Source organism: Ramlibacter sp. bp-362 (assembly GCF_054956735.1).
In genome coordinates, this window is record NZ_JBUDXE010000002.1 from 167,986 (window position 1) to 389,203 (window position 221,218).

At 69.7% G+C, this 221,218-nt stretch carries 213 protein-coding genes, 2 pseudogenes and 1 riboswitch (2 of these 216 running past the window's edge); of the genes and pseudogenes, 92 read left to right on the top strand and 123 right to left on the bottom strand.

Annotated elements, in window-relative coordinates; all coding sequences use genetic code 11:
- Positions 1-46, top strand: the final stretch of a protein-coding gene (locus ACY0MJ_RS03275; RefSeq protein WP_462636846.1) for an acyltransferase family protein. It extends 2,051 nt beyond the left edge of the window; only the last 46 of its 2,097 coding nucleotides appear in the window; its start codon lies off the left edge, out of view; the stop codon is at positions 44-46.
- Between the two features lie 21 nt (positions 47-67).
- Here ACY0MJ_RS03275 and ACY0MJ_RS03280 read toward each other — a convergent pair whose 3' ends face one another.
- The 18 genes from ACY0MJ_RS03280 to sucC form a co-directional block, all read right to left on the bottom strand.
- Positions 68-1,066, bottom strand: coding sequence for a glycosyltransferase family 2 protein (locus ACY0MJ_RS03280; RefSeq protein WP_462636847.1), 999 nt, complete (start codon positions 1,064-1,066; stop codon positions 68-70).
- 2 nt (positions 1,067-1,068) lie between these two features.
- A complete protein-coding gene (locus ACY0MJ_RS03285; protein ID WP_462636848.1) occupies positions 1,069-2,826 on the bottom strand; it encodes an ATP-binding cassette domain-containing protein in 1,758 nt (585 codons plus the stop codon).
- A gap of 48 nt (positions 2,827-2,874) precedes the next feature.
- The gene (locus ACY0MJ_RS03290) at positions 2,875-3,963 is read right to left on the bottom strand and encodes a hypothetical protein (protein WP_462636849.1); all 1,089 of its coding nucleotides are present in this window, start codon (positions 3,961-3,963) and stop codon (positions 2,875-2,877) included.
- A complete protein-coding gene (locus tag ACY0MJ_RS03295) occupies positions 3,960-5,276 on the bottom strand; it encodes a glycosyltransferase (RefSeq protein WP_462636850.1) in 1,317 nt (438 codons plus the stop codon). Before ACY0MJ_RS03295 ends, ACY0MJ_RS03290 begins: the two co-directional genes overlap by 4 nt.
- Positions 5,273-6,472: a glycosyltransferase gene (locus ACY0MJ_RS03300; protein WP_462636851.1), complete on the bottom strand. Its 1,200-nt coding sequence runs from the start codon at positions 6,470-6,472 to the stop codon at positions 5,273-5,275. The genes ACY0MJ_RS03295 and ACY0MJ_RS03300 overlap by 4 nt, the downstream gene beginning before the upstream one ends.
- Before the next feature lie 49 nt (positions 6,473-6,521).
- Positions 6,522-8,753: a glycosyltransferase gene (locus ACY0MJ_RS03305; protein WP_462636852.1), complete on the bottom strand. Its 2,232-nt coding sequence runs from the start codon at positions 8,751-8,753 to the stop codon at positions 6,522-6,524.
- Between the two features lie 13 nt (positions 8,754-8,766).
- Positions 8,767-9,957, bottom strand: a complete 1,191-nt coding sequence (locus ACY0MJ_RS03310) for a hypothetical protein (protein ID WP_462636853.1) — start codon at positions 9,955-9,957, stop codon at positions 8,767-8,769.
- Positions 9,958-9,963: 6 nt separating this feature from the next.
- Positions 9,964-10,797, bottom strand: coding sequence for a hypothetical protein (locus ACY0MJ_RS03315; protein WP_462636854.1), 834 nt, complete (start codon positions 10,795-10,797; stop codon positions 9,964-9,966).
- A complete protein-coding gene (locus tag ACY0MJ_RS03320) occupies positions 10,794-12,014 on the bottom strand; it encodes a glycosyltransferase family 2 protein (RefSeq protein WP_462636855.1) in 1,221 nt (406 codons plus the stop codon). Before ACY0MJ_RS03320 ends, ACY0MJ_RS03315 begins: the two co-directional genes overlap by 4 nt.
- A gap of 111 nt (positions 12,015-12,125) precedes the next feature.
- Entirely contained in the window at positions 12,126-12,647 is a 522-nt protein-coding gene (locus tag ACY0MJ_RS03325) for a pilin (RefSeq protein ID WP_462636856.1), read from the bottom strand.
- A 144-nt stretch (positions 12,648-12,791) separates the two neighbouring features.
- Entirely contained in the window at positions 12,792-15,200 is a 2,409-nt protein-coding gene (locus tag ACY0MJ_RS03330; RefSeq protein WP_462636857.1) for a GspE/PulE family protein, read from the bottom strand.
- A complete protein-coding gene (locus ACY0MJ_RS03335; RefSeq protein WP_462636858.1) occupies positions 15,197-15,988 on the bottom strand; it encodes a 3',5'-cyclic-nucleotide phosphodiesterase in 792 nt (263 codons plus the stop codon). The genes ACY0MJ_RS03330 and ACY0MJ_RS03335 overlap by 4 nt, the downstream gene beginning before the upstream one ends.
- Before the next feature lie 14 nt (positions 15,989-16,002).
- Positions 16,003-18,252: a CHASE2 domain-containing protein gene (locus tag ACY0MJ_RS03340; RefSeq protein WP_462636859.1), complete on the bottom strand. Its 2,250-nt coding sequence runs from the start codon at positions 18,250-18,252 to the stop codon at positions 16,003-16,005.
- A gap of 28 nt (positions 18,253-18,280) precedes the next feature.
- Positions 18,281-18,961 carry an FHA domain-containing protein gene (locus ACY0MJ_RS03345; protein WP_462636860.1) on the bottom strand — a complete coding sequence of 227 codons (681 nt, stop codon included), beginning with the start codon at positions 18,959-18,961 and terminating at the stop codon, positions 18,281-18,283.
- A 47-nt stretch (positions 18,962-19,008) separates the two neighbouring features.
- Positions 19,009-19,794, bottom strand: coding sequence for a Stp1/IreP family PP2C-type Ser/Thr phosphatase (locus ACY0MJ_RS03350; protein WP_462636861.1), 786 nt, complete (start codon positions 19,792-19,794; stop codon positions 19,009-19,011).
- 9 nt (positions 19,795-19,803) lie between these two features.
- Positions 19,804-22,566 carry a CHASE2 domain-containing serine/threonine-protein kinase gene (locus tag ACY0MJ_RS03355; RefSeq protein WP_462636862.1) on the bottom strand — a complete coding sequence of 921 codons (2,763 nt, stop codon included), beginning with the start codon at positions 22,564-22,566 and terminating at the stop codon, positions 19,804-19,806.
- Positions 22,567-22,731: 165 nt separating this feature from the next.
- Complete coding sequence (sucD, locus tag ACY0MJ_RS03360; RefSeq protein WP_462636863.1) at positions 22,732-23,625, bottom strand: succinate--CoA ligase subunit alpha; 894 nt, start codon at positions 23,623-23,625, stop codon at positions 22,732-22,734.
- A 55-nt stretch (positions 23,626-23,680) separates the two neighbouring features.
- Complete coding sequence (gene sucC / locus ACY0MJ_RS03365; protein ID WP_462636864.1) at positions 23,681-24,844, bottom strand: ADP-forming succinate--CoA ligase subunit beta; 1,164 nt, start codon at positions 24,842-24,844, stop codon at positions 23,681-23,683.
- Between the two features lie 159 nt (positions 24,845-25,003).
- Between sucC and argC the strand changes: the two genes are divergently transcribed.
- Complete coding sequence (gene argC / locus ACY0MJ_RS03370; protein ID WP_462636865.1) at positions 25,004-25,924, top strand: N-acetyl-gamma-glutamyl-phosphate reductase; 921 nt, start codon at positions 25,004-25,006, stop codon at positions 25,922-25,924.
- Positions 25,925-25,948: 24 nt separating this feature from the next.
- On the opposite strand, the gene recX is transcribed toward argC, so the two are convergent.
- Both recX and recA read right to left on the bottom strand, forming a co-directional pair.
- On the bottom strand, positions 25,949-26,395 hold the full coding sequence (gene recX / locus ACY0MJ_RS03375; RefSeq protein ID WP_462636866.1) for a recombination regulator RecX: 447 nt from the start codon (positions 26,393-26,395) through the stop codon (positions 25,949-25,951).
- Between the two features lie 7 nt (positions 26,396-26,402).
- The gene (recA, locus tag ACY0MJ_RS03380) at positions 26,403-27,473 is read right to left on the bottom strand and encodes a recombinase RecA (RefSeq protein WP_462636867.1); all 1,071 of its coding nucleotides are present in this window, start codon (positions 27,471-27,473) and stop codon (positions 26,403-26,405) included.
- 146 nt (positions 27,474-27,619) lie between these two features.
- Between recA and ACY0MJ_RS03385 the strand changes: the two genes are divergently transcribed.
- The 3 genes from ACY0MJ_RS03385 to ACY0MJ_RS03395 are packed head-to-tail and all read left to right on the top strand — an operon-like array spanning position 27,620 to position 30,274.
- Positions 27,620-28,099 carry a MarR family winged helix-turn-helix transcriptional regulator gene (locus tag ACY0MJ_RS03385; protein WP_462636868.1) on the top strand — a complete coding sequence of 160 codons (480 nt, stop codon included), beginning with the start codon at positions 27,620-27,622 and terminating at the stop codon, positions 28,097-28,099.
- A gap of 23 nt (positions 28,100-28,122) precedes the next feature.
- Entirely contained in the window at positions 28,123-28,794 is a 672-nt protein-coding gene (locus ACY0MJ_RS03390) for a response regulator (protein WP_462636869.1), read from the top strand.
- A 10-nt stretch (positions 28,795-28,804) separates the two neighbouring features.
- On the top strand, positions 28,805-30,274 hold the full coding sequence (locus ACY0MJ_RS03395) for a sensor histidine kinase (protein ID WP_462636870.1): 1,470 nt from the start codon (positions 28,805-28,807) through the stop codon (positions 30,272-30,274).
- Positions 30,275-30,351: 77 nt separating this feature from the next.
- Here the strand turns inward: ACY0MJ_RS03395 and ACY0MJ_RS03400 are convergent, their stop codons facing one another.
- From ACY0MJ_RS03400 to ACY0MJ_RS03415, 4 genes are read right to left on the bottom strand one after another with little or no spacing between them, the layout of a single operon-like run.
- Positions 30,352-31,011: a glutathione S-transferase family protein gene (locus ACY0MJ_RS03400; protein WP_462636871.1), complete on the bottom strand. Its 660-nt coding sequence runs from the start codon at positions 31,009-31,011 to the stop codon at positions 30,352-30,354.
- Between the two features lie 17 nt (positions 31,012-31,028).
- Positions 31,029-31,685: an SPOR domain-containing protein gene (locus ACY0MJ_RS03405; protein WP_462636872.1), complete on the bottom strand. Its 657-nt coding sequence runs from the start codon at positions 31,683-31,685 to the stop codon at positions 31,029-31,031.
- Between the two features lie 12 nt (positions 31,686-31,697).
- Positions 31,698-32,492: a biotin--[acetyl-CoA-carboxylase] ligase gene (locus ACY0MJ_RS03410; protein WP_462636873.1), complete on the bottom strand. Its 795-nt coding sequence runs from the start codon at positions 32,490-32,492 to the stop codon at positions 31,698-31,700.
- Positions 32,489-32,980, bottom strand: coding sequence for an SET domain-containing protein (locus tag ACY0MJ_RS03415; RefSeq protein ID WP_462636874.1), 492 nt, complete (start codon positions 32,978-32,980; stop codon positions 32,489-32,491). The genes ACY0MJ_RS03410 and ACY0MJ_RS03415 overlap by 4 nt, the downstream gene beginning before the upstream one ends.
- Before the next feature lie 127 nt (positions 32,981-33,107).
- Here ACY0MJ_RS03415 and ACY0MJ_RS03420 point away from each other — a divergent pair, with 127 nt between their 5' ends.
- The 3 genes from ACY0MJ_RS03420 (at position 33,108) to ACY0MJ_RS03430 (ending at position 37,756) form a co-directional block, all read left to right on the top strand.
- Complete coding sequence (locus ACY0MJ_RS03420) at positions 33,108-36,068, top strand: DNA topoisomerase III (RefSeq protein ID WP_462636875.1); 2,961 nt, start codon at positions 33,108-33,110, stop codon at positions 36,066-36,068.
- Positions 36,069-36,135: 67 nt separating this feature from the next.
- Entirely contained in the window at positions 36,136-36,699 is a 564-nt protein-coding gene (locus ACY0MJ_RS03425; RefSeq protein WP_462636876.1) for a YbhB/YbcL family Raf kinase inhibitor-like protein, read from the top strand.
- 19 nt (positions 36,700-36,718) lie between these two features.
- The gene (locus ACY0MJ_RS03430) at positions 36,719-37,756 is read left to right on the top strand and encodes an AI-2E family transporter (RefSeq protein ID WP_462636877.1); all 1,038 of its coding nucleotides are present in this window, start codon (positions 36,719-36,721) and stop codon (positions 37,754-37,756) included.
- An 89-nt stretch (positions 37,757-37,845) separates the two neighbouring features.
- On the opposite strand, the gene ACY0MJ_RS03435 is transcribed toward ACY0MJ_RS03430, so the two are convergent.
- The 4 genes from ACY0MJ_RS03435 to ACY0MJ_RS03450 are packed head-to-tail and all read right to left on the bottom strand — an operon-like array spanning position 37,846 to position 42,485.
- The gene (locus ACY0MJ_RS03435) at positions 37,846-39,219 is read right to left on the bottom strand and encodes an aldehyde dehydrogenase family protein (protein WP_462636878.1); all 1,374 of its coding nucleotides are present in this window, start codon (positions 39,217-39,219) and stop codon (positions 37,846-37,848) included.
- A complete protein-coding gene (locus tag ACY0MJ_RS03440; RefSeq protein WP_462636879.1) occupies positions 39,216-39,986 on the bottom strand; it encodes a gamma-glutamyl-gamma-aminobutyrate hydrolase family protein in 771 nt (256 codons plus the stop codon). The genes ACY0MJ_RS03435 and ACY0MJ_RS03440 overlap by 4 nt, the downstream gene beginning before the upstream one ends.
- A gap of 2 nt (positions 39,987-39,988) precedes the next feature.
- Positions 39,989-41,122, bottom strand: coding sequence for an iron-containing alcohol dehydrogenase (locus ACY0MJ_RS03445; protein WP_462636880.1), 1,134 nt, complete (start codon positions 41,120-41,122; stop codon positions 39,989-39,991).
- 7 nt (positions 41,123-41,129) lie between these two features.
- Positions 41,130-42,485, bottom strand: coding sequence for a glutamine synthetase family protein (locus tag ACY0MJ_RS03450; RefSeq protein WP_462636881.1), 1,356 nt, complete (start codon positions 42,483-42,485; stop codon positions 41,130-41,132).
- Between the two features lie 89 nt (positions 42,486-42,574).
- On the opposite strand from ACY0MJ_RS03450, the gene ACY0MJ_RS03455 reads away from it, so the two are divergent.
- On the top strand, positions 42,575-43,420 hold the full coding sequence (locus tag ACY0MJ_RS03455) for an EamA family transporter (protein ID WP_462636882.1): 846 nt from the start codon (positions 42,575-42,577) through the stop codon (positions 43,418-43,420).
- A 22-nt stretch (positions 43,421-43,442) separates the two neighbouring features.
- Here the strand turns inward: ACY0MJ_RS03455 and ACY0MJ_RS03460 are convergent, their stop codons facing one another.
- Complete coding sequence (locus tag ACY0MJ_RS03460; protein WP_462636883.1) at positions 43,443-43,652, bottom strand: hypothetical protein; 210 nt, start codon at positions 43,650-43,652, stop codon at positions 43,443-43,445.
- A gap of 174 nt (positions 43,653-43,826) precedes the next feature.
- Between ACY0MJ_RS03460 and fusA the strand changes: the two genes are divergently transcribed.
- Positions 43,827-45,881 carry an elongation factor G gene (gene fusA / locus ACY0MJ_RS03465; protein WP_462636884.1) on the top strand — a complete coding sequence of 685 codons (2,055 nt, stop codon included), beginning with the start codon at positions 43,827-43,829 and terminating at the stop codon, positions 45,879-45,881.
- 5 nt (positions 45,882-45,886) lie between these two features.
- Here fusA and ACY0MJ_RS03470 read toward each other — a convergent pair whose 3' ends face one another.
- The 3 genes from ACY0MJ_RS03470 to ACY0MJ_RS03480 form a co-directional block, all read right to left on the bottom strand.
- Complete coding sequence (locus ACY0MJ_RS03470; RefSeq protein WP_462636885.1) at positions 45,887-47,785, bottom strand: DUF6600 domain-containing protein; 1,899 nt, start codon at positions 47,783-47,785, stop codon at positions 45,887-45,889.
- 112 nt (positions 47,786-47,897) lie between these two features.
- Positions 47,898-48,542, bottom strand: a complete 645-nt coding sequence (locus ACY0MJ_RS03475) for a GntR family transcriptional regulator (RefSeq protein WP_462637093.1) — start codon at positions 48,540-48,542, stop codon at positions 47,898-47,900.
- A gap of 134 nt (positions 48,543-48,676) precedes the next feature.
- Positions 48,677-49,402, bottom strand: coding sequence for a maleate cis-trans isomerase family protein (locus ACY0MJ_RS03480; RefSeq protein WP_462636886.1), 726 nt, complete (start codon positions 49,400-49,402; stop codon positions 48,677-48,679).
- Between the two features lie 207 nt (positions 49,403-49,609).
- On the opposite strand from ACY0MJ_RS03480, the gene hydA reads away from it, so the two are divergent.
- The 14 genes from hydA (at position 49,610) to ACY0MJ_RS03550 (ending at position 63,915) form a co-directional block, all read left to right on the top strand.
- Entirely contained in the window at positions 49,610-51,082 is a 1,473-nt protein-coding gene (gene hydA / locus ACY0MJ_RS03485) for a dihydropyrimidinase (RefSeq protein ID WP_462636887.1), read from the top strand.
- Between the two features lie 7 nt (positions 51,083-51,089).
- Positions 51,090-51,839, top strand: a complete 750-nt coding sequence (locus tag ACY0MJ_RS03490) for an aspartate/glutamate racemase family protein (RefSeq protein ID WP_462636889.1) — start codon at positions 51,090-51,092, stop codon at positions 51,837-51,839.
- 13 nt (positions 51,840-51,852) lie between these two features.
- Positions 51,853-52,848, top strand: a complete 996-nt coding sequence (locus tag ACY0MJ_RS03495) for a TRAP transporter substrate-binding protein (protein ID WP_462636890.1) — start codon at positions 51,853-51,855, stop codon at positions 52,846-52,848.
- A gap of 21 nt (positions 52,849-52,869) precedes the next feature.
- Positions 52,870-53,403 (top strand): TRAP transporter small permease, encoded by a 534-nt coding sequence (locus tag ACY0MJ_RS03500; RefSeq protein ID WP_462636891.1) that lies wholly within the window; start codon positions 52,870-52,872, stop codon positions 53,401-53,403.
- A complete protein-coding gene (locus ACY0MJ_RS03505) occupies positions 53,400-54,680 on the top strand; it encodes a TRAP transporter large permease (RefSeq protein WP_462636892.1) in 1,281 nt (426 codons plus the stop codon). Before ACY0MJ_RS03500 ends, ACY0MJ_RS03505 begins: the two co-directional genes overlap by 4 nt.
- A gap of 39 nt (positions 54,681-54,719) precedes the next feature.
- Positions 54,720-55,766 (top strand): TRAP transporter substrate-binding protein, encoded by a 1,047-nt coding sequence (locus tag ACY0MJ_RS03510; RefSeq protein WP_462636893.1) that lies wholly within the window; start codon positions 54,720-54,722, stop codon positions 55,764-55,766.
- Between the two features lie 2 nt (positions 55,767-55,768).
- Positions 55,769-56,425 (top strand): TRAP transporter small permease subunit, encoded by a 657-nt coding sequence (locus ACY0MJ_RS03515; RefSeq protein ID WP_462636894.1) that lies wholly within the window; start codon positions 55,769-55,771, stop codon positions 56,423-56,425.
- A complete protein-coding gene (locus ACY0MJ_RS03520; RefSeq protein WP_462636895.1) occupies positions 56,422-57,714 on the top strand; it encodes a TRAP transporter large permease in 1,293 nt (430 codons plus the stop codon). The genes ACY0MJ_RS03515 and ACY0MJ_RS03520 overlap by 4 nt, the downstream gene beginning before the upstream one ends.
- A gap of 4 nt (positions 57,715-57,718) precedes the next feature.
- Positions 57,719-59,125: an amidase gene (locus ACY0MJ_RS03525; RefSeq protein ID WP_462636896.1), complete on the top strand. Its 1,407-nt coding sequence runs from the start codon at positions 57,719-57,721 to the stop codon at positions 59,123-59,125.
- 30 nt (positions 59,126-59,155) lie between these two features.
- On the top strand, positions 59,156-60,232 hold the full coding sequence (locus ACY0MJ_RS03530) for a Rossmann-fold NAD(P)-binding domain-containing protein (protein ID WP_462636897.1): 1,077 nt from the start codon (positions 59,156-59,158) through the stop codon (positions 60,230-60,232).
- Positions 60,232-61,002: a fumarylacetoacetate hydrolase family protein gene (locus ACY0MJ_RS03535; protein WP_462636898.1), complete on the top strand. Its 771-nt coding sequence runs from the start codon at positions 60,232-60,234 to the stop codon at positions 61,000-61,002. The genes ACY0MJ_RS03530 and ACY0MJ_RS03535 overlap by 1 nt, the downstream gene beginning before the upstream one ends.
- A gap of 77 nt (positions 61,003-61,079) precedes the next feature.
- The gene (locus ACY0MJ_RS03540) at positions 61,080-62,294 is read left to right on the top strand and encodes an MFS transporter (RefSeq protein ID WP_462637094.1); all 1,215 of its coding nucleotides are present in this window, start codon (positions 61,080-61,082) and stop codon (positions 62,292-62,294) included.
- On the top strand, positions 62,291-62,767 hold the full coding sequence (locus tag ACY0MJ_RS03545) for an FKBP-type peptidyl-prolyl cis-trans isomerase (RefSeq protein ID WP_462636899.1): 477 nt from the start codon (positions 62,291-62,293) through the stop codon (positions 62,765-62,767). Before ACY0MJ_RS03540 ends, ACY0MJ_RS03545 begins: the two co-directional genes overlap by 4 nt.
- 131 nt (positions 62,768-62,898) lie before the next feature.
- Positions 62,899-63,915, top strand: coding sequence for a pirin family protein (locus ACY0MJ_RS03550; RefSeq protein ID WP_462636900.1), 1,017 nt, complete (start codon positions 62,899-62,901; stop codon positions 63,913-63,915).
- Positions 63,916-63,984: 69 nt separating this feature from the next.
- Here ACY0MJ_RS03550 and gap read toward each other — a convergent pair whose 3' ends face one another.
- Both gap and tkt read right to left on the bottom strand, forming a co-directional pair.
- Entirely contained in the window at positions 63,985-64,986 is a 1,002-nt protein-coding gene (gap, locus tag ACY0MJ_RS03555; protein ID WP_462636901.1) for a type I glyceraldehyde-3-phosphate dehydrogenase, read from the bottom strand.
- 27 nt (positions 64,987-65,013) lie between these two features.
- A complete protein-coding gene (gene tkt, locus ACY0MJ_RS03560) occupies positions 65,014-67,026 on the bottom strand; it encodes a transketolase (RefSeq protein ID WP_462636902.1) in 2,013 nt (670 codons plus the stop codon).
- Positions 67,027-67,109: 83 nt separating this feature from the next.
- Between tkt and ACY0MJ_RS03565 the strand changes: the two genes are divergently transcribed.
- From ACY0MJ_RS03565 to ACY0MJ_RS03580, 4 genes are all read left to right on the top strand, one after another.
- Positions 67,110-67,475, top strand: coding sequence for an S-adenosylmethionine decarboxylase family protein (locus ACY0MJ_RS03565; protein ID WP_462636903.1), 366 nt, complete (start codon positions 67,110-67,112; stop codon positions 67,473-67,475).
- Positions 67,472-68,203: an N-acetylmuramate alpha-1-phosphate uridylyltransferase MurU gene (gene murU / locus ACY0MJ_RS03570; protein WP_462636904.1), complete on the top strand. Its 732-nt coding sequence runs from the start codon at positions 67,472-67,474 to the stop codon at positions 68,201-68,203. The genes ACY0MJ_RS03565 and murU overlap by 4 nt, the downstream gene beginning before the upstream one ends.
- On the top strand, positions 68,200-69,597 hold the full coding sequence (locus tag ACY0MJ_RS03575; protein ID WP_462636905.1) for an aminopeptidase P N-terminal domain-containing protein: 1,398 nt from the start codon (positions 68,200-68,202) through the stop codon (positions 69,595-69,597). Before murU ends, ACY0MJ_RS03575 begins: the two co-directional genes overlap by 4 nt.
- 139 nt (positions 69,598-69,736) lie before the next feature.
- Positions 69,737-70,237, top strand: coding sequence for a pilin (locus ACY0MJ_RS03580; RefSeq protein ID WP_462636906.1), 501 nt, complete (start codon positions 69,737-69,739; stop codon positions 70,235-70,237).
- A gap of 9 nt (positions 70,238-70,246) precedes the next feature.
- On the opposite strand, the gene ACY0MJ_RS03585 is transcribed toward ACY0MJ_RS03580, so the two are convergent.
- A complete protein-coding gene (locus tag ACY0MJ_RS03585) occupies positions 70,247-75,055 on the bottom strand; it encodes an NAD-glutamate dehydrogenase (protein WP_462636907.1) in 4,809 nt (1,602 codons plus the stop codon).
- A 179-nt stretch (positions 75,056-75,234) separates the two neighbouring features.
- Between ACY0MJ_RS03585 and ACY0MJ_RS03590 the strand changes: the two genes are divergently transcribed.
- The 3 genes from ACY0MJ_RS03590 (at position 75,235) to ACY0MJ_RS03600 (ending at position 78,693) form a co-directional block, all read left to right on the top strand.
- On the top strand, positions 75,235-77,565 hold the full coding sequence (locus ACY0MJ_RS03590; protein WP_462636908.1) for an NADP-dependent malic enzyme: 2,331 nt from the start codon (positions 75,235-75,237) through the stop codon (positions 77,563-77,565).
- 243 nt (positions 77,566-77,808) lie between these two features.
- Positions 77,809-78,213, top strand: a complete 405-nt coding sequence (locus ACY0MJ_RS03595; protein WP_462636909.1) for a guanyl-specific ribonuclease — start codon at positions 77,809-77,811, stop codon at positions 78,211-78,213.
- A 51-nt stretch (positions 78,214-78,264) separates the two neighbouring features.
- On the top strand, positions 78,265-78,693 hold the full coding sequence (locus ACY0MJ_RS03600; protein ID WP_462636910.1) for a barstar family protein: 429 nt from the start codon (positions 78,265-78,267) through the stop codon (positions 78,691-78,693).
- Positions 78,694-79,016: 323 nt separating this feature from the next.
- Here ACY0MJ_RS03600 and rsmA read toward each other — a convergent pair whose 3' ends face one another.
- The 3 genes from rsmA to ACY0MJ_RS03615 form a co-directional block, all read right to left on the bottom strand.
- A complete protein-coding gene (gene rsmA, locus ACY0MJ_RS03605; RefSeq protein ID WP_462636911.1) occupies positions 79,017-79,817 on the bottom strand; it encodes a 16S rRNA (adenine(1518)-N(6)/adenine(1519)-N(6))-dimethyltransferase RsmA in 801 nt (266 codons plus the stop codon).
- A 97-nt stretch (positions 79,818-79,914) separates the two neighbouring features.
- Entirely contained in the window at positions 79,915-81,285 is a 1,371-nt protein-coding gene (locus ACY0MJ_RS03610; RefSeq protein WP_462636912.1) for a peptidylprolyl isomerase, read from the bottom strand.
- Positions 81,286-81,297: 12 nt separating this feature from the next.
- Positions 81,298-83,700 carry an LPS-assembly protein LptD gene (locus ACY0MJ_RS03615; protein ID WP_462636913.1) on the bottom strand — a complete coding sequence of 801 codons (2,403 nt, stop codon included), beginning with the start codon at positions 83,698-83,700 and terminating at the stop codon, positions 81,298-81,300.
- 63 nt (positions 83,701-83,763) lie between these two features.
- On the opposite strand from ACY0MJ_RS03615, the gene ACY0MJ_RS03620 reads away from it, so the two are divergent.
- From ACY0MJ_RS03620 to ACY0MJ_RS03630, 3 genes are read left to right on the top strand one after another with little or no spacing between them, the layout of a single operon-like run.
- A complete protein-coding gene (locus tag ACY0MJ_RS03620) occupies positions 83,764-84,861 on the top strand; it encodes an aminoglycoside phosphotransferase family protein (RefSeq protein ID WP_462636914.1) in 1,098 nt (365 codons plus the stop codon).
- Between the two features lie 4 nt (positions 84,862-84,865).
- Positions 84,866-85,579: a 16S rRNA (uracil(1498)-N(3))-methyltransferase gene (locus tag ACY0MJ_RS03625; RefSeq protein ID WP_462636915.1), complete on the top strand. Its 714-nt coding sequence runs from the start codon at positions 84,866-84,868 to the stop codon at positions 85,577-85,579.
- Positions 85,576-86,745, top strand: a complete 1,170-nt coding sequence (locus ACY0MJ_RS03630; protein ID WP_462636916.1) for an MFS transporter — start codon at positions 85,576-85,578, stop codon at positions 86,743-86,745. The genes ACY0MJ_RS03625 and ACY0MJ_RS03630 overlap by 4 nt, the downstream gene beginning before the upstream one ends.
- A 358-nt stretch (positions 86,746-87,103) precedes the next feature.
- On the opposite strand, the gene ACY0MJ_RS03635 is transcribed toward ACY0MJ_RS03630, so the two are convergent.
- The gene (locus ACY0MJ_RS03635) at positions 87,104-87,952 is read right to left on the bottom strand and encodes an alpha/beta hydrolase (RefSeq protein WP_462636917.1); all 849 of its coding nucleotides are present in this window, start codon (positions 87,950-87,952) and stop codon (positions 87,104-87,106) included.
- A 92-nt stretch (positions 87,953-88,044) separates the two neighbouring features.
- Positions 88,045-89,511, bottom strand: a complete 1,467-nt coding sequence (locus ACY0MJ_RS03640) for a M20 family metallopeptidase (RefSeq protein ID WP_462636918.1) — start codon at positions 89,509-89,511, stop codon at positions 88,045-88,047.
- A 68-nt stretch (positions 89,512-89,579) separates the two neighbouring features.
- Here ACY0MJ_RS03640 and ACY0MJ_RS03645 point away from each other — a divergent pair, with 68 nt between their 5' ends.
- A complete protein-coding gene (locus ACY0MJ_RS03645) occupies positions 89,580-90,332 on the top strand; it encodes a DUF72 domain-containing protein (protein ID WP_462636919.1) in 753 nt (250 codons plus the stop codon).
- A 75-nt stretch (positions 90,333-90,407) separates the two neighbouring features.
- Here ACY0MJ_RS03645 and ACY0MJ_RS03650 read toward each other — a convergent pair whose 3' ends face one another.
- The 6 genes from ACY0MJ_RS03650 to ACY0MJ_RS03675 all read right to left on the bottom strand — a co-directional run bounded on the left by ACY0MJ_RS03650 (position 90,408) and on the right by ACY0MJ_RS03675 (position 95,306).
- Entirely contained in the window at positions 90,408-90,995 is a 588-nt protein-coding gene (locus tag ACY0MJ_RS03650; RefSeq protein ID WP_462636920.1) for an IMPACT family protein, read from the bottom strand.
- 22 nt (positions 90,996-91,017) lie between these two features.
- Positions 91,018-91,830: a 2-oxo-tetronate isomerase gene (gene otnI, locus ACY0MJ_RS03655; RefSeq protein ID WP_462636921.1), complete on the bottom strand. Its 813-nt coding sequence runs from the start codon at positions 91,828-91,830 to the stop codon at positions 91,018-91,020.
- Between the two features lie 10 nt (positions 91,831-91,840).
- Complete coding sequence (gene denD / locus ACY0MJ_RS03660; protein ID WP_462636922.1) at positions 91,841-92,851, bottom strand: D-erythronate dehydrogenase; 1,011 nt, start codon at positions 92,849-92,851, stop codon at positions 91,841-91,843.
- 119 nt (positions 92,852-92,970) lie between these two features.
- A complete protein-coding gene (gene metW / locus ACY0MJ_RS03665; protein ID WP_462636923.1) occupies positions 92,971-93,555 on the bottom strand; it encodes a methionine biosynthesis protein MetW in 585 nt (194 codons plus the stop codon).
- Positions 93,552-94,727: a homoserine O-succinyltransferase MetX gene (gene metX / locus ACY0MJ_RS03670; protein WP_462636924.1), complete on the bottom strand. Its 1,176-nt coding sequence runs from the start codon at positions 94,725-94,727 to the stop codon at positions 93,552-93,554. Before metX ends, metW begins: the two co-directional genes overlap by 4 nt.
- An 18-nt stretch (positions 94,728-94,745) precedes the next feature.
- Positions 94,746-95,306, bottom strand: coding sequence for a TMEM165/GDT1 family protein (locus ACY0MJ_RS03675; protein ID WP_462636925.1), 561 nt, complete (start codon positions 95,304-95,306; stop codon positions 94,746-94,748).
- A 130-nt stretch (positions 95,307-95,436) separates the two neighbouring features.
- Between ACY0MJ_RS03675 and ACY0MJ_RS03680 the strand changes: the two genes are divergently transcribed.
- From ACY0MJ_RS03680 to ACY0MJ_RS03690, 3 genes are all read left to right on the top strand, one after another.
- Positions 95,437-96,639 (top strand): ammonium transporter, encoded by a 1,203-nt coding sequence (locus ACY0MJ_RS03680; protein ID WP_462636926.1) that lies wholly within the window; start codon positions 95,437-95,439, stop codon positions 96,637-96,639.
- 214 nt (positions 96,640-96,853) lie between these two features.
- Positions 96,854-97,237: an RNA recognition motif domain-containing protein gene (locus tag ACY0MJ_RS03685; protein ID WP_462636927.1), complete on the top strand. Its 384-nt coding sequence runs from the start codon at positions 96,854-96,856 to the stop codon at positions 97,235-97,237.
- A 264-nt stretch (positions 97,238-97,501) separates the two neighbouring features.
- On the top strand, positions 97,502-97,981 hold the full coding sequence (locus ACY0MJ_RS03690) for an RNA recognition motif domain-containing protein (RefSeq protein WP_462636928.1): 480 nt from the start codon (positions 97,502-97,504) through the stop codon (positions 97,979-97,981).
- A gap of 200 nt (positions 97,982-98,181) precedes the next feature.
- Here the strand turns inward: ACY0MJ_RS03690 and ACY0MJ_RS03695 are convergent, their stop codons facing one another.
- From ACY0MJ_RS03695 to ACY0MJ_RS03710, 4 genes are read right to left on the bottom strand one after another with little or no spacing between them, the layout of a single operon-like run.
- Positions 98,182-98,958, bottom strand: a complete 777-nt coding sequence (locus ACY0MJ_RS03695) for an SDR family oxidoreductase (RefSeq protein ID WP_462636929.1) — start codon at positions 98,956-98,958, stop codon at positions 98,182-98,184.
- Complete coding sequence (gene lptC, locus ACY0MJ_RS03700; RefSeq protein WP_462636930.1) at positions 98,955-99,584, bottom strand: LPS export ABC transporter periplasmic protein LptC; 630 nt, start codon at positions 99,582-99,584, stop codon at positions 98,955-98,957. The genes ACY0MJ_RS03695 and lptC overlap by 4 nt, the downstream gene beginning before the upstream one ends.
- On the bottom strand, positions 99,581-100,126 hold the full coding sequence (locus ACY0MJ_RS03705) for a KdsC family phosphatase (protein WP_462636931.1): 546 nt from the start codon (positions 100,124-100,126) through the stop codon (positions 99,581-99,583). The genes lptC and ACY0MJ_RS03705 overlap by 4 nt, the downstream gene beginning before the upstream one ends.
- Positions 100,126-101,145: a KpsF/GutQ family sugar-phosphate isomerase gene (locus ACY0MJ_RS03710; protein WP_462636932.1), complete on the bottom strand. Its 1,020-nt coding sequence runs from the start codon at positions 101,143-101,145 to the stop codon at positions 100,126-100,128. The genes ACY0MJ_RS03705 and ACY0MJ_RS03710 overlap by 1 nt, the downstream gene beginning before the upstream one ends.
- Positions 101,146-101,189: 44 nt before the next feature.
- Here ACY0MJ_RS03710 and ACY0MJ_RS03715 point away from each other — a divergent pair, with 44 nt between their 5' ends.
- Both ACY0MJ_RS03715 and ACY0MJ_RS03720 read left to right on the top strand, forming a co-directional pair.
- A complete protein-coding gene (locus ACY0MJ_RS03715) occupies positions 101,190-103,175 on the top strand; it encodes a monovalent cation:proton antiporter-2 (CPA2) family protein (RefSeq protein ID WP_462636933.1) in 1,986 nt (661 codons plus the stop codon).
- A gap of 5 nt (positions 103,176-103,180) precedes the next feature.
- Positions 103,181-103,735 (top strand): adenine phosphoribosyltransferase, encoded by a 555-nt coding sequence (locus tag ACY0MJ_RS03720; protein ID WP_462636934.1) that lies wholly within the window; start codon positions 103,181-103,183, stop codon positions 103,733-103,735.
- 131 nt (positions 103,736-103,866) lie between these two features.
- Here the strand turns inward: ACY0MJ_RS03720 and ACY0MJ_RS03725 are convergent, their stop codons facing one another.
- The 7 genes from ACY0MJ_RS03725 to rpmH all read right to left on the bottom strand — a co-directional run bounded on the left by ACY0MJ_RS03725 (position 103,867) and on the right by rpmH (position 109,438).
- The gene (locus ACY0MJ_RS03725; protein ID WP_462636935.1) at positions 103,867-104,616 is read right to left on the bottom strand and encodes a hypothetical protein; all 750 of its coding nucleotides are present in this window, start codon (positions 104,614-104,616) and stop codon (positions 103,867-103,869) included.
- Positions 104,617-104,740: 124 nt separating this feature from the next.
- On the bottom strand, positions 104,741-105,232 hold the full coding sequence (locus ACY0MJ_RS03730) for a Crp/Fnr family transcriptional regulator (RefSeq protein ID WP_462636936.1): 492 nt from the start codon (positions 105,230-105,232) through the stop codon (positions 104,741-104,743).
- 173 nt (positions 105,233-105,405) lie between these two features.
- Positions 105,406-106,770: a tRNA uridine-5-carboxymethylaminomethyl(34) synthesis GTPase MnmE gene (gene mnmE, locus ACY0MJ_RS03735; RefSeq protein ID WP_462636937.1), complete on the bottom strand. Its 1,365-nt coding sequence runs from the start codon at positions 106,768-106,770 to the stop codon at positions 105,406-105,408.
- Positions 106,771-106,905: 135 nt separating this feature from the next.
- Positions 106,906-108,600 (bottom strand): membrane protein insertase YidC, encoded by a 1,695-nt coding sequence (gene yidC / locus ACY0MJ_RS03740; RefSeq protein WP_462636938.1) that lies wholly within the window; start codon positions 108,598-108,600, stop codon positions 106,906-106,908.
- Positions 108,601-108,615: 15 nt separating this feature from the next.
- Positions 108,616-108,861 (bottom strand): membrane protein insertion efficiency factor YidD, encoded by a 246-nt coding sequence (gene yidD, locus ACY0MJ_RS03745; protein ID WP_462636939.1) that lies wholly within the window; start codon positions 108,859-108,861, stop codon positions 108,616-108,618.
- The gene (locus tag ACY0MJ_RS03750) at positions 108,858-109,262 is read right to left on the bottom strand and encodes a ribonuclease P protein component (protein WP_462636940.1); all 405 of its coding nucleotides are present in this window, start codon (positions 109,260-109,262) and stop codon (positions 108,858-108,860) included. Before ACY0MJ_RS03750 ends, yidD begins: the two co-directional genes overlap by 4 nt.
- A 41-nt stretch (positions 109,263-109,303) precedes the next feature.
- Positions 109,304-109,438, bottom strand: coding sequence for a 50S ribosomal protein L34 (gene rpmH, locus ACY0MJ_RS03755; protein WP_145893359.1), 135 nt, complete (start codon positions 109,436-109,438; stop codon positions 109,304-109,306).
- A 182-nt stretch (positions 109,439-109,620) separates the two neighbouring features.
- Between rpmH and dnaA the strand changes: the two genes are divergently transcribed.
- The 4 genes from dnaA to ACY0MJ_RS03775 all read left to right on the top strand — a co-directional run bounded on the left by dnaA (position 109,621) and on the right by ACY0MJ_RS03775 (position 115,257).
- A complete protein-coding gene (gene dnaA / locus ACY0MJ_RS03760) occupies positions 109,621-111,033 on the top strand; it encodes a chromosomal replication initiator protein DnaA (protein ID WP_462636941.1) in 1,413 nt (470 codons plus the stop codon).
- Between the two features lie 101 nt (positions 111,034-111,134).
- The gene (gene dnaN, locus ACY0MJ_RS03765; RefSeq protein WP_462636942.1) at positions 111,135-112,241 is read left to right on the top strand and encodes a DNA polymerase III subunit beta; all 1,107 of its coding nucleotides are present in this window, start codon (positions 111,135-111,137) and stop codon (positions 112,239-112,241) included.
- Between the two features lie 159 nt (positions 112,242-112,400).
- Entirely contained in the window at positions 112,401-115,028 is a 2,628-nt protein-coding gene (gyrB, locus tag ACY0MJ_RS03770) for a DNA topoisomerase (ATP-hydrolyzing) subunit B (RefSeq protein WP_462636943.1), read from the top strand.
- 46 nt (positions 115,029-115,074) lie between these two features.
- A complete protein-coding gene (locus ACY0MJ_RS03775; protein WP_462636944.1) occupies positions 115,075-115,257 on the top strand; it encodes a hypothetical protein in 183 nt (60 codons plus the stop codon).
- A 19-nt stretch (positions 115,258-115,276) separates the two neighbouring features.
- Here ACY0MJ_RS03775 and ACY0MJ_RS03780 read toward each other — a convergent pair whose 3' ends face one another.
- Positions 115,277-115,678, bottom strand: a complete 402-nt coding sequence (locus ACY0MJ_RS03780) for a hypothetical protein (protein WP_462636945.1) — start codon at positions 115,676-115,678, stop codon at positions 115,277-115,279.
- Between the two features lie 469 nt (positions 115,679-116,147).
- On the opposite strand from ACY0MJ_RS03780, the gene ACY0MJ_RS03785 reads away from it, so the two are divergent.
- On the top strand, positions 116,148-116,543 hold the full coding sequence (locus tag ACY0MJ_RS03785) for a type II restriction endonuclease (RefSeq protein ID WP_462636946.1): 396 nt from the start codon (positions 116,148-116,150) through the stop codon (positions 116,541-116,543).
- Between the two features lie 182 nt (positions 116,544-116,725).
- On the opposite strand, the gene ACY0MJ_RS03790 is transcribed toward ACY0MJ_RS03785, so the two are convergent.
- From ACY0MJ_RS03790 to ACY0MJ_RS03820, 7 genes are all read right to left on the bottom strand, one after another.
- Positions 116,726-117,574 carry an HNH endonuclease gene (locus ACY0MJ_RS03790; protein ID WP_462636947.1) on the bottom strand — a complete coding sequence of 283 codons (849 nt, stop codon included), beginning with the start codon at positions 117,572-117,574 and terminating at the stop codon, positions 116,726-116,728.
- 11 nt (positions 117,575-117,585) lie between these two features.
- Positions 117,586-119,208 carry an ATP-binding protein gene (locus ACY0MJ_RS03795; protein WP_462636948.1) on the bottom strand — a complete coding sequence of 541 codons (1,623 nt, stop codon included), beginning with the start codon at positions 119,206-119,208 and terminating at the stop codon, positions 117,586-117,588.
- 17 nt (positions 119,209-119,225) lie between these two features.
- A complete protein-coding gene (locus ACY0MJ_RS03800) occupies positions 119,226-119,642 on the bottom strand; it encodes an EcoRII N-terminal effector-binding domain-containing protein (RefSeq protein WP_462636949.1) in 417 nt (138 codons plus the stop codon).
- 14 nt (positions 119,643-119,656) lie between these two features.
- Positions 119,657-121,312 (bottom strand): DEAD/DEAH box helicase, encoded by a 1,656-nt coding sequence (locus ACY0MJ_RS03805; protein WP_462636950.1) that lies wholly within the window; start codon positions 121,310-121,312, stop codon positions 119,657-119,659.
- 259 nt (positions 121,313-121,571) lie between these two features.
- Positions 121,572-122,012 carry a very short patch repair endonuclease gene (locus tag ACY0MJ_RS03810; protein ID WP_462636951.1) on the bottom strand — a complete coding sequence of 147 codons (441 nt, stop codon included), beginning with the start codon at positions 122,010-122,012 and terminating at the stop codon, positions 121,572-121,574.
- Between the two features lie 6 nt (positions 122,013-122,018).
- Entirely contained in the window at positions 122,019-123,287 is a 1,269-nt protein-coding gene (gene dcm / locus ACY0MJ_RS03815) for a DNA (cytosine-5-)-methyltransferase (protein WP_462636952.1), read from the bottom strand.
- A gap of 455 nt (positions 123,288-123,742) precedes the next feature.
- On the bottom strand, positions 123,743-124,096 hold the full coding sequence (locus ACY0MJ_RS03820; protein WP_462636953.1) for a DUF1428 domain-containing protein: 354 nt from the start codon (positions 124,094-124,096) through the stop codon (positions 123,743-123,745).
- 210 nt (positions 124,097-124,306) lie between these two features.
- Between ACY0MJ_RS03820 and ACY0MJ_RS03825 the strand changes: the two genes are divergently transcribed.
- The 8 genes from ACY0MJ_RS03825 to ACY0MJ_RS03860 all read left to right on the top strand — a co-directional run bounded on the left by ACY0MJ_RS03825 (position 124,307) and on the right by ACY0MJ_RS03860 (position 129,541).
- Entirely contained in the window at positions 124,307-124,642 is a 336-nt protein-coding gene (locus ACY0MJ_RS03825; protein WP_462636954.1) for a hypothetical protein, read from the top strand.
- A gap of 129 nt (positions 124,643-124,771) precedes the next feature.
- Positions 124,772-126,004 (top strand): MFS transporter, encoded by a 1,233-nt coding sequence (locus tag ACY0MJ_RS03830; RefSeq protein ID WP_462636955.1) that lies wholly within the window; start codon positions 124,772-124,774, stop codon positions 126,002-126,004.
- A gap of 67 nt (positions 126,005-126,071) precedes the next feature.
- Positions 126,072-126,380, top strand: coding sequence for a nucleotidyltransferase family protein (locus tag ACY0MJ_RS03835; protein WP_462636956.1), 309 nt, complete (start codon positions 126,072-126,074; stop codon positions 126,378-126,380).
- 526 nt (positions 126,381-126,906) lie between these two features.
- Positions 126,907-127,503 (top strand): NnrU family protein, encoded by a 597-nt coding sequence (locus ACY0MJ_RS03840; protein WP_462637095.1) that lies wholly within the window; start codon positions 126,907-126,909, stop codon positions 127,501-127,503.
- Positions 127,504-127,521: 18 nt separating this feature from the next.
- On the top strand, positions 127,522-127,821 hold the full coding sequence (locus tag ACY0MJ_RS03845; RefSeq protein ID WP_462636957.1) for a nucleotidyltransferase family protein: 300 nt from the start codon (positions 127,522-127,524) through the stop codon (positions 127,819-127,821).
- Positions 127,822-127,969: 148 nt separating this feature from the next.
- Positions 127,970-128,365: a VOC family protein gene (locus tag ACY0MJ_RS03850; RefSeq protein ID WP_462636958.1), complete on the top strand. Its 396-nt coding sequence runs from the start codon at positions 127,970-127,972 to the stop codon at positions 128,363-128,365.
- A gap of 124 nt (positions 128,366-128,489) precedes the next feature.
- The gene (locus tag ACY0MJ_RS03855) at positions 128,490-129,287 is read left to right on the top strand and encodes an SDR family NAD(P)-dependent oxidoreductase (RefSeq protein ID WP_462636960.1); all 798 of its coding nucleotides are present in this window, start codon (positions 128,490-128,492) and stop codon (positions 129,285-129,287) included.
- A complete protein-coding gene (locus ACY0MJ_RS03860; protein ID WP_462636961.1) occupies positions 129,284-129,541 on the top strand; it encodes a hypothetical protein in 258 nt (85 codons plus the stop codon). Before ACY0MJ_RS03855 ends, ACY0MJ_RS03860 begins: the two co-directional genes overlap by 4 nt.
- Positions 129,542-129,551: 10 nt before the next feature.
- Here ACY0MJ_RS03860 and ACY0MJ_RS03865 read toward each other — a convergent pair whose 3' ends face one another.
- The 5 genes from ACY0MJ_RS03865 to minC all read right to left on the bottom strand — a co-directional run bounded on the left by ACY0MJ_RS03865 (position 129,552) and on the right by minC (position 132,322).
- Positions 129,552-129,767: a hypothetical protein gene (locus ACY0MJ_RS03865; RefSeq protein ID WP_462636962.1), complete on the bottom strand. Its 216-nt coding sequence runs from the start codon at positions 129,765-129,767 to the stop codon at positions 129,552-129,554.
- A 186-nt stretch (positions 129,768-129,953) separates the two neighbouring features.
- Positions 129,954-130,442, bottom strand: a complete 489-nt coding sequence (locus ACY0MJ_RS03870) for an SRPBCC family protein (protein WP_462636963.1) — start codon at positions 130,440-130,442, stop codon at positions 129,954-129,956.
- A 58-nt stretch (positions 130,443-130,500) separates the two neighbouring features.
- Positions 130,501-130,767 (bottom strand): cell division topological specificity factor MinE, encoded by a 267-nt coding sequence (minE, locus tag ACY0MJ_RS03875; protein WP_462636964.1) that lies wholly within the window; start codon positions 130,765-130,767, stop codon positions 130,501-130,503.
- 1 nt (position 130,768) lies between these two features.
- Positions 130,769-131,584, bottom strand: coding sequence for a septum site-determining protein MinD (gene minD, locus ACY0MJ_RS03880; protein WP_462636965.1), 816 nt, complete (start codon positions 131,582-131,584; stop codon positions 130,769-130,771).
- A 9-nt stretch (positions 131,585-131,593) separates the two neighbouring features.
- Positions 131,594-132,322 (bottom strand): septum site-determining protein MinC, encoded by a 729-nt coding sequence (gene minC, locus ACY0MJ_RS03885; RefSeq protein ID WP_462636966.1) that lies wholly within the window; start codon positions 132,320-132,322, stop codon positions 131,594-131,596.
- A 174-nt stretch (positions 132,323-132,496) separates the two neighbouring features.
- On the opposite strand from minC, the gene ACY0MJ_RS03890 reads away from it, so the two are divergent.
- Entirely contained in the window at positions 132,497-132,922 is a 426-nt protein-coding gene (locus ACY0MJ_RS03890) for a hypothetical protein (protein ID WP_462636967.1), read from the top strand.
- Here the strand turns inward: ACY0MJ_RS03890 and ACY0MJ_RS03895 are convergent.
- From ACY0MJ_RS03895 to ACY0MJ_RS03915, 5 genes are all read right to left on the bottom strand, one after another.
- Positions 132,818-133,429 carry a UdgX family uracil-DNA binding protein gene (locus ACY0MJ_RS03895; RefSeq protein ID WP_462636968.1) on the bottom strand — a complete coding sequence of 204 codons (612 nt, stop codon included), beginning with the start codon at positions 133,427-133,429 and terminating at the stop codon, positions 132,818-132,820. The two genes, ACY0MJ_RS03890 and ACY0MJ_RS03895, sit on opposite strands and share 105 nt — an antisense overlap.
- Positions 133,422-134,102, bottom strand: coding sequence for a TIGR03915 family putative DNA repair protein (locus tag ACY0MJ_RS03900; protein WP_462636969.1), 681 nt, complete (start codon positions 134,100-134,102; stop codon positions 133,422-133,424). The genes ACY0MJ_RS03895 and ACY0MJ_RS03900 overlap by 8 nt, the downstream gene beginning before the upstream one ends.
- A gap of 89 nt (positions 134,103-134,191) precedes the next feature.
- The gene (locus ACY0MJ_RS03905) at positions 134,192-135,130 is read right to left on the bottom strand and encodes a lysylphosphatidylglycerol synthase domain-containing protein (RefSeq protein ID WP_462636970.1); all 939 of its coding nucleotides are present in this window, start codon (positions 135,128-135,130) and stop codon (positions 134,192-134,194) included.
- A complete protein-coding gene (clsB, locus tag ACY0MJ_RS03910) occupies positions 135,130-136,374 on the bottom strand; it encodes a cardiolipin synthase ClsB (RefSeq protein WP_462636971.1) in 1,245 nt (414 codons plus the stop codon). The genes ACY0MJ_RS03905 and clsB overlap by 1 nt, the downstream gene beginning before the upstream one ends.
- A 7-nt stretch (positions 136,375-136,381) precedes the next feature.
- A complete protein-coding gene (locus tag ACY0MJ_RS03915) occupies positions 136,382-137,161 on the bottom strand; it encodes an endonuclease/exonuclease/phosphatase family protein (RefSeq protein ID WP_462636972.1) in 780 nt (259 codons plus the stop codon).
- Between the two features lie 150 nt (positions 137,162-137,311).
- Between ACY0MJ_RS03915 and ACY0MJ_RS03920 the strand changes: the two genes are divergently transcribed.
- Both ACY0MJ_RS03920 and ACY0MJ_RS03925 read left to right on the top strand, forming a co-directional pair.
- Entirely contained in the window at positions 137,312-137,872 is a 561-nt protein-coding gene (locus ACY0MJ_RS03920; protein ID WP_462636973.1) for an acyloxyacyl hydrolase, read from the top strand.
- Positions 137,873-137,997: 125 nt separating this feature from the next.
- Positions 137,998-138,501, top strand: a complete 504-nt coding sequence (locus ACY0MJ_RS03925; protein WP_462636974.1) for a hypothetical protein — start codon at positions 137,998-138,000, stop codon at positions 138,499-138,501.
- Between the two features lie 65 nt (positions 138,502-138,566).
- Here the strand turns inward: ACY0MJ_RS03925 and ACY0MJ_RS03930 are convergent, their stop codons facing one another.
- A complete protein-coding gene (locus ACY0MJ_RS03930) occupies positions 138,567-139,091 on the bottom strand; it encodes a Spy/CpxP family protein refolding chaperone (RefSeq protein ID WP_462636975.1) in 525 nt (174 codons plus the stop codon).
- Positions 139,092-139,332: 241 nt separating this feature from the next.
- Between ACY0MJ_RS03930 and ACY0MJ_RS03935 the strand changes: the two genes are divergently transcribed.
- Entirely contained in the window at positions 139,333-139,683 is a 351-nt protein-coding gene (locus ACY0MJ_RS03935; RefSeq protein ID WP_462636976.1) for a hypothetical protein, read from the top strand.
- A 94-nt stretch (positions 139,684-139,777) separates the two neighbouring features.
- Here ACY0MJ_RS03935 and cueR read toward each other — a convergent pair whose 3' ends face one another.
- Complete coding sequence (gene cueR, locus ACY0MJ_RS03940) at positions 139,778-140,194, bottom strand: Cu(I)-responsive transcriptional regulator (protein ID WP_462636977.1); 417 nt, start codon at positions 140,192-140,194, stop codon at positions 139,778-139,780.
- Entirely contained in the window at positions 140,194-140,391 is a 198-nt protein-coding gene (locus tag ACY0MJ_RS03945) for a heavy-metal-associated domain-containing protein (RefSeq protein ID WP_462636978.1), read from the bottom strand. The genes cueR and ACY0MJ_RS03945 overlap by 1 nt, the downstream gene beginning before the upstream one ends.
- Before the next feature lie 149 nt (positions 140,392-140,540).
- On the opposite strand from ACY0MJ_RS03945, the gene ACY0MJ_RS03950 reads away from it, so the two are divergent.
- Entirely contained in the window at positions 140,541-142,739 is a 2,199-nt protein-coding gene (locus tag ACY0MJ_RS03950) for a heavy metal translocating P-type ATPase (protein ID WP_462636979.1), read from the top strand.
- Positions 142,740-142,796: 57 nt separating this feature from the next.
- A complete protein-coding gene (locus ACY0MJ_RS03955) occupies positions 142,797-143,378 on the top strand; it encodes a hemerythrin domain-containing protein (RefSeq protein ID WP_462636980.1) in 582 nt (193 codons plus the stop codon).
- 12 nt (positions 143,379-143,390) lie between these two features.
- On the opposite strand, the gene ACY0MJ_RS03960 is transcribed toward ACY0MJ_RS03955, so the two are convergent.
- Both ACY0MJ_RS03960 and gstA read right to left on the bottom strand, forming a co-directional pair.
- The gene (locus tag ACY0MJ_RS03960; RefSeq protein ID WP_462636981.1) at positions 143,391-144,488 is read right to left on the bottom strand and encodes an alkene reductase; all 1,098 of its coding nucleotides are present in this window, start codon (positions 144,486-144,488) and stop codon (positions 143,391-143,393) included.
- Positions 144,485-145,090, bottom strand: a complete 606-nt coding sequence (gene gstA, locus ACY0MJ_RS03965; RefSeq protein ID WP_462636982.1) for a glutathione transferase GstA — start codon at positions 145,088-145,090, stop codon at positions 144,485-144,487. Before gstA ends, ACY0MJ_RS03960 begins: the two co-directional genes overlap by 4 nt.
- A 108-nt stretch (positions 145,091-145,198) precedes the next feature.
- Here gstA and ACY0MJ_RS03970 point away from each other — a divergent pair, with 108 nt between their 5' ends.
- Both ACY0MJ_RS03970 and ACY0MJ_RS03975 read left to right on the top strand, forming a co-directional pair.
- Complete coding sequence (locus ACY0MJ_RS03970; RefSeq protein ID WP_462636983.1) at positions 145,199-146,494, top strand: AsmA family protein; 1,296 nt, start codon at positions 145,199-145,201, stop codon at positions 146,492-146,494.
- Positions 146,495-146,602: 108 nt separating this feature from the next.
- Positions 146,603-147,559 (top strand): transglutaminase-like domain-containing protein, encoded by a 957-nt coding sequence (locus ACY0MJ_RS03975; RefSeq protein WP_462636984.1) that lies wholly within the window; start codon positions 146,603-146,605, stop codon positions 147,557-147,559.
- On the opposite strand, the gene ACY0MJ_RS03980 is transcribed toward ACY0MJ_RS03975, so the two are convergent.
- Together ACY0MJ_RS03980 and ACY0MJ_RS03985 are read right to left on the bottom strand one after the other, a co-directional pair.
- Positions 147,444-148,199: a class II aldolase/adducin family protein gene (locus tag ACY0MJ_RS03980; RefSeq protein ID WP_462636985.1), complete on the bottom strand. Its 756-nt coding sequence runs from the start codon at positions 148,197-148,199 to the stop codon at positions 147,444-147,446. The two genes, ACY0MJ_RS03975 and ACY0MJ_RS03980, sit on opposite strands and share 116 nt — an antisense overlap.
- Before the next feature lie 39 nt (positions 148,200-148,238).
- Positions 148,239-148,820: an NADPH-dependent FMN reductase gene (locus tag ACY0MJ_RS03985; protein WP_462636986.1), complete on the bottom strand. Its 582-nt coding sequence runs from the start codon at positions 148,818-148,820 to the stop codon at positions 148,239-148,241.
- Positions 148,821-148,924: 104 nt separating this feature from the next.
- Between ACY0MJ_RS03985 and mnmG the strand changes: the two genes are divergently transcribed.
- From mnmG to ACY0MJ_RS04015, 6 genes are all read left to right on the top strand, one after another.
- Positions 148,925-150,859 (top strand): tRNA uridine-5-carboxymethylaminomethyl(34) synthesis enzyme MnmG, encoded by a 1,935-nt coding sequence (mnmG, locus tag ACY0MJ_RS03990; protein WP_462636987.1) that lies wholly within the window; start codon positions 148,925-148,927, stop codon positions 150,857-150,859.
- A gap of 133 nt (positions 150,860-150,992) precedes the next feature.
- Positions 150,993-151,673 (top strand): 16S rRNA (guanine(527)-N(7))-methyltransferase RsmG, encoded by a 681-nt coding sequence (gene rsmG, locus ACY0MJ_RS03995; protein ID WP_462636988.1) that lies wholly within the window; start codon positions 150,993-150,995, stop codon positions 151,671-151,673.
- A gap of 25 nt (positions 151,674-151,698) precedes the next feature.
- Positions 151,699-152,313 (top strand): LysE family transporter, encoded by a 615-nt coding sequence (locus ACY0MJ_RS04000; RefSeq protein WP_462636989.1) that lies wholly within the window; start codon positions 151,699-151,701, stop codon positions 152,311-152,313.
- A complete protein-coding gene (locus ACY0MJ_RS04005) occupies positions 152,314-153,126 on the top strand; it encodes a ParA family protein (protein ID WP_462636990.1) in 813 nt (270 codons plus the stop codon). It begins immediately after the preceding gene.
- Positions 153,127-153,151: 25 nt separating this feature from the next.
- Positions 153,152-153,691, top strand: a complete 540-nt coding sequence (locus tag ACY0MJ_RS04010) for an RBBP9/YdeN family alpha/beta hydrolase (protein ID WP_462636991.1) — start codon at positions 153,152-153,154, stop codon at positions 153,689-153,691.
- 4 nt (positions 153,692-153,695) lie between these two features.
- The gene (locus tag ACY0MJ_RS04015) at positions 153,696-154,631 is read left to right on the top strand and encodes a ParB/RepB/Spo0J family partition protein (RefSeq protein ID WP_462636992.1); all 936 of its coding nucleotides are present in this window, start codon (positions 153,696-153,698) and stop codon (positions 154,629-154,631) included.
- A 4-nt stretch (positions 154,632-154,635) separates the two neighbouring features.
- Here the strand turns inward: ACY0MJ_RS04015 and ACY0MJ_RS04020 are convergent, their stop codons facing one another.
- Positions 154,636-156,006: an MmgE/PrpD family protein gene (locus tag ACY0MJ_RS04020; RefSeq protein ID WP_462636993.1), complete on the bottom strand. Its 1,371-nt coding sequence runs from the start codon at positions 156,004-156,006 to the stop codon at positions 154,636-154,638.
- A 175-nt stretch (positions 156,007-156,181) separates the two neighbouring features.
- Between ACY0MJ_RS04020 and ACY0MJ_RS04025 the strand changes: the two genes are divergently transcribed.
- Positions 156,182-157,090 carry a hypothetical protein gene (locus tag ACY0MJ_RS04025; RefSeq protein ID WP_462636994.1) on the top strand — a complete coding sequence of 303 codons (909 nt, stop codon included), beginning with the start codon at positions 156,182-156,184 and terminating at the stop codon, positions 157,088-157,090.
- On the opposite strand, the gene ACY0MJ_RS04030 is transcribed toward ACY0MJ_RS04025, so the two are convergent.
- Positions 157,091-158,515: an FAD-binding oxidoreductase gene (locus ACY0MJ_RS04030; protein ID WP_462636995.1), complete on the bottom strand. Its 1,425-nt coding sequence runs from the start codon at positions 158,513-158,515 to the stop codon at positions 157,091-157,093. It abuts the gene before it with no gap.
- Positions 158,516-158,558: 43 nt separating this feature from the next.
- A complete protein-coding gene (locus ACY0MJ_RS04035; RefSeq protein WP_462636996.1) occupies positions 158,559-159,140 on the bottom strand; it encodes a hypothetical protein in 582 nt (193 codons plus the stop codon).
- Between the two features lie 151 nt (positions 159,141-159,291).
- On the opposite strand from ACY0MJ_RS04035, the gene ACY0MJ_RS04040 reads away from it, so the two are divergent.
- The gene (locus ACY0MJ_RS04040) at positions 159,292-159,858 is read left to right on the top strand and encodes a cob(I)yrinic acid a,c-diamide adenosyltransferase (RefSeq protein WP_462636997.1); all 567 of its coding nucleotides are present in this window, start codon (positions 159,292-159,294) and stop codon (positions 159,856-159,858) included.
- Between the two features lie 98 nt (positions 159,859-159,956).
- On the opposite strand, the gene ACY0MJ_RS04045 is transcribed toward ACY0MJ_RS04040, so the two are convergent.
- The 5 genes and pseudogenes from ACY0MJ_RS04045 to ACY0MJ_RS04065 all read right to left on the bottom strand — a co-directional run.
- On the bottom strand, positions 159,957-160,379 hold the full coding sequence (locus tag ACY0MJ_RS04045) for a hotdog fold thioesterase (RefSeq protein ID WP_462636998.1): 423 nt from the start codon (positions 160,377-160,379) through the stop codon (positions 159,957-159,959).
- A 7-nt stretch (positions 160,380-160,386) separates the two neighbouring features.
- Entirely contained in the window at positions 160,387-161,724 is a 1,338-nt protein-coding gene (locus ACY0MJ_RS04050; RefSeq protein WP_462636999.1) for a solute carrier family 23 protein, read from the bottom strand.
- A gap of 70 nt (positions 161,725-161,794) precedes the next feature.
- Positions 161,795-162,682 carry an alpha/beta hydrolase gene (locus ACY0MJ_RS04055; RefSeq protein WP_462637000.1) on the bottom strand — a complete coding sequence of 296 codons (888 nt, stop codon included), beginning with the start codon at positions 162,680-162,682 and terminating at the stop codon, positions 161,795-161,797.
- Between the two features lie 193 nt (positions 162,683-162,875).
- Positions 162,876-163,478, bottom strand: a complete 603-nt coding sequence (locus tag ACY0MJ_RS04060) for a TetR/AcrR family transcriptional regulator (protein ID WP_462637001.1) — start codon at positions 163,476-163,478, stop codon at positions 162,876-162,878.
- Between the two features lie 164 nt (positions 163,479-163,642).
- Positions 163,643-163,729 (bottom strand): annotated as a pseudogene (locus ACY0MJ_RS04065) (cyclase family protein); the annotation flags it as partial.
- Between the two features lie 51 nt (positions 163,730-163,780).
- Between ACY0MJ_RS04065 and ACY0MJ_RS04070 the strand changes: the two are divergent.
- On the top strand, positions 163,781-165,793 hold the full coding sequence (locus tag ACY0MJ_RS04070; RefSeq protein WP_462637002.1) for an acetoacetate--CoA ligase: 2,013 nt from the start codon (positions 163,781-163,783) through the stop codon (positions 165,791-165,793).
- Here the strand turns inward: ACY0MJ_RS04070 and ACY0MJ_RS04075 are convergent.
- Together ACY0MJ_RS04075 and ACY0MJ_RS04080 are read right to left on the bottom strand one after the other, a co-directional pair.
- Positions 165,790-166,443, bottom strand: a complete 654-nt coding sequence (locus ACY0MJ_RS04075) for a substrate binding domain-containing protein (RefSeq protein ID WP_462637096.1) — start codon at positions 166,441-166,443, stop codon at positions 165,790-165,792. The genes ACY0MJ_RS04070 and ACY0MJ_RS04075 overlap by 4 nt on opposite strands.
- A 63-nt stretch (positions 166,444-166,506) precedes the next feature.
- Positions 166,507-166,680: pseudogene (locus tag ACY0MJ_RS04080) on the bottom strand (LysR family transcriptional regulator); the annotation flags it as partial.
- A gap of 138 nt (positions 166,681-166,818) precedes the next feature.
- Here ACY0MJ_RS04080 and ACY0MJ_RS04085 point away from each other — a divergent pair.
- Positions 166,819-167,601 (top strand): class II aldolase/adducin family protein, encoded by a 783-nt coding sequence (locus ACY0MJ_RS04085; RefSeq protein ID WP_462637003.1) that lies wholly within the window; start codon positions 166,819-166,821, stop codon positions 167,599-167,601.
- Between the two features lie 95 nt (positions 167,602-167,696).
- On the opposite strand, the gene ACY0MJ_RS04090 is transcribed toward ACY0MJ_RS04085, so the two are convergent.
- From ACY0MJ_RS04090 to ACY0MJ_RS04100, 3 genes are all read right to left on the bottom strand, one after another.
- On the bottom strand, positions 167,697-168,602 hold the full coding sequence (locus ACY0MJ_RS04090; protein WP_462637004.1) for a DMT family transporter: 906 nt from the start codon (positions 168,600-168,602) through the stop codon (positions 167,697-167,699).
- Between the two features lie 76 nt (positions 168,603-168,678).
- Positions 168,679-169,098: a MarR family winged helix-turn-helix transcriptional regulator gene (locus ACY0MJ_RS04095; protein ID WP_462637005.1), complete on the bottom strand. Its 420-nt coding sequence runs from the start codon at positions 169,096-169,098 to the stop codon at positions 168,679-168,681.
- Positions 169,095-169,604, bottom strand: coding sequence for a flavin reductase family protein (locus ACY0MJ_RS04100; RefSeq protein WP_462637006.1), 510 nt, complete (start codon positions 169,602-169,604; stop codon positions 169,095-169,097). The genes ACY0MJ_RS04095 and ACY0MJ_RS04100 overlap by 4 nt, the downstream gene beginning before the upstream one ends.
- Positions 169,605-169,644: 40 nt before the next feature.
- On the opposite strand from ACY0MJ_RS04100, the gene ACY0MJ_RS04105 reads away from it, so the two are divergent.
- Genes ACY0MJ_RS04105 through ACY0MJ_RS04115 form a run of 3 tightly spaced genes read left to right on the top strand, consistent with a single transcriptional unit; the run spans position 169,645 to position 173,655 of the window.
- Entirely contained in the window at positions 169,645-170,418 is a 774-nt protein-coding gene (locus ACY0MJ_RS04105; protein ID WP_462637007.1) for an alpha/beta fold hydrolase, read from the top strand.
- An 11-nt stretch (positions 170,419-170,429) separates the two neighbouring features.
- Positions 170,430-171,263, top strand: coding sequence for a M14 family zinc carboxypeptidase (locus ACY0MJ_RS04110; RefSeq protein WP_462637008.1), 834 nt, complete (start codon positions 170,430-170,432; stop codon positions 171,261-171,263).
- Between the two features lie 46 nt (positions 171,264-171,309).
- Positions 171,310-173,655, top strand: coding sequence for a xanthine dehydrogenase family protein molybdopterin-binding subunit (locus tag ACY0MJ_RS04115; protein ID WP_462637009.1), 2,346 nt, complete (start codon positions 171,310-171,312; stop codon positions 173,653-173,655).
- Positions 173,656-173,729: 74 nt separating this feature from the next.
- On the opposite strand, the gene ACY0MJ_RS04120 is transcribed toward ACY0MJ_RS04115, so the two are convergent.
- On the bottom strand, positions 173,730-175,070 hold the full coding sequence (locus tag ACY0MJ_RS04120) for a D-amino acid dehydrogenase (RefSeq protein ID WP_462637010.1): 1,341 nt from the start codon (positions 175,068-175,070) through the stop codon (positions 173,730-173,732).
- A 74-nt stretch (positions 175,071-175,144) separates the two neighbouring features.
- On the opposite strand from ACY0MJ_RS04120, the gene ACY0MJ_RS04125 reads away from it, so the two are divergent.
- Positions 175,145-176,059 carry a LysR family transcriptional regulator ArgP gene (locus ACY0MJ_RS04125; RefSeq protein ID WP_462637011.1) on the top strand — a complete coding sequence of 305 codons (915 nt, stop codon included), beginning with the start codon at positions 175,145-175,147 and terminating at the stop codon, positions 176,057-176,059.
- Positions 176,060-176,062: 3 nt separating this feature from the next.
- On the opposite strand, the gene ACY0MJ_RS04130 is transcribed toward ACY0MJ_RS04125, so the two are convergent.
- The 3 genes from ACY0MJ_RS04130 to ACY0MJ_RS04140 form a co-directional block, all read right to left on the bottom strand.
- Entirely contained in the window at positions 176,063-176,203 is a 141-nt protein-coding gene (locus ACY0MJ_RS04130) for a hypothetical protein (RefSeq protein WP_462637012.1), read from the bottom strand.
- A 138-nt stretch (positions 176,204-176,341) separates the two neighbouring features.
- Complete coding sequence (locus tag ACY0MJ_RS04135) at positions 176,342-177,175, bottom strand: metallophosphoesterase (protein ID WP_462637013.1); 834 nt, start codon at positions 177,173-177,175, stop codon at positions 176,342-176,344.
- Positions 177,176-177,188: 13 nt separating this feature from the next.
- Entirely contained in the window at positions 177,189-178,154 is a 966-nt protein-coding gene (locus ACY0MJ_RS04140) for a LysR family transcriptional regulator (RefSeq protein ID WP_462637014.1), read from the bottom strand.
- A gap of 123 nt (positions 178,155-178,277) precedes the next feature.
- On the opposite strand from ACY0MJ_RS04140, the gene ACY0MJ_RS04145 reads away from it, so the two are divergent.
- Both ACY0MJ_RS04145 and ACY0MJ_RS04150 read left to right on the top strand, forming a co-directional pair.
- Complete coding sequence (locus ACY0MJ_RS04145; protein WP_462637015.1) at positions 178,278-178,595, top strand: hypothetical protein; 318 nt, start codon at positions 178,278-178,280, stop codon at positions 178,593-178,595.
- A 12-nt stretch (positions 178,596-178,607) separates the two neighbouring features.
- Entirely contained in the window at positions 178,608-178,817 is a 210-nt protein-coding gene (locus tag ACY0MJ_RS04150) for a hypothetical protein (protein WP_462637016.1), read from the top strand.
- A gap of 83 nt (positions 178,818-178,900) precedes the next feature.
- On the opposite strand, the gene ACY0MJ_RS04155 is transcribed toward ACY0MJ_RS04150, so the two are convergent.
- The 4 genes from ACY0MJ_RS04155 to ACY0MJ_RS04170 all read right to left on the bottom strand — a co-directional run bounded on the left by ACY0MJ_RS04155 (position 178,901) and on the right by ACY0MJ_RS04170 (position 182,853).
- A complete protein-coding gene (locus ACY0MJ_RS04155; protein WP_462637017.1) occupies positions 178,901-180,751 on the bottom strand; it encodes a phosphoenolpyruvate carboxykinase (GTP) in 1,851 nt (616 codons plus the stop codon).
- A 287-nt stretch (positions 180,752-181,038) separates the two neighbouring features.
- Positions 181,039-181,194 carry a hypothetical protein gene (locus ACY0MJ_RS04160; protein ID WP_462637018.1) on the bottom strand — a complete coding sequence of 52 codons (156 nt, stop codon included), beginning with the start codon at positions 181,192-181,194 and terminating at the stop codon, positions 181,039-181,041.
- Between the two features lie 55 nt (positions 181,195-181,249).
- Positions 181,250-181,654, bottom strand: coding sequence for a PaaI family thioesterase (locus ACY0MJ_RS04165; protein ID WP_462637019.1), 405 nt, complete (start codon positions 181,652-181,654; stop codon positions 181,250-181,252).
- Positions 181,654-182,853 carry a threonine ammonia-lyase gene (locus ACY0MJ_RS04170; protein ID WP_462637020.1) on the bottom strand — a complete coding sequence of 400 codons (1,200 nt, stop codon included), beginning with the start codon at positions 182,851-182,853 and terminating at the stop codon, positions 181,654-181,656. The genes ACY0MJ_RS04165 and ACY0MJ_RS04170 overlap by 1 nt, the downstream gene beginning before the upstream one ends.
- Before the next feature lie 112 nt (positions 182,854-182,965).
- On the opposite strand from ACY0MJ_RS04170, the gene ACY0MJ_RS04175 reads away from it, so the two are divergent.
- A complete protein-coding gene (locus ACY0MJ_RS04175; protein WP_462637021.1) occupies positions 182,966-185,263 on the top strand; it encodes an ATP-binding protein in 2,298 nt (765 codons plus the stop codon).
- A 51-nt stretch (positions 185,264-185,314) separates the two neighbouring features.
- Here the strand turns inward: ACY0MJ_RS04175 and recQ are convergent, their stop codons facing one another.
- Positions 185,315-187,168 carry a DNA helicase RecQ gene (gene recQ / locus ACY0MJ_RS04180; RefSeq protein ID WP_462637022.1) on the bottom strand — a complete coding sequence of 618 codons (1,854 nt, stop codon included), beginning with the start codon at positions 187,166-187,168 and terminating at the stop codon, positions 185,315-185,317.
- Positions 187,169-187,226: 58 nt separating this feature from the next.
- Here recQ and ACY0MJ_RS04185 point away from each other — a divergent pair, with 58 nt between their 5' ends.
- The 4 genes from ACY0MJ_RS04185 to ACY0MJ_RS04200 all read left to right on the top strand — a co-directional run bounded on the left by ACY0MJ_RS04185 (position 187,227) and on the right by ACY0MJ_RS04200 (position 192,653).
- A complete protein-coding gene (locus tag ACY0MJ_RS04185) occupies positions 187,227-188,273 on the top strand; it encodes a homocysteine S-methyltransferase family protein (RefSeq protein ID WP_462637023.1) in 1,047 nt (348 codons plus the stop codon).
- Between the two features lie 186 nt (positions 188,274-188,459).
- On the top strand, positions 188,460-188,909 hold the full coding sequence (locus ACY0MJ_RS04190) for an Lrp/AsnC family transcriptional regulator (protein WP_462637024.1): 450 nt from the start codon (positions 188,460-188,462) through the stop codon (positions 188,907-188,909).
- A gap of 35 nt (positions 188,910-188,944) precedes the next feature.
- Positions 188,945-189,017: riboswitch (S-adenosyl-L-homocysteine riboswitch) on the top strand.
- A gap of 19 nt (positions 189,018-189,036) precedes the next feature.
- Positions 189,037-191,760 carry a methionine synthase gene (gene metH / locus ACY0MJ_RS04195; protein ID WP_462637025.1) on the top strand — a complete coding sequence of 908 codons (2,724 nt, stop codon included), beginning with the start codon at positions 189,037-189,039 and terminating at the stop codon, positions 191,758-191,760.
- Positions 191,761-191,762: 2 nt separating this feature from the next.
- Positions 191,763-192,653, top strand: coding sequence for a YihY/virulence factor BrkB family protein (locus ACY0MJ_RS04200; RefSeq protein ID WP_462637026.1), 891 nt, complete (start codon positions 191,763-191,765; stop codon positions 192,651-192,653).
- Here ACY0MJ_RS04200 and ACY0MJ_RS04205 read toward each other — a convergent pair whose 3' ends face one another.
- Positions 192,654-193,844: an MFS transporter gene (locus ACY0MJ_RS04205; RefSeq protein ID WP_462637028.1), complete on the bottom strand. Its 1,191-nt coding sequence runs from the start codon at positions 193,842-193,844 to the stop codon at positions 192,654-192,656.
- A 77-nt stretch (positions 193,845-193,921) separates the two neighbouring features.
- Positions 193,922-195,448 (bottom strand): YifB family Mg chelatase-like AAA ATPase, encoded by a 1,527-nt coding sequence (locus tag ACY0MJ_RS04210; RefSeq protein ID WP_462637029.1) that lies wholly within the window; start codon positions 195,446-195,448, stop codon positions 193,922-193,924.
- A gap of 166 nt (positions 195,449-195,614) precedes the next feature.
- Between ACY0MJ_RS04210 and ACY0MJ_RS04215 the strand changes: the two genes are divergently transcribed.
- The 9 genes from ACY0MJ_RS04215 (at position 195,615) to ACY0MJ_RS04255 (ending at position 207,072) form a co-directional block, all read left to right on the top strand.
- Positions 195,615-196,082 (top strand): c-type cytochrome, encoded by a 468-nt coding sequence (locus ACY0MJ_RS04215; protein WP_462637030.1) that lies wholly within the window; start codon positions 195,615-195,617, stop codon positions 196,080-196,082.
- 144 nt (positions 196,083-196,226) lie between these two features.
- On the top strand, positions 196,227-196,952 hold the full coding sequence (locus tag ACY0MJ_RS04220) for a TorF family putative porin (protein ID WP_462637031.1): 726 nt from the start codon (positions 196,227-196,229) through the stop codon (positions 196,950-196,952).
- Between the two features lie 23 nt (positions 196,953-196,975).
- Positions 196,976-197,314, top strand: coding sequence for a P-II family nitrogen regulator (gene glnK, locus ACY0MJ_RS04225; RefSeq protein ID WP_462637033.1), 339 nt, complete (start codon positions 196,976-196,978; stop codon positions 197,312-197,314).
- A 28-nt stretch (positions 197,315-197,342) separates the two neighbouring features.
- Positions 197,343-198,722: an ammonium transporter gene (locus tag ACY0MJ_RS04230; RefSeq protein WP_462637034.1), complete on the top strand. Its 1,380-nt coding sequence runs from the start codon at positions 197,343-197,345 to the stop codon at positions 198,720-198,722.
- Positions 198,723-198,763: 41 nt separating this feature from the next.
- Entirely contained in the window at positions 198,764-199,453 is a 690-nt protein-coding gene (locus ACY0MJ_RS04235; protein WP_462637035.1) for an aldose epimerase family protein, read from the top strand.
- Entirely contained in the window at positions 199,450-200,373 is a 924-nt protein-coding gene (locus tag ACY0MJ_RS04240) for an SMP-30/gluconolactonase/LRE family protein (protein WP_462637036.1), read from the top strand. The genes ACY0MJ_RS04235 and ACY0MJ_RS04240 overlap by 4 nt, the downstream gene beginning before the upstream one ends.
- 42 nt (positions 200,374-200,415) lie before the next feature.
- On the top strand, positions 200,416-201,504 hold the full coding sequence (glcE, locus tag ACY0MJ_RS04245) for a glycolate oxidase subunit GlcE (protein ID WP_462637037.1): 1,089 nt from the start codon (positions 200,416-200,418) through the stop codon (positions 201,502-201,504).
- On the top strand, positions 201,504-202,736 hold the full coding sequence (gene glcF / locus ACY0MJ_RS04250) for a glycolate oxidase subunit GlcF (RefSeq protein WP_462637038.1): 1,233 nt from the start codon (positions 201,504-201,506) through the stop codon (positions 202,734-202,736). The genes glcE and glcF overlap by 1 nt, the downstream gene beginning before the upstream one ends.
- 91 nt (positions 202,737-202,827) lie before the next feature.
- Positions 202,828-207,072: an ATP-binding protein gene (locus tag ACY0MJ_RS04255; RefSeq protein ID WP_462637039.1), complete on the top strand. Its 4,245-nt coding sequence runs from the start codon at positions 202,828-202,830 to the stop codon at positions 207,070-207,072.
- A gap of 4 nt (positions 207,073-207,076) precedes the next feature.
- Here the strand turns inward: ACY0MJ_RS04255 and ACY0MJ_RS04260 are convergent, their stop codons facing one another.
- The 3 genes from ACY0MJ_RS04260 to lplT are packed head-to-tail and all read right to left on the bottom strand — an operon-like array spanning position 207,077 to position 209,733.
- Positions 207,077-207,562, bottom strand: coding sequence for a glutathione peroxidase (locus ACY0MJ_RS04260; protein ID WP_462637041.1), 486 nt, complete (start codon positions 207,560-207,562; stop codon positions 207,077-207,079).
- A 4-nt stretch (positions 207,563-207,566) separates the two neighbouring features.
- Positions 207,567-208,457 carry a DMT family transporter gene (locus ACY0MJ_RS04265; protein WP_462637042.1) on the bottom strand — a complete coding sequence of 297 codons (891 nt, stop codon included), beginning with the start codon at positions 208,455-208,457 and terminating at the stop codon, positions 207,567-207,569.
- Complete coding sequence (lplT, locus tag ACY0MJ_RS04270) at positions 208,450-209,733, bottom strand: lysophospholipid transporter LplT (protein WP_462637043.1); 1,284 nt, start codon at positions 209,731-209,733, stop codon at positions 208,450-208,452. Before lplT ends, ACY0MJ_RS04265 begins: the two co-directional genes overlap by 8 nt.
- Positions 209,734-209,846: 113 nt before the next feature.
- Here lplT and alr point away from each other — a divergent pair, with 113 nt between their 5' ends.
- A complete protein-coding gene (gene alr / locus ACY0MJ_RS04275) occupies positions 209,847-210,941 on the top strand; it encodes an alanine racemase (RefSeq protein ID WP_462637044.1) in 1,095 nt (364 codons plus the stop codon).
- A 131-nt stretch (positions 210,942-211,072) separates the two neighbouring features.
- Here alr and ACY0MJ_RS04280 read toward each other — a convergent pair whose 3' ends face one another.
- From ACY0MJ_RS04280 to ACY0MJ_RS04345, 14 genes are all read right to left on the bottom strand, one after another.
- Positions 211,073-211,978, bottom strand: a complete 906-nt coding sequence (locus ACY0MJ_RS04280) for an EamA family transporter (RefSeq protein WP_462637045.1) — start codon at positions 211,976-211,978, stop codon at positions 211,073-211,075.
- Positions 211,979-211,981: 3 nt separating this feature from the next.
- Complete coding sequence (locus ACY0MJ_RS04285; protein ID WP_462637046.1) at positions 211,982-212,419, bottom strand: type II toxin-antitoxin system VapC family toxin; 438 nt, start codon at positions 212,417-212,419, stop codon at positions 211,982-211,984.
- The gene (locus ACY0MJ_RS04290; protein WP_462637047.1) at positions 212,416-212,736 is read right to left on the bottom strand and encodes a FitA-like ribbon-helix-helix domain-containing protein; all 321 of its coding nucleotides are present in this window, start codon (positions 212,734-212,736) and stop codon (positions 212,416-212,418) included. The genes ACY0MJ_RS04285 and ACY0MJ_RS04290 overlap by 4 nt, the downstream gene beginning before the upstream one ends.
- 53 nt (positions 212,737-212,789) lie before the next feature.
- Positions 212,790-213,764 carry a 2-dehydropantoate 2-reductase gene (locus ACY0MJ_RS04295; protein WP_462637048.1) on the bottom strand — a complete coding sequence of 325 codons (975 nt, stop codon included), beginning with the start codon at positions 213,762-213,764 and terminating at the stop codon, positions 212,790-212,792.
- Positions 213,761-214,543, bottom strand: a complete 783-nt coding sequence (locus ACY0MJ_RS04300) for a class II aldolase/adducin family protein (protein WP_462637049.1) — start codon at positions 214,541-214,543, stop codon at positions 213,761-213,763. The genes ACY0MJ_RS04295 and ACY0MJ_RS04300 overlap by 4 nt, the downstream gene beginning before the upstream one ends.
- A 10-nt stretch (positions 214,544-214,553) precedes the next feature.
- Positions 214,554-215,360: an HpcH/HpaI aldolase family protein gene (locus ACY0MJ_RS04305; RefSeq protein WP_462637050.1), complete on the bottom strand. Its 807-nt coding sequence runs from the start codon at positions 215,358-215,360 to the stop codon at positions 214,554-214,556.
- Positions 215,361-215,369: 9 nt separating this feature from the next.
- The gene (gene hpaH / locus ACY0MJ_RS04310) at positions 215,370-216,170 is read right to left on the bottom strand and encodes a 2-oxo-hept-4-ene-1,7-dioate hydratase (RefSeq protein ID WP_462637051.1); all 801 of its coding nucleotides are present in this window, start codon (positions 216,168-216,170) and stop codon (positions 215,370-215,372) included.
- On the bottom strand, positions 216,163-216,576 hold the full coding sequence (locus ACY0MJ_RS04315; protein WP_462637052.1) for a 5-carboxymethyl-2-hydroxymuconate isomerase: 414 nt from the start codon (positions 216,574-216,576) through the stop codon (positions 216,163-216,165). The genes hpaH and ACY0MJ_RS04315 overlap by 8 nt, the downstream gene beginning before the upstream one ends.
- A 30-nt stretch (positions 216,577-216,606) precedes the next feature.
- Positions 216,607-217,533, bottom strand: coding sequence for a 3,4-dihydroxyphenylacetate 2,3-dioxygenase (hpaD, locus tag ACY0MJ_RS04320; protein WP_462637053.1), 927 nt, complete (start codon positions 217,531-217,533; stop codon positions 216,607-216,609).
- Positions 217,534-217,535: 2 nt separating this feature from the next.
- Complete coding sequence (gene hpaE, locus ACY0MJ_RS04325; RefSeq protein WP_462637054.1) at positions 217,536-218,996, bottom strand: 5-carboxymethyl-2-hydroxymuconate semialdehyde dehydrogenase; 1,461 nt, start codon at positions 218,994-218,996, stop codon at positions 217,536-217,538.
- A gap of 2 nt (positions 218,997-218,998) precedes the next feature.
- Complete coding sequence (locus ACY0MJ_RS04330) at positions 218,999-219,751, bottom strand: fumarylacetoacetate hydrolase family protein (protein ID WP_462637055.1); 753 nt, start codon at positions 219,749-219,751, stop codon at positions 218,999-219,001.
- Positions 219,748-220,371, bottom strand: coding sequence for a fumarylacetoacetate hydrolase family protein (locus tag ACY0MJ_RS04335; protein ID WP_462637056.1), 624 nt, complete (start codon positions 220,369-220,371; stop codon positions 219,748-219,750). Before ACY0MJ_RS04335 ends, ACY0MJ_RS04330 begins: the two co-directional genes overlap by 4 nt.
- Entirely contained in the window at positions 220,368-220,802 is a 435-nt protein-coding gene (gene hpaR, locus ACY0MJ_RS04340) for a homoprotocatechuate degradation operon regulator HpaR (RefSeq protein ID WP_462637057.1), read from the bottom strand. Before hpaR ends, ACY0MJ_RS04335 begins: the two co-directional genes overlap by 4 nt.
- A gap of 65 nt (positions 220,803-220,867) precedes the next feature.
- Positions 220,868-221,218, bottom strand: the end of a protein-coding gene (locus ACY0MJ_RS04345; protein WP_462637058.1) for an FAD-dependent oxidoreductase. The gene runs 1,341 nt beyond the window's last position; only the last 351 of its 1,692 coding nucleotides appear in the window; its start codon lies off the right edge, out of view; the stop codon is at positions 220,868-220,870.

The window sequence follows — 221,218 nt, forward strand, 5'->3', positions numbered from 1 at the left end:
GTCCCTGCCAGTGCTGCAGGCACCGGGTCGCGATACGGCGAACTGATGAGGGATCGCCGATCTCCCATCATCGTCCTTCGTCCCGGCGCAGCCACTGCCCGGGCGCGAACATCAGCTTCAGCACCAGCGCCGCGCGCGCCGACTCTCCGTGCAGCAACCGGTCCAGCACCACCAGCGCCAGGCTGGACCAGACCACCGGCAGGCAGTGCGGCCAGAACTTGCCGGTGATCCGCAGCCGGTTCACGACGCCGTAGTGCTCCGACAGCAGGGACTTGTTCCGCACGCCGCCGCGCGACCCGGTGCTCGCGCCTTCCTTGTGCCGCAAGCGGCTCCTGAGCGCCACGAGAGGCCGGTAGCCCTGGCGGCGCCCGCGCTCGGCCCAGTCCATTTCCTCGCAGTAGAGGAAGTAGCCGGCATCGAGCAGGCCGACCTGGTCCAGGTATGCGGTGCTGACGTACATGGACGCACCGACGGGATAGTCCAGGGCCCGGGACACCTCGCTCCCATCGCTGGGCAGGCCCTTGTCGTGCCAGCCCACCCCCAGCCAGCGTCGGTAGATGCCGGCCACCGCCTGGATGCGGTCCGGCTCGTCCCATTCGAGCAGCACCGACCCGCAGATGCCGGCGTCCGGCACGCTGGCGTGCGCCGCCACCAGCGCGTCGAGCGCGCCGGGCTGCGCCTGCACGTCGTTGTTCAGGAGCCAGAAGCCGCGCGGACTCCATCGCTCCCGCGCCCACCGGATCCCCGCATTGAGGGCGCCGGCGTAGCCCAGGTTGCGCGGCAGGGGCAGCAGGTGCGCCGACCGCACACCTTCGCCCGGCTCGGGATTCGCGAAGCCCGGCGCCCCGGCTGCGGCCGGCCACCCTGGCAGCCGCTCGCGCAGGTAGCGTTCGAGCTCGGGCACGGATCCGTCGTCCGAGGCGTTGTCGCAAACGATGACGCGCATCGGCGTGCCGCCGAGTGCGAGCAGGCTCTCCAGGCAGACGAGGGTGTCGCGCCAGCCGTTCCAGTTGACGACGACGGTGCAGATGGCGTGCGGATCGGAGACGCCGTCGGCGGGCCGCATGATCAGGCTTCTGCCATGTCCGGTTCCGGACCGCCGAGCGCGGAGAGCGACAGCTCCCGGGCTGCGAGCGGGACGAGGCGGCCTTCGGCCAGCTCCCAGACCGCGTCGGCCGCCAGGAGGGGCGCCGACCGGTGCGACACCACCACGATGCCGGTGGTCGACGCGAGCTCCTTGAAGGTGGAGAGCAACTGCTGTTCGGTCTCGGCGTCCAGCGCCGCCGTCGGCTCGTCGAGCAGCAGGTAGTCGCAATCCATGTAGAGCGCCCGTGCCAGGGCGAGCCGCTGGATCTGCCCGCCCGACAGCCCCTGGTGCGAGCCGAGCGGGAAGTCGAGCTGGCCCGGCAGCGCGCGCACCACGTCGTCCAGGTGCGCGCGCGCGAGGGCGTGCCACACGGCCCCGTCATCGATCGCCTCGGGTGCCAGGCCGAAGGCCACGTTGGCGCGGATGGTGTCGGGGAAGACGGCAGGCTGCTGCCCCGCATAGGCCACGCGGCCGACGAGCGCCTGCTTGTGCGCGATGCGCTCGCCGTCCAGTTCCACCTCGCCCGACGTCGGCGTGCGCAGTCCCGCCATGATCTCCAGCAGCGTGCTCTTGCCCGCGCCCGACCGGCCCTTCACGGCGATCAGCGCACGGCGCGGCAACTCGAAGTCCACCCCCTGCAGCACCGGCTTGCCCGGGGTGTAGGCGTATGTCACGCCGGTCAGGCGCAGGGCGCCCTCGGCCACGCCGCTGCGGCCGCGCCCCCCGGGAGGCGGCGCAGCCGGGCTCGCCAGCACATTCGCGACACGGTCGACGATGGCGCTGGCGAAGCGCATCGCCTGCACGCTGCCGACCACGCGGTTGATTCCCAGCAGCAGGCGGAAGCCCGCCACGCCGAACACCCCGATGCTCACGACCAGCGTCGGCTCCAGTCCGGACTGGACGCGCAGGTACACCACCACCAGCAGGGCCCCTACCAGCGTGACTTCCAGCGCGAAGCGCGGCGCGGCGGAGAGCAGCTGGAACCCGCGATAGGTCGTCCCGAGCCGCGCCAGCTGGCGTTCCATGTGGGCCACCGCGCGGGGCCCGGCCGCATAGATGTACATCTCGCGCAGGTGCCCGAAGATCCCGGAGAGCAGGCGCAGGCGCTCGTCCTCCAGCTGGTGCCGGTCCCGCCCCAGCCGCAACACGAGCCGCCGGCTCACCAGCACGAGCGCGCCGGCGACAATGCAGAGCGTCGCCAGCATCCCGGCGGAGAACAGCGGCTGCGTCAGCAGCAGGAACAGCACCAGGGCCGTCATCAGCGTCCCTTCGGCCAGCAGCGTGAGTCCCGGCAGCAGCACGTTCTGCGACAGCGCACCCATGCCGCCCATCACCAGATTGGTGTTGGCGCTGCCGTCCGCCCGGCTGGTCAGCTCGTAGTCCTGCTTCAGGATCGCCGCCAGCGCCTTCGCGCTGAAATGGGACTGCACACCGAACGCCAGCCGCGCCTCCAGCCACGCCAGTCCCGCCATCAGCACGTTCTTGCCCACGTACACCGCGCCGCAGGCGACCGTGACCGCGCGCAGGTCCGCGCCGCCCGCCGTCCCCGCCATCTCGGTGAGCCAGAAGCCGGCGGGCATGGCGCCTCCCTGCGTGATGCGCAGCAGCACGATGCCGAACAGCGCCAGGCCCAGGACCTCCAGCACGGCGGCAGCCAGGTTGCCGAGGATCAGGGCGACGGCACCGAGACGATGGAGCGGAGCCAGGTGGCGCCAGAGCAGCAGGTACTGTCGATTCATGCCTTGGGTGGGGTTCGATGCGGCAAGGGGCAGGGCACGGGCATGTCTTCAGGAACGGCCCATGAAGATGTCTGCGCCCCAGGCGTTCCCGAGGCTCTTGCGCATGCGGTTCGGTGAAAGAGCGGCGCCGACGGAGGGCGGCGTCCGGCACGCGACGCCGACGGCGGACAGCACCGGAGCCCAGAACTGCGGCAGGTGGACGGCCGGCCGGATCTGGAGGTATTCGGTCCCGGTGAAACCGTCTTCCGAAAACACATACGGGTACGGAGCGAAATGCTCGCCCACCTTGCCGAAATAGCGCGCCTCGATGGAGGTGCTGGAAGTGATGCTGTAGACGTGCGAAATGCCATTCTGCGACACCAGATGGTAGAAGTTCGCATCCGTCTCCACCATGTTCGGAAACAGGCGCTTCAGCAACCTGGTCGGATTGCTGCGGGCCGAGGGATGCGGCTTCACCAGGATGCGCTCGTGCCGCGCGGCCATGGCCGCGAAGGACTCGAGGAAATTCGTCGGCTGCATCAGCGTGCCGTCGCGGATCAGCACCTTGTCGTCACCCGTCTGGCAGGCGAACAGGGCCCAGTCGTCGGCCTCGGCGCAGGCAGGCGGGGGCGACAGGCGAGCCAAGGTGGCGAGGGCCAGGCCCGCGCCGATCCGGATCTCGTCCTCCTTCAGGACCCATGCGCGCAGGGCGGTTGCGAGCTCCGCGACGTTGCTGCGGATGCCGAAGGCGATGTCGTCCAGGAAACGCACCGGATGGATCGTCACGTCGACATACGGGATGCCGAGCGAAGCCAGCCCGCTCCGGATGATCTCCGGGAGCTCAAACGACAGCACCAGTGCGTCCTCGAATGCGCTGCCGATGCAGGCCAGGTCGCCCTCCGAGGGCGTGCGCCCGTAGAGCTCCACCCAGTTGCGCAGGCACGGGTCGCATCCGTTCGCGCGATAGAACTCGAACGCCGGATTGCCCGGGACGCGCTCGTGCAGCAGCGCCTCCAGCGGCAGATCGGTCAGCATGCCGAGCGCCGGCTGCACGAGCCGGTGCAGCCACCGGATGTTGACGTTCTGCGACTCGGTGCCGCTCGCGCTCACGCGCAGGATGTCTCCCGTCACGACGATCCGCTGGATGGAAGTGTTCATCTGCGAGAAGGGCTTGCGTGACCGGACCTGCGCAGGATCCTGCCCAGTTCCGTCACCTGTTCGGCATTCCAGCACCTGGCGTCCTCGAACGCGAGACGCCCCGCCTGCCGGCGCCGGCCGGCGTCCTGCAGAAGCCGGACGATCGCCGAAGCGAATCCTGCATGGTCGGCATCCGGAATGGCAAGGATGCCACGGCGGTACGCCTCCGGCAGCCCGCGGACGCCGGTCGCGGTCGACACGGTGGGCACGCCGGCAGCCATGGCCTCCAGCAGCTTGATGTTGATCCCCGTGCCGACGAGGACGGGGTTGACCGCGAGCGGCGCGCTGGCGAATGCGGCCCTGGCATCCTCGACCCACCCCAGCCTGGTCACGTTCGGCCGGTCCGGGACATGGGCGCAGATCGCACCCGCGAGCCGCAGGTCGAAATCGGGAAGTTCGCGCACGACGCGCGGCAGCACGTTCTGGAGGAAGCTGTTCACGGCGTGCCGGTTCGCCGAATTGTCGGAAGCGATGAAAACCGCGGCGTTGCCGGTGCCGCACGCCACCGGCGCGTCGCCCGGGTCCACGATGTGGCTGATCACGGCGATCTCGGGAGCGGGTTGTCCCGGCTCGGACGCAAGCTGCCTGGCAAAGCTGCGAGCCTCTTCCGGCTGGATGGCCAGCACGACGTCGGCGCGGCGGAAACCGGCGTTCTCGTCGCCAGGCCTCAGGGAGACCCAGTAGTCGGCGACGCCCCGGGCGAGGTAGGAGCGATGCCTGTCGGCGAAGGCGTCATGCGTGTCGAGCAGCCGCAGCGAAGACGGTGGGAAGCAATCGAACACCCATGAATTGAACACGTATTCGACGATGACGACGTCCACGTCCCTTCCGATCGCGGCGAGCTGCGCGGCACATTCCGGGGTGCGGGAGCGATCCAGCGGCGCATAGTAGGCCCCCTCGAGCCCAGCCAGCCGCCTGGACGCATAGCCAGCCCTGACGAACTGCCGCAAGGTCCAGCCGCCCCACCGATGCTGGTGCATGCGGCGCGCGGTCCGCTGCAGCCCGGTGCGGATCTGCCGAAGCGTCCACTTGCCCGGCCAGTTGCGGCTTTCCGATCCGTCATCCTGCGTGCCAGGGGCGAGCCTGACGTAGCCCTCCTTGCCGAAGGCCGCCAGGTGCGCCGCATCGTCGACGAACTCGTCTCCCGCGGGCAGCAGCACGAAGGTCAGCTCGTGCCCCAGCTGCTGCACCGCGCGCGCGAGCTGCCGGATGCGGCTGCGGTTGCCCGCGCTGGCCGGGAATGCCGGGAAACTGGTGACCAGCGCGACCTTCACCGTTCCACGGTGCCGAGGCACCGGCCCAGTTCGGCCAGCTGCTCGCGATGCCAGCGATGGGCATCCTCGAGCGCGGCGCGGCCCAAGTCTTGGCGCAGGCCCGCATCCCGCGCGAGCCGGACGATGGCGTCCGCAAAGCCTGGCGCATCGTCGTCGGCCACGGCGACGATGCCCCTGCGATAGGACGGCGGCAGGCCGCGCAGGCCGGTGGTCGTGGAGACCGTCGCCACCCCCGACGCCATGGCGTCGAGCAGCTTGATGTTGATGCCGGTCCCCAGCACGACCGGGTTGACGGACAGCGGCGAGCGCGCGAACACCTCGTGCACGTCGCCGACCCATCCGAGCCGGGTGACGTTCGGCATGTCCGGCACGGCCTTGCAGATGGATCCTGCGAGTCTCAGGTCGAAGGCCGGGATCTCGCGCACCACCCGCGGGAGGACGTGCCCGAGGAATGCGCCGATCGCATGGCGGTTGGCGGAATTGTCCGAGGCCAGGAAAGTCGCCGACGCGTCGACTCCGTAGTCCACCCGGCCCGCGCGGAGCTCGAGCAGGTGGCTGACGACGGCCACTTCGGGGTCGCCGCCCTTCGGGTCGCCGGCCAGCTGGCGCCGGAACCGCTCCGCCTCGTCCTGCTGGATGGCCAGGAGCACGTGCGCGCGGCGGAAGCCTTCGTTCTCGCTTTGCGGGCGCAGGGAGATCCAGTAGTCCGTCACGCCCCGCGCGATGTAGTCCTTGTGCCGGTTGCCGAAGGCATCGTGGGTGTCGAGCACGCGCCGCGCCACACCGGGGAAGGCCTGGAAGGCCCAGGAGTCGAGCACGTACTCCACGACCACCGCATCGGCGCGGAGATCCAGTCGCGACAGCTCGGCGAGGGCACGCCGGTCGCAGAGGCGATCGAGCGGCGAGTAATAGGCCGCCTCGACGCCGGCCGCCCTCAGGATCCGCTTGACGCCGCCCTTGGCCACGTCCCGCATCCAGCGGGCGAGCCAGCTGCCCTGCCCGACGCGGATGAAGTTCCCCTTGCCGAAAGCAGCCTCGTGCGCGGCGTCGTCCGAGGCTTCCCATTTCGACGCGAGCAGCACGAAGCGCAGCTCGTGCCCCAGCCCCTGGATCGCCTGCGCGAGCTGCCGGATGCGGCTGCGATTCCCGGCCGTGGACGGGAACGCCGGGAACCTGGAGACGAGGACGACCTTCATGGCTGGCCGCCCCGTACAGGAATCCGCCGGACGCCCCTTTCCCGGAAGCTCATGGCGTGCTGGCGGCCGTCACGTGCAGGTCGGGCATGCCGAGCCGCAAGGCCTGCTGCATCGCTTCCATGGAAAACCGGCCCTCCATGTAGCGCTGCTGCCCCCCGGAGAGCTCGCGCCAGCGCGCGTCGTCGTGCAGCAAGGCGCCGATCTGCTGTGCCAGGAAGTCCGCGTCCTCCGACACCGGCACGACGGACTCCAATCCTTCCAGCCCCTGCGCTCCGACCGGCGTCGTCACGAGCGGCAGGCCGTGATGCAGCGCCTCGATGACCTTGCCCTTCATGCCCGCGCCCATGCGCAAGGGCACCACGGCCACGCGGGCCGACCGGTAGAACGCGAGCAGTTGTTCGTCCGTCACGTAGCCTGTCACCGTGACATCCGCGCCGCCGAGCCCCCTGATTTCGTCGGTGGGGTTGGAGCCCACCAGCCAGAGATGGACGCGATCCGGTGAGGCGGCCTGGACCTTCGGCAGGATCTCGCGCACGAGCCATCGGGCGGCGTCGATGTTGGGGGGATGGGCGAAGCCGCCGACGAACAGGATGCCGCTGCGGCCCTCGGGCACGGGCAGGGGTGGTGCATCGTCGAAGAAGTACAGGGGCATGGTGAAGGCCTGCACCCCCGGGACTTCGGCACGAACCACTTCGGTCTCGGTGGCCGACGGGTAATAGACCACGTCGACCTCGCGCCAGAGCGATTGCTCCAGCTTCCGGAATGACTCGGCCTCGTGACGTGCCGTGACGGAGCCCGTCAACGCGTACTCCTGCAGGAGCCGCGCATGGTGCAGGTCGTGGCCGTAGTACAGGATCCTCGCGCGGGTGCGCCGGCGCAGTTGCGGCAGGAAGTCCGGGGCCACGGTGGGGCGGCTCAGCAGAACGTAGTCCAGGCGCGGACCGTTCGTCTCCAGCCAGTCCGCGAAGTTGTCCCTGAGCTCGTCGCCCACCAGCACCTCGATGCCGGCCTGCTGCAGCCAGTCGGTGTATTCCGGATCGAAGGACTGGTCGTGCGGCCAGAACTTCACGACGAGCCCCAGCTTCACGAGCGCGCGAAGGATGCACCACATGGAGCGGGAACCGGCGTCGCGGTCCGGCTGCGGGACGAAGTGGTCCACCACCAGGATCATCTTCCGGCCGACGGGACGGTCGTGGGAACGCAGCGGCTCCCAGAACTGGTCTCCATGCTCGGCGCGCAGCACCTCCTGCCAGCGCTCCCGGAACTTCTTCTGGTTGACCACGTGGTAGGCCTTGACGCCGCTCGTGACATCCTTTCCGTGCGAGATGCCTTCGTGGTGCACCACCAGCGACTGCGGCTGGTACATCACGCGCTTGCCCGCGGCGCGGATGCGGAACGCAAGGTCGGTGTCCTCCCAGTAGGCGGGCACGTAGGCCTCGTCGAACCCGCCCAGCGAACGGAACAGCGCGGCGGGGACCAGCAGCGACGCGCCCGAGCAGTAATCGGCTTCCCGGACGTAGTTGAACATGCTGCGCTCGGGCGAGGCCAGCCTTCCGAAGTTGTCCGCCGCGCCGTTGCGCCAGACCACGCCGCCAGCCTCCTGCAGTCGGCCGTTCGGAAACACCAGCATGGAGCCCACCAGGCCGCAATCCGGGCGGGCGTCGAACAGGGCCAGCATGCTGTCCAGCCAGCCCGGCATCACTTCCGTGTCGTTGTTCAGGAAGTGGAGGTACTGCCCGCGCGCCGCCCGCGCGGCGGCGTTGCAGGAGCGGATGAATCCGAGGTTCGAGGGATGCACCATGAAGCGCAATCCCTCGATCTCCCGCAAGCGCAGGATCTCGGGGTCGCCGGAGGCATCTTCCGCGACGATCACCTCGATCGACGCCTTGGGCATGTTCTCGTGGATGGAGCGCAGGCAGGCCAGCGTGTGCCTGATGTTCCCGTAGGCCGGGATGATGATCGACACCAGCGGGGACGGCGGCTGCGGAAAGCGGATCGCGGCCAGCACTTCGGGAATCCGCGCTTCCACGATGGGCGCCACCCGGATGTCGATCCGGCGCCCGCGGTTCTCGCGCTTCCAGAGCTCGTAGTTCCGGTCGCCCTTGAAGATCCACCCCGTCATGCGATAGACGACATATGCGATGCGGTTCTTCCACTTGACCGGGAGGGGCACGAAGACGTAGCCGACATGCGCCGCCTTGCGCAGCCAGGTGCGCAAGACGCTGGCCATCGGCTGCGCGGGAACCGCCGGCGTGGAGGGTGTAGCGTCCTTGTGCATCATGGCAGGCCCAAGCCTAGATCTCCCGCTCCCAGGGCATTCCCGATCGCCCGCGGATGTTGCCACAGTCGATCCGCGACTTTCCCGCGAGCACGTCGTCCTTCTTTCCGACCAGCACGGGATTCAGCGCGCGAAAGTACTTGTAGTACACATCGCCGTCGTCGTACACGTAGACCTTCATCTCCGCCTGCATGTAGCTGCGCACCTCGCCGGCGGGCAGCGCGAGGCTGGGGCCGTCGCCATTCGCGGGCAGGAAGCGCGGGCACTGCTTTTCCAGCGCGGCGAACACCGCGTCGTAGCGGTGCCCGTACGCCGCCGGTTGCGAGCCTGGTGCGACGCGGCGCAGGTCGCACAGCCAGAAGCCGGCTTGCGCACGCTGCTTCTCCGTCTTTTCTTCCAGTCCCATGCTCGCCAGGCTGCGCGAGTGCAGGAAGCGGCAGGCCTGGGGCTGCGCGAAGCCCAGGCCGTAAGGAGCCAGTTGGCTGGCTATGACTTCGGAGACCTTGGCATCGGGCAGCAGCGCCTCGGTCAAGAAGCCGGGAATCGCCGGCACGAGCAGGCGCAGCTTGCCTCGTGCCTGCGCCAGGAAGGCTGCCGTGCGTTCGCTGTTGAATTGCCCCGTGCCGGGCGCGGGTGCGCTGGCCAGGTTCATCCAGCGCGACTGAGGGTGGAACTGCGGGATCAGCAGCGAATAGCTGATGACCGACATGGTCACGTAGGTGGCTGGTTCCGCCTTCACCTCCGGTGGCAGGTCCACCTGGAAATACGGCGGCTCCTTCCACTCGGCCAGCCCCCAGGCCTGCCATGGCGCGCTCTGCTGCAGGGCGAACGCCTGCAGGGCCACCATGCCCGCCGCCAGCGTGAGCCGCAGGGAGCGGGTCACCGGCAAGCGCCAGGCCAGCCCGACGCACACGGGCCCCACCAGGAGCAAGCCCGGAAGGAAATACCGGCCGTTCCCCGAAGTCCCCAGCCAGGGAACGAAGGCCACGGCCAGGGCCGCCGCCAGGACGAAGACCGTGGCAGGCGCGCCGGCATTCCCGCCGCGCGCACGCAGGCGCATGCAGAGCAGCAGGACCAACAGGAGCAGCGCGAACACCCAACGGAAATCCGGCGCCATCATTTCCACGTACACGTGGCTGTCCGGCGAAGCCATCGCGACAGGCCTCAGCAGCGCCGCCAGCCAGGTGTCGGGCTCGAATCGGTTCATCGCGCGTCAGCCCATTCCCGCCCAGCGGCGCAGGGGCTCGAACCAATGGTGGTAGAACGGAAAGATCGGGTTGCCGAAGGAGCGCCACAACAGCCAGCCCCACCAGCCATAGAGCGCCGCAAAACCCAGCAAGGTCGCCGCGCCGCCCAGGGCGATCGCCATCACCCGCTGCCTCCATCCGTGGCCGCACAGCCACCACAGCCCCGGCATCAGGATGGCGAGCGGCCCGTTGCTCAATTTGGCCGCCACCGCGGCGCCCGCGCACAGGCCCGAGAACAGCACCAGCCGGCGCACCGTCGCTGCATCGCGGCCCTCGGCCGGCATCGCCTCCACGGCCAGCGCCACCGCCCACACCAGCGGCGCGGCGGCCAGCAGGTCGTTCATCGTGGCGTCCAGCACCGACAGGGCCACGCCCGTCAGGAAAGCCAGGGCCACGCCGAGCACGCGCATCGCCGCGTCGAACCAGGTCGCGCCGGGCATGCAGGCGCGCGCCAGCAGCCACACGGGCGGCGCGAGCAGCAGGCCTTGCAGCGCCGCCAGCGCCACGCCCACGGCCACGCCGGACCAGCCCGCGGCCGCCATCCGGTACAGCGGCCAATAGAGGTAGGGGAAGGTGTAGGACTGGTAGCCCGCCGCGACGAAATCGAGGTCGAAGCGAGGCTGCTGCGCGGTCCAGCCCAGGTAGATGTGGTGGTTCAGCGCGTCCGAGCCCAGGCCCAGCTCGCCCTGCGACAGCGGAACCGCCACGAAGCAGGCCACGGTCAGCAGGCAGACCAGCAGCCCCTCCCAGCGCAGCAGGCCTGCGAGCGCCGATGGGCGTGCGGCTGCCGCCTGGTTCACGGCTGGCCCGTCCTGCCCTGGCGCTCCGCCGAAGTCCAGTTGAAGTTCAGCGCGCCGGCGAACAGCGAGCCGGCCGCGACTTGCGCGCCCAGGATCATGAGCGTCACGGCGGGAATGGCGACCCGCATGGTCTGCTCGGGATCCAGGGCCCCGAAGCCGGCCGCGCCCCAGTCGAGGGTCAGACCCACGGACACGGCCAGTCCCAGCAGGATGAAAAGCAGTCCTGCCAGCAAGCCGGTCTCGATCTTCAGGAAGGGCGACAGGCGGGCCAGCCAGCGCTGGGAAGGCACCACGCCCGAGACGATGCCGATCCATTTCGTCAGCAACGCCAGCTGGATCAGTTGCCCGCCCAGCACGGTGGCGGCGGCCATGTAGAGGAGGGAGTGCACCCCGAGCACCCGGGCCGCCGCCCCGAAGGCGAAACCCGCCAGCCCCAGCAGCATGAGCAGCATGCCGGGGTACAGGAACAACCAGCGGGGGCAGAACAGCAGCAGGAAGCGCAGGTGCCGCCAGCCGTCGCGCCAGGTGCGCAAGTGCGGCGGGCGGTCGCGTCCGTCGGGGCGCAGGGTGGTCGGCACTTCCTCGATCGCCAGGCCGGCCAAGGCCGCCTTGGCCACCATTTCGCTGGCGAACTCCATCCCCGGCGAGACCAGCCCCAGGCCCAGCATGGCCTCGCGGGAAAAGCCGCGCAGCCCGCAATGGAAGTCGCCGATCGGCACGCGGAAGAAGAGGCGCCCGATGAAACTCAGCACCGGGTTGCCCAGGTAGCGATGCAGCCACGGCATCGCGCCGGGCGCGATGCCGCCCTGGAACCGGTTGCCCATCACCAGCTGGGCGCCGCCGCGCAGCCGCTCGACGAACGCCCGCAGGTTGGAGAAATCGTAGCTGTCGTCGGCATCGCCCATCACGACGAAGCGCCCGCGCGCTGCCGCGATGCCCGCGCCCAGCGCCGCGCCATAGCCGCGCCGGGGCACGTCGATCACCCGCGCGCCGGCCTGCCGTGCCAGTGCCTGCGAGCCATCGGTGGAGCCGTTGTCCGCCACCAGCACCTCGCCCGCCACCCCCGCGGCCTGCAGGAACCCGAGGGCAGCACCCACGCAACGCCCGACGGTGCGCGCCTCGTTCAGGCAGGGCACGAGCACCGTCAGTTCGAGCGCGGAGGCACCCGGCTCCGCATGCAGGGGCAGGACGGCCGGCTCGGCGACAGGGGCGATCATGGGTGCCATTTGCTCTTGAAATCAGCGCCGCGAAAAAGGGGCGAGCGGCCCGAAGGCCGCTCGCTTGCAGTCAGATGGCCTCACCCCCTCAGAGGATGAGGCCGGCGTTCATCAGCCCTGGCCGCGGCAGGAACCGGGCAGGTACTTCGAAGCCACGGTGGTTTCCTTGATCTGGGTGGCGGGAGCCGGGCCAGGCGTGCCGGTCGCCGTGCCGCCGCAGATCCACTTGCCGATCAGCTTGCCGGCCGCGATGGCGTCGCCGTTCTGCTGTTGCGGGACCATGACGACCACGCCACCGGCGGTGCCGTCGACCTTGTTGTTCACGGCCTGGCTTTCGACCAGGATTTCGCCCAGGTCGGTCGTGTTGACCGACTTGACGTACTTCGTCTGGGCGGCGGTGGAGGTCACTTCGCAGCCCCACTTGCCGCCCTCGGGCAGCGTGTCGGACGAGGACTGGACCACTTCCGTGATCGACGTGCGGCAGGCCGAGCCCGCCAGGATCACTTCGGACATCTTGGCGCGGATGGTGTAGTCCTGGTAAGCCGGCAGGGCGACGGCGGCCAGAATACCGATGATCGCGACCACGATCATCAGTTCGATCAGGGTGAAACCCTTCTGGATAGCACGCTTCATTGGGACCTCCATGTTGAAGAAGCGAGGAGGTAGTGCAAGGGGCGTGCCAACCGGTTTTCGTGAACTAGTTGGCAGGTTCTAGGCCCTGTGGCGCCACTCGACCGACATTCCGCGTCCATCCGCCTGACAAATTTCGTCAGTCCACTAGCGGATGCAGACAGAACGGACCTGCTTCAAGTCGGTCAGGCCGATCATGATCTTCTCCATCCCGTCCATCTTGAGCGTGCGCATCCCGCCGGCGACGGCCGCCACGAAGATGTCGGCGACCCGGGCGCGTTCCTGGATCAGGCGCTTGATCTCGTCGTCGGCCACGAGCAGCTCGTGCAGCCCGACGCGCCCCTTGTAGCCGCTCTTGTTGCACTTCTCGCAGCCGACGGCGCGGTGGAACTTCAGCTGGCCGTCCTGGCCGTAGGTTTCCACCCACTGCTCGTACAGCTTCTGGGCCTCGCCGCCGGGGTCGTCCTTCCAGGCCTGCGTGTTCTTCAGGTCCAGCGCGTATTCGTTGATGAAGCCGCGCAGTTCCTCGTGCGAGGGCACGTACGCTTCCTTGCAGTCGCACAGGCGCTTGGCCAGGCGCTGCGCCAGGATGCCCAGCAGCGCGTCGGCGAAGTTGAACGGGTCCATGCCCATGTCCAGCAGGCGGGTCACCGATTCGGGCGCGGAGTTGGTGTGCAGCGTGGAGAACACCAGGTGGCCGGTGAGCGAGGCCTCGATGCCCATGCCCACCGTTTCCTTGTCGCGCGACTCGCCCACCATGATGATGTCCGGATCCGCCCGCAGGAAGGCGCGCATCACCAGGGCGAAGTCGATGCCGGCCTTCTTGTTCACCTGCACCTGGCGCAAACCCTTCTGCGTGATTTCCACCGGGTCCTCGGCTGTCCAGATCTTGGTATCCGGCGTGTTGAGGAACTTCAGGATGGAGTGCAGCGTGGTCGTCTTGCCGGAACCGGTCGGGCCGCAGACGTAGAACAGGCCGTAGGGCTTGCTCACCGTGCGCACCAGGTTGTCCTTGTTGTGCTCCGTGAGCCCCAGCTTCTCCAGCGGGATCGGTTCGCCGGCGGCCAGGATACGCATCACGACGTCCTCGACGCCGCCGGCCGAGGGAATCGTCGCCACGCGCAGCTCGATGTCCAGCGGGCCGAACTTCTTGAACTTGATCTTGCCGTCCTGCGGCTTGCGCTTCTCGGAGATGTCGAGGTCGCACATGATCTTCAGCCGCGTGACCATGGCCTGGCGGAAGTGCGCCGGCACCTCGACGTAGGGCACCAGCGTGCCGTCGATGCGGAAGCGGATGCCGGTCTTGAGCTTGCCCGGCAGCGGCTCGATGTGGATGTCGGAGGCGCGCTGGTTGTACGCGTCGATGATGACCTTGTTGACGAACTTGACCAGCTCGTTGTCGGCGGCGGCGGATTCGAGCGAGCTGTCCTCGCCGCCCTCGTCGTCGACCGGCGAGGACAGGTCGGCCAGCAGCTCCTCCACCGACTGGCCGCTGTCCTGCGAACCCCACAGCTGGTTGAGCGTCTGGTTGAAGTCGGTCTGCGTCGTGACGCGCCAGGCGATGCGGCCATGGCGCGGGAACACCTGCGGCACGACCCGCGAGCCGCGCACCGCCTCCGGGTCCAGGCACATGACGACCAGTCCGTCGGGGCCTTCCTCCAGCGGGATCCAGCCCTGCTCCATCACGAACTCGGGCTTGAGGGCGCCCTGCAGCGCGTCCACGCGCAGCCGCCCCGGATTGGAGGGCTCGTAGGGCACGCCGAAGAACTTGGCGAGCGAGGGCCCGATCTGCGCCGGCTTGATCGAGAACTGCTCGATCAGCACCTGCTCCACCGGCACGGCGTCCTCGCGGGCCTGCAGCACCGCGCGCTGCAGCTCCTCCTGCGTCAGCACGCCATCGGCGATCAGGCCGTCGTACTTGGTCGCCTTGCGGCGGGTGCCTTCCAGCTCGCGCTGCACGCGCTGGTGGATCGCGGTCGCCAGCGTCTTGCAAAGCTGCGTCGCGCCTTCGACCTCCAGATCGCCGAACGGCTGGTCGCTCTTGTTGTTGATCACCTGCAGCACGCCGTGCAGCACCTCGCCGTCGAGGATGGGCACGACCAGCATCTGCTTGGTGCGGTAGCCGGAGCGCTTGTCCACCTCCTTCAGGAAGGACAGGCTCGGGTGGATGCGCTTGAGGGCCGCGTCGTCGTAGACGTCGGAGATGTTCACCAGCTCCTTCGACAGCGCCACGTAGCCGGCGATCGACTGCGCGGTGATCGGCAGCTTGAGGTCGCGGCTGGTGTTCAGCCCGGTCTTGACCTTGGAGACGATGGCCGTGCGGTCCTCGTTGACGGCGTACAGGGTCAGCCGGTCGGCGTTGAACAGGCGGCAGATGTCCTGGCTCGCCTCCAGCATGATCTCGTCGATGTGCTCGGTGGCGTGGATGCGCGTGGTGACCGCCTGCAGCTGGCGGAAGAACAGCGCCTCGAAGGAGATGCCCCGCTTGTCGGGCGGCAGCTGCTGCGAGTTCAGGAACTCCTGCTCGCTGTCCCGCCCCTTCAGGACGGCGCTCACAGCTCGAACTCCTGGCCCGCGCGCAGCCAGCGGATGTCGTGGCTCACGTCGGGGCCGAAGGGTTGCGTCTGGTCGAAGCGTTGCACCTCGCTCATGATCAGCTCGGTCTCCGCCGGTTTGGTGTGGGTGATGAAGATCGGGAAGCGCTTGTCCCGGGAGATGCAGTCCAGTTCCGCGGCGAGCGCCAGCGGCGACAGGTGGAGGCTGCGCCGCGCGAGGTCCTGCTCGCGGTTGCTGAAGGCGGTCTCGATCACCAGGGCGGCGACGTCCAGCTGGTTGATGCGGTTCCAGAACGCCGGGTTGCGCTCGGTGTCGCCGGTGAACACCCAGCAGCCCTGGCCCGCCGTGACCGCGTAGCCGCAGGCGGGCACCGTGTGCACCGCCGGCAGCACCTCCACCGTCTTGTCCCCGAATTCCAGCACCTGGCCGACCTGCACCTCGCGGAAGGCGACGAAGGGCGCCTGGGGCGAGGGGATGCGGCTGAAGTCGGGCCAGATCACGTTGTTGAAGATGTGCGCCTTCAGCGCCGCGATGGTGCCCGGCAGCGCATGCACCTGGATCGGCTCGGACAGCTGGGAAGCCACCGCGTCGATCATCAGCGGCAGCGCCGCGACGTGGTCCAGGTGGGAGTGGGTCAGCAGCACGTGGCGGATGCCGCGCATTTCCTCCAGGGCGAGGTCGCCGACGCCCGTGCCGGCGTCCACCAGCACGTCCCCGTCGATCAGGAACGACGTGGTACGGCAGTCCTTCGCGATCGCGCCGGAACACCCCAGCACCCGCACCCGCATTGGCAGCGCCCCTTTTATTTCGTCTCGAAATTGGTCGCGCCGTCCCAGGCCGGGTCGAATGGCAGCAACCGCATCGAGGCTACACGTTCGTGGTACAGCTCGTAAAGGTATTTTTTGGCGCCGAGCCGCTGGAGGTTCAGCAGCTGCAGCTCGCACTGGTCCCAGTCCTGGGCCCGGTAGGCCTTCAGGAACGCGGCCCACGTGCGCAGTTCTTCGGCGGTGTCGCGGTCCACCGCGTCAGCCGGGGCGACGGGGTAGAAGATGCCCACGGCCTGCTCCTTGCCCTTCACCCGCACCCGGTCCAGCTCCTGCCAGGCGAAGCCCGGCGCCTGCTTGCGGGTGGTCTCGCTCACCACGATGTCCACCCCGTACACCTTGGACAGGCCTTCCAGCCGCGAGCCCAGGTTCACGGCGTCGCCGATCACCGTGTAGCTGCGCCGGATGTCGGAGCCCATGTCGCCCACGCACATGGTCCCGGTGTTCAGCCCAACGCCGACGCCGATCTCGGGGATGCCCCTGGCGCGGTGCTCCTCGTTGATCTGCCGCACGGCGCGCGACATCGCCATGGCGGACTGCACGGCCAGTTCCGCGTGGTTGGGCGTGTCCACGGGCGCGCCCCAGAAGGCCATCACGCAGTCGCCCATGTACTTGTCGATGGTGCCGCGCTGGCCGCGGATGATGTCCGTGAGGCGGCTGAAGACCGCGTTCAGCAGCTCCTGCAGCTGCGTCGGCTCCATCTTCTCCGACATCTTGGTGAAGCCCCGCATGTCGCAGAACATCACGGTCAGCTCCTTGCTGGCCGCCTTCATGCTGTAGCTGTCCGGGTCCTTCACCATCTCGTCGACCAGCTCCGGCGGCACGTAGGTGCCGAACAGGTTGGCGAGCTCGCGCTTGTGCCGGCTCTCGACGAAGTAGCCGTAGCTCATGTTCAGCGCGAAGGCGGTGCCCGCCATCACCAGCGCGGAGGCGAGCGGCATCACCAGGCCGTGGGCGATGAACAGCCAGTAGTTCAGGGCGACCAGCAGCGCCACCACGCCCACGCTCACCAGCACGGCGACCGTGGCGGAGATCAGCGGCAGCAGGAAGGCCAGGGCGAGGCCGGACACCAGCAGCATCACTACCTCGTAGCCCACCGCGTAGTCCGGCTTCACGAACAGCCGCCCTTCCAGCAAGCCGGAGATCACGTTGGCGTGCGTTTCCACGCCGGGGTAGGTCTCGCCCACGGGCGTCACCCGCAGGTCCAGCAGGCCGGGCGCGGTGGTGCCCACCAGCACGATCTTGTCGCGCAGGTCGGCCTCCGGCAGGCGCTTCATCAGCAGGTCGGATGCCGAGACGTAGCGGAAGGAGCCGCCCGCCGCGCCGCCCGGCCCGCGGAAGGGCACCAGCGTCGCGACGCGGTCGTCCACCGGGATCGCCAGCTGCCGCGAGCCCTGCTTCAGGAGGATGCTCTCCAGCCCGCCGTAGCCGCGCCCCACGAAGCGGTCGCGCGGGAAGCCCGGCTCCACCGCGGGCTCGCCGGCCAGCAGCCGGAACACCGCCAGCGCCAGCGACTCGTAGTAGGCGCCGCCATGCTCCGCCACGAGCGGGATCGAGCGGACCACGCCGTCGCTGTCGGTGATGGAGTTGAAGTAGCCGGCCACCGGCGCCGCCTGCGCCAGCTGCGGGATGTTGGCGCCGTAGCCGTCCCAGCTGGTGAACGCGATCGGGCGGCCCTGCAGGCTCTCGCGCGTCATCACCGGCTTCGGCAGCACGCCGCTCTTGCGGCCGTCGCGGTCGCTCGTGAGGTAGTAGCCCAGGACGACCGGCCGCTTGTCCAGCGCGCGGGCGAAGGCGGCGTCGTAGTCGAGGCTCGCCTGCAGCTGCCCCAGGCGCTGCTGGAAGCCGGCGGCTTCCTTCAGTTCGCCGCTGGCCAGCTCGCGCAGCTGCTTCAGGCCCGAGCTCTCGTCCGGCTCGGCGAAGACGACGTCGAAGGCGACGACGGCGACCTTCTGGCGGTCGAACAGTTCGTCGACCATCGCGGCCAGCTTGTTGCGGCCCCACGGCCAGCGGCCGGCTTCGGCCAGGCTCTTCTCGTCGATGTCGACGATCACGACCCGCGGGTCGAGCGTGCGCGGCATGGTCGCGCGCAGGCGCGCGTCGTAGAGGATGGCGTCGAGCCGCTGCAGGAAGCCGATGGGGAGCGCGCCGGTGGCGTGCAGCAGCGCGAACAGCAGCGGGACCAGCGTGATCGCGATGCGCGGCCAGTGCCTGGCGAGCAGCCCCATGCCGTCGTCGAGCCGCCGGGGCGGGCGCTCAGCCCGCCTGGAGGAACTGCATCTGCGTGCCGGCCAGCTCCAGCATGTCGCCGTTCTTCAGCGTCACCGGCTCGGGGCCGATCGCCTCGCCGTTGAGGGTCGGCTTGTTGGAGCCTTCCACGTGGGCCACGACGAAGCCGTGGGACCGCTTGGTGATCGCCGCGACGGCCACGCCGGGCTTGCCGATGGTGGTGACCACCTTGACCAGGGGCACCTCGCGGCCGGCCGCCGCGCCCGACAGGACCTTGATGCTGGCGGTGGCGGCCGCGTCAGGCGCGGCACCCGCGGGCTTGGCCGCGCCCGGGGCCGCGGCACCCGCGCCGGCCGGCTTGGGCATGGGCGGCACCATGCCCGGCTTGATGATCATGGTCTTCTCGAAGGTCGCGCCCGGCGCCTCGTTGATGAACTTGATCTTGTACTTGCCGATCTCCACCGTGTCGTTGTTCTGCAACAACTGCTTCTTCACGGCCTTGCCGTTCACGTAGGTGCCGTTGGTGCTGTTCAGGTCTTCCAGGTAGACGTCGTTGCCCGTGAGCTGGAGGACGGCGTGCTCGCCCGACACGGCGAGGTTGTCGATGACGATGTCGTTGTACGGCCGCCGCCCCAGGGTGGTCCGGTCCTTCGTCAGCTGCACTTCCTTGATGACGACACCGTCGATCGAAACGATCATCTTCGGCATGCCCCACTCCTCAATCTAGATCCCTACTGCCCGTTGTCCGTCCCGGTTCACTGTCCCAGCCAGCGCGAGATCAGTCCCCGCTTCCTGGAGCCGCTGCTGGCCTGCGCCAGCAGCACCGAAATGTTGTCGCGACCGCCATTGGCGTTCGCCCCGTCGATCAGCTGCACCGTCTTCTGCTCCAGCGAGCCCTCGCCCGAGAGCACCTGCGCGATGGCGTCGTCGTCCAGCATATCCGAGAGCCCGTCCGAGCACATCAGATAGATGTCGCCAGGCTCGACCTTGTGCTCGTTGACCTCCAGCAGCACGGCGTCCTCGACGCCCAGCGCGCGGGTCACCAGGTTCTTGTTGGTGGAGGTCGCCGCCTGCTCCGGCGTGATCAGGCCGGCGTCCATCTGCTCCTGCAGCAGCGAATGGTCCTTGGTGATCTGCTCGAACTGGCCGCCCCGCAGGCGGTAGCAGCGCGAGTCGCCGATGTGCCCCAGCATCAGGCGGCCGTCCTGGAACACGCCCACCACGAGGGTCGTGCCCATCCCGCTGTACTGGGGGTTGGAGTTGGCGGCGTTGAAGATCGAGCGGTTGGCGTTGTCGACGCAGATCTCCATGGCCCGGCGCACCTCGCGCGCGTTGGCGTGGCGGCCGGCCTGGGCCAGCCAGCGCCCGAGTTCCGACTTGATGAAGGTCGTGGCCATGCCGCTGGCGACTTCGCCGGCGTTGTAGCCTCCCATGCCGTCCGCGAGGATGCCGAGGCGGGTCGGCTCGTCGACGGCGACGGAGTCCTCGTTGTTTTCGCGCGCAAGACCGGGGTCCGTGCGCATGCAAAACTCGTAGTTCATAGTTGCGGGTCAAGGCTCCTGGCCGGTGTTCCCGCCGCCGGCCTGGGGCCTCTCCGGAGCCCCCGACTTGTTCATCACACTGGGTTCCACGGGCGATGCGCCGTGCAATCGCCCGTGTTCCTGGCCCGCATCATAGCCGGGCAGAGGCGCGGCCGGCGGGAAAGCGTTGCCTGCCGCCATCACTACGGTGTGTTCGGCCGGGCCGTCGCCGGGCGTCCGGGTGGCCACCGGCTGGGGCCCGTCGGCGGCGGGCGGGGCGCTCTCCGCGCCGGCCAGGGCCGCGCGCAGTTCGCGGGCGAACGCGTCGCCATCCTGGAAGCGCTCCTCGGGTTTCTTGGCCAGGGCGCGCGCCACCACCTGCGCCAGCCGGGGCGGCAGGTCCTTGCGGATCTCGCGCAGGTCGGGCGCCTCCTGGTTGGCGATCTTGTACATCAGCTCCGCCATCGAGTCGCCCCGGAAGGGCAGCACGCCCGTGAGCAGCTGGTACAGCGTGACGCCCAGGGAGTAGAGGTCGGAGCGGCCATCGACCTTCTTGCCGGCGATCTGCTCGGGCGACATGAAGCTGGGCGTGCCGAGCACCAGGCCGGTCCGGGTCTTGCTGGCATCGGTGATGCGGGCGATGCCGAAGTCGGTCACCTTCACGGTGTCGCTCTCCGGCTCGTACATGATGTTGGCCGGCTTGATGTCCCGGTGCACCACGTTCTGGCGGTGCGCGTAGGCGAGCGCCTCGGCGACGCGCGCCACGATGGACAGCACCCGCGGCACCGGCAGCAGGCTGCCGTCGCGGCAGGCGTCCACCAGGTCGCGGCCCTTGAGGAACTCCATCGCGATGTAGGCGAGGTCGTGCTCCTCGCCCGCGTCGAAGATGGTCACGATGTTCTGGTGCTGCAGGCGGCCCGCCGTCTCGGCCTCGCGGAAGAAGCGCTCGCGCGCATCGGCCAGCTCGTCGCCCTCGAACTCCTGCGCCAGCGCCATCGTCTTGATCGCGACCACGCGGCCGATCTTGGGATCGCGTCCCTGGTAGACGACGCCCATCGCGCCCTTGCCCAGCTCCTTCTCGACCTGGTAGCGCCCCAGCATCGGCTTTTCCACCGCGCCGCCATCGAGCAGCAGCGTGCCGCCGGGATGGGTGCCGCCGCCGCCCAGGATGACCGTTTCGGACAGGTTCTTCGCGCGATGGAGCTTGGCCTCGAGGTCCTTGTACTTGCGGTCGTGGCGGGCCATGTGCTCGTACACCGCCTGCGCCTTGTTGAACTGGCGCTTGCGCTCGAAGTCCAGCGCCAGGTTGTACAGGTTGGCCATCACCTCGTCGCCCATGGGCACGCGCTGGAAGCGATCGAAGGCCATGTCCAGCTGGCCCTGGCCCTGAAGCGCCAGGCCCATCATCCGGTTGGTCTCCGCCGACTCCTCGTCCGACTTCAGCTTGCCCGCCTCGGTGACCAGGAAGCGCTTGGTGGTCAGCGCGATGTGCCCGATCAGCAGCAGCGTCGCCGGGTAGACCAGCTGCACCCAGGTGGATGCGCCGGAGAGCAGGCCGAACTCCGCGCCGAGCAGGCCCACGAAGATCAGCGCCGTGACCGCGCCGCCCAGGCCGGCCGAGAGCCGCGGCAGGACGGCGATGAGGTAGCCGGCCACCAGCAGGAACACGCCCAGCGAGGCGAGCAGGCTCCAGGCGGGCTGCACGATGAAGTGCTCGCTGAGGATGCTGGAGGTGATGTGCGCGATCAGCTCCACCGGCGCCAGGTTCTGGCCGCCGGGCGCGGGAAAGGGCGTGCCGACGCCGGCGGCCGTCGCGCCGATCAGGACGATCTTGCCGGCGTACTTGGACGGCGGGATCTTGCCGGAGAGCACGTCGTAGAAGGAATCGACGGCGAAGGCCGGCTTGCCGTCGCGGGGCGGATAGAACTGCGGCAGCATGCGCGCGGCGCCGTCGGTGCGCACCTTCAGCTTGCCCACCTGCACCGACTCGCCCACGTTCAGCTTGATGTCGCCGGCGTCGAGGTTCAGGCTCTTGGCCGCCGCCAGCAGCGCCAGCGAGGGCAGCGCCTTGCCGTAGTAGTTGACCAGCATGGGCTCGTAGCGCACGGCGCCGTCCACGTCCACCCACTGGTTCAGGTGGCCGATGCCGGCGGCGGCATTGCCGATCGCGTCGATCGGCTGCTGCGCGCTGACGCTGGAAAGCGAGAAGGCGTCGTGCTCCTCCACCGCGCTCCTGAGCGTGGCGGCGGACAGCGGCCGGTCCGGCTTGCCGAGCGGCTCGCCGAGGCCGAACACGGTGGGCGTGAGCACGTTGCCGGCCCGGGCCATGCTGGCGGCCAGCTTGGCGTCGGTGTCCAGCGCCTGTTCGGCGTCCGCGATCACCTTCTCGGCGCCCTCGATCGCGGCGTTGCCGCCCGGGTCGCCCAGCGCCTCCTTGATCCTGCGGATCCAGGCGAGCCCGCGGTCGGTCTGCGGCTCGAAGAAGAAGGCGGTGTGGACGATGGTCTTGGCGTGCGCCGACGCCAGCTTGTCGATCAGCTCCGCGTGCACGTCGCGCGGCCAGGGCCACCGGCCGATGTTGGCGATGCTCTGGTCGTCGATCGCGATGATCGCGATGCGGTCCGAGGGCTTGCGCGACGTGCTGGTGCTGGCGAAGTCGTAGTAGCGGCGCTCCAGCGTCCCGATGAAGTCGGTGGCCTGGTACAGGACCACGACGGCGACGACCACGAGCACGCCCACGAACCAGTCGCTGCGCCAGAACTGCCGTCGCTTGGTGGATGAGGATGTGCTCACTTCTGCCCCTTGTGCCGCGGCGCCGCGCGGCGGTCACCCCCGCCGCCGCCATCCGGAGCCGGGGGGAGTACATTCTGTTGCAAAAGGCCGGGGGGCGGTCAAGGGGATTGCCCGCACAAAAAAAAGCCGGCCCCTGGGGGCCGGCCGGCAGCGGGAAGCGCGCGCTTACAGCAGCGACTTCAGCAGCTTGCCCATCTCGGAGGGGTTGCGGGTCACCTTGAAGCCGCACTCCTCCATGATCGCCAGCTTGGCGTCGGCCGTGTCGGCGCCGCCGGAGATCAGCGCGCCGGCGTGGCCCATGCGCTTGCCGGGAGGCGCGGTGACGCCGGCGATGAAGCCGACGATCGGCTTCTTCATGTGGTCCTTGCACCAGCGGGCGGCTTCCGCCTCGTCGGGGCCGCCGATCTCGCCGATCATGATCACGGCGTCGGTGTCCGGGTCGTCGTTGAAGGCCTTCATCACGTCGATGTGCTTCAGGCCGTTGATCGGGTCGCCGCCGATGCCCACCGCGGTGGACTGGCCCAGGCCGATCTCGGTCAGCTGCGCCACGGCTTCATAGGTCAGCGTGCCGGAGCGCGAGACCACGCCGATGCGGCCCTTGCGGTGGATGTGGCCGGGCATGATGCCGATCTTGATCTCGTCGGGCGTGATCAGGCCGGGGCAGTTGGGGCCCAGCAGCAGCGTCTTCTTGCCGCCCTGGGCTTCCTTCTGCTTCATCCTGTTGCGCACTTCCAGCATGTCGCGCACCGGGATGCCCTCGGTGATGCAGATCGCCAGGTCGAGGTCCGCCTCCACCGCTTCCCAGATCGCCGCGGCGGCGCCCGCCGGGGGCACGTAGATCACGGAGACGGTCGCGCCGGTCTGCTGCTTCGCTTCCTTCACCGAGGCGTAGATCGGGATGTCGAAGATCTTCTCGCCCGCCTTCTTGGGGTTCACGCCGGCGACGAAGCAGTTCTTGCCGTTGGCGTATTCCTGGCACTTCTCGGTGTGGAACTGGCCGGTCTTGCCCGTGATGCCCTGGGTGATGACCTTGGTGTCCTTGTTGATGTAAATAGACATGAGTCAGTCCTATTCAGTTGGGGACAGAGCTAAAGGTCTGTCCCCAAAAACATTGTTAAGCCTTCACCGCGGCCACGACTTTTTGCGCGGCTTCGGCCATCGTGTCCGCGCTGATGATCGGCAGGCCGCTCTCGGCCAGCATCTTCTTGCCCAGTTCCTCGTTGGTGCCCTTCATGCGCACCACCAGCGGCACCTGCAGGTTCACGGCCTTGCAGGCGGTGATGACGCCGGTGGCGATGGTGTCGCAGCGCATGATGCCGCCGAAGATGTTCACCAGGATCGCCTTGACCTTGGGGTTCTTCAGCATGATCTTGAAGGCCTCGGTCACCTTCTCGGGGGTGGCGCCGCCGCCCACGTCGAGGAAGTTGGCCGGCTCGGCGCCGAACAGCTTGATGGTGTCCATGGTCGCCATGGCCAGGCCGGCGCCGTTGACCAGGCAGCCGATGTTGCCGTCGAGGCTGATGTACGCGAGGTCGTACTTGGACGCCTCGATCTCCGCCGGGTCCTCTTCGTCGAGGTCACGCAGCGCCACGATCTCCGGGTGGCGGAACAGCGCGTTGCTGTCGAAGTTGAACTTGGCGTCCAGGGCGATGATGTTGCCCTTGCTGTCGCGGTTCAGCGGGTTGATCTCGACCAGCGACGCGTCGGTCTCCATGTAGCACTTGTAGAGCTTCTGGCAGACGTCGATGAACTGCGCCTTGGAGTCGGCCGGCATGCCGATGCCCCTGGCGATCTCCTCGCCCTGCGCCTGCGTGAAGCCGACCAGCGGGTCGACGAACACCTTGGCGATCTTCTCGGGCGTGGCGTGCGCCACTTCCTCGATGTCCATGCCGCCTTCGCTGGAGGCGATGAAGGCGACCTTCTGCGTCGCGCGGTCGGTCACGACGGAGAGGTAGTACTCCTTCTGGATGTCCGCGCCGTCCTCGATGTAGAGGCGCCGCACCTTCTGGCCCTCGGGGCCGGTCTGGTGGGTCTTCAGCTGCATGCCCAGGATCTCGCCTGCGAGCCGCTTCACGTCGTCGACCGACTTGGCCACCTTCACGCCGCCGCCCTTGCCGCGGCCGCCCGCGTGGATCTGGGCCTTCACCACCCAGACCGGGCCGCCCAGCTTCTGCGCCGCTTCCACGGCTTCCTGCACCGTGAACGCCGGGATGCCGCGCGGGACGGGCACGCCGAAATTGCGCAAGATCTCCTTGCCTTGATACTCGTGGATCTTCATGAGGTGTCTCTCGGGGATTGGGATGCGGGTTCGGCACGGCCGGGCGACGCTGAGGACGGGGCGGTCGGCGGGAATCGAACGGCGACTGTATCATGGTGCAATGCACCAAAACGCCAGTGGGGCTTACAGTCACCATAAGCGTTCGCTATAGGAAAAGAGATGCCCAAGGTCTTCATCGACGGCGAGGCCGGCACCACCGGCCTGCAGATCCGGGAGCGGCTCGCGACGATGCCGCAGGTCGAGCTCGTGAGCATCGCGCCGGAGAAGCGCAAGGACCCGGCGGCCAAGCGCGATCTGATGGCCGGCGTGGACCTCGTGATCCTGTGCCTGCACGACGACGCCGCGCGCGAGTCGGCCGCCATGGTCGACGAGATCGGCCGGGCGGGCGGGCGCAAGCCGCGCATCATCGACGCCTCGACGGCCCACCGCACGGCCGAGGGCTGGGTGTTCGGCTTTCCCGAGCTGGCCGCCGGCCAGCGCGAGGCGATCGCGCAGGCCGAGCGCGTGAGCAACCCGGGCTGCTACGCCACCGGCGCGATCGCGCTGGTGCGCCCGCTGGTGGACGCGGGCGTGCTGCCCGTGGACTATCCCGTGGTGCTGCCTTCGGTGAGCGGCTATTCCGGCGGCGGCCGCACGATGATCGAGGCCTACGAGGCCGGCACCGCGCCCGCCTACGAGCTGTACGCGCTCGGACTCAAGCACAAGCACCTGCCGGAGATCATGAAGTACACCGGCCTGGTGCGCCGGCCGATCTTCGTGCCGTCGGTGGGCAACTTCCGCCAGGGCATGCTGGTGCAGCTGCCGCTGCACCTGAACACGCTGCCCGGCAAGCCGACGCCGGCGGACCTGGAGACCGTGCTCAAGCGCCACTACCAGGGCAGCGAATGGGTCAGCGTCGAGTCGCCCACGGCCGACGGCAAGCTGGAGCCGACGGCGCTGAACGACACCAACAAGATGGAGCTGCGCGTCTACAGCAACATGGACTACGCCCACGCCGTGCTGGTGGCCCGCCTCGACAACTTGGGCAAGGGCGCCAGCGGCGCGGCGGTGCAGAACCTGAAGCTGATGCTGGGCCTCTAGGCCGGCGGGCGCCGGCCAGCCCTTTCAGTCGTCCTCGCCGCCCAGCACGCGGCGGATCACCGCGCCCTCGAAGCCCCGCGCTGCCAGGAAGCGCGCCTGCTTCGCCCGCTGCGCCGCGTCGGCCGGCGGCGTGCCGAACTTCTTGCGCCAGACCTCGCGGGCCCGTTCGACCTCGGAGGCCTGCAGGCTGGCCACGGCCAGCGCCACGCGCTCGGCGTCGAGGCCCTTGGCCTGCAGTTCCTGCCGGATGCGGGCGGCGCCCAGGCGCGGGGCGCGGCGGTACACCAGGGAATCGAGCACGCGCTGCTCGTCGATGAAGCCGCGGGCCTGCAGTTCGTCGAGCGTCGCCTTCAGCTGGCCCGGCTCGGCCTCGTGGGCCGCGAGCTTGCGTTCGAGCTCGCGGCGCGAGTGCTCGCGGCCGGCCAGCAGGCGCAGCGCGCGGCCCTTCAGCGACAGCTGGCCGAAGGCCATGCAGGCCTTACTTCGCGGGCGCCGCTTCTTCGACCGCGGCGACCGGCAGCAGCGGGATGTCGAGGTGCTCGCGCACCTTGTTCTCGATCTCGCGGGCGAGGTCGGGGTTCTCGCGCAGGAACTCGCGGGCGTTGTCGCGGCCCTGGCCGATCTTCTCGCCGTTGTAGGCGTACCAGGCGCCGGACTTCTCCAGCACCTGGGCGGCCACGCCCATGTCGATGATCTCGCCCTCGCGGCTGATGCCCTCGCCGAAGAGGATGTCGAATTCCGCGGTCTTGAAGGGCGGCGAGACCTTGTTCTTCACCACCTTCACCTTGGTCTCGTTGCCGATGGCCTCCTCGCCCTTCTTGATGGTGCCGGTGCGGCGGATGTCCAGGCGCACCGAGGCGTAGAACTTCAGCGCGTTGCCGCCGGTGGTGGTCTCGGGGCTGCCGAACATCACGCCGATCTTCATGCGGATCTGGTTGATGAAGATGACCATGCAGTTGGTCTTCTTGATCGTGGCGGTCAGCTTGCGCAGCGCCTGCGACATCAGGCGGGCCTGCAGGCCGGGCAGGGAGTCGCCCATCTCGCCCTCGATCTCGGCCTTGGGCGTGAGCGCCGCGACCGAGTCGACGATGATCAGGTCGACCGCGCCGGAGCGCACCAGGCTGTCGACGATCTCCAGGGCCTGCTCGCCCGTGTCGGGCTGGGAGATCAGCAGGTCGGACACGTTCACGCCGAGCTTCTGCGCGTACTGGATGTCCAGCGCGTGCTCCGCGTCCACGAAGGCGCACTGGCCGCCCTGCTTCTGCATCTCGGCCACGACCTGCAGCGTCAGCGTGGTCTTGCCCGACGACTCCGGGCCGTAGATCTCGATCACCCGGCCGCGCGGCAGGCCGCCGACGCCCAGGGCGATGTCCAGGCCCAGCGAGCCGGTCGAGACGACCTGGATGTCCTCGATCTTCTCGCCTTCGCCGAGGCGCATGATCGTGCCCTTGCCGAACTGCTTCTCGATCTGGGCCAGCGCCGCCTGCAGGGCCTTCGCCTTCTCGTTGTCGGCCGGGGCGATCCTGCTTCCTTTGACTTGGGCGTCCATGGGTTTCTCCTTGCGCATCAGTGGTTCGATCTCTTGGGCCGCACCCACTGGTTCGACGAACAGGCTGGATGCATGGCCAGTAATGTAACGAGCGAAGTACCCGGCGGACAACCGCTTTTTTGGTCAGTTTGCCTTACGATCTCGGGATGAGCTCCACCGACGACGGCTGGCGCCTCACCCACCTCGGGCGGCTGCTCGGCCACGCCATGCGCCGCTTCGACGAGCGCGTGCTGCGCCTCATGGCGACCAACATCGACGTGCCGCTGGCCCTGTCCAACCTGGCGGCGCGCGCGCAGATCAGCGCCGCGCACATCCACATCACCCGCCACCTGGAGCTGCAGGGCACCCGCCTGACCGACCTGGCGCAGAAGGCCGGCATGAGCAAGCAGGCCATGGGCGACCTCGTGACCCAGTGCGAGGCCTGGGGGCTCGTCACCCGCGAGCCGGACCCGCGCGACGCCCGGGCGCGCCTGGTGCAGTTCACGCCCACGGGGCTGCTGTGGCTGCAGGCCTTCAAGGAAGCCGTGGCCCAGGCGGAACGCGAATTCCGCCAGGAGGTCGGCGCCGACGTGGCGACCGTCGTCGCGATCGGGCTGGAAGCGTACGCGGGCGGCAGCGCGGCCTAGAATCGCGCAGCCCGGGAGATCCCATGCGCATCCTCATCGCCGAAGACGACCAGGTCCTGGCCGACGGGCTGCTGCGCAGCCTGCGCGCGTCGGGCGCCGCGGTGGACCACGTGGCGAGCGGCACGGAGGCCGAGACCGCGCTCCTGACCCACGACGAGTTCGACCTGCTGATCCTCGACCTGGGCCTGCCGAAGCTCCATGGCCTGGAGGTGTTGCGCAAGCTGCGCGCCCGCGGCTCCAGCCTGCCGGTGCTGATCCTGACCGCGGCCGACGCGATCGAGGAGCGCGTGAAGGGCCTCGACCTGGGCGCGGACGACTACATGGCCAAGCCCTTCGCGCTCTCGGAGCTGGAGGCGCGGGTGCGGGCGCTCCTGCGGCGCGGCATGGGCGGCGCCACCAGCACGATCCGCCACGGACCGCTGGTGTACGACCAGGCCGGCCGCGTCGCCAGCATCGACGGCCGCATGGTGGAACTGTCGGCGCGCGAGCTGGGCCTGCTGGAGGTGCTGCTGCAGCGCGCCGGCCGCCTGGTCAGCAAGGACCAGCTGGTGGACCGGCTGTGCGAGTGGGGCGAGGAAGTCAGCACCAACGCGATCGAGGTCTACATCCACCGCCTGCGCAAGAAGATCGAGCGCGGCCCGATCCGCATCGCCACGGTGCGCGGGCTGGGCTACTGCCTCGAGAAGATCCCCTGACCGCGGCCGGATGAACATCTTCCAGCGTGAGCAGCGCTCGCTGTTCGGCGAGATCCTCGACTGGATGCTCACGCCGCTGCTGCTGCTGTGGCCGGTGAGCCTGGCGCTCACCTGGCTGGTGGCGCAGAGCATCGCCGGCAAGCCCTTCGACCGGGCGCTCGAATACAACGTGCAGGCGCTGGCGCAGCTGGTCACGGTGCAGGGCGGGCGCGCGGCGTTCAACCTGCCGCAGCCCGCGCGCGAGATCCTGCGCGCCGACGATTCCGACCAGGTCTGGTACCAGGTGCTGGGCTCGCAGGGCGAGCTGCTGGCCGGCGAGCGCGACTTCCCGGCGCCGGCCGGGAGGGACGGCGCCGCGTCGGGCGAGACGCGCCTGCGCGACGCGGAGATGCGCGGGCTGGACGTGCGCATCGCGACCACCTGGGTGCCGGTGCCGGGCGCGCCGCCGGCGCTGGTGCAGGTGGCGGAGACGCGCGAGAAGCGCTCGGTGCTGGCCACCGAGATCATCAAGGGCGTGATGCTGCCGCAGCTGGTGATCCTGCCGCTGGCGGTGCTGCTGGTGTGGCTGGCGCTGGTGCGCGGCATCAAGCCGCTGTCGGAGCTGGAGGAGCGCATCCGCCGCCGCCGGCCCGACGACCTGAGCCCGCTGGACGAGAAGGTGGTGCCGCTGGAGGTGGCGCCGCTGGTGTCCTCGGTGAACGACCTGCTCACGCGGCTGAAGGGGTCGATCGCCACGCAGAAGCGCTTCCTGGCCGACGCGGCGCACCAGCTGAAGACGCCGCTGGCGGGCCTGCGCATGCAGGCCGACCTCGCGCAGCGCGAGCAGTTCAACGCCGAGGAGCTGAAGCAGTCGCTCAAGCAGATCGGCCGCTCCAGCATGCGCGCGACGCACACGGTCAACCAGCTGCTGGCCCTCGCACGCGCGGAAAGCAGCGGCAGCACGCTCGTGCGCCAGCCCTGCGACCTGGCGGCGCTGGCCATCGAGGCGGTGCGCGACACGGTGCCGCGCGCGATGGAGCGGCGCATCGACCTGGGGTACGACGGCGCGCAGCCCGGCACGCCCGGCGTCACGGTGCAGGGCAACCCGACGCTCCTGAAGGAACTGGTGCGCAACCTCCTGGACAACGCGGTGAGCTACACCCCTTCCAGCGCCGGCCAGCCCGGCGTGGTGACGGCGCGGGTGCTCGCCGACCCCTTCGGCGGCGTGCAGGTGCTGCAGGTGGAGGACACCGGCCCGGGCATCCCGGAGTCGGAACGCGAGCTGGTGTTCCAGCCCTTCTACCGCGCGCTCGGGACCAACGTCGACGGCTCGGGCCTGGGCCTGCCGATCGTGCTGGAGATCGCGCAGCAGCACCGCGCGCGCATCACGGTGGAGGACGCCCACCCCGGGCAGCACCCGCCGGGGACGCGGGTGACGGTGCGGTTCGAGGCGGGGGAAGACGCCACCCGCCCACCCGAGGAAATGTCATTGCGGGCTTGACCCGCAATCCACTGGCGGCGCAGTGCAACGCATCCGTGGATCCCGGGTCGAGCCCGGGATGACATGGACTGCGACCGTCAGGCCGGCTTGTACAAGTTCAACTGCAGCCGCTCGCGCTCGATCGCCCGCGCCACGCCGGGCAGGCCCGCGACCTTCTGCACGTGCGCCCACAGCGCCGGGAAGCCGGCCGGGTCGATCTGCGCGAAGCCGCCCCAGCGCAGCAGCGTGAGGGCGTAGGCGTCCAGCGGGCCGAAGCGCTCGCCGCCCAGGAAAGGCCGGCCGGCCGCGGCGGCCGCCTGCGCCATCTTCTCGATCTCGCCCAGCAGGCCGGCGTACACCTTCGCGTTGAAGGTCTTCAGCTCCGCCTGCGTCTCCGGCGTGCCGGCGAACTTGTGGGGCATGAACACGTGCGTGAAGGTCGGGTGCACGGTGTTGTTCATCCAGGCCAGCGTCTCCAGCAGCTTCGCGCGCGCGAAGGCGTCGCGCGGCAGGAACTGCTGCTCGGGGAACTTCGCGTCCAGCCAGGTGACGATGGCGACGATCTGCGTGATGGTCGTGTCGCCGTCCACCAGCACCGGCACCTGGCCGCGCGGGTTCACCGCGCGGAAGGCCGCCTCGTTCTGCTCGCCCTTGTGCAGCTTCACCATGACCGGCTCGAAGTCGGCGCCGGCGGTCTCCAGCAGCGTGTGCGGCACGAAGGAACAGGCGCCGGGCGCGAAATACAGCTTGAGGGACATCTCGGGTTCTCCTTGGGTCAGCGGCAGGGCCGCAGGGGTTTGCCGGCCAGCGCCGTCTTCAGTTCGTCCAGGTGCGGGCGCAGGTTGTCGTCCACCGCCGGCAGCACCAGCCGCTGGCCGCGCTGCTCGGGCCGCTCCTGCACCACGCGCGCAGTACGCACACCGCGCTGTGCCAGCGCCTCCAGGTGCGCTTCGGCCGCGGCTTGCGTGGGGAAGCCGCCGAGCGACAGGCCGGGCTCCAGTTCCGGATTGGCCAGGGCCTCGAAGCTCACGCCGATCTGCCGCAGCTCGGCGCGCTTGCGCGCGACCTGCTCGACGCCGGCGTACTTGCCCATGTAGACGATCCAGCGCGCGGGCTCGGCGACGGACTGCAGGCTCCAGGAGCCGGCCGGCCAGGACGCGAGCGCGCCGCGCAGGGGCGCGGCCTGCGCCTCCTCCAGCACGGCGCTCTGCAGGCACTCGGGCGCGCGCGGCCCCTGCGCCGCCTGCGCCTCGACGCGCCGCAGCTCGCCCGCCGGCAGCACCCGCACCGCCTGCGGCCGCACCTGCTGGCGCAGGCGCTGCGGCTCCGACTGCTGCGTGGGGCCGACGCCCCAGGGCAGGAGGTAGCCCTGCGACCAGGCGTAGTAGCCGCCGTTGGCCAGCAGCAGGAGCAGGACGAGCAGGCGCAGCATGGGAAGGATGGATCAGGGGCCTGCGGGACGCACGCTCACTTCGGAGCTGCTGACGGTCCGCAGGCCGGCCGCAGTATGCACCAGCAGGGCGCCCGTGCCGTCCACGCCCTGCGCCGTCCCTTCCGTGCCGTCGCTGAGCGTCACCGGCCGGCCGCGCAGGACGTCGCGGGCCGCGAAGCGGGCCTGGAAAGGCGCGAAGCCGGCGGCGGCGAAGGCGAGCACGTCCCGCACCAGCGGCCCGGCCAGCCGCTGCAGCACGGCACCCGCTTCGGCCTCGGGCCACCGTTCGCGCAGCGCCGCCGCCGGCGTGGACAGCCCGGTATCGGGACGCGGCGCGATGTTGATCCCGACCCCGATCACCGCATACCGCCCTTGCTCCCTCTCCCGCTCGCGGGAGAGGGCCGGGGTGAGGGCGCCGCCGGCGCTCGCCGTCTCGATCAGGATCCCGCCGAGTTTCCGATCCCCCAGCCAGAGATCGTTCGGCCACTTCAGCCGCAGTTCCGGATGCAGGCTCTCCGCCACGCTCACCCCCACCGCCAGCGACAGCCCCGACCAGTCCGCCGGCGCCAGTTCCAGCCCCAGCGAGAAGGTCAGCGAATCCCCCGCGCCGCTGAGCCAGTTGCGGCCCAGCCGCCCCCGGCCCGACGTCTGCCGCTCGGCCACCAGCAGCACCGGCTCCGCCCGCCCGGCCCGCGCCCGGCGCATCAGCTCGCTGTTGCTGGAATCGACCTCGGGCAGGATCTCGACCGTGAAGCCGGGCAGCAGCGGCGCGACCGCCTGCCAGACGGCTTCGGCCGATCCGTTCATTTGCGGCGCTTGGGCGCGAGCAGCGTGCCCCGGCAGTTCTTGCTGCCGCACCAGCACGGATACTCCGCCTTCAGCTTCTTCGTGTACGGTTCGTCGATGATCAGGCCGTAGTCGTAGTTCAGCTCCTCGCCGGCCTTGATGTTGCGGATGCTCTTGATGAACACCCGGCCGTCCTGCTCGTCGGCCTCGCAGTTCGGGTCGCACGAATGGTTGATCCAGCGGGAGGCGTTGCCGCCCACCGCCGCGTCGATCACGCGCCCGTCGTCCACGTGGAAGTAGAAAGTATGGTTCGGGTCTTCCGGATTCCACGGGTGGCGCCGCTGCGCCTCCTTCCACGTGATGATCTCGCCCACATATTCGATGAGGGTCTCGCCCTCGGGGATGTCCTGGAGCGCGAAGACGCCCTTTCCGTGCACCCCCGAGCGGCGGACCTGGATCCTGCGGTTGGTCTTGGGGGCCTGGGGCTTCGCGGCGGGCGTGGGGGGCATGGAAGGATTTCGTGTTAATTTGGATTCGTACACGTGCGCGCATGCGCGTGTGCGCACGCGCGCGAGGAAAAGCGCGATTGTAAGAACAGCCAAGGAGGCGGCGCCGCAAGGGGCCGCGTGAGCGTCCGTGAAAACATTGGTCATTGCCGAAAAGCCGTCCGTGGCCCAGGACATCGTCCGGGCCCTGACCCCCGTGGCCGGCAAGTTCGACAAGCACGACGAGTACTTCGAGAACGAGAAGTACGTCGTGACGAGCGCCGTGGGCCACCTGGTGGAGATCCACGCGCCCGAGCAGTTCGACGTCAAGCGCGGCAAGTGGAGCTTCGCCCACCTGCCGGTCATCCCCCCTTACTTCGACCTGAAGCCGGTCGACAAGACCAGGTCGCGCCTGAACGCGGTGGTGAAGCTGGCCAGGCGCAAGGACGTGACCGAGCTGGTCAACGCCTGCGACGCGGGCCGCGAGGGCGAGCTCATCTTCCGCCTGATCGAGCAGTACGCCGGCGGCGCCAAGCCGCTGGGCAAGCCGGTGCGGCGCCTGTGGCTGCAGTCGATGACGCCGCAGGCGATCCGCGAGGGCTTCGAGAAGCTGCGCAGCGAAAGGCAGATGGAAGGCCTGGCGCACGCGGCGCGCTCGCGCTCCGAGGCCGACTGGCTGGTGGGCATCAACGGCACGCGGGCCATGACGGCCTTCAACTCGCGCGACGGCGGCTTCTTCCTGACCACCGTCGGCCGCGTGCAGACGCCCACGCTGGCGATCGTGGTCGAGCGCGAGGAGCAGATCCGCAAGTTCGTCAGCCGCGACTACTGGGAAGTGCACGGCAGCTTCCTGGCCGATGCCGGCGAGTATCCCGGCAAGTGGTTCGACCCGAAGTTCCGCAAGGACCCCGAGGACCCGGAGAAGAAGGCCGACCGCGTCTGGAGCCTGCAGGAGGCACAGGCGATCGCCGACGCGGTGCGCGGCAAGGCCGCGACCGTCACCGAGGAGTCGAAGCCGACCACGCAGGCCGCGCCGGGCCTGTTCGACCTGACCTCGCTGCAGCGCGAGGCCAACGGCCGCTTCGGCTATTCCGCCAAGACGACGCTGGCGCTCGCGCAGTCGCTGTACGAGCGGCACAAGGCCCTGACCTACCCGCGGACGGACTCGCGCCACCTGCCGCAGGACTACGTGAAGGTGGTGCACGACACCATGGGCATGCTCGCCGACAGCGGCATGCGCCACCTCGCGCCCTTCGCGCAGCAGGCGGTGAAGGAAGGCTACGTCAAGCCGATCAAGCGGGTCTTCGACGACAGCAAGGTCTCGGACCACTTCGCCATCATCCCCACGCTGCAGGCGCCCAGCGGCCTGTCGGACGCCGAGCAGCGGCTGTACGACCTGGTGGTGCGCCGCTTTCTCGCGGTGTTCTTCCCCAGCGCCGAATACCTGGTCACCACCCGCATCAGCCAGGCCGTCGGCCACCACTTCAAGACCGAGGGCAAGGTGCTGGTGAAGCCGGGCTGGCTCGCGATCTACGGCAAGGAAGCGGCCGACCAGGTGGAGGACGCGAAGGAAGGCGACAAGGGCCAGAACCTCGTTCCGGTGCAGCCCGGCGAGATGGTGCGCGCCGAGTCGGTCGAGGCGAAGGGCCTGAAGACCCGCCCGCCGGCGCGCTACAGCGAAGCGACGCTGCTGGGCGCCATGGAAGGCGCAGGCAAGTTCGTGGAAGACGACGAGCTGCGCGAGGCCATGCAGGAGAAGGGCCTGGGCACGCCGGCCACGCGCGCGGCCATCATCGAAGGCCTGATCAACGAGAAGTACATGCTGCGCGAGGGCCGCGAGCTGATCCCCACGGCCAAGGCCTTCCAGCTGATGACGCTGCTGCGCGGCCTGGGCGTGGAGGAGCTGAGCAAGCCGGAGCTGACCGGCGAATGGGAATACAAGCTGGCGCAGATGGAGCACGGCAAGCTCTCGCGCGAGCAGTTCATGCGCGAGATCGCCGACATGACGAAGCGCATCGTCATGAAGGCCAAGGAGTACGACCGCGACACGGTGCCGGGCGACTACGCGACGCTCAAGACGCCCTGCCCGAACTGCGGCGGCGTGGTGCAGGAGACCTACCGCCGCTACAACTGCATCGGCAAGGCGGGCCAGCCGCCCTGCGGCTTCTCCTTCACCAAGATCCCGGCCGGCCGCGCCTTCGAGCTCGACGAGGTCGAGCAGTTCCTGCGCGACAAGCGCATCGGCCCGCTGCAGGGCTTCCGCTCCAAGGCGGGCTGGCCCTTCACGGCGGAACTGGCCCTGGTCTACGACGAGGAAGAGAAGAACTGGAAGCTGGAGTTCGACTTCGGCAATGAGGCCGACCCCGCCGAGACCGGCGAGGTGGTGGACCTGTCGGCGCAGGAGCCGCTGGGCCCCTGCCCCAAGTGCGGCCACCGCGTGTTCGAATGGGGCAGCAACTACGTCTGCGAGCGCGCCGTGCCGACGCAGGAGCACCCCACGCCCAGCTGCGACTTCCGCAGCGGCAAGATCATCCTGCAGCAGCCGGTGGAGCGCGAGCAGATGGCCAAGCTGCTGGCCACCGGCAAGACCGACCTGCTGGACAAGTTCGTCTCCATGCGCACGCGCCGGCCCTTCAAGGCCTACCTGGCCTGGGACGCGGAGGCGGGCAAGGTGAACTTCGAGTTCGAGCCCCGCGCCTCCAAGTTCCCGCCGCGCAAGACGGCCGGCGCGGCGACGAAGACGACGGCGGCGCAGCGCGCCAAGGCGAAGGAGCCGGCGTCCGACTACAAGGTGACCGCGAAGGCGGCCAAGGCAGCGGCGAAGAAGACCGCGGCCAGGAAGGCACCGGCGAAGAAGGCCGCCGCCAAGGCCCCGCGCAAGCCGGCGGCCGGCCTCAAGCCGAGCCCCGAGCTGGCCGCCGTGGTGGGCGAGGAGCCGATCGCGCGCACCGAGGTGATCAAGCGGATCTGGGACTACATCAAGGCCAAGGGCCTGCAGGACGCGAAGGACAAGCGCGCCATCAACGCCGACGAGAAGCTGCGCCCGGTGTTCGGCAAGCCGCAGGTGACGATGTTCGAACTGGCGGGCATCGTCGGCAAGCACCTGTCCTGATCGCCGGGCTCGCGCGGCGCGGGCGCTTCTGTCAAACTGCCTCCCCCTGCATTCCAGGAGGATGCCCATGATCCGAAGCCTCAGCGCCGCGGCCATCCTGGCGACCGCCTTCGCCGGCAGCGCGCACGCCGCCTTCAAGCTGGAAAGCCCCGACATCAAGCCGAACGCCACGATGGCGAAGAAGTTCGAGGCCAACGTGTTCGGCTGCAACGGCGAGAACAAGTCGCCGGCGCTGAAGTGGAGCGGCGCCCCCAAGGGAACGAAGAGCTACGCCGTCACGGTCTACGACCCCGACGCGCCCACCGGCTCGGGCTGGTGGCACTGGTCCGTCGTCAACATCCCGGCGGAGGTCACCGAGCTGAAGCCCGATGCCGGCAACGCGAGCAACGCCAACCTGCCGCCGGGGGCGCACCAGGTGCGCATCGACTACGGCGTGGCGGCCTGGGGCGGCGCCTGCCCGCCGCCGGGCGACAAGCCGCACCGCTACGTCTTCACCGTCTACGCGCTGAAGGTCGACAAGCTCGAGCTGCCGGCCGACGCGACGGCGGCGCTGGCCGGCTTCATGATCAACGCCAACAAGCTCGCCAAGGCCAGCTTCACCGCGAAGTACGGCCGCCCCAAGGCGAAGTAGCGGCGGGCACAATGGCCGGGTGAAACGGCCGCAGCCGCCACTGGAGATCGCGCCCGATCCGGGGACCGAGCGGCTGCGCCTGCGCAGCGTGCTCATCGCTGCCGCCGCCCTGGTCGGCCTGCTCTGGCTGGACCTGCTCTCCGCGCTCTTCGCCGGGCTCGCCGGCTTCGTGCTCTACCGCCGCGTGCGCAGCTTCACCGGCCCGGCCCACGGGTCCTGGTCCCGGCGGGCGGTGCGCTGGCTGATCGTCTCGGCGGCCGTGTTCGCGCTGGCGCTCGCGCTGCTGGCGGCCTTCGAGCTGCTGTTCAAGTCGGGCGGACTGGGCCGGCTGATGCAGCTCGTGGCCGATACGCTGGACCAGATCCGCGCGACGGCGCCGGGCTGGGTGGTGGAACGCCTGCCCGAGTCGGCCGATGCCGTGCAGCATGCCGTCAGCCAGTGGCTGCGCGCGCACGCGGGCGACGTGCAGCGCTGGGGCGGCGAGGCGCTCAAGATCCTGGTGCACATCATCATCGGCGTGGCGATCGGCCTCATGGCGGCGGCCGCGCGCCACGACGACCGCGGCCCGCCGCAACGGCCGCTGATCGTGCTGGCGCAGCAGCGCATGCTCCAGCTCGCCAATGCCTTCGGCGACGTGTTCTCGGCGCAGCTGCGCATCTCCCTGATCAACGCGCTGCTCACGGGCGTGTACCTGCTGGTCGTGCTGCCGGCGCTGGGGTATCGCGTGCCGCTGGCGCCCACGCTGGTGGGCTTCACCTTCTTCGCGAGCCTGGTGCCCATCATCGGCAACCTGCTGTCGAACGCGGCGATCACGGTGGCGGCGCTGACGGTGTCGGTGTGGGTCGGCGTCGCCTCGCTGGGCTTCCTGGTCGTCATCCACAAGCTCGAATACTTCCTCAACGCCCGCATCGTCGGCGGCCGCACGCGCGTGCCGACCTACGCGATGCTCGCGGCGATGCTGGTGCTGGAATCCGCCTTCGGGCTCGCCGGGCTGGTGGCGGCGCCGATCTATGCGGCGTGGCTGACGCGGGAGTTGCGGGAGGGGGAGTGGGTTTAGCTGGGGTTCGCTGCGCTCACCGCCAGCCTACGAACAGCCGCCGGACGGGTCCCGTAGGCTGGTGGTGAGCGCAGCGAACCCCAGCAACTTCACGCACTTCTCAGGTGCCACGCCTTCGTCCGCGTGAACGCCTGGATTCCGTAGCGCGAGAGCGTCAGCCCCACGCCCGAATCGCCGACGCCGCTCCAGGGCAGGCGCGGGCTCACGCGGTCGCAGCAGTTCCAGTACACGCTGCCGGCGTGCACCTGCGCCAGGATGCGGCGCGCCCGCGCCTCGTCGCGCGTGTAGACACCGGCCGTGAGGCCGTAGCGCGTGTCGTTCATCAGGCGCACGGCCTCCTCGTCGTTCGCCACCTTCTGGATGCCGATGACGGGCCCGAAGCTCTCCTCGCGCATGACCTCCATGCCGTGGTCCACGTCGACCAGCACCGTGGGCTCGTACCAGTTGCCGGGGCCGGCGCCGATGCGGCCGCCCAGCAGCAGCGTGGCCCCCTTGCGCTGCGCGTCGGCGACCTGGTGGTCCAGCACCTTCAGCTGCGGCGCGCGCGTGATCGCGCCGATGTAGGTGTCCTCGCCCAGCGGATCGCCCATGCGGAAGCCGCGCACGGTGCGCACGAAGTGCTCGACGAAGGCATCGTGGATGCGCTCGTGCACGTAGATGCGCTCCACCGAGCAGCAGCTCTGGCCGGTGTTGTACATCGCGCCGTCGGCCAGCGACTCGGCCGCGGCCTTCGGGTCCGCGTCCTCGCAGACGTAGGTGGGATCCTTGCCGCCCAGCTCCAGCTGCAGCTTGAGGAAGCGCCCCGCCACGGCCTGCGCGATGCGCTGGCCAGTCGCGTGCGAGCCGGTGAAGAACACGCCGTCCAGCGGCTGCGCGAGCAGCGCCGCGCCGACTTCGCCGGCGCCGACCACGCACGCCATCACGTCGGGCGGCACGCCGGCCTCGTGCAGCAGCCGCGTGAGCGCCAGGCCCGTGAGCGGCGCGTACTCGGAGGGCTTGTACAGCACGGCGTTGCCGGTCAGCAGCGCCGGCAGGATCACGTTGCAGCCGACGAACCAGGGGTAGTTCCAGGCCGAGATGTTGGCCACCACGCCGAGAGGCTCGTGCTGGATCTGCTCGCGCATGCCGCCTTCGTCGTGCACCGTCTCGCTGGCCGTCGCGCCTTCCGTTTCCGCGAGGAAGAAGTCGATCCGCGGCAGCAGGCCGTTCAGCTCGTTGCGCGACATGCGGATCGGCTTGCCGGTCTCGCGCGTCATCACCTGCGCCAGGTCCTCCAGCTCGCGCACGACGCCGGCGCGGAAGCCCTCGATGCAGCGCCTGCGCTCGGCGAGCGGCCGGGCGGCCCATGCGGGCTGGGCGGCGCGCGCGGCGCCCGCCTTCGCCGCGACCGAGTCGGCATCGTCGGCCGGCAGGCTGGCCAGCAGCGCGCCGGTGGCGGGGTTGTAGACGGCCAGGAGGTTCATCGGGCGCGCGCCGCGCGGGCGGCTTCCAGGAAATCGCGCAGCAGCGGCGTGTCGTCCACCACGCCCAGCTCGGGCCGGTGGAACTCGGGATGCCATTGCACCGCCGCGACCCAGGCGTCGCCGCCGTGGCGGATCGCCTCGACCACGCCGTCCACGGGCGACACCGCCTCGACGTGGAAGCCCGGCGCGACGTCCTTGATGCCCTGGTGGTGCACGCTGTTGATCTTGTGGCGCCCGGGCGGCAGCAGCTGCGCCAAGCGCGTCTGCGGCAGGATCTCCACCTCGTGGAAATTGAGGTCGTAGGCCGCGGCGTCGCGGTGCACCAGCGCGCCGGGCTTCTGCGTGCGGATGTCCTGGTACAGCGTTCCGCCGTGCGCCACGTTGATCAGCTGCAGGCCGCGGCAGATGCCGAACACCGGCTTGCCGGCGGCCGAGAAGGCCTTCACCAGCGCGATCTCGTATTCGTCGCGCACGCGGTCGCCGTGCCACTCGGGGCGCAGGGGCTGCTCGCCGTAGCTGCCCGGCCAGACGTCGGCGCCGCCGTGCATCACGAGGCCGTCGAGCCACTGCGCGTAGTCCGCCACGCGCACATCGCCGCGGAAGGTCGCGCCGTCCAGCGAGGGGATCATGACCGGCAGGGCGCCTTGCGACATCACCCAGTGCGCCGTGGACTGCTCGATCCACAGCAGGGTCTTGGAGGGCGCCGCCTTGCGCTCCCCGTCGGGGTGGAAGAAGCAGGCGCTGATGCCGATCTTCAGCCGGTCCATGCTCACAGCGCCGCCGCGAACAGCCGCTCGAAATCCTGTGCCGTCACCGGGCGCGGGTTGGTCTGGTGGCAGATGTCGGCCACGGCGATCTCCACCAGGCGCGGCACCTGCTCGCGCGTCACGCCGTGGCTGGCCAGCGTGCCCGTGATGCCGATGCGCTCCTTCAGCTGGCGCAGCCAGGGTACGAAGGCGCGGCCCCCGCCGGCGACGCCGCAGGCGTGCGCCAGCTCGTCGAACTTCCGCGGCGCGCTTTCGAAGTTCCAGGCCAGCACGGTGTCGATCATCAGCGCGTTGGCCAGCCCGTGGTGCAGGTCGCAGACGGCGCCCAGCGCATGCGCGCAGGAATGCACGGCGCCCAGGTCCTTCTGGAAGGCGATGGCCCCCATCATGGAGCTCATCATCATGTCGCCGCGCGCCGCGAGGTCGGAGGGCACCCGCACCGCCTGCTCCAGCGAGCGCGCGGCGATGCGAGCGCCTTCCAGCGCGATGCCGTCGCACAGCGGGTGGTACGCGGGCGAGAGGTAGCTCTCGATGTTGTGCGTGAGCGCGTCCATGCCGGTCGCCGCGGTCACGTGCGGGGGCAGCGCCAGCGTCAGCTCCGGGTCGGCGAACACCTGCCGCGCCAGGATCTTCGGGCTGAAGACCACGCGCTTGAGGTGGGTGCCGTCCTCGCTGATCACGGCGGAGCGGCCGACTTCGGAGCCGGTGCCGGCGGTGGTGGGCAAGGCGACGAAGTACGGCAGTTCCCGCGTGATCGCGCGCACCTGCGGGTGGTCCCACGCGTATTCGATGATGTCGCCCTCGTGCGTGGCCGCGAGGCCCACCACCTTGGCGACGTCCAGCGCGGCGCCGCCGCCGAAGCCGATCACGCAGTCGGCGCCGTGCGCGCGGTAGGCCGCCGCGCCCGCCATCACCTGGCTCGCCGTCGGATTGCCCGCAACGCCGGAGAAGACGATCGCGTCCAGCTCGCGCAGGTGCCACTGGAACTCGGAGAGCACCGGCAGCGCCGCGAGCGCCCGGTCGGTCACGATCAGCGGCCGCTGCAAGCCCTGCTCCTGCAGGTGCCGCTGCACTTCCTTGCGGGCGCCGGGGCCGAAGCGGATCGCCGTCGGGAAGGAGAAATTCGCCAGGCTCATGCTGCGTTCAGATGATCTCGAAGTAGCGCTTCAATTCCCAGTCGGTCACCGCATCCTGCCACTGCCGCCATTCCCATTCGCGCGTCGCGGCGAAGTGTTCGACGAAGGTGTCGCCCAGCCAGTCGCGCGCGATGCGCGATTCGCGGAACACGCGGGTGGTCTCGATCAGCGTGCGCGGCGCGCGCGGCACGTCCTCGCCGCCCTGGTTGGTGCCGGTGATCGGCGGCGTGGTGAGCTTCAGGCCCTGCTCCACGCCGTGCAGGCCCGCGGCGATCACCGCCGCCATGGCCAGGTAGGGGTTCACGTCCGAGCCGGGACAGCGCGTCTCCAGCCGCGTCGCCTTGGGCGAGCCGGCCAGCACGCGGAAGCTCGCCGTGCGGTTGTCCATGCCCCAGGTCGGCTTGACGGGCGCCCAGAAGCCGTCGACCAGGCGCTTGTAGCTGTTGATGGTGGGCCACAGCAGCGGGCCGAACTCCATCAGGCAGGCCACCTGCCCGGCCAGGTAGCTCTCGAACAGCGGGCTCATGCGCCGCTGCGCCTTTTCGTCGTGGAAGAGGTTGGCCTTGCCGTCCGAGAGGCTCTGGTGGATGTGGCCGCTGCAGCCCGGGTATTTCTGGCTCCACTTGGCCATGAAGCTGGGCATGATGCCGAAGCGCTTGCCGATCTCGCGCGCGCCGGTCTTGAAGAGGATCGCGCGGTCGGCCTGCTCCAGCGCCGGCGAGAAGCCGATGGCGGCTTCGTAGACGCCCGGGCCGGTCTCCGTGTGCAAACCCTCGATGGGCACGCCGAAGGCGAGCATCTCGTCCATCAGCGCGTTGAAGAAGCCGGGGTTGTCGGCCATGCGCAGCAGCGAGTAGCCGAACATGCCCGGCGTGATCGGCTCCGGCGGCGCGCCGTTCTTGTCCGCCCAGGTGTGCGGCGTCTCGCGGAAGTTGAACCACTCGAACTCCATGCCGGTCATGACCTGGTAGCCGAGCTTTTCCGCGCGCGCCAGCACCCGCTTGAGCACCTGCCGCGGGCAGACCGGGAAGGGCGAGCCGTCCGCGTTGACGAACTCGCCGAGGAAGAACGGCACGTTCCCGTCCCACGGCACGCGGCGCGCCGTGTCCAGGTCCACCCGCGCCAGCGCGTCGGGGTAGCCGTGCTGCCAGCCCGTGACCGAGGTGTTGTCGTAGGTCACGTCCAGCATGTCCCAGCCGAACACCACGTCGCAGAAGCCGAAGCCGCCGGCGGCCGCGCCCTCGAACTTGTCGATGTGGAGGTACTTGCCGCGCAGCACCCCGTCGATGTCGCTCACGGCCACCTTCACCTTGGTGGCGCCGTCCTTGCGCAGCTGTTCGAGGGCCGGATGCGTGCTGGCCAAGTTGCCGATCTCCCCGCGCGCCGTCATGATGCGCGCGTGCCCGCTATCTTGACAGTCTTCGCGCTCGCGTGGGGCCGCTGCCCCCGCCCATGACCCTCACCTGGCCCGTCGCCGCGGCCGTCCTGTTCGGCGCCCTGCTGCACGCCGGCTGGAACGCCATGGTCAAGTCCAGCAGCGACAAGGCGCTGGACACCGCCGTCATCCACCTGCTCGGCTCGCTGGTGGGCCTGCCGCTGGTGCTGCTCGTGGGCCTGCCGCCGGCGGCGTCCTGGCCCTTCATCGCGGCGTCGGTGACCATCCACATCGGCTACTACTTCGCGCTGGCCGGCGCCTACCGGCATGGCGATCTCGGGCTCACCTACCCGCTGATGCGCGGCACCGCGCCCCTGCTCGTGGCGCTGTCGTCCACGCTGGTGCTGGGCGAGGCGCTCTCGCCGCTCGCCTGGGCGGGCGTGCTGGGGGTGAGCTGCGGCGTGCTGGCGCTGGGGCTGTCGCGCCACGCCATGGACTCGCCGCGGGCGGTGGCCTTCGCCCTGACCAACGCCGTCGTGATCGCGGTGTACACGGTCGTCGACGCGCTCGGCGCCCGCAGTTCGGGCAACGCGCTGCAGTACGTGGCCGCCCTGTTCATGCTGGACGGCTGGCCTTTCGCGCTGCTCGTGCTGCACCGTCGCGGCTGGCGCGTGGCCTGGCCCTATGCGCGGCGGCGCGCGCCGCTCGCGCTGGTGGGCGCGCTCGCCTCGCTCGGCTCCTACGGCATCGCGCTGTGGGCCATGACGCGGGCGCCGGTCGCCACCGTCGCGGCGCTGCGCGAAACCTCGGTGCTGTTCGCGGCGCTGCTGGGCAGCTGGTTGCTGAAGGAGGGCTTCACGCCGCGCCGCGCGCTCGGCACGGCCGCCATCGTGGCGGGCGTGATGGCGCTGCGGCTGGGATGACAACGGCGCCCGCGACCCGCCGCTAGCCGGCGCGGTCTTCCTGCGGTGGCGGGCCTTCGTGCTCGGGGGCCAGGTCCTCGCCGTGCCCGGCGGCGCGGATCGAGGTCTCGCTCAGCAGGGCGAGCTGCTTCTGCAGCATCTGGCGCTGCAGGGGCTTGCCCAGTTCCTTCGTGTAGTAGGCGAGTTCGAACTCGGGCGTGCCCCCAACTCGGTTTCGATTCCTGTCGGGCATGGGGAGGCAGCTTAGCAAGCACGCGCTCACATTCTGTAGGAGCGCTCCGCGATCCTTGTGGGACAAGGCCGACTCTGCATTGACGCGTGCCGCGCAGGCCGAGCTGAGAGCGTTGCGGGGACCCCGCGAGCTGCGTAGGATGGTCCTCCCTTTGTTCGCTGGAGGGCTCGTTCAGTGGCAACCCATCGCGACATCGCCGCACGGCGCACGCTGGCCCTGGTGGGCCCGAGCGCCGGCGGCAAGACCAGCCTGGCCGAAGCCTTGCTGTGGAAGGCCGGGGCGGTGGGCGCACCCGGCAGCGTAGAGAAGGGCAGCACCGTGTCGGACCACGACCCGCTGGAGAAGCGGGCGCTGCGTTCGCTCAACACGGCGCTGCTGCACTTCGAACACCGCGGCATCACCACCCACCTCGTCGACACGCCCGGCGCGCCCGACTTCCTCGGCCAGTCGCTGCCGGCCCTGGAAGCGGTCGAGACCGCCGTCGTCGTGGTCAACGCGGCCGCGGGCGTGGAGCCCATGGCCGTGCGGATGATGGAGTGGGCGCGGCAGCGCGAACGCGACCGCATCATCGTCGTCAACAAGATCGACGCGCAGGGCGTCAACCTGCAGGCGCTCGTGGGCGAGCTGCAGGCCGCCTTCGGCAAGGAGTGCCTGCCGCTGAACCTGCCCTCGCAGAAGGGCGAGCGCGTCGTCGACTGCTTCTGGAAGCTGCAGGACGACGGCCCGCCGCCCGACTTCTCCTCCGTGGAGCAGGCGCACCGCGCGCTGGTGGAGCAGGTCGTGGAGGTCGACGCCGCCTTCGTCGAGCGCTACCTGAACGACGGCGACGTCGCGCCGGAGGAACTGCACGCGCCGCTGGAGCAGGCGCTGCGCGAAGGCCACCTCGTGCCCATCTGCTTCGTCTCCGCGCGCACGGGTGCCGGCGTGCCGGAGCTGCTGGACGTGATCGAGCGCCTGCTGCCCGACCCGAGCGAAAGCAACCCGCCGGCCTTCCTGGAAGGCGAGGGCGAGGATGCGCAGCCGATCCGGGCCGAGGCCGACCCCGACAAGCACGTGCTGGGCCACGTGTTCAAGATCACGCAGGACCCCTACGTGGGCAAGATGGGCGTGATCCGCGTGCACCAGGGGACGATCACGCGCGACAGCCAGTTGTACGTCGGGGACGGGCGCCGCCCTTTCAAGGTGGGCCACCTCTTCATGCTGCAGGGCAAGGAGCTGAAGGAGGTGGCGAAGGCGGTGCCGGGCGACCTCTGCGCCATCGCGAAGGTGGAGGATCTGCACTTCGACGCGGTCCTGCACGACGCGGCGGAAGACGCGCACATCCACCTCAAGCCGCTGCAGTTCCCGGTGCCGGTGCACGGCCTGGCGATCACGCCCAAGCGGCGCGGTGACGAGCAGCGCCTGCACGACATCCTGCAGAAGCTGGTGAGCGAGGATCCCTGCCTGCGCGTGGAGCACGTCGCGACCACCAACGAGACGGTGGTGTACGGCCTGGGCGAGCTGCACCTGCGCACGCTGCTGGACCGCCTGACCGAGATCCACAACTGCCAGGTCGAGACGCGGCCGCCGCGCATCGCCTACCGCGAGACGATCACCGCGCCGGCCGAAGGGCACCACCGCCACAAGAAGCAGACCGGCGGCGCCGGCCAGTTCGGCGAGGTGTTCCTGCGCATCGAGCCGCTGCCGCGCGGCAGCGGTTTCCAGTTCGTCGACGAGGTGAAGGGCGGGGCGATCCCGAACAACTTCATGCCGGCGGTGGAAAAGGGCGTGCGCCAGGCGATGGAGGCCGGCGTGATCGCGGGCTATCCCGTCGTCGACCTCAAGGTGGTCGTGTACGACGGCAAGCACCACACGGTGGACAGCAAGGAGATCGCCTTCATCCAGGCCGGCAAGAAGGCGCTGATCGCCGCGGTGCAGGCGGCGCGGCCCTGCGTGCTGGAGCCGATCGTCGACGTGGAGATCGCCGCGCCGGAGCAGAACATGGGCGACATCACCGGCGACCTCGCCTCCCGGCGCGGCCAGGTGAGCGGCACGCAGTCGGCCACCGCGGGGGCGCTGACGGTGCTGGCCCAGGCGCCGCTGTCGGAGCTCGCGAGCTACCAGTCACGCCTGAACTCGCTCACCGGCGGCCAGGGCCGCTACACGATCTCCTTCAGCCACTACGAACCGGTGCCCCCGAACGTGCAGGCGCAGCTGGCGTCGCAGTACAAGCTGAAGGACGAGGGCTAGGCTCCTCAGGGCACCAGCCGGAAGCCCTGCGGCCGGCCTTCGCCGCCGCCGCGATGGCCGCGGGCTTCACCGCGGCCGCCGCCGCGCACCGCGCGTTCCTGCTCCACTACCGGCACGGACGCGCGGCGCGGCACCTGCACCGGCTGCTGCTGGCGGATCATCCGCGGCTGCTCGGAGCGTCCGCGCTCGGCTTCGCGCTGGCGCTGCCAGCCGCCGCGGTCGCGGTCCTGCCCGCGTTCGCGCTGCCACGCTTCACGCTGCTCGCGCTGCGCTTCCCGCTGCCGCTGCCACGCTTCGCGCTGCGCGCGCTCCTGCTGGTCGCGGCCGGCCTGTTCGCGCTGGCGCTGCCATTGTTCGCGCTGCACGCGCGGGTCCTGCAGCTGGCGGTTGCGTTCGGCTTCGCGGATCTGGCTGCGCGCGTTGCGCTCGGCGTCGCGCTGCAGGCGGTCCTGCTCGCGCTGGGCGCGGGCCTGGTCGCGCACGGCGGGCGGCACGTCGCGGTGGCCCCAGAAACGCTGCGGCTGCACGTTCGCCGGCGGCGTGCTGCGCAGGCGCCGCACGGAATCGAATTCGCGCCCGCCGTGGCGCTCCGGGCGCCCCGGCACCGCGCCGATGCGGGCGTGGCGGATCGCGTCGGCCGGCAGCGCGCGCCAGTGGCGATACACCGGGCGGCCGTGGCGGAAGTCGTCCTCGCGCACCGCCGTGACGGCGAAGGGGCGCTGGCGCCAGTAGTGGTTGCCGTAGTTGCGCGGGTACCGGTGCAGGTCGATGTTGTAGTTGACGAAGCCGACATAGCGCGGGCTGGTGCGGTAAGTGGGCCACCAGGCCTCGCCGGGCGCGAGCGGGTACCAGCCGACCGCGGGGCCGGAGCCGATGCTCAGGCTGAACTGCGCGCCGTCGCCGCCCAGGAAGGCGACCATGGCCGGCGAATAGTAGGGACGCGCGGCCAGGCGGCCGGGCACCCAGGCCCAGCGCTCGTGGATGCGCGTCCAGCGGCCGTAGTGGAAGGGCGCGAAGCCCCAGGACGCATCGTCGATCCAGGTCCAGCCCCAGGGCGCGATCCAGGACCAGTGGCCGTAGCGGTAGGGGGCCCAGTCCGCCACCGTCACCTGCGGGTACCACACCGTGCCGTAGGTCGCGTCCTGGCTCCAGGTGCCGTGCTGGTCCAGCTCGGCGTAGCCGACCACGCCGCGCGGCACGTGGCGCGCGGCGATGGACTGGTCCTCCTGCCGGTTGCGCTCGGCGGCCCACAGGCCGAAGCTGTCCTGCTGGTAGGCGGGGCCCTGCACCTGCGCCAGCGTGCGGCCGGCGAAGCTCAGTTGCTGCCCGGCCCCGAGCTGGATGGACTGGCCGTCCTCGCCGTACACCGCCGCCAGGCCGCTCTGCACGCTCACGCGCGTCTGCTGCGTGGCGGGATCGACGTCGACGCGGTAGTCGCCGGGCTGCAGCGCACGCACCGCCACGTTGGGCGTGTCGATCTCGAAGTTCTCGCCATCCAGCAGCTCGCGCACGCGGGCGTTCACGGCACCCTGCTGCACGATGAACTGCGCCGCGCGATCGTCGAGCGCGCTCACGCCGATGTGGCTTTCGCCGTCGACGTGCAGCGTGGCCGAGCCGAGCTGCAGTTCGGCGCGCGCGCCGCGGTCGCTCCAGAGCCGGTCGCCGACGGTGAGCGGCCGGTTCTGCGGCAGGTCGATCCACTCCTCCTCGCCCTGCGGGGCGAACACGACCCCGCCTTCGCGGAAGCTGAGGTGGGCGACCCGGCCGGGCGGGTCCACGGCGTCCTGCGCGAAGGCCGCGGTGGCCAGCCAGAACACGAGCAGCGCACCGAGCCAGGGCAGGGCGCGACGGAAGCGGCGGTAGGTGACGGAGTGCATGGCGATGGACATGTGGCGGGACCTCATGGACCCTCAACGCGCGAGCGTGAACCGTCGCGGTAAAGCCCCCGTAAATTCCGCAACGCCGCCCGTCCGCCGAGGCGCCGGGCGTGATTTGTTCACGCCCGCACGGCCGGGCTCAGGCCCGGAAGATCTCTTCCAGGTCCGCCTCGCCGTTGGTGTGGTCCAGCTGCAGGCTGCCTTCGATGTGGTCCAGGTGGTCCAGCATGATCTTTTCGGCGCGCGCTCGGTCGCGCTTCGCGACGGCATCGATGATCAGCTGGTGTTCGTCGTCGCGGCAGCTCTGCGCGGTCGGCGCGTCGTACAGGAAGATGGTCAGGCAGGTCAGCATGCACAGCTCGCGCATGCTGCGCGCCAGCGCCGAATTGCCGGCCTGGTCGGCCAGCAAGGTGTGGAACTCGCCCGAGAGCCGGATCACGGCGCGCTTGTCGCCGCGGCGGCGCGCATCAGTCTCCAGTTCCAGGTGCTGGCGCAGGCGCTGGGTCTTCTCCGGCGTGAGCGTGTCGACCAGCCGGCGCAGCACCGCCGGCTCGATCAGCCGGCGCGCCTCGAACACGTCGCGGGCCTGCTCGATCGTGGGCTTGGCGACGTAGGCGCCGCGCTGCGGGAACAGCTCCACGATCTGTTCGTGCGCGAGCCGCGCCAGCACCTCGCGCACCCGCGCGCGGCTGACGCCGAAGATGTCCGCCAGCCGCTCCTCGCCCAGCTTGGTGCCGGGGTGCAGGCGGTGCTCCAGGATGGCCGTGTAGATGCGCTCGTAGATCTCGTCGACCGACTTCTCGCGCTCGGCGCGCGCCGCGGGCGCCTTGCGTGCCGCCCCCTTGGCGGCGGCGCGGGAGCGCTCGGGCGCGTGGCCGTTGTCGGCGACGCGTTCAGCGGCCTTGCCGCGTCCGGGGCTCAGCTCCATTGGAACAGCTCCCCCCAGCCGGTGATGCGTTCCGGCGCGCCTCCGGCGGCGCGCACCATGCCCCACACGGTGGTGCTCACGGTATCGAGCAGCGGGATGCGGTGCTGCGCCTCGAAGTCGGGCGCGAGCTGCGCCGCCCGCAGGTTGGTGCAGAACGTGGCGATGGCCTGCGGCCGGGCGCGGGCCACGTCGTCCATCAGCTCGCGCAGCTGGCGCGGCGTGACGCCGGCGAAATCGTGGTTGACGCGGATGCCCAGGTGGCGCTCGGCGACCACCTCGATGTCCAGGTCGCGGTAGTTGGCGACGATGCGCTGCTGCACGTCGGGCGTGTAGGGGCTCACCAGGGCCAGCTTGCGGATGCGCTTGAGCGCCATGAGCTCGTTCAAGGCCAGCACCGCGGTGGTGGCCGGGATGCCGGTGCGCTCGCGGATGCGCTCGCACAGCTGGCGGTCGCGGTCGAAGCCCAGCCAGCCGGAGGAGGTGCCGCTCCAGCCGATCGCGTCGACCTTGGCGTCGGCCAGCAGCTCGGCGGCCGCCAGGATCTTGCTGTCGTCGAACTGTCCGAGGGCGGCCGCGTCGAGCGCGATCTCGGTGACGCGGAAGCGCGAGAAATGGGCGCTGGCGCCGGGCAGGGCGGCGACCAGCGCACTGGTGAGCGGTTCCAGCGCGGTATTGGAAGAGGGGGTCAGCACCCCCAGGCGCAAGGCTTGGGTCACGAAATCTCCTGGACGGGACGGGCAACGCACGCCCCGCCCCGGAGTATGGCGAAGGCGGGCCGGCGATTCCACATATTTTGATCCAAATTGTCGACATTGGTGTAAACACCAACCGCGCACCCCGGGCCCGTCGTCCATAGTTGCCTCCCACCGGCCGGCCGGCCCTTTCCCGGGACCCGCGGACGCGCCGCCACCTTGACGAAAGCCATGACCAACCCGCGCTCCGCCAACGAATTGTCGACAACCCTGTCTGCATCCAGCGCCGCCACCGGCCTGGACCTGGTCGTCCGCAACGCCCGCGTGGCGACGGCCAGCGACACCTTCTCCTGCGACATCGGCATCCGCGGCGGGCGCATCGCCCTGCTCGGCGAGGGCCTGCCGGCAGGCCGGAAGGAAATCGACGCGGCCGGCCGCACCGTCACGCCCGGCGGGGTCGACGCCCACTGCCACCTCGACCAGCCGATGGAAGGCCCGGCGAAGATGGCCGACGACTTCCTGAGCGGCACGCGCTCGGCCGCCTGCGGCGGCACCACCACCGTGATCCCCTTCGCGGCGCAGATGAAGGGCCAGTCGCTGGAGGCGGCGGTAGTCGACTACCACGGCCGCGCCGAAGGCAAGGCCTGCATCGACTACGCCTTCCACCTGATCGTGAGCGACCCGACGCCGCAGGTGCTGCAGAAGGAACTGCCGGCGCTGATCGCGCAGGGCTACACCTCGTTCAAGGTCTACATGACCTACGACGACCTGAAGCTGGACGACGCGCAGATCCTCGACGTGCTGGACGTGGCCCGCACCCACGGGGCGCTGGCCATGGTGCATGCCGAGAACGCCGACTGCATCGAGTGGCTGACGAAGCGGCTGGAAGCCGCCGGCCGCACGGCCCCCCGCTGGCACGCGCACGCGCGCCCCATGCTGGTGGAGCGCGAGGCGACGCATCGCGCGATCGCGCTGTCGGAACTGGTCGACGTGCCGATCCTGATCGTGCACGTGTCGGGCCGCGAGGCGATCGAGCAGATCCGCTGGGCGCGCAGCCACGGCCTGTCCATCTTCGCCGAGACCTGCCCGCAGTACCTGTTCCTCACCGCGGAGGACCTCGGCATCGACGACAGCTACCTGGGCGCGCGCTGCATCTGCAGCCCGCCGCCGCGCGACAAGGCCAACCAGCAGAAGATCTGGGAAGGCCTCACCGACGGCCTGTTCACCGTCTTCTCGTCCGACCACGCGCCCTTCCGCTACGAGGACCCGCAGGGCAAGAAGATCGGCGGCGAGGAAGTCGCCTTCCGCCACATCCCCAACGGCATCCCCGGCGTGGAGACGCGCCTGCCGCTGCTCTATTCCGAGGGCGTGCTGGGCGGCCGCATCACGCTGCAGAAGTTCGTGGAGCTCACCGCCACCAACCCGGCCAAGGCCTACGGCCTGCACCCGCGCAAGGGCACGATCGCCGTCGGCAGCGACGCCGACCTGGTGCTGTGGGACGAGCGCGAAGTCACCATCCGCAACGACAGGCTGCACCACGCCGTGGACTACACGCCCTACGAAGGCATGCAGCTGAAGGCCTGGCCGGCGCTGACGCTTTCGCGCGGCGAGGTCGTGTGGGACGGCCAGTCCTTCACCGGCCACGCCGGCCGCGGCAAGTTCCTGCCCTGCGGCACGCCCTCCCTGCTGCCCAAGCGCGCCTGAGGCCGCCATGCGCATCCTGCTGGTCAACCCCAACATCTCGGACAGCGTGTCGGACCTGATCCGCGCCGAGGCGCAGCGCAGCGCCTCGCCCGGCACGGAGATCGAGGTGCGCACGGCGCCCTTCGGCGTCGCCTACATCGAGACGCGCTTCGAATCGCTGGTGGGCGCCTATGCGACGGCGCAGGTGGCCGCCGAACACTGCGGGACCTGCGATGCCGTGGTGGTCGCCGCCTTCGGCGACCCCGGGCTCACGGGCCTGCGCGAACTGCTGCCGGTGCCGGTCACCGGCATGACGGAAGCGGCGCTCGCCACGGCGCACCTGCTGGGCCACCGCATTTCCATCATCGCGATCTCGCAGCGCATCCAGGCCTGGTACCGCGAGGTGGTGGAGAGCTACGGCTTCGGCGACCGGCTGGCCAGCATCCGCGCCCTCGACCGGCCGCTTTCCAGCATCGGCGGCGTGCAGGAAGAACACGCGCAGGCGCTGAAGGCGCTGGCCGAACGCGCCGTGGACGAGGACGGCGCCGAGGTGATCATCCTCGCCGGCGCGCCGCTCGCGGGCCTCGCGCGCTCCTTGCAGGGGCAGTTGCCCGTGCCCGTGGTGGACGGCGTCTCCAGCGCCGTGCGCCACGCCGAAACCCTGGTGGCCCTGAAGCCCGGCCGCGCGCGGCGCGGCAGCTTCGCGCCGCCGCCCCAGAAGCCGCACCGCGGGCTGCCCGAGGGCATCGCGCGGCTGCTCGACGCCACCCGACCCTGAACAGAGGACCCGCATGCTGAAGACCTCCATCGCCCGCGCCGCCCTGGCCGCCGTCCTGGCGCTCGGCGCCGCGCTGCCCACCGCCGCCCAGCAGAAGCTGCAGATCGCCGGCAACTTCGCGACCGAGCATCCGTCCAGCGTCGCCGTGGAACAGGTGTTCCGCAAGGAAGTCGCGCGCCTGACCAACAACCAGCTGCAGGTGGACGTGTTCCCCGCGATGCAGCTCGGGGGCGCCAAGGAGAACGTCGACGCCGTGCGTTCCGGTACGCTGGCGCTGACCTGGGTGGGCGCGGCCTTCCTCTCGCGCATCGCCCCGGAGCTGGAGGCGGTGAGCCTGCCCTTCGTGTTCGCCAACCGCGAGTCGGCCTTCCGCGTGATCGACGGCCCGGTGGGCCAGGCGATCGACAGGAAACTGCAGGACAAGGGCTTCATCTCGCTGGGCTGGATGGAGCTGGGCATGCGCCACGTCACCAACAGCAAGGGCCCGATCCGCACCAAGGCGGACCTCGACGGCCTGAAGGTCCGCCTGCAGCCCAACGACACGCACCTGGCCACCTTCCGCGCGCTCGGCGCCAACCCGGTCGCCATGGACGTGAAGGAACTCTATTCCGCGCTCGAGCAGCGCGTGGTCGACGGCCAGGAGAACCCGTACAGCGTGATCTCCGCCAGCCGCTTCAGCGAGGTGCAGAAGTACCTCTCGAACACCGGCCACTTCTTCGACTTCATCGCGGTCGTCGCCAGCAAGCGCGCCTTCGAGCAGTTGAAGCCCGAATACCAGAAGGCCGTGCGCGAGGCCATGACCGCCACCATCGCCTACCAGCGCAAGCTGGCCGCCGAGGAGGAGGCCAAGCAGCTGGCGCAGCTGAAGGCCAAGATGACCTACACCGAGATCACGCCGGCCGCCCGCGAGGAGATGCGCAAGGCCACGCTGCCCGTGATCGAGCACGTGAAGAAGCGCGCCGGCGCCGACCTGGTGAACCAGGTCCTCGCCGAGGCCGCGAAGCACTGATCCCTCATGAAGGAGCACGGCATGGAACACGCCCTGCCCCTGCCGGCCGCGGACGCCGTGCCCGCCGCCTGGCCCCTGCGCCTGCTGCGCGCCGCCGACCGCGCGCTCACGGCCGTCCTGCTCGCCTCGGTGGCCGTGATGGTCGGCGTCGTCTCGGCGCAGGTCGCCCTGCGCTACGGCTTCAACGAATCGATCGACTGGGCCGACGAGATCGGGCGGCTCGCCTTCGTGTGGGCCATCTTCCTCGCGATCCCGCTGGGCGTGCGCGACGGCGCGCACATCGGCATCGACCTGCTGGTGGACAAGCTGCCGGCCGCCGGCCAGTCCGTGCTGCGCCGCGCCGGCGCGGCCCTGGCCGCCGCGATGATGCTGGCGATCGCCTGGGCGGCCGTGCGCACCTGCCGCGAGCAGTGGGACGAGCTGATGGCCACCGTGGACATCAGCGTCGGCTGGTTCATCGTGCCCGTCGCCATCGGCGCGCTGTTCAGCGCGCTGCACCTGCTGCGCATCGTGATCGCCGGCCCGCCGGCCAGGAAGGCGGGAGGCGCGGAATGAGCGCCGCCGTCATCGCCGGCTTCATGGGCCTGTCGCTGCTGGGGCTGCCCATCGCCTTCGCCATGGGCGTGGCGGCGCTGGTGGCGCTGCTCGCGAGCGGCGTGGACCTGACGATGGTGCCGCAACGCATGATGCACGCCATCAACTCCTTCCCGCTGATGGCGATCCCCTTCTTCATGCTGGCGGGCGAGCTGATGATCAAGGCGGGCATCGTCGAGCGGCTGATCGCGCTGGCCAACACCATCGTCGGCCGCGTGCGCGGCGGCCTGGCGCACGTGACCATGCTCTCGGGCGCGGGCCTGGCGACGGTCTCCGGCGCCGCCGTCTCGGACGCGAGCGCGCTGTCCTCCATCCTGGTGCCCTCGCTGTCCAAGGTGTACGACAAGGGCTTCGCCACCGCCATCGTCGCGGCGGCGGCCAACCTCGGGCCGATCATCCCGCCCAGCGGCGCCATGATCGTCTACGCCTTCATGGCCGGCTCCTCGGTGTCGGTGGGCGGCATGTTCATGGCGGGCGTCCTGCCCGGCCTGATCATCACCATCGGTTTCATCGCCCTGTGCTCCTGGATCGCGACGCGCCGCGGCTGGGCCGTCACGGGCGAACCCTTCCGCCTGCGCACCGTGCTGGCGGAACTGCGCCGCTCGCTCGTCGTGCTGGCCATGCCGGTGCTGGTGATCGGCGGCATCGTCGGCGGCGCCTTCACCGCCACCGAGGGATCGGCGATCGCCGTCGTCTACTCCGCGCTGCTCGGCTTCTTCGTGACGCGCACGCTGACGATGAAGGACCTGCCGGGCATCGTCGTGCGGGCGGCCATCACCTCCGCCATGGTCGGCGCGCTGATCGCCTTCGCCTCGGTCATCACCTACCTGATGACGGTGGACCTGCTGCCGCAGAAGCTGACGGTGCTGCTCAAGGCGATCACCGACAGCCCGCTCGTGTACCTGGCGCTGGTCTCGCTGCTGCTGTTCGTGGTCGGCATGTTCCTGGAGTCGAACGCCGCCTACATCATGCTGGTGCCGCTGCTGCACCCGATCGCCATCCAGTACGGCATCGACCCGCTGCACTTCGGCTTCCTGTTCGTGCTGAACCTGGTGATCGGCATGCTGACGCCGCCCGTGGGCGTCGTGCTGTTCGTCGTCTGCGGCATCACCGGCGTGCGCATGCGCGAGCTGGTCGCCAACGTCTGGCCCTTCATCGCCCTGATGTACGGCGTGCTGGTCGCCTGCATGCTGTTCCCGCCCCTGGTGACCGCGCTGCCGCGCGCGCTGGGTTACTGATCCCCCCTGCCCACTCCACCCACCCTGAGGAGCTCCACCATGTCCCTGCGACCCCTGAAGTCCCTGGCGGCCGTCGCGCTCGCCGCCACGCTGGCGCTGCCCGCAGCCGCGCAGCACATCCAGTTCAAGATGATCGGCCAGCCGCTCGCGACCGGCCTGATCCAGAAGAACAAGGAACAGGCCTTCTTCGAGCACTTCGCCGAGAAGACGGGCCTGCCGATCGACGTGGACTACAAGCCGATCGACACCCTGGGCCTGAAGGACACCGAGCAGCTGCGCGTGATGAAGGCCGGCCTGTTCGACATCGTGTCGCTGCGCGTGTCGCAGAACTCGCGCGACGAGCCCACGCTGCTGGGCCTGGACCTGGTGGGCGCCTCGCCCGACTACGCGACCGGCCGCAAGGTGGCCGACGCCTACTTCAAGACCATCGACGAGCGCCTGCAGAAGCAGTTCAACGTGAAGCTGCTGGGCGTCTGGCCCTTCGGCCCGCAGGTGCTGTTCTGCAAGAAGCCGATCGCCAAGCTGGCCGACATCAAGGGCATGAAGGTCCGCGTGTACGACCAGAACCTGGCCAAGTTCATCGAGCTGGTCGGCGGCACGCCGGTGCCGGTGTCCTTCGCCGACACGCACCAGTCGCTGTCGCTGGGCGTCGTGGACTGCGCCATCACCGGGCCCAGCTCCGCCAACTCCGCCGGCTGGCCGGAAGTGACGACGCACCAGATGCCCCTGGGCTTCCAGATGGCGCTGAACGGCTACGCGATGACCCTCAAGGCCTGGAACCGGCTCAAGCCCGACCACCAGGCCAAGCTGACGGCCGCCTTCCAGGGCCTCACCAACGACATCTGGTCCTACTCCGAAGAGCTGTTCCAGGACGCGCTGAACTGCAACACCGGCAAGGAGCCCTGCAAGACGGGCAAGAAGTTCAACCTGGTGAACGTGCCGGTCTCGCCGGCCGACCTGGAGCTGGTGCGCGGCGCCGTGAGCAAGGTGTCGCTGCCGGTCTGGGCCGAGGTCTGCGACAAGTCCAACCCGGACTGCTCGAAGAAGTGGAAGGCGACCGTGGCGCCGGTGCTGGGGCTGAAGTGACCGTGGCCACGCAGACCAGCGACCTGCTGGCCCCGCCCGTCGCGGGCGGGGCGGCCAAGCCGGCGTCGGCGGCCTCGATGAAGGACCGCGTCGAGACGGTGCTGGCCACCGTCTTCGGCGCGCTCTTCCTCGGGCTGTCCGCCGTGGTGACGGTCGAGACGCTGTCGCGCAAGCTGTTCAACGTGTCGCTGCAAGGCGCCGACGAACTGGGCGGCTACGCGCTGGCGGTGGGCTCCACGATCGCCTTCAGCCTCGCCCTGATGGGCCGGGCGCACATCCGGGTGGACGTGTTCCACGAGCTGCTGCCCCGCAGGCTGCAGTCCGTGCTGAACTGGTTCGCCGTCGTCTCCCTGGCGGCGCTGGGCGTGTTCATCGCCTGGATCGCCTTCAAGGTGCTGGCCGACACGCTGCAGTACGGCAGCACGGCGCAGACGCCCTGGGCCACGCCCCTGATCTATCCGCAGACCGTCTGGTACATCGGCCTGGTGGTCTTCGCGCTGGTGGCGTGCGGCTACGCGCTGCGGGCCTCGCTGCTGCTGTTCGGCGGGCGCATGGACCGGCTGAACCACGAGTTCCAGCCCAAGAGCGCCAAGGAAGAACTGAAGGAAGAACTCGAGGACCTGGCGCAGCGCCAGGCGGCCGAAGGAGAGCAGAAATGAACGTCATGGTCATCTCGCTGGCCTTCTTCGCCATGCTGGGGATGATGCTCGTGGGCCTGCCCATCGCCGTCTCGATGGCGGTGGTGGGCATCGTGGGCGGCATCGCCGCCTACGGGCACCCGTTCATGGACTCCATCGCGCCGGTGGTCTGGGGCGTGCAGAACGACAACCTGCTCACCTGCATCCCGCTGTTCGTGCTGCTCGGCGAACTGCTGCTGCGCTCGGGCATCGCCGACCGCATGTACATCGCGCTGTCGGCCTGGCTGGGCCGGTTGCCTGGCGGCCTGCTGCACACCAACATCGGCAGCTGCGCGCTGTTCGCGGCGACTTCGGGGTCCTCCGTCGCGACCGCGGCGACGGTCGGCACCGTGGCGCTGCCCTCGCTGCAGAAGCGCGGCTACTCCATGCGCGCCTCGCTCGGCTCGCTGGCGGCCGGCGGCACGCTGGGCATCCTGATCCCGCCCTCGGTCAACATGATCGTGTACGGCTCGCTCACCAACAACTCGATCGGCAAGCTGTTCATCGCCGGCATCATCCCCGGCCTGCTGCTCACGGGCTGCTTCATGCTCTGGATCTGGATCTCCAGCGTGATGAGCGGCGAGGTGAAGCGCGAGGCCAAGGTGCCGCTGGACGAGCGCATGCGCGTCCTGGTCCACCTGGTCCCGCCGGCCGTGGTGTTCGGGATCGTCATGGGCAGCCTGTACTTCGGCATCGCCACCGCCACCGAGAGCGCGGCCCTCGGCGTCGTCGCGGCCCTGGTCTTCGTCTGGCGCTCCGGCAAGCTGAACTGGGAGGTGATGCGCACCTGCTTCATCTCCACGGCGCGGATCAGCGGGATGATCCTGCTGATCATCATGGCGGCCTTCATCCTGAACCTGACCATCAGCCTCACGGGCGTCGCCGAGGCGATGACCAAGTGGGTGGCGGGCCTGGGCCTGTCGGCCACCGGGCTGATCCTGGCGCTGATCGTGTTCTACCTGATCCTGGGCATGTTCATGGACGTGCTCTCGATGCAGGTGGCGACGATCCCGATCACCTACCCGATCGCGACGGCGCTGGGCGTGGACCCGATCTGGTTCGGCATCTTCATCGTGCTGATGTGCGAGCTGGGCCTGATCACGCCGCCGGTGGGCATGAACCTGTTCGTGGTGCACGGCATCCGGCCGGACAAGGGCGGCATCCAGGACGCCATCTGGGGCGCGCTGCCCTACGCGCTGATCATGATCCTGTTCACCATGCTGCTGCTGGCCGTGCCGCAGCTCGTGACCTGGCTGCCCCGGAACATGTGAGGCCATGACCAGCGAACCCCTCTGGCGGCTGTCGGCCGCCGACATGCGACGGGGCTACCGCGACGGCAGCCTGACGCCCTTGAAGGTGGCGCAGGCCTGCCTGGCGCGGCTGGAGGCGGTCAACCCGAAGATCAACGCGGTGGTCGCGCGGCGCGACGCGGCGTTCATGGCGGAGGCCGATGCCTCCACCGAACGCCACGCGCGCGGCGCGCCGCTGTCGCCCATCGACGGGATCCCGCTGTCGGTGAAGGACAGCCTGTACACGGCGGACCAGCCGACGACCTGGGGCTGCCCGGCGCTGCGCGCGCACGCCACCGGCCAGGACGAATTCGCCGTGGGCCGCGCCCGCGCGGCCGGCGCGCTGATCATCGGCAAGACCAACGTGCCGGAGTTCGCGCTGGAGGGCTACACGGCCAACCCGATCTTCGGCGTCACGCGCAATCCCTGGAACACGGAGCTCACGCCGGGCGGCTCCAGCGGCGGAGCCGTCGCGGCGGTCGCGGCCGGCATCACGCCGCTGGCGATCGGACAGGACGGCGGCGGCTCGATCCGCCGGCCGGCCTCGCACACGGGGCTGGTGGGGCTGAAGCCGTCCCTCTCCGCCGTGCCCCGCGAGCACGTGCTGCCCAGCCTGCTGCTGGACTTCGAGGTGATCGGGCCGCTGGCGCGCACCGTGGAAGACGCGCGCATGCTGTTCGAGGTGATGCGCGGGCCGGCGGCGGTGGACCGCTCGTCGCTCGCCGCGGCGCACGCCGCCTCCGAGGTGCGGCCCGCCCGCGCCCTGCACATCCTGTACGTCGAGCGCTTCGGCACCGCCCCCCTGGACCCGCAGATCGCCCGCAGCGTCGGCCGCGCGGTGGAGCGCCTGGCGTCCCTGGGCCACGAGGTCCGCACCGGGCCGCTGCCCCTGGACCTGGATTTCTACGCCGAAGCCTGGCCGCAGATCGGCCAGGCCGGACTCGCGCAGCTGTTCGAGCGCCACCCGGACTGGGCCGCCCAGGCCTCGCCGAAGTACGTGGAGATGGCGGAAAAGGGCCGCGCCCTGCCGGCCGCCCGCCTCTGGCAGATCCTGGAACAGGTGAAAAAATTGCGCCGCGACAGCGTCGCCCTGTTCGCGGAGACCGACGTGATCGTGCTGCCATCAGCGGCGGCCCTGCCCTGGAAAGCCGAAATGGCCTACCCTGCGCGGATAGCCGGCCAGGAAGTCGGCCCCCGGGGCCACGCCGTCTACACGGGCTGGGTCAACGCCGCCGGCCTGCCGGGGCTGGCGCTTCCCTGCGAGCCCTCGGCGGAGGGCCTGCCGATCGGCATGCAGCTGGTCGGATCCTATGGTTCCGACGCACAACTGTTTCACCTTGGCGCCGCCTACGAGCAGGCGTACCCTTGGGCCGGGCTGTGGCCCAGCATTTGAACAACACCCGGTAGTCAGAGGAGTGATGACATGTCCACCCACCGCAAGATCCTGATCCTCGGAGCCTCGTACGGCTCCCTGCTCGCCTCCAAGCTCCTGTTCGCCGGTCACGAGGTGAAGCTCGTCTGCCTGCCCGCCGAAGCCGACCTGATCAACAGCGAGGGCTTCCGCGTGCGCATGCCGGTGCGCGGCCGCGCCGAGCAGGTGGTGATCGACTCGCGCCAGCTTCCCGGCAAGGTGTCCGCCGCCGGCACCGACGACGTCAACCCCGCCGACTACGACCTGATCGGCCTGGCCATGCAGGAGCCGCAGTACCGCTCGCCCGGCGTGCGCGAGCTGCTGGACAAGGTGGCGAAGTCGCGCGTGCCCTGCATGTCCATCATGAACATGCCGCCGCTGCCCTACCTGCGCCGCATCCCCGGCCTGGACGCCGACCAGCTCAAGCCCGCGTTCACCGACGCCAGCGTGTGGGATTCCTTCGAGCCCGGCCTGCTGACGCTGTGCAGCCCCGACCCGCAGGCCGTGCGCCCGCCGGAAGAAAAGGTCAACGTGCTGCAGGTCACGCTGCCGACCAACTTCAAGGTCGCCCGCTTCGATGACGAGAAGCACACGCAGATGCTGCGCGAGCTGGAGCAGGATGTCGACGCCGTGCGCTACCAGGCGCCGGAAGGCCCGATCGAGCTGCCGGTGAAGCTGCGCGTGTCCGACTCCATCTTCGTGCCGCTCGCCAAGTGGTCCATGCTGCTGGCGGGCAACTACCGCTGCATCACGCCCGACGGCATGCGCACCGCGCAGGAGGCCGTGCACTCCAACATCGCCGAGTCCAAGTCCGTCTACGACTTCGTGTTCGACCTGTGCGTGCAGCTGGGCGCCAAGCCCTCCGACCTGGTGCCCTTCGAGAAGTACGCCGCCGCGGCCTCCAGCCTGACGCGCCCGGCCTCCGCCGCCCGCGCGCTGCAGAACGGCGTGCCCTACATCGAGCGCGCCGACAAGCTGGTGCAGCTGGTCGCGCGCCAGAAGGGCCTGCGCCACCCGGTGATCGACCGCATCGTCGATCTGGTGGACACGCGCCTGCACGCCAACCGCGAGAAGGCCGCCGGCCGCTGATGGCCGACACCGCGCTGAAGGCCGTCGCCGACGCGCTGCTGCAAGCCCGCCGCGCCCAGCGCCGGGCGGACGCCGCGCCGCTCGAAGGCCTGCTCTCGAACGCCGAGGAGGCCTATGCCGTGCAGGAGCGCGTCGGCCGCGAGGCCGGCTGGTTCGACGCCGGCGTGCCGCGCCACTGGAAATCCGGCGGCCCCTCTCGCAGCGCGGTGCTCACGCACGCGCCGCTGCCGCCGCAGAACGTCTGGCCCAGCCCGGCCGACGGGCGCGCCACGCACTTCAACCTGCGCCTGATCGAGGCCGAGGTCGCGCTGCGGCTGGGCCGCGACGTCACGCCGGCGGAAGCCGCGGCGCTGGCGGACGACGCGGCTGCCTCGCTGGTGGACGCGATGACCGTGTCCATCGAGATCGTCGACACGCGCTGGCAGCAGTTCCCCGAGGTGAGCGCGCTGCTCAAGCTCGCGGACTTCCAGGTGCACGGCGCGCTGGTGCTGGGCGAATGGAAGCCTTACGCGCCGCGCGACTGGGCGCAGCAGGCCTGCACGGTGCAGGTCGGCGCCGCGGCGCCGCAGTCCTTCCGCGGCACGCATTCGCTGGGCGAACCCGCCTGGCTGCTGCCCACCTGGCTGCGCCACGTGAGCCGCCATGGCGCCACGGTGCCGCGCGGCACCATCGTCACCACCGGCACGTGGTGCGGCATGCTCACGGCGCAGCAGGGCGACAAGGTGAAGGCGGTGTTCGAGGGCATCGGCGAGGCGGAAGTGCAGCTCTGACCCGTCACCGCGAAGGCGGGGATGACGAAAATCCCCCCGTGTCCTCCCCATCGCCTTCCCCCCGCGGCGCCTGGCTGATGCTGCTGGTGCTGATCTCCGGCTTCGCCCTCAGCCAGGCCTTCCGTACCGCGGCCAGCATCATGGCGCCGCCGCTGCAGCAGGCCTTCGCGCTCACGCCGCAGCAGCTGGGCCTGTTCGCCGCCGCCTTTCATTTCTCCTTCGCCTCCCTGCAGCTGTTCATGGGCATGGGCATCGATGTCTACGGCCCGCGCCGCACCGTCCTCGCCGTGTTCCCGCTGGCGATCGCCGGCGCGCTGGTCACGGCCGGCGCGCAGGGCTACGGCATGCTGATCTTCGGCCAGGTGCTCACCGGCATCGGCTGCGCGCCCGCCTTCCTGGTCTGCACCGTCTTCATCTCGCGACGCTTCCCGATCGAGCGCTACGCCGCCGTCAACGGCGCCGCCCTGGGGATCGGCTCCATCGGCCTGCTGCTCACCGGCACGCCGCTCGCCTGGGTGATCGAGCAGTTCTCGTGGCGGGCCGGGTTCGTGGTGCTGGCCGCCTGCGCCGCGCTCGCCTGGCTGGCGATCCTGCTGCTGGTGCGCGACGGCCACGACAGCGACCGGGGCCGCCAGCCGGTCGACGTGATCGGCGCGCTGCGCGGCTACGGGGAGCTGTTCCGGCTGCCGCACACGCTGGGCATCATCGGGCTGGCGCTCTTCAGCTATGCGGCCTTCATGGCCTTGCGCGGCCTCTGGCTGGTGCCGCTGCTGATCGAGCGCTACGACTTCACGCTGGTGCAGACCGGCAACGTGGCGATCGCGATTTCCGTGCTCGGCATGGTCGGTGCGCCGCTGTTCGGCAGGCTGGATCCCGGCGACCGGCGGCGACGGTCCTGGATCGTCGGCTGCGCCCTGCTCACGGCCGCGCTGTTCTTCGTGATCGCGCTCGGCCCCGGTGCCTGGCTCGACGTGACGCTGGCGCTCGCCATCAGCCTGCTGTCCGGCTTCTGCACGCTGCAGTACGCCGACGTGCGCGCGGCCTACCCGGCCCGCATGACGGGGCGCGCGATGGCCGTGTTCACCATGGCCATGTTCCTCGGCGTGGCGGTCATGCAGTGGCTGACCGGCGGCGTCGCCTCGGCCGCCGCCGCGCTGGACATCGAGCGGTACGCGGCGGTGATGGGCGCCATCGGCGTGATGCTGGTCGGCGGTGCGCTCGCGTTCCGGTTCCTGCCGGCGCCGCGGCAGGCGAGCGCGGCCGCGGGCGAGCCGTCACAATCGAGTCCATGAAGATCGCGAAAGACACCGTCGTCACCCTGCAGTACAAGGTGGCCGACACCGCCGGGCGGCTGATCGAGCAGAGCAAGGAGCCCATGGTCTACCTGCACGGCGGCTACGACAACACGCTGCCCAAGATCGAGGAAGCGCTGGAAGGCCAGGAGCCCGGCTACCAGGTGACACTGGAGCTGCAGCCGCAGGACGCCTTCGGCCTGCGCGACGAGGCGCTGGTGCGCGTGATCCCCAAGGCCGAGTTCCCGCCGGGCGTGAAGGTGGGCGGCCAGCTGGAGGGCCACACCGACGACGGCACGCCGCACGTCTTCCACGTCATGAAGATCAAGGGCCAGGAGGTCCACCTCGACGGCAACCATCCTCTCGCCGGCAAGGCGCTGAAGTTCACGCTGAAGGTCACCGGCGTGCGCCTGGCCAGCGGCGAGGAAATCGCCCACCGCCACGTGCACGGCGCGGGCGGGCACCACCACTGAACACGGGGACCGGACGCAAAAGTCGCAAAGGTTGCGCCAAAGAAAGCCAAAAAAGTCCTTTTGAATCTTTTGCGACTTTTGCGCGACCTTTGCGACCTCTGCCTCCGGCTGTCCGCATTGAAAGGCTTCGCATGACCTCTCCCGTCCTCGACGTCAAGCCGCTCGGCTTTCCCTGGGAAACCGAGGATCCCTTCCTGTTCTGCGCGCACCACGACGACGCCTATCCGCGGGGCAACGGCCGGCTCGGGCCGGACGCGTCGCTGGCGGGGCGCGACATCGGGCAGGACTTCAGCCGCAAGGACGGCTGGAGCATGTACCACGGCGACAGCGTGCCGGGCTTTCCCGCGCACCCGCACCGCGGCTTCGAGACGGTGACCATCGTGCGCAAGGGCCTCATCGACCACAGCGACTCGCTGGGCGCGGTCGCGCGCTTCGGCGCCGGCGACGTGCAGTGGGTGACCGCCGGCCGCGGGATCGTGCACTCCGAGATGTTCCCGCTGCTGGAGACCGCGCAGGACAACCCCACGGAGCTGTTCCAGGTCTGGCTGAACCTGCCGAAGCGCAGCAAGATGGCCGACCCGCACTTCACGATGCTGTGGAGCGAGCAGGTGCCGCGCCGCGTGCTCGAAGACGCGGCCGGCCGCAAGAGCGAAGTGGCCGTGATCGCCGGCCGCTTCGGCGACCTGCAGGCCCCGCCGCCGCCGCCCGACTCCTGGGCGGCGCAGGAGGAAGCCGAGGTCGCGATCTGGACGCTGCGCATGGAGCCGGGCGCGACGCTGCAGCTCCCGCCGGCGCTGCGGGTGGGCACGCGGCGCACGCTCTACTTCTTCGCGGGCAGCGCGGCGATGGTGGGCGGGCAGGCGATCGAGGGCCCGGCCGCGGTGACGCTGGACACGGGCGTGGAAGTGGCGCTCGCCGCGGGCGATGACGTCTGCGAGTTCCTGGTGCTGCAGGGCCGGCCCATCGGCGAGCCGGTGGCGCAGTACGGGCCCTTCGTGATGAACACGCAGCAGGAAATCATGCAGGCGATGCAGGACTACCGGCGCACGCAGTTCGGTGGGTGGAGTTTCCCGGACGCGGGGCCGGTGCACGGGAGCGAGCCGCTGCGCTTCGCGCGCTATCCGGACGGCACCGAGGAACGCCCTTAGGAATACGGACAGCCGGACGCATTGAAAAACGCGCCGAAGGCGCGTTTTCTGCTTGTGTGAAGAAGCGGCTTACTTTCCGGCCACCACCCGCACCATCTCCAGGCACTTGTTCGAGTAGCCCCACTCGTTGTCGTACCAGCTCACCAGCTTGACGAAGTTGTTGTCCAGCGCGATGCCGGCGTCGGCGTCGAAGATCGAGGTGCGGGCGTCGCCGACGAAGTCGGTGGCCACCACCTTGTCCTCGGTGTAGCCCAGCACGCCCTTCAGCGGGCCCTGGCTCTGGGCCTTCATCTCGGCGCAGATCTCGGCGTACGTCGCCGGCTTCTCCAGCTCCACCGTCAGGTCCACCACCGACACGTCGGAGGTGGGCACGCGGAAGGACATGCCCGTGAGCTTCTTGTTCAGCTCGGGGATCACCACGCCCACCGCCTTGGCCGCGCCGGTGGAGGAGGGGATGATGTTCTCCAGGATGCCGCGGCCGCCGCGCCAGTCCTTGTTGGACGGGCCGTCCACCGTCTTCTGCGTGGCCGTGGCGGCGTGCACCGTGGTCATCAGGCCGCGCTTGATGCCCCACTTGTCGTTCATCACCTTGGCGATGGGCGCCAGGCAGTTGGTCGTGCACGAGGCGTTGGAGATGATGTCCTCGCCCTTGTACTTCCTGTCGTTCACGCCGTAGACGAACATGGGCGTGTCGTCCTTGGACGGCGCCGACATGATCACCTTCTTCGCGCCGGCCTGCAGGTGCTTCTGCGCCCCGTCCTTGTTGAGGAAGATGCCGGTGGACTCGATCACCACCTCGGCGCCCACCTCGTTCCACTTCAGCGCGGACGGGTCCTTTTCCTGCGTGAGGCGGATCTTCTTGCCGTTGACGACCAGCGTGTTGCCCTCGACCGAGACCTCGCCCTTGAAGCGGCCGTGCACCGAGTCGTACTGCAGCATGTAGGCCAGGTAGTCCGGCTCCAGCAGGTCGTTGATGCCGACGATCTCGATGTCGGGGAAGTTCTGCACGGCCGCGCGCAGCACGTTGCGCCCGATGCGCCCGAACCCGTTGATGCCTACCTTGATTGCCATTGTTGACTCCTGGAAGAAAGAAACCGATCAGCCGCGGCGCAGGACTGCGCGCACGGTATCCGCCACATTTTGCGCCGTGAAGCCGAAGTGCTTGAACAGCACGCCCGCCGGAGCCGACTCGCCGAAGGTGTCGATGCCCACCACGGCCGCGCAGCCGTACTTCCACCAGAAGTCGGTCACGCCCGCCTCGACGGCGACGCGCGGCAGGTCCTCCGGCAACACGCTTTCCTTGTAGGCGCGGTCCTGGCGGTCGAAGGTCGTCGTGCTGGGCATGGACACCACGCGCACGGCCACGCCTTCCTGGGCCAGCGCGTCGCGCGCCTGCAGGGCCAGCTGCACTTCCGAGCCGGTGGCGATGAGCACCGCCTCGGCCTCCTCGTCGTCGGCCAGCACGTAGGCGCCGCGGGCGATGTCCTCCAGCCCCTGCTTGGGCGCATAGGCCAGGTTCTGGCGCGACAGCAGCAGGGCCGTCGGCCGGTTCGTGTTCTGCAGGGCCACCGTCCAGGCGACGGCGGTCTCGGCCGTGTCGCCGGGGCGCCAGACGTCGAGGTTGGGGATCAGGCGCAGGCTGGCGGCGTGCTCGATCGACTGGTGCGTCGGGCCGTCCTCGCCCAGGCCGATGGAGTCGTGCGTGAACACGTGCACCACGCGCCGCTTCATCAGCGCCGCCATGCGGATCGCGTTGCGGCTGTAGTCGCTGAAGGTCAGGAAGGTGCCGCCGTAGGGAATGAAGCCGCCGTGCAGGGCGATGCCGTTCATGATCGCGGCCATGCCGAACTCGCGCACGCCGTAGTTGATGTGCCGGCCGACCTTGCCGTCGGTGCGCACGACTTCGCCCGACTGGTCGAAGCGCAGCGGCGGCGTGCTCTTCGTGTTCGTGAGGTTGGAGCCGGTGAGGTCGGCCGAGCCGCCCAGCATCTCGGGCAGCGCGGCGGTGAAGGCTTCCAGCGCGATCTGCGAGGCCTTGCGCGAGGCGACGGACTCCGCCTTGGCGTGGGCGGAGGCGACGGCGTCGGCGGCCACGCGCAGGAAGTCCTGGGGCAGCTCGCCTTTCATGCGGCGCACGAATTCGGCGGCCAGTTCCGGATGCTCGGCGCGGTAGGCCGCGAAGCGGCGCTCCCAGTCGGATTCCAGCTCGTCCCCCTTGGCCGTCGCGTCCCACTCGTCGTACACGGCGCGCGGCAGCTCGAAAGGTTCGTGCTGCCAGCCCAAGGCCGTGCGCGTGAGCGCGATCTCGTCGGCGCCCAGCGGCTCGCCGTGCGCCTTGGCGGTGTTGGCGCGGTTGGGCGAGCCCTTGCCGATGTGCGTCTTGGCGACGACGAGCGTGGGCTTCTCGCTGCTGCGGCGCGCGTCGGCGATGGCGCGGTCCACCGCCTCGATGTCGTGGCCGTCCACCGGGCCGATCACGTTCCAGCCGTAGGCGCGGAAGCGGCCGGGCACGTCGTCGATGTACCAGGGCGTGACCTGGCCGTCGATGGAGATGCCGTTGTCGTCGTAGATGCAGACCAGCTTGTTCAGCTTCCAGGCGCCGGCCAGCGCGCAGGCCTCGTGGCTGATGCCCTCCATCAGGCAGCCGTCGCCCATGAAGACGTAGGTGTGGTGGTCGACGATCGCGTGGCCGGGCCGGTTGAACTCCGCGGCCAGCAGCTTCTCGGCCAGTGCCATGCCCACGGCGTTGGTGAGGCCCTGGCCCAGCGGGCCGGTGGTGGTCTCGACGCCGGGCGTGACGTCCACCTCGGGGTGGCCGGGCGTCTTGCTGTGGAGTTGCCGGAAGCCCTTGAGCTCGCCGATCGGCAGCTCGTAGCCGGTCAGGTGCAGCAGGGCATAGATCAGCATGGACCCGTGGCCGTTGGACAGCACGAAGCGGTCGCGGTCCATCCAGTGCGGGTTCTTCGGGTTGTGGCGCAGGTGGCGGTGCCAGAGGGCGACGGCGATGTCGGCCATGCCCATGGGCGCGCCCGGATGGCCCGAGTTCGCTTGTTGCACGGCGTCCATGGCGAGCGCGCGGATCGCGTTCGCCATCAGGGAATCGTTGGCCATCGGTGGCAGCTCCGGGAAGATCAGGGGAAACCCGGGATTTTAGATGACGGCCCCAGCCGGGGCCGCGCGGGTACATTGATGCCATGAAAGGCCTGCACCTCACCGCCGACCTGTACCGCTGCCGCTGCGAGCCGGCGTGGCTCGCGGACGCGCAGCAGCTCCAGGCCTGGTGCGAGGCGGCCGTGCAGGCCGTGGGGCTGCAGCCGCTGGAGCAGGTGTTCCATGCGGGCGGCGATGCGGCGGGACTGGGCGCCGCGATCCTCATGCCCGGCGCCCACCTGTGCCTGCACACCTGGCCGCAGTCCCGCAGCGTGACGGCGGACGTGTACGTGAGCAACGCGGACGGCGACCAGTCCGCCAAGGCCCGCGGCCTGATGTTCGCCCTGGTCAACCGCTTCCAGCCCGAGTGGACCGAGCAGCGCTCGCTGGACCGCGGGGAAGAAGAATGACGACCGACAAGGCCGAAGCGATGATCCTCGCGGCGGGGCGCGGCGAGCGCATGCGGCCGCTCACCGACAGCTGCCCCAAGCCCCTGCTGAAGGTGCACGGCAAGGCGCTGATCGCCTGGCACCTCGAGGCGCTGTGGCGCGGCGACTTCCGCGACGTCGTCGTCAACACGGCCTGGCTGGGCGAGCAGATCGAGGACGCCTTCGGCCACGAGACCGAGGACGGCATGCGCATCCGCTACTCGCACGAGGGCCGCGACTTCGGCGGCGCGCTGGAAACCGCCGGCGGCATCGCCCGGGCGCTGCCGCTGCTGGCCGACGTCTTCTGGATCGTCGCCGGCGACGTGTACATGCCGCGCTTCCTGTTCACCCGCGCCGCCTACGAAGACTTCGCGGCGAGCGGCAAGCAGGCCCACCTGTTCCTGGTGCCCAACCCGCCGCACAACGCGAAGGGCGACTTCGGCCTTTCGCCCGACGGCCTGGCCTTGAACCAGGCGGAGGTGCGCTACACCTATTCCACGACGGGCCTGTTCCGCCAGTCCTTCTTCGCCGGCCTGCCGCACGGCAACCCGCAAGGCGAGAAATTGGCGCTGGCGCCGCTGCTGCGCGCCGCGATGGACCGCGGCGAAGTGAGCGCCGAGCTGTACCACGGCCCCTGGACCGACGTCGGCACGCCCGAGCGCCTGGCCGCCCTGAACGCGGATCCGCAAACGCGGACAATGCCACCATGAACACCACCGTGCCCACTTCCGTCTATGCCCAGCGCCGCGCCCGCATGGCGGCGCAGCTGGGCCGCAACGGCATCGCCCTGATCCCGACGGCGCCGGAGCGCCAGCGCAACCGCGACTCCGACTTCCTGTTCCGCCACGACAGCTACTTCTACTACCTGACCGGGTTCACCGAACCCAACGCCTGGCTGGTGGTCACCGGCGACGGCCGCAGCACGCTGTTCTGCCAGCCCAAGGACCTGGAGCGCGAGATCTGGGACGGCTACCGGCTGGGCCCCGAAGCGGCGGTGGGGGCGCTGGCCGTGGACGCCGCCTTCCCCATCGGCGACATGGACGCGCAGATGCCCCGGCTGCTGGAGAACCGCGACGCCGTCTGGTACCCGTTCGCGATCCACGAAGGGCTGGAGCAGCGCGTCGCCGGCTGGCTCAACCGGGTGCGCGCCCGCGTGCGCTACGGCGCGCTGTGCCCCGAGCAGCAGCGCGACCTGTGCGCCGTGCTCGACGAGATGCGCCTCGTGAAGGATGCGCACGAGCAGGACATCATGCGGCGCGCCGCCGCCATCAGCGCCCGGGCGCACGTGCGCACCATGCAGGCCTGCGCGCGCATGCTGCGCGAAGGCAAGGACGTGCGCGAGTTCCACCTCGACGCCGAGCTGATGCACGAGTTCCGCATGGGCGGCTCGCAGTACCCGGCCTACAGCTCCATCGTGGCCGCCGGCGCGAACGCCTGCGTGCTGCACTACCGCGCCGACGTGGCGCCGGTGCGCGCGGGCGAACTGGTGCTGATCGACGCCGGCTGCGAGCTCGACGGCTACGCGAGCGACATCACCCGCACCTTCCCGGCCGACGGCAAGTTCACCGGCCCGCAGCGCACGCTCTACGACATCGTGCTGGCTTCGCAGCAGGCCGCGGTCGATGCGACGAAACCGGGCGCCCGCTTCACCGACCCGCACGACGCGGCCGTGAAGGTGCTGGCGCAGGGCATGCTCGACGTGGGCCTGCTCGACGCCGACAAGGTCGGCTCGCTCGAGGACGTGATCGAGAAGCGCGCCTACTTCCCCTTCTACATGCACCGCACGGGCCACTGGCTGGGCATGGACGTGCACGACTGCGGCAGCTACGTGGAGCCCGGCGAGCTGGGCCAGGTGAGCGAACGCAAGGACCCGCTGTCCGGCGAGACGATCCAGAACCGCCCGAGCCGCATCCTGCAGCCCGGCATGGTGCTCACCATCGAGCCGGGCATCTACGTGCGCCCGGGCGAAGGGGTGCCGGAGCAGTTCCACAACATCGGCATCCGCATCGAGGACGACGCGATCGTCGACGCGCAGGGCTGCGAACTGATCACGCGCGGCGTCCCGGTGGACGGCGACGAGATCGAAGCGCTGATGCGCGCCTGAGCCAGCCGCCGCGCGTCCCGGTGTGGGCGCGCGCCGAGCTTGCAATCGGAAACGTCCGACACATCGCCGCGGCAGGTTTCGGGAAACTTTGCCGCGGCGCCTGCATTCATGGGCGCCTCGCTGGGAGGCGATCATGGCAATGGCGCGTTTTCGGCCGCAGGCCGGCTTCACCCTGATCGAACTGATGATCGCCGTCGCGATCATCGGCATCCTGGCCGCGATCGCGCTGGGGCAGTACCGCGACTACACGCGGCGCGCCCGCATGTCGGAGGTCATCCTCGCCACGGCCCACTGCAAGACCCGCATCGCCGAGTCCTACCTGTCGCTGCCGTCGCCGCCCGCTTCCGCCGCGGCCTGGGGCTGCGAGGCGCCGGGGACGACGCGCTACGTGAGCGCGATCCAGACGTCGGTGGACGGCGCGATCCGCGTCACCATCGACCACCTCGACCCGGTGGTCAACGGCCAGCACCTGTTCCTCGTGCCGGCCCGCAGCGACGGCAGCCCGCTCAGCGTGGCCACGGACCTGGGCAACGCGGTGCCGCGCTGGCTGTGCGGCTCCGACTCGTCCTTCGTGCGCAAGGCGCTGCCCTCCACCTGCCGCGACGACGCGACGCCCTACGCCTCGGGCGACTACGAGTAGGCGCCGCGCTCAGACCAGGTTGCGCAGTTCGCGCAGCGCCACCGACAGCATCGCGAGGTCGCTGCCCGGCGTCTCCTGCAATTCCACCAGCAGCCGCTGCGCGCGCTCCAGCGCCTGCCGGTTGCCCTGTTCCCAGCGGTCCAGCACGACGCCCGCCTCGCCCTCCTGGTGGGCCACGGCCTGCAGCGCGATCGAGCGCTGCAGGTCGGTCAGGTCGTCGGCCAGCGCGAGCCGCGCCAGACCCTGCCAGTAGCTCTCGGCGGGCAGCAGCTCGATCTGCTGGCGCATGCGCTCCAGGCCCAGCCGCTCCCCGACGCCGGCATGCACCTGCGCCGTGAGCGCCAGAGGCCGCTTGCTCGCCTCGGCGATCTCGGCGATGTCGAGCGCGAAGAAGAGGCGCCCGGCGCCGTCCACCTGCGCCGCCAGTTCCGCCGGGACGCCGTCGGCGCTCCAGCGCTCGGCGCGCGGTGAAGCCGGCGTCGCGGACTCCAGGTGCGAGGCCAGGGCCTGCACCGCCGGGGCGAAGCGGCTCACCTGCTGCTCGGTGGGCTCGAACAGGCGCCGCGAACGCAGGAACCAGGTGGTCGCGCGGGTCACCAGCCCGCGCAGCGCGAGAACCATCTCTGCCTGCACCTCGTCCGGCACTCGGCTGTCCAGCGCCTCGATCTGCTGCCACAGCGCGACCAGCCCGAACACTTCGCGGCTCGCCAGGTAGGCGCGCACCACCTGCGGCGGCGTCGCGCCCGTGATCTCGCCCAGCCGGTGCACGAAAGTGGGGCCGACGCGGTTCACCATGCTGTTCAGCACGTGCGTGGCGATGATCTCGCGCTTGAGGGGATGGCGCGGGATCACCGCGGCGAACCTCTCCTTCAGCTGCGTGGGGAAGTAGCGCTCCAGCGCGGTGGCGATCCAGGGATCCTCCGGCAGGTCGGAGGCGATCAGCTCGTCGTTCAGCCACATCTTCCCGTAGGCGAGCAGCACCGCCCGCTCGGGATTCGTGAGCCCCAGCCCCTTGGCCTTGCGCTCGGCGATGGCTTCCTCCGACGGCAGGAACTCGATGGCGCGATCGAGTTCGCCCTTCTTCTCCAGGAAGCGGATGAAGCGCGCCTGCTCCTCCAGCTGGCGCGGCGCGATGCGCCCGCCGATGGAGAGCTCCTGCGTCTGGAAGTAGTTGTCGCGCAGCACCAGCGCCGCCACCTGCTCGGTCATCTGCGGCAGCAGCGTGTCGCGCTGGCGCCCGGTCAGCTCGCCGTCGGCCTGCGCGATGCCCAGCAGGATCTTGATGTTCACCTCGTGGTCGGAGGTGTCGACGCCCGCGGAGTTGTCGATCGCGTCGGTGTTCAGCTTCACGCCGTGCAGCGCCGCCTCGATGCGGCCGCGCTGCGTGAAGCCCAGGTTGCCGCCTTCGGCCACCACCTTGCAGCGCAGCTGCGCGCCATCGATGCGCACCGCGTCGTTCGCGCGGTCGCCCACCTCGGCATGCGACTCGCTCGAGGCCTTCACGTAGGTGCCGATGCCGCCGTTGTACAGCAGGTCCACCGGCGCCTTCAGGATCGCGCTCACCACCTCGGCGGGCGTCAGGTGCTCGGCCTCCACGCCCAGCACCGCGCGCGCCTGCGGTGACAGGGGAACGGATTTCTCCGAGCGCGCCCAGACGCCGCCGCCGGCGGAGATCAGCTTGCTGTCGTAGTCGGCCCAGGACGAGCGCGGCAGGTGGAACAGGCGTTCGCGTTCGGCGAAGGAGGCTTCGGCCTGCGGGTCCGGGTCGATGAAGACGTGGCGGTGGTCGAACGCGGCGACGAGCCGGATGTGCCGCGAGCGCAGCATGCCGTTGCCGAACACGTCGCCCGACATGTCGCCGATGCCGGCCACGGTGAAGTCGGTCGCCTGCGTGTCCACGCCCAGCTCGCGGAAGTGGCGCTTGACGCTTTCCCAGGCGCCGCGGGCGGTGATGCCCATCTCCTTGTGGTCGTAGCCCTTGCTGCCGCCGGAGGCGAAGGCGTCGCCCAGCCAGAAGCCGTACTCCGCGCTGATCGCGTTGGCGATGTCCGAGAAGCTGGCCGTCCCCTTGTCGGCGGCGACCACGAGATAAGGATCGTCGCCGTCGATGCGCAGCACCTGCGGCGGCGGCACGGACTGGCCGGCGACCAGGTTGTCGGTCAGGTCCAGCAGCCCGCGCAGGAAGTCCTGGTAGCAGGCCACGCCCTCCTTCAGGAAGGCCTCGCGGTCGCTGGCGGGCGGCGCCTTCTTCAGCACGAAGCCGCCCTTGGAACCCACCGGCACGATCACGGTGTTCTTGACCATCTGCGCCTTCACCAGGCCCAGCACCTCGGTACGGAAGTCGTCCGGCCGGTCCGACCAGCGCAGCCCGCCGCGCGCGACCTTGCCGCCGCGCAGGTGGATGCCCTCGAAGCGCGGCGAGTAGACCCAGATCTCGTAGAGCGGCTTCGGCTCGGGCAGGCCGGGTACCTTGCGCGAATCGAGCTTGAAGCTGAGGAAGGGCCGGCGCGGCCCGGGCGCGCCGCTGGCGCCCGGGCCGGTGCGCCAGTGGTTGGTGCGCAGCGTGGCCTGCGCGAGCGCCAGCAGCTGGCGCAGCACCCGGTCCTCCGAGAGCTTGCTGACCTTGTCGAGCGCCTGCTCCAGCGCGTTCACCTGCGCCGCCGCGCCGGCCGCGTCGTGCGCCTGGGGATCGAAGCGCAGCCGGAACAGCGCCACCAGCATGCGGGCGATGCGCGGATGCGCCGCCAGCGTCGCGGCGATGGTCGCCTGCGACTGGGCGAAGCCGATCTGCTGCAGGTAGCGCGCATAGGCGCGCAGCACCACGACGTCCTCGGCGGCGAGCGCGGCCAGCAGCACCAGCCGGTTGAAGTCGTCGTTCTCCACCTCGCCGCGGAACACGCGGGCGAAGGCGTCCTCGAACAGGCGGGCCAGCGCCTGCGGCTCGATCTCCGCGTTGACCTGCGCCTCGAGCGCGAAGTCGTGCAGGAACACGGGCCCGCCTTCGCCGGCGCGCTCCAGCCGGTGGTTGTCCTCCGCGAGCACGCGCACGCCCATGTGCTCCAGCATGGGCAGGCTGTCGGACAGCACCACGGGCGCGCCGAGCCGGTACACCTTCAGCCCGAGCCGCCCCTCGGGCGCGCCCAGGGGCCAGTACAGGGAGAGGGCGAGCGGCGCCTGCGGCGTGAGCGCCTCCAGCTTGCGGATGTCGTGCACGGCCGCCTGCACCGGCACGCGCTCGCGGTAGGCGACCGGGAAGGCGGCGGTCCAGCGCCGGTCCAGCGCGAGGCCGGCCGCCTCGCCCTCGCTCTCCACCAGCGCATCGCGCAGCGCGTCTTCCCAGCGGCGCGCCACGGCGGCCAGCCGCCGCTCGAGATCCTTGCGGTCGACGGCCGGCAGCGGGTTGGGCGCGACGCGCACGTTGAAGTGGATGCGCGCCAGCTGCGTGCCGGACAGCAGCACGTCGAAGTCGATGTGGCTGCCGCCGAAGGCCTGCAGCAGGATGCGCTGGAACTTCAGCCGCAGCTGCGTGGAGAAGGCCTCGCGCGGCACGAACACCAGGCAGGACACGAAGCGCTCGAAGGGGTCGGGCCACAGGAACAGGCGCAGGCGGTGGCGCTCGCCGAGCGCGAGGATGCCCAGCGCGATCTCGTACAGCTGGTCCTCGCCCAGCTGGAACAGGTCGTCGCGCGGGAAGGTCTCCAGGGTGTGCAGCAAGGCCTTGGCCAGGTGGCCGCCGGGCGAGAAGCCGGCCCGCTGCTCGATGCGCTGCACCTTGCGGCGCAGCAGCGGCGTCTCGGTCACGCGCTCGGAGTAGGCGCTGGAAGTGAACAGGCCGATGAAGCGGTGTTCGCCCACCACGGCGCCCGAAGCATCGAAGCGCTTGATGCCGATGTAGTCGGTGTAGCCGTCGCGGTGCACCGTCGATCGGGTGTTCGCCTTGGTGACGATCAGCAGCGGCTCCTTCGCGCGGGCGAGCGCGCGCGCGGCCGGGGGCAGGGCGGCGAAGCTCGCCGAGGCCTCGCCGGGCCCCGCGCGCAGCACGCCCAGGCCGCTGCCTTCCACCGGCTTCAGCGCGAGGCCGTCGCCCTGTTCCACCAGGTCGTGCTCGCGGTAGCCGAGCAGGGTGAAGTGGTCGTCGGCCAGCCACTGCAGGAAGGCGCGGATCTCGGCGACCGTCTCGGGCGCCACGCCGGGCGGCGGGTTGGCAAGCGTTTCACGCACCGCGTCCAGGCGCGCGAGCATCGCCTTCCAGTCCGTGACGGCGGCGCGCACGTCGGCCAGCACGCGCTCGATGCCGCGCGTGAGCGCGGCGCGCTGCTCGCCGTCGACGATGCGGTCCACCTCGATCGTCATCCACGACTCGCGCGGCCACCCGGGCTGCGCATGCCGTGGCGCGACCGACTGCAGGACGCCGCGCGCGTCGCGCTGCACGGCGAAGATCGGGTGCACCGTGAGGTGCAGCGCCAGCCCCTGGCGCGCGATCTCGAGCGAGACCGAGTCGACGAGGAAGGGCATGTCGTCGTTGACGACCTGCACGATGCTGTGGCGCGAGCCCCAGCCGTCGGCGCCGTGCGAAGGGCTCAGCACGCGCACCTTCGCCACGCCCGCGGGGCGCTGCGCCGCGAACTGCCAGTGCGACAGCAGCGCGCCCGCCAGGTCCTCGGGGCTGCGCTCGTCGAGGTCGTCGAGGTCCACCTGGCCGAAGTACTCGCGGGCGAAGTCGGGCGGCCATCCCGCCGCGTCCGACTGCGGCGCGCCGGCCCGCGCGGTGACTGCGGCGATGCGCTCCTCGCGCAGGGACTCGGTGACGGCTGCCATGGGTGTCCTCCTCGGCCTGACTGTAGGCAGGCTGGCTCCCCGCGGGCACCGTGTGCACATGCGGGATACGCATATTTCCATACTAGGGTTTTCCCGGCGGCTCGGGACTACAATCCCAGGCTCTTTTTTCCCCCAGAACAAGCGCCGCCCGCGGTTGCCGGCGCAGGAGACCGGATTCCATGCCTACCCCTTCCCCGGCCGACACCAACGGCAAGAGCGAGCCCGTCGACAAGCGCGCGGAACTGCGCCAGGCGGCCCTCGAGTACCACGAGCACCCGGTCCCGGGGAAGGTGGCGATCGCCGCCACCAAGCAGCTGATCAACCAGCACGACCTGTCGCTCGCCTATTCGCCCGGCGTCGCGGCGCCCTGCGAGGAAATCGTCAAGGACCCGACGGCCGCCTTCCGCTACACCGCGCGCGGCAACCTCGTGGGCGTGGTCACCAACGGCACCGCGGTGCTGGGCCTGGGCGACATCGGCCCCATGGCCGCCAAGCCGGTGATGGAGGGCAAGGGCGTCCTGTTCAAGAAGTTCGCCGGCATCGACGTGTTCGACATCGAGATCGCCGAGAAGGAGGACCTGGACAAGCTGGTCGACGTGATCGCGGCGCTGGAGCCCACCTTCGGCGGCATCAACCTCGAGGACATCAAGGCGCCGGACTGCTTCTACGTGGAGCGCAAGCTGCGCGAGCGCATGAAGATCCCGGTCTTCCACGACGACCAGCACGGCACGGCCATCACCGTGGCCGCCGCGATCCTCAACGGCCTGAAGGTCGTGGGCAAGGAGCTGAAGGACGTCAAGCTGGTGACCTCGGGCGCCGGCGCCGCCGCGCTCGCCTGCCTGGGCCTGCTGGTGAAGCTGGGCGTGCCGCGCAAGAACATCTTCGTCACCGACATCAAGGGCGTGGTCTACAGCGGCCGCACGGAACTGATGGACGAGGACAAGGCGCAGTTCGCGCAGGAGACGAAGGCGCGCACGCTCGCCGAGGTGATCGTCGATGCGGACGTTTTCCTGGGCCTGTCGGCCGGCGGCGTGCTCAAGCCGGAGATGGTCAAGACGATGGCGGCGCGGCCGCTGATCCTGGCCCTGGCCAACCCGAATCCCGAGATCAACCCGGAAGACGCCAAGGCGGCGCGCGCCGACTGCATCATGGCGACGGGGCGCACCGACTACCCGAACCAGGTGAACAACGTCCTGGTCTTCCCCTACATCTTCCGCGGGGCGCTGGATTCGGGCGCGACCACCATCACCGTGGAGATGGAGATCGCCGCGGTGCACGCCCTGGCCGAGCTGGCGCAGGCGGAGCAGAGCGAGGTGGTCGCGGCCGCCTACGCCGGCCAGCAGCTGAGCTTCGGCCCCGAGTACCTGATCCCCAAGCCCTTCGACCCGCGGCTGATGATCAAGATCGCGCCGGCGGTGGCCAAGGCGGCGGCGGAGAGCGGCGTGGCGCTGCGGCCGATCGCCGACATGGACGCGTACCGCGAGAAGCTGCAGAGCTTCGTCTACGCCTCGGGCACGACCATGAAGCCGATCTTCGCGCTGGCCAAGACGGCGCAGAAGAAGAAGGTCGCGTTCTGCGAGGGCGAGGAGGAGCGCGTGCTGCGCGCCGCGCAGATCGTCTCCGACGAGAACGTCGCGCGGCCGACGCTGATCGGCCGCCCGAAGATCATCGCCCAGCGCATCGAGAAGTTCGGCCTGCGCCTGCAGGAAGGGCGCGACTACGACGTCGTCAACACCGACTACGACGAGCGCTACCGCGACTTCTGGCAGACCTACTACCGCATGACCGACCGCAAGGGCGTCACGGTGCAGATGGCCAAGATCGAGATGCGCCGGCGCCTGACGCTGATCGGCGCGATGCTGCTGCAGAAGGACCAGGTCGACGGCATGATCTGCGGCACCTGGGGCACCACCGACATCCACCTGCGCTACATCGACCAGGTGATCGGGCGCCGCGCCGGCTGCAAGACCTACGCCGCCATGAACGGCCTGATGCTGCCCAACCGGCAGGTCTTCCTGGTCGACACCCACGTCAACTACGACCCCGACGCGGCCCAGCTGGCCGAGATCACCGTGATGGCCGCCGAGGAGATGCTGCGCTTCGGCATCAAGCCCAAGGTCGCCCTGCTGAGCCACTCCAACTTCGGCAGCAGCAACTACCCCAGCGCGCTGAAGATGCGCGAGACCCTGGACCTGCTGCACGAACAGGCGCCCTGGCTCGAGGTGGACGGCGAGATGCACGGCGACATCGCCCTGGACGGCCAGGCCCGGTCGCACCTGATGCCGCACAGCACCCTGGCCGGCGACGCCAACCTGCTGGTGCTGCCCAACATCGATGCAGCCAATATTTCCTACAACCTGCTGAAGACGGCGGCCGGCGGCAACATCGCCATCGGCCCGGTGCTGCTCGGGGCGGCCAAGCCGGTGCACATCCTGACGGCCAGCACCACCGTACGGCGCATCGTCAACATGGCGGCCCTGACGGTGGCGGACGCGAACGCGGCCCGCTGAGGCCGAGCCGGAAAGCAGGCGCTGACTTAGAAAAGGGGTGCCGGGGGCGGAAAGGCCACTCCGCCTGCCCAAAAATTGGGCGGCGTCTTGCCTTTGAACCACACATGGGTCACACTACCGGCCTTGAGTTTTCCGGGTTTACCCGGGTAGAAGATAGGTCGGCCAGAAGGCCGGAAGTTTGGAAGTGATCCGGCCCAGGCCGGGTGTGGCGTCCCCTTGAAGATCTCCCCAGAAGGTCCGTTCATGGCCCGGTTCGCGGCAGTCAAGTTAGTGCTCACCAGCACCTTGACGGCCGTCGCGATCGCCGGCGCTCCCCTGGTGCAAGCCCGGGGTCCCGTGGACGGATGGGCCACCGACCAGGCGGCCACGGTGCACGTCACCGCGCTGCCGCCGCAAGGCCGGGAGACCTACGAACTGATCCGCCGGGGCGGACCGTTCCCGCATGACAAGGACGGCACGGTGTTCGGCAACCGGGAGCGGCTGCTCCCGCTGCAGAAGCGCGGCTACTGGCGCGAATACACCGTGCGGACGCCTGGATCCCGCGACCGGGGCGCCCGGCGCATCGTGTGCGGAGGCCCGCCCCGGACGCCGGACGCCTGCTACTACACCGCCGACCACTACGCCAGTTTTCGCATGATTGTGGAGTGACCCCCCGAAATGAAGCGGGACCTGTTTCTGACCAACGAGAAAGCCACGGAGATGGAAAAACCACTTCGTCCTGATGTTTCCGAGACGCCGATCAAGGGCGTGCGCAGCAACATCGTGCAGTCGATCCGCGCCTTCCGGGTGCAGGACCTGCAGGAGACCGCCACCGCCCTCGGCCACCACTTCCTGTACGCCAACCTGGCCACCGCCCAGAGCAAGCAGGACGTGCTGGACATGATCGCGCAGCAGTTCACCTTCCCCCAGCACTTCGGCAAGAACTTCGACGCGCTGTACGACTGCATGACCGACCCGCTCCACAAGTCCGGCCCGCAGCCGGGCTTCATCGTGGTGCTGGAGCACATCCCCGCCAACGGCAAGTTCGACAAGGAAGCGCGCGAGCAGCTGCTGGACATCTTCCGCGACACGGCCGACTACTGGGCCGACCGGAAGGTGCCGTTCCGATGTTTCTATTCTTTTCGGTAGCCCGTTCCGCACAAGCTGGCCAAGCGGAACGGGCGACCGAGGCCCAGGGCGAACCGGTGCAGCAGCCGGTCGCGAACGACGGAGAGAAGATGCCCACGGACAAGATCCTGGACGTCTCGCCTCTCGCACTGCGCATGAGCAGCCCCTTCAACGCGAGCTACTGGCTCGCGGCGGCGTAGGCGCCGCGCAGGCAAGGAAATCCCCGCTGTCGCGGGGATTTTTTTTGGAAGCCCTGGATCCCCGCCTCCGCGGGGATGACGAGGGAGGCGCGGGGATGACGAAGGGGCGCGGGGATGACGAAGGGGGCGCGGGAATGACGGGGCTTACTCCCTCTCCCGCTCGCGGGAGAGGGCCGGGGTGAGGGCCTGCGCCAGCGCCACGAATTCAGCCACCGGCACCTCCTCCGCCCGCCGCTGCACGTCGAACTCCCCGCCGAACCCCTTCGCCTCCAGCCACTTCCCCAGCGTGTTGCGCAGGATCTTGCGCCGCTGCGAGAACGCCACCTGCACCAGATCCGACAGCAGGCCCTCATCGACCGCCGCCGGCTGCGCCCACGGCACCATCCGCACCACCGCGCTGTCCACCCTGGGCGGCGGATCGAAGGACGCGGGGGGCACGAACAGCACGTCCTCCATCGCGTATCGCCACTGCAGCATCACCGACAGCCGCCCGTAGTCCGAGGTCGCCGGCGCGGCGACCATCCGGTCCACCACTTCCTTCTGCAGCATGAAGTGCTGGTCCTCGACGCGGTCCACGTGCCGCAGCAGGTGGAACAGGATGGGGCTGGAGATGTTGTACGGCAGGTTGCCGACGACGCGCAGCTTCGCGGCGCCCAGTTCGTCGGCCAGCGCGCCGAAGTCCACCTTCAGGACGTCGGCCTCGACGACCTTCAGCTGGCCGTGCTGGCGCAGGCGGGCGGCCAGGTCGCGATCGAGCTCGATGACCGCCAGCGCGCCGAGGCGCTCCACCAGCGGCTGGGTGAGCGCCGCGAGGCCGGGGCCGATCTCCACCATGGATTGCCCGGGCTTCGGGGCGATCTCGCGCACGATCGCGTCGATGATCGCGTCGTCGGCGAGGAAGTGCTGGCCGAAGCGCTTGCGCGCGACGTGCTGGCCCTTTGTCATTGCGGCCTCGAGCCGCAATCCAGGACCGGGGCGCGCCGCGGTGGATCCCGGGTCAAGCCCGGGATGACATCCTCCGCGCCCGGGATGACAAGCTCCATCATTGCGGCGGCTCGCGCAGCTCCACGTAGGCGCGGCCGCGGACGTCCTGGGCCCAGCGGACGTAGGCTTCGTCCAGTTTCTTCTCGCGCAGGAGGTTGCGCACGACCTCGCGCTGTTCGCGCTCGCTCAGCTTGGACTGGCGGCGGTCGAGCAGCTGGATCAGGTGCACGCCGAAGCGGCTGACGATCGGGTCGGCGATCTGCCCCGGGGCGAGGCTGTTGAGCACTTCCTCGAATTCCGGCACGAACATGCCGGGGCTGGACCAGCCCAGGTCGCCACCGTTGCGGGCGCTGGCGTCCTGCGAGTTCTCGCGCGCCAGCTGGGCGAAGTCCGCCTGGCCGGCCTCGATGCGGCGCTTGAAGTCCAGCAGCTTCTGCCGGGCCTGCGCCTCGCTCATCTGCGCATTGGGCCGCAGCAGGATGTGGCGCGCGTGCGTCTGCGTCACGGTCATGCCGGCCGCGCCCAGCTGCTGCTTGTCCAGCACCTTGACGATGTGGAAGCCGGCGCTGGAACGCAGCACGTCGGTGATGCCGCCTTCGGGCAGGCCGCGGGTCGCGTCCACGAACAGCGGCGGCAGGCGGTCGGCGCTGCGCAGGCCGATCACGCCGGCGTTCTGCGCCGCGCCGGCGGCGTCGGAGTTCTCGCGCGCGAGCTTGGCGAAGTCCTCGCCGGCGCGGGCGCGGGCCAGCAGCTGCTGCGCCTTGGCCTGCGCCTGCGCCACCTGCTCGCGCGTGGCGTTCTCGGGCACGGCCACGAGGATGTGCGCCAGGTTCAGCTCGGTGAGGGCCGGGTCGCCGCCGCCGAGCTGCTGCTCGCGCAGGTACTGGTCGATGTCCAGCTCGGTGACCTTCACCTTGGATTCCAGCTCGCGGTCGCGCAGGCGCTGCAGCAGCACCTGGTTGCGCAGGTCCTCGCGGAACTGCGACAGGGTCATGCCCTGCGCCTCCACGCGGCGGCGCAGTTCCGGCACGTCGATGCCGTTCTGGCGCGCCACGGCCTGCTCCGCCTGGTCCACCACCGCGTCGTCCACGCGGATGCCCGTTTCCCGGGCGACTTGCAGCTGCGCCTTCTCGGTGATCAGCCGGTCCAGCACCTCGCGCGCCAGCTGCGAGCGCGGGGGCAGGGGCGAGCCCTGCTGCGCGAGCTGCTGCTCGAAGCGCAGCATGCGCCGGCGCACCTCGTTGTTGGTGATCGGCTCGGAGTTGACCACCGCCACGATGAAATCGGCCGGCTGCGGGCCGGGGGCGCGCGCCGAGGGCCGCAGGCTGATCTGCGGCGCGGGACGCAGCAGCTGCGCCGCCGCCGGCGGCGCCAGGCTCGCCAGCAGCGCGGCGCCGGCGAGTGCCATGGCCAGGAAACGGTGGTTCATTGGATGGGGACCCTAGTCGTAATTGCTGAACCGGCTGGGCGTGCTCACGTGCTCGCGCAGGTACTGGTAGCGGGGGATATTTTGCTTGAGCGACTCCAGCGCGTTGGAACCCAGCCGGCTGAGCCCGACGAATTCCAGCTGGAACAGGATGCGCTTGTTCGAATTGTCCGTGCCGGCCTGCAGGCGCTCCACGACGATGCGGCCGAGCCAGCAGCCGGCGTCGTATTCGAAGCCGATCACGCCGTCGACGAGGCGGCGGTCGCGCAGGCTGTAGTTCAGGCGGCCGACGCTGTACCAGCGGCCTTCGCCCTCGCCCTGCCCGGGCGCGAGCTTCTGCCCCTTGTCGCCCCACAGGTCGTTGAGCGGCCACTGCCAGCCGATGTCGATCTGCTCGCTGAAGCCCTGCTGGCGCCGGTAGGCGGCGCTCACCACGCGGAAGGAGCCGGGGCTGTACGAGGCGCCGATCGTGGAGCGGATCGACTGGTTGGTCTTGGGGTTGTACTGGACCGTGGTGTCGGCGCTCCACTGCGGCACGAGGCTCAGCGACGCGCCGAACAGGATGTCCGACAGGCGCTCGCTCACCTGCGGCTGCCCGGGCAGCGTGACGCGCTGGTCCTGGAAGCGCACGCGCTGCGCCAGGCCGAACTTCGCCGCCTCGCCGCCGGTGTCCGGGTCGAGCAGGCGGGTGGTCGCGCCCAGCGTGAGCAGGTTGTTGTCGGCGATGCGGTCGTGGCCGCCGAAGGCGTTCTCGGTGTAGATGCTGGCGAAGTTGAAGTCGATCAGCGCCGAGTCGTAGTTGGGCAGCCGGCTCTGGTCGCGGTAGGGCGTGTAGACGTAGAACGCGCGCGGCTCCAGCGTCTGGACGAAGGAGCGGCCGAACAGCGTCGTGTTGCGCTCCATCACGAGGCCGCTGTCCAGGCTGAAGGTCGGCACCACGACGTTGGCGCTGTCCTCGCCGGTGGCCAGCGGCGCGTCGAAGGCGTAGTGCCGCGAGTGGATCTGCGCCTTGGGCGTGACGAACCAGCCCGGCGCGCGCCAGGGGCGGCTCACCTGCGTCACGACGTAGCTTCGGTGGCCGTCGGGCTGCGTCACTTCGGCCGTGGTCGGGAAGCGCGCGCGCAGGTCGCTCGTGACGTCGTGCGTGAAGTGCGTGTAGTCGGCCTCGACGTAGGTGTCGAAGCCGGCCCACAGGTCGGTCCGCGCGTGCCGCGCCGTCAGTTCGGGCGAGCGGTTGTACGGCGGGATGATGGGGCTGTCCGGGTCCTGCAGTGTCTGCCAGCGCTGCACGCGGCCGCTGAAGCTGATGCCCGCCCAGTCCCAGCCGAGCGTGCCTTCGTTGGCCAGCAGGCGCTGCGTGAGGGAACCGGAGCTGCGCGAGAAGTCGCGCCAGTAGTTGTCGTCGCTGACGCGATTGAGGTTCACCGACAGGCTGGACGGGCCGAGCCCCGGCAGCTGCAGCGTCGGCTGCGTGTGCTGCGCGTGGAAGCCCCAGCGGTCCTCGCCGCGCAGCCGGTCGTTGGGCATGTAGTCGGCGCGCACCTCGCCGCGGTACGTGGGCTCGAGGTAGCGGAACTCGCCGCCCAGGTCGACGCCGCGGCGCGTCATCACCGTCGGGTACAGCGTCGCGTCGCGGTTCGGAGCGATGTTCCAGTAGTAGGGCAGGGTCAGTTCCAGCCCGTTCTTGCTGTCCAGGCCGATGGTGGGCGGCAGCACGCCCGACTTGCGCTGGTCGCCCGTGGGAAAGCTGATCGAGGGCACCGGCAGGATGGGGACGCCCTTGAAGTCCAGCACGGCCCCTTCGGCGCGGCCCACTTCCTCTTCCTGGTCCAGCGAGATGGAGGCGGCGCGCAGGATCCAGTCCGGCATCCAGCTGGGGCCCGGGCGCCGCTGGCAGGTCGTGTAGGTGGCGTTGCGGATGATCGCGCGCTTCTCGTCGAGGAAGTCCACGCGCTCGGCCTCGCCGTACGCGTCGTTGCGCAGGAAGCGGTAGCGCGGCTGGTTGAAGAAGCCGGTGAAGGCGTCGACCTCCAGCTCCATGTACGGGCCTTCGAAGATGTTGCCGGCCTTGTTGATGCGCACGTTGCCGACGGCGCGGGCGAGGTCGCGGGGCTGGTCGTACTCGAGGCGGTTGGCGCGGATCACCGTGTCGCCGCGCCGCAGCTCCGCGTTGCCTTCGACCGTCGTCTCCAGGTCGGTGCGGCCCTGGATGCGGTCGCCTTCGATGAAGGTGGGCAGCTGCGCGCGCGCGCCGGCCGGGATGTTCTCGCGCAGCTGCGGCGCCGGCTTGAGCTGCGGCGCGGGCGCGCTTCCCGCCTGCGCCTGCGCGGCCACGGGCTGCAGCAGGGACGCCGCGACCACCGCCACCGGGCTCAGGGCAAAGCGGGCGACGGACGCCTTGTTTCTTGGGTGATACATCGGGGTGAGGAACCCGGGCGGCCGGGCCGGCGCGCCACGTTGGATTTGTAGAATCGATTATCCATGAGCGATTCCGCGCCCACCCCCTCCCAGCCCGCCCCCGTGCAAGCAGCGGTCCCCTGGAGCGACCCCCGGCGCGAAGCCGCCTTCCACGCCTGGCTGGCCGAAGTCGCGCCCGCGCATGAGCTGCAGCCGGCGACGCTGCAGCCCGCCTCCGCCGACGCCAGCTTCCGCCGCTACTTGCGCATCGCGGGCGCCGGCAGGACCTTCATCATCATGGACGCCCCGCCCGAGCGCGAGGACTGCGCGGCCTTCGTGAAGGTCGCCGGCCTGATGGCCGAGGCCGGCCTGCTGGTGCCGCGCGTGCTGGCCTGGGACGCGCCGCGCGGCTTCATGCTGCTGGACGACCTGGGCACGCAGACCATGATCGAGGTGGTGGACCGCGAGGACGCGGGCGCCAACCGGGCGCTTTACATGCGCGCCGTCGACGCGCTCGTCGCCTGGCAGCGCGCGTCCCGCCCCGGCGTGCTGCCGCCCTACGACCAGGCGCTGCTGGCGCGCGAGCTGGCGCTGTTCCCCGACTGGTACCTGCAGCAGCACCGGCACGTGGAGATCACACCCAGGATGCGCGCCACGCTGGATGCGCAGTTCGCGTTGATCGTCGAGCGCAACCTCGCCGCGCCCGGCGTCTACGTGCACCGCGACTTCATGCCGCGCAACCTGATGCTGCCGCGCGACCCGGCCGAGCCGCGCCTGGGCGTGCTGGACTTCCAGGACGCGGTGCACGGGCCCGTCACCTACGACATCGCCTGCCTGATGCGCGACGCCTTCCTCAGCTGGGACGAGGAGTTCGTGCTGGACATCACGGTGCGCTACTGGCAGCAGGCGCAGAAGGCCGGCATTCCGGTGGACGCCGACTTCGGCGAGTTCTACCGCGCCGTCGAGTGGATGGGGCTGCAGCGCCACCTGAAGGTCGCCGGCATCTTCGCCCGCCTGACGCTGCGCGACGGCAAGCCCCGCTACCTGGCGGATGCGCCGCGCTTCATCGGCTACATCCGCGCCACCGCGGGCCGCTACCGCGAGCTGGCGCCGCTCGCCCGCCTGATCGACCAGGTGGAAGGCAGCGACGCCGTCACCGGCTACGCCTTCGGGCGGATCTGAACCCGTGCCGCGCCTGTACTGCGGCGAAGCCCTCGCGACCGGCCTCGAGCTGGCGCTGCCGCCCGGCGCGGCCCGCCACGTGCAGGTGCTGCGGCTGCAGCCCGGTGACACGCTGACGCTGTTCGACGGCCGCGGCGGCGAATACGAGGCCGAGGTGCGGCTGATGGGTCGCAGCGAAGTGCAGGTGGCCGTCGGCGCGCACCACGCCGTCGAATGCGAGGCGCCGGTCGCGGTGCACCTGGCGCTGGCCATGCCCGCCAACGAACGCATGGACTGGCTGGTGGAGAAGGCCACCGAACTGGGCGTGGCCTCGATCCAGCCGCTGGTGGCCGAGCGCAGCGTGCTGCGCCTGTCCGGCGAGCGCGCGCAGAAGAAGCAGGCGCACTGGCAGGCGATCGCCGTGGCGGCCTGCGAGCAGTGCGGGCGCAACCGCGTCCCGCCCGTGCATGCGGTGCAGCCGCTGGCCGCCTGGCTGGCCGCGCAATCCGCGCCGGGCCTGGTGCTCTCGCTCGCGCCGGGCACGCGTCCGCTCGCCGCGGTCGCGCCCGCGGCCGAACGCACGCTGCTGAGCGGCCCGGAAGGCGGGCTGGCGCCGGCGGAAGAAGAGGCTGCCGCCGCGCGCGGCTGGCAGGCCGTGCACCTGGGCCCGCGCGTGCTGCGCGCGGAGACCGCTCCCCTGGCGGCGCTCGCCGTCCTCACCCTGACAGGAGTTCCATGAACCGCAACCTGTGGCTGCTGGCCGTCCTGCAGGGCCTGTTCCTCACCAACAACGTCACCTTCATCGCGATCAACGGGCTGGTGGGCCTGGCGCTCGCGCCGTATGCGTGGATGGCGACCCTGCCCGTCATGGGCTACGTGGTGGGCAGCGCGCTGTCCACCGGCGTGGTGGCGCGCACGCAGGCGCGGTTCGGGCGGCGCCGCAGCTTCCAGCTGGGGCTGGCGGTCGCGATGGGATCGGCGCTGCTGTGCGCGCTCGCCGCGAGCACGCGCCAGTTCTGGCTGCTGTGCGGCAGCACGCTGCTGGCCGGCTTCTACGCCGCCAATGCCTCGCTGTACCGCTTCGCCTCCGCCGAACTCGCCGCGCCCGCCATGCGGGAGAAGGCGGTGTCGCTGGTCATGGCGGGCGGCCTGATCGGCGCGGTGATCGGCCCGAACCTCGCGGCGATCACGCGCACCTGGTCGGACGCGCCCTTCGCCGGCGCCTACATCGCGCTCGCGGGCGTCGCGGTGCTGGCCTTGCTGCTGCTCGCCTTCATCGAGTTCCCTCCGGTGGCGTCCGGCGGCTCGCGCGGTGGCGGCCGCTCGGTGGCGCAGCTGCTGCGCCAGCCGCCGTTTCTCGTGGCGGTGCTGGCCGGATCGCTCGGCTACGGCGTGATGAACCTGTTGATGGCGGCCACGCCGCTCGCGATGCAGCAATGCGGCCTGCCCTTCGGCGATGCGGCCTTCGTGCTGGAGTGGCACGTGATCGGCATGTTCGCGCCCGGCTTCTTCACCGGCCACCTGATCAAGCGCTTCGGCACGCTGCCGATCCTGGCCGCGGGACTCGCGCTGATGCTGGGGTGCATCGCCGTGGCGCTCTCGGGCGTGGAGCTGCGGCACTTCGGCGTCGCGCTGTTCCTGCTGGGGGTGGGGTGGAACTTCCTCTTCACCGGCAGCACCACGCTGTCGCTCACGGCCTATGCGCCGGAGGAGCGGGACCGGGCGCAGGGCGCGCTGAACTTCTTCATCTTCGCGACGCTGGCCGTCAGCTCCTTCGCCTCGGGCGTGCTGGTGACCACGCGCGGCTGGACCTGGCTGAACCTCGGTTCGCTGGTGCCGGTGGCGATCGTGGCGGCGGGCCTGGCCTGGCTGGCACTCAAACCTGCCCGGCCAGCCACTGCCTGAATCTGTCTCCCTCTCCCGCTTGCGGGAGACGGAGGAAGACCGCTGGGGTTCGCTGCGCTCACCGCCAGCCTACGTCGATGGGCCGGATGCTGCTTGCTCCCTCTCCCGCCTGCGGGAGAGGGCTGGGGTGAGGGTGGTGGAGGTTTGAACGCGGGTGAAAACCGCCGGCAGCAGAGGAACGCGTGAGCGCTGGCCTGCCGAGGCCGCTTGCCCTCATCCCTCCCCTCTCCCGCAAGCGGGAGAGGGAGGAAGAACGCTGGGGTTCGCTGCGCTCACCGCCAGCCTACGTCGATGGGCCGGATGCTGCTTGCTCCCTCTCCCGCTTGCGGGAGAGGGCTGGGGTGAGGGCGATCGCGCGTCAAACCCGCGCGGCCAGCCACTGCCTGAGGGCGTCGTAGACCGGCTGCGCCTCGGCCTCGTTGAAGATCTCGTGGTACAGGCCGTCGAAGCGGCGGGACGTCACCACGCTGGAGGGCGCCGCGGCGGCGAAGGCTTCGCTGCCGGCCGGGTCCACCATGCGGTCGTCGCCGGCGTACATCAGCAGCGTGGGCACCTTCCAGCTGGCGGCGCGCGAGCGCACCAGCGCGCCTTCCTCGGCGATGAAGCGCGCCAGCCGGCCGGAGATGCGGTCGTGCACGCGCGGGTCGTTCATGTAGCCCTGCACCACGCGCTTGTCGTGCGAGAGGTATTGCGGATCGAGCCCGTTGCCCACGGTCAGGTTGGGCGCGACGCGGGGCACCACCGCCATCAGCAGTTTCTGCACCGGCGTGAGCCGCGTGGCGAGCGCCGGCGAGGACAGCACCAGCAGGTCCACCGCCTGCAGCGTGCGGGCGACGAAGCTCGCGGCCACCAGGCCCCCCATGCTGTGACCCAGGAGCACCAGGGGCAGGCCGGGATTGCGCACGCGGGCGCTTTCGACGAGGTCCGCCAGGTCGTCGAGCAGGCGGCCGGGATGCGGCAGCGCGCCGCGGGCGCCGTCGGATTCGCCGTGGCCGTACTGGTCGTAGCTGCGCACCGTGAAGCCCCAGCCATTGAGGATGCGGGCCAGGGTGTCGTAGCGGCCGGCGTGCTCGCCCAGACCATGCACCACCAGCACGGTCCCGCGCTGTCGCACGCCCTCGGGCAGGTACCAGTCCTGCACCGCGAGGTTGTCGCCGTCGCTTGCGGTGAAGGTGGAGAGCGTGGACTCGGCGCCGGCGTGACTCATGGGGCGGCAATCATCGCGCACACGGCCGCGCTGTCAATGCCCCGTTCGACGTACGCGGCCGTGGCACGCCGAAGCGCGTGCCGATGCGCCTTTCAAGGCATGCGTGCCATCACTTCGGCGACAGCGGCCGTCAGCCGCTTGGCGTAGGGCACGTGCAGGAACTCGTTCGGGCCGTGGGCGTTGCTGCGCGGGCCCAGCACGCCGCAGACCATCATCTGCGCGCTCGGGAAGCCCTGGCTCAGCAGGTTCATCAGGGGGATCGTCCCGCCCTGGCCGATGTAGCCGACCGGCGCGCCGAAGTGCGCCAGCGAGGCGGCGTCCAGCGCCTGCTCGAACCAGGGCGAGGTGGCCGGCGCGTTCCAGCCGGAGGCGGCGCCGCCCGGCTCGAAGGTGACCTTCGCCTGGTAGGGCGCGTTGTCCTCCAGCAGGGTCTTGAGCTCCTGCACCGCGGCCGCGGCGTCCACCAGCGGCGGCAGGCGCAGCGAGAGCTTGAAGGCGGTGTAGGGACGCAGCACGTTGCCCGCGTCCTGCAGCGCCGGGAAGCCCTCGGCGCCGGTGACCGACAGCGTCGGCGTCCAGGTGCGGTTGATCAGGGCCTGGACCGGGTCGGTGGTCGTGGGCAGCGCGAACACCGTGGAGCCGCCGCAGTCGGCGTGCGCCCAGGGGAAGCGCTTGTAGACCTCCTCGCCCAGGATGGCGGCGGTCGCCTTGGCCTGCGCCAGCCGCTCGGGCGGCACCTCGCAATGGAAGCTGGCGGGCAGCAGGCGGCCGGTCTTGCTGTCTTCCAGGCGATCGAGCACCTGCCGCATGATGCGGAAGCTGGAAGGCACCAGGCCCGAGGCGTCGCCCGAGTGCACGCCCTCGGTGAGGATCTGCACCTTGAGCGTGCCGGCGGCCAGGCCGCGCAGCGAGCTCGTGAGCCACAGCTGGTCGTAGTTGCCGGCGCCCGAGTCCAGGCAGATCACCAGGGCGACGTCGCCCAGGCGCGGGCGCAGCGCGTCCACGTAGGGGAGCAGGTCGTAGGAGCCCGATTCCTCGCAGGTCTCGACGAGGCCCACGATGCGCGCATGCGGCTTGCCCTGCGCCTTGAGCGCCTGGATCGCGGCGATGCTCGCGTACACCGCATAGCCGTCGTCGGCGCCGCCGCGGCCATAGAGCTTGCCGTCCTCGTACTTGGGCGTCCAGGGGCCCAGGTCGCTGCGCCAGCCGGTGAACTCGGGCTGCTTGTCGAGGTGGCCGTACATCAGGATGGTCTGCGGGCTGGCGGCCTTCGTGGCCTCCACCTCGAAGAAAAGCACCGGCGTGCGGCCCGGCAGGCGGACGATCTCGAGCTTGAGGCCCGGCACCTTCTGCGCCTCCACCCAGCCGGCCGCGTTGCGCAGCACGGTCTCGATGTAGCCGTGCTGCTGCCAGTCGGGATCGAAGCCGGGCGACTTGGCCGGGATCGCGATGTAGTCGGTGAGCTGGCGGACGATGTCGCCGTCCCACTGGCGGGTGACCTGGTCCAGCGCCCGGGCGCTGTCGAGGACGGTGGCGGGGAGGTCGCGGGGAGCGTTCATGGCTGCAGGCGTGAAGGGGTTTCCCGCACTTTACGCGCAGCGGCCCCGCCGGGCTAGGATGTCCGGCCATGACCCCGCGCATCCATGTGGGCGTCGGCGGCTGGACCTTCGAGCCCTGGCGCGACAATTTCTATCCGGCCGGCCTGCCGCACAGCCGCGAGCTGCACTACGCGAGCCGCCAGCTCACCGCCATCGAGGTCAACGGCACCTTCTACAGCACCTTCAAGCCGCCGACCTTCGCGAAGTGGCGCGACGAGACGCCCGAGGGCTTCGTGTTCTCGCTCAAGGCGCACCGCTTCACGACGCACCGGCGGCAGCTCGCCAGCGCGGCCGAAGGCATCGCACGCTTCACCGGCAGCGGCATCGCCGAACTGGGCGACAAGCTGGGGCCCATCGTGTGGCAGCTGATGCCCACGACGGCTTTCCAGCCCGAGGACCTCGAGGCCTTCCTGCGCCTGCTGCCGCGCGAGGTACAGGGGCGGCCGTTGCGGCACGTGCTGGACGTGCGGCACGCGAGCTTCGCGTGCGAGGAGTACCTGGACCTGCTGGCGCGGCACGATGTGACGACCGTCTACTCGGACTCGGAGAAATTCCCGTGCATTCCCCACGCGCGCAGCCCGCTCGCGTACCTGCGGCTGATGCGCAGCGCGGGGGATTGCGAGACGGGGTATCCGCCGGCGGAGGTGGGGCGGTGGGCCAGGGCGGCACAGGAGTGGACGCGCATGGGCGAGGCGAACGAGGCCTTCGTGTTCTTCATCAACGGCGCGAAGGAGAGGGCACCGGCGGCGGCGATGGAGATGCTCAGGCAGTTGCGTTCGTAGGGGTGGCTGTGAGCGAAAGCGAACCCCACCGACCACCGCGCGAGCGGTGGGGTTCGCCTGCGGCTCACCACCACCCTACGGAGACAGCCACGCGAGCTGCCCCTGCGCCAGCTCGTTCAAGCGCGCCTGCAGTTCGGGGGCGACGTCCTCGGTCACCGTGAACTCCACCTCCACCGCCTCCCCGTGCCGGACCTCGCCCAGCACGCCGCCGGCGGACTGCAGTTCCCGCCGCACGGTGCCTTCCAGCGCGTAGGGCACGCGGCAGGCGAAGTGCAAGGTCTTGCGCAGGGGAAGCTTCTCCGCGGCCAGCAGTGCCTGCGCCACGGCATCGGTGTAGGCGCGCACCAGCCCGCCCGCGCCCAGCTTGATCCCGCCGAAGTAGCGCACCACGGTCGCCAGCACGCCTTCGAGCTGCTGGTGGCGCAGCACTTCCAGCATGGGACGGCCGGCCGTGCCGCCCGGTTCGCCATCGTCGTTGGCGGCGGACTGGCCGCCGGCGAGCAGCGCCCAGCACACGTGTGCCGCACCCGGATGCTCCGCGCGCAGCCGCTCCACGACCTCCAGCGCCTCGGCGCGGCCGGCCACCGGCTGCACGCAGCCGAGGAAGCGGCTCTTCTTCACCAGCAGCTCGCTGTGGACGGGACGCGCCAGCGTCAGCGCCATGCCGCCGCCCGCCCGCGCGCGCTCAGCCGCGCAGGGCGCGCAGCCAGCCCAGGCCTTCGCTCGTGCCGCCGGGCCGGGCGCCGCGCGCCGGCCGGTATTCGCAGCCGACCCAGCCCTGCCAGCCGCAGGACTGCGCCACCTCGTCGATCACCGCGAACAGGTAGGGGTGGTACAGCTCGCCGAGGTCCGGCTCGTGCCGCTGCGGCACGCCCGCGATCTGGAAGTGGCCGACGCGCCCGGTCGGCAGGTACTTGCGGATCTTCATGGCGACGTCGCCCTCGACGATCTGGCAGTGGTACAGGTCCATCTGCACCTGCACGTTGGGCTCGCCGATCTCCTCCACCAGCTCGTGCGCGTGGTCCTGGCGATTGAGGAAGAAGCCGGGGATGTCGCGCGTGTTGATCGGCTCCAGCAGCAGCTTCGTTCCCTGCTTCGCGGCCTCGCGCGCGGCCCAGCGCAGGTTGGCGACGTAGGTCGGCCGCAGCGCGACGCGATCCTGCCCCTCCGGCACCAGCCCCGCCATCACGTGCACGCGCGGACACTCCAGCGCCTGCGCGTAGCGCAGGGCGGTAGCAATGCCCTCGCGGAACTCCGCCTCGCGCCCGGGCAGGCAGGCCAGGCCGCGCTCGCCCTGGTCCCACTTGCCGGGCGGCGCGTTGAACAGCACCTGCTGCAGGCCGTGGGCGCGCAGGCGTGCGGCGAGCTCGCGCGGCTCGTGCTCGTAGGGGAAGAGGTACTCCACGCCGCGGAAGCCGTCGCGGGCGGCGGCCTCGAAGCGGTCCAGGAAGCCGTGCTCCGGATAGAGCATCGACAGGTTGGCGGCGAACTGCGGCATGGCGTCTTCCTCAGCGCAGCTTCAGGCGCACGGCCTGGGGGTTCTCGGCGATGTAGTCGCGCACGATCGCGTCGAAGCTTTCGTCGTTGCGCAGGCCCAGGCCGCGGGCGCGGTCCCAAGCGACGTCGCCGGGCCAGCTGTGCACCAGCTTCTCGATCGCGGGGTCGCGCTGCCAGTCCAGCAGCGCCGTCGCTTCCTTGCCCGCCACGCGCTCCAGCGCCGCGGCCATCTCGCCCACCGTGGTCTTGAGCGAGGGCAGGTTGATGCCCGTGCGCTGGCCCCAGTCGGCGTCGCTCGCCTCCGCCGCGCGCACGAAGCCTTCGATGGTGCGGGCCGGCGAGGCCAGCGCCACCGGCGTCTCCGGCGCGACCGGGATGCGGGCGCGCTCGCCGGCCAGCGGCTCGCGGATCATGCCGCTGAAGAAGCCGGAGGCGGCGCCGTTCGGGCGGCCCGGGCGCACGGCGACGGTCATCGGGCGGACGCTGCGCCCGGCGATGAAGCCCTTGCGCGTGAAGTCGGCCACCAGCTGCTCGCCGATGTATTTCTGGATGCCGTAGCTGCCCTGCGGCGTGGGCAGCGTGTCGTCGCGCATGGTGCCCAGCGGCGGCTGGCCGGGCTGCTGGCCGAACACGGCGAGCGAGCTGGCGAACACGAAGACGGGGCAGGTGCCGAGCGCGCGGCAGGCGTCGAGCAGGGCCCGCGTGGTGTCGAGGTTGCTGCGCATGCCGAGGTCGAAGTCGGCCTCGCACTCGCCGCTGACGGCCGCGGCCAGGTGGAACACGAGGTCGGTGCCGGCGGCGGGGAGTTCGCGCTCCTGCACCTGCTCCAGCAGGTCGCCCTGGACCGAGCGCACGCGCGGGTCGGCCAGCAGGTCGGCGGGCGCGGGTCCGCGGTCGGCCAGCACCACCTGCTCGATGGCGCGGGCCGGCGCGCCGCGCAGGGAAAGCTGGCCGGCCGCCAGCAGCGTGCGGGCGAGGCGGGCGCCGAGGAAGCCGGCGCCGCCGGTGATGAGGATGTTCATGGCGCGAAGCATAGCGCGCGGCGGGTGGGGGGCAAGCTGGGGTTCGCTGCGCTCACCGCCAGCCTACGAAGACCAGCGGCGTTCGCGTAGGCTGGCGGTGAGCGCAGCGAACCCCAGCACTACCCGCGTTCGAACTTGAACACCGCCGTGCTGGCAGTGAGGTTCGGCAGCACCCTCCGGACCTCCCCGTCCTGCAGCCCGAAGGCATCCAGGATCACCAGCCGGTTCTTCGTCGCCAGCACCTCGAAGTCCTTGAAGGTGCCCACGCGGATGTTGGGCGTGTCGTACCACTGGTAGGGCAGGCGCTTGGTGACCGGCATGCGGCCGCGGATCACCGAGAGGCGGTTCGGCCAGTGGGCGAAGTTGGGGAAGGCGACGATGCCGACCTTGCCCACGCGCGCCGTCTCGCGCAGCATGACCTCCGCATTGCGCAGGTGCTGCAGCGTGTCGATCTGCAGCACGACGTCGAAGCTGTCGTCGTCGAAGATCGCCAGGCCCTGGTCCAGGTTGGCCTGGATCACGTTGACGCCGCGCTTGACGCAGGCCAGCACGTTCTCGTCGGCGATCTCGATGCCGTAGCCGCTGCAGCCGCGCTCGCGCTGCAGCAGGTCCAGCAGGGCGCCGTCGCCGCAGCCGAGGTCCAGCACGCGGGCGCCTTCGGGCACGAGCTGCGCGATGGTGTGGAGGGTCGCGCGGTCGGTCACAGCACGGCTCCCGCGGGCAGCTCGCGCACCGGGGCGGCGGCTTCCACCGGCTCGGCGGCGATGCGGTCGAAGTAGGAGCGCACGACGGCCAGGTAGCGCGGGTCCTCCAGCAGGAAGGCGTCGTGGCCGTGCGGCGCGTCGATCTCGGCGTAGCTCACGTCGCGCCGGTTGTCCAGCAGCGCCTTCACCATCTCGCGGCTGCGCGCGGGCGAGAAGCGCCAGTCGGTGGTGAAGCTGACCAGCAGGAACTTCGCCGTCGCCACGGCCAGCGCCTTGGCGAGGTTGCCGTTGGTGCGCCGCGCCGGGTCGAAGTAGTCCAGCGCCCGCGTGATCAGCAGGTAGGTGTTGGCGTCGAAGTACTCGCTGAACTTGTCGCCCTGGTAGCGGAGATAGCTCTCGATCTGGAACTCGATGTCCTGCGTCGTGTAGCGCAGGTCCATGCCGTTGCGCAGCTGCCGGCCGAACTTCTCGTTCATCACGTCGTCCGAGAGGTACGTGATGTGGCCGATCATGCGGGCGATGCGCAGCCCCCGGCGCGGGATCACGCCGTGCTGGTAGAAGTGGCCGCCGTGGAAGTCGGGATCCGTGACGATCGCGCGGCGCGCCACCTCGTTGAAGGCGATGTTCTCCGCCGTCAGGTTGGGCGCGCTCGCCACCACCACGGCGTGGCGCACGCGCTGCGGGTACTGCAGCGTCCACGACAGCGCCTGCATGCCGCCCAGGCTGCCGCCCATGACGGCGGCCAGCCGCTCGATGCCCAGCGCGTCCAGCAGCCGCGCCTGCGCGTTCACCCAGTCCTCCACCGTGACCACTGGGAAGTCGGCGCCGTAGATCTTGCCGGTGTCAGGGTTCACGTGCATCGGCCCGGTGGAGCCGAAGCAGGAGCCCAGGTTGTTCACGCCGATGACGAAGAAGCGGTCGGTGTCCACCGGCTTGCCGGGGCCGATCATGGTGTCCCACCAGCCCTCGGACTTCTCCTGGCCCGCGTACACGCCGGCCACGTGGTGCGAGGCGTTGAGCGCGTGGCAGATCAGGACGGCATTGCTGCGCTCGGCGTCGAGCGTGCCGTAGGTCTCGTAGGCGAGGACGTAGTCGCGGATCGCCGCGCCGCTCTGCAGGGCGAGCGGCGCGTCGAACTGCATGGAGCGTGGCGTGGCGATGAAGGAGCTCATGAAGCCGAAAACTATACGTCACCACCCCAGCAGGGCCACGACGCCCAGCACGAGGAAGATCACGGCGCCGATGGTGTGCACCAGCTTGATGGGCACCTTGCGCGTGATGCGCTCGCCGAACCACACGACCGGCACGTTGGCGAGCATCATGCCCAGCGTCGTGCCCGCCACGACGGAGGCCCAGGCCTGGAACTGCGCGGCCAGCATCACGGTGGCCACCTGCGTCTTGTCGCCCATCTCCGCCAGGAAGAAGGCCAGCACCGTGGTGGCGAAGATGCCCAGCCTCGGTCCGCGCGGCGCCTCGTCCTCGTCCAGCTTGTCGGGGACCAGCATCCAGATCGCCATGGCGATGAAGGAGCCGCCCAGGACCCAGCGCAGCACGTCCGGGCCCAGCACGTGCGTCACCCAGCTGCCCACCGCGCCGGCGAGGGCGTGGTTGGCCAGGGTGGCGACCAGGATGCCGAGGGCGATCGGCCAGGGCTTGCGGAAGCGGGCGGCGAGGACCAGCGACAGCAGTTGCGTCTTGTCGCCCATTTCGGCGAGGGCGACGATGCCCGTAGAGACAAGAAAGGCTTCCAAGGGACCGGCATTCTAGAGGCAGCCCCCGGCACGCACCCCGATGGCGCAGATTTTGCTTTGAGGTGGTGCGGGCTTCACCAACACGGCCCGCACGCACCAACAACAAGCATCCGACACCAAAGGGGCCACCATGGAAGCACTGAAAGAGGGCGCGGACGTCCTGTTCATCCTGCTGGGAGCCATCCTGGTCCTGGCCATGCACGCGGGCTTCGCCTTCCTGGAGCTGGGGACCGTGCGCAAGAAGAGCCAGGTGAACGCGCTCGTGAAGATCCTGGCCGACTTCTCAGTCTCCTCGGTCGCCTACTTCCTGGTGGGCTACGCCGTCGCCTACGGCACCGGCTTCCTGGTCGGGGCGCAGCAGCTGGTCGCGCACCAGGGCTACGCGCTGGTGAAGTTCTTCTTCCTGCTGACCTTCGCCGCGGCCGTGCCGGCGATCATCTCCGGCGGCATCGCCGAACGCGCCCGCTTCGGCCCGCAGCTACTGGCCACGGCGGTGATCGTGGGCGTGGTCTATCCGCTGTTCGAGGGCGTGGCCTGGAACCAGCGCTTCGGCATCCAGGGCTGGATCCGGTCGCTCACGGGCGCGGAGTTCCACGACTTCGCCGGCTCGATCGTGGTGCACGCGGTCGGCGGCTGGCTGGCCCTGGCGGCCGTGCTGCTGCTGGGCGCGCGCCACAACCGCTACCGCAAGGACGGCGCGATCTCGGCGCACCCGCCGTCCAACATCCCCTTCCTGGCGCTGGGGGCCTGGATCCTCACGGTGGGCTGGTTCGGCTTCAACGTGATGAGCGCGCAGACCCTGGACAAGGTCTCCGGCCTGGTGGCCGTCAACTCGCTGATGGCCATGGTGGGCGGCACGCTGGCGGCGCTGCTGCTCGGGCGCAACGACCCGGGCTTCGTGCACAACGGGCCGCTCGCCGGGCTGGTGGCGGTGTGCGCGGGCAGCGACGTGATGCATCCGCTGGGCGCGCTCCCCGTGGGCGCCGCCGCCGGCGCGATCTTCGTGCTGATGTTCACCTTCACCCAGAACCGCTGGAAGATCGACGACGTGCTGGGCGTCTGGCCCCTGCACGGCCTGTGCGGGCTGTGGGGCGGCGTCGCGGCCGGCATCTTCGGCAGCGCGGCGCTCGGCGGCCTGGGCGGCGTGAACCTGGGGGCGCAGGTGATCGGCAGCCTGCTGGGCGTGGCGTGGGCGCTGGCCGCCGGCTTCGCCACCTACGGCGCCCTCAAGGCGGCGATGGGGCTGCGCCTGTCGGCCGAACAGGAGTTCGCGGGCGCCGACCTGTCGATCCACCGCATCGGTTCGACGCCGGAACGCGAAGCCAGCTGGTAGGAAAAACCCGGATTTCTTGCCGCAATGTGACCCGATCCTGCATTTATTTCGCCGGAATAGGCACTGTCGCGCTTGCGGCGGGGGGACTCCAGCGCATAATGCCGCCGTGGACCCACGAGGGTCTGCAGGTTTGCGGTGTTTGTCGGTCTCGCGTGGTTGTTGATTGCGTTTGCGGACTCCATCGCGTTTTGCGTTTTTTTCCAGGAGTCCCGTAATGGGCAACAAGCTTTACGTGGGGAACCTTCCCTACTCTTTCCGCGACAGCGACATGGAACAGGCGTTCAGCCAGTTCGGCACCGTGACCAGCGCCAAGGTCATGATGGAACGTGACACCGGCCGCTCCAAGGGCTTCGGTTTCGTCGAGATGAGCAGCCCCGCCGAAGCGCAGGCCGCCATCCAGGGCATGAACGGCCAGCAGCACGGCGGCCGCGCCCTCGTGGTGAACGAGGCCCGTCCGATGGAGCCGCGCAGCGGCGGCTTCGGTGGCGGCGGCGGCGGTGGCCGCGGCTTCGGCGGCGGTGGTGGTGGCGGCTTCGGCGGCGGCCGTCGCGAAGGCGGCGGTGGCGGCTACGGCGGCGGTGGCCGCGACCGCTACTGAGCACGGCGGATACGTATCCAGCGAAAAGGGCCCTCCGGGCCCTTTTTTCATGCCCGCCGCGGGCGCTCGCGGGCGTTCAATTTTTCACCGTCCTCCGGGTCCGCACCCCTTGCCACGGGCCCGAGGGTGTGCTCCATAATGGAAAAGCGTGGTCTGGCGGTCACGCGGTGCGGTGAACAGGTGCCTTTCGCTTCCATTGCTTGAATGCGTTTTCGGGACTCCATCGCTCTCTCGTTTCACTCGTTTATTCAGGAGTCCCTGTAGATGGGCAACAAACTGTACGTAGGCAACCTGCCCTACCAGATGCGCGACAGCGACCTCGAACAGGCGTTCAGCCAGTTCGGCCAGGTCACCAGCGCGAAGGTCATGATGGAACGGGAAACCGGCCGCTCCAAGGGCTTCGGTTTCGTCGAGATGGGCAGCGACGCCGAGGCGCAGGCCGCCATCAACGGAATGAACGGCCAGCCCATGGGCGGCCGCAGCATCGTCGTGAACGAGGCGCGCCCGATGGAAAACCGCCCGCGCGGCTTCGGCGGCGGTGGCGGAGGTGGTGGCGGCTACGGCGGCGGGGGCGGCGGCGGCCGCTCCGGCGGTGGCGGCTATGGCGGCGGCGGTGGCCGCTCGGGTGGCGGTGGCGGCGGCCAGGACGGCGGCTTCCGCAGCCCCTACGGCGCCGGCCCGCGCGGCGGTGGGCGCTCCGGTGGCGGCGGGGGTGGTGGATACGGTGGGGGCGGCAGCTACTGAGCTGCGATCGCACCGTGAAGAAAGGGCTCCTGCGGGAGCCTTTTTCGTGGGCGGTGGGCGGTGGGGTTCGCTTTCGCTCACCGTCCGCGGCTGCGCCGCGCCACCCTACGGTCCCGACACTCCCGTCACCGACCCCGTAGGGTGGCGGCGGCCAGCGGCCGCCGGGCGGTGAGCGAACGCGAACCCCACCGATCGCGCGCTCACCCCCCACCCTGCCGGTGCTTGCGCGGCCGGCCGGCGAGCAGGCGATCGAACACCGGGTCGGGCAGCACCCGCAGCAGCTTCGCCACCACACCCATCTGCCACGGGATCACCCGATAGCTCCTGCCCGCCTCGATCACCCGGAACGCATCGTCGGCGAAATCCTCCGCCCGCATCAGGAAGGGCATGCCGTAGCGGTTCTGCCGCGTGAGCGGCGTGTCGACGTAGCCCGGCGCGATCGTCACCACCTTCACGCCGCTGCCGCGCAGCTCGCCGCGCAGGCTCTCGCAGTAGCTGATCACCGCGGCCTTGCTGGCGCAATAGGCGCCGTGGCCGGGCAGGCCGCGGATGCCGGCGACGCTCGCCACGCCCACCAGCCGGCCCCTGCCGCGCGCGCGCATGCCTTCGATGAAGGGATGGAAGGTCGCGGCGACGCCCACCGTGTTGGTCGCGAAGGTGCGCGCGATCACCTCCAGGTCCTCGCGGATCGCCGTGTCCACGCCGACGCTGATGCCGGCATTGGCGATCACCACGTCCGGCAGCCCCTGCCGCGCGATGCAGGCTTCGCCCGCCGCGACGATGCTGTCGCGATCGGCCACGTCGGCGCCGTAGACCTGCCAGCGCTCCGGCGCGAGCCCCTGCGTCCGCGCCCACCGCGCCATCTCATCGCTGCGCCGCGCCACCAGCGCCAGGTTCCAGCCGGCCTGGGCATAGCGCCAGGCGAGCGCCTGGCCGATGCCGCTGGACGCGCCGGTGATGAAGGCCAGCGGCGTCATGGCTGGCGCTGGCCGTGCTCGGGCCGCAGGGTGCCGCGCACGCGGCCGCGCAGCTCCAGCACCCGGTCGAGGTGGTCGTAGTCGAGGTTGTCGCCCTGGAAGACGTCGTCGCCGCGGGCGATGGTCACCGGCTGGTCGGACTTCACCCGCTCCTCGTCCATGAAGGCGTGCAGGAACTCGCCGCGGATCTCCAGCCGCGGCTGCGCGGCGCGCTGGCCCTCGGGCGCCTCCCGCGTGACCACCGCGTGGCCGATCAGCTGCACCTGCGAGCCGTCGCTGTTGCTGATCGCCTTGTCGGCGGTGGCGACGGTCAGCGCGCCCTTCTCGCTGTACGAGCGGATGCGCGGCTGGTCGATCTCCAGTGTGTCGGTGTCGGGGAAGTGGCGCGCCTCGCTGCCGCGGATCTCGTTCTTTAGCCGGCCGTTGCGGTCGAAGGACTTCACGGAGAAGCCCCGCAGGAAATAGTCGGGATCGTGCGTGGGCGCGTGCTCGCCGACGATGGGCGCGGCGCCCGGCGTGTTGCGCGCCAGCCAGTAGGTGCCCAGGGCCAGCAGGCCCATCAGGATGATGGGCAGGTAGATCGAGATCCGGTCCCAGGCGCGACCGAAGCCGCGCAAGGGGCTCACCCGTAGGCCTCCAGCAACTGCGCGTAGCGGCCGCTGGCCACCAGCAGCAGGTCGCAGAATTCGCGCGCCGCCCCCTGGCCGGCGGCGGCCCGGGTGACGTAGCGCGCGCAGTGGCGCACTTCCACGTGCGCATGGGGCGGCGCCACCGCGAAGGCGCAGCGGCGCAGCACCGGCAGGTCGGGCCAGTCGTCGCCCATGGCGGCGGCCTGCGACCAGTCCAGGCCCAGCGCCGCGAGCGTCTTCTCGGCGGCCGGGCGCTTGTCCTCGGTGCCGTAGTGCACGTTCGCGACGCCCAGCGCCTCCAGCCGCTGGCGCAGCGGCTTCGAGTCGCGCCCGGTGATCACCACCGGCGTGATGCCGGCGCGCTGCAGCAGCTTGAGTCCCAGGCCGTCCAGGATGTGGAAGCGCTTGATCGTCTCGCCCTCGTCCGACAGCAGGATGCCGCCGTCGGTCATGACGCCGTCGACGTCGAAGAAGGCGACGCGGATGCCCTGCGCGGCGAGCAGCAGTTCCGGCGGGAAGGTGAGCGCCGGCGCGGCCATCAGATCACCTTGGCGCGCATCAGGTCGTTGCTGTTCACGGCGCCGACCAGCTTGTCCTGCGCGTCGACGACCAGCACGCTGGTGATGCGGTACTGCTCCATCAGCTGCGCCGCCTCGGCCGCCAGCGCGTCGTTGCGGATGGTCTTGGGCCCGGGGTGCATCACGTCGCGCGCGCGCATGGGACGCAGGTCCACGCCGCGCTCGATCAGGCGGCGCAGGTCGCCGTCGGTGAAGATGCCCAGCACGTGGTCGGCCTCGTCCACCACGGCGGACGCGCCCAGGCCCTTGCTGCTCATCTCGCGCATCAGCGTGGTGAAGGCTGCGTCCGCGGTGACCTTGGGTACGGAGTCGCCGCTGCGCATCACGTCGCTCAGGTGCGTGAGCAGCTTGCGGCCGAGCGCGCCGCCCGGGTGCGAGCGGGCGAAGTCCTCGGCCTTGAAGCCGCGCGCGTCCAGCAGCGCCACCGCCAGCGCATCGCCCAGCGCCAGTTGCGCCGTGGTGCTGGCCGTGGGCGCCAGGTTCAGCGGACAGGCTTCCTTCGCGACGCCGCTGTCCAGCACGATGTCCGCGTGGCGCGCCAGCGTGGACTTGGCGTTGCCCGTCAGGGCCACCAGCGGCACGCCCTGGCGCTTGAGCACCGGCAGCAGGGCGGTGATCTCGTCGCTTTCGCCGCCGTTGGAGATGGCCAGCACGAGGTCGATCGCCTTGATCATGCCCAGGTCGCCGTGGCTCGCCTCGGCCGGGTGCACGAACATCGCCGGCGTGCCGGTGGAGGCGAGCGTGGCGGCGATCTTGCGGCCGACGTGGCCGCTCTTGCCCATGCCCATCACCACCACCCGACCGCGCACGCGCAGCATGACCTCGACGGCCTGGACGAACTTGTCGCCCGTGCGCGCCTTGAGCCCCTGCAAGGCGGCGGCCTCGATATCGAAGGTTTCATGCGCCAGCTTCAGCGCCCGGGCGCCATCGAAAGGCAGGGAAGCGGCCGGGCCTTCGGCCGGCGGGGGAAGAGGCGTCATCCGCCGATTTTAAGGGCGAGCCCCCGTGACGATAGGATACGAGGATGAGTTCGCTGGCCCTCACCCTCTTGTACCTGCTGGCCGCGGTACTGGGGGTCGTGGCCTGCCGTTCCCTCAAGCTGCCCCCCATGCTCGGCTACCTCGCCGTGGGCGTGGTGATCGGCCCCAACGTGCTGGCGCTGGCCGAGGACTCCGACAGCGTGCGCCACCTGGGCGAATTCGGGGTCGTGTTCCTGATGTTCGTGATCGGCCTGGAGTTCAGCCTCTCCAAGCTGCGCGCGATGCGCAGCTTCGTGTTCGGGCTCGGACTGGCGCAGGTGGCGCTGACCATCGTGCCGGCCGCCCTGGGCGCGCTGCTGCTGGCGGCCGTGCTGCCCCGCTTCTTCACCATGAGCTGGCAGACGGCGCTGGCCCTCTCCGGAGCGCTGGCCATGAGCTCCACCGCGATCGTGGTGAAGCTGATGTCCGAACGGCTGGAGCTCGACTCCGAGCACGGCAAGCGCGTGATGGGCGTGCTGCTGTTCCAGGACCTGGCCGTGGTGCCGCTGCTGGTGCTGATCCCCGCCTTGGGCAGCCCGCCCGAGGTGCTGCTGCGCGACCTGGCGCTCGCGGGCGTGAAGGCCGCCGCGCTGATCGTACTGCTGCTGGCCGGCGGCCAGCGCTTCATGCGCTGGTGGCTCACGCTGGTGGCGCGGCGCAAGAGCGACGAACTGTTCGTGCTGAACCTGCTGCTGGTCACGCTGGGCCTGGCCTGGCTGACCGAGCTGGCGGGGCTGTCGCTGGCGCTGGGCGCCTTCATCGCCGGCATCCTCATTTCCGAGACCGAGTACAAGCATCAGGTGGAGGCCGACATCCGGCCCTTCCACGACGTGCTGCTGGGCCTGTTCTTCATCACCGTGGGCATGCTGCTGGACTGGCACCCGGTGGCGGAGCGCTGGGGCCTGGTGCTGCTGCTGGTGGTCGTGCCGGTGGCGTTCAAGCTGCTGCTCGTGACGGGGCTCGCGCGCGTCTTCGGCGCGTCCATGGGCGTGTCGCTGCGCACGGGCCTGTACCTGGCGCAGGCGGGCGAATTCGGCTTCGTGCTGCTGTCGCTGGCGCGCGAGCATGCGCTGGTGCCGCCGGAGCTGCTCAACCCCATCCTCGCGAGCATGGTGATCTCCATGCTGGCCACGCCCTTCATCATCCAGTGGAGCAACCGCATCGTGATGAAGCTGGTGTCCAGCGAATGGCTGCTGCAGTCGCTGGAGACGACCAACATCGCGCGCAAGGCGATCAACACGAACAAGCACGTGATCATCTGCGGCTACGGCCGCTGCGGCCAGAACCTCGCGCGCATGCTGGAGCGCGAGGGCATCCCCTACATGGCGCTGGACCTGGACCCGGACCGCGTGCGCCAAGCCGCGGCCGCGGGCGATTCGGTGGTGTTCGGCGACGCGGCCAAGCTGCAGGCGCTGGTGGCCGCCGGCCTGTCGCGCGCCAGCGCCGTCGTGATCACGTACCTCGACGTGCCGGGCGCGCTGAAGGTGCTGGCCAACGCCCGCGCCCATGCGCCCAACGTGCCGGTGATCGTGCGCACGCAGGACGACTTCGAGCTCGACAAGCTCCAGAAGGCCGGCGCCACCGAGGTGGTGCCCGAGACGCTCGAGAGCTCGCTGATGCTGGCCAGCCACGCGCTGGCGCTGGTGGGCGTGCCCATGCGCCGCGTGATCCGCATCGTGCAGGAGCAGCGCGACGCCCGCTACAACCTGCTGCGCGGCTACTTCCACGGCGCCGACGACACGAGCTCGCTGGAAGTGGAGCAGGAGCGCCTGGCCACGGTGACGCTGCCGCTGGGCGCGAGCGTGCTCGGCCGCGCGCTCAGCCAGCTGCGGCTGGCCGGGCAGGGCGTGCGCGTGGTGAGCCTGCGCCGCAGCAACGGCCGCAACGTCGACCCGGCGACCGATCCGCCGCTGCAGGATGGCGATACGCTCGTGCTCTCCGGCCGGCCCGAGCCGCTGGCGATGGCGGAAGAGCTGCTGCTCAAGGGATGAAGGACATGGACAAGGACACACTGGACGTCAGCGACTACCTGCGCCGCCACATCCGCACCGTGCCGGACTGGCCGGCGCCGGGCGTGCAGTTCCGCGACATCACGCCGCTGCTGCAGGACCCGAAGGTGTTCCGCGTGCTGATCGACGCCTTCGTGCAGCGCTACATGGACCGCCGGCCCGACGTCGTGGCGGGGCTCGACGCGCGCGGCTTCATCCTCGGCTCGGTGGTCGCGTACCAGCTGGGGCTGGGGTTCGTTCCGATCCGCAAGAAGGGCAAGCTGCCGTTCACCACGGTGGCCGAGACCTACGAGCTGGAATACGGCAGTGCGACGGTGGAACTGCACACCGACGCCGTGAAGCCGGGGCAGAGCGTCGTGCTGATCGACGACCTGATCGCCACGGGCGGGACCATGATGGCCGGCAAGAAGCTGCTGGAGAAGCTCGGGGCGAAGGTGATGGAGGGGTGCGCGATCGTGGATTTACCGGAGCTGGGCGGGTCGCAGAAGCTGCGCGACGGAGGCCTCGAGGTGTTCACGTTCGTGGACTTCGCGGGGCATTGAGGCTCCGCGTCATGCCGCGGCCGTCCTCCCGCCTGACCCCCACCTTGTCATTGCGGCCTTGAGCCGCAATCCAGAGGCCGTGGCGCGCCACGGTGGATCCCGGGTCAAGCCCGGGATGACAACCCTGAACTTCACAGCGAGCCGAACTGCGTCTTGCTCAGGTTTCCTTCCGTGCCCGCGTTGTCCGCCATCTCGGTGTCCTCGAAGCCCGTGAGCAGCGTGTAGCTCTGCTTCGTCTTGCCGTCGTTGACCGCGGCGAGCGCCTGCTCGCCGCGCACGCCGGCGTCCAGGGCCTTGCGGAAGGCGGTGACCTCGTCCGCCTGCAGCGGCTCGTAGCGGCGTGAGGCCGCTGCCGGCGGCGCCGCGCGAAGTTCCGCCGGCCGCGACACCACCGCGGGCTCCAGGGGCGCGGGCTGCGAGATCAGCGGCTTCTGCGCCGTGAAGTGCGCGGGGTCGCCGATCGCCACGTGCTCGTTGGCGCGCCAGTACACGGCCGACACCAGGATGTCGTAGCGCGCCTTGGCCGATTGCGCCACCATCGCCTCGATCTCGGCGAGGCGCGAGGTATCGCTCGCCGCGCCCTGCGCCAGGTCCACCATCACCAGGAACTGGCGGCCGCGCGGGTCGAGCGAGAGCACCTTGAACTTGTAGCTGGAAGACAGCACGCCCGCGCGCACCATCGCCTCGCGCACCACGCCGTAGAGGAGCTCGCGCCGCTCCAGCCGCTCCTGCTTGCGGTTGGCGGGCTGCGCGGCGCCGCCGCTGCCCTGGCGCACGTGGTTGTACGGCTTGGTGGAGTCGAGGCGCGAGAGCCCGGAGCTCGGCATCACGCTCACATGTTCGTGGGCCTTCTTGGCGGAGAACCAGTTCAGGAGGGACATGGGGGACTTCCGGTGCGCTTGTTGCTTTGGCCCCAGTGTGGTCCGCCTTTGTTACGCCCATGTAAGGCGGCGGCGAAGGCGGACAGGCGTGCGGGGCGGCGGGACGAGCGGCGGCGTCCCGTCGTCAGGTGACCGCGACGCGCTTGGGTCGGTTGGCCAGCCGCCGCGACACGAGCGAGCCCAGCGCGAGCGCCACTTCCACGGCCAGCGCGGGCTGGCGATTGGTGAGCTCGGTGAAGCGGATGGGGCTGAGCGACCACAGCTTGCAGGGGCTCGCGGCCTGCACGGTGGCCGTGCGCGGCAGGCGCGTGAAGAACGCGCCTTCGCCGACGGCGGACCCCGCTTCGACGGTGGCCAGGCGCAGCCGCCCCTTGTCGTCCTCGTAGTGCACGGTGACCGTGCCCGACTCCACCAGGTACACGGTGCGGTCGCTCGCGTTCTGCTCGATCACCACCTGCCCCTGCCGCACGGCGAAGGGCTGCAGGTAGGTGCCGAACAGCTCCCACTGCTTGGACGTGAGGTTCGGGTGGAACGCGTCCAGCGACTGGTTGTGCGCGACGGCGTGGATCAGGCCATGCACGTCGAAGTGGAGGGGGTGGGGCAGGGGCGCATTCATGGCCGCGAAGGTAAGCGCTGCCCCGCGCGAAGCACAAGCCTTGTTAGCGATCCATTACACGAGATACGGCAGGCACCAAGGCTGTAACGCGCGAAGCTTCCCCGCGGCGGATCAACGGTGCGGATCGGCGGATGGCCGGCGCGCGTGCCCCTGAATAGTGCACACGGAGAGTCTCACTTGCCGATGCAGAAGCGGCTGAAGATCACGCCCAGCAGATCGTCGGCGCTGAACTCGCCCGTGATTTCCGACAGCGCGTTCTGCGCGAGCCGCAGTTCCTCGGCGAGCAGGTCCAGCGCCTGCGCCTGGCGCGCGAGCAGCGCCGCGGCTTCCATCAGGTGCGCATCGACGCGGCGCAGTGCATGCAGGTGCCGCTCGCGCGCGATGAACACGCCTTCGGGCGCGGCTTGCCAGCCGGCGATTTCGAGCAGTTTCCGGCGCAGCGGTTCGAGTCCTTCGCCCGTCCGCGCAGACAGAAGAAGGGCGTCCGCGAGGTTCGTTTCGCCCACCGCGTCCTTCTTGTTCCACACATCCACGACCGGCACATCCTTCGGCAACTTTGCCGCGATGGCCGCATCGGCCTGCTGGTACTCGGGCGATTCCGCGCGCGTGAGGTCGTGCAGGAACAGCACCGCGTCGGCCTTCTCGATCTGCCCCCACGCGCGTTCGATGCCGATCTGCTCCACCTGGTCCGCGCCCTCGCGCAGGCCCGCCGTGTCCACCACGTGCAGCGGCACGCCCTCGATCTGGATGGTCTGGCGCACGATGTCGCGCGTGGTGCCGGGAATGGCCGTGACGATCGCCAGCTCCGCGCCCGCCAGCGCGTTGAGCAGCGAGCTCTTGCCCGCGTTCGGCTGGCCCGCGATCACCACGTGCAGGCCTTCGCGCAGCAGCGCGCCCTGGTGCGCGCGCTGCATCACGCGCGCGAGGTTCGCCTGCAGCCGCTCCAGCTGGCCCTGCGCGTCGGCCTTCTGCAGGAAGTCGATCTCCTCTTCCGGGAAGTCCAAGGTCGCCTCCACCAGCATGCGCAGGTTCACCAGCGCGTCGCGCAGCGCGTGCACCTCGCGCGAGAACTCGCCGGCGAGCGAGCGCGTGGCGCTGCGTGCGGCCGCTTCGGTGCTGGCGTCGATCAGGTCGGCGATGGCTTCGGCCTGCGCGAGGTCCAGCTTGCCGTTCAAGAAGGCGCGCTGGGTGAACTCGCCGGGCTCGGCGACGCGCAGCTGCATGGACGCGCCGGCTTCGAGGCAGCGCGCGAGCAGCAGCTGCAGCACCACCGGGCCGCCGTGCGCCTGCAGTTCCAGCACGTCCTCGCCGGTGTAGGAGTGCGGGGCCGGGAAGTGGAGGGCCAGGCCCTGGTCGATCGCGCTGCCGTCGGCGGCGAGGAAGGGCAGGTAGGTCGCCTCGCGCGGGCGCAGCGGCCGGCCGCAGATCGCGGCGACGAGGGACTGGACCGATTTCGCCGAGACCCGGACGATGCCCACGGCGCCGCGGCCGGGGGCCGTGGCGATGGCGGCGATGGGCTGGTCGAGGCGGGCGAGCATGGGCGCCCATTATTGGCGGAGAGACGGCGGGAGACTTGTCATTGCGGCCTTGGGCCGCAATCCAGGACCGGGGTGCGTAACGGTGGATCCCGGGTCAAGCCCGGGATGACATGTCTTCTCGCAATGTCCGCGGCGCTACTTGAACTTCGGCAGGTTGAACTGCGGCGGCACGCCCATGCGGGTGTTGATCAGCCATTGCTGGGCGATCGACAGCAGGTTGTTCGTGATCCAGTACAGCACCAGGCCGGCCGGGAAGAAGAAGAACATCACCGAGAAGATCAGCGGCATGAACCACATCATCTTGGCCTGCATCGGGTCCGGCGGCACCGGGTTCAGCGCCGTCTGGAACAGCGAGGTGAGCGTCATCACCGCCGGCAGGATGAAGTACGGGTCGGGCGAGGACAGGTCGCGGATCCAGCCGATCCAGGGCGCGTTGCGCATCTCCACCGAGGACAGCAGCACCCAGTACAGCGCGATGAACACCGGGATCTGCACCACGATCGGCAGGCAGCCGCCCAGCGGGTTGACCTTCTCCTCGCGGTAGATGCGCATCATCTCCTGCTGCATCTGCTGCGGGTTGTCCTTGAAGCGCTCCCGCATGGCCATGACCTTCGGGTTGATCGCCTTCATCTTGGCCATGCTCTCGTAGCCCTTGGCCTGCAGCCAGTAGAAGGCCACCTTGATCAGCAGCACCAGCGCCACGATGGACCAGCCCCAGTTGCCGATGAAGGAGTGCAGCTTGGACAGCAGCCAGTACAGCGGCTTGGCGAGGATGGTCAGCCACCCGTAGTCCTTCACCAGGTCCAGGCCGGTGGCGACCTGCTCCAGGCGCTTCTCTTCCTCGGGGCCCGAGTAGAACTTGCCCTGCACCACCTGGGTGGCGCCCGGCGCCACGCTCACCGGCGTGATCATGCCGATCGCGTACAGGTTGTTGTCGACCTTGCGCACGAAGTTCTCGCGCTTGATGCCGTCCGGCAGGATCCAGGCGCTGGCGAAGTAGTGCTGCACCATGGCCACGTAGCCGCCGTCGGATTCCTTGTCGATCTCGGCCTTGCCCTTTTCGATGTCCTCGAAATTCACCTTGTGGAACTTCTCGTCCGGCGTGTAGATCGCCGGACCGGTGAAGGTGGAATAGAAGGACGACTCGCCCGGCAGCTTGTTGCCGTCGCGCACGAGCTGCACGTACAGCTGCGGCGCCACCGGCGCGCCAGCGGTGTTGATCACCTGGTGCTGCACGGCCATGGCGTAGTCGCCGCGCTTGAGCGTGTAGGTCTTCACCAGCTTCACGCCGCCCTGCACCGGCGACTCGAACTTCACCACCAGCTCGTTGGCGCCGTCGGCGAGCGTCTTGTCGCCGCTGAAGGTCATCACCGTCTTGTGGTTCGGGAAGTCGCCGCCGATCAGCCCGCTCTGCGCGACGTACTGCCGCTCGGCGTTGTGGTTCATCAGCACGAAGGGGTCGCCCGTCTTGTCGCCCTGGTACTTCAGGAGCTCGGTGCGGACGATGGAGCCGCCTTCGGTGTCGAAGGTCACGCGCATCACGTCGTTGCTGACGGTGATCTGCTCGTGCTGCACGGCCTGCGCGCCGGCCGCGGGTGCGGGCGGGATGACGCCGGGCGCGGCCGCGACCGTGCCCTGCGGCACGGTGATGGCGCTGGCCGGGGGCACGGCGCCGCTGGCGGTGCCCGCCGGCGCCGGGGCCGTGGCCGCGGGTTTTCCGGAGGGGAAGAAGGTGGCCGGCTTGCCGTTGTAGACCTGCCATTGGTCCCACAGCATGACGAGGGAGAAGCCGAAGATCACCCAGAGGATGGTGCGGCGGATGTCGGTCATGGTTTTCTTCTGTTGTTAGGCGCCCCGGCGGGTGAAGAGCCTGGGCTTGGCCGCGGGGACCGGGTCGTGCCCGCCGGCGCACCAGGGGTGGCAGCGGGCGATGCGGGCGGCGGCGAGATAGGCGCCGGCGGCGGCGCCGTGCTCCTGCAGCGCCTGCAGCGCGTAGGCGGAGCAGGTGGGCGTGAAGCGGCAGGCCGACCCGAGCGAGGGGGACAGGAAGAGGCGGTAGCCCTTCACCAGGGCGATGAGGACGCGCTTCATGGCTTGGCCCGCTCGAACAGCTGCAGCAGCTCGCCGCGCACGCTTTCCTTCAGCGCCTCGGACCAGGCGCTCGTGAATTGCGCGCGCGCGAAGTCCATCCGCAGCCGCACCACGTGGGCGGCCGCGGGCAGGCGCGGGGCGAAGGCTGCGCTCACGGCGTAGATCTGGCGCTTGATCCCGTTGCGGGTGACCGCCCGCCTGGCCCAGCGCTTGGGCACCACGGCACCGATCCACGGCTCGTCCTGCACAGCAAACAGGCCCTGGGGTCTTGCGGACCCAGGGCCTGCGGTGTCGGACGGCGCGGCGAGCGGTGCGCGATGCAGCACGAAGTGCGGCGTCCGGGAGACGGTGCCGCCTGCCATCGCTGCCTCGAACTGTGCCCGGGTCTTGAGCCGCTGCACGATCGGCAGGCGCAGGCGCGCGCTGGCGAACGGACGCGGCCTCAGGCGGCCAGGCGCTTGCGGCCCTTGGCGCGGCGGGCGTTGATCACGGCGCGGCCGCCACGGGTCTTCATGCGGACCAGGAAGCCGTGGGTACGCGCGCGGCGCACTTTGGAGGGTTGGTAGGTGCGTTTCATGTTGGTTCTCGGGGAAACCCGGCATTATCGTCAAAACGGGTAGGCCGGGCAACCAAGGGGCTTGTCAAGTGGCTGTGGAGTACCCGCGTCGGCTGCCTCGTCGGCTTGTGTGGATAAGGTGTTCAGCAACTAGAATGCGCCGTTTCGCGCGACAAAACTAATCCACAGGAGCGACGGGGCACATGAGCGAGGGGCAACACAACAGGCTGGCGGCCGCACCCAGCCTGGAAGCGGGCGACAGCCTCTGGCAGGCTTGCGTCGACCAGCTGGCGCAGGACCTCCCCGAACAGCAGTTCAACACCTGGATCAAACCGCTCTCGGCGCAGGTTTCCGAGGATTTTTCCCGGGTCACCCTGTTCGTCGCGAACCGCTTCAAGCTCGACTGGGTGCGGGCCCAGTACGCCGGCCGCATCGCCGGGGTCCTGGAGAAGCTGACGGGCCATCCGGTGCAGCTGGAGTTGGCCATCACTCCGCGGGAAACCGGCATCCGCACTTACTCTGCGCCCGCCATGGCGGCCAACGCCCCGGTGGCCGAACCGGCCGAGATCGAGGAAGACAACGCTCCCGCCGCCTTCAAGACGCGGCTGAACACGGCCCTGACCTTCGACACCCTGGTGGAGGGCACGGCCAACCGCATGGCCCGGGCCGCGGCGATGCACGTGGCCGGCACGCCGGGGCAGCTGTACAACCCGCTGTTCATCTACGGCGGGGTCGGGCTGGGCAAGACCCACCTGGTCCATGCCGTGGGCAACAAGCTGCTGGCCGACCGGCCCCAGGCCAAGGTTCTCTACATCCACGCCGAGCAGTTCGTCTCGGATGTGGTCAAGGCCTACCAGCGCAAGACTTTCGACGAGTTCAAGGACAAGTACCACTCGCTCGACCTCCTGCTGATCGACGACGTCCAGTTCTTCGCCAACAAGGACCGCACGCAGGAGGAATTCTTCAACGCCTTCGAGGCCCTGCTGGCCAAGAAGAGCCACATCGTGATGACCTCGGACACCTATCCCAAGGGCCTGACGGACATCCACGAGCGGCTGGTCTCCCGCTTCGACTCGGGCCTGACGGTCGCCATCGAGCCGCCCGAGCTGGAAATGCGGGTGGCCATCCTGATCAACAAGGCGCGGGCCGAGGGCACCGAGATGCCCGAGGAAGTGGCCTTCTTCGTGGCCAAGAACGTCCGCTCCAACGTCCGCGAGCTGGAGGGGGCCTTGCGCAAGATCCTGGCCTATTCGCGCTTCAACCAGAAGGAAATCTCCATCCAGCTGGCCCGCGAGGCCCTGCGCGACCTGCTGTCGATCCAGAACCGGCAGATCAGCGTGGAGAACATCCAGAAGACGGTGGCCGACTACTACAAGATCAAGGTCGCCGACATGTACAGCAAGAAGCGCCCGGCCTCGATCGCCCGCCCGCGCCAGATTGCCATGTACCTGGCCAAGGAACTGACCCAGAAAAGCCTGCCCGAGATCGGCGAGCTGTTCGGCGGCCGCGACCACACGACCGTGCTGCACGCCGTGCGCAAGATCGGGGCGGAGCGCCAGCAGCTGACGGAGTTGAACCAGCAGCTGCACGTGCTGGAGCAGACGCTCAAGGGGTGAGGGCCCGGCCCGCGCGGAGGCGGGTAAGTGCCTGTGAAATCAGCGAAAATGGCGGCTGAGCCGCCCGGCGCAGAACGAACTGAATTAGGAAGAGGAAGACAATGATTGTCCTGAAGGCAACGCAAGAAAAACTGCTCTCGGTCCTCCAGGCGGTAGCGGGCATCGTCGAGAAGCGGCATACGTTGCCCATCCTCGCCAACGTGCTGGTGCGCAAGACCGGCAACAACGTGCAGTTCACCACCAGCGACCTGGAAATCCAGATCCGCACCAGCGCCGAGATCGACGGCGACCCGGGCAACTTCACCACCACCGTCGGCGCCCGCAAGCTGATCGACATCCTGCGCACCATGCCGTCCGACCAGACGGTCAGCCTCGAATCCAGCCAGAACAAGCTGCTGCTCAAGGGCGGCAAGTCGCGCTTCACGCTCCAGACCCTGCCCGCCGAGGACTTCCCGCTGGTGCAGGAAGCCCCGAGCTTCGGGCCGAAGTTCTCCGTGCCGCAGAAGACGCTGAAGGACCTGCTGAACCAGGTGTCCTTCGCCATGGCGGTGCACGACATCCGCTACTACCTCAATGGCATCCTGTTCGTCGCAGAGGGCAAGCAGCTGTCGCTCGTGGCCACCGACGGCCACCGCCTGGCCTTCGCCAGCGCCATGCTGGATGTGGAAGTGCCCCGCCAGGAGGTGATCCTGCCGCGCAAGACGGTGCTGGAGCTGCAGCGCCTGCTGTCCGACGCCGAGGGCACGATCGAGATGCAGTTCGCCAACAACCAGGCGAAGTTCGCGTTCGAAGGCATGGAATTCGTCACCAAATTGGTGGAAGGCAAGTTCCCCGACTACAACCGCGTCATCCCGCGCAACCACAAGAACGCCGTCACGCTCGGCCGCGCGCCGCTGCTGGCCAGCCTGCAGCGCACCGCGATCCTCACCAGCGAGAAGTTCAAGGGCGTGCGCCTGAACCTGGAGCCGGGCACGCTGCGCGTGGCGAGCAACAACGCCGAACAGGAAGAGGCGACCGACGAACTCGACATCGACTACAGCGGCGACGCGATCGAGATCGGCTTCAACGTGAGCTACCTGATCGACGCCCTGGCCAACATGGGCCAGGACATGGTGAAGATCGAACTGGCCGACGCCAACAGCTCCGCGCTGGTCACGATTCCCGAGAACGCGAGCTTCAAGTACGTGGTGATGCCGATGCGCATTTGAGCGCGGCACCACGCATGTCATTGCGGGCTTGACCCGCAATCCATCGATGCGTGGCACCACGCAGGCATGGATCCCGGGTCAGGCCCGGGATGACATCGGAACCAGGGACGCCCTGGGTCCCCGCCCCCGCGGGGATGACGAAGGACACAAAAGCAGGTTATGGCCCAAGATCACAGCAACCCCCTCCCGCCCGAAGACTCCAATGGCCAGCCTGCCGTGCCACCGCCGGCGCTCGCCGGGGCGGCCGCGGGGTCGGGCGATTACGGCGCCAGCTCCATCCAGATCCTGGAAGGCCTGGAGGCGGTGCGCAAGCGCCCGGGCATGTACATCGGCGACACGTCCGACGGCACCGGCCTGCACCACCTGGTGTTCGAGGTGGTCGACAACTCCATCGACGAGGCCCTGGCCGGCCACTGCGACGACATCCTGGTCACCATCCACACCGACAACTCCATCTCGGTGGTGGACAACGGCCGCGGCATCCCGGTGGGCATCAAGTGGGACGACAAGCACGAGCCCAAGCGCAGCGCCACCGAGATCGCCCTGACCGAGCTGCACGCGGGCGGCAAGTTCAACCAGAACAGCTACAAGGTCTCGGGCGGCCTGCACGGCGTGGGCGTGAGCTGCGTGAACGCGCTGTCCAAGACCCTGCGCGTGACGGTGCGCCGCAACGGCAAGGTGCACGTGCTGGAATTCAGCCGCGGCGTGGTGGTGCAGAGCGGCGAGGTGGTGGAGCAGGAGGGCCCCGACGGCGAGAAGGCGCTGGTGCGCCCGATGCTGGTGCTGGGCGACACCGACAAGCGCGGCACCGAGGTGCACTTCCTGCCGGACACCGACATCTTCCGCGAGAACAGCGACTTCCACTACGAAATCCTCTCCAAGCGCCTGCGCGAGCTGAGCTTCCTGAACAACGGCGTGCGCATCCGCCTCGCGGACGAGCGCACCGGCAAGGAAGACGACTTCGCGGGCGCCGGCGGTGTGAAGGGCTTCGTGGACTTCATCAACCGCGGCAAGCAGGTCCTGCACCCCAACGCCTTCAACGCCATCGGCGAGAAGCAGAGCGACCAGGGCACGATGATCGGCGTGGAAGTCGCGATGCAGTGGAACAGCGGCTACAACGAGCAGGTCCTCTGCTTCACGAACAACATCCCCCAGCGCGACGGCGGCACCCACCTGACGGGCCTGCGCGCGGCGATGACGCGCGTCATCAACAAGTACATCGAGGACAACGAGCTGGCCAAGAAGGCCAAGGTGGAGATCTCCGGCGAGGACATGCGAGAGGGCCTGACCTGCGTGCTGAGCGTGAAGGTGCCCGAGCCCAAGTTCTCCAGCCAGACCAAGGACAAGCTGGTCTCCAGCGAGGTGCGCGGCCCGGTGGAAGACGTGGTGGCCACCAAGCTGGGCGAGTACCTGGAAGAGCGGCCCAACGACGCCAAGATCATCGTCGGCAAGATCGTCGAGGCGGCCCGTGCCCGCGAAGCCGCGCGCAAGGCGCGCGAGATGACGCGCCGCAAGGGCGTGCTGGACGGCATGGGCCTGCCGGGGAAACTCGCGGACTGCCAGGAGAAGGACCCGGCGCTCTGCGAGATCTACATCGTGGAGGGCGACTCCGCCGGCGGCAGCGCCAAGCAGGGCCGCGACCGCAAGTTCCAGGCGATCCTGCCGCTGCGCGGCAAGATCCTGAACGTGGAGAAGGCGCGCTACGAGAAGCTGCTGACCAGCAACGAGATCGTCACGCTGATCACCGCGCTGGGCACCGGCATCGGCAAGGCGGCGGTGGAAAGCGGCAAGAGCGGCGCCGACGACTTCGACGTGAGCAAGCTGCGCTACCACCGCATCATCATCATGACCGACGCCGACGTGGACGGCGCGCACATCCGCACGCTGCTGCTCACGTTCTTCTACCGCCAGATGCCCGAGCTGGTGGAGCGCGGCCACATCTACATCGCGCAGCCGCCGCTGTACAAGGTGAAGGCCGGCAAGGAGGAGCTGTACCTGAAGGACGGCGCCGAGCTCGACGGCTTCCTGATGCGCATCGCCCTGAACGGCGCCAAGGTGGAAACCGGCGGCGAGCAGCCCACCACGCTGTCCGGCGACACGCTGGCGGAACTGGCGCGCAAGCACCAGGCCGCCGAACGCGTGATCGACCGCCTCTCCGGCTTCATGGACGCCGAGGCCCTGCGCGCCATCGCCGACGGCGTGTCGCTGAACCTGGACACGGTGACCGAGGCGGAGGCCAGCGCGATCAAGCTGCAGGCCAAGCTGCAGGAAATCGACCGCCTGACCAACGCCGCGCCGGCCGAAGTGGCGGGCGAGTTCGACGCGCGCACCGACAAGCCGATCCTGCGGATCTCGCGCCGGCACCACGGCAACATCAAGTCGAGCGTGATCACCCAGGAGTTCGTGCACGGCGCCGACTACAAGGCCTTGGCCGAGGCGGCGGACACCTTCCGCGGCCTGCTGGGCGAGGGCGCGAAGGTGGTGCGCGGCGAGGGCGAGAAGGCGCGCGAGGAGCGCGTGAGCGACTTCCGCTCCGCGATGAAGTGGCTGATCTCCGAGGCCGAGCGCTCGACCTCGCGCCAGCGCTACAAGGGCCTGGGCGAGATGAACCCCGAGCAGCTGTGGGAAACCACGATGGACCCCAACGTGCGCCGCCTGCTGCGCGTGCAAATCGAGGACGCGATCGAGGCGGACAAGGTGTTCACGATGCTGATGGGGGACGAGGTGGAGCCGCGGCGGGACTTCATCGAGACCAACGCTCTGCGGGCCGCGAACATCGACGTCTAGTCACGCGGGCAGCTACCAAAAGTAGCCGACCGGCTACCATAAGTAGTTGCATAGCTATCAGGCCGCGCAGGCGGTGCCCGCCATGGTGCAGGCGCGCAATGCGTCCCGCTCTGACGCCGCTCCCTTCGTGACCGAAGCGATCGTCGCAGAGGCGATCGGCTGGGCCGAGAGGATCCGCGACGAGACGGAGGGCTGGTTGCGGGAACACGAGCCTCTTGCGCTGAAGTAGCGTCGGCTCTGCCTGGCCGCTACTGCGCCTCTTTCCCTTTGAGCTTGAGCACGTTCCCCTCGCGCTTCTCCACCCGCGTCGCCACCGGCACCTGCGCGGCCTCGGCGACGACTGGTGGCGCCGCGACCACCTTCAACAGCGAGGCCGTCTCCTGCTCCGCCTGCACGGCGGCGGCTAGGGACTTCTCCGTGCGCGCCGTGTCCACGCGGTCCCGGCACAGGTAGCCGTCCGAGATGATCATGCTGGCGCCCGGACCAAACTTCACGGGGACGGTGTCGCCGAGGGGCTGGGTCAGGTCCACCGGCGTGGTGTCGGTCTCCTGCAGCAGGCTGCCGTCGGCCCTGTAGACGCCGAAACAGGTCGCTTGCGCGGTGGCGGCGAAGAGGCTTGCGGCGGCGAGCAGGCAGGCTTTCGTGTTCATGGTTCTTCCTCCTGGACCTTGGAGGATCAAGTGGTGGCGTGCCAGCGTCAATGATTTGGTCGCCGAAAGCACACGCCGGAAGGCGACAGGGCGATGAGCTGTCGGTTGAAGGGGACGGGCGGGTGAGCGCAGCGGGATTGGGTGTCGACGACCTGCCGCGCGACCTCGACGCTTGGAGCGCTCTTCTTAGCATCCAGCCGGGTTTTCGCTCCGCACTGAAGTAGCCGATATCCTAGACCGAGCGCATTATTGCGCGCCAGTGCTATAACGGGCGGACTGAGATAAAGCCGAAAACTGGCGGAAGTCACTTCGATCGAAACAGCGAGACGGGCGCTGCTGTCGGAGATCAAGTACGCGGTCGTGGCAGACAAGGTGTCCACGATGCTTATGGCCGATACGTGGAGCCGTAGCGGAATTTCAGGCGTCGAGGGCTGCGAATAACGTGTAGTGCTGATCAGGAGCAATTCAAGTGACCACTCAACCTATGGTATTGAAACCGGCTTGCATCAAGACCTTATCAGCCGTGGAGGCACTGCCGGATCGTTCGAATCAACACGAGTTCAACGGGGTGCGTCAACTGAAGGAACTCTTTGGAACTACTCCTTTTACTAAGGCGGCAACATTCTCCATCCGAGGAACATCAATCACCGTTGCAGCGAACGTCACTTGGTACGACGCGCGCGATGCTCACCCGAGCAGAACTGAACACAGGCTCTATTTCCAGACGAACAATGTCATGGCGCAGGCCAAAGAAGGCGACAACATCCTGATCGGGATCGACAGTTCCGGCACGCTCCACGTCGTTTTGATTCAGCAAGGAACGCCCGGATTCCGGTCAGGCCCGCCTATGTGGGAAGCGACTTAAGCTGCGCAAAAGACAACCCGGACGTTGGCGCTAAGCGTGCGTCGGCGTTCCGGACGCGCCCGAGCCGTCTGGCGACCAATATTGCTGCCTCGGACGAAACCTGCGGGGAGATGGGCACGTGGTTTCACAGCCGATCCTACGCAACTAAAAAGAAGAAACTCGGTGAGAACGGGGATGATCCGTTAGCTTGACGGCAAACTGCTGTCTCTGGCAGCGCGTATCCGGAAGCTTAGTTCTTCCACAGTCATGGGCGGACTCGCGCGGTGAACCATTGCGTGGCAGTTCGCGCATAGAGGTACGAGATCCGTAACCGGATCAATCACATATCCAGGCCCAAGGGCGGAGATTGGCGTCCGATGATGGACCTCGATGAATCCGTCCCCTATCTCACCATACACTTCCTTAAAGCTGAAGCCGCAAGCTTGACACACTGCACCGAAGCAGGAAATACAGGCAGCCCTGTTGGCGGCACTACGTTCGTACTTGTTAACCACAACTCGTGTTACCGCTCCTTCTGGCCACCCTGCCATCGACGCGTCAGCGTCGTTGTCTTCCAGTGGCAGGAGAGAGAGTGCCAAAGCAGCCACCGCTAAACAGCATTCGTGTGCCTTCTGTTCAAGCTCCGAACCCTGCTTAGCCGGCGGCGCAAGCTTTGAGACCCGCAGCCCAATGCTTGACCATTGGGGCGGGGGGAGGAGGCCAAGATCCTTCACGGGAGCGCCGTTAATGACAACGTCGACCGATGCCCCCTTCTCGACCAGTGCAGTATGCATTTTTGCAAAGCGCCGCTTTGAATCGTCGGGCGCTGCGCCCATCGACTTGGCGATCTGAGGCGCATAGCTTTCCAATACAAATGCAGCCTCGACGCGTCGCCACGAAGTGGTCACCTCTACCAGGAAGCCGTTGGGATATGGCAGGTCCTTGGGGCGGATAGCCGCGACGGCGCCAGCACTCCTATGCTTCGCCGGCTCGAAGCCGATATGGAGTACGTGCTCCATGTAGGCTGAGAGCTCCCTGTCGTCGAGATTCACCGGTAGGCGGCTCATTCGGAATCATCGTCCAGGTCGGGATCTGGAAGATCTTCAACAAGTCTGCGCAGAACGCGTGATACTTCGAAGCGCATTTCCTCGAAGTTTCTTCGGCTCGAGTCGTTCACGTTTCCAAGCTCCGCCACGCACAGCGCCCACATAAGGGAGTCAAGCCCCTGAATAGTGACACCGGATTGCCTATTGGGAATGTAGACCTTTCGGTAGTAAGGGTGCGTGCTGTTGATGCGGACAGCTTGGTTGCTATTGATAAACGTTGGCTCCCACAGCAGACCATCGTTTAACCCGTCCACTGCCTTCACGTGGAGCTCACCCGGTTCATCTAGGTCAAGGAGCTTGATTTTGAGCCGAGTTGTTCCGTTCTTGTTTTCGACAGTGACATCGCCGGTATTGCCGTCAACGGCCGAGACTGTTGCCGATTTCAAATCCGCGGCAGAGGCGTGGATCGTATTATTCGACGCTTTATGAAGGAGGGCCGCAGTTCCCGTTATCGTCGCCTGTTCGCCGTTCCGGTATCTCTCCTGCGCTTCGCGTCGAGGAGCAGGCAGAAATTTGTCGCGCAGCCAGTCATATAGCTCATTCGCCAGCAGGATGCGTGATTTCTTGATGTCTACTTGAAATGCTTCGTCCAAGTTATGATCAAACGAAAGCTCCACGCGGCTTAGCGTCAAGTGGGGTTCCTTGCGGAACATGCCCATCCAGTCCGGCCCGTGTATCAGCCGATTCTCTCGATACACGTAGATCCCTTGGAGATCGTTGGAAAGTCGAGCTTGCTTTGCGGCCTCCTGCGACGAAAATTCTTCCTTGCGAGGTATCACGAATGCCCGAACCGTGAATGCCACCTTCGAGCCATCCGCCAACTCAATCGGCAGCGTTTTCTCAGCAACTGGCTTCTCGACTTCACGCCCGCAAAACGGATCCCAAGGCTCGACCCGAACGCCATTCAGAGTTAGTTCGACCGTTTTCTCCCGGGCATCGTTCGGGTCCAGGAAGCGCTGGTACACCATGGCCAAGTGCGCACGAAGATCATCTTCATGTCGCTTCAGAGCGGCCTTTGCCGCCTTCCCTCCCGGTGCAGCGTAGTCGCGGAGCAGCCGATCAACCTTTTCCCAGATTACCAAGGTACCGCTGCCGCCCTTGCTGACCTCATGCAGGAGCTTCGCTTCGTGCTGGGGGGCAGAGGGAATGAGCACCTGCCACTTGCCAGTCGCGGCAACGTGATCCAGATCCCAAGTAGCCTTCAGGGCTTCGTCTTTTGCGGAGGCACGGGTAACGACCGACAGTTTTCTGCAGAACGCAGTAGAAGCGGTCTTCAGTCCCAATCCGAACTTTCCCAAGCTCGCGGCACTAGCGCGCTTCTTGGAGCCGTACCTCATCGCGTCTAGAAGTCCCGGCATATTCATGCCGGATCCGTTGTCGCCTACCATCAGCAGCACATTTCCTCCAAAGTCCATCTGGAGACGGATTTCAACTGAAGATGCGCCTGCTGCGATGGAGTTGTCGACAATATCTGCGACGGCAGTTGTGAACTCGTACCCCGTGTCTCGCAATCCTTCGATTACGCGCTCGGGATCAGGAGGGATCTCCTCGGTCTGGATAGCTCCTGCGTTGGCAGTCATTTAGTGCTCCTAGTCTTTCACCAGCCGCGCTTCGTCGTGATCACCTTCCACCCGCCACTGAGACGAAGGACCTCGTCCGTGGCGGGCTCGTGCAGCGTGCCGTTCCGGCGGAGGCTAATCTGAAAACCCCGCTCATCCTTGGTCAACACCACCTCGTCACCGACTCGCGCGTTCTTCGCGCGCAAGTACTTGGTCATCCAAGTGAGCCTGTACTCGTTCCGGGTACCGCCGAAAAGTTTGTTGTTGTAGTAGATAAACTCGAACTGCCACTTGGTAAGTCCGTCGTCGTCACGGAATGTCAAGCTCGTACGCGGGTTCTTCTCGGTACTATCCAGAGTCGGAAAGAAAGCAAGAACCTCTTGAGCCTTTGGTACAAGGATTCCAGCTTGGTGGCCGCCTGTCGTCCCCACGTCATTGGCCGAGAGCTGCTTCACGACTTCCTTCCGGATCACAAGGAACCTCCTTGGTCTAGCGGCGACATCTGCAACGCCCTCAGAATGTCCTTGGCGTCCGCGCCAGTACTTGCGGGGGCCGCCGTTTCCGCGAGCTCTCGCTTCGTGGCAAGCCGATCCATCATTACCTCCTCCACGCTGGACACGAAATAGAGGTAATGCACAGTGACGGGCCTTGTTTGTCGTCTGCGATAAGATCGCGCAGTAGCTTGATCCTGTACAGCGGGATTCCACTCAGGGTTATAGTGAACGACGTGATTTGCCGCGGTAATGTTCAAACCTGTCCCGGCAGCCTTCGGGTTCAAAACCAGTATGGCAGGTCCCGCATGATCAGTGAATCTGTCCACGATGGACTGCCGAAGTGCCACCGGCACGCCTCCGTTGATCGCCGCTACTGGAGCGACCGGATATCTGCGCCCTAGGTCTTGGACGAGTGTTTCGGCCATTTGGTTATAGGTTGAAAAGATCAGGCACTTCTCTCCATCCGCGAATATCTCGTCCAGGATTTCCAGGAGGCGGACATATTTGGGCATCTGATCTGCAGGATCTGAGTGCCAAGTAGTCCGGAGTCTCGGATGCGTGCAGTACATGCGCAAAGCCTGCAGTGCAATCAGCGCCGCTCCGCTGGGATGCGCGCCAATGATTTGCTTTCTCAGTGCTTCGTACCCATTTGCCATGCTCTCGCTCATGACGAGAGGCTGGGGAATGTCGATGCGCCGCGGAAGGTCCGCCGCCACCTCTACGACACGGCGCCGGAGCATGATCGGCGCAACCACACGCGCTAAGCGACTCGCATCTTCTCTTGTGTCGTCAAACTCCGATAGAAAATCCGCTTTCTGTCCCAGCAAGCCGGGCAGAGCGAAGTCCGAGAGCGACCAAAGATCGGAGAGACTGTTTTCGACGGGAGTGCCTGTGACGGCAACGCTCACACGGCGCGGGATCCGTTTGAGGGCTCTGGTTCTCTGCGCATCAGGGTTCTTGATGTTCTGAGCTTCGTCCAGTATCAGCACGTTCCAGCTAACGGCCGAGAGCAATGGCTCGTCCCTGACTGCTGTCTCGAACGAAGTCACCACGACGTCGAACCGGGTCAAACGATCTGCGGCTCCCGCCCGAGTCGCTCCCATGTGTACCAGCACGCGGAGGTCGGGCGCGAAGCTCGCGATTTCGCGGCGCCAGTTTTCGATAAGAGTTGCGGGTGCAACGACCAGCGCGGGTGATCGCCCCGAATTTCGTTCAGCTTGGAGGAGCCCAATTACCTGGAGGGTCTTGCCCAAGCCCATTTCATCGCCCAGCAAACATCCCAGACCCTCAGACGCTATGAACTGTAGGTAAGAGACGCCTCGCCTCTGGTATGGATAAAGATTCGCTACAAGCCCCGGCACATCTGAATCTTCATTCGCGCAATCTGTTGCAGTACTATCCGCAACGCTTTCGTCCAAGATAGAGAAAGCTTCGGTCTTCGCCGATTTCAACTGGATGGCTTGGCCGAGTGTCGCGCGCCCATCATTCACACCTACGGCCGCGAGCAGGACACGGGCTTCGTCGAACAGATCTGGATCAAGTGGAATCCACCTGCTTTCCCTAGTGATCTGGTCCACTGCGTCCCCGGGGAGAAGCAACCGGACACCATCAGAAATCGCTTCGAGGTCCACGCGAAGCCCCTCTCGAGGTGATCCCTTTATCGAAATCAAAGGCAAAGCCGGAATCCGGGCGAGCTCGACCCCACTCTCCACAAGGGATTGTGCGGCCGTTCTGTCGTGAGCAGGTGCACTAGCTCCGAACGCCGCATCCCAGACACGCCGAGCAGGTACAAGCACCTGACGCCCCTCTGGGTCCGTCTCGCATATACCGCGATGGGTAAGCGTCCAGTGAGCTTGATAGGGCCGAGAAGCCGGCATAGATTTGCGAAACCTATTTAGCGCGCCTTGGAGGCTTTGCGAGCATGCGTGCTATCCGTTGCACCGCCTTGTTCGGCATCTTATACCCACCCTCTCTAAGCTCGCATTCCCACACTGTTATCACTTGCCATCCCTGCGCGTGCAACTCGCCGATAACCTTGGCATCCCGTGCAACGTTACCAAGAATCTTGTTGTGCCAAAACTGCACATTCGTGGACGGCCAACGAAAGTAGCTGCATTCATGCTTATGCCAGAAGCAACCATGCACAAACACGACGGTATGCGCCTTCGGAAATACAAGATCGGGCCGCCCAGGAAGTCCTGCTCCACCGAGACGATAGCGGTAACCCAGTGCGTGGAGCTGCTTGCGGAGAAAAAGCTCGGGTGTAGTGTTTGAGCCGCGGATCCCCGCCATCATTCGGCTTCTGGTCGCCGGATCTACTACATCCGCCATTTCAAGCTAACCCACCATCGCAGGACGCTGGTCGCCTCGTTCCGCTTCCACGATCATTGGCTGTATGGCACGCGCTATCTCTCTCATGACCGGAACAACTACCGAGTTGCCGAACTGCTTGTACGCGCGGGTGTCGGAGACTGGAATCTGGAACGAATCTGGAAAACCCATAAGCCGGGCGCACTCTCTCGGAGTCAAGCGCCGGGGGTTTCTATTCCGGCCTTGACTCACAAGAATCTCTGATCCGTCCTTGTAGTACCGCGCTGATAGTGTTCGCGCAATGTCACTTTCAGTGACCAAGCCGAATCCGAACCCGTTCCCCTTCTCCTGATGCTTGCGTTTGTAGGCTTGCAGGTACTCCCAGAGCTTGTCGCTGAGCGTGTATTTTTCCTGCACCCTCCGTTTACCGTGATCAAAGTACCTCGAGCCATCGCTCTGCACGACCGGTTCTCGTTCACTGTTATGGAGAATCTCTGCGAGCCTCCGCTTTCCCTTGGGTGGGAGTTTCACCATATCCCACTGGAAAATAACGGGGTCCCGAAAGCCAACGATGATCACGCGCTCGCGATGCTGTGGAACGAAGTGCGCACCGTCTATAACCTGGTAATGAATATCGTACCCCAGCTCTTCGCGAAGAGTGCGCTCGATTACGGCGAACGTGCGTCCCCCGTCGTGTGAGCGCAGGTTCTTTACGTTCTCAAGGACGAAGGCTGTCGGCTGCTTCTCATAGATAATTCTGGCCACATCAAAGAACAACGTGCCTTGGGTCTCATCGGCGAATCCGTGTAGACGCCCTAGGGCGTTCTTCTTGGAAACTCCGGCAATCGAAAATGGCTGACAAGGGAACCCAGCGAGCAGCACATCGTGGTCTGGGACGTCCCTCTCGTGAATCTGCGTGATGTCGCCGTGTATGGCATGCCCGTTGGTGAAGTTGGCGGCGTAAGTCTTCTGCGCATAAGGGTCCCATTCGCTGGTGAAAACACATCTCCCACCGAACTCCTCAAAGGCTTGGCGAATGCCGCCTATGCCAGCGAACAGGTCAATGAACTTGAATGCACCGCTGGTGTTGACCTGTTCAACTTGCAACGGGAGGAGCTTCTGCAATGCATGTGCAACATAGGGCGGTGGCATCGATTGCCGAGCTTCCCACCGTCTAACCTGTCGCTCGCTCACGCCCAAGCGTTGTGAGATTTGTGCTTGGGAGTACTTCTTCCGAGCCGCGAACAAATACTCCAATGCGGCGATGTGGTCTACGGATTCGAGCGGGCGTCTCATGTCGGCGGGAATCTTAGCGGACAGTTTGTCCTCTATGCGCACCCAGCAGTCGGCATGTGACAAATTTGCGACAACAGATCAAGCCGGTCTTGATGCACTTGGCGCAAGAGCGCCCGAGGCGGCCAAAAACCTGCGCCGGAGGTGATAAAGGACTAACGCACCCGCAACGTGCTTACCGGCAACATCACCGTCAGGAGACTTGGTGCTCCATTTGTGCGGAAACGTGTGCCGCCTCGGCTCCGCAGCGGTTGTGGACACCCGCCAAGTGTGCATGGAGTTCGCGCTGCTAGCGCGCAAAGAGGTGGGCGACGGGTCGCAGATCGCGGGCATCCTAAGCCGCGGCGCAGTGGTCGATCACCCCGCCGCTGCTACGTCGGGACGTGTGTCCGCGCCACCGCCACTTTGACTGGATCGGCGTCTAGCGAGGCTCTCCTTCTCGCGAAGGATGACAACTGCTACGCGCTCACGATTACTTGGAACCCCCCATAAATCATCCTCTGCCCATCAAACGGCATCGGGTCCATCCCCTCCTTCAACCTCGGGTCCTCCATCGCCTTCTTCATCCCCTCGTCGCGCACCGCGCGCGAGGGCCAGGTGATCCACGAGAAGACCACCGTCTCGTCCGGCTTGCGCTGCACCGCCCTGGGGAAGGACGTGACCTTGCCTTCCGGCACGTCGTCGCCCCAGCATTCCACGACGGACAGTGCGCCGTTTTCCTTGAAGACGGTGGCCGCGGCCTGGGCGACGCGCCGGTAGGTTTCCTTGTTGGCCGTGGGGACGGGGACGACGAAGCCATCGATGTAGTTCATGCGAGCTCTCCTTGGGTGGCGGGGCCGCGGACGCGCGGCCCTCGCTTGCACGACGAACATGGGACGCGGATTTCGACAACGCAGGTGTAACTGTCACATCCCGTTGCCGCGCCGCTGGCCCGCATGGTCCGACACGCAAGCCCGCCTTCTGCGCCTCCCGCCTCCGCGCGGCCGTTCCTATTCTGGGTCCATCAGCAATCAGGAGTACCCATGAACAAGCGTACCAAGACCCTTTCGATCGCCGCCGCCGTCGCCGCTTCCGCGCTGGCCCTGCAGATGCCGTTCGCCACCGCCGCCGACGACACCGCGAGCAGCAACACCAACACGGCCCAGGCTTCCGACAACAATGGCACCCCGGGCCTCGACCTCGACGTGGGCAACAACGCCAGCGACCGCGGCCTGCCGGGCGTGGAGATGAACGTGGGCCGTGACGGCGACCAGCAGAACATCGGCAACGACACGCAGACGCTGGGCGCCGGCGCCGACATGAACAGCCAGGACGACGGCTCGCAGACCACCCGCCCGATGCGCGCGGACCGCAACTGACCTTCACTGACCTCCTCGCGCGCGGTGGCCCAGGCCACTGCGCGCGATGCTTCGCCGGCCGCGTGCGCGCGCCGGCGCGGCGTGTCTTCCGGGTGCGGAAGCGCGGCAGGCCCTATGCTCCTGCCCCGCATGCCTTCCGAAGACCCATCCCTCGTTGCCGCCCCGGGCGGCTCCCTCTGGTCCGCCTTCCTTCCCCTGCTGCCCTTCATGCTGGCGGTGTTCGTCGGCTTCGTCGCCATGGGCATGGCGCTGCCGGTCGTGCCGCGGCACGTGCACGACACGCTGGGGCAGGGCACGGTGATGGTGGGCTTCGTCATGGGCAGCCAGTACCTGTCGTCGCTGTTCGGCCGCATGTGGGCCGGCGGCGCCGTCGACGGGCGCGGGCCCAAGCAGGCGGCGCTGGTCGGCCTGCTGGCCGCGTGCGCGATCGGCGCGCTGTACTTCGCGTCCGTTCCGTTCTCCGCCACCTCGCCGCGGCTCGCGCTCGCGCTGGTGATCGCCGCGCGGCTGCTCACCGGCATCGCCGAGAGCTTCGTCATCACCTCCACGCTGGCCTGGGGCCTCGCGCGCGTGGGGCCCGCGCATGCGGGCAAGGTGTTCGGCTGGCTGGGCGTCGCCCTGTTCGGCGGGCTCGCGGCCGGCGCGCCGCTGGGCACCTGGATCTACGGGCAGTCCGGCTTCGCCGGCACGGCGATCGCGGTGCTGGCGGTGGGCGCGCTGGGCCTGGCCGGCGCCAGCTTCATGGCGGGCGTGGCTCCCAGCGGACTGCCGCGCCTGCCCTTCACGCGCGTGCTGGCGGCCGTGCGGCTGCCGGGCCTGGGCCTGACGCTCTGTTCCGCCGGCTACGCGATGATCATCGCCTTCGCCGTCCTGCTGTTCGCCGAGCGCGGCTGGGGCGGCGGCGCGCTCGCGCTCAGCTTCATGGGCGGCGGCTTCGTCGCCGGCCGGCTGCTGTTCGGCCACCTGCCGGACCAGGTGGGCGGCGGGCGCGTGGCGCTGTTCTGCGTGCTGGCCGAGGCGGTCGGCCTGACGCTGATCTGGGCGGCTCCGCATCCGGCCGTGGCCTGGATCGGCGCGGCGCTCGGCGGCGGCGGCTACGGGCTGGGCTTCCAGGGCTTCGGGGTCGAGGCGGTGCAGCGCACCCCGCCGCAAAGCCGCGGTGCGGCCATGGGCGCGTACGTCATGTTCCAGGACGTCTCCATGGGCCTGGCGCCGCCGCTGGGCGGGGTGCTGGCGCGCGTGGCGGGGCTGGACGCGGTGTACCTCGCGGCGGCGCTGGCGGCCGTCGGGTCGGGGGTGGTGGCGGGAAGGATCCTCCGCGGAGGCTCCCGGCCTGCACAGGATGCTGATGTCTCACAATGACTGGTGCAGACGGCCGGTACAGCTCTCGCGCTGTACCATGGAGGCTTCCTCGGCACTCGGGGCGAGCATGCACTCGTTGATCGAACAAAAGCGTTCGGACATCTCGCGCATCTGCCGTCAGCACCAGGTACGGCGGCTGGAGGTTTTTGGCTCGGCGGCCCGCGGCAGCGATTTCGACCCGGCCAGCAGCGACGCCGACTTCCTGGTGGAGTTCGGACCAGGCGCGAAGAAGGGTCTCGACGCCTACTTCGGGCTGAAGAGCGCGCTCGAGGACCTGCTGCAAAGAGAAGTGGACCTCGTCGAAACGGGAGCCCTACGCAACCCGTACTTCATTGCGGCCATCAATCGGGCGCGCGAAGTGCTTTGTGCGTCGTGACCCTCGCACATGGCTATGGGAGGCGCTGAACCAGCTGTCGAGGGCGGAGCCGGCGACCGCAGCTCGAATTCCTCACCTGGCAGTCCCAACTTCCGGCGGCGCGGGGGCGCGATGCTGCAGCGTCCAGCGCCATTTGGCAAGCGCTACGTGATTTCCGTCGCCTGGGTACGACAGGGCGCCGCAGGCCGAAAATTTTTTTCGCCGGCACAAGCCTGTGGAGCGTTCCGGCACAACTCGGACCTTATCCACATGGCCGGGCGGAACGGCCGGGTTGTCCAAGTTTGTAGGACAGCGCCGACGCAGTCCTACACACAGTCGTCCGGGGTCGGAAGTGCGTTGATGCGTAAGGGGAAACAGGCGTTGTCCACACCGGGGCGGCGTCCTTACCTACTACGACTATCTTTGAAAAAGAAATCCTAAGAGGACATCCGCGCCGACCAGGAAGGCGGTCGGCCAGGGCCTTAAGGTCCGTGATCGGAGCGCGCAGAATGCGCCGCTTGGGATCGAGGAGGAGATGGTCATGGGGATGCTGATGCTCGTGATCGGGCTGGTGCTGTTCGTGGGTGCGCACTCGACGCGCATCGTGGCGGAGGGCTGGCGCACGGCGACGATCGCGCAGGTGGGCGAGAAGCCGTGGAAGGGCGTGGTCACGGTCCTGTCGCTCGCCGGGTTCGCGCTGATCGCGTGGGGCTACGCCCTCGCGCGGCACAGCCCGGTGGTGCTGTGGCCGCAGCCGCCCGTGTGGACGCGGCACCTGGCGGCGCTGCTGACGCTGGTGGCGTTCGTGCTGGTCGCGGCGGCCTACGTGCCGCGCAATGCGATCAAGGCGAAGCTGCACGACCCGATGATCCTGGGCGTGAAGGTCTGGGCGCTGGCGCACCTGGTCGCAAACAACACGCTGGCGGACGTGGTGCTGTTCGGGTCGTTCCTGCTGTGGGCGGTGTTCGATTTCCGGGCGGCGAGGAAGAGGAGGGGGGCGGGGAGCCCCTCACCCCGGCCCTCTCCCCAGGGGGGAGAGGGAGGGAAGACCGTGATCGCGGTGGTCGTGGGGGTGGTGGCCTGGGCGGTGTTCGCGTTCTGGATCCATCGGGCGTGGATCGGCGTGAGTCCGCTGGGGGTGTGATCGGCGGATAATCGTTCCATGCGTCTCGAGGAGCATCAGCGTGAAGCCATTGCAGACATCTGCAGGCGATACCGCGTGCGCAAACTGAGCCTCTTCGGATCCCTCGCGAGCGGCACGGCGCGGCCGGAGAGCGACGTCGATTTGCTGGTGGAATTCATCCCGGGACAGGCGCCGACGGGTTTCGAACTCGTCCACATGCGCGACGAGCTGCAGGAAGTCTTCCAGGGCAGGAAGATCGACCTGGCGTTCCCGTCGATCCTGCAAAACGCGTGGCGGCGAAGCGCGATCGAGCCGCAACTGCAGACGGTCTTCCAGTAGCCGGTGGACCGCACGCCAGCCTACGTGCAGGACATGCTGGCGACCGTACCCCGACCGTAGGGAAGTAGTCGATAGCCCACCAGGGGTGCTGGGGTTCCCTTCGGTCACCGCCAGCCTACGATGGCCGGCCCGACGCAAGGAGCTCGCCATGGACGACAACCTGCCTGTGCTGTCCCACGTTTCGCTGGGCACCAACGACTTCCCCCGCGCGCGCAAGTTCTACGACGCGGTGCTGGCCACCATCGGCATGAAGTGCCTGATGGACTACGACGAAGGCGCCGGCTACGGCCGCAAGCTTGCCGAGTTCTGGATCCAGCTGCCGCACGACGGCCAGGCGGCGAATCCGGGCAACGGCACGCACGTGTGCTTCAACGCGGCCAGCCAGGAGGAGGTGAAGGCCTTCCACCGCAAGGCGCTGGAGCTGGGCGGCGAGGACGAGGGCAAGCCGGGCGTGCGCAAGGAGTACTCGGACGGCTACTACGCGGCCTTCGTGCGCGACCCGGACGGGAACAAGATCGAGGCGATGTGCTGGGTCAGAGCGTAGTGCCGCGCTTGCCCCTCACCCCCGCCCTCTCCCCGGAGGGGAGAGGGGATGACAACCCGGCGTCGTCCGACAGAGAGCCCAGCGCTTGCTTCCCAGAATGGGTCGCAACAGCAGGAGGCTGCATATGGATGAACTCAAGGCGCGGCGGCCGTTGGCCGTGGTCACGGGTGCCTCTTCGGGCATCGGCTACCACCTGGCACGCTGCGCGGCCGAACACGGGTACGACCTGATCGTCGCCGCCGACACGCCCCTGGCCGACGCGGCCCGGGAATTCGAGGCCCTGGGCGCCCAGGTGCACGCCGTGCAGGCCGACCTGGCCACCGAGGTGGGCGTGCAGCACCTGGTCCAGGCGATCGGCGACCGCGAGGTCGATGCCCTCATGGCCAACGCCGGCCACGGGCTGGCCGGGTCCTTCCTGGCGCAGGACTTCCAGGACGTGCTGCACGTGATCAACACCAACATCACCGGCACGCTGCACCTGGTGCAGTTCGTCGCGCGCGGCATGGTGGCGCGGGCGCAGGGCCGGATCCTGATCACCGGGTCGATTGCGGGCTTCCAGCCGGGGAGCTTCCACGCGGTCTACAACGGGACCAAGGCTTTCATCGATTCCTTCGCGCTGGCGTTGCGCAATGAACTCAAGGGAACCGAGGTCACGGTCAGCTGCCTGATGCCGGGGCCGACCGACACCGAGTTCTTCGAGCGCGCCGGCATGGAAGACGCGAAGGTCCTGGAGATGAAGCCGCTCGTGATGCAGCCGGACGAAGTGGCGCGCCAGGGCTTCCGGGCCATGCTGAAGGGCGAGGCCGACGTGGTGGCCGGCTGGCGCAACAAGGTGCAGGTGGCGATGGCCAAGGTGATGCCGGCGCAGGCGACGGCGCAGGTCCATCGGAAACTGGTTGAACCCAAGGGAGTTGGCAAATGACGAAGAAGTACCTCCGGCCCATGCAGGACAAGCAGGCCGCGCTCTCCGGCAAGGTGGAGAACGACACCAACAAGCTGGGCAAGGAAAAGCCCACGCAGAAGAACGAGGGGCGGCGCACGCCGCTCAGCCGCCACGACCGCGAGGACCACATCGGCAACAACCAGAAGAAGGTGCGCGCCGGCTCGCCGCAGGGCAGCAGCACGCACCAGCCGCCGCAGGCCGCGGCGCGCGGCAAGAACAAGCGCGGGATGTGAGCGGGGCGCGTCAGCGCGCCACCGGCTCCAGCAGGTCGCTGTAGTCGAAGCAGCAGGCCTTGCCCAGCTGGCAGCCCTGGGGGCACCAGCGGCCGTCGGCCATCTTCACGAAGAACTGGGGGCCGCGCAGCAGGCGGCGCAGCCAGGGGTCGCACCTCTGCACGGCCTGCGGCTCCAGGGAAGCGGCGACGACGCTGCCGGGGGCATAGGTGTCGGTACTGCTCATGGCGCGGGATTCTCCACCTCGCCACAACGCCGCGCCAGCGCGCGCGTTGACTTTGCGGCGGAAGCGCAACGGGCTTTACTTTCGGGACAACCGTGGATTGCGGCTCAAGGCCGCAATGACAAGCCGATCATGTCATCCCGGGCTCGACCCGGGATCCACGGTGGCGCGGCACGGTGCCGCAGGAAATCAGAGGTGCACGCCCACCCGGCGCGGGAAGAGTTCACGCTCCATCAGCGCCAGCATGTTGTTCCAGCCCTTGCGGCTGGATTCCTCCATCGCGCGGGCGGCGTCGCTGCTGCCCATCTCGTGCGTGAGCGTCATTTCGCAGGCGAAGGCGTTCACGGGCGCCAGGTCCACCGTCACGCGCGTGGGCGTCTCGTTGCCGAAGGTCAGCACGCTGAACTCGAAGACGATGCGGCGGGGACGGTCCAGCTCGAGGTACTTGCCCATGTGGACCACGTCGAAGACGCTTTCCTCGCCGTCGGCGGCGGGGCGGCGGTCGATCACGGTGAAGCCGCCGCCCACCTCGGGCTGGATCTCGCACTGCATCACGTTGCCGGTGCGGGTGCGGAACAGGAAGCGGGAGGCCTGCCCCGGCGTGAGCCAGGCGTCGAACACGCGTTCAGCGGAGGCGCTGTACCGGTGCGTGACCTGGATGACGACGGGACTGCTCATCCGTAATTTATCTCTTGACAGCGTCCTCCTGTCAAGCCTGTCAATACTGACAGGGGTGTTAGCGTGCCACCTCCGGCAGCTCGATCTTGACCTCCAGGACTTCCAGGTTGTCCTGGCGCTCCACGTTCACCTTCAGGTGGGTCGGGTCGATCTTCACGTACTTGCCGATCACGGCCACCAGGTCGCGCTGCAGGGCCGGCAGGTAGTCGGGCGCGCCGCCCGGGTTGCGGCCGCTGCGCTCGTGCGCCAGGATGATCTGCAGCCGCTCCTTGGCGACGCTGGCCGTCTTCTTCTTCTCCCCCAGCAGCAGGGTCAGGAGGGACATGTCACTTCCTCCCGAACAGGCGCTTGAGCAGGCCAGCCTTCTGCGGGTCCACGAAGCGCAGGGGCTTGTCCTCGCCCAGGAAGCGCGCCACCACGTCCAGGTAGGCCTCGCTCACGTCCGTGCCCTTCAGGTGCACGGCGGGGCTGCCCTGGTTGCTGGCCTGGAGCACGGCCTCGGACTCGGGAATCACGCCGATCAGCGGGATGCGCAGGATGTCCTGGATGTCCTCCAGCGAGAGCATGTGGCCCGCGTCCACCCGGTTGGGGTTGTAGCGGGTGATCAGCAGGTGCTCCCTCACCGGCTCCTTGCCCTCGATCGCCCGCTTGGTCTTGCTGGCCAGCATGCCCAGGATGCGGTCGGAGTCGCGCACCGAGGAGACCTCCGGGTTGGTCACTACCAGCGCCTCGTCGGCGAAGTGCATGGCCATCAGCGCCCCGGTCTCGATTCCGGCTGGCGAGTCGCAGACGATGTACTCGAAGCCCATGCCGGCCAGGTCGCCCAGCACCTTCTCCACGCCCTCGCGCGTCAGGGCCTCCTTGTCGCGGGTCTGGCTGGCGGCCAGCACCGAGAGGTTGTCGTTGTGCTTGTCCTTGATGAGGGCCTGGTTGAGCGTCGCCTCGCCGTGCAGCACGTTGACGAAGTCGTAGACCACGCGGCGCTCGCAGCCCATGATCAGGTCCAGGTTGCGCAGGCCGACGTCGAAGTCGATGACGGCGGTCTTGTGCCCGCGCAGGGCCAGGCCGCTGGCGAAGCTGGCGCTGGTGGTGGTCTTGCCCACCCCGCCCTTGCCGGAGGTGACGACGATGATCTTTGCCATGGGATTCCTTCAGGGGTTCAGCGGCTCCATCACCAGCTTGTCGTCGGCCAGGCGGACCTGGGCCGGCTTGCCGAGCAGCGGTGGGGGCAGCGGGTTCTCGCTGGTGCGGTAGACGCCGGCGATGGAGACCAGCTCCGGCTCCAGGCACAGCGTGAGGATGCGGGCCTGCGCATCGCCGCGCGCGCCGGCGATCGCCCGGCCGCGCAACGGTGCATAGACGTGGATGTGGCCGTCGGCGATGACCTCGGCGCCGGGATTGACCATGGACAGGACGACGAGGTCGCGCCCCTTGGCATAGACCTGCTGCCCCGAGCGCAGCGGCTTGTCGACCACCAGCGCACTGGCGGGCGGCGTCGGCACCACGGCAGCCTTCGGCTGTTTCTCCCTCTCCCTCTGGGAGAGGGCCGGGGTGAGGGCATCCCCGGCAGCCGCGAGACCCATCCTGAGGGCCTCTTCCATCTGCCCCTCGCTCCCGCCGCGCACCGCCACCGGCACCACCTTGTACGTCTTGAGCACCGCGAGCAGCCCGGCGAAGTCGATCTCCTCCCCGCGCACCTTGCCCAGGTCCACCACCAGCGGATCGTTGTCGAAGAACTCGGGGATGTCGCCGAAGCGCCCCCGCAGCTCCTCGGCCAGCTGGCGCAGGTCGGGCGACTTCAGCAGCAGCGCCACCAGGGGCAGGCTGGCGCTCTTGATCTCGAACGTGGCAGGCGCGTTTCCTGCAAGGGCAACGGTCATCGGTACTGCTTGATGCGGGGCGGGCGCAGTGTAGCAGTGCAGTGCGGGGAGGATGTGACGAGTCATGTCATCGACAAGCGGGTGCGCGCCTTCCTACGCCCTTCGTGGCCACCCGCCCGCGCCGCCCGCGGGAACCTCCGCCCACACTGCATGCGAGGCATCAAGGAGCCACCGATGAACCATCCCGTCCACCACGCTTACCACTGGATCGGCGTCGCCGTGGTCGCCGGCCTGGCGTTGCTGGCCTTCGAGGCCTGGGGACAGCAGACGCTCAACGAGGTCAACATCAGCACCAACGCTTCCGCCGTGTTTCAGGGCCGGCCCGCCATGGCCGGTGCCCAGGCGGGCCTCGGCGCGATGGCCGGGCCGCCGCAGGGCGGCATCGGCCTGCAGGGTTCGGACGGCGCGGGCATGAGCCTGCGCGCGCCGCAGGTGATCCGCGAGCAGATGAATCCGCTGCCGCCGGTGGCCTGCGCCGACCTGCCGCCGGCGCCCTCAGCGGCGGAAGAGTCGCTGTGCCTGCCGCAGATCCGCGACGAACGCTTCGAACGCCGCCTCGCGATCCTCGGAATCGACGCGCAGCAGCGCGGACGGATGTAGGGTCACCAGAACTTCCAGGCCGTCGGGCCGCGGCAGCCAGTGCCCGCGCTCGGCGGTCACCGGCACCGCCCGCCCCAGCAGGGAACGCGCCGCGCTCGCGCCCAGCGCCACCAGCGCCGCCGGCTTCACCAGCGCGATCTCGTCGTCCAGCCAGTGATGGCAGGCGGCGATCTCGCGCTGCGTCGGGCTCTTGTGGATGCGGCGCTTGCCGCGCAGCTCGAACTTGAAGTGCTTGACCGCATTGGAGACGAAGACCTGCGCGCGCGGGATCTCCGCCGCCTCCAGCGCGCGGGCCAGCAGCTTGCCCGCCGGCCCCACGAAGGGGTGGCCCTGCAGGTCCTCCTGGTCGCCGGGCTGCTCGCCCACCAGCATCAGCTTCGGCTTCAGCCGGCCTTCGCCGATCACCGACTGCGTGGCGAACTCGCCGATCGGGCACTCGCGGCAGGCCATGGTGGCCGCCTTCAGGGCGTCCAGGCTGGTGATGCCCGGGTCGGGCCGTTCAGGCATGGGCGGCCGGCCGGTCGTGCGGTGCGAACACGCGCGCGTAGCAGGCCAGCCAGTTGGCGTCGCCGGCTTCGGGACCGGGGAGCTCCGCGGCGGGAATGCCGGGCCCGAACAGCAGCGTGCCGTCCTCGCAGCGGGCGCTGCGGTCGGGCGTGAAGATGGCCCAGCGCTGCGCCGGCACGCGCTTGGCGAACCAGGGCGCCACCGCCTCCATCACGTGGTGCGCCGGCTCGTAGCAGCCGACGTGCAGCTCGCGCCCTTCCTCGTCGCGCAGCTCGCGCAGGCGCAGGTTGGCCTTCATCTTGTGGATGTCGCGCCGCACCGCGTGCGCCATGTGCTGCGCCTGCAGGATGTCGGCGTCCAGCGGGTCAGCGCGCAGCGAAGGCTCGTGCACCAGGCGCCAGAGCAGGCGATAGAGCAGCGAGAAGCGCTCCGGGTCGCGGTGCAGCACGACGAACTCGCACAGGCGCGTGAAGGATGCGGGGACGATGGCGGTCGCGGCGCGCGCCACATTGCGCGGGCGGCTCGCCTGCGGCGGTTGCGCGTCGGTATAGAGCCGCGCGGTGTCGTCCAGCGCCCACTGCACCTGCTCGGGCGGGACCTGCTGGGCGAGCAGCTGGCGTGCTTCGGCACGGAATCCCGCCAGGTCGGTCTGGCCTGCCAGTCTTGCTTCCATGTCGGTACTGCCCAGCATTTCGTACAGCTTTCGTGGTTCAGATTTTCGGCAAGTTCACTCGGCTTGTGTCCTCGAGGTATGCAATTGCTTCACGCTGCGGGCACATGTTTGCGGGTGCGCATCTCCACCTTGAGGTACAGCAGCGCACCCGCGAGCAGGGGCACCAGGTAGAAGAGCGCGCGGTAGGCCAGCAGTGCGCCCAGGATCTGGTGCTGGGGCACGCGGTGCGACAGCAGCGCGATGAACACCGCTTCGGTCACGCCCAGGCCGGCCGGGATGTGCAGCATGACGCCCGCGATGGCGGCGATCAGCAGGACCGTCAGCGCCGTCGGGTAGTCCACCTGGCCCTGCAGCAGCATCCAGGGGACGGCGGCCATGGTCATCCAGTGGCTGCAGGAGATGGCGAGCTGCGCGAAGGCCATGCGCAGCGACGGCAGGTCGATGTCGTGGCCGCGTACCGTCCAGCACCGCCGGCGCGAGAAGGCGCACAGGCCCAGGTAGGCGACGGTGGCCGCGAGCAGGCCGACACCCACCAGCCGCAGCTCCTCGGGGTCCACGCCCCACTGCGCCGGAAGCTGCAGCGGCGCGATGGTGAAGACCAGTCCCGCCAGCAGGATGTAGCCCAGCCAGTTGGTGATCATCGACAGCGTGACCACGCGGGTGATGTTGCCGTAGCGCACGCCCAGCTTGCCGTACAGGCGGTAGCGGAAGCCGATGCCGCCCACCAGGGAGCCCAGGTTGAGGTTGAAGGCGTAGCTGATGAAGCTGATCTGCATCACCTTGCCGCTGGAGAGCCGGTGGCCGGTGTAATGCCGGCCCACCAGGTCCAGCAGGCTGTAGACGAAGTGGCTCGCCGCCGCGAACAGGAAGGCCTTCATCAGCACCGGCCGCGGCAGCTCGATGACGCTGCGCCGCACCTCGTCCCAGTCCACCGTGCGGGCGTAACGCACCAGCAGGAAGGCCACCACCGCGAGGAACACCACCCCGACGACGCGCTTGATCCACGGCCACCAGGGGTGGTTGCGCATCAGGCTTTCTCCTTCACGGCGACCAGCGCGGTCACCGGCTTGCCGGCCGCCGTGGGCAGCAGGCGCGGCACATGCCGCGGCAGCCACTGGGCCCAGCGCGGGTAGTGGCGGGTGAAGTGGTAGGCGAGGAAGCTGCGCACCAGCGTCCAGCCTTCCAGCGCGCCCACGGTCTGCTCCGTCACCTGCGTGCAGGCGTGGCACATCAGCTTGTCGAGGTTGGCGGACAGCGTTTCCGTGAAGGCGCGGTCGCGGATGATCACGTTGGCCTCGAGGTTGAACGACAGGCTCATGGGGTCCAGGTTGCTGGAACCGACGGTGGACCAGGTGTCGTCCACCACCGCGACCTTGCCGTGCAGCGGGCGCTCGCAGTATTCGTAGATGCGCACGCCGGCGCGCAGCAGGTTGTGGTACAGCATGCTGGCCGCCGTCTTCACGAAGGGCATGTCGGGCTGGCCCTGCAGGATCAGCCGCACGTCCACGCCGCGCCGCGCCGCCCGCTTCAGCTCCTTGATGAAGCGGTAGCCGGGGAAGAAGTAGGCGTTGGCGATCACGATGCGCTTGCGCGCGGCGCGGATCGCGATGCGGTACTGCCGCTCGATGTCGTCCATGTGCCGGCGGTTGTCGCGCACCACGAACATCGCCTCGGCACTGCCGGCGGCCGGCAGGTCCTCGGGGTTCACGCGCATGTGCTTGCGCCAGCGCCACCATTGGCGCCGCCCGCGCTGGTGGCGCAGGCCCTCGGCCAGCGCCGCGTGGCAGAAGCGGTGGATCTCCGCGACCAGCGGGCCGCGGATCTCCACCGAGTAATCCTGCTTGGCCTCCTCGCCGAAGTCGCGCAGGTGGTCGGCCGAGAAGTTGATGCCGCCCACGAAGGCGACCTCGCGGTCCACCACGGCGATCTTGCGGTGCATGCGGCGCAGCAGGTGCGGGCGCAGGCCGAAGGGGCGGTGCCAGGGATTGAAGGAGTGGATGCGCACGCCGGCGGCGCGCAGCTCCTCGAGAAAGCGCTCCGACAGGTCGGGCGAGCCCCAGTCGTCGATGGTGATGTCCACCTGGGCGCCGCGGCGGGCGGCGGCCAGCAGCGCCTCGTGCAGCTGCAGGCCGACCTTGTCCTCGAACAGGATGAAGGTCTCGACGATCACCTCGCGCCGGGCGTTGGCGATGCAGGCGAACACGCGCGGGAAGAACTCCTCGCCGTTCTCCAGCAGGTGGAAGTCGTTGCCCGGGATCCAGCGTCGTTCCATGGCGTCCCTACAGGTGGATCTCGGCGCACAGCGGCGCGTGATCCGACAGGTGCGCCCAGGGCCGGCGCGGCAGCACCACGGGCAGGTGCACCGAGCAGTTGCGCACGTAGATGCGGTCGAGCGACAGCACCGGGAAGATCGCGGGGAAGGTCTTGGCCGGCTCGCCGTAGGCGGTGACGAAGACCTCGCGCAGGCCCGCCTCGCGCCACAGCACGTCGTTGGCGCGGCGGCGCCAGTCGTTGAAGTCGCCGGCGACGATCAGCGGCGCGTCCTTGGGCACCTCGGTGTGCGTGATGCGGCACAGCAGGTCCAGCTGCTGCTGGCGGTGCGCCTCGGCCAGGCCCAGGTGCACGCAGATCGCGTGCACGTCGAGCGCGTGGTTGGGGATCTTCAGCACGCAGTGCAGCAGGCCGCGCTTCTCCGGGCCGGCGATGGACACGTCGTGGTTCTGGTAGTGGACGATGGGGAACTTGGACATCACGGCGTTGCCGTGGTGGCCCTTGGGATAGACCATGTTGCGGCCGTACGCGTACTGCGGCCAGATGCTGTCGGCCAGGAACTCGTACTGTCCCGCTGCCTCCGGCCAGTCCTCGATCTTCTTCCCGTGCTCGTCGTGCATGCCCAGCACTTCCTGCATGAACACCACGTCCGCCCCCACCTTGCGCACCGCGTCGCGCAGCTCCGGCAGGATGAAGCGGCGGTTGAAGGTGGTGAAGCCCTTGTGGATGTTCACCGTCATCACGGTGAGCTGCGGGGCCGGGGCCAGGGGATCGCTCAGGTCGCTCATGGGCGTGTTGGAGATCGTTGTCCGTCGGGACACCTTTTGTAGTTGCACAGCTGGGCCGGCGGAGTAGGACGCGGGCACATGTTCTTGTGGCCCCCGGCGGCGAGATTTCGGAGCACACTCCGGCCTCCCGCCGAGTTCCACCTGCCATCGATGAAAACAACGAAGAAGAAGACGCTGCGGCTCGCCGCGGCCGGACTGCTGGCCGCCCTGGCCATTCCCTCGCAAGCGTTCAACCTCCGCCCCGACGCCGTCTCGGTGCAGGCGGGCATCGGCACCCACGGCACGGCCGACGCAGGGGCCGGCCTGGTGTGGGACTGGAATTTCGAGGCCCTGCGCCGCAAGGCCGAGCTGACCGCGCATACCGAGCTGATGATCAACAGCTGGCGCGCCGATGCGATCGGCGGCGGCCACCAGTCGCTGACCCAGCTCGTGCTGCTGCCGACGCTGCGCATGCAGCTGAAGCGCGGCGTCTCACCCTGGTACATCGAGGTGGGCGTGGGCGCGAGCTGGATGGACCAGCCCTACATCACGCCGGACAAGAGGTTCAGCACGCGCTGGAACTTCTACGACGTGCTGGGCGTGGGCCGCACCTTCGGCGCCGCGGAACGCCACGAGCTCGGCCTGCGCTGGGTCCACGTCTCCAACGCCGGCATCCGGGAGCCGAACCCCGGCCAGGACTTCCTGCAGCTGCGCTACGTCTCGCGCTTCTAGGCGGCGCGGCACGTCCTACGGCCATCCCCACTCCCGTCCGATACGGCCGGGATGCGGGCGTTCCAAACTGTCTGCACAAGGACCCGGCGGCTGCCGGGATGTCACTGAACAGTACGGAGCATTCGATGAAAAAGATTTCCCTGACCCTCCTGGCCGCCGGCGCGATGGCGGTGGCCGGCCTGGCGCAAGCCGACGCGATCTTCTATCCCGACGGAACCATGGTGGAGCTGGGCCCCAACGGTGCCGACAACCTGGTGCTGCTGTCCGAACCGGCGCTGAACACCACCGTGCTGGGTGCCGCGCCCGCGACGAGCGTGACGACCACCACGGCGGTGGTCCCGGCGACCGAGTACGTGTACGTGCAGCCCAACATCAACTGGGACCCGGTGGTCGCGCGCGCGCAGCTGCATGACAACGCCCACCTGCTGATGACCGGCCCCTCGTACCGCGAGCGGCACCAGTCCGCCGCCACCTTCGACGTGCCGGCGCGCGCGGGTGAAGCGAGCACCATGACCAACGGCCAGCCGAACCTGCTGACCACGAACCAGGAACCGCTGGTGGTGGGCAGCTACTCGATCCCGCTCGCCGCGGTGACGACGACCTCGCCGTACTACGTGTTCTCCTACTGAGCGCGGACGCGGGAATGAAAAAAGCCAGGCACTGCCTGGCTTTTTCGTTGGCGCCGCGCGGGCGGTCAGCCCTGGTGGCGATGGTGGCCGCGATGGCCGCCCTTGCCGCCGCGCAGGAAGCGCATGCCCTGCTCGTCGAACACCTTCTTCTGCTCCGCGCTCAGCGTGGCGTAGAAGGCCTTCGTCGCGTCGATGCGCTTGTCCATCTCGGCGTCGCGCTGGGCGCGCAGCGCGCGCATCTGGTCCAGGCGCTCGGGCGTGTTCATGGCGCGGAAGGCCGCGCGGTCGGGCCGCTGGAACTTCACCGGCTTCAGCGCGCTGGTCCAGGTGGTCCACGCGCCTTCCTGGGCGGAGGTGATCTGCAGCTTTTCCTTCAGCTTGCCCAGGCGCTTGGCCATGCGTTCCTGCATGCGGGCGCGGAACTGCTCCATCTTGGCGGGGTCCATGGCGCGGTGGTGGCGCATCTGGTGGCCGGCGGAGGCGGCCTGGGCGGGCGCGGTCTGCGCGGGGGTCTGTGCCTGCGCGATCGCGCCGGCGCCGAGGGCGGCGACCAGGCTGGCGGCCAGCAGGGTGCGGTGCAGCGTCTTCATCGAGGAGATCCTTTCGTGGTGGCGGGCCGCCGTACCGGGCCCGATGGGATGCAGTCTGGTCGGCGGCTGTGTCTCATCCATCAGCGCTTGATTGCGGGTGTGTAAAGAATCCCGCTTTACCTGCCCTCGACACGCTGGGTCGAAGCGGTCCTACGGCAAGCGTCCACCCGCAACGACGCGCGGCACGGAAGGGCAGGGCGACATTGGACGCAACCGAACACACCGCAAGCAGGAGCACAGCATGAGGACCCAGGATTTCGCGCGCGCCACCGCCGGGGTGCTGGCCGCCGCGCTCGTCACCGCCGGTGCGATGGTCGCCCGGGCCGCCGACGTGGCGCAGGCCGCCAAGCCCGAACCCGCGACCATGACCGACACCGCGCCGCTGCCGGCGCACGACCGCGACAGCGTGGGCGCCGTGATCCTGATGGACGAGCCGGTGCTCGCCCAGCGGGAAGCCATGGCGCGCGCCCAGGCCCGCAGCGAGGTCGACACCACCACCATGGGCGCCGGCCCGGCCCAGGTGCTGCGCGACGTGATGGTGCAGGAGAGGAAGAAGGCGCTGGAGGAGCAGAAGCAGCAGATGGGGAAGTGACCTGCCACGCACGCATGGATCCCGGGTCGAGCCCGGGATGACAAATATCAGGCTGTCATTGCGGGCTTGACCCGCAATCCACGGTGGCGCGGCATTACCCCTGCATGTGCTCCAGGATCGGGCACTCCGGCCGCTCGTCGCCGTGACAGCAGTGGATCAGGTGCTGCAGCGTCCGCTGCATCTCCTGCATCTGCGCGATCCGCTGCGCCAGGTCGTCCGCGTGCTTCTGCGCCACCTTGCGCACGCTGGCGCTCGCGCGCCGGCGGTTCTGCCAGAGGCCGACCAGCTCCGCGATCTCCTCCATCGAGAAGCCGAGGTCGCGCGCCCGCTTGATGAAGCGCAGCGTATGCACGTCCGCCTCGCTGTACTGCCGGTAGCCGCTGTCGGTGCGCGCGACCCGGCCGAGCAGCCCCAGGCCTTCGTAGTGCCGCACCATCTTGGCCGACACGCCGGACAGGCGCGCCGCCTCGCCGATGTTCACCGGCCAGGCGGCGCTGCTCGCGGGCTGCATCACGCCGCGACTTCGTAGCCTTCTTCGGCGATCGCGCGGGCGATCGTCCCGTGGTCCTGCTGCGACTGCACCTCCACCTTGCCGCTCGCCAGGTCGACCTTCACCTCGGCCTGCCCGTCCACGGACTTCACCGCCTCGGTCACGGCGCGGACGCAGTGGCCGCAGGTCATGCCTTTCACCTGGAATGTCTGGTTCATGATGTTCCTTTCTGGGTTGGGAGGCCGTAGCCTGAACCTTGCCACCATGGTAAGGTCAAACGCAGGTGCCTGGATGTCCCTGCGGCTTCGCGGGTTGATCCAGGTCAACGGCTTGACCTTGCCATCGTGGCAGGGTTGACCATTCACGCATGGAGACTGCCACCCATCCCACCACCACCCTCGACCTCGGCGTCGGCGGCATGACCTGCGCGTCGTGCGTCGGCCGGGTCGAGCGCGCGCTCAAGAAGCTGCCCGGCGTGCAGGACGCCGTCGTGAACCTGGCCACGGAGTCGGCGCGCGTCACCTACGCGCCCTCCGAACAGATGGAGGCGCAGATCCGCCGCGCCGTGCGCAACGCGGGCTACGAGCCGCGCAGCGCCGAGGCGGCGGCGGCCGAGGACCTGTCGCCCTGGGCCGGCTTCGCGCCGGTGGCCATCGGCCTGCTGCTGTCGCTGCCGCTGGTGCTGCCCATGGCCGGCGACCTGGTCGGCCGGTCGTGGATGCTGCCGGCCTGGCTGCAGTTCCTGCTGGCCACGCCGGTGCAGTTCTGGCTGGGCGCGCGCTTCTACCGCGCCGGCTGGCATGCGCTGAAGGCGGGCACGGGGAACATGGACCTGCTGGTGGCCATCGGCACCAGCGCCGGCTGGGGCCTGTCGATGTGGCTGTGGCTGGCGCAGGGCCACGCGCACCTGTACTTCGAGGCCTCGGCGGTCGTGGTGACGCTGGTGCTCCTGGGCAAGTGGCTGGAGGCGCGCGCCAAGCGCCAGACGACCGCCGCCATCCGCGCGCTGCAGGCGCTGCGACCCGAGACGGCGCACGTGATCCAGCGCAACGGCGAGGAGGCCGACCTGCCGCTCGCCGAGGTGCTGGCCGGCGACCGGCTGGTGGTGCGCCCGGGCGAGCGCGTGCCGGCCGACGGCGTCGTGGAGCAGGGCGACACGCACGTCGACGAGGCGATGCTCACGGGCGAGCCGCTGCCGGTGGCCAAGGCCGCGGGCGCGCGCGTCACCGGCGGCAGCATCAACGGCGAAGGCCGCATCGTGGTCCGCGCGACGGCGGTCGGGCACGAGAGCGTGCTGTCGCACATCATCCGGCTGGTCGAGGACGCGCAGGCGGCCAAGGCGCCGATCCAGCGCATGGTGGACCAGGTCTCGGCCGTGTTCGTGCCGGTGGTGCTGGGCATCGCCGCGTTCACGCTGGCGGGCTGGCTGCTGGCCGGGGCCGGCATCGAGGACGCGCTGATCCACGCCGTGGCGGTGCTGGTGATCGCCTGCCCCTGCGCGCTGGGCCTCGCGACGCCGGCGGCCATCATGGCCGGCACCGGCGTGGCCGCGCGCCAGGGCGTGCTGATCAAGGATGCGCAGGCGCTGGAGCTGGCGCACCGCGTCGACACCTTGGCCTTCGACAAGACCGGCACGCTGACCGTCGGCCAGCCGCGGCTGGTGGCCTTCGTCGCCGCGCCCGGCGTGGACGAGGGCGCGCAGCTGGCCGCCGCGGCGAGCCTGCAGAGCGGCAGCGAGCATCCGCTGGCGCGCGCCGTGGTCGCGGCCGCGCGCGAGCGCGGCGTCGCGGTGGCTGCGCCGGACGCCGTGCGCGCCGTGGCCGGCCGAGGCACCGAAGGCGAGGTGGGCGACCGCAGCTACCTCATCGCGAGCCTGCGCTGGCTGGCGGAACTGCAGGTGCCGCTGGGTCCGCTGCAGGCGGACGTGCAGCGCCTGCAAGGCGAGGGCGCGACGCTCTCGGCGCTGGTGGAGCGCGTCACCGAGGGCCTGGCGCTGCGCGCGCTGATGGCCTTCGCCGACGAGCCCAAGCCGGGCGCCGATGCGGCGCTGGCGCGGCTGCGCGCGCGCGGCCTGCGGCTGGTGATGATCTCCGGCGACAACCGCGCGGCGGCGCTGGCGATGGCGCAGCGCCTGGGCCTGCGGCCGGACGAAGTGCAGGCCGAGGTGCTGCCCGGCGACAAGGCCGCGCGCGTCGCCGCGCTGCGCGAGGGCGGGCACGTGGTGGCGATGGTGGGCGACGGCGTCAACGACGCGCCGGCGCTCGCCGCCGCCGACGTCGGCATCGCCATGGGCACGGGCACCGACGTCGCGATGCACGCCGCCGGCATCACGCTGATGCGCGGCGACGTCGGCCTGGTCGCGGGCGCGCTGGACATCTCGCACCGCACCGTGCGCAAGATCCGGCAGAACCTGTTCTGGGCCTTCGCGTACAACGTGGCCGGCATCCCGCTGGCGGCGCTGGGCTACCTGAGCCCGGTGGTCGCGGGCGCGGCGATGGCGCTCTCGAGCGTCAGCGTGCTCACCAACGCGCTGCTGCTGAAGCGCTGGCGCCTGCCACGGCGTTGACGTGGATCAAGCGCGGGGTCGCCGCTGCATGCCACGCTTGCAGCAGGAGACCCCGCCATGAACCGATCCGCCCTGCAAGTGATCCGCGACGAGCATTCCGCCGTCGCGGCCGTGCTGCGCTCGCTGCTGCAGATGATGGAACGCGACCCCGAGGACGAGCCGGGGCGCTTCTTCGACGTGCTGCGCGCGATGCTGTTCTACATCGACGAATTCCCCGAGCGCCGCCACCATCCCAAGGAATCCGACCTGCTGTTCCCCAAGCTGGCCCTGGTGGCGCCGCACCTGATGCCGGTGATCCGCCGGCTGGAGGACGACCACCTGCACGGCGAGCACCGCGTGCGCGAACTGCAGCACCTGCTGCTCGCCTGGGAACTGCTGGGCGACAGCCGCCGCGGCGCCTTCCAGGAAGCGGCGCGCGAGTACGTGGAGTTCTACCTGCGGCACATGCGCACGGAAGAAACCGAGCTGCTGCCCGTGGCGCAGAAGACGCTGACGGAAGACGACTGGGCGCAGCTGAACACGGCCTTCGCCACGCAGAGGGACCCGCTGGTGACGGGCGAGCGCGACCCCGTCTACGACCGGCTGTTCACGCGCATCGTGATGCGCACGCCGGCGCCGATCGGGGTCGGGCCGGAGTGAACCGCCCCGGCCTCAGAGCGCCGGATAGTCCGTATACCCCTTCGCCCCGCCCCCATACATCGTCGCCCGCTCCGGCGCATTGAGCGGCGCGTTGCGGCGCAGGCGCTCCACCAGGTCGGGGTTGGCGATGTAGGGCCGGCCGAAGGCGACCAGGTCGGCGCCCGCGGCGAGCGCCTGTTCGGCGAGGGCGCGGTCGTAGCCGTTGTTCACCATCCAGGCGCCCTTCGCGCCGGCGTCGCGCCAGGCCGCGCGCATCGCGGCGTAGTCGAAGGGGCGGTCCTGCACCTCGCGCGGGCCGCCAGTGGCGCCCTCGATCAGGTGCAGGTAGGCCAGGCCCAGCGGTGCCAGCTGGCGCACCACGTACGCGAACAGCGGCTGCGGGTCGGCGTCGACGATGTCGTTGGCCGGCGTCACCGGCGACAGGCGCAAGCCCACGCGGCCGGCGCCGACTTCCTCGCAGACCTCGCGCATCACTTCCAGCAGCAGGCGCGCACGGTTGGGGATCGATCCGCCGTAGTCGTCGCTGCGCTGGTTCGCGCCGGTCTTCAGGAACTGGTCCAGCAGGTAGCCGTTGGCGCCGTGCACTTCGACACCGTCGAAGCCGGCGCTGATCGCGTTGCGCGCCGCATGGCGGAAGTCGCGCACGATGCCGGGCAGTTCCTCCGCCGCCAGCGCGCGAGGCGCCGACGTCGGCACGAAGCTGCCCTGGCCGTCCTGGATGAGATAGGTCTTGGTCTTCGCGGTGAGCGCCGAGGGCGCGACCGGCGGCTGGCCGTCCGGCTGCAGGTCCACGTGCGAGACGCGGCCCACGTGCCACAGCTGGCAGAAGATGCGCCCGTCGCGCGCGTGCACCGCCTGCGTGACCTTCCTCCAGCCATCGAGCTGCTCGGTGCCGTACAGGCCCGGCACGTCGGCGTAGCCCTGGCCCTGGTGCGTGATCGCCGTTGCCTCGCTGACGATCAGGCCGGCCGACGCGCGCTGCGCGTAGTACTCCGCCATCAGCGGCGTGGGAATGGCGCCGGGCGCGCGGTTGCGCGTCAGGGGCGCCATCACGATGCGATTGGGCAGGTGCAGGCTCCCGACCTGCACCGGTTCGAACAGCGACGTCAAGCCAGCTTCTCGAGCTTGAGCGCTTCCTGCACGGCGGGGCGCGCCTCGACGCGCGCGTTGTGCGCCGCGAGGTGCGGATAGGGCGACAGGTCGATCTGCATCGGCTTGGCCCAGCGCGTGACGGTGAAGAGATAGGCGTCGGCGACGCTGAACTGGTCGCCCATCAGGTACTGCTTGCCTTCCAGCTCGCCGTTGACGAAGGCGAAGCGGTTGGCGATGCGGTCGCGGTAGATCTTCTTGCCTTCGTCGGGCATGGCCGCGTTGAACAGCGGCGAGAAGCTCTTGTGGATCTCGGTGCCGATGAAGGTGAGCCATTCCTGCAGGCGGTAGCGCGGCAGCGTCCCGTTCGCCGGGGCGAGATTCTTCTGCGGCACCTGGTCGGCCACGTACTGGACGATCGCCGGGCCTTCGCGCAGGCGCGTGCCGTCGTCGAGCTCCAGCATGGGCACGTAGCCCAGCGGGTTGATCGTGTAGTAGTCGGTGCCGTCGGGCAGCTTGTGCGTCTTGGTGGGCGCCAGCACCGGCTCGAAGGCGAGGCCGGCTTCGCGCAGCACGATGTGCGGCGACAGCGAGCAGGCTCCGGGGGAGTAATACAGTTTCATTTCCTCTTCCTTGTGATGCGCTCGGCGAGCGTGAACAAATCGATGCTAGCCAATGCCCGGAAATCGTGCAGGCTTGGGGGTGCTGTTCGGGTTCGCCACAATGGCGCCATGGCAAAGCTCATCAAGTGGCTGGTTTTCCTGGCCGTCGCCTTCGTCCTGCTGTTCGTCGCGGTCGCCATGGCGCTGCAGTACTGGCTGCGCACCGACGATTTCCGCAGTCGCGCCGAACGCCAGGCCAGCGCCGCCCTGGGCGTGCCCCTGAAGCTCGGACGCCTCTCGGTGGACCTGTGGCCGCTGCCGGCCGTGGCCGCGGACGACGTGCGCCTGCAGACGCGCCCGGCGCTGACCGTGGGCCGCGTCGAGGCGCGGCCGGTCTGGGCCGGGCTGCTGGCCGGCAAGCTGGAGATCGCCACGCTGGTGGTGCGCAAGGCGGTGCTGCCGCAAAGCGGCATCGCGGCGCTGGGCGCGGCGGTGCAGCGCCAGGAGAAGAAGGCTGCCAAGCCCGCGCGTTCCTCTTCCGGCAGCACGCCCATGGTGCTGCCCAAGCGCGCCGTGTTCGAGGACATCACCTGGATCGACGAGAAGGGCCAGCGCATGACCGTGGACGCCGAAGCGGAGCTGGGCGGCGACGGCCTGCTGGACGAGGCGTCCTTCCGGATCGTGCGCGGGCGCCTGGCCGGCACGCGCGGCAACATCCGCCGCCAGGCCGACGCCTGGCCGGTGCGCATCGAGGTGGGCGGCGGCCGCATCACGGGCAAGCTGCAGCTGCAGCCGGGCAAGGCGGGCGCGCAGGTGCTCTCGGGCCAGTTGAACACCGACGACGTGGAAGTGGCGGCGCTCACCGCGCCCAGCAAGCCGCTCACGGGCAAGCTGCGGGCGCAGACGACGCTGCGCTCGGAGTTCCGCGAACCGGGGCAGGTGGTGGACCAGCTCACCAGCCACACGAGCTTCACGGTGCGCGACGCGGTGCTCATGGGCATCGACCTGCAGAAGGCCGTGCAGACGGTGGGCCTCAGCCGCGGCGGCATCACGCGCCTGGACACCCTGGCCGGCCAGGTCGACACGCAGGGCAAGGCCGTGCACCTGACCAACCTGGTGGCGAGCTCCGGCGCGCTCGCGGCGACGGGCAACGTCGCCATGGCCGCGGACAAGACGCTCAACGGCCGCGTCAACGTGGAAGTGGCCAGCGGCAAGCGCAAGGGCATGGGCGTCCCCCTGGCCGTGGGCGGCACGCTCGACGACCCGAGCGTGATGCTGACGCGCGGCGCGATGGTCGGCGCGGCGCTCGGCACGCTGGTGGCGCCCGGAGCGGGCACTGCGGCCGGCGCCGCGGCGGGGGCGGCTACCGGGGACCGCATCAGCGACGGGCTGCGCAGCCTGTTCGGCGGCAGCAAGGACAAGTAGGCCCGGCCGCGGCACGCGGCGTCCTACAGAGGCCGGCGGCGGCAGACTATCGCCGGCCCAGCGGCCGCGGCCTAGGATGGTGGCCTGTCCGCAGCCTGCCGGAGCCGCATGCACCTGTCCACGGTCGAGACGGTCCTGGAGTACGCCGTCCAGTCACCGACGCACTTCTGCTTCAACATCGAGGCGGCGCACTGGCCCACGCAGAAGATCCTGAGCGAGCAGCTGTCCATCTCCTCCGGCGTGCAGCCGCACGCCGCGGTCGATCCGCGCAGCGGCAACCGCCTGATCCGCTTCGACGCCGCGCCCGGCCCGCTGCACGTGCGCTACAAGGCCGAGGTGGAGGTGCACACGCCGCCCGCCGATCCACGCCTGCGCGAGACGCCGGTGGGCCAGGTGCCCGATGACATCTTCGAATACCTGCTGGCGACGCGCTATTGCGAGTCCGACGTGCTGACCAACGAGGTGGTGCGCATGTTCGGCACGCTGCCCCGCGGCTTCGCGCGGGTGCAGGCGATCACCGACTGGATCCGCAGCGAGATCCGCTACCAGCCCGGCAGCACGAACTCCAACACGACTGCGCAGGAAGTGTTCGCGCAGCGCGCGGGCGTGTGCCGCGACTTCGCGCACCTGGGCATCACCTTCTGCCGCGCGCTCAACATCCCGGCGCGCATCGTGGTGGGCTACGTCTGGTTCGACGAGCCGCCGCAGGACTTCCACGCGCTGTTCGAAGCCTGGCTCGACGGCCACTGGGTGCTGTTCGACCCGACCGGCATGGCGCCCGTGGACCGCCTCGTGCGCATCGGCACCGGCTGCGACGCGAAGGACGTCGCCTTCGCCACGCTGTTCGGCCAGGTGCAGCTCACGCGCAAGGAAGTGATGGTGCTGGAGCACGACCCGCGCACGACGGAATCGATGGCGGACGCGACGCGAACCCCACCGTCCCCCGCGCCTACGTCTTGTACGACGGATCCGTCCGATCCAGCCTCCGCAACAACGCCGGCCACGCGATGTTCGCTCCCTGTCCCGCCGTCACGGTCTTCAGCACCTGCGCCATCCCCTGCATGATGCGCGGGTCCACCATCACCAGCTCGCCGCCGGCCTGCGCGTCGATCTGGATGCGGCAGGTGTTCTCGAAGGTGTACATCGAGAGGAAGGCATCCGGCACCGTCCGGCCCACCGTCAGCAGCCCGTGGTTGCGCAGCACCAGGAAGTTGGCGTCCCCCAGGTCGCGCTGCAGGCGCGGCTTCTCCTCGTCGCGCAGCGCCACGCCTTCGTAGTCGTGGTACGCGAGCGAGGCCAGCACGAAGGTGCTCTGCTGCGAGATCGGCAGCACGCCGCATTTCTGCGCGCTCACCGCGACGCCTGCGCGGCTGTGCGTGTGCAGCACGCACTGCACGTCCTCGCGCGCCTCGTGGATGCAGCTGTGGATGGTGAAGCCCGCCGGGTTCACCGGGAAGGGCGAGTCGATCACCTTGTTGCAGTGGCGGTCCACCTTCACGAGCGACGACGCGGTGATCTCGTCGAACATCAGCCCGTAGGGATTGATCAGGAAGTGGTGCTCGGGCCCGGGCACGCGCGCGCTGATGTGCGTGAACACCAGGTCGCTCCAGCCGTACAGCGCCACCAGCCGGTAGCAGGCCGCGAGGTCCACGCGCAGCTGCCACTCCTCGGCGCTGACCACTTCGCGCAGGGATGCGATGTTCATGGGATCTCCTTTCGTGATCGCTCCTGAATCGATAGCTGACTAGCCTTGCTGCAGGCGGCCTGCCGCCCAGAGCACCTGGTCGACGACGGCGCCGACGCGGTCCTGGGCCGCCATCTCGCGCAGGCGGCCGTCCTCGTCGAACGCGCTCGCCGCGCGCGCCAGGCCGTAGACCTGCGGCGCCACCCAGCAGTGCAGGTTGAAGAGAAGCGGCACCAGGTGGCTTTGCGAGCGCATGCCGCCGAAGCCGCCGTTGGAGGCGCTCAGCACGCCGACCACCTTGCCGCGGCTGGAGCGGAACGCGTCGTCCCACACGGGGTCGCCCTTCACCGGGCTGGAGATCCAGTCCAGCGTGTTCTTCAGCAGGGCAGGGTAGCTCGCGTTGTACTCGGGCGTGCAGACGATCCAGGCCGGGTGGTCGAAGAACACCTGCTTGAGCTTCATGACGTCCGCCGGCGTGCCGCGCGCCTCGAGGTCGGCGTTGTACATGGGGACGTCGTAGTCGCCCAGTTCCAGGTGCGTGACCTCGGCCCCGCGTTCGCGGGCGAGGCGGGCCGTCTCGCGCGCCAGCCTGCGGTTGAACGATTCCATGCGGGTGCTGCCGGCGAAGACAAGGGCTTTCATGGGCGCATTGCACCACAGCGGGCAGCCTCGGCGCCCCGCCCGTAAAATCGGGCCTTCCTCCGTTCGGCCATCCTGGCCCCCCGCGCCCGGTTCGGCGCTCCTCCATGCTGTATCCCGAAGAATTCGACGTCATCGTGGTCGGTGGCGGCCATGCCGGCACCGAAGCAGCCCTCGCCTCCGCGCGCATGGGCTGCAAGACCCTGCTGCTCACCCACAACATCGAGACGCTGGGGCAGATGTCCTGCAACCCCTCGATCGGCGGCATCGGCAAGGGCCACCTGGTGAAGGAGGTCGACGCGCTCGGCGGGGCGATGGCCATCGCGACCGACGAGGCCGGCATCCAGTTCCGCATCCTCAACTCCAGCAAGGGGCCGGCCGTGCGCGCGACCCGGGCCCAGGCCGATCGCGTGCTGTACAAGGCGGCGATCCGCCGTCGCCTGGAGAACCAGCCCAACCTGAGCCTGTTCCAGCAGGCGGTGGACGACCTGATGGTGGAAGGCGACCGCGTGGTCGGCGCCGTTACCCAGATCGGGATCCGCTTCCGCGCCCGCACCGTCGTGCTGACGGCGGGCACCTTCCTGGACGGCAAGATCCACGTCGGCCTGGAGAACTATGCCGCTGGACGCGCGGGCGATCCGCCGGCCCAGTCGCTGTCGGCCCGGCTGAAGGAACTCAAGCTGCCGCAGGGGCGGCTGAAGACCGGGACGCCGCCGCGCATCGACGGACGCAGCATCGACTTCTCGAGGTGCGAGGAGCAGCCGGGCGACCTCGACCCGGTGCCGGTGTTCAGCTTCCTGGGCCGCGCCGACATGCATCCGCGCCAGGTGCCGTGCTGGATCACGCACACCAACGAGCGCACGCACGAGATCATCCGCTCCGGCTTCGATCGCAGCCCCATGTTCACGGGGCGCATCGAGGGGGTGGGGCCGCGCTACTGCCCGAGCGTGGAAGACAAGATCAACCGCTTCGCCGACAAGTCCAGCCACCAGGTGTTCCTGGAGCCCGAGGGTTTGGCGACCAACGAGTTCTACCCGAACGGGATCTCCACCAGCCTGCCGTTCGATGTGCAGCTCGGGCTGGTCCGCACGCTGCCCGGCCTGGAGAAGGCACACATCCTGCGGCCCGGCTATGCGATCGAGTACGACTACTTCGACCCGCGGGGGCTGAAGAGCAGCTTCGAGACGCGGGCGATCGGCGGCCTGTTCTTCGCGGGGCAGATCAACGGGACGACCGGCTACGAGGAGGCGGCGGCGCAGGGGCTGTTCGCCGGCGTCAATGCGGCGCTGCAGGTGAAGGGCGAGCCGGCCTGGCTGCCCTCCCGCGACCAGGCTTACCTGGGCGTCCTGGTCGACGACCTGATCACCAAGGGCGTGACCGAGCCCTACCGCATGTTCACCAGCCGGGCCGAGTTCCGGCTGCAGCTGCGCGAGGACAACGCCGATCTGCGCCTGACCGAAGCCGGTCGGCGCATGGGGCTGGTGGACGACGCCCGGTGGGATGCGTTCTGCCGGAAGCGTGACGCTGTTTCACGTGAAACCGAACGCCTGAAGGCGACCTGGGTGAACCCGCGGATCGTCTCGGCGGCCGAGGCGCAGCGGGTGCTGGGCACGTCGATGGAGCGCGAGTACAACCTGGGCGACCTGCTGCGGCGCCCGGACGTCGACTACGAATCCTTGGTCAGCCTGGAGGGCGGCCGCTGGAAGAGCGATGCTGTTTCACGTGAAACGCTGGGCGACCTCTACGCCCCCATCGTGGAGCAGATCGAGATCGCCGCCAAGTACGCCGGCTACATCGAACGCCAGAGGGACGAGGTCGAGCGCGCCGCGTACTACGAGAACCTGCGCCTGCCGGCCGAGCTGGACTACATGCAGGTGGCCGCGTTGAGCATCGAGGTGCGGCAGAAGCTGAACAAGCACCGTCCGGAAACGCTGGGCTTGGCATCCCGGATCTCGGGGGTGACCCCGGCGGCGATCTCGCTGCTGCTGGTCCACCTCAAGAAGAACAAGTTCAAGGGCTTCGCGGAAGCGGCCGCGGCATGAGTTCCGGCTCTTTTCCCTCTCCCCTCCGGGGAGAGGGCAGGGTGAGGGGCGGGCGCGGCACTTCCCCGGCCCTCACCCCAACCCTCTCCCGCAAGCGGGAGAGGGAGCAAGTCCGGGTGGAGGTGGAGTAGCCATGTCGACCCGTGAAGACCGGTTGCGCTCGGCCGCAACCCAGCTCGGTGTGGCGCTGAGCGCGCAGCAACAAGCGCGACTCCTCGCTTACCTCGACCTCGTCGCCAAGTGGAACAAGGTCTACAACCTCACCGCCGTCCGCGATCCCGATGAGATGCTGGTCCAGCACCTGTTCGACAGCCTGGCGGCCATCCCGCCCCTGCGCCGCCACACCGGCGGCCGAGCGGTTCGCCTCCTCGACGTCGGCTCCGGGGCCGGACTGCCCGGTGTCGTGATCGCTATCGCCTGCCCCGAGGTCCGGGTCGACTGCGTGGACACGGTCGGCAAGAAGGCTGCCTTCATCCAGCAGGCCGCCGCCCAGCTCCAGCTCACGAACCTTGGCGGTCTCCACGACCGGGTCGAAAACCTCACCGGCCCCTACGACATCGTCTGCTCCCGCGCCTTCGCCTCCCTGCCGGACTTCGTCGCCTGGTCCTCCGGCGCCTTGGCGGAGCAGGGCGCCTGGCTGGCCATGAAGGGCAAGTTGCCGGAAGCGGAGATCGCGGCTCTGCCGGAATCGGCTGAAGTGTTCCACGTGGAACAGCTGCAGGTCCCGGAGCTGGCCGCCGAGCGCTGCATCGTCTGGATGCGCAAGCGGCTGCGTGAGGAAAGCGCCACAGGGCCGGCCAGCCCCGGCAGTTAAACTCGGCCTTCACTCGGAGGGGCCCATGCTTGGCGTTGCAGACTACGGTGCGTTCGTCGCCGCGATCCTGATCTTTCTGGCGATTCCCGGACCCGGCAACCTGGCCCTGATCACTTCCACCGGCAAGGGCGGCATCCGCGGCGGCCTGGGCGCGACCTTCGGCATCATCGCCGGCGACCAGGTGCTGATGTGGGCCGCCGTCGCCGGCGTGGCGACGCTGCTGGTCACCTATCCGGCCGCCTTCTATGCGGTGCAGTGGCTGGGCGCCGCCTACCTGGCCTGGCTCGGGTTCAAGATGCTGATGGTCAAGCCGGGCGCCGGCCCGGTGCTGCACATCGAGCCGCGCCACTATTTCCGCCAGGCCTTCTTCATCACCTTGCTGAATCCCAAGGCCATCGTGTTCTACATGGCCTTCTTCCCCCTGTTCGTGGACCCGGCCCGGCACCAGGGCCTGGCCACCTTCGGCGTGATGGCCGCGACGATCGCCGTGCTCACCTTCGCCTACGGTCTGGGCGCCGTGCTCCTCACCCACTTCCTGGCCGAGCGCATGCGCGCCAACCCGGTCATCGGCCGCGTGCTGCAAAGGCTCGCCGGCGTCTTCCTCATCGGCTTCGGCGCCAAGCTCGCGCTCTCCAAATAAATGGCCAAGATCTTTTGCGTCGCCAACCAGAAGGGCGGGGTTGGCAAGACGACGACGACGGTGAACCTGTCCGCCGGCCTGGCCAAGGTGGGCCAGCGCGTGCTGATGGTGGACCTCGACCCGCAGGGCAATGCGACCATGGGTTCGGGGGTCGACAAGCGCCAGCTGCCGCACACGGTGTACGACGTCCTGCTGGAGTCGGCCAGCGTCGCCGAGGCCCGCGTGCAGAGCGAGCGCCTGCAGGAGGCGGGGTGCAGCTACGACATCCTGGGCGCCAACCGCGACCTCGCCGGCGCCGAAGTGGAGCTGGTGGAGGTGGAGCGGCGCGAGAAGCGGCTCAAGCAGGCGCTCGCCGCCGTGGCGCAGGACTACGACTTCATCCTGATCGACTGCCCGCCGGCCCTGTCGCTCCTCACCCTCAACGGCCTGTGCGCGGCGCACGGCGTGATCGTGCCGATGCAGTGCGAGTACTTCGCGCTCGAAGGCCTGTCGGACCTGGTCAACACCATCAAGCAGGTGCACGCCAACCTGAACAAGGATCTCGAGATCATCGGCCTGCTGCGCGTGATGTTCGATCCGCGCATCACGCTGCAGCAGCAGGTGAGCGACCAGCTCAAGGCGCACTTCGGCGACAAGGTGTTCGACACCGTGATCCCGCGCAACGTGCGCCTCGCCGAAGCCCCGAGCTACGGGCTGCCGGGCGTCGCCTTCGATGCGTCGGCGCGCGGCAGCCAGGCCTTCGTCGACTTCGCGCAGGAGATGGTGCAGCGCATCGGCGGCATGAAGCCCGCCGCCGCGCAGCGCGTGGCCTGAATCTGCTGCTGCAAAATCAATAGCAATGAAAGCCTGCAACGTGCTGATCCTGCCCGGCTGGGAGGGCAGCGGCACCGGCCACTGGCAGACGCTCTGGGAGCAGCGCCATGGCTATCGCCGCGTGGAACAGCACGACTGGAGGAAACCGCTGCGCGGCGACTGGATCGCGCGGCTCGAGGACGTGGTGCTCTCGTGCGACGAGCCGGCCGTGCTGGTCGCGCACAGCCTGGGCTGCATCCTCGTGGCCGCGTGGGCCGCGCACTCGCGCAGCACGCAGCGCGTGAAGGCGGCGCTGCTGGTCGCGCCCGGCGACTGCGAACGCCCCGAGGTGCGCGAGCAGCTGCCGACCTGGAGCCCGATCCCGCTGCAGGCGCTGCCCTTCCGCAGCGTGCTGCTCGCCAGCCGCGACGACCCGTTCTGCGCCTTCGAGCGCGCGCGCCTGTTCGCGCACACGTGGCACGCCCAGTTCATGGACTACGGCGACTGCGGCCACATCAACGCCGATTCCGGCCTGGGCAGCTGGCCCGAGGGCCACGTCCTGCTGCAGGACCTCATGAAAGACTGACGACATGGTGACGAAGAAACCCAAGGGCCTGGGCCGCGGCCTCGAAGCGCTGCTGGGACCGAAGGTCCAGGAGAACGCTGCCGCCGGCGCCGCCGACGGCACGGGCGCCAACGCGGGCCAGCCCGCCTCGCTGCTGCTGGCCGACATGGTGCCCGGCATGTACCAGCCGCGCACGCGCATGGACGAGGGCGCGCTCTACGAGCTGGCCGAGTCGATCAAGGCGCAGGGGATCATGCAGCCGATCCTCGTGCGCAAGCTGGCCGCCGGCGACAACGCGGGCAAGTACGAGATCATCGCCGGCGAGCGCCGCTTCCGCGCGGCGCGCCTCGCGGGCCTGGAGAGCGTGCCGGTGCTGGTGCGCGACGTGCCCGACGAGGCCGCCGCGGCGATGGCGCTGATCGAGAACATCCAGCGCGAGGACCTCAACCCGCTGGAAGAGGCGCAGGGCCTGCAGCGGCTGATCAAGGACTTCGGCCTGACGCACGAACAGGCGGCGCAGGCCGTCGGCCGCTCGCGCAGCGCCGCGTCCAACCTGCTGCGCCTGCTCAATCTCGCCGACCCGGTGCAGACCATGCTGATGGCGGGCGACATCGACATGGGCCACGCCCGCGCGCTGCTGTCGCTGGAGCGTGCCTCGCAGATCACGGCCGCCAACCAGATCGCGCAGAAGAAGCTCTCGGTGCGCGAAGCCGAAAGCCTGGTGAAGAAGCTCGGCGCCGAGTTCAGCCTGGTCTCGCCCAAGCCCAAGAAGGAGAAGTCGCGCGACCTGCGGCGCATCGAGGAGGAGCTGTCGGACCTGCTGACGGCGGAAGTGGAAGTGCGCGTGAAGAAGCGCGTGAAGCGCCACGGCCGCGTGGAGGAGCTGGGCGAGGTGTCGATCCAGTTCGGCTCGCTCGACGAGCTCAACGGCCTGATCGAGCGCCTGCGCGCGCAGGCCTGAACGTTCAGGCGCGCATCAGGGCGGCCAGCGCGCGCACGTCCTTCGCCGACCCGAGCTGCCAGCACGCCTCGATCAGCTGCCGGGTCCGCGCGCCGCCGAGCACCGGCTCCGCCAGCTGCGTGAACTTCGCTTCCAGCATCGCGTCCGTCATCGGCCGCTGCAGCGAACCGATCGCGTGTTCCACGAAGACGTGGACCTTGCGGCCGTCGGTCAGGTGCGCCGTCACGTCGGCGCTCGCCTCGTCGATGGAGTCGTCCACCGTGGCCACGACCTTGCGGCGCAGCGCCACCATGTCGGGGCGCGTGACGATGGCGTCGTGGTATTCGTCCTCGCCGGCGCGGCCGAAGGTGAGGCCGGCGGCGCAGCCGTGGTACACGCTGAACTTGCCCTGCAGGCCGTCGGCCGGTTCCTTCTTGCCCGTGAGCTCCAGCACCAGCGAGTGCACCCGCAGTTCGATGCGTTCCACCTGCTCGGGCCGCACGCCCTGTTCGCGCAGCTGCACGCACGCGTCGATGCTCGGATGGATCACGATGCCGCAGGCGAAGGGCTTGTAGCTGTTGAACGAGATCTCGAAGCGCTCGCCCAGTGCGTCCGTCGCCTCGTTCCACGCCGTCTTCGTCGACACGACCTGCGCCCAGCCGCGCGGCGCCTCCAGCGCCCGCGGGCTCGCCGTGAAGCCCTTGGCCGCCAGCAGCGCCGAGGTGAGCCCCGCGCGCGCGGCGGCGCCGGGGTGGAAAGGCTTGGTCATGGTGCCGAACTGCTCTCGCAGCCCGATCGGCTGCGAGGCGGCGATGCCCAGCGCCATCTGCGTGCGCTGCGCATCGAGCTTCAGCAGCCGCGCGCAGCCGGCCGCCGCGCCCAGCATGCCCGTGGTGCCGGTGATGTGCCAGCCGCGGTCGTAGTGTTCCGGGTAGACCAGGTTGCCGAGGCGGCAGGCCACGTCGATGCCCAGCACCAGGGCGTCCACCACTTCGCGGCCGTTCATGCCCTTGTGCTCGGCGAGCGCGAGCAGGGCCGAGGCCACCGGCCCCGCCGGGTGGATGATGGTCTTCAGGTGCGTGTCGTCGAAGTCGAACGTGTGCGAGGTGATGCCGTTGACGAGCGCCGCGCTCGCCATGTCCACCCGCTCGCCGCGCCCGGCGATGCTGGCCTGCGGCGCCGGCTGCAGTTCCGCGATCGCCGCCAGCGCCGCGTCGGCCGCCTCGTGCTTCGCCGCGCCGACGGCGCAACCGAGCCAGTTGAGGAAGGTGCGGTGCGCCTCGTGGTCGACCGCGTCGCTCCATCCGCGCGAGCGGTGCGAGGCGACGTACTCGGCCAGCAGGCGGGTGATGGGCGGGGCGTGGGGGTCGGCGGCGACCTGGGTGTTGCGGGCCATGGCGCATTGTTGCCCAGGGCCTGCGATCCGCCAGTAGGTACTCACCTGCCCCTTCCCGCCCGTCGGCCGCAGGCGCGCGGCCATCCCGAAACCGGGCCGTGTTTACTTTTTCGAACCGGTCTGGCCCCGGGGGCCCGCCTAGCATCGGGCGGGTGTGCTTTGCCGGAGCCGTCGCATGAAGGCCCGAGTCGTTTGGGGAGCCCTGGTGTTGTGGGGAGCGTCGCAGGGTGCGCTCGCCGAAACTTTCCGTTGTCCGCAGGCGGACGGGAGCATCCGCTTCCGCCCGGATCCGTGCGCCGTCGCCGAACTGGCCACGCCGGAGGCGCCGGCGCCTGCAGCGCCGCCTGCCGCGGTGGCCACGCCCGCGCCCGTGCGCATGCCGGCGACCGCGCCGTCGCCGACGATCGCGCCGCTGCGGCTCGCGCCCGTGGAGCGCCAGGCGCCCACCGTGGACGTGGCGCCGGCGAGCGCCGCCGCTTCGGACGACGTCTTCGTCAAGCCCAGCAAGCGCAAGCGCGAGGTGCTGGACCTGTCGGCGCAGTTCGAGCGCTGCCGCGCCGACGTGCCCGGCTTCGCGGAGAAGAGCGCGCTGGTCTACGTCGCCTGGCGGCAGCGCCACGCCGGCGTGATCGCCGAATACGACAAGCTGCTGGCCGCCAAGGTGCGCGCCGGCCGCCGCGGCGAGGCGACGCTGCCCCTGTCGCAGTGCACGGACGACTGGCTGCGCGCCATCGAGCCGCTCACCCGCATGCCCGATGCGCGCTTCGAGACCGTGGAGAAGACCTGGCAGGTGTTCCTGGGCGCGCTCATGACGGGCGACCGCGCCACCGCGCTGGCCTGCCTGGGCGGGAAGGCGGAGGCGCGCTGGAAGCAGCGCGTGGAGCGGATGAGCGACGAGGACCTGCGCCAGATCGCCACGACCATCCGCGCGATGAAGGTGCAGTGGGGCGACGACTACGAGAAGGAAGGACTCGTCGCCGACACCGAGAACCGGGTGGTCGGCATCGCGTTCCGCAACGTCAACGAGGAGTGGAAGATCACCGGCCTGGGCGGCGCGCCCGCGGTCGCCCTGCCGGTGCAGTGATCACGCCGAGAAGATCTTCCCGGGGTTCATGATGTTCTTCGGGTCGAGCGCGCGCTTGATCGTGCGCATCACGTCGACCGCGCCGGCGCCGGCCTCGTCCACCAGGAAGCCCATCTTGTGCAGGCCCACGCCGTGCTCGCCGGTGCAGGTGCCGCCCAGGCGCAGGGCGCGCGCCACCAGCTTCTGGTTCAGGTCCTCGGCCACCACGCGCTCCTGCGGATCGTTCGGGTCCAGCAGGTAGCCGAAGTGGAAGTTGCCGTCGCCGACGTGGCCCACCAGGAAGTAGGGCAGGCCGCTCGCATCGGCCTCGGCCACCGAATCCAGCAGGCAGTCGGCCAGGCGCGAGATCGGCACGCAGGTGTCGGTGGAGATGGCGCGGCAGCCGGGGCGCGACTGCACCGCGGCGAAGTAGGCGTTGTGCCGCGCGGTCCACAGGCGCGTGCGCTCCTCCGGCGTCTCGGCCCACTCGAAGGCCTTGCCGCCGAATTCCGCCGCGATCTCCTGCACCGTCTCGGCCTGCTCCTTCACGCTCGCGGGCGAGCCGTGGAACTCCATCAGGAGCATGGGCTCCTCGCGCAGGTCCAGCTTGCTGTGCGCGTTGACCATGCGCACCGAGTTGTGGTCGATCAGTTCCACGCGGGCGATCGGCACGCCCAGCTGGATCATCTGGATCGTGGTGCGCACGGCCGCCTCGATGCTCGGGAAGGAGCACACGGCCGCGGAGATCGCCTCCGGCACCGGGTACAGGCGCAGCGTCACCTCGGTGATCACGCCCAGCGTTCCTTCGCTGCCGACGAACAGGCGCGTGAGGTCGTAGCCGGCGGAGGACTTCTTGGCGCGCGTGCCGGTGCGGATCACCTCGCCGCTGGCCGTGACGACTTCCAGCGCCAGCACGTTCTCGCGCATGGTGCCGTAGCGGACGGCGTTGGTGCCGGAGGCGCGCGTGGCGGCCATGCCGCCGAGCGAGGCGTCCGCGCCCGGATCGATCGGGAAGAACAGGCCGGTGCTCTTGATTTCCTCGTTCAGCTGCTTGCGCGTGACGCCCGGCTGCACCGTGACCGTCAGGTCCTCGGCGTTGACCGACAGCACCTTGTTCATGCGCATCACGTCGATGCTGATGCCGCCCTGCACGGCCAGCAGGTGGCCCTCGAGCGAGGAGCCGACGGCGAAGGGGATGACCGGCGTGTCGTGCTCGCTCGCCAGCCGCACGGCGTCGGCGACGTCCTGCGTGCTCTCGGCGAACACCACGGCCGCGGGCGGCGGCACCTGGAAGGACGACTCGTCGCGCCCGTGCTGTTCGCGCACGGCGAGCGCCGTGGAACACTGGGCGCCGAAGCGCGCCTTGAGCGCTTCGATCAGGGCGGCGGGGACTTCGCGCTGCTGGACTTCAGGGACCAGGTGGGCGAGGGCGGCAGGTGCGTTCATGCGGGACTCCCGGGACGGCAGCCCGCAGTGTAGTCGCCCCGGCTCAGAGCACGGAATCGTCGTATTCGAACCGCGAAATCACCCCGTCGTAGTTCCGGTCCATCTCCTCGAAGCTCTGGGTCATGATGCTCAGGCGGCGGAACTCGGCGTGGGTCAGCTCGCCGTCGTGGTTGCTGTCGGCGAAGAAGAAGGACCGCGCCGTATCGGCGGCCGCGAAGCCGCCGGCGCCGTCGGCGTCCTGCGCCGGCCCGCGCACGCTGGAGCCGGCGCCCAGGACGGTGGTGTTCGGCGCCACCAGCCCGCCGGGCGGCAGCTCCGCCGGCACGCGCACGCTCCCGCCGCCGCCCACCACCACCGGGGAGCCGGCGGGCGGCGGCATGCCCGCGGGGATGGGCGAGGTCGTGGACGCGATCGGGTCGCCGGACACGGCGGCCCCGCTGCCGGAGCTGATGCCGGCCGGGAACATGGGCCGCAGCCCCGCCGGGTCCGGGCGCGCGTTGGCCGCGCGGGTGCTGGCGGAAGGCGCCGGGGGCGCCTTTCCGGCGCCGATGCGCTGCACCGGAAAGGCCGAAGCAGCCGCCGCGGCGCAGGCGGCGGCGGCGATGAGGCGAACGAAGGCATGCATGTGCGGACTCCTGGAGCTGGTGCCGCCCCAAGGCGCAGGCGGCCTGGTCGCATCGTGGCTTGACCGCGCGCAACGGAAGAGCCTCTGCCGGCGGATAACGCTGTAGGACCGTTCAGGCGCTTCGCGCACAATGGCCGCAAGGAGAACCACGATGGGCAAGCGGCTGACCCAGATCGCCACGCGCACGGGCGACGACGGCACCACGGGGCTGGGCGACAACACGCGCGTCCCCAAGGACCACCTGCGGGTGCACGCCATGGGCGACGTCGACGAACTGAACTCGCACGTCGGCGTGCTGCTGTGCGAGCGGCTGCCCGCGGAGGCGCGCGACCTGTTGCTGGAGATCCAGCAGCAGCTGTTCAACCTCGGCGGCGAGCTGTCCATTCCCGGCTTCGAGCTGCTGAAGGCCGACGCGGTGCTGGCGCTGGACCAGGCGCTCGCGCACTACAACGAGCAGCTGCCCCGCCTGCAGGAATTCATCCTCCCCGGGGGCAACCGCGCCGCCGCCCAGGCCCACGTCTGCCGCACCGTCGCCCGCCGCGCGGAACGCGCCGTGGTGGCGCTGGGCCGGCAGGACGCCTTGCGCGACACGCCGCGCCAGTACCTCAACCGGCTCTCGGACCTGATGTTCGTGCTGGCGCGCGTCTTCAACCGCATGGACGGCGGGGACGACGTCTACTGGAAGAGCGCGCGGCTGGCGCGGTCGGAAGAGGAGTAGCGCGCGGGGACCCTCACCCCCCGCCCTCTCCCGCAGGCGGGAGAGGGAGCCCGCATTCCTCCCTCTCCCGCTGGCGGGAGAGGGCCGGGGTGAGGGCCTCAGCGCTCCTGCAACACCGCCAGCGTCAGCCGCGACACGCACGTCAACCGCCCCTGGTCGTCGTGCATCTCGATCGCCCACACCTGCGTGCTGCGCCCCACGTGCACCGGCGTGGCCTTGCCGGTGACCCAGCCGGATTGCGCGCCGCGGATGTGGTTGGCGTTGATGTCCAGGCCGACGACGCGATAGCCGATCGGCGTGCTGTACATCGCGCCGCAGGAGCCGAGCGTTTCCGCCAGCACCACGCTCACGCCCCCGTGCAGGATGCCGTAGGGCTGGCGCGTGCGCTCGTCGACCGGGATCCGCCCGCGGATGAAGTCGTCGCCCACCTCCAGGAACTCCAGGCCCAGGTGGGCCGGGGCGGTGCCCCGGTGGATGGCGGCGAGTTCCTCGACGGAGATGGGGCGGGTCCAGATCGGCATGCGGCGATTATCGCGTCGTCGTCTCCACGCTCGGCGCGTCGGCGACGGCCACGCCCGGCGAGGTGCTGCGGTTCAGCAGCGCGTAGATCAGGATGGCGCCGAAGGTCGCCGTCCCGATCCCGCCGAGGGCGAAGTCGCCGAACTTGAGCGTGAAGTCGCCCGTGCCCAGCACCAGCGTGATGGCGGCGACGATCAGGTTCTTGTTCTGCGAGAAGTCCACGCGGTTGTCGACCCAGATCTTGGCCCCGGCGATCGCGATCAGGCCGAACACGACGATGCTCACGCCCCCCATCACGGGCAGCGGGATCGCCTGGATCACGGCGCCGAACTTGGGCGAGAAGCCCAGGAGCACGGCGATGACCGCGGCGAACAGGAACACCGCCGTCGAATAGATCTTGGTGGCGGCCATCACGCCGATGTTCTCGGCATAGGTGGTCACGCCGGTGCCGCCGGCGAAGCCGCTCACCACGGTGGCGACGCCGTCACCGAGGAAGGCGCGGCCCATGTACGGGTCGAGGTTGCGGCCGGTCATGGCGGTCACCGCCTTGATGTGGCCCAGGTTCTCGGCCACCAGGATGATGGCCACCGGCACGATGAGCAGCATGGCCGGGGCGGAGAACACCGGCGCCGTGAAGCTCGGCAGGCCGACCCAGGCGGCGTTGGCGATCCCCGAGAAGTCGATCGGCTTGCCGTAGCCCATGCCGTTGGTGAGCACGCCGTAGATGATGCTGGCGAGCACCAGGCCCACCAGGATCAGCAGGCGCTGCACCATGCCGCGCGTGAGCACCGCGACCAGGCCGACGCAGACGAAGGTGACGGCCTGCATCCAGCTGTCGAAGTTGCTGGCGGCCATGTTCTTCACCGGGATCGACGCGAGGTTGAGGCCGATCACCGCGACCACCGCGCCGGTCACCACGGGCGGCATGAAGCGCTCGATCCAGCCGGTGCCGATGGCGTGGACGATGGCACCGACGATGGCGTAGACGACGCCGCACGCGATGATGCCCCCCAGCGCCACGGCGATGTTGGTGTTGGGTCCCTTGCCGGCATAGGCGCTGGCGGTGATCACCACGCCGATGAAGGCGAAGCTGGAGCCCAGGTAGCTGGGCACCTTGCCGCCCGTGATGACGAAGAAGATGAGCGTGCCGATGCCGCTCATGAGGATGGCGATGTTGGGGTCGAAGCCCATGAGGATGGGCGCGAGCACCGTCGAGCCGAACATCGCGATCACGTGCTGCACGCCCATGGCGCCCGTCTGCGGCCAGGGCAGGCGCTCGTCGGGCGCGATCACGCCGCCCTGCTGCAGCACCTCCGCCGGCCGTTCCGTCCAGTCGAACATTCCCATCTCTCGCTCTCCTCTGTGTAGTGGCACGCGATGCTAGGAGCAATGACGGGGCCGCGCAAGGACGCGCGCGTCACCGGGCGAAGGCGAGGATGGCGGCGATCACCTGGCCGTCCTTCAGGATGCGGCGGTGGCCCAATCCCTCGGTGGCCAGCAGCTGCGCGCCCTGGACCGCATGCGCGTAGGCCTGCCCGTCCGCGAAGGCGTTGATGCGGTCGCCGCGGTCGTGCACCACCAGCGTGGGCAGGCGCAGCCGCGGCGCCACGGAACGCGGCTCGAACTGGCGCATCAGCACGCCCTCGCGCGCCTCGATGCGCTCCTGCATGGCGCGCCGCGTGGCCTCGGCCAGTCCGAAGACCTGCGCGAAGTAGTGCGTGTAGGCGCGCGGCGAGGCGGGCGGCGCCAGCAGCACCAGCTTGCCGACGGCGAGCCCGCGGCTGGCCGCGTAGGCCGCCGCGTTGGCGCCCAGCGAGTGGGCCGCCAGCAGGCCGATCGCGTGGCCCTCGTGCTGCAGGCGTCCCACCGCATAGTCGATGGCGCGGGCGAACTGCGGCAGGTTGCTGGTGCGTCCGGCGCTGCCGCCGTGCGCGGGCATCTCCAGCAGCACGGGGCGCCAGCCCTGCCGCGACAGCGCTTCGGCGAGCGGCAGCAGCTGGCGCGCGTGCCCGCCCCAGCCGTGCACGAGCAGCGCCACCGGTGCCGCAGGGGCGGCGTCCGGCGTGTAGACGGTCAGCTGCGCGTCCTCGAAAGGCCAGCGCTCGGCGCGCCAGGCCGTGTCCCATCGATGCCGGCGCAGCCAGCGGGGCGGCAGGGGCGTGGTGAACAGGCGGGTGGCCGCGCGCACGGCCAGAGCCGGCCACAGCTTCTGCGCCGCGCCCAGCGCGAGCCGCGACAGGCGCAGTCCCGCGCTCGCCTGGTAGTAGCCGGCCGACGCGTCGGCGGCGGAGGAGGGGCTGTTCATGCGGACCTCAGAAGAAGACCAGGTCGTCGTTGCTGCGCGGCAGGCGGCGCAGGGCTTCGAGGGCGGCGCGGGCGACGCGCCAGCCGCCGGCGAGGGCGGCCAGGGAGAGCAGGGTGAGCATGGCGGTTTCCTTTCTCGCACGATCGTGCGAAACATGGGCAGGGAAGGACGGCGGACGGTCTCCGGCTTGTTGTCAGGGCTGGTAGGTCTTCACGAGCCGCTCCCAGCTGCGCTGGGCGCGTTCGGCCGCGCGCGGGTCGCGCAGGAAGCGGATGTCGTGCAGCAGGCCCATCGCGAGGCTGTACACCTCGGCGACCAGCTGCTCGGGATCGGTGCCGGGCCCCAGGTGGCCGGCCTCCACGGCCTGCAGCACGGTGCGTCGCAGCGCGCCGCGCCAGCGCGTCACCTCGCCCAGGAGGAAGTCGCGCAGCGGCCCTTCGCGGTCGTCGAGCTCGAAGGCGCCGGCGGTGAAGATGCAGCCGGTCTGCGCCTCGACGTCGCGCGTGCGCAGGATCCAGCGCCGCACGATCTCGTTCAGGCGGGGCAGGCCCTTGGGCTGCTGCATGGCGGGGACGAAGACGTCGGCGATGAAGCGGCGGCCGAACTCCTCGACGACCGCGATCTGCAGCGCCTCGCGCGAGCCGACCCGCGAGAACACGCCGCTCTTGGAGAGGCCGACGCGGTCGGCGACGGCCTGGATGCTGATCGCCTCCAGGCCTTCGGCCGCGGCGAGGTCGAGCGCCGCGCCGACGATGGCGGCGCGGGTGAGTTCGCTTTTCTGGGTCTTGGCATCCACGGCGTGGAGATTAGCACGAATGTGCGAAATTGCAAGAGGCCCCGCGGGCCCTCACCCCCCGCCCTCTCCCGCGAGCGGGAGAGGGAGCCAGACCCAGGTTCAGGAGGACAGGCGTTCGTCGAAGAGGCGTCGTGGCTCTGGCCGTACTTGTGCGCCGGGTGCACGAAGGGCGCGTCCAGGTGGGTGCTGTTGTGCGTGGACAGGCTCACCTTCTCCACCGCCCAGCCCTCGCCGTCGGGCAGGTCCTGGCGGGATGGAAAACCTCCTTGGGCGGTGCTGGCGCCAATGCTAATCTGGCCGCCATGTCCTCCGCACCGTACGTTCCCCGCCTCCGCCTCTACCAGGATTGGCTGCGTGCCCGGCACGGCCTCGCCTTCGACAGCTACCAGGCGCTGTGGGAATGGTCGGTGCGCGACCTCGCGGCGTTCTGGCAATCGATCTGGGACTACTTCGAGCTGCAGTCGCCCACGCCGCACCGGCAGGTGCTGTCCGGCGACGCGATGCCGGGCACGCGCTGGTTCGAGGGCGCGCAGGTCAACTACGCGCACCAGGTGTTCCGCCACGTGGAGGCCGCCCATGCCGCGGGGCTGCCGGCCATCATCAGCCGCAACGAGAAGGGCCAGCACCGCGAACTCTCCTGGCGCGAGCTGCGCCGCCAGGCCGCCGCCCTCGCGCTGCACCTGAAGGCGCAGGGCCTGCAGCCGGGCGACCGCGTCGCCGCGTACCTGCCCAACGTGCCCGAGGCCATGGTCGCCTTCATGGCGGTGGCGAGCCTCGGCGGCGTCTGGAGCATCTGCGCGCCCGACATGGGGACGAACGCGGTGCTGGACCGCTTCAAGCAGATCGAGCCCAAGGTGCTGATCGCCTGCGACGGCGTCCGCTACGGCGGCAAGGACCACGACCGCGGCGCCGTCGTCGCGGAGCTCCAGGCGGCATTGCCCACCGTGCGCCACCTGATGGTGTTGCGCAACCTGGGCGGCGACGCGGGCCGCGGCCTGCCGCCGCACACGGACCTGGCCGAGGCGGCCGCGCGCACGGGGCCCGAGGTCGATGCCTTCGAGCCGCTGTGGCTGCCCTTCGACCATCCGCTGTGGATCGTCTACTCCAGCGGCACCACCGGCCTGCCCAAGCCCATCGTGCACGGCCACGGCGGCATCCTGCTGGTGATGCTGCTCATGACGGGCCTGCACAACGACGTCGGCTGCAGCTACGACGCCAACAGCTTCGGCGAGCGCTACCACTGGTACAGCTCCACGGGCTGGGTGATGTGGAACGCGCAGATGGCGGGACTGGCGCTGGGCACCACGTGCTGCATCTACGACGGCAACCCGGGCGGCAGCAAGGAGAAGCCGGACTGGACGGTGCTGTGGCGCTTCGCGGCCGACCTGGGCGTCACCTTCTTCGGCGCCGGGGCGGCCTTCTTCTCCAACTGCATGAAGGCGGGGCTGCGCCTCGCCGACTTCCCGGGCCTGAAGAGCGTGCGCGCGCTCGGCACCACGGGCTCGCCCTTGCCGGAGGACGTGCAGCGCTGGGGCACCGGGCAGTTCGCGGCGCTGGGCGTGCCCGACATCTGGTGGTGCAACATCTCCGGCGGCACCGACTTCGCCGGCGCCTTCATCGGCGGCAACCGCGAGCTGCCGCAGCGGCCCGGCCAGATGCAGTGCCGGCTGCTCGGGTGCGCCGTGGAGGCGTGGGACGAGCAGGGCAAGCCGGTGATCGGCGAAGTGGGCGAGCTGGTGTGCACGCGGCCGATCCCCTCCATGCCGCTGTACTTCTGGAACGACGAAGCCAACCAGCGTTACCTGGGCAGCTACTTCGACATGTACCCGGGCGTCTGGCGCCACGGCGACTGGCTCAAGATCACGCCGGAGGGCGGCTGCATCATCTACGGCCGCAGCGACGCCACGATCAACCGCCACGGCATGCGCATGGGCACGAGCGAGCTGTACAGCGCCGTCGAGGCGCTGCCCGAGGTGCTCGACTCGCTGGTGGTGGACCTGGAATACCTGGGACGCGAGAGCTGGATGCCGCTGTTCGTGGTGCTGCGCCCCGGCGTGGAACTCGATGCGGCCCTGCGCGCCAAGATCGCCGGCGCGATCCGCAACGCGCTGAGCCCGCGCTTCGTGCCCGACGACATCGTGCAGGCGCCCGAGGTGCCGCGCACGCTCTCGGGCAAGAAGCAGGAACTGCCGGTGAAGAAGCTGCTGCTGGGGCAACCGCTGGCAAAGGTGGTGAACCCCGACGCGATGGCGAACCCGGGCTGCCTGGCGTGGTACGTGCAGTACGCCGAGGACATGGCGGCGCGGAAGGTCTAGAGGCTCCCCTGCGCCTCCTGCTCCAGCAGGTCCAGGAAGGTCCGCACCTTCGCCGGCACCAGCCTGCGGCCGGGCAGCAGCGCGTAGATCCGCAGCGGCTCGCAGCGCCAGTCCGGCAGCAGCTGCACCAGCTTGCCTTCCGCGACCGCCTGCGCGCAGAAGGTCGACGTGATGCGCGCCACGCCGATGCCGCCGATCGCGGCCTTCAGCCGAACTTCGGCGTTGCCGGTGCGCAGGCGCGGGTTGCGCATCTCCACGGACACCTTGTCGCCCGCGGCGTCGCTGAAGGACCAGGCGTGGTCCTCGCCGCCGGCCAGCAGCGGCAGGTGGTCCAGCTCCTCGGGATGCTGGGGCGCTTCCCGGCCCGCCAGCAACTCGGGCGAGGCGAACAGGCCCCGCTCCAGCGAATACACGCGCCGCGTCACCACGGTGGCCGGCGCCGCGCTGTGCTCCAGAGCCGAGAACACGAGGTCGTAGTGCCGCTCGAACAGCGGCACCCGCGCATGCTCCACGTCCATGTGGACCTTCAGCCGCGGAAACTGGCGCATCACCATGCAGGCCACCGAGGCGAGGTGGTGGGCGCCGAACTCGTAGGGCGCCGCCACGCGCAAGGTGCCCTGGACCGTCGCGCCCTGCGCGAGCGCGTCCACGGCCCGCTCGCGCAGCTGCGCGAACGGCCTGGAGATGTCGCGGTAGAGGGACTCGCCGGCGTCGGTCAGGCGCAGCTGCCGCGTCGTGCGCTCCAGCAGCCGCGTGCCCAGCTGCGCCTCCAGGCGCGACACCGAGGCGCTGAGGCTGGACTTGGGACGGTCGAGCGCGCGCGCGGCGGCGCTGAAGCCCCCGTGGTCCACCACCTGGCAGAAAGCGTCGAAGTCGTCCCAGTTCATTGTTCAGGATTCGGAACACAGCGGCCACGGGGAGGCATTGATCCGCGTCGAGTCCGTTCCTAGGATTGTCCCATCCCGACAGTCGCCACGGGTCGTGCTCGACCTATGATTCCAGGAACGACCTCCCAGGAGATATCCATGACCACCGGCAGCCTCCGCGACGCGTTCCAGCAGCGCCGGCCGCAAGCCATCGCGCCCGAGGAATGGGAACTGCGCTGCGAGCTCGCGGCGGCCTACCGGCTGTTCGCGCACCTGGGCTGGCACGAGCTGATCTACAACCACCTGACGGTGCGCGTCACCGGCAGCGACCATTTCCTGATCAACCCCTTCGGGCTGATGTACCGGGAGATGACCGCCAGCAAGCTGGTGAAGATCGACCTGGACGGCCGCAAGGTGGAGCCCAGCCCCTGGCCGGTGAACCCGGCGGGCTTCATCGTGCACAGCGCGGTGCATGCGGCCCGGGCCGACGCGCACTGCGTGATCCACACGCACACGACGGCGGGGCAGGTGGTCTCGTGCCAGCGCGACGGGCTGCTGCCCCTGAGCTTCAACGCGATGTTCTACGCGGGGCGCGTGGCCTACCACGACTTCGAGGGCATCACGCTGGAGCGCGAGGAGTGCGTGCGGCTGGCCGCGGACCTCGGCGACCGCAACGTGATGATCCTGCGCAACCACGGCCTGCTGGTGTGCGGCCCCAGCATCGGCGACGCCTTCGCCGAGCACTACATGCTGCAGCGCGCCTGCGAGGTGCAGGTGGCGGCGCAGGCGAGCGGCGCGGCGCTGGTGCTGCCCAGCGACGAGATCGCGCAGCGCGCCTCGGCCCAGTACGACCGCACGGCGCGCCAGGGCGAGCAGAACACGCTGCTGTGGGACGCGATGCTGCGCTGGGCGTGGGACCTCGATCCCGCGTTCGCGTCGTAACGCGCCGGAGCTGGGGTTCGCTCGCGCCCACCTCCAGCCTACGGGCCGCGGGCGCTCCTTCTTCGTAGGCTGGCGGTGAGCGCAGCGAACCCCAGCTACCGCGCCAGCTTCTTGCGGTTCACCAGCACGATCCCCGCCGCCACGGCGGCCAGGGCGACCAGCAGCTGCGGCGTCAGGTGCTCGCCCAGCAGCAGCACTCCCAGCAGCAGCGCGAACAGCGGCGCCAGGAAGGTGAAGGACGACAGGCGCGTGGCCGGGTAGTAGCGCAGCATCCACATCCAGGCGAGGTAGCTCGCGAAGGCGCCGATCGCCGTCTGCAGCGCGAGCGACACCCACGCGTAGGCCGAATAGTGCAGCGACCACGCCTCGCCGAGCGCCAGCGACAGCAGCGGCGCGACGGCGGCGGTCACCGCCACCTGGTAGAACAGCGTCTTCTCCGCCGTCGCCGATCCCAGCTTCGTGCTGCGGATCACCAGCGTGGTCAGCCCCCACAGCACGCCGGCCGCCAGGCCGAAGGCGTCGCCGCGCAGTTGCCGCGCGCTGCCGTGGCCGGAGGTGAAACCTTCGCTGAAGGCCACCGCCACGGCGGCGAAGGCGATGCCCAGCCCCGCCCATTGCGCCGGCCGCAGCCGCTCCGCCGGGATGATGCGCGGCAGCAGCAGGGCGACCACGAAGGGCGAGGTGTAGAGGAACACCGTCAGGCGCGAAGCCGCCGTGTCGCGCAGCCCCAGGTAGATGCAGGTGAACTCGCCGGCGAACAGCGCCCCGGCCAGCAGGCCCGCCGCCAGCGTCCCGTCCCGCTCGAACAGCCGCACGCCGCGCCAGGCGCACCAGCCCCACAGCAGCACGGTCGCCCCGGCGAAGCGCAGCGCCGCCTGCCACAGCGGCGGCACTTCACCGACGGTGGTCTTGATCAGGATCTGCTGGAAGCCCCAGAACAGGCAGCAGGCGATGAGGAGGGTGACGGCGAGGCTATCGAGGTGTTCTTTTCGTTCGCGCATCACTGAAGTGTACGGACGGGTCGGGATCCAGTCTTCCGTAGGGTGGCGGTGAGCGCAGCGAACCCCACCGCCGGTCTCACCGCCCCGCCAGCTTCGCCAGCAACTTCTTCAACGCCGCCTGCTCCGACGCCGCCAGCGCCCCCAGCATCCGCGACTCGTGCGCCCGCGCCTTCTCCAGCAGCGGCCGCACCACCCGGCGCCCCGCCGGACTGGCGCTCACCAGCGTGCGGCGCTGGTCGGCCGGGTCGGCCTGCAGGACCACCCAGCCCTGCTCGCTCATGCGCTGCACCAGCTTGGTCACCGTGGGTTGCTTGGCCGCCACTTCCTGCGCCAGTTGGCTCACCGTGAGCGGGGGGCTTCCGTGCAGGGTGGCCAGCACCCGCCACTCGGTGGCGCTCAGCCCCGCCGCGCGCACCTGCTGGTCGAAATTCTTGTACAGCGCATGGCTCGCCTGCTCCAGCAGCGTGCCCAGGTCCGCGTCGGCGAAGCGGCTCACAGCGGCAGCTCCGTGTAGTAGCGCCCCCCGTGGAACAGCAGGGGCGTCGCGCCGCGGCGGTGGGTGCAGCGCTCCACCTCGCCCACGAAGATCACGTGGTCGCCTTCCTCGTAGCGGCTGCGGTTGAAGCACTCGAAGGTCGCGGCCGCGCCGTGCAGCAGCGGCGCGCCGCCGGCCCCGGCCTCGAAGGTGACGCCGCGCCAGCGGTCGCCGCCGCGCGTGGCGAAGCGCTCGGCCAGCGCCTTCTGCTCCGCCGCCAGCACGTTGATCGCGTAGTGCGAGCCGCTGCTGAACGCCACCATCGAGGCCGCGGCGCGCGAGAGGCTCCACAGCACGAGTGGCGGCGAGAGCGAGACCGAGTTGAAGGAATTGGCCGTCAAGCCGATCACCTGGCCGTCGGCCGTGCGCGCCGTGACGATGGTGACGCCGGTGGCGAACATGCCCAGCGCCGCCCGGAATTCGTGGGCGGAGAAGCTGGGCGGGCGGGCCTGGCGCGGCGGGGTCATGGTGGCGCGGATTGCATGAAATTTCATGTATTATGCGCCGATGACGAGCGTGCCCGCCTTCACAACGCTGGGCGGCGGCCCGACCGTGCTGATGCTGCACGGCATCGCCGGGGGCCACCTGGCCTTCGCGCCGCAGGTCGAGACGCTCGCGAGCGCCGGCTACCGCGCCGTCGCCTGGGACATGCCGGGCTACGGCTACAGCGCGCCGATCGAGCCCTACACCTTCAAGGGCCTGGCGCAAAGCTGCATCCACCTGATCGAAAGCCTCAAGTGCGAGCAGGTGATCCTGCTCGGTCACAACATGGGCGGCATGGTGGCGCAGGAAGTGGTGGCGCGCCGGCCCGACCTCGTGCGGCGCCTGGTGCTGTGCGGCACGCTGGACCACGGCGGCGGGCAGGGCGACCTGGTCGCCCAGGGGACCGCCCCGCTCGACGCCGGCAAGACGATGGCGGAACTGGCGGAGACGCTGGTGCCGCAGATCGTCGGTCCGGGCTCGCTGCCCGAGGGCGTGCGGCTGGCCACGCACTGCATGGGCCTGGTGCCGGCGGCCACCTACCGGCGCGCGCTGGAGTGCAGCGCCACGTTCGACCGCCGCCGCAACCTGCCCGACATCGCGGTGCCGACGCTGCTGGTGGCCGGCGAGCATGACCGGCACGCCCCGCCCGCCGCGATGAAGGCCATGGCGGCGGCGATCCCGGACGGCAACTACCACGAGATGAAGGGCATCGGCCACCTCCAGAACCTGGAGGCGCCGGACGAATTCGATGCCATGCTGCTCGCTTTCCAGGAGCTGCCGGACCGGCTGCTGCATTGAGTGAGGGACGCGTGAAGAGATTCTGGTGCGCGGCGCTGCTGGCGCTCGCAGGGGGCGCGCAGGCCGCCGCGATGGGGCCGTGCGACCGGTTCGTGGGGCGGCTGCCCAACCTCTCGCGCGCGCTGTGCGAGTCGGCGCAGTTGGTCGACAGCGGCGCCCGCTCGGTGCAGGGCGCGCCCCTGTACACGCGCGACATCGGCGCCGAGACCGGCAAGCTGCGCGTGCTGGTGATCGGCGCCATGCACGGCGACGAGCTGTCGTCCGCCTCGGTCGCCTTCCACTGGATCCGGCTCGCCGCCGACGAGCGCTTCGACATGCCGCAGCCGGTGCACTGGCGCTTCCTGCCCGTGCTCAACCCGGACGGCCTGCTGGCGCGCCCGCCGAAGCGCATGAACGCGCACGGCGTGGACCTCAACCGCAACTTCTCCACCCCGAACTGGGAGCGCGACGCCGCCATCTACTGGCAGAAGCGCACCCGCAAGGACCCGCGCCGCTGGCCGGGGCCGGCGCCGCTGTCGGAGCCGGAGTCGCGCTTCGTGCACGAGCAGATGGACCGCTTCAAGCCGCACCTGATCGTGTCCATCCACGCGCCCTACGGCGTGCTCGACTTCGACGGGCCCTCGGTGCCGCCTTCGCGCCTGGGGCGCCTGTACCTCGACCAGGTCGGGATCTTCCCGGGCTCGCTGGGCAACTACGGGGGCGTGCACAAGGGCGTGCCGGTCGTGACGATCGAGCTGCCGAACGCGCAGCGGACGCCGCTGGATGCCGAGATGCGGCAGATGTGGCTGGACCTGCTGCGCTGGACCGCCGCCAAGATCCCGGGCGACGGGCCGGCGGCGCGTTGAGGACGGGGCTGACGGGGAATCCCAAAATCGGCGAGACTCCGGCCCCATGAGCACCGACACCCTGGACAGCCCCGCCCGCTTCGGCAGCGGCCGGGCGGTGAAGCGGATCGAGGACGAGGGCCTGCTGAAGGGCCTGGGGCAATACACCGACGACATCGTGCCCGCCGGGCAGTTGCGCGCCGTCTTCGTGCGCTCGCCCTATCCGCACGCGCGCATCGTCTCCATCGACACCTCCGCGGCCGAAGCGCTGCCCGGCGTGCTGAAGGTCGCCACGGGCGCCGAGCTCGTGCAGGCCGGCGTGCAGCCCATCCCCACCAACCCCGCCTTCCGGCGCGCCGACGGCTCGCCCACGGCCACCGCGCCGCGCCGGGCGCTCGCGCACGAGCGCGTGCGCTACGTCGGCGAGCCGGTGGCGCTGGTCGTCGCCGAGACGCTGCAGCAGGCGCGCGACGCGGCCGAAGCCGTGTTCGTCGAGTACGAGGAACTGCCGCACGTCGTCGACCTCGACGCCGCCGTCGCGCCGGGCGCGCCGGTGCTGTGCGACGCCGCACCCGACAACGTCGCCGCCGAAGCGCGCATCGGCGACGCCGCGCAGACCGACGCCGCCTTCGCGCGGGCCGCGCACGTGGTGCCGCTGACGGTGGTGAACCAGCGCGTCGCCGCGCTCACCATCGAGCCGCGCTCGGTGCTCGCGTGGGTGGCCGAGGACGGCCGGCTCACGCTGCGCATGAGCAGCCAGATGCCTTCGGGCGTGCGCAACTCGCTCGCGAACGACGTGCTGGGCATCGGCCCGGACAAGGTGCGGGTGACCGTGGGCGACGTCGGCGGCGGCTTCGGCATGAAGACCGGCATCTATCCCGAGGACGCGGCGACCGCCTGGGCCGCCTGGACGCTCAAGCGCCCGGTGAAGTGGGTCGGCGACCGCAGCGAGGAATTCCTCTCGTCCTTCCACGGCCGCGACCAGAAGGCGCAGGCCGAACTGGCGCTCGACGCCGACGGCCGCATCCTCGGGCTGCGCCTGCGCACGCTGGCCAACGTCGGCGCCTACGCGACGGCCACCGGCATGGTGATCCCGATGGTGGTTGGCCCCTGGGTGCAGACGAGCGTGTACGACGTGCCGGTGGTGGACTTCCACATCCGCTGCGTCATGACCAACACGGCGTCGACCGCGGCCTACCGCGGCGCCGGCCGGCCCGAGGCGATCTTCATCATGGAGCGCCTGATGGACGAGGCCGCGCGCCAGACCGGCATCGACCGCGTCGAGCTGCGCCGGCGCAACTTCGTGCGCCCCGAGCAGATGCCCTACCGCAATGCCGTGGGGCAGGTCTACGACGTCGGCCGCTTCGAGATGATCATGGACGAGGGGCTGGACCTCGCGGACTGGAGCGGCTTCGAGGCGCGCGCGGCGCAGAGCCGCGCGGCCGGCAAGCTGCGCGGCCTGGGCATCTCCACCTTCCTCGAATGGACCAGCGGCAACGCGTTCGAGGAGCGCGTGACGGTCGACGTGAAGGCCGACGGCGTGATCGAGGTCTTCTCCGCCGTCAACCAGATGGGGCAGGGCATCGCCACCACGCTGGCGCAGCTGGTGGTGGACGTGTTCGGCGTGCCCATCGACAAGGTGCGCGTGGTGCTGGGCGACACCGACCGCGGCGACGGCTTCGGCAGCGCCGGCTCGCGCTCGCTCTTCACCGGCGGCTCCGCGCTGCATCTCGGCTCGCAGGAGACGCTCGAGACGGCGCGCGGGCTCGCGGCGCAGGCGCTGGAAGCCTCGGCGGCCGACCTGGAGTACACCGCGGGACGCTTCCGCGTGAAGGGCACCGACGTGGGCATCGGCCTGTTCGAGCTGGCGGGCCGCCAGCCGGGCGGCCACATCTTCACCGACCACACGAGCGCCGTCGCGGGCCCGAGCTGGCCCAACGGCTGCCACGTGAGCGAGGTGGAGATCGATCCGCAGACCGGCGCCGTGCAGGTGGTGCGCTATTCCAGCGTGAACGACGTCGGCCGCGTGGTGAACCCGATGATCGTGCGCGGCCAGCTCGATGGCGGCGCGCTGCAGGGCATCGGGCAGGCGCTGACCGAGCAGATGGTCTACGACCGCGACAGCGGCCAGCCGGTCACCGGCACGCTGATGGACTACGCCGCGCCGCGCGCCGACCTCATCGCCTGCGACCTGGTCAACGAGATGAACGAGACGGTCCCCTGCACCACGAACCCGCTGGGCGTGAAGGGCGTGGGCGAACTGGGCACCATCGGCGCCGCGCCGAGCGTGGTGAACGCGGTGGCGGACGCGCTGGCGCGGGCGGGGAAGAAGGACGCGGCGCGCAACGTGCAGATGCCGCTCACGCCGGCGAAGGTGTGGGCGGCCTTGAACGACCAGTCATTGCGGCCTTGAGCCGCCGCGGTTGTCATTGCGGCCTCGAGCCGCAATCCACGGCGGCGTGGCACCACGCCACCATGGATCCCGGGTCAAGCCCGGGATGACATCCCGAGGCCGGCTTCCTGGTAATCACCGCGCGGCGCCTCGAACCCGTAGAACCGGAAATTCATCCGCGGCGTCCGCCCGCTGATCAGCTCCGCCATCGCCTTGCCCGATCCGGCGCCGTGGGTCCATCCCAGCGTGCCGTGCCCCGCGTTCACCCACAGCCCGCGCACGCGGGTGCGGCCGATGTACGGGATGTTGGTCGGCGTCGCCGGCCGCAGGCCGGTCCAGAACTTCGGGTCGCCGCCTTCTTCCGGCAGCCGCGTGTCGCACACGCCCGGCAGCACCCGCTCGATGCGCTCGGCCAGCATGCGGCAGCGGTCCTGCGCCAGCTGCGACTGCAACGTCGCGTCGTAGCCCGACACCTCGATCGTGCCCGCCACGCGCAGCTCGTCGCCCAGGCGGCTCATCGCCACCTTCACCTCGTCGTCGATGCTGCTCACGAAGGGCGCATCCGCCGGCTTCTTCAGCTTGAAGGTCGCGCTGTAGCCCTTGCCCGGATAGATCGGCAGGTCCACGCCCACCTGGCGCAGCAGCGGCGCGCTCCAGGAGCCGCAGGCGACGACCACGTCGTCGGCCTTCAGGCGCTGCACGATGCCGGTGGCGCGCTCGCGCACGCGGACCGCCTCGATGCCGCCGCCGAAGGTTTCCAGCCGCTCGACGTCGTGGCCGAACAGGAAGCGCACGCCCCGCGCCGCGCACAGCTGCGCCAGCTGCTGCGTGAACACGCGCGCGTCGCCGCTCTCGTCGCTGGCCGTGTAGGTGCCGCCGACGATGCGGTCGAAGTTGCGGAAGGCCGGCTCGATCGCGAACAGCTCCTCTCGGCTCACCACCCGGCGGTCGACGCCGAAGCGGCGCATCAGCGCGGCGGCGTCCCCGGCCTCGTCGAAGGCCTGGGCGTCGGTGTAGAAGTGGGCGATGCCCCGCTCCAGCCGGTGGTAGTCGATGCCGGTGGCGGCGACCACGTCCTTCAGCGCGGCGTGGCTGTACGCGCCCAGCGCGACCAGCTGCTGCACGTTGCGCTCGAAGGCGGCGTCGTTGCACTGGGCCAGGAACTCCAGGCCCCAGCGCCACTGCTGCCAGTCCAGCCGCGGTCGGAACAGCAGGGGCGCGTCGTTGCGGAACATCCATTTGAGCATCTTGGCCGGCGCGTGCCGGTTGGCCCAGGGCTCGCAGTAGCTCACCGAGATCTGCGCGGCGTTCGCGAAGCTCGTCTCCAGCGCGGCGTCGCGCTGCCGGTCGACGACGGTCACTTCATGGCCGCGCTCGGCGAGGTGCCACGCGGTGCTGATGCCGATGATGCCGGCGCCCAGGACAAGAGTCTTCATGTCCACCAGTTTGCGGCGGGCCTCCGCATTTCAAAAGCCAAATTAAACTGTCTGCGGAATCATCAGGATCGCTTATGACCACCTTCGATCCCGCCGCGCTCGAGGCGCTGGCCGCCATCGTGGAGGAAGGGGGCTTCGAGCGCGCAGCCCAGCGGCTGCACGTCACGCAGTCGGCCGTCTCGCAGAGGTTGCGCGCGCTGGAGGCGCAGGCGGGAACGGTGCTCGTGGTGCGCAGCCGGCCGCTGCGGCCGACGGCGGCGGGGCGCCTGCTGCTGAAGCACACGAAGCAGCTGAGGCTGCTGCGCGCCGACCTGGACCGCGACCTGCGCGAGCTCGCGCCCAACGCGGGCGGCGGCGCGCGCGACGAGGAGCGCATCTCGCTCGCGATCAACGCCGACAGCATCGCCACATGGGCGCTGCCGGCGCTGGACGGCCTGGCGCGGCAGGGGCTGCCGCTGGAGATCATCACCGACGACCAGGACTTCACGCACGAGTGGCTGCGCGAAGGCCAGGTGCTCGGGTGCGTGACGACGGTGAAGCAGGCGCTGCGCGGCTGCAAGGTGGTGCCGCTGGGCGCGATGGACTACATGGCCGTGGCCGAGGCGCGGTACGCGCGCGAGCGCCTGCCGCAGGGCCTCACGCAGCACAACTTCCGCGACACGGCTTTCGTCGCGTTCAACCGCAAGGACGACATGCAGTCCGAGTTCGTGGGCCGCGCCTTCCGGCTCAAGCGGGTGTCGCTGCAGCAGCTGTTCGTGCCGAGTTCGGAAGGGCAGGTGCGCGCGGTGCTGGCGGGCTGGGGCGCGAGCGTGGTGCCGGACCTGCTGGTGCGCGGCCTGGTGGCGGAAGGCAGGCTGGTGGACATCGCGCCGGGCACGCGCGTGCCGGTGCAGCTCTACTGGCATTGCTGGAACCTGGAATCCGCCGTGCTCGACCAGCTGAGCTCGGCGCTGACGACGGCCGCGCAGGAGGCGCTGCGCCCCGCGTGAGCCTCAGCGCGGCGCGTCGGCGCCGTGCGGCAGGATGCCGTTGCCGAAGAAGAGGCCCTGGCCGTCGGGGTTGGCCATCGCCAGCAGGACGGCGACGAGGACGGCCGCGATCCAGGCAAGGGTCTGCACCCAGAACGGCTTCATGACGGCCTCCCTGCGCACACCGATGCGCTTGCGGCCAGTGTGCGCCGGCACGCGTGGCGCGGAGCGTCTGCTTTGTAAAGTCCCTGTCCGAAGTGTGCCGGAATGCTGTCGAGGCAGCGCGGGGCGAAAACTAACGCATCAATCGGCGCGGGGCGCCGCGAGGTCCAGCACGAACTGTTCGCGGAATCCCTCCTGCTCGCCCTTGCGCGCATAGCCGAGCGTGTTCGCCACCACGCGGCATCCGCGTTCCACGTAATCGTGCTGGCAGTGCAGGTGGCCGTGCAGCCAGAACTGCGCCTGCGCGAGCAGGTCCTGCAGCGAGTTGCAGAAGCCCGCGGTGGCCGGCGTGATGCCATAGCGCGGGTCGAAGCTCGCGAGGCTGGGCGCGAAGTGCGTGACGACCACCGTGGTGCCGCCGAAGGGGCGCGCGAGCGCTTCGCGCAGCCAGGCCTGGCACACCAGCGCCTGCTCGCGCCATTCCTCCGCCAGCATCATCCGGCCGTGGCGCATCGCCGCCGCCTTCTGCAGGTAGAAGTTGGCCGCGCGGAAGGCCTTGTGCCGCTGCTTCAGCACCTGCTGCAGCGTCGGCTCCGGCTCGCCGGGCCGCAGCACCAGCGCGTCGAAGTCGGCCCACAGCGTCGTGCCGAGGAAGCGCACGTCGCCGAACACGCGCTCCTCGCGCTCCAGCCAGGTGATGCCCAGGCGCTCGCAGGTGGCGCGCAGGCGCGCGTGCGTCGCGTCGAAGTCGAGCGCGTCGTATTCGTGGTTGCCGGGGACGTAGAGCACGGGCACGGGCCAGCCGTGCAGCGGCGCCACGCGGGCGAGGCCGAAGTCGTCGTCCTCGAGCCCCGAGCCCTTCTGGTAGGAGCCGATGTCGCCCGCCAGCACCAGCAAGTCGGCGTCGGGCGCGGGGCGCGGCCGGTAGCCGGGCTGCGACTCCAGGTGCAGGTCGGACATCAGCTGGATCTTCACCGGGCCATCCTACCTACTGCACGCCCTGCTCGAACCCCTTGCGCGCCGCCGTGGCGACGGCGAGGCGCAGCCAGCCGTGGTCGGGCCGCTGGGTCTGGCGCCGGTGCCACAGCGCATCGACGTGCACGGGGGGCACGTTGAAGGGCAGGTCGCGGTAGACGAGCGCCTCGGCGCGGCCCGTCACGCCGATGAAGTGCCGCGGCAGCACGGTCAGCAGGTCCGAGGTCTCCACCACGCGGCCGGCGGTGAAGAACTGGTTGACCGTCAGCACGACGCGCCGCTGGCGGCCCAGCGAGGCGAGCGCCTCGTCGGTGAAGCCGTAGGGGCGGCCTGAGAAGCTCACGAGCATGTGGCGCGCCGCGCAGAACCGATCCAGCGTCAGCGCGCCTTTGGCGAGACGGTGGCCCTTGCGCATCACGCACACGTACACGCTCTCGTAGAGGCGCTGGTAGCCGAAGGCCGCCATGCCGCTGCCTTGCTCCTGGGCGGTCAGGTCGGCGAGCACGGCGGGGAAGAAGCCGACGGCGAGGTCCACCGTGCCTTCGTCCAGCAGCCGGCGCGGGTCGCGCGTGGTGAGCGGCACCACCCGCACCGAGATGCCGGGCGCGTCGCTCTCCAGGATCTCGACGAGGCTGGGCATGACCACGGCCGCCGTCGCGTCGGCCATCGCCAGCGTGAAGCTCTGCGAGGCTTCCGAGGCGACGAAGTTGCCGGGCGTGATGGAGCTTTCCAGCTGCCGCAGGGCGTCGGCCACCGCCGGCCAGAGCGCCAGCGCCCGCGGCGTCGGCTCCACGCCGTAGCCGCTGCGCGTGACCAGCCGGTCGCCCAGGGCGTCGCGCAGGCGGTTGAGCGCGTTGCTCACGGCCGGCTGCGTCATCGAGAGGTTGCGGGCGGCGCGGGTCAGGTTGCGCTCGGCCATCACCTGGTCGAAGACCCGGAGCAGGTTCAGGTCCAGCGTGCGGAAGTTCGGCGCTCTCATACGATTCGTGAATGATATACATCACTACTAAAAAGTAGCCAAATATCAGGGTAACCCCTAGGATACGTACCAACGCAGAAGGCAATCCCGCCTGAAGCGTCGAGAAAGAAAAGGGGAAGCCAAATGGCACGTTTCGTCAACATCGAACCTCGCGCCCAGCACGACGGTCTGAGCCGCGTGATCCGCGGCCTGGATGCGGTCCGCAGCCTCGACCTGAACATCAGCCGCGCCACGCTGCGCGCCCTGGCCGCCGTCGGCGCGCCGGTGACCCGCGCCTCCGCCGGCGCCCGCAAGCTGTACAACCGCTGGGCGGCCGCCCGCCTGCAGCGCATCCAGGACGAGAAGCTCTGGAACCTGGCCCTGCAGGACGCCCGCATCATGGCCGACCTGAGCCGCGCCATGAGCCGCGACGCCGGCGCCGAGGTCCGCCGCTACTACTGAGGAGCGCCGACCATGGCCGCCATCCACACCGACCGGGTGAGCCAGCTCGTGCGGCAGCTGCCCGCGCCGCTGCTGAAGTGGCTGGATGCCTGGTCCCACCGCGTCGCCCGCCGCCGGGCGCAGCAGAGGATGCTGAAGTGGCAACAGCGCCAGGCCGCTGCCAAGGCGCAGCCGGCCTTCGTGCTCGGGGTGGCGTACCACCTGAAGCCCTGGCGGGACTGAGAGGCATGGATCCCGGCTTGCGCCGGGATGACAAGCCATGAAAAAGGCCACCGCGAGGTGGCCCTTTCGTTGGTGTGGGGCGATCAGGCCGCCAGCCGCTTCTCGATCTGCGCCTTGGTCGCCTTCAGCTCCTGCGGCAGGCGCTGTTCCAGCTTCTGGAAGAGCTCCTCGTGCAGCTCCAGCTCCTTCTGCCAGGCTTCCGGGTCGATGCTGATCACCTTGTCGAACTGCTCGGGCGTGAACGACAGGCCTTCCCAGTTCAGCTCCTGGTAGCTGGGGCTGATGCCGAAGACGTGGCGTTCGCCGCGGGCCCGGTTCTCGATCCGGTCGATCATCCACTTCAGCACGCGCATGTTCTCGCCGTAGCCGGGCCACACGAACTTGCCGTCCTCGCCCTTGCGGAACCAGTTGGTCGTGAAGATCTTCGGCAGCTTCGCGCCGCTGGCCTGCAGCTTCTTGCCCAGGTCCAGCCAGTGCTGGAAGTAGTCGCTCATGTTGTAGCCCGTGAAGGGCAGCATGGCGAAGGGGTCGCGGCGCACGACGCCCACCTGGCCGACGATCGCGGCGGTGGTCTCGGAGCCCATGGTCGCGGCCATGTAAACGCCTTCCACCCAGTCGTTGGCCTCGGTCACCAGCGGCACGGTGGTGGAGCGGCGGCCGCCGAAGATGAAGGCGTCGATCGGCACGCCGGCCGGGTCGTCCCATGCGGGGTCGAGGGCCGGGTTGTTGGTGGCGGCGACCGTGAAGCGCGCATTGGGGTGCGCGGCCTTGGCGCCCGTTTCCTTGGCGATCTGCGGCGTCCAGTCGCGGCCCTGCCAGTCGATGGCGTGCGCCGGCGGCTCGCTCATGCCTTCCCACCACACGTCCCCGTCGTCCGTGAGCGCCACGTTCGTGAAGATCACGTTCTTGTCCAGGCTGGCCATGCAGTTCGGGTTGGTCTGCGTGTTGGTGCCGGGCGCGACGCCGAAGTAGCCGGCTTCGGGATTGATCGCGTACAGGCGGCCGTCCTGGCCGGGCTTGATCCAGGCGATGTCGTCGCCGATGGTGGTGACGCGCCAGCCCTCGAAGCCCTTGGGCGGGATCAGCATGGCGAAGTTGGTCTTGCCGCAGGCCGAGGGGAAGGCGGCGGCCACGTGGTACTTCTTCCCCTCGGGCGAGGTCACGCCCAGGATCAGCATGTGCTCGGCCAGCCAGCCCTGGTCGCGGCCCATGGTGGAGGCGATGCGCAGCGCGAAGCACTTCTTGCCCAGCAGCGCGTTGCCGCCGTAGCCGGAGCCATAGGACCAGATCTCGCGCGTCTCGGGGTAGTGGACGATGTACTTGGTCTTGTTGCAGGGCCAGGCGACGTCCTTCTGGCCCTTCTCCAGCGGCGCGCCGACGGTGTGAAGGCAGGGCACGAAGTCGCCGTCGACGCCCAGCACGTCGTACACGGCCTTGCCCATGCGGGTCATCAGCCGCATGTTGACGGCCACGTAGGGGCTGTCGGAGAGCTCGATGCCGATGTGGGCGATGGGCGAGCCCAGCGGGCCCATCGAGAAGGGCACGACGTACATCGTGCGGCCGCGCATGCAGCCGTCGAACAGCGGCTGCAGCGTCTTGCGCATCTCGGCCGGGGCGACCCAGTTGTTGGTCGGGCCGGCGTCTTCCTTCTTCTCGGAGCAGATGAAGGTGCGGTCTTCCACGCGGGCGACGTCGCTCGGGTCGGACCAGGCAAGGTAGGAGCCCGGGCGCTTGACCGGGTCCAGCTTCTTGAAGGTGCCGTTGTCGACGAGCAATTGGCACAGGCGGTCGTATTCCTCCTGGCTGCCGTCGCACCAGTAGACCTGGTCCGGCTTGCACAGGGCGACCATGTCGGCGACCCAGGCGATCAGGCGTGCGTTCTTGACGTAGGCGGGGGCCTGCAGGTTCAGGCCGCGCATGGCGGGAGAGTTCATCCTCGAAGCTCCTATTTGAAAAGCGTGTTTTCAAAGGAGCGAGTCGGTCGTTCAGCCCGGCGCGCCCTTTTCAAAACAGGCTTCGTTCCCAAGTCGGCTGCGGCGTCCACCGCCGGGTCGGCTGGACCGGCCATTTTAGGGAGCAGGGGGGTGGATCCACCGCTGTGCCACCCCGATTCCATGCAAACCGTGCATGGGTTCATGCGGCCAGCCACGCGGCCGTGGCCAAGAGAAAAGCCCCCGGGCATCGCTGCCAGGGGGCTTTCAGGAATCGGGCTGCCGGGCGCTCAGGCCATGTACACGGCGATCCAGGCCAGCAGGAAGATCAGCGCGGCGCCGACCATGGGCAGCACGATCGGGATCATGGGCACCACCGACTCCACCGCGTCCTGCGGCTCGTAGTCATGACCGTCGTGGTGCTTGGGTTCGTTGGGGCTCGACATGGGGACCTCTGGATCTTCTGATGCCCCCATTCTAGCCCGCCCGCCAAGCCTCTCCTCAGAGCAGGGCGTAGGTGGTGCTGGCCCGGCAGGCGCTGCGGCCGTCCTCGGCGCCGCGGATGTCGATCTCGCCGAACGCGAGCGTCTTGCCGGCACGCAGCACGCGGGCCTGCACCAGCGCGTCCTGGCCCGACAGGGGCTTCAGGAAGCTGGTGTTCATCTGCACCGTGGTGCAGGGCCGGAAGGCGCCCGCCTGGCTCATCAGCGCGAGCACCATGGCGGTGTCCGCCGCCGCCATCATGGCCTGGCCGCAGAGCATGCCGCCGACCCGCGACAGGTCGGCGTTCTGCGGCAGCCGCAGCGTGACGCCCTCGCCGTCGAAGGCCTCCACGCGCAGGCCCAGCGCCTGCACCCAGGGTGCGAAGTAGTCCGGCAGCGCCGACTGCAGTGTTTCCTTGTCCATCATTGTTCCTCCGCCTCGAAGCCCGCCCCGCGCAGGGCCTGCAGCAGCGCCTCCACGTGGGCGCGGCCGCGGGTCTGCACGACCAGTTCGATCTCCACGTTCTGCGCCGCCAGCATGGTGAAGGCGCGCTGGTGATGCACCTCGTCGATGTTCGCGCCGGCGTCGCTCACGATGGCCGTGATGCGTGCCAGCGAGCCCGGCACGTCGCGCGCGCACACGCGCAGGCGCGCCAGCCGGCCGGCGCGGACCATGCCGCGCTGGATGATGGCGGCCAGCAGCATCGGGTCGATGTTGCCGCCGCCCAGCACCAGGCCGACCTTGCGGCCGGCATGGCGCGCCGGATCCTTCAGCAGCGCGGCGAGCGGCGCGGCGCCGGCGCCCTCGACCAGCGTCTTCTCGATGTCCAGCAGCATCACGATCGCCTGCTCGACGTCGCCCTCGTCCACCAGCACCACGTCGTCCACGTAGCGCTCCACGAGCGCCCGCGTCAGCTTGCCCGGCGTGCCGACGGCGATGCCCTCGGCGATGGTGGAACCGCCCTGGGGCAGCGCCGCGTGCTTGACGGCGTTGTACATGTTGGGAAAGCGCAGGGTCTGCACGCCCAGCACGCGGATGCCCGGCTTGAGCGCCTTGGCGGCCGCCGCGATCCCGCCGACCAGGCCGCCGCCGCCGATGGCGACCACCAGCGTGTCCAGCTGCGGCACCGCCTCCAGCATCTCCAGCGCCACCGTGCCCTGGCCGGCGATGATGGCCGGGTCGTCGTAGGGGTGGACGAACACCAGCTGCCGGCTCGCCGCCAGCTCCTGGGCGTGGGCGTAGGCCTCGTCGAGCGTGTCGCCGTGCAGCACGACCTCGGCGCCGAAGCCGCGGGTGCGTTCCACCTTCACCATGGGCGTGAAGCGCGGCATGACGATCACCGCATGGATGCCCAGGCGCTGCGCGTGGTAGGCCACGCCCTGGGCGTGGTTGCCGGCGCTCATGGCCACGACGCCGCGCTCCCGCTCGGCCTGGCTCAGCTGTCCCAGCTTGTTGCAGGCGCCGCGCTCCTTGAAGGAGGCGGTGAACTGCAGGTTCTCGAACTTCAGGAACACCTGGCAGCCCGCCACCTGCGACAGCATGCGCGACTCGACGCAGGGGGTGACCAGCACCTGCCCGTGCAGGCGGGCCGCGGCTTGGCGGATCTCGGGCAGGCCGATCATCCCGCCCATTGTGAACGGTTCGCGCGACGCACGGGCCGGGGCCACCGCCGCGCGGCTTCCCTGTAGCATGATCTGGCGTTATCGTAAGCCGCACCACGCCTCCGGAGGTCGATTGGCCAAGCGTTCGCTCGATCTGCAATTGCTGCCCTCGCCGGGTCTGAAGGACGCGCCGGTGCTGGACCTGATGTGTTCGCACTTCGTGCTGACGCTGGCGGCGAAGCAGGGCGCCAAGTTCAACGTCCGCCGCGACCTCAACGGCCTGCTGTCGCTGGCCGGCCGGCACCTGGTGTGGCCGGCGCCCTCGCTGGAGCGCCTGCGCGAGTTCCTGGGCCGGCGCTGCAAGGACAACGAGTTCTGGCGCGGCCACGAGGAACTGCCCACGCGCGAGTTCCTGGACCGCCACGGCGTGTGGCGCGGGCCCTACGAGGAAGGGACGCTCTTCTTCTACCTGGACGAATACGCGAAGGACCAGCCCAAGGACCTGCTGTCGGTGCTGACGGTCACCGGCGAATGGCTCACCCACGCGCTGAAGAAGCACTCCACGCTGGTGGAGAAGAACATCGACGCCTTGGCCAACCTGCTGCAGTTGAACAAGGCGGAGCGCGCCCTGCTGCTGTACGGAACGCTGGCGCGCTACCAGCGCGACCTGCGCAGCCTCTTGGTGGAGTTCAAGGTGAACAACGCGCCGGAGGCCTACGCGGCGATCGCGGAGGTCGCCGGCGTCAATGCCGCCGACGTGGGCGAGGCGCTGCGCGCCGGCTCGCGGCTGGAGCGCATCGGGCTGGTGGAGAACCTGATCTCCGAGCACAACATCACCGACCTAGCGGACCTGATGAAGGTCAGCGAGAAGCTGCCGCCCGTGCTGATGCGCGAATACCGCGACCAGAACGAGCTGATGGCGGTCTTCACGCGGCCCTCGGCCAAGAGCACGCTGACGCTGGACGACTTCGGCTTCGTCGCCGAGGATGCCCGCGTGCTGCGGGCGCTGCTGCGCAACGCCACGGACCGCAAGGAGCCCGGCGTGAACGTGCTGTTGTACGGGCCGCCCGGCACGGGCAAGACCGAGCTGGCCAAGGTCGTCGCGCAGGCGGCGGGGCTGGAGCTGTTCGAGGTGGAGTACGCCGACCGCGACGGCAATTCGCTGTCGGGCCGCGACCGCTACCGTTCGCTGCAGATCGCGCAGGTGTTCCTCAAGGGCAGCGCCCAGGCGGCGCTGCTGTTCGACGAGGTGGAGGACGTGTTCCCGCCGATCTCCAGCGAGGCGGCGCAGATGATGGCGCGCGCCGAGCACGTGGTGGCGCCGCCTTCGGGCAGCGTCAGCGGCAAGGCCTGGGTGAACCAGATCCTGGAGACCAACCCGGTGCCCACGATCTGGGTCACCAACCGCATCGAGCAGATCGATCCGGCCTTCCGCCGGCGCTTCGCCTACCACCTGGAGCTGAAGTCGCCGCCGCCAGGCGCCCGCGAAGGGCTGGTGCGCAAGACGCTGGAAGGGGTGGACGTCTCGCCGGGCTTCGTCGCCAAGCTGACCGAGCGCAAGGGCCTCACGCCGGCGCAGATCCGCACGGCGGCGCGCTTCGCCGGGCTGGCGGCGGCCGAGGGCGTCGCGGCCGAGGAACTGATCGAGCGTCAACTGCGCAACGCCGACCGCGCGCTCGGCACGCGCAGCTCCGACGGCGCGCTCCGGCCCAGCGTCACGACCTACGACCTGGACATGCTCAACGTGGAATCGCGCTTCGAGGTGCCGCGCATCGTCGAGGCGCTGAAGGCCCGCGGCCACGGCACGCTGTGCTTCTACGGCGCGCCCGGCACGGGCAAGACGGCGCTGGCCGAGCACATCGCCCGCAGCCTCGACCGGCCGCTATTGGTCAAGCAGGCGAGCGACCTCATGAGCAAGTTCGTAGGCGAGACCGAACAGAACATGGCGGCGATGTTCCGCGAGGCCGAGGCCGAGAAGGCGGTGCTGCTGCTGGACGAGGCCGACAGCTTCCTGCAGGACCGCCGCGGCGCCCAGCGCACCTACGAGGTGACGGAAGTCAACGAGATGCTGCAGGGCATGGAGCGCTTCGCCGGCATCTTCATCTGCACCACCAACCTGATGGACCGCATCGACCAGGCGGCGCTGCGGCGCTTCGCCTTCAAGATCCGCTTCAAGCCGCTGACGGCGGCGCAGCGGGAGAAGATGTTCGTGACCGAGGCGCTGGGCGGGGATGCGGCGGCGCTGAGTGCGGAAGCCGTCGCGCGGCTGGCGAAGCTGGACCAGCTGTGCCCGGGGGACTTCGCCGCGGTGAAGCGGCAGGTGGACATCCTGGCGGCGCAGATCACGCCGGAGGAATTCCTGGAGCAGCTGGAGGCGGAGCACCGGATCAAGCCGGAGGTGCGGGAGGCGCGGAGTATCGGCTTCACGTAGGGTGGCGGCGGCGCGCCGCCGGCAGGTGAGCGAACGCGAACCCCACCGTCTTCACGCCATCGCCTGCAACACGTCGACGACCCCCGCCCCGTACTTCTCCAGCTTCGCCGCCCCGATCCCGCTCACCCCCTCCAGCTCCCGCACCGACCGCGGATCCAGGGCCGCGATCGCCGCCAGCGTACTGTCGTGGAAGATCACGTAGGCCGGCAGGTTGTGCGCCTTCGCCACCTCCGCCCGCCAGGCCTTCAGCACCGCGAAGCGCTGCTGCGCCTGCGAGTCCAGCGCCGCGGCCACCGCGGGCGTCGCCTTCTCGCCGCGCTCGCGCTTGCGCGAGCGCCCCGGCGGCAGGCCGACCGATTCGCGCAGCAGCACCTGGCGCTCGCCGCGCAGCACCGCGCGCGAATCCGCGGTGAGGTGCAGCGTGTTGAACGCCGACGCGTCCACCGCCAGCGCGCCGGTGGCGATCAGCTGGCGCAGCACCCCGCGCAGCTGCTGCTCCGAGAACGCCGCGCCGATGCCGAAGGTGGAGAGACGCTGGTGCCCGAACTGGTTCACCTTGTCGGTCACCTTTCCGCGCAGGACGTCCATGATGTGCCCGGCGCCGAAGTGCAGGCCGTTGGCCTGCTGCACGCGGTAGATCGTGGACAGCAGCATGCGCGCGGCTTCCGTGCCGTCCCACATGGCCGGCGGGTGCAGGCAGTTGTCGCAGTTGCCGCAGGGTTCGGACGCCTCGCCGAAATAGGCCAGCAGCCGCACGCGCCGGCAGTCCGTCGCCTCGGCCAGCGCCAGCAGGGCGTCGAGCTTGCCGCGCAGCACCTGCTTGAACTCGTCGGGCGCGGGGCTCTCGTCGATCATGCGGCGCTGGTTCACGACGTCCTGCAGGCCGTAGGCCATCCAGGCGTCGGAAGGCAGGCCGTCGCGGCCGGCGCGTCCGGTCTCCTGGTAGTAGCCCTCGATGTTCTTGGGCAGGTCGAGGTGGGCGACGAAGCGCACGTCCGGCTTGTCGATGCCCATGCCGAAGGCGATGGTGGCCGTCATCACGATGCCGTCCTCGCGCAGGAACCGGTCCTGGTGGCGCTGGCGCACGTCGGCGTCCAGCCCCGCGTGGTAGGGCAGGGCGTCCATGCCTTCCTTGCAAAGGACCTCGGCGATCTCCTCCACGCGCTTGCGCGACTGGCAGTAGACGATGCCCGACTCGCCCGCGTGCTCGCGCTCGATGAAGCGCAGCAGCTGCAGCGTGGCGTCCTTCTTCTCGGCGATCGTGTAGCGGATGTTGGGCCGGTCGAAGCTGCTGATGAAGGTGCGCGCCCGCTCCAGCTGCAGGTGCTGCACGATGTCGGCGCGGGTGGTCGCGTCCGCCGTGGCCGTGAGCGCGATGCGCGGCACGCCGGCGTAGCGCGCGTGCAGGATCGCGAGCGCGCGGTACTCGGGCCGGAAGTCGTGGCCCCACTGGCTGACGCAATGCGCCTCGTCGATGGCGAAGAGCGACAGCTTGCCGGCCTCGTGCAGCGCGTCGAGCTGCGCCAGGAAGCGCGGCGTGGTCACGCGTTCCGGCGCGGCGTAGAGCAGCGTCAGCTCGCCGCGGGCGAGGCGCCGCTCGACGGCGTTGGCCTCCTCGCCCGTGAGCGTGGAGTTGAGGAAGGCGGCCTGCACGCCGAGCTCGTGCAGGGCGCCCACCTGGTCGTGCATCAGCGCGATCAGGGGCGACACGACGATGGTGGTGCCCTGGCCGGCCTGCTGGCGCGCGAGCGCCGGCACCTGGTAGCACAGCGACTTGCCGCCGCCGGTGGGCATGAGCACCAGCGCATCGCCGCCGGCGATGACGTGGTCGACGATCTCGGCCTGGGCGCCGCGGAAGGCGGCATAGCCGAAGACGTCCTTGAGGATGGAAAGTGCGGGTGACAAGGGGCCGATTGTCCCGGATGGCCCGTGCTCAACGCCTTGTCCCTAAAATCAGCCGACCATGAAACCTGTGATCTATACCCGTGGACAGGCCCTGCCGGGCCTGCTGGAGCAGCGCATCCTGGTGCTGGACGGCGCCATGGGCACCATGATCCAGCGTTTCAAGCTGTCGGAGGCGGATTTTCGCGGCGAACGGCTCCGCGAGCACCCCAAGGACCTGAAGAACAACAGCGACCTGCTGGTGCTGACCCGGCCCGACGTGGTGCGCGACATCCACGAGGGCTACCTCGCGGCCGGCGCCGACATCATCGAGACCAACACCTTCGGCGCCAATGCGATCGCCCAGGACGACTACGGCCTGGCGCCGCTGGCGCGCGAGATGAACCTGGCCGCGGCGAAGCTGGCGCGGGTGGCCGCCGACAAGTTCGCGACGCCCGAGAAGCCGCGCTTCGTCGCCGGCGCCCTGGGCCCGACGCCGCGCACGGCCAGCATCAGCCCGGACGTGAACGACCCGGGCGCCCGCAACGTGGACTTCGAGACGCTGCGCGCGGCCTACCACGAGCAGGTCGAAGGGCTGCTGGAAGGCGGCGTGGACCTGCTGCTGGTCGAGACCATCTTCGACACGCTCAACGCCAAGGCGGCGCTGTTCGCGATCGAGGAAGTGTTCGCCGCCACGGGCGAGCGCCTGCCGGTGGTCATCAGCGGCACGGTGACCGACGCGTCGGGCCGCATCCTGAGCGGCCAGACCGTCAGCGCCTTCTGGTACAGCGTGCGCCACGCGCGTCCGCTGGCCGTCGGCCTGAACTGCGCGCTGGGCGCGGCGCTGATGCGCCCCTACATCCAGGAGCTGAACCGCATCGCGCCCGACACCTTCATCAGCTGCTACCCGAACGCCGGCCTGCCCAACCCCATGAGCGAAACGGGCTTCGACGAGAAGCCCGAGGACACCTCGCGCCTGCTGCGCGAGTTCGCGGCGGACGGGCTGGTCAACATCGTGGGGGGCTGCTGCGGCACGACGCCGGAGCACATCGCGGCCATCCGCGAGCAGGTGGAGCCGCTGGCGGCGCGCAGCGTGAAGCGCGACTTCTTCTACAAGGAAGCGGCCTGAGAACCAGGGTGGCCGGCGGGCGGTAACCCACCGGCCCCTTGCCGCGGGCTTCGGCTGGTAAGCCTCGCCCTACAGCCTCCACTGTGCCTGCGAGCGCCCGGAAAGTCTTGCTGATCTTTCTGCGGCATCCAGGCGATTCCAGGAAAACCTTCTGTTCTTGGTATCCTGCTCCGATAATCGGACGCCATGGACGCCATCGACCGGAAAATCCTCAAGGTCCTGCAGCAGGACGCCCGCGCCAGCCTGCAGCAGGTCGGCCAGGCCGTGGGCCTGAGCGCCTCGCCCTGCTGGGAGCGCATCAAGAAGATGGAGCTCGCCGGCGTGATCGAGGGCTACACCGTCCGGCTGAACCCGCAGGCGCTGGGGCTCAACGACACGGTGATGGTCCAGGTGACGCTGGACAGCCACTCCGACAACACGCTGGAGAAGTTCGGCGAGACGCTGGCGGCGATCCCCGAGGTGATCGAGGCCTATCTCGTCTCCGGCGAGTACGACTACCTGCTGCGCGTGGCGGTGAAGGACACGCGCGACTACGAGCGGCTGCTGCGCGAACGGCTCTACAAGATCAAGGGCATCCGGCACAGCATGTCGAGCTTCGTGCTGCGCACGCTGAAGAAAGCCGATTTGCCGCTTTAGGTGCGGTGGGGTTCGCCACAGGCTAAAATCACCCCCTGCTCAAGGAGCGCTGCAGCCATGCACAGCCATGGTCAGGCTTGAGATGGACCCCAACCGCGCTCACTTTGGACCAACCCGAGGTGAGTGAATGCCAGAGCAGACCTCCGTTCCCCCCATGAAACTCGCCGGCCTCGAGCCGGTGGACATCGGCGCGGGCAGCTTGTTCGTCAACATCGGCGAACGCACCAATGTCACCGGCTCCAAGGCCTTCGCCCGCATGATCCTCGCGGGCCAGTTCGAGGAGGCGCTGGCCGTGGCGCGGCAGCAGGTCGAGAACGGCGCCCAGGTGATCGACGTGAACATGGACGAGGCCATGCTGGACAGCAAGGCCGCCATGGTGCGCTTCCTCAACCTGATCGCCAGCGAGCCCGACATCGCCCGCGTGCCGATCATGATCGACTCCTCCAAGTGGGAGGTGATCGAGGCCGGCCTGCGCTGCATCCAGGGCAAGGGCATCGTCAACTCGATTTCCATGAAGGAGGGCGAGGCCGAGTTCAAGCGGCAGGCCACGCTGGTCAAGCGCTATGGCGCCGCGGCCGTGGTGATGGCCTTCGACGAGCAGGGCCAGGCGGATACCTACCAACGCAAGATCGACATCTGCGCCCGCGCCTACCGCATCCTGGTGGACGAGGTCGGCTTCCCGCCGGAAGACGTGATCTTCGACCCCAACATCTTCGCGATCGCCACCGGCATCGAGGAGCACAACAACTACGCCGTGGACTTCATCGAGGCCACGAAGTGGATCAAGCAGAACCTGCCGGGCGCCAAGGTGTCCGGCGGCGTCTCCAACGTCAGCTTCTCCTTCCGCGGCAACGACCCGGTGCGCGAGGCGATCCACACGGTGTTCCTGTACCACGCGATCAAGGCGGGCATGGACATGGGCATCGTCAACGCCGGCATGGTCGGCGTGTACGACGAGGTCGAGCCGGTGCTGCGCGAGCGCGTGGAAGACGTCGTGCTGAACCGTCGCCCCGACGCCGGCGAGCGCCTGGTGGAGATCGCCGAGCAGGCCAAGGGCGCCGCGAAGGACGAGGGCAAGAAGAACGAGTGGCGCCAGCAGCCGGTGGAGCAGCGCCTCGCGCACGCGCTGGTGCACGGCATCACCGACCACATCGTCCCCGACACGGAGGAGATGTACCAGAAGGTGCTCGCCTCGGGCGGGCGGCCGCTGCACGTGATCGAAGGGCCGCTGATGGACGGCATGAACATCGTGGGCGACCTGTTCGGCGCCGGCAAGATGTTCCTGCCGCAGGTGGTGAAGTCCGCCCGCGTGATGAAGCAGGCCGTGGCGCACCTCATCCCCTACATCGAGGCGGAGAAGAAGGCGCAGGAAGCGGCGGGCGAGGACGTCCGCGCCAAGGGCAAGATCGTCATCGCCACCGTGAAGGGCGACGTGCACGACATCGGCAAGAACATCGTGACCGTCGTGCTCCAGTGCAACAACTTCGAGGTGGTCAACATGGGCGTGATGGTGCCCTGCCACGAGATCCTGGCGAAGGCCAAGGTCGAGGGCGCGGACATCGTCGGCCTCTCGGGGCTGATCACGCCCTCGCTGGAGGAGATGCAGTACGTCGCCGGCGAGATGCAGAAGGACGACTACTTCCGCGTGAAGAAGATCCCGCTGCTGATCGGCGGCGCGACCTGCAGCCGCGTGCACACGGCCGTGAAGATCGCGCCGAAGTACGAAGGCCCGGTCGTGTACGTGCCGGACGCCTCGCGCAGCGTCAGCGTCGCGCAGAGCCTGCTGTCCGACCAGGCGGCGAAGTACATCGCCGAGGTCAACGCCGACTACGAGAAGGTGCGGCAGCTGCACGCGACCAAGAAGCAGGTGCCCCTGTGGCCGCTGGCCAAGGCGCGCGCCAACAAGACGCCGGTGGACTGGACGAACTACGTGCCGCCCAAGCCCAAGTTCATCGGCCGGCGCGTGTTCAGGAACTACGACCTCTCCGAGCTGGCCCGCTACATCGACTGGGGCCCGTTCTTCCAGACCTGGGACCTCGCGGGCCGCTTCCCCGAGATCCTGAAGGACGAGGTCGTGGGCGGCGAAGCCGTGCGCGTGTTCTCCGATGGCCAGCGCATGCTCAAGCGCCTCATCGAGGGCCGCTGGCTCACCGCCAACGCCGTCATGGGCTTCTGGCCGGCCAACACGGTGAACGACGACGACATCCAGCTCTACGCCGACGAAAGCCGAACGCAGCCTGTGCTGACCTGGTACGGCCTGCGCCAGCAGACCGAGAAGCAGGTGATCGACGGCGTCATGCGTCCGAGCCGCTGCCTCGCCGACTTCGTCGCGCCCAAGGGCGTGGCGCCGGACTACGTCGGCGCCTTCGCCGTCACCGCCGGCATCGGCGTGGACAAGAAGGTGCAGTACTTCCTGGACGACCTCGACGACTATTCGGCCATCACGCTGAAGGCGCTGGCCGACCGGCTGGCCGAGGCGCTGGCCGAGGCGCTGCACGAGCGCGTGCGCAAGGACCTGTGGGGCTACGCGGCCGACGAGGACCTGTCGAACGAGGCGCTGATCGGCGAGAAGTACCGCGGCATCCGGCCCGCGCCGGGCTATCCGGCCTGCCCGGACCACAGCGTGAAGCGCGACATGTTCGCGCTGCTGCAGCCGGAGGAGATCGGCATGGAGCTGACCGACAGCATGGCGATGGCGCCGGCGGCCAGCGTGAGCGGCTTCTACCTGAGCCATCCCGACAGCACGTACTTCAACGTCGGGCGCATCGGCGAGGACCAGCTCGCCGACCAGGCGCAGCGCCGCGGCACGGCCGTCGAGGACCTGCAGCGCCTGCTGGCGCCCAACCTCTGACCATGGCGTGGACCGACCGCGTCCCTGCCGGCCTGCGGCGCTGGGTGCTTCCGCTGGCGCCGCTGGTGCGCGCCTTCCAGCTCTGGAGCCGGGCCGGCGGCATGCGCATGAGCGCGGCCGTCTCCTTCTACGGCATCCTGAGCCTCGCGCCGCTGCTGCTGGCGATCGTGGCGATCCTGGGCTGGTGGATGGACCGCTCCGTGCTGGAGCAGGGGCTGCTGTCGCAGTTCAACACGGTGTTCGGACCGCAGGGGGCCAGCGTAATCCAGCAGGCGCTGGCGAGCGCGCAGGAGCCCAAGGAAGGCATCGCGGCCAGCGTCATCGGCTTCGTCGTGCTGGTGTTCGGCGCCACTGGGGTCTTCGGTGAACTGCAGCATGCCTTCGAGCTCGTGTGGTCGCAGGGCCGGGGCGAGCTGCCCAAGCCCTCGTGGCGCCACCAGGCCTCGCTGCGCCTGCGGGGCCTGGGCTACGTGCTCGTGTTCGGCTTTCTGCTGCTGGTGTCGCTGGTGGTGACCACGCTGCTGGGCCTCTTCTCCGGCTGGGCGGGCAGCCGGCTGGTGCCCATGGAGCTCGTCCTGCGCGTGCTGAACGAAGTCGTCGGCTTCGTGGTGTGCGCGGCGCTGTTCGTCGGCCTGATGCGCCTGTCGGGCGGGCCCAAGCCGGGCATGCGCTTCCTGGTGTTCGGCGCCTGCGTCGGTGCCGTGCTGTTCACGATCGGCCGCCAGCTGATGGCGCTGTACCTCGCGAAGGCGGCCGTGGTCTCCAGCTACGGCGCGGCGGGCTCGCTGATCGCGCTGCTGCTGTGGATCTACTTCTCCTCCGCCGTCCTGCTGCTGGGCGCCGCGAGCGCCCGGGCCCTGGACGACCACGTGTTCTCGCTGCGCCGCGGCTGACTACCGCGGCAACAGCGACTTCCGCTGCGCCGCCGCCAGCGCCAGCGCCGCGCCGACCCCCAGCACGAGCAACACCAGCAGCCCCCAGCGATACCCCGCTTCGCGCGACCACAACACCCCGAGCAGCAGCGGCGCCACGGCTCGCGCGATCGCCTGCGGCGGCCCGAGCGCGCCGTTGAGCGACGCCACGTGCTCTCGGTTCACGTACTGCGCCACGGCCGTCCCCTTGACGATCGTGAGCATGCCGTTGCCCAGCCCATAGAGCAGCACGAACAGCAGGCCCGCGGCGGGCGATGCGGCGCCGGCCACCAGCGCGCCCAGCGCCAGCGGGATCAGGAAGGGAATGATGCGGTTGGCGACGTGCAGGTCGAAGCGGTGCTCGAAGAAGTACAGCAGCAGCCGCCCCAGCACCTGCATCACGCCGATGGTGGCGGGGATGGCGATCACCCAGGCTTCGGGCAACCCGCTTTCGCGCAGCAGGCTGATCAGGTGCGGCGGCACCGCGGCCGTGATGGCCATCATGCCCACCACGAACACGCCGATCAGCAGGAAGGGCGCGCTGCGCAGCAGGGCCGTCGGCGAGTGCGCGCCCTGCGCGCGGTCCGCGGCCACCGGCGGCGGCGCGTCGCGCAGGCACAGCGCGTGCAGCGGCACGCACACCAGCAGGTGCACCGCGGCCAGCACCAGCAGCGCGTGGCGCCAGCCGAACTGCGCGATCAGCCAGGCCGAGGTCGGGATGAACACGCTGCTGGCGAGGCCGCCCAGGAAGGTCATGGTGATGATCGCGCGGCGGAAGTCGTTCGGATAGCGCCGGGTCACGATCGCGAACACCGGGTTGTAGAGCGTCGCGGCGAGCGCCGCGCCCAGCAGCGTCCACACCGCGTAGAAGCCCGCGGCGGAATGGATCTGCGAATGCCAGGCCAGCCCGATCGCGATGGCGAGCGAGCCGAGCGTCATGACCGCGCGCTCGTGGCCGCGGTCGATCCAGCGTCCCACCGGATAGCCGAACAAGCCCTCGGCCAGCAGCGCCAGGCTGAAGGCCACGGAGGACTGCGCGCGGGAGAGCCCCAGTTCGCGCTCCACGGGCGCCAGCAGCAGGGCGAAGGTGTAGAAAACGCTGCCCCAGGTGATCAGCTGCGCCAGGGACAACCAGAGGACGAGGCGGCGGTCGTAGCCGGGGGTCTCCGTCATTCCCCTGAGCGTAACCCAGCTGGGCGCCCCTCCACCGTAGGCTGGCGGTGAGCCGCAGGCGAACCCCAGCTTCGGCGTCAACGCAAGGCCGGCAGCGCCCGCCGATACTGCACCGCCTCCGCCACGTGCACCACGTCCACCGCCGCCGCTCCCGCGAGGTCGGCGATGGTGCGCGCCATCTTCAGCACGCGGTGCGTCGAGCGCGCGCTCCATTCCAGCCGGCCCGCCGCCGCGCGCAGGAAATCCGCCGCGTGCGCCGACACGCCGGCATGGCGGTCGATCTCCTCGCCTTCCAGCGCGTGGTTGGCCTTGCCCTGCCGGGCCATCGCACGCTCGCGCGCCCGCAGGCAGCGCGCCTGCACCACCGCCGTCGGCTCGCCGGGCGGCGCATCGAGCAACTGCGCGGCGCCGAGCGCCGGAACTTCCACGTGCAGGTCGATGCGATCGAGCAGCGGACCGCTCAGCCGCCCCTGGTAGCGCGCGACCTGTTCGGGCGAGCAGCGGCAGGCGCGGCCCGAGCCGAGCCAGCCGCAGGGGCAGGGGTTCATCGCCGCGACCAGCTGGAAGCGGGCCGGGAACTCGTTGCGGCGCGCGGCCCGCGCGACGGTGATGCGACCCGTCTCCAGCGGCTCGCGCAAGGCCTCCAGCGCGGCGCGCGGGAACTCGGGCAGTTCGTCGAGGAACAGCACGCCGTGGTGCGCCAGCGAGATCTCTCCCGGCCGCGGCGGTGAGCCGCCGCCCACCAGCGCCACGGCGCTCGCCGAGTGGTGCGGTGCGCAGGTGGGGCGCCGCGCCCATTCCTGCAGGCTGAAGCGGCCCGACAGGCTGGCCACCGCCGCGCTTTCCAGCGCCTCCGCGATCGTCATCGGCGGCAGCAGGCCGGCGAAGCGCTGCGCGAGCATCGACTTGCCCGCGCCGGGCGGGCCGACGAGGAGAAGGCTGTGGCCGCCCGCCGCGGCGATCTCCAGCGCGCGGCGCGCGCCGGCCTGGCCCTTCACGTCCGCCAGGTCGGGATACGCGGTGGCGGCCTCGGGCGCCTGCGGGGCCAGCGCCGCCCAACCCGCGCATTCTTCCGGCGGCGCGTTCGAGCGCACGAACTGCTGCACGACATCGAGCAGGTGCCGTGCGCGCACGACGTTCGCGCCCGGCACCAGCGCCGCCTCCTCCGCGCTCTGCGGCGGCAGCACGAGGCGCGCCGCGCCCGTGGCCGCATGCAGCGCGAGGCTGGTGGCCAGCGCACCGCGCACGGGCCGCAGCTCGCCCGACAGCGACAGCTCGCCCGCGAACTCGTGGCCGGCGAGCCGCGCGCCGTCGATCTGGCCGCTGGCGGCCAGGATGCCCAGCGCGATCGGCAGGTCGAAGCGCCCGCCGTCCTTGGGCAGGTCCGCCGGCGCCAGGTTCACCGTGATGCGCTTGTTGTGCGGGAATTCCAGCCCCGAATTCAGCAGCGCCGAACGCACCCGCTCGCGCGCCTCCTTCACCTCGGTCTCGGCCAGCCCGACCAGCAGGAAGTTGGGCAGGCCGTTCGCGACGTGCACCTCCACCGTGACGGCGGCCGCTTCCAGGCCCACCAGGGCACGGCTTTGCACCAGGCACAGGCTCATCGCGCGGGCTCCTCCTGGCGCGCTCAACGCCGCAGCGGCCGCGGAGGACGACCGTGCCCGGATCCGTGTGCGCTACCGCACCGGAATCTTCCTTCGCCGCGAGCGCCCCAAGGAAGAGGTGTCGCTTCCTAGAATTCCCCTTGCCCGCTTGAAGAAAGACTCCACCATGAACAAGCTTGCACTCGCGTTCGTCGTTTCCGCCGCCGCGCTGGCGGCCTGCAGCAAGCAGGAAGCCCCGCCTCCTGCGCCCGGCCCGGCACCTGCCGCGGCGCCTGCCCCCGAACCCGCACCCGCCCCCGCGCCTTCGCCTGCGCCCGCCGCCGAAAGCGCGGCCAGCGCCGCATCCGGCATGGCCGTCGCGGCCGCCGGAGCCGGCGATCCGGCGCTCGGCAAGGGTGTGTTCGACAAGACCTGCACCGCCTGCCACACGGCGGGCGTGACCGGCGCACCGAAGCCGGGCGACAAGGCCGACTGGGGCCCGCGCATCGCGCAGGGCACCGAGGTGCTCTACAAGCACGCCATCGAAGGCTTCACCGGCAGCAAGGGGACGATGCCGCCCAAGGGCGGCAACGCCGCGCTGTCGGACGCCGAAGTGAAGGCGGCCGTCGACTACATGGTCTCGCAGTCCCGCTGAGCAGGCACCTGCCCCAGGCAGGTGCAATGCGGGGGTGCACCGCGCACGCCAGCGGTGCGAGACGGCGCGTGCGCGGGCCGGCCGTGCCTGGCACGCCTCCTGCTTGGGAAGGGTCGAGTCCCTTACCTCAAGCACGGAGAACGCATGAAAACCAGCCCCGCCCTGCGGTGGATCCTGCTCGCCTGCGCCAGCGCCGCCCTCGGCCACGCCAGCGCGCAGGACGCCGCTTCCACGCTGTCCGCCAACGTGGGCGTCGTCAGCGACTACCGCTTCCGCGGCATCTCGCAGACGCGCCTGCGTCCCGCGCTGCAGGGCGGCGCCGAGTATGCGCACGCGAGCGGCCTGTACGTGGGCACCTGGGCGTCCTCGATCCGCTGGATCCAGGACGCGGGCGGTGACGCGGACGCCGAACTCGACGTCTACGGCGGCTACCGCTTCAACGCCGGCCCGATCGGGCTCGACGCGGGCCTGCTGCGCTATCTCTACCCGGGCTCGGACCTGGCCGTGAACCCGGACACCACCGAGGCCTACCTCGCCGCGACCTGGGGCCCGGCGACGCTGAAGTACTCGCACTCCACCACCAACCTGTTCGGCACGGCCGACAGCCGCGGCAGCGGCTACCTGGAACTGGCCGCGACCTTCCCGCTGCCCGTGTGGGGCCTGACGCTCACGCCGCACGTGGGCCACCAGCGCGTGCGCAACAACTCAGGGTCCTCGTACACCGACTGGTCGCTCACGCTCGCCAAGGACTTCGGCAACGGCTTCAGCGCCAGCCTGGCCGGCGTGGACACGAATACCGATGCCTACCGTGCCAAGGGCAAGGACCTGGGCAAGCCCGGCTGGGTGCTGGGCGCGAAGTACAGCTTCTGATCCCGTCGCTGCAAGGAGAGCCCATGAAACTCGTCACCGCCATCATCAAACCCTTCAAGCTCGACGAAGTGCGCGAGGCCCTGTCCGCCCTGGGCGTGCAGGGCATCACCGTCACCGAGGTCAAGGGCTTCGGCCGGCAGAAGGGCCACACCGAGCTGTACCGCGGCGCCGAATACGTCGTGGACTTCCTGCCCAAGGTGAAGATCGAAGCCGCCATCTCCGACGAGCTGGTGGACCGCGCCATCGAAGCCGTCGAGGGCGCGGCCCGCACCGGCAAGATCGGCGACGGGAAGATCTTCGTCTACGACCTCGAGCAGGTCGTCCGCATCCGCACCGGCGAAACGGGCCGGGAAGCGCTCTGAAGCATTCCACCCTCCAGGAGAGCAAGACATGAAGAAGTTCCTCGCCTTCGCGGGCCTCGCGCTCGCAGTGGCGCTGCCGGCGGCCGCCGCCACCGCGACGCCCGACAAGGGCGACACCGCCTGGCTCACGGTGGCCACGCTGCTCGTGCTGATGATGACCCTCCCCGGCCTGGCGCTGTTCTACGGCGGCCTCGTGCGCAGCAAGAACATGCTGTCGGTGCTGATGCAGGTGTTCGTCGTCACGGCGCTGATCTACGTGCTGTGGGCGCTGTACGGCTACAGCCTGGCCTTCACCGGCGGCAGCGCCTTCCTGGGCGGCGCCGGCAAGCTGTTCCTCTCGGGCGTGACGCCCGACTCGGTGGCCGCCACCTTCAGCAAGGGCGTGGTGATCCCCGAGCTGAGCTTCATCGCCTTCCAGGCCACCTTCGCCGCCATCACCTGCGCGCTGATCGTCGGCTCCTTCGCCGAGCGCATCAAGTTCTCCGCGGTGCTGCTGTTCTGCGCGCTGTGGTTCACCTTCGGCTACCTGCCGATCGCGCACATGGTGTGGTACTGGGACGGCCCCGACGCGATCACCGACGCGAAGTCGCTGGACGCCGTGACGGCCGCCGCCGGCTGGCTCTGGGCCAAGGGCGCGCTGGACTTCGCGGGCGGGACGGTGGTGCACATCAACGCCGGCGTCGCGGGCCTGGTGGGCGCGTACGTCATCGGCAAGCGCATCGGCTACGGCCGCGAATCGCTCACGCCGCACAGCCTGACGCTCACGATGGTCGGCGCGGCGCTGCTGTGGGTGGGCTGGTTCGGCTTCAACGCCGGCTCCAACCTGGAAGCCACGGGCACGGCGGCGCTCGCCTTCGCCAACACGCTGTTCGCCACCGCCGCCGCCACGCTGTCGTGGATCGCGGGCGAGGCGCTGTCGAAGGGCAAGGCCTCGATGCTGGGCGCGGCCTCGGGCGCGGTCGCCGGGCTGGTGGCGATCACGCCGGCCTGCGGCTTCGTCGGCGTGATGGGCGCCATCGTCATCGGCCTGCTGGCGGGACTGGTCTGCCTGTGGGGCGTCAACGGGCTCAAGCGCCTGCTGGGCGCGGACGACGCGCTCGACGTCTTCGGCGTGCACGGCGTCGGCGGCATCCTGGGCGCGCTGCTCACCGGCGTGTTCGCCTCGCCGTCGCTGGGCGGCGCCGGCCTCTACGACTACGTCGCCAACCAGGCCGCCGCGGACTACTCGATCGGCAGCCAGGTCTGGATCCAGCTGCAGGCCGTGCTGACCACGATCGCCTGGTCCGGCGTGGTGTCCTTCATCGCCTACAAGGTGGTCGACCTGCTGCTGGGCCTGCGGGTCAGCGAGGAAGAGGAGCGCGAGGGCCTGGACATCACCAGCCACGGCGAGACGGCGTACAACCGCTGACCGCGCGGGTTCGGCACAATGGGCCCAAAGGAGACGAGCCCATGGTCGAACTGCGCGCCGGGCGCTTGCGTTGCGAGCTGCAGCCCGGGCTGGGAGGCTGCATCGCCGGCCTGTGGTGCGGCGAGCTGCCGGTGCTGCGCGCCCTGCCGGCGGCCGAACCTTCCGCGCTCGCCTCGGCCTGCCACCCCATGGTGCCCTTCGCGCTGCACGGGGTGGCCTGGCAGCGTCCCTGGACCGTGCTGGACCAGGACGCTTCCTCTGCGATGCTCGCGTACGAGCACCGGCCCGACGCCGCCTGGCCCCATGCCTTCGACTGCTCCCACACGCTGCGCCTCGCCGAAGGCGCCCTGGAGCTCACGCTCGCGCTGACCAACCAGTCGGGCCGGCCCGCGCCGGCGGGGCTGGGCTGGCAGGCCTTCTTCCCCCGGCGGCCGGGCCATCGCCTCGTGGTGCGTGCCGGCGGCCGGGCCGGCGAGCACGGCTACGAAGCCTGGGACGGCGACGCGGAGTTGCACGACGAGCGCTTGGCCGTGCACCTGCAGTCCGGCCTCACGCGCCTGCTGGTGCTGCCCGAGGCCGCGCGCGAGGCGATCGCGCTCGCGCCGGTGAGCCACCTGCCCGCGGCGGCGCAGCCGGCCTCGCCCGAGGCGGCCGCGCTCGGCCTCGCCCTGCTGCCGCCGGGCGAATCGCTGGTCGCCACCCTGCGCATCGCGGTGGAGCCGCAGGCATGAAGTGGGACATCGCCGTCGCCGAGCCGGACCTGCTGGGCGAGTCGCCCTTCTGGCATCCGCGCGAACAGCGCCTGTACTGGGTCGACATCCCCGGCAAGCGGGTGCGCCGCTGGGACCCGGCCACGGGCGCGGGCGACACCTGGGACCTGCCGCAGGAAGCGGGCTGCATCGCGCCGGCCGCCAGCGGCGGCCTCGTGCTGGGCATGCGCGACGGCATCTACCGCGCGCGCGACTGGGGCGGCCTGCTGCAGCCCATCGTGCGCTTCCCGCACGCGGAGACGACGCGCTTCAACGACGGCAAGGCCGACACGCTGGGCCGCTTCTGGGCCGGCACCATCTACGAGCCGAAGGACGCGCGCAAGGCGGACCTCTATGCGCTCGATTGCCGGCCCGGCAACGGCAACGGCGGCAGGCCGATCGTGCAGCTGAAGGCCGGCAACGCGACCAATGCCAACGGCCTCGCCTGGTCGCCGGACAACCACACCCTGTACTGGGCGGACACGGCGCAGCACACCGTCTTCGCCTGGGACTGGGAGGCCGACGCCAACGTGATGCGCCACCACCGCGTGTTCCACCGCTTCGCGGAGAAGCCGCCCGGCTGGCAGCCCGGGCAACCGGGCTACGGCGGCCGTCCCGACGGCGCGGCCATGGACGTGGAAGGCCATTACTGGGTGGCGCTGTTCGAAGGCCAGCGCCTGGTGCGCCTGTCCCCGGCCGGGGACATCGCGGCGGAATTCCCCCTGCCGGTGCGCTGCCCCACGATGCCCTGCTTCGGCGGCCCGGACCGGCGCACGCTCTACCTGACCACCGCGCGGCACCAGCGGCCGGCGGAGGAACTGCAGGCGTTTCCGGCTTCGGGCCACGTGCTCACCGCGCGGGCGGACGTCGCGGGGCTGCCGGCCAACTTCTTCATCGACTAGGCCCAGGCAAGGGGCAGGCGCGGGCACGTAACATCGGAGCCCATGCAAGCCGCCCTGGACGAACTCACCGAACGCATCCGCGCCGCCGCGGCGCAGGGGATGCCCCTGCGCATCCGCGGCGGCGGCAGCAAGGATTTCTACGGCGAGCGGCTGGAGGGCGAGCTGCTGGAAACACGCGGCCTGCAGGGGATTGTGAGCTACGAGCCGAGCGAGCTGGTGGTCACCGTGCGCGCCGGCACGCCGCTGGCGGAACTGGAGCAGGTTCTGGCCGCGCAAGGCCAGTGCCTGCCTTTCGAGCCGCCGCATTTCGGCGAGCACGCCACCGTGGGCGGCATGGTGGCCGCGGGCCTGTCCGGGCCGGCGCGCGCCAGTGTCGGCGCGGTGCGCGACTACGTGCTGGGCCTGGAGCTGGTCAACGGCCGCGGCGAGGCGCTGGTGTTCGGCGGCCAGGTGATGAAGAACGTGGCCGGCTACGACGTCTCGCGCCTGATGGCGGGAGCGATGGGCACGCTGGGGCTCATCACGCAGGTGAGCCTCAAGGTGCTGCCCGTCGCGCCGGCCGAGGCGACGCTGCGCTTCGAGCTCTCGCAGGCCGACGCGCTGCAGCGCCTGAACGCCTGGGGCGGCCAGCCGCTGCCGCTGTCGGCGAGCCGCTGGCGCGAGGTCGGCGGCGTCGGCACGCTGGACCTGCGGCTGCGCGGCGCCGTCGCGGCCGTCGAGGCCGCCTGCCGCGCGCTCGGCGGCGAGCGGGTCGATCCCGCGTCCGCGCAGGCGGACTGGGCCGGCCTGCGCGAGCAGCGCCTTCCCTGGTTCGAGCAGCGCGCCGGCCGCGATCTCTGGCGCGTGTCCGTGCCGCAGACGGCGCCCCTGCTGGGCCTGCCCGAGCCGCCGCTGGTCGAATGGCACGGCGCGCAGCGCTGGGTGCGCGTCGCGCCCGGCGACGGGCAGCGCGTGCGCGACGCCGCGGTGCGCGCCGGCGGCCATGCCACCCTGTTCCGCAGCGAACGGCCCGACGCGCAGCAGCGCCTGACGCCGCTCGCGCCCGCGCTCGCCGCCATCCACGAACGACTGAAGCAGCAGTTCGACCCCGCGGGCATCTTCAACCGCGGCCGCCTCTACGCGCATTCCTGATGCAGACCCATCTCTCCCCGGAATTCCAGGGCACGCCCGAGGGCGCCGAAGCCGAAGCCATCCTGCGCAAGTGCGTGCACTGCGGCTTCTGCACCGCGACCTGCCCCACCTACCAGGTGCTCGGCGACGAGCTCGACGGCCCGCGCGGGCGCATCTACCTGATGAAGCAGGTGCTGGAAGGCGAGCAGCCGACGCGCAAGACGCAGCTGCACCTCGATCGCTGCCTCACCTGCCGCAACTGCGAAAGCACCTGCCCGAGCGGCGTGGACTACGGGCGGCTGGTGGACATCGGCCGCGGCATCGTGGAGCGCAAGGTGCCGCGCGGCGCGCCCTCGAAGGCGCTGCGCCAGGCGCTCGGCAACGGCCTCACCTCGCCGCTGTTCGGGCCGGCGATGAAGCTGGGGCAGTCCGTGCGCGGCCTGCTGCCGCAGCGGTTGCGCGAGAAGGTGCCGCCCAGGCAGGACGCCGGCGCCTGGCCGACGGCCACGCACGCGCGCAAGGTGCTCATGCTCGCGGGCTGCGTGCAGCCGGCGATGATGCCCAACATCAACACGGCGACGGCGCGCGTGCTCGATGCCGCGGGCATCCAGGCGATCGTCGCGCCCGAGGCGGGCTGCTGCGGCGCGCTGAAGTTCCACCTGGACGACCAGGACGGCGGCCGCGCGCACATGCGGCGCAACGTCGACGCCTGGTGGCCGTACGTCGAGGGCGGCATGGTGGAAGCGATCGTGATGAACGCGTCGGGCTGCGGCGTGACGGTGCGCGAGTACGGCCACTACCTGCGGCACGATCCCGCCTATGCCGAAAAGGCGAAGCGCATAGCCGCGCTGACGCGCGACCTGAGCGAGCTGCTGCCGGATCTCGTGCCGGCGCTGAAGGAGAAGGTGCGGCCGCAGCCGGGCGTGTTCGCCTACCACCCGCCCTGCACGCTGCAGCACGGCCAGAAGCTGCGCGGCGGCGTCGAGCAGGGCATGGCGGCGCTCGGCTTCACCGTGCGCGTGGCACTGAACGAGTCGCACCTGTGCTGCGGCTCCGCCGGCGCCTACTCGGTGCTGCACCCGGACATCGCGCACACGCTGCGCGACCGCAAGCTGGGGCACCTGGGCGCGCTGCAGCCGCAGGCCATCGTCTCGGCCAACATCGGCTGCATCCAGCACTTGCAGTCCGGTACGGAGCTGCCGGTGCGGCACTGGGTGGAAGTGCTCGACGCCGCCCTGCGCGACCCGGCGTAGTCGCCGATCCGTCCACGGCCGAGCTGCGCGGCCCCGCAGCTCGGCCAGAGTGATGTAAAAAGCAGAACGGATATCCGGAAAGCCTTTCGACATGACCTCAGGACAGGATTTCCTCGCGGGCGGCGGCGAGATGGGAGAGCGGATCCGCGCCTTCGACTGGGCCGCGACCGCGCTGGGTCCCATCGAGGGCTGGCCCCAGAGCCTGCGCAGCGCCGTGAGCATCCTGCTGCCCTCGAAGGCGCAGATCGCGCTGTTCTGGGGCCCCGAGCTGGTCACCGTCTACAACGATGCCTACCGGCCGGTGTTCGGCGCGAAGCACCCCGGCGCGCTGGGCCGCCCCATCCGCGAGGCCTGGGACGAACTGTGGCGCGCCGGGCTGAAGGAGCTGTTCGACGGCGTGCTGGGCACCGGCGAAGCCTTCTGGGCGCGCGACCGGCCCTTCTTCATGGAGCGGCACGGCTACCTGGAGGAAACCTACTTCGACGTGTCCTACGACCCGGTGCGCGACGAGTCGGGGCGGGTCGGCGGCGTGTTCTGCATCGTCAGCGAAACCACGGGCCGCGTCTTCGGCGAGCGGCGCCTGCGCACGCTGCGCGACCTGGGCCGCATCGCGGCGCAGGCGCAGACGGTGGGCGACGTGCGCCGCCAGGTGATGCAGGTGCTGGCCAGCAATCCCGAGGACCTGCCCTTCGCATTGCTGTACGCGCCCGACGCCGGGGAGGGCGCCCGGCTGGTGGGGCAGGCGGGCCTCGAGGGCTCGCCGGCCGCGCCGCCCACGCTGCCCGCCGCGGGTCCCTCCTGGCCGCTGCCCGGGGCGAGCGTCGTGCTCGGGCCCGCCGATCTCGCGGGCTGGGGGCCGCTGCACGCCGGTCCCTGGCCCGAGGCGATCCGCCAGGTGCTGGTGCTGCCCTTGTCCGGCACGGGCGACGCGGGCCACGGCTGGCTGGTGTGCGGCGCGAGTCCCCGCCAGCAGGTGGACGACGGGCTGCGCGACTTCCTGGCGATGGTCGCCGCCAACATCGCCGCCGCCCTCGACAGCGCGCGCCGCTCCGAGCACGAGCGCCGGCGCGCCGAGATGCTCGCCGAGGTGGACCGCGCCAAGACCGCCTTCTTCAGCAACGTCAGCCACGAGTTCCGCACGCCGCTCACGCTGATGATGGGTCCGCTGGAGGACGTGCTCGCCGACCCCACGCGCCCGCTGGCGCCGGTGCAGCGCGACCGGCTGGAGCTCGCGCGCCGCAGCGCGATGCGCCTGCACAAGCTGGTGAACTCGCTGCTGGACTTCGCCCGCATCGAAGCCGGGCGCGCGCAGGCGACCTTCGTCGCCACCGACCTGGCGGCGCTGACCAGCGAGCTGGCCAGCTCCTTCCGCTCGGCGATGGAGAAGGCAGGGCTGCGGCTGGTGGTCGACTGCCCGCCGCTCGCGGCGCCCGCCTACGTGGACCGCGAGCTGTGGGAAAAGATCGTCCTGAACCTGCTGTCCAACGCCTTCAAGTTCACCTTCGAGGGCGAAGTGGTCGTGACCCTGTCCCAGGAGGGCAGCCAGTTCGCGCTGCGCGTGCGCGACACGGGGGTCGGCATCCCGGCGGCGGAACTGCCGCGCGTGCTCGAACGCTTCCATCGGGTGGAGGGCACGCGGAGCCGCACGCACGAGGGCTCCGGCATCGGCCTGGCGCTGGTGCAGGAACTGGTGCGCCTGCACGGCGGCAGCGTCTCCGTGGACAGCCGCGAAGGCGAGGGCAGCTGCTTCACGGTGACCATTCCGTCCGGCATGGCGCACCTCGACCCGGCGCGCGTGGGCGCCGCGCCCGCGCTGGCGAGCACCGCCGTGCGCTCCGAGGCCTATGTCGAGGAGGCGCTGCGCTGGCTGCCCGGAAACGACGAGCCCACCCCCGCGCAGGCCGCGGCAGGGGCCCGCCGCCGCATCGTCCTCGCGGACGACAACGCCGACATGCGCGACTACATCCGCCACCTGCTGGCCGACAGCTACGAAGTGGAAGCGGTCGCCGACGGCGAAGCCGCGCTGGCAGCGGTGCAGCGCCGGGGCGCCGACCTGGTGCTGGCCGACGTGATGATGCCGCGCCTGGACGGCCTGGGGCTGGTGCGGCGCATCCGCCAGCAGCCCGCGATCGCGGAGCTGCCCGTCGTGCTGCTCTCCGCGCGCGCCGGCGAGGCCGCGCGCATCGAAGGGCTGGACGCCGGGGCCGACGACTACCTGGAAAAGCCCTTCACGGCGCGCGAACTGCTCGCCCGCATCGCCGCCCGGCTGGAGATCTCGCAACTGCGCCGCGAATCCGCCGTGCAGGTGCGCGACCGCGAGCAGCAGCTGCGGCTGGTGACGGACAACGCGCCCGTGCTGCTGCTGTACTGCGACGCGCGGATGCGCTACCGCTTCGTCAACGCACCCTATGCCGCCCGCTTCCGGCGACAGATCCGCGATGTGGTCGGGCGCGCGATGCCCGAGGTCCTGGGCGACGCCTGGCCGGCGCTGCGCCAGCACGCGGAGGATGCGCTGGCCGGCCGAACCGTGGAGTTCGAGGAGCTGCTGCCCTACCCGGAATGCGGCGAGCGCTGGATGCACGGCACCTACATCCCCGAACGCGACGCCGCCGGCGCGGTCGGCGGCTTCATCGGCGTGCTGCAGGACGTGACCGAACGCAAGCTGGCGGAGCTGGCGGCGCAGGACGAGGCGCGGCGCTTCGAGAAGCTGAACCAGGTGGGGCTGACCCTCGCCGGCGAATCGGACCTGCAGCGCATCGTGCAGGCGGTCACCGACGTCGCCACCGACCTGACGGCGGCGCACTTCGGCGCCTTCTTCTACAACGTGGTGAACGCGCAGGGCGAGTCGTACATGCTCTACACGCTGTCGGGCGTCCCGCGCGAGCACTTCGCGGGTTTCGCCATGCCGCGCAACACGGCCGTCTTCGGGCCGACCTTCGCGGGCGAGGCGATCGTGCGCGCCGACGACATCACGCGCGATCCGCGCTACGGCCACAGCCCGCCGCACTACGGCATGCCCAAGGGGCACCTGCCGGTGCGCAGCTACCTGGCCGTGCCGGTGACCTCGCGCACGGGCGAGGTGCTGGGCGGCCTGTTCTTCGGGCATCCGGAGCCGGGCGTCTTCACCGAGAAGGCCGAGCGCATCGTGGCGGGCATCGCGGCGCAGGCGGCCGTCGCCATCGACAACGCGAGGCTGCACGAGCAGCGCGTGCGCCTGATCGAGCAGCTGCAGGAAGCGGATCGCCGGAAGGACGAATTCATCGCGACGCTGTCGCACGAGCTGCGCAACCCGCTCGCGCCGCTGCGCAACGGGCTGCACGTGCTGCGGCTCGCCGAGGGGCGGGCCGATCCCGGCATGCTGGGCATGATGGGCCGGCAGGTGGACCAGCTGGTGCGCCTCGTGGACGACCTGCTGGAGATCTCGCGCATCAACCGCGGCACGCTCGCCCTGCGCCGCGAGCCGGTCGACCTGAAGGACGTGGTGCGGCACGCGCTGGAAACGAGCGAGCCGCTGGTCCGCGAGGCGGGCCATGCGCTGGAGGTCGAGCTGCCCGAGCGCGAGCTCCGGCTCGATGGGGATGCGGCGCGGCTGGCGCAGGTGCTCTCCAACCTGCTGAACAACGCGGCGCGCTACACCGACCGCGGTGGCCGCATCGCCCTGAAGGTGGCCGTGGAGGCGGGCCGCGTGCTCCTGACGCTGCGCGACAGCGGCGTCGGCTTTCCGCCGGGCGAGGCGCAGCGCCTGTTCGAGATGTTCAGCCGGGGCGAGCGTTCGCAGGGCCTGGGCATCGGCCTGGCCCTGTCGCGCCGCCTCGTGGAAATGCACGGCGGAACGCTCGAGGCCCACAGCGACGGGCCGGGGCAGGGCGCCACCTTCACGCTGGCGCTGCCGCTGGGCGAGTCGCTGGCGGCGCCGGCGCCGCAGCCCGAACCCGCCCCCATGCCGGCGCTGCGCGTGCTGGTGGTGGACGACAACCGCGATGCCGCCGACACCTTGCGCACGCTGCTGCAGTTGCTGGGCGCGCGGGCGGAGATGGTGCACGACGGCGAGGCGGCGCTGGCGCGCTTCGCCGCCTCCCGGCCGCAGGCCGTGCTGCTGGACATCGGCATGCCGGGCATGGACGGCTACCAGGTCGCGCGGGCGCTGCGCGAGCGCCACCCGGACTGGAACGGCGCGCTCATCGCGCTGACCGGCTGGGGCCAGGAAGCGGATCGCCGCAAGGGGCAGGAAGCCGGCTTCGACCACCACCTGGTGAAGCCGGTGGACGTCGCGGTGCTGCAGCAGTTGCTGGCGTCGGTCGCGGCGGGCGAAGGCCGCGCCTCGCTGCCGCTGTAAGGCCTCAGGCGGCCAGCGCCGCCTCGATGTCCTTCGCCAGCTTCGCCGGCGCCTCCTGGGGCGCATAGCGCTTCAGCACGCGCCCGTCCCGGCCCACGAGGAACTTGGTGAAGTTCCACTTGATCGCCCTGGAGCCGAGCAGCCCCGGCGCTTCCGCCGTGAGCCAGCGCCAGAGCGGGTGCGCCTGCGGGCCGTTGACGTCGATCTTCTGCATCATGGGGAAGCTCACGCCGTAGTTCGCCTGGCAGAAGCCGGCGATCTCCTCGTTGCTGCCCGGGTCCTGCGCGCCGAACTGGTTGCAGGGAAAGCCCAGCACCACCAGGCCCCGCTCGCCGTAGCGGCGATGCAGTTCCTCCAGCCCGGCGAACTGCGGCGTGAAGCCGCAGGCGCTGGCCGTGTTGACGATCAGCATCGGCTGCCCGCGGAAGCGCGCCAGCGGCACGGTGCCCCCGCCGATCTGCTGCGCCTCGAAGTCGTAGATGTCCGCCACGCGGCTATTGTGCTCCCGCGCGCCGCGGCCACGCCGACCACGCCGCCGCCGCGACGATCAGCAGTCCGCCCACCAGCGTCCGCGCGCTCAGCTCCGCCGCCCCCAGCGCCACCGACGACAGGCTCGCGAACACCACCTCCGACAGCATCACCAGCGCCGTCGTGTGCGCCGGCAGGCGCGAGGCGCCGTACTGCAGGGCGAGGTTCGCGGCGAGGAAGCCGGCGGCCAGCAGCACGGCCAGCATCCAGCCCTCGGTCGCCAGCGCCGGCAGCGGCGCGATCGTGCCGTGCAGGCCGCCCAGCAGGGCGACGCTGCCCGCCAGCACCATGCCGCCGCCGAACATCGCCAGCACGCGCGAGCCGGCCGTGACGAAATCCAGCCGTCGCAGCAGCACGTTGGTGAGCGCGAAGCTGAAGCCGCCGCCCAGCGCCAGCCACTCCGCCAGCGAGCGCGGCCAGGGCAGGCCCACGCCGCCGGTGTCGAGCACGGTGGCCACGCCCGCCAGCGCCAGCAGCAGCCGTCCCACGCCCGCGGGCGAGGGCTTCTCGCCCAGCACGGGCCAGGCGAGCAGCACCGCCCACGCCGGCATCAGGTAGAACAGCAGCACGACGCGCACGACGTCGCCGATGGTCACAGCCCAGTTGAAGCCGACGTTGGTCATGCCCGCGGACAGCGCCAGCAGCCACAGCGCCGGGTTGCGCAGCAGCTCGGGCAGGGCCGAGCGGCGCAGCACGACGAAGCCGGCGAAGGCCACGAGGTAGATCAGCGCCGTCGACCAGAGGGGGTGGACGCCGACGCCCTGCAGCTGCCGGAAGGGCCACCAGGACAGGCCCCAGACGAAGGCATTGACGACCAGCGCCAGCACCGGCGCCAGCGTCCGCGCGCGCTCAGTCATGCACGTTGTCGTGCCGGGCCAGCGCCAGCAGGTGCTCCACTTCGTCCTTGTGCTCGACGCAGTTGCGCGCGTGCCAGCGCTGGATCAGCCACATCGCGCCGGCGACCACCAGGCCGAAGGCCGTGATGGCGCCGAAGGCCGTCAGGCCCAGGCCGGCGGACAGGCTGTAGAACGCGCCCAGGCCCAGGATGCAGGCCTGCTCGTTGAAGTTCTGCACGGCGATCGAACGCCCGGCGCCCATCAGGTTGTGGCCGCGGTGCTGGAGCAGCGCGTTCATCGGCACCACGAGGTAGCCGCCCAGCGCCCCCATCAGGATCAGGAAGGGCGCCGCCACCCACACGTTGTGGATGAAGTTCATGCAGATGACCAGCACGCCCATGGCGATGCCCAGCGGCATCACGGTGGTGGCGCGGTCGAGCCGCATGCGCATGGAGGCGAGCACGGCGCCCACGGCCGTGCCCAGCGCGACCACGCCGCTCAGCGACGAGGCCTGCGTGGTCGTGTAGCCCAGGGCCGCGGCGCTCCAGGCCAGGATGATGTAGCGCAGGTTGCCGCTCACGCCCCAGAACAGCGTGGTGGTCGCCAGCGAGATCTGGCCCAGGCGGTCGTGCCAGAGCCGGCCGTTGCAGCTCCAGAAGTCCGGCACCAGCTCCAGCGGGTTGCGCGGGATGGGGCGCATCTCCACGCCGGTGTGCGGGATGCGCAGGTTGAACCAGGCCGCCACCGCGTACACGAAGATCAGCACGAAGATGGCCGCTTCCGGCGGCGTGTCGATGCCGGTGTCCAGGATGGGGAAGTCCAGCGCCAGCATGCGCGCCGACAGCGCATGGCCCACGAGCTGGCCGCCCAGCAGGATGCCCAGGATGATGGACGCGATGGTCAGCCCCTCGATCCAGCCGTTGGCCTTGACCAGCTGCGAAGGCGGCAGCAGCTCGGTGAGGATGCCGTACTTGGCGGGCGAGTAGGCGGCGGCCCCGAGGCCCACGATGGCGTACGACAGCAGCGGGTGCGTGCCGAACAGCATCATCAGGCAGCCGACCACCTTGATCGCATTGCTGTAGAACATCACGTACCCCTTGGGCCGCGAGTCCGCGAACGCGCCCACGAAGGGCGCCAGCACCACGTAGAACAGCGCGAACATCGGCACCAGCGCGGCGGCCTGCCAGGTCTGCGCACGCTCGGACTTCAGGAGTTCGACGGCGGCGATGAACAGCGCGTTGTCGGCGAGCGACGAGAAAAACTGCGCCGCCATGATGGTGTAGAAACCGCGCTTCATCCGTGCGTGTAGGGCCGGGGGCCAGTCAGGCTGGCCCTTCAATCTCTGCTGTCTCAGGGAGACTCGGGGTTATATCACGGTGGGTAATGACAAAATACGAAGGAGAGCCCGCCATGCCCCGTCCCATCCAGGCCCTGATCCATCCCGACGCGCTGCGCGCGAACCTCGCCCGCATGCGCGAGGCGGCCCCGGACGCGCGGGTCTGGGCCGTGGTCAAGGCCAATGCCTACGGGCACGGGATCGAGCGCGTGTACGATGCGCTGCGCGGCGCCGACGGCTTCGCCCTGCTGGACCTGCAGGAGGCCGAGCGGGTGCGCGCCCTCGGCTGGCGCGGTCCCATCCTGCTGCTCGAAGGCGTGTTCGAGCCGCGCGACCTGGAGCTGTGCTCGCGCCTGGGGCTGTGGCACACGGTGCACTGCGACGAGCAGATCGATTGGCTGGCCGCGCACAAGACCCAGGTGCCGCACCGCGTCTTCCTGAAGATGAACTCGGGCATGAACCGCCTGGGCTTCACCCCGCCGCGCTACCGGGCCGCCTGGGCGCGGCTGGAGGCGCTGCCGCAGGTGGAGGAGATCTCGCTGATGACGCACTTCAGCGATGCGGACGGCGCCCGCGGCATCGCCCACCAGATGCGCGTGTTCGCCGACACCACGCGCGACCTGCCCGGCGAACGCACCCTGGCCAACAGCGCGGCCTCGCTGCGCCACGCGGCCGAGGCGCAGGTGCGCGCCGACTGGATCCGCCCCGGCATCGCGGTGTACGGCAGCGCGCCGGACTTCCCCGAGCACGACGCCGCCCACTGGCAACTGCAGCCGACCATGACGCTGGCCGCGCGCGTGCTGGGCGTGCAGCAGCTGCAGCCCGGCGACACGGTCGGCTACGGCTCCAGCTTCACCGCCGACGCGCCGCTGCGCATCGGCATCGCCGCCTGCGGCTACGCCGACGGCTACCCGCGCCACTGCGGCACCGGCACGCCCGTGCTGGTGGACGGCGTGCGCACGCGCCTGGTCGGGCGCGTGAGCATGGACATGCTGGCGGTGGACCTCACGCCGGTGCCGCAGGCGGGGTTCGGGAGCGAGGTGACGCTGTGGGGCAAGGCAGCGAACGGGAGCGTCCTGCCGATCGACGAGGTCGCGGCGAGCGCGGGGACCTTGAGCTACGAGTTGATGTGCGCGCTGGCGCAGCGGGTGCCGGTGGTAGTGAGTTGAGGTGGACGGTGGGGTTCGCTCCGCTCACCTGCCGCGGCTGGCGCCGCGCCACCCTACGAAGCCGGACCCGTAGGGTGGCGGCGGCCGCAGGCCGCCGGAAGGTGAGCGCAGCGAACCCCACCGATCCACCATCACCTTTTGCGCAACCCCAGCGCCATCACCGCCCCCACCACCAGCAACGCCCCCGCCACCTGCACCGGCGCGATCGCCTGCCCCAGCAGCAGCCACGCGAGCACCAGCGCGAACACCGGCTCCACGTTCATGATCGCGGAGTTGCCGACGACGCCCAGCCGGGGCAGCACGGTGAACATGATGGTGAAGGCCGTGCCATAGAGAAAGGTCAGCGTCGCCAGCCCGCCCCAGCCGGCCGGCGCCGTCGGCAGGTGGAAGCCGCCCTGCGCCACGACGGCGGTGAGCGCCACCACGCCGGCGAGGCTCATGGTCGTGGCCGTGCGCACGCGCCCGTCCACATCGCCCGCCTCGTGCTGCGTCAGCACCAGCGCCAGCCCGAAGGTCGCGGCCGCCGCCAGCGCGAAGCCGACGCCCGCGCCGATGCGGGCCCACTGGCCGGAGGCGCCGAGGCCCGAGGCGGCGCCGAAGACGTCCAGCGCCATCGCCAGGCCCACCAGGATCACCGGCATGGCGACCAGCATCGCCTTCTCCGGATGCTTGCGGTACACGACCAGCGACCACACGGCCGTCCAGATCGGATACGTGTTGAACGCCAGCAGGGCGAGGGCCACCGGCAGCCGCGCCACGGCCGAATAGAGGCACAGGCTCTGCACGCCCACCAGCAGCCCGATCACGGGCAGCATGCGCTTGTGCCGCGCGGTGAAGCGCACGCGCACGCCCTGCGAGGCGAGGATGGCGACGATCACCAGCGCGGTGATCGTGCTGCGGAACACGACGGCCGTGGCGACGTCGACGCCGTTGTTGAAGGCGATGCGGGCCGCCACGTGGTTGGCGCCCATCATCAGCGCGATCAGCAGCAGCGTGGCGAAGGCGGCGCCGCTGATCGCCTTGGAAGGTGTCGTCATCGGTCAGGAAAGGCTGGAGAGGTGCTGGCGCGCCGCGGCACCGAGCCGGGCGTCGAAGGTGGCCAGCGGACACTTCAATCGTGCCGCCAGCCAGAGGTACGCCGCGTCGTACGCGGACAAGCCATAGCGGTTCGCCAGTTCGACGACCGCGACGGGTTCGGTGGGGTGCAGGGAAATCTCCATGGCGGCCGCCGCCGCGAGGCCGTCCGCCGCGTGTGATTCGCCGCGCCGCAGCTTCTTCAGCGCGACGCTCGCGATTTCGCTGGTCAGCAGGTGCGGCGCATGCAGTGCCCGCCCGCGGATCTGCTCCCTGGCCGCGCCCTCCCAGGCCTCGCGAAAGACGAGGCCGGCGATCGCGCTGCAGTCGACCACCAGCGGCGTCCTCGCAAGGTAGTGGGCCGGCGGCTCCACGACGTGCAGCACCGGCTGCTTCGCGCTCAACGGCTGTCCCTGTCCTGGCGGATGATGTCGATGCTGGAGAGCTGGTCCGGGATGGGATCGGGATACTTCTGCTGCAGCTCCTCGATCACCTGCTCGGGCGTTTTCCAGCCTCGGCGGACCACCGGGTGGCCGTCCGGGTCGTAGCCGGCGATGCGCGGCCGGCCAGGCTCGTCGCTGCGCGCCGGCAGTCCTTCCTCGACGGCGCGCTCCAGGATGGCCATCAGCTCGCCCTGGAGGGAGCGATGGTTGCGGGCCGCGCGCTGGCGAAGCATCTCGGCCCAGGGCTCGGGCACGTCCTTGATGGAGAGGTTGGGCATGGGAGATCCGGAACGGAACCTCGGTTCCATTCTGGATCGCGGCCGCCACGGCGTCAATACAGCCCGCGCACCCGCGCCTGCAGGCGGCTGAGGCCCAGCAGCGCATCCGTGAAGGGCGTGGGCACGCCGGTCAGGCGGCCCATCTCCTGCACCACCGTCACCAGCGCATCGAGCTCCACCGGCTTGCCGGCTTCCACGTCCTGCAGCATGGAGGTCTTGAAGGCGCCCAGCTTGCGCGTGACCTGGTGGCGGTCTTCCGGCATCTGCGCGATCGGGATGCCGACGCGGGCGCCGATCTCGCGCGCCTCCAGCATCACGGCGGAGATGAAGCCGCGCACCAGCTCGTCGTCCAGGATGCGGTCGGTGGTGGCGCCGGTGAGGGCGCTGACCGGGTTGACCGTCATGTTGCCCCACAGCTTGTACCAGGCGTCCTTCTGGATCTGTTCGGACAAGGCGGTCTCGAAGCCGGCCTTCTCGAGCAGCGCGACCAGTTCCTGCACCCGGGCCGTCTTCTCGCCCGAGGGCTCGCCCACGATCAGCTTGTTGCCGAAGTGGTGCTGCACCCAGCCGGGCGCGCGCAGCGAGCAGCTCGCGTGCACCACGCAGCCGATGATGTGCCTGGCCGGCACGGCCTCGGCGATGGCGCCGTCCGGGTCCACGGCCTTCAGCCGCGTGCCGGCGTAGGCGCCGCCGAAGCCCTGGAAGAACCACCAGGGCACGCCGTTCATGGCGGTCAGCACCATCGTCCTGGGCCCGAGCAGCGGCGCGACCTGCCTCGCCACGTCCGGCATGGACGGCGCCTTGACGGCGACGACCACCAGGTCCTGCACGCCCAGCTCGGCCGGCGCGGCGCTCGCCCGCACCTCGGCGCTGAGCGTCTCCTCGCCCTGTTGCAGCCGCAGCCCGTGGGCGCGCAGCGCCTCCAGCGTCGCGCCGCGCGCGACCACGCCCACGTCGCAGCCGGCGCGCGCCAGCTTCACGCCGATCCAGCCGCCGATGGCGCCGGCGCCGTAGATGCAGGCTTTCATTGCTTGTAGCCGTCCCCGGATTTCTGCTCCACCAGGCGCGTCATCGCGTCGAACACGTCCTGCCCGGCGCCGAAGCGCTGGTCGAACTGGAAGGAATCGTGCGTGGTCTTCTTCGCCACGTCCGGCGGGATCGGGATCGCGCGGCCCAGGCCGGCCTGCGTGACCTGCACGTCGCAGGCGCGCTGCAGCGTCCACAGCCGCACGAAGGCGAGCGGCAGCGTCGGCCCGACGGCGAGCAGGCCGTGGTTGCGCAGGATCATCAGCGGCTTGCGGCCCAGGCTCGCCAGCAGGCGCGGCGCCTCGTCGGCGTGGATGGTGATGCCCTCGAAGTCATGGTAGGCCACCATGTCGTCGAGCTGCGCCGAGTAGAAGTTGTTCTGCGCGAGGCCGCCTTCCGTGCAGGCGACGGCGAGCCCCGTCGTCGTGTGCGTGTGCATCACGCAGTGCGCGTCGGGCACGGTGTCGTGGATCGCCGCGTGGATGGTGAAGCCCGCCGGGTTCACCGGCCAGGGATTGCCGGTGTCCAGCTTGTGGCCCTCGATGTCGATCTTCAGCAGGTTGCTGGCCGTCACCTCGGAGTAGTGCAGCCCGAAGGGATTGATCAGGAAGTGCTTCTCGCCACCCGTCACGCTGTCCGGCAGGCGCACCGTGATGTGGTTGTAGATCATCTCGGTCCAGCCGAGCATGTCGAAGATGCGGTAGGCCGCGGCGAGCTGCACGCGGGCCTTCCACTCGTCGGGGTGCATGCCCGGCGCGCGGGGCTGCAGGACGGCGTTCATCCGGGGCTCCTCAGTAGGTCTGGCTCTTGGCCACCTGCGGCGCGGACTTGAAGGTCGCCGCCAGCGCCGTGGTGCCGCGCACCAGGATGTTGCTGTCCAGGCCCACGGCGATGAAGGTGTAGCCCATCTCCTGGTACTTGCGCGCCTGCGCCTCTTCGGGCGTCAGGATGCCGGCGGCCTTGCCCGCCTTGCGGATGCGCTTGCACGCGTCCTCGATCAGCGCCTGCACTTCGGGGTGGCCGGGATTGCCGACGTGCCCGTAGGCGGCGGAGAGGTCGGCCGGGCCGATGAAGACGCCATCCACGCCTTCGGTGGCGGCGATCTCGTCGAGGTTGGCGATCGCCTCGCGCGTCTCGGCCTGCACCAGCAGACAGACCTGGCTGTTCGCTTCCTTCGCGTAGTTGGCGATGCGGCCCCAGCGCGAGGCGCGGGCGCCCGCCATGCCGCGCAGGCCGTCGGGCGGGTAGCGCATGCAGCGCACCAGCTCGCGCGCCTGCTGCGGCGTGTCCACCATCGGCACCAGGATGGTCTGCACGCCGGTGTCGAGGTACTGCTTCAGCAGGCCCTGGCCGACGAACCCGTGCCCCATGGGCACGCGCGCGATCGCATGCGTGCCGGGGTAGGCGGCGATCACCTGCGCCTGCTGCAGCACGTTGTAGGGGTCGTTGGGCGTGTGCTCGGCGTCCAGCAGCAGCCAGTCGAAGCCGGCGCCGGCGCAGATCTCGGTGACCAGCGGGTTCATCAGGCTGACCCACAGGCCGTACTGCGGCCGCTGTTCGGCCAGGGCCTTCTTGAACGGATTGACAGGCATCTCCATGGCGTCCCCTCAGGTGAACTGGAATTCGAAGCGGCCCAGCGGGCCGTAGTCGGCGTCGAAGCGGTCGCCGCGTTTCGCGATGGCCGGACGGGTGAAGGAGCCGGCCAGCACGACCTCGCCGGCTTCCAGCGCCTCGCCCCAGGGCGCCAGCTTGCGCGCCAGCCAGGCGACGCCGATGGCCGGGTGCCCCTGCACGCCGGCGGCCAGGCCGGTCTCCTCGACGGCGCCATTCTGGCGCAGGATCGCGCCGACCCAGGGCAGGTCGACCTCGGCGGGCTTCACCTTGCGCCCGCCCAGGATGATGCCGGCGTTGGCCGCGTTGTCGCTGATGGTGTCGTAGACCTTGCGCATCGCCTTCGTGTGGCGGTCGAACTGCTCGATGCGCGCGTCGATGATCTCGATGGCGGGCTGCACGTAGTCGGTGGCCGCCAGCACGTCCTCCATGCCGACCTGTTCGCCTTCCAGCTTGCGCTTGAGGATGAAGGCCAGCTCCACTTCCACGCGCGGCGCGATGAAACGCTCGGTGGGCAGGGCGCCCGGTTCGAAGAACATGTCGTCCAGCAGCGTGCCGTAGTCCGGCTCGTCGATCTGGCTGGACAGCTGCATCGCTCGCGAGGTCAGGCCGATCTTGTGGCCGCGCACCTGGCGGCCTTCGGCGATCTTCATGGCGACCCAGGCGCGCGAGACGGCGTAGCCGTCCTCGATGGTCATGCCGGGGAAGCGCTTGGAGAAATGCTCGACCTGCACGCGCTTGCGTTCGCTCTCGTGCAGTTCGGCGGCGAGTTCCTGGATGGTGGTCTGGTCAAACATTCTTGTTCGCGAACAGGGGATGCAGGGTGCTGTGCTTGGCGTCGTACACCTGGCCGGGGCTCTCGTCGATCTGCAGCGTGATGCCGATCAGCTCCTGATCGAAGATCGGCGCGAAGTGCTCCTTCAGCACGGCAAGCAGCGTGTCGCCGGCCTGCTTCTGCACCGCGGCGCTGCGCCCGGCGCCCATGCGCACATTGACGTACATGAAGGCGTAGTCCGCCTTCCCGTCCGCCACCGCGTAGTGCGCCGCCGGATACGCCAGCACGCGCGCACCGGCCGTGGGAAACACCTGCTTCCCCGCCTCGTCGCGCACGGTGAGCATGGTGTCCGCCAGCTTGCGGCACAGCGCCCCGACGTCGGTCTTGGCTTCGATGTTGGGCGTGTAGAGGATGACGCAGTGGGGCATGAGGGTCTCTAAATTGGGGTCAGATTCCAATTAAAGGCGCTGGTTGATGTTCGTGTAGCCCTCGGCCGAAGACGCCTGTGCCCGCGGGATCGCATCTCCCTTCACCGGCGTCACCGGAAACACCGCGTTGATCTGCCCCGTGCCGGACGCGCCGAAGTAGGGCGTGATCACTTCGGCCTTGCCGGTGTACTCCGACCAGCCGAGCGCCCCCACCAGCATCGCCGTGTCGTGCATGAAGCCCTCGCCGTGGCCCTTGGACGCGTACTCCGGCAGCATGCCGCAGAAGGTCTTCCAGTCGCCCCGTTCCCAGATGCGGATCACCTCGCGATCGAGCTGTTCCAGGAAGGGGCTCCAGATCTTGAACCCGAACTCCGGGGCCAGGCCGTTCTGCGCGAAGCGGTGCGACAGCGAGCCGCTCGCGAAGAAGGCGACGGTGCCGTCGTAGTGGTCCTCCACCGCGCGGCGCATCGCCCAGCCCAGGCGCGCGCTGTCATTCAGGTAGTGCGCCTGGCACAGCGCCGACACCGACACCACCTTGAAGTGCTGGTCGGTGTTCATGTAGCGCATGGGCACCAGCGTGCCGTACTCGGGCGCCAGCGTCGTGCGGTCGTGCGCCAGCGTCTCCACGCCGAAGTCGTTGCAGACCTCCGCCAGCAGCTTGCCCAGCTCCGGGTTGCCCGGGAACTCGTATTCCATGTTGCTGATGAAGTGCGGCAGCTCGTTGCTGGTGTACAGGCCCTTGAAGTGCGCGCCGCAGTTCACGTGGTAGTTGGCGTTGACCAGCCAGTGCGTGTCGAACACCACGATGGTGTCCACGCCCAGCTCGCGGCAGCGCCGGCCGATCTCGATGTGCCCGTCGATGGCGTCCTGGCGCGTGCCCTGCCGCGGGCCGGGCAGCTCGCTCAGGTACATGGACGGGACGTGCGTGATCTTGGCGGCGAGTGCGAGCTTGCCCATGGTCAGACCCCCCAGTGCGGGATGTGGTGCGAGCCGAGCGACACCGCGATGTTCTTCGGCTCCAGGAACACTTCGTAGCTCCAGGTGCCGCCTTCGCGGCCCGTGCCCGAGGCCTTGGTGCCGCCGAAGGGCTGGCGCAGGTCGCGCACGTTCTGGCTGTTGACGAAGCACATGCCGGCCTCGATGGACGCCGCCACGCGGTGCGCGCGGCCCACGTTCTCCGTGAACACGTAGCTGGACAGGCCGTAGGAGATGTCGTTGGCGATGCGGATCGCGTCCGCCTCGTCGTCGAAGGGGATCAGGCAGGCGACCGGCCCGAAGATCTCGTCCTGCGCGATCTTCATGCGGTTGTCCACGTCGGCGAAGACGGTGGGCACGACGTAGTTGCCCTTCTTCACGCGGTCGGGCAGCACCGGCACGTCCAGGCCGCCGCACAGCATGGTCGCGCCTTCCTTCTGTCCCAGCTCGATGTAGCCGCGCACCTTGGCGAGGTGGCCTTGCGAGATCATCGGGCCGATGATGGTCTTCTCGTCCAGCGGGTCGCCGACCGTGATGCGTTTCGCGCGCGCCACGAACTTGTCGACGAAGCTCGCGTAGATGGACTTCTGCACCAGGATGCGGCTGCCCGCCGTGCAGCGCTCGCCGTTGTTGGAGAAGATCATGAACACGGCGGCGTCGAGCGCGCGGTCCAGGTTCGCGTCGTCGAAGATCACGAAAGGCGACTTGCCGCCCAGCTCCATGCTGAACTTCTTCAGGCCCGCTTCCTTGACGATGCGGTTGCCGGTGGCGGTGGATCCCGTGAACGAGATCGCGCGCACGTCCGGATGGCGCACCAGCGGCTCGCCGGCTTCCTTGCCGTAGCCGTGGACGATGTTCAGCACGCCGGCGGGGATGCCCGCCTCCAGCGCCAGCTCGCCCAGGCGCGCGGCCGTCAGCGGCGACAGCTCGCTCATCTTCAGCACGGCGGTGTTGCCGAAGGCGAGGCAGGGCGCCACCTTCCAGGTCGCCGTCATGAAGGGGACGTTCCACGGCGAGATCAAGGCGCAGACGCCGACCGGGTGGAACAGCGTGTAGTTCAGGTGCGTCGGCGTCGGGTAGGTGTGGCCGTCCACGCGCACGCACATCTCGGCGAAGTAGGAAAAGTTGTCGGCGGCGCGCGGCACCAGCTGCTTGCCGGTCTGCGCGATCACCTGGCCGGTGTCGTCGGTCTCGGTCCGGGAGATCTCCGGCACGTTCCTGGCGATCAGCTCGCCCAGCTTGCGGATCAGCCTGGCGCGCTCGGGCGCGGCGAGCGAGGACCACTTGGGGAAGGCTTCCTTGGCCGCCGCCACGGCGGCGTTCACCTCGGCCTCGCCGCCCGAGGCGACCTCGGCCAGCACTTCCTGCGTGGCGGGGTTGACGGTGGGGAAGTAGTCGCGGCCGGCGACGGGCTTGCCGGCGATCAGGTGTTCGATGCGTTGCATGTTCAGGGACTGCCGATGGTGTTCATGAGGGCGCCGATGCCCTCGATCTCGGTGACGACCACGTCGCCCGGCTGGCAGTCGACGACGCCGTCGGGCGTGCCGGTCAGGATCAGGTCGCCGGGGTTCAGGGTCATGAAGCTGGAGAAGTACTCGATCAGGAAGGGCACGTCGAAGATCATGTCCTTCGTGCTGCCTTCCTGCGTGACCTTCCCGTTGACGGTGGTCTTGAGGGCCAGCGCCATCGGGTCCGGGATGTCCGCCGTGTCGACGCGCCAGGGCCCGAGCGGCGTCGCGCCGTCGCGGTTCTTCACGCGCAGGTTGGGCCGGTACCAGTTCTCCAGGTAGTCGCGGATCGCGTAGTCGTTCGCGACCGTGTAGCCGGCGATGAAGTCGTAGGCGTCGTCGCGCCTGACCTTCTTCGCCTTGCGGCCGACGACGATGGTCAGCTCGCATTCGTAGTGCATGAACTGCACGCCGGCCGGCCGCCGCGTCGTCTGGCGGTGGCCGTTGAGCGCCCGCTCGCCCTTGAGGAACACCAGCGGCTCCTCGGGCGCCTTGAACGCCAGCTCCCTGGCGTGGTCGGCGTAGTTCAGCCCCAGCGCCAGGATCGTGCGTGGGCGGTCCACCGGCGCCAGGGGCGGCAGCCAGGTGACCTGGTCCTGCCAGAGGCGGCGGCCATCCTCCAGCACCACCTGCCCGTCGCGCTCGGTGGCGTTGTGCACCATGCCGTCGACCTTCACGCGTGCGTGCTTCATGCGGCCTCCGCGACCAGGGTGTTGGTGAGGGTGCCGAGCGCCGGCATGCTGATCTCGATGCGGTCGCCGACGCGCGCGCGCGGCCGGCCCACGTCGCAGCCCAGCATCAGCATGTCGCCCGGGCCCAGCGTCATGAACTCGCTGACGTCCGCCAGCAGCTTGTCGGCGGGCCGCACCAGCTGCGAGAAGCGCACGGTCTGCTTCAGTTCGCCGTTGATGCGCACTTCGAGCTTGAACACGGCGGGGTCGCCGGCCTCGTTGCGGGCGCGCACGCGGTCGCCGATGCCCAGGAAGCCGTCCAGGCACTTGAACTTCACCGGCGGGCGGAAGAAGCTCTCGTGCGGGATGGACACGTCGTTCATCAGCACGAAGCCGCCGATCTCGGTGGTGGACTTCATCACCATGGCGACGGTCGCGCCGATCTCCACTTCCGGCACGCGCGCCGGCACCGGGATCGCGCCGCCGTTTTCCGTCCAGGTGTTGGCCGGCTTCACGTAGAGAACGGGCGCCTTCGGCGGCGCCTTGTACGGCGCCTCGTTCATCTTGTCGCCCAGCGCTTCCAGCTCGCCGCGGAAATTCATCAGCGTGCCGTAGACCGTGCCTCTCTTCACCTCGCTCATGGGTGCTCCAGTGCGATCAGTTCGTCCAGCAGCCCGTAGAGCTGCGCCAGTTTCTGCTTGCCCAGCGACCGTTCCAGCCACTGGTAGTGGCCTTCCACGGTGGAGGACAGGCGCTCGACCATCTTGCGTCCGCGCGCCGTGGCCTCCACCACCGTCCGTCGCTGGTCGGCCGGGTCGCGCTCGCGCCGGATCAGGCCGTCGCGCTCCATGCGCGCCAGCACGCCGGTGAGGCTGGGCCCGAGGATGTAGGCCTCGCGCGCGACCCGCCCCGTCTCGACCGTTCCGTGCTCGCCCAGCACGCGCAGCACGCGCCACTGCTGGTCCGACAGGCCGTGCTCGCGCAGGCGGGGGCGGGTGTGCGCCATGACGGACTCGCGCGCCTGCAGGAGCAGGCGCGCGAGGTTGCGATGGCTGAACGTGGTCGGCGGCATGCGGAATATTTAAGATGTTAAATGATTCGCCGCGCCCGTCAAGCGCCGGGCTCGCCTGGGGTCTTTCAGTCCACGGTCGCGCTGGCGCGCCGGCTGGGCTCGCGGACCGGAACCAGGGCGCCCCGCACCCGGTCCACCAGCTCGAACGGGTCCACCGGCAGGCGGTTGCCGCGCCAGGCGACGTGCTGGTCCGGCCGCGAGAGCACGAGCGCGTGGCCGTACAGGCCGGCGGCTTCGCGCGACTGCACGTCCAGCACCTGCAGAGGCACGCGGCGGCGGGCGGCGGCCTGCTCCAGCGCGGCCGTGGGCACCTGCGGATCGAAGCGCAGCAGCGTGTAGCCGGGGCCCATCGCGTCGTAGAGCGAGCGGCCGTCGTCCAGCCAGACGTGCGGCGTGCGGCAGCCCGGCACGGTGGA

Excerpts from the sequence above, each read along its gene's own strand:
- ACY0MJ_RS03280 (WP_462636847.1), bottom strand. The coding sequence starts at position 1,066 with ATGCGGCCCGCCGACGGCGTCTCCGATCCGCACGCCATCTGCACCGTC.
- ACY0MJ_RS03285 (WP_462636848.1), bottom strand. The coding sequence starts at position 2,826 with ATGAATCGACAGTACCTGCTGCTCTGGCGCCACCTGGCTCCGCTCCAT.
- ACY0MJ_RS03290 (WP_462636849.1), bottom strand. The coding sequence starts at position 3,963 with ATGAACACTTCCATCCAGCGGATCGTCGTGACGGGAGACATCCTGCGC.
- ACY0MJ_RS03300 (WP_462636851.1), bottom strand. The coding sequence starts at position 6,472 with ATGAAGGTCGTCCTCGTCTCCAGGTTCCCGGCGTTCCCGTCCACGGCC.
- ACY0MJ_RS03305 (WP_462636852.1), bottom strand. The coding sequence starts at position 8,753 with ATGATGCACAAGGACGCTACACCCTCCACGCCGGCGGTTCCCGCGCAG.
- ACY0MJ_RS03310 (WP_462636853.1), bottom strand. The coding sequence starts at position 9,957 with ATGAACCGATTCGAGCCCGACACCTGGCTGGCGGCGCTGCTGAGGCCT.
- ACY0MJ_RS03320 (WP_462636855.1), bottom strand. The coding sequence starts at position 12,014 with ATGATCGCCCCTGTCGCCGAGCCGGCCGTCCTGCCCCTGCATGCGGAG.
- ACY0MJ_RS03325 (WP_462636856.1), bottom strand. The coding sequence starts at position 12,647 with ATGAAGCGTGCTATCCAGAAGGGTTTCACCCTGATCGAACTGATGATC.
- ACY0MJ_RS03335 (WP_462636858.1), bottom strand. The coding sequence starts at position 15,988 with ATGCGGGTGCGGGTGCTGGGGTGTTCCGGCGCGATCGCGAAGGACTGC.
- ACY0MJ_RS03340 (WP_462636859.1), bottom strand. The coding sequence starts at position 18,252 with ATGGGGCTGCTCGCCAGGCACTGGCCGCGCATCGCGATCACGCTGGTC.
- ACY0MJ_RS03345 (WP_462636860.1), bottom strand. The coding sequence starts at position 18,961 with ATGCCGAAGATGATCGTTTCGATCGACGGTGTCGTCATCAAGGAAGTG.
- ACY0MJ_RS03350 (WP_462636861.1), bottom strand. The coding sequence starts at position 19,794 with ATGAACTACGAGTTTTGCATGCGCACGGACCCCGGTCTTGCGCGCGAA.
- sucD (WP_462636863.1), bottom strand. The coding sequence starts at position 23,625 with ATGTCTATTTACATCAACAAGGACACCAAGGTCATCACCCAGGGCATC.
- sucC (WP_462636864.1), bottom strand. The coding sequence starts at position 24,844 with ATGAAGATCCACGAGTATCAAGGCAAGGAGATCTTGCGCAATTTCGGC.
- argC (WP_462636865.1), top strand. The coding sequence starts at position 25,004 with ATGCCCAAGGTCTTCATCGACGGCGAGGCCGGCACCACCGGCCTGCAG.
- recX (WP_462636866.1), bottom strand. The coding sequence starts at position 26,395 with ATGGCCTTCGGCCAGCTGTCGCTGAAGGGCCGCGCGCTGCGCCTGCTG.
- recA (WP_462636867.1), bottom strand. The coding sequence starts at position 27,473 with ATGGACGCCCAAGTCAAAGGAAGCAGGATCGCCCCGGCCGACAACGAG.
- ACY0MJ_RS03385 (WP_462636868.1), top strand. The coding sequence starts at position 27,620 with ATGAGCTCCACCGACGACGGCTGGCGCCTCACCCACCTCGGGCGGCTG.
- ACY0MJ_RS03390 (WP_462636869.1), top strand. The coding sequence starts at position 28,123 with ATGCGCATCCTCATCGCCGAAGACGACCAGGTCCTGGCCGACGGGCTG.
- ACY0MJ_RS03395 (WP_462636870.1), top strand. The coding sequence starts at position 28,805 with ATGAACATCTTCCAGCGTGAGCAGCGCTCGCTGTTCGGCGAGATCCTC.
- ACY0MJ_RS03400 (WP_462636871.1), bottom strand. The coding sequence starts at position 31,011 with ATGTCCCTCAAGCTGTATTTCGCGCCCGGCGCCTGTTCCTTCGTGCCG.
- ACY0MJ_RS03405 (WP_462636872.1), bottom strand. The coding sequence starts at position 31,685 with ATGCTGCGCCTGCTCGTCCTGCTCCTGCTGCTGGCCAACGGCGGCTAC.
- ACY0MJ_RS03410 (WP_462636873.1), bottom strand. The coding sequence starts at position 32,492 with ATGAACGGATCGGCCGAAGCCGTCTGGCAGGCGGTCGCGCCGCTGCTG.
- ACY0MJ_RS03415 (WP_462636874.1), bottom strand. The coding sequence starts at position 32,980 with ATGCCCCCCACGCCCGCCGCGAAGCCCCAGGCCCCCAAGACCAACCGC.
- ACY0MJ_RS03425 (WP_462636876.1), top strand. The coding sequence starts at position 36,136 with ATGATCCGAAGCCTCAGCGCCGCGGCCATCCTGGCGACCGCCTTCGCC.
- ACY0MJ_RS03435 (WP_462636878.1), bottom strand. The coding sequence starts at position 39,219 with ATGAACCTCCTGGCCGTCTACAACCCCGCCACCGGCGCGCTGCTGGCC.
- ACY0MJ_RS03440 (WP_462636879.1), bottom strand. The coding sequence starts at position 39,986 with ATGGACCGGCTGAAGATCGGCATCAGCGCCTGCTTCTTCCACCCCGAC.
- ACY0MJ_RS03445 (WP_462636880.1), bottom strand. The coding sequence starts at position 41,122 with ATGAGCCTGGCGAATTTCTCCTTCCCGACGGCGATCCGCTTCGGCCCC.
- ACY0MJ_RS03455 (WP_462636882.1), top strand. The coding sequence starts at position 42,575 with ATGACCCTCACCTGGCCCGTCGCCGCGGCCGTCCTGTTCGGCGCCCTG.
- ACY0MJ_RS03460 (WP_462636883.1), bottom strand. The coding sequence starts at position 43,652 with ATGCCCGACAGGAATCGAAACCGAGTTGGGGGCACGCCCGAGTTCGAA.
- ACY0MJ_RS03470 (WP_462636885.1), bottom strand. The coding sequence starts at position 47,785 with ATGAGGTCCCGCCACATGTCCATCGCCATGCACTCCGTCACCTACCGC.
- hydA (WP_462636887.1), top strand. The coding sequence starts at position 49,610 with ATGACCAACCCGCGCTCCGCCAACGAATTGTCGACAACCCTGTCTGCA.
- ACY0MJ_RS03490 (WP_462636889.1), top strand. The coding sequence starts at position 51,090 with ATGCGCATCCTGCTGGTCAACCCCAACATCTCGGACAGCGTGTCGGAC.
- ACY0MJ_RS03495 (WP_462636890.1), top strand. The coding sequence starts at position 51,853 with ATGCTGAAGACCTCCATCGCCCGCGCCGCCCTGGCCGCCGTCCTGGCG.
- ACY0MJ_RS03500 (WP_462636891.1), top strand. The coding sequence starts at position 52,870 with ATGGAACACGCCCTGCCCCTGCCGGCCGCGGACGCCGTGCCCGCCGCC.
- ACY0MJ_RS03505 (WP_462636892.1), top strand. The coding sequence starts at position 53,400 with ATGAGCGCCGCCGTCATCGCCGGCTTCATGGGCCTGTCGCTGCTGGGG.
- ACY0MJ_RS03510 (WP_462636893.1), top strand. The coding sequence starts at position 54,720 with ATGTCCCTGCGACCCCTGAAGTCCCTGGCGGCCGTCGCGCTCGCCGCC.
- ACY0MJ_RS03520 (WP_462636895.1), top strand. The coding sequence starts at position 56,422 with ATGAACGTCATGGTCATCTCGCTGGCCTTCTTCGCCATGCTGGGGATG.
- ACY0MJ_RS03525 (WP_462636896.1), top strand. The coding sequence starts at position 57,719 with ATGACCAGCGAACCCCTCTGGCGGCTGTCGGCCGCCGACATGCGACGG.
- ACY0MJ_RS03530 (WP_462636897.1), top strand. The coding sequence starts at position 59,156 with ATGTCCACCCACCGCAAGATCCTGATCCTCGGAGCCTCGTACGGCTCC.
- ACY0MJ_RS03535 (WP_462636898.1), top strand. The coding sequence starts at position 60,232 with ATGGCCGACACCGCGCTGAAGGCCGTCGCCGACGCGCTGCTGCAAGCC.
- ACY0MJ_RS03540 (WP_462637094.1), top strand. The coding sequence starts at position 61,080 with ATGCTGCTGGTGCTGATCTCCGGCTTCGCCCTCAGCCAGGCCTTCCGT.
- ACY0MJ_RS03545 (WP_462636899.1), top strand. The coding sequence starts at position 62,291 with ATGAAGATCGCGAAAGACACCGTCGTCACCCTGCAGTACAAGGTGGCC.
- ACY0MJ_RS03550 (WP_462636900.1), top strand. The coding sequence starts at position 62,899 with ATGACCTCTCCCGTCCTCGACGTCAAGCCGCTCGGCTTTCCCTGGGAA.
- gap (WP_462636901.1), bottom strand. The coding sequence starts at position 64,986 with ATGGCAATCAAGGTAGGCATCAACGGGTTCGGGCGCATCGGGCGCAAC.
- tkt (WP_462636902.1), bottom strand. The coding sequence starts at position 67,026 with ATGGCCAACGATTCCCTGATGGCGAACGCGATCCGCGCGCTCGCCATG.
- ACY0MJ_RS03565 (WP_462636903.1), top strand. The coding sequence starts at position 67,110 with ATGAAAGGCCTGCACCTCACCGCCGACCTGTACCGCTGCCGCTGCGAG.
- murU (WP_462636904.1), top strand. The coding sequence starts at position 67,472 with ATGACGACCGACAAGGCCGAAGCGATGATCCTCGCGGCGGGGCGCGGC.
- ACY0MJ_RS03575 (WP_462636905.1), top strand. The coding sequence starts at position 68,200 with ATGAACACCACCGTGCCCACTTCCGTCTATGCCCAGCGCCGCGCCCGC.
- ACY0MJ_RS03580 (WP_462636906.1), top strand. The coding sequence starts at position 69,737 with ATGGCGCGTTTTCGGCCGCAGGCCGGCTTCACCCTGATCGAACTGATG.
- ACY0MJ_RS03585 (WP_462636907.1), bottom strand. The coding sequence starts at position 75,055 with ATGGCAGCCGTCACCGAGTCCCTGCGCGAGGAGCGCATCGCCGCAGTC.
- ACY0MJ_RS03590 (WP_462636908.1), top strand. The coding sequence starts at position 75,235 with ATGCCTACCCCTTCCCCGGCCGACACCAACGGCAAGAGCGAGCCCGTC.
- ACY0MJ_RS03595 (WP_462636909.1), top strand. The coding sequence starts at position 77,809 with ATGGCCCGGTTCGCGGCAGTCAAGTTAGTGCTCACCAGCACCTTGACG.
- ACY0MJ_RS03600 (WP_462636910.1), top strand. The coding sequence starts at position 78,265 with ATGGAAAAACCACTTCGTCCTGATGTTTCCGAGACGCCGATCAAGGGC.
- rsmA (WP_462636911.1), bottom strand. The coding sequence starts at position 79,817 with ATGACAAAGGGCCAGCACGTCGCGCGCAAGCGCTTCGGCCAGCACTTC.
- ACY0MJ_RS03610 (WP_462636912.1), bottom strand. The coding sequence starts at position 81,285 with ATGAACCACCGTTTCCTGGCCATGGCACTCGCCGGCGCCGCGCTGCTG.
- ACY0MJ_RS03615 (WP_462636913.1), bottom strand. The coding sequence starts at position 83,700 with ATGTATCACCCAAGAAACAAGGCGTCCGTCGCCCGCTTTGCCCTGAGC.
- ACY0MJ_RS03620 (WP_462636914.1), top strand. The coding sequence starts at position 83,764 with ATGAGCGATTCCGCGCCCACCCCCTCCCAGCCCGCCCCCGTGCAAGCA.
- ACY0MJ_RS03630 (WP_462636916.1), top strand. The coding sequence starts at position 85,576 with ATGAACCGCAACCTGTGGCTGCTGGCCGTCCTGCAGGGCCTGTTCCTC.
- ACY0MJ_RS03635 (WP_462636917.1), bottom strand. The coding sequence starts at position 87,952 with ATGAGTCACGCCGGCGCCGAGTCCACGCTCTCCACCTTCACCGCAAGC.
- ACY0MJ_RS03640 (WP_462636918.1), bottom strand. The coding sequence starts at position 89,511 with ATGAACGCTCCCCGCGACCTCCCCGCCACCGTCCTCGACAGCGCCCGG.
- ACY0MJ_RS03645 (WP_462636919.1), top strand. The coding sequence starts at position 89,580 with ATGACCCCGCGCATCCATGTGGGCGTCGGCGGCTGGACCTTCGAGCCC.
- ACY0MJ_RS03650 (WP_462636920.1), bottom strand. The coding sequence starts at position 90,995 with ATGGCGCTGACGCTGGCGCGTCCCGTCCACAGCGAGCTGCTGGTGAAG.
- otnI (WP_462636921.1), bottom strand. The coding sequence starts at position 91,830 with ATGCCGCAGTTCGCCGCCAACCTGTCGATGCTCTATCCGGAGCACGGC.
- denD (WP_462636922.1), bottom strand. The coding sequence starts at position 92,851 with ATGAACATCCTCATCACCGGCGGCGCCGGCTTCCTCGGCGCCCGCCTC.
- metX (WP_462636924.1), bottom strand. The coding sequence starts at position 94,727 with ATGAGCTCCTTCATCGCCACGCCACGCTCCATGCAGTTCGACGCGCCG.
- ACY0MJ_RS03680 (WP_462636926.1), top strand. The coding sequence starts at position 95,437 with ATGGAAGCACTGAAAGAGGGCGCGGACGTCCTGTTCATCCTGCTGGGA.
- ACY0MJ_RS03685 (WP_462636927.1), top strand. The coding sequence starts at position 96,854 with ATGGGCAACAAGCTTTACGTGGGGAACCTTCCCTACTCTTTCCGCGAC.
- ACY0MJ_RS03690 (WP_462636928.1), top strand. The coding sequence starts at position 97,502 with ATGGGCAACAAACTGTACGTAGGCAACCTGCCCTACCAGATGCGCGAC.
- ACY0MJ_RS03695 (WP_462636929.1), bottom strand. The coding sequence starts at position 98,958 with ATGACGCCGCTGGCCTTCATCACCGGCGCGTCCAGCGGCATCGGCCAG.
- ACY0MJ_RS03705 (WP_462636931.1), bottom strand. The coding sequence starts at position 100,126 with ATGGCCGCGCCGGCGCTCACCTTCCCGCCGGAACTGCTGCTCGCCGCG.
- ACY0MJ_RS03710 (WP_462636932.1), bottom strand. The coding sequence starts at position 101,145 with ATGACGCCTCTTCCCCCGCCGGCCGAAGGCCCGGCCGCTTCCCTGCCT.
- ACY0MJ_RS03715 (WP_462636933.1), top strand. The coding sequence starts at position 101,190 with ATGAGTTCGCTGGCCCTCACCCTCTTGTACCTGCTGGCCGCGGTACTG.
- ACY0MJ_RS03720 (WP_462636934.1), top strand. The coding sequence starts at position 103,181 with ATGGACAAGGACACACTGGACGTCAGCGACTACCTGCGCCGCCACATC.
- ACY0MJ_RS03725 (WP_462636935.1), bottom strand. The coding sequence starts at position 104,616 with ATGTCCCTCCTGAACTGGTTCTCCGCCAAGAAGGCCCACGAACATGTG.
- ACY0MJ_RS03730 (WP_462636936.1), bottom strand. The coding sequence starts at position 105,232 with ATGAATGCGCCCCTGCCCCACCCCCTCCACTTCGACGTGCATGGCCTG.
- mnmE (WP_462636937.1), bottom strand. The coding sequence starts at position 106,770 with ATGCTCGCCCGCCTCGACCAGCCCATCGCCGCCATCGCCACGGCCCCC.
- yidC (WP_462636938.1), bottom strand. The coding sequence starts at position 108,600 with ATGACCGACATCCGCCGCACCATCCTCTGGGTGATCTTCGGCTTCTCC.
- yidD (WP_462636939.1), bottom strand. The coding sequence starts at position 108,861 with ATGAAGCGCGTCCTCATCGCCCTGGTGAAGGGCTACCGCCTCTTCCTG.
- rpmH (WP_145893359.1), bottom strand. The coding sequence starts at position 109,438 with ATGAAACGCACCTACCAACCCTCCAAAGTGCGCCGCGCGCGTACCCAC.
- dnaA (WP_462636941.1), top strand. The coding sequence starts at position 109,621 with ATGAGCGAGGGGCAACACAACAGGCTGGCGGCCGCACCCAGCCTGGAA.
- dnaN (WP_462636942.1), top strand. The coding sequence starts at position 111,135 with ATGATTGTCCTGAAGGCAACGCAAGAAAAACTGCTCTCGGTCCTCCAG.
- gyrB (WP_462636943.1), top strand. The coding sequence starts at position 112,401 with ATGGCCCAAGATCACAGCAACCCCCTCCCGCCCGAAGACTCCAATGGC.
- ACY0MJ_RS03780 (WP_462636945.1), bottom strand. The coding sequence starts at position 115,678 with ATGAACACGAAAGCCTGCCTGCTCGCCGCCGCAAGCCTCTTCGCCGCC.
- ACY0MJ_RS03795 (WP_462636948.1), bottom strand. The coding sequence starts at position 119,208 with ATGACTGCCAACGCAGGAGCTATCCAGACCGAGGAGATCCCTCCTGAT.
- ACY0MJ_RS03810 (WP_462636951.1), bottom strand. The coding sequence starts at position 122,012 with ATGGCGGATGTAGTAGATCCGGCGACCAGAAGCCGAATGATGGCGGGG.
- dcm (WP_462636952.1), bottom strand. The coding sequence starts at position 123,287 with ATGAGACGCCCGCTCGAATCCGTAGACCACATCGCCGCATTGGAGTAT.
- ACY0MJ_RS03820 (WP_462636953.1), bottom strand. The coding sequence starts at position 124,096 with ATGAACTACATCGATGGCTTCGTCGTCCCCGTCCCCACGGCCAACAAG.
- ACY0MJ_RS03825 (WP_462636954.1), top strand. The coding sequence starts at position 124,307 with ATGAACAAGCGTACCAAGACCCTTTCGATCGCCGCCGCCGTCGCCGCT.
- ACY0MJ_RS03830 (WP_462636955.1), top strand. The coding sequence starts at position 124,772 with ATGCCTTCCGAAGACCCATCCCTCGTTGCCGCCCCGGGCGGCTCCCTC.
- ACY0MJ_RS03835 (WP_462636956.1), top strand. The coding sequence starts at position 126,072 with ATGCACTCGTTGATCGAACAAAAGCGTTCGGACATCTCGCGCATCTGC.
- ACY0MJ_RS03840 (WP_462637095.1), top strand. The coding sequence starts at position 126,907 with ATGCTGATGCTCGTGATCGGGCTGGTGCTGTTCGTGGGTGCGCACTCG.
- ACY0MJ_RS03845 (WP_462636957.1), top strand. The coding sequence starts at position 127,522 with ATGCGTCTCGAGGAGCATCAGCGTGAAGCCATTGCAGACATCTGCAGG.
- ACY0MJ_RS03850 (WP_462636958.1), top strand. The coding sequence starts at position 127,970 with ATGGACGACAACCTGCCTGTGCTGTCCCACGTTTCGCTGGGCACCAAC.
- ACY0MJ_RS03855 (WP_462636960.1), top strand. The coding sequence starts at position 128,490 with ATGGATGAACTCAAGGCGCGGCGGCCGTTGGCCGTGGTCACGGGTGCC.
- ACY0MJ_RS03860 (WP_462636961.1), top strand. The coding sequence starts at position 129,284 with ATGACGAAGAAGTACCTCCGGCCCATGCAGGACAAGCAGGCCGCGCTC.
- ACY0MJ_RS03865 (WP_462636962.1), bottom strand. The coding sequence starts at position 129,767 with ATGAGCAGTACCGACACCTATGCCCCCGGCAGCGTCGTCGCCGCTTCC.
- ACY0MJ_RS03870 (WP_462636963.1), bottom strand. The coding sequence starts at position 130,442 with ATGAGCAGTCCCGTCGTCATCCAGGTCACGCACCGGTACAGCGCCTCC.
- minE (WP_462636964.1), bottom strand. The coding sequence starts at position 130,767 with ATGTCCCTCCTGACCCTGCTGCTGGGGGAGAAGAAGAAGACGGCCAGC.
- minD (WP_462636965.1), bottom strand. The coding sequence starts at position 131,584 with ATGGCAAAGATCATCGTCGTCACCTCCGGCAAGGGCGGGGTGGGCAAG.
- minC (WP_462636966.1), bottom strand. The coding sequence starts at position 132,322 with ATGACCGTTGCCCTTGCAGGAAACGCGCCTGCCACGTTCGAGATCAAG.
- ACY0MJ_RS03890 (WP_462636967.1), top strand. The coding sequence starts at position 132,497 with ATGAACCATCCCGTCCACCACGCTTACCACTGGATCGGCGTCGCCGTG.
- ACY0MJ_RS03895 (WP_462636968.1), bottom strand. The coding sequence starts at position 133,429 with ATGCCTGAACGGCCCGACCCGGGCATCACCAGCCTGGACGCCCTGAAG.
- ACY0MJ_RS03900 (WP_462636969.1), bottom strand. The coding sequence starts at position 134,102 with ATGGAAGCAAGACTGGCAGGCCAGACCGACCTGGCGGGATTCCGTGCC.
- ACY0MJ_RS03905 (WP_462636970.1), bottom strand. The coding sequence starts at position 135,130 with ATGCGCAACCACCCCTGGTGGCCGTGGATCAAGCGCGTCGTCGGGGTG.
- clsB (WP_462636971.1), bottom strand. The coding sequence starts at position 136,374 with ATGGAACGACGCTGGATCCCGGGCAACGACTTCCACCTGCTGGAGAAC.
- ACY0MJ_RS03915 (WP_462636972.1), bottom strand. The coding sequence starts at position 137,161 with ATGAGCGACCTGAGCGATCCCCTGGCCCCGGCCCCGCAGCTCACCGTG.
- ACY0MJ_RS03920 (WP_462636973.1), top strand. The coding sequence starts at position 137,312 with ATGAAAACAACGAAGAAGAAGACGCTGCGGCTCGCCGCGGCCGGACTG.
- ACY0MJ_RS03925 (WP_462636974.1), top strand. The coding sequence starts at position 137,998 with ATGAAAAAGATTTCCCTGACCCTCCTGGCCGCCGGCGCGATGGCGGTG.
- ACY0MJ_RS03930 (WP_462636975.1), bottom strand. The coding sequence starts at position 139,091 with ATGAAGACGCTGCACCGCACCCTGCTGGCCGCCAGCCTGGTCGCCGCC.
- ACY0MJ_RS03935 (WP_462636976.1), top strand. The coding sequence starts at position 139,333 with ATGAGGACCCAGGATTTCGCGCGCGCCACCGCCGGGGTGCTGGCCGCC.
- cueR (WP_462636977.1), bottom strand. The coding sequence starts at position 140,194 with ATGCAGCCCGCGAGCAGCGCCGCCTGGCCGGTGAACATCGGCGAGGCG.
- ACY0MJ_RS03945 (WP_462636978.1), bottom strand. The coding sequence starts at position 140,391 with ATGAACCAGACATTCCAGGTGAAAGGCATGACCTGCGGCCACTGCGTC.
- ACY0MJ_RS03950 (WP_462636979.1), top strand. The coding sequence starts at position 140,541 with ATGGAGACTGCCACCCATCCCACCACCACCCTCGACCTCGGCGTCGGC.
- ACY0MJ_RS03955 (WP_462636980.1), top strand. The coding sequence starts at position 142,797 with ATGAACCGATCCGCCCTGCAAGTGATCCGCGACGAGCATTCCGCCGTC.
- gstA (WP_462636982.1), bottom strand. The coding sequence starts at position 145,090 with ATGAAACTGTATTACTCCCCCGGAGCCTGCTCGCTGTCGCCGCACATC.
- ACY0MJ_RS03970 (WP_462636983.1), top strand. The coding sequence starts at position 145,199 with ATGGCAAAGCTCATCAAGTGGCTGGTTTTCCTGGCCGTCGCCTTCGTC.
- ACY0MJ_RS03975 (WP_462636984.1), top strand. The coding sequence starts at position 146,603 with ATGCACCTGTCCACGGTCGAGACGGTCCTGGAGTACGCCGTCCAGTCA.
- ACY0MJ_RS03980 (WP_462636985.1), bottom strand. The coding sequence starts at position 148,199 with ATGAACATCGCATCCCTGCGCGAAGTGGTCAGCGCCGAGGAGTGGCAG.
- ACY0MJ_RS03985 (WP_462636986.1), bottom strand. The coding sequence starts at position 148,820 with ATGAAAGCCCTTGTCTTCGCCGGCAGCACCCGCATGGAATCGTTCAAC.
- mnmG (WP_462636987.1), top strand. The coding sequence starts at position 148,925 with ATGCTGTATCCCGAAGAATTCGACGTCATCGTGGTCGGTGGCGGCCAT.
- rsmG (WP_462636988.1), top strand. The coding sequence starts at position 150,993 with ATGTCGACCCGTGAAGACCGGTTGCGCTCGGCCGCAACCCAGCTCGGT.
- ACY0MJ_RS04000 (WP_462636989.1), top strand. The coding sequence starts at position 151,699 with ATGCTTGGCGTTGCAGACTACGGTGCGTTCGTCGCCGCGATCCTGATC.
- ACY0MJ_RS04005 (WP_462636990.1), top strand. The coding sequence starts at position 152,314 with ATGGCCAAGATCTTTTGCGTCGCCAACCAGAAGGGCGGGGTTGGCAAG.
- ACY0MJ_RS04010 (WP_462636991.1), top strand. The coding sequence starts at position 153,152 with ATGAAAGCCTGCAACGTGCTGATCCTGCCCGGCTGGGAGGGCAGCGGC.
- ACY0MJ_RS04015 (WP_462636992.1), top strand. The coding sequence starts at position 153,696 with ATGGTGACGAAGAAACCCAAGGGCCTGGGCCGCGGCCTCGAAGCGCTG.
- ACY0MJ_RS04020 (WP_462636993.1), bottom strand. The coding sequence starts at position 156,006 with ATGGCCCGCAACACCCAGGTCGCCGCCGACCCCCACGCCCCGCCCATC.
- ACY0MJ_RS04025 (WP_462636994.1), top strand. The coding sequence starts at position 156,182 with ATGAAGGCCCGAGTCGTTTGGGGAGCCCTGGTGTTGTGGGGAGCGTCG.
- ACY0MJ_RS04030 (WP_462636995.1), bottom strand. The coding sequence starts at position 158,515 with ATGAACGCACCTGCCGCCCTCGCCCACCTGGTCCCTGAAGTCCAGCAG.
- ACY0MJ_RS04035 (WP_462636996.1), bottom strand. The coding sequence starts at position 159,140 with ATGCATGCCTTCGTTCGCCTCATCGCCGCCGCCGCCTGCGCCGCGGCG.
- ACY0MJ_RS04040 (WP_462636997.1), top strand. The coding sequence starts at position 159,292 with ATGGGCAAGCGGCTGACCCAGATCGCCACGCGCACGGGCGACGACGGC.
- ACY0MJ_RS04045 (WP_462636998.1), bottom strand. The coding sequence starts at position 160,379 with ATGCCGATCTGGACCCGCCCCATCTCCGTCGAGGAACTCGCCGCCATC.
- ACY0MJ_RS04050 (WP_462636999.1), bottom strand. The coding sequence starts at position 161,724 with ATGGGAATGTTCGACTGGACGGAACGGCCGGCGGAGGTGCTGCAGCAG.
- ACY0MJ_RS04055 (WP_462637000.1), bottom strand. The coding sequence starts at position 162,682 with ATGAACAGCCCCTCCTCCGCCGCCGACGCGTCGGCCGGCTACTACCAG.
- ACY0MJ_RS04070 (WP_462637002.1), top strand. The coding sequence starts at position 163,781 with ATGTCCTCCGCACCGTACGTTCCCCGCCTCCGCCTCTACCAGGATTGG.
- ACY0MJ_RS04085 (WP_462637003.1), top strand. The coding sequence starts at position 166,819 with ATGACCACCGGCAGCCTCCGCGACGCGTTCCAGCAGCGCCGGCCGCAA.
- ACY0MJ_RS04090 (WP_462637004.1), bottom strand. The coding sequence starts at position 168,602 with ATGCGCGAACGAAAAGAACACCTCGATAGCCTCGCCGTCACCCTCCTC.
- ACY0MJ_RS04100 (WP_462637006.1), bottom strand. The coding sequence starts at position 169,604 with ATGACCCCGCCGCGCCAGGCCCGCCCGCCCAGCTTCTCCGCCCACGAA.
- ACY0MJ_RS04105 (WP_462637007.1), top strand. The coding sequence starts at position 169,645 with ATGACGAGCGTGCCCGCCTTCACAACGCTGGGCGGCGGCCCGACCGTG.
- ACY0MJ_RS04115 (WP_462637009.1), top strand. The coding sequence starts at position 171,310 with ATGAGCACCGACACCCTGGACAGCCCCGCCCGCTTCGGCAGCGGCCGG.
- ACY0MJ_RS04120 (WP_462637010.1), bottom strand. The coding sequence starts at position 175,070 with ATGAAGACTCTTGTCCTGGGCGCCGGCATCATCGGCATCAGCACCGCG.
- ACY0MJ_RS04125 (WP_462637011.1), top strand. The coding sequence starts at position 175,145 with ATGACCACCTTCGATCCCGCCGCGCTCGAGGCGCTGGCCGCCATCGTG.
- ACY0MJ_RS04130 (WP_462637012.1), bottom strand. The coding sequence starts at position 176,203 with ATGAAGCCGTTCTGGGTGCAGACCCTTGCCTGGATCGCGGCCGTCCTC.
- ACY0MJ_RS04140 (WP_462637014.1), bottom strand. The coding sequence starts at position 178,154 with ATGAGAGCGCCGAACTTCCGCACGCTGGACCTGAACCTGCTCCGGGTC.
- ACY0MJ_RS04145 (WP_462637015.1), top strand. The coding sequence starts at position 178,278 with ATGGCACGTTTCGTCAACATCGAACCTCGCGCCCAGCACGACGGTCTG.
- ACY0MJ_RS04150 (WP_462637016.1), top strand. The coding sequence starts at position 178,608 with ATGGCCGCCATCCACACCGACCGGGTGAGCCAGCTCGTGCGGCAGCTG.
- ACY0MJ_RS04155 (WP_462637017.1), bottom strand. The coding sequence starts at position 180,751 with ATGAACTCTCCCGCCATGCGCGGCCTGAACCTGCAGGCCCCCGCCTAC.
- ACY0MJ_RS04160 (WP_462637018.1), bottom strand. The coding sequence starts at position 181,194 with ATGTCGAGCCCCAACGAACCCAAGCACCACGACGGTCATGACTACGAG.
- ACY0MJ_RS04165 (WP_462637019.1), bottom strand. The coding sequence starts at position 181,654 with ATGGACAAGGAAACACTGCAGTCGGCGCTGCCGGACTACTTCGCACCC.
- ACY0MJ_RS04170 (WP_462637020.1), bottom strand. The coding sequence starts at position 182,853 with ATGATCGGCCTGCCCGAGATCCGCCAAGCCGCGGCCCGCCTGCACGGG.
- ACY0MJ_RS04185 (WP_462637023.1), top strand. The coding sequence starts at position 187,227 with ATGAAACCTGTGATCTATACCCGTGGACAGGCCCTGCCGGGCCTGCTG.
- ACY0MJ_RS04190 (WP_462637024.1), top strand. The coding sequence starts at position 188,460 with ATGGACGCCATCGACCGGAAAATCCTCAAGGTCCTGCAGCAGGACGCC.
- metH (WP_462637025.1), top strand. The coding sequence starts at position 189,037 with ATGCCAGAGCAGACCTCCGTTCCCCCCATGAAACTCGCCGGCCTCGAG.
- ACY0MJ_RS04200 (WP_462637026.1), top strand. The coding sequence starts at position 191,763 with ATGGCGTGGACCGACCGCGTCCCTGCCGGCCTGCGGCGCTGGGTGCTT.
- ACY0MJ_RS04205 (WP_462637028.1), bottom strand. The coding sequence starts at position 193,844 with ATGACGGAGACCCCCGGCTACGACCGCCGCCTCGTCCTCTGGTTGTCC.
- ACY0MJ_RS04210 (WP_462637029.1), bottom strand. The coding sequence starts at position 195,448 with ATGAGCCTGTGCCTGGTGCAAAGCCGTGCCCTGGTGGGCCTGGAAGCG.
- ACY0MJ_RS04215 (WP_462637030.1), top strand. The coding sequence starts at position 195,615 with ATGAACAAGCTTGCACTCGCGTTCGTCGTTTCCGCCGCCGCGCTGGCG.
- ACY0MJ_RS04220 (WP_462637031.1), top strand. The coding sequence starts at position 196,227 with ATGAAAACCAGCCCCGCCCTGCGGTGGATCCTGCTCGCCTGCGCCAGC.
- glnK (WP_462637033.1), top strand. The coding sequence starts at position 196,976 with ATGAAACTCGTCACCGCCATCATCAAACCCTTCAAGCTCGACGAAGTG.
- ACY0MJ_RS04230 (WP_462637034.1), top strand. The coding sequence starts at position 197,343 with ATGAAGAAGTTCCTCGCCTTCGCGGGCCTCGCGCTCGCAGTGGCGCTG.
- ACY0MJ_RS04235 (WP_462637035.1), top strand. The coding sequence starts at position 198,764 with ATGGTCGAACTGCGCGCCGGGCGCTTGCGTTGCGAGCTGCAGCCCGGG.
- ACY0MJ_RS04240 (WP_462637036.1), top strand. The coding sequence starts at position 199,450 with ATGAAGTGGGACATCGCCGTCGCCGAGCCGGACCTGCTGGGCGAGTCG.
- glcE (WP_462637037.1), top strand. The coding sequence starts at position 200,416 with ATGCAAGCCGCCCTGGACGAACTCACCGAACGCATCCGCGCCGCCGCG.
- glcF (WP_462637038.1), top strand. The coding sequence starts at position 201,504 with ATGCAGACCCATCTCTCCCCGGAATTCCAGGGCACGCCCGAGGGCGCC.
- ACY0MJ_RS04255 (WP_462637039.1), top strand. The coding sequence starts at position 202,828 with ATGACCTCAGGACAGGATTTCCTCGCGGGCGGCGGCGAGATGGGAGAG.
- ACY0MJ_RS04265 (WP_462637042.1), bottom strand. The coding sequence starts at position 208,457 with ATGACTGAGCGCGCGCGGACGCTGGCGCCGGTGCTGGCGCTGGTCGTC.
- lplT (WP_462637043.1), bottom strand. The coding sequence starts at position 209,733 with ATGAAGCGCGGTTTCTACACCATCATGGCGGCGCAGTTTTTCTCGTCG.
- alr (WP_462637044.1), top strand. The coding sequence starts at position 209,847 with ATGCCCCGTCCCATCCAGGCCCTGATCCATCCCGACGCGCTGCGCGCG.
- ACY0MJ_RS04280 (WP_462637045.1), bottom strand. The coding sequence starts at position 211,978 with ATGACGACACCTTCCAAGGCGATCAGCGGCGCCGCCTTCGCCACGCTG.
- ACY0MJ_RS04290 (WP_462637047.1), bottom strand. The coding sequence starts at position 212,736 with ATGCCCAACCTCTCCATCAAGGACGTGCCCGAGCCCTGGGCCGAGATG.
- ACY0MJ_RS04295 (WP_462637048.1), bottom strand. The coding sequence starts at position 213,764 with ATGAAAGCCTGCATCTACGGCGCCGGCGCCATCGGCGGCTGGATCGGC.
- ACY0MJ_RS04300 (WP_462637049.1), bottom strand. The coding sequence starts at position 214,543 with ATGAACGCCGTCCTGCAGCCCCGCGCGCCGGGCATGCACCCCGACGAG.
- ACY0MJ_RS04305 (WP_462637050.1), bottom strand. The coding sequence starts at position 215,360 with ATGGAGATGCCTGTCAATCCGTTCAAGAAGGCCCTGGCCGAACAGCGG.
- hpaH (WP_462637051.1), bottom strand. The coding sequence starts at position 216,170 with ATGTTTGACCAGACCACCATCCAGGAACTCGCCGCCGAACTGCACGAG.
- ACY0MJ_RS04315 (WP_462637052.1), bottom strand. The coding sequence starts at position 216,576 with ATGCCCCACTGCGTCATCCTCTACACGCCCAACATCGAAGCCAAGACC.
- hpaD (WP_462637053.1), bottom strand. The coding sequence starts at position 217,533 with ATGGGCAAGCTCGCACTCGCCGCCAAGATCACGCACGTCCCGTCCATG.
- hpaE (WP_462637054.1), bottom strand. The coding sequence starts at position 218,996 with ATGCAACGCATCGAACACCTGATCGCCGGCAAGCCCGTCGCCGGCCGC.
- ACY0MJ_RS04330 (WP_462637055.1), bottom strand. The coding sequence starts at position 219,751 with ATGAAGCACGCACGCGTGAAGGTCGACGGCATGGTGCACAACGCCACC.
- ACY0MJ_RS04335 (WP_462637056.1), bottom strand. The coding sequence starts at position 220,371 with ATGAGCGAGGTGAAGAGAGGCACGGTCTACGGCACGCTGATGAATTTC.
- hpaR (WP_462637057.1), bottom strand. The coding sequence starts at position 220,802 with ATGCCGCCGACCACGTTCAGCCATCGCAACCTCGCGCGCCTGCTCCTG.